Source organism: Psychrobacillus sp. NPDC096389, assembly GCF_044762855.1.
Lineage (GTDB): Bacteria > Bacillota > Bacilli > Bacillales_A > Planococcaceae > Psychrobacillus.
Genome location: NZ_JBIWFB010000002.1, coordinates 206,138 through 436,823, shown reverse-complemented (window position 1 = coordinate 436,823; position 230,686 = coordinate 206,138). Strand labels below are relative to the sequence as shown.

Genomic DNA, 230,686 nt, shown 5'->3' with positions numbered 1-230,686 from the left:
AACTTTTGGATTACTTATTAATGCTCTAGCAATAAATACACGTTGCTGCTGACCACCAGAAAGTTCTCCAATATTTCGGTGTGCAAACTTCTCCATCCCTACTGATTTTAGTGCTTGTCGAACTTCTAAATGAACATTGCTTGGATAACGATGAAATAAACCAATTTTTTTCACCAGTCCACTTCGTACTACTTCCGCAACTGTTGCAGGAAAACCTGTATTAAATGCATTTGATTTTTGGGAAACATAACCAATCTGCTCTTTTTCTTTAAATTGATCAACTGGTTGGCCTAATAGTAGGACTTTCCCATTTGTCGGTTTTAATAATCCAAGCATAATTTTTAATAAAGTGGACTTTCCAGATCCATTCGGACCAATAATCGCTAAAAAATCCCCTTCTTCAATCGTTAAATTAATATCTGTCAAAGCTTTTGTTTGTTCATATTGATAGGATATATTGTCTAATTGTATTAATGGTGTAGCCATGTATAATTTCCTCTATTCTAATTCATAATCGTTACGATTTACAATATACAAGTATAGAGGAAAATTTGTCTGATGTAAATAAATAATACTTGAAAGGAAGTTTAGATGGATATTACGAAGTTTATTGCGCAATTACAAAGCTGTTCTAAAAAAGAGTTTAAAACAATTTTAAAAGGATTCGACATTAAATTATCCGATAAAGAATTAGATGGAGTACATCCCCTATTAAAAGAGATTTCCTTATCATGGCTTGTGTTAGGGGTACCTCTTGCAATCCAGCAGAAGCTAATTGGCTTACTCGGTGAACAACGTGCTACTGCTTTGTATAAAGAGATAATTGAAAAAGCACCCTCTTCTTTTCGCTAGAAGAGGGTACTAAATATATTATCGTAATGCGTCGATTGCATCTGGTGTAAATGATTTCGAACGAAGCATTTCAATTTCTATTTTATAAGGAGCTTGTTTTGTTTTCGCATCTACTCCAACAAAAGGTGTTTCTAAAATTTTTGGAATTTCCTTGAGTTGTGGATGATGCACAACATGCAATAATGCTTCAAATCCTATTTCTCCAAATCCAATATTTTCGTGTCGGTCTTTTGCTGCACCGCGAACGTTTTTACTATCATTGATATGAAGTACTTTTAAACGATCAAGCCCAATCGTTTTATCAAACTCGTTTAAGACACCATCAAAATCATTTACGACATCGTAGCCAGCATCGTGAATATGACATGTATCTAAACAAATAGATAGACGATGATTATTCGTCACACCATCTATAATTTGCGCTAGTTCTTCAAATGTGCGTCCGCATTCAGAACCTTTCCCGGCCATCGTTTCCAATGCGATTTGTACCGGATAATCTTGTGTTAGTACTTCATTTAAACCTTCTACTATTTTTGCGATACCAGCATCTGCTCCAGCACCAACATGCGCGCCTGGATGCAATACAATTTGAGTTGCACCAATTGCTGCAGTACGCTCTACTTCCTTTTGTAAAAAGTCGACTCCCAAAGCAAATGTCTCTGGTTTTGTTGTATTCCCTAAATTGATAATATACGGAGCATGTACAACTATATTAGACAATCCGTTTTCTTTCATATGTTGCAGTCCGGCTTCAATATTCAATTCTTCTATTGGTTTTCTACGCGTATTTTGAGGTGCACCAGTATAAATCATAAATGTATTTGCACCATAGGATGCTGCTTCTTTGCTTGACGCAAGCAGCATTTCTTTCCCACTCATCGAAACATGTGAACCTAAAAGCATTGATATATCCCCCTTATTTCTTGCGGTTCTTAATCCGACGTTCTTTTTTCTTTACTTTTTCCATTTCCCATTTCATATTACGTTTATAGCCAGGTTTCACTTTTTTCGGCTTACGCACTAGTGCCTTTGCTTTTGCATCTATTTCGTTTTCCATCTTCGGACGGTTTTTACGAGCATGTCTTTCTTTTAACTCAGACCATTCACCATTTATCACATCTTTATGTTCAAATGTTATGCCCATTTTTTCGATACGATTTAAAGCATCTTCATCCGATGGCTCATATAATGTGATAGCTAAACCAGTAAGTCCTGCACGCGCAGTTCTTCCGACTCGGTGAATAAAAAATTCTAAATCATCCGGAATTTCATAGTTAATGACATGGCTTACACCAGGAATATCAATACCACGTGCTGCCAGATCCGTTGCGACTATATATTGGAATTCTAAATCATGAATTTGCTTCATCACACGTATACGTTCACGAGGAGCGATATCACCGTGCACAACGCCAACTTTTATACCGTTTTCTTGTAAAAAATTCGCTACTTCATTAGCATTTTGCTTTGTGTTAGCAAAAATAATCGCTAAATATGGATTGATTCCTTCCATAACTTCAAGTAAGCGTTTTTTACGTGATTTACTACGCACTGGTACTACAGTAAAATCAATTCCTTCCGCAACCGGACGTTTGTCTCCAATTTTAATATGAACGGGTGCATCCATATATTTTTTTAAGAAAGGTTGTAGTTTTTCTGGAATTGTTGCAGAGAATACATACATTTCCAGTTGTTCTGGCATACGAGATGCGAATTGATCGATTTCATTGATAAATCCTAAATCGAATGCTAAATCTGCTTCATCAACTACTAAAATGTTGGAAGTATGCACAAGTAATGCTTGCTCCACGGTTAAATCGCGAAGTCTACCTGGTGTACCTACGACAATTTGCGGTTGTGTTTTTAACTTTTCGATGGAACGTACTTTATCTGTTCCACCTATAAATAATTTTGTTTGAATCTCCGTACCTTCTACTAGCTTGTTCAACTCTTTAAAAATTTGAGTTGCAAGCTCTCTTGTTGGTGATGTAATAATTGCTTGTACTTCTTGTTTACTAGCATCTATTTTTTCAACAATTGGGATCAAAAAACTATGTGTTTTTCCTGTTCCAGTATGTGCTTGACCAATCGCACTTTTTCCTTTTAACACTAAAGGAATCATTTCTTTTTGAATCGGCGTTGGTTCTTGGAAGCCTAATTTATCGATTGCGTTTTGTAAAAAAGGCTGAAAATTGTAATCTGTATATTTGGACATTTTAGTCCCTCCCTCACATTTCTTTATTGTACCACGATTGTACATAAAACGTATAATTTGCATAGAATAGATTAGTCTTTATTTGTTCGAAAGGAGATGAAAAAATGCGCTACGAATCTTTTTACCCGTTTTCTCAAGCAGGAAACATTGGCGGTGGTTTCATGAATTTTATGGGAGCTCCCCAAGTTCCACCTTCTTCGCCTGCTGATGGATTTTTTGGTGGGGGTCTAGGAAACTTCTCTGCTCCCTCAGCACCTACTGGTCAAGGCGGTGGATTTTTAAGTAATCTTGGAAATTTAGCTTCCAATATGGGACCAAATAGTCCTACCGGTAACTTTTTGGGCAATATTGGAAATATGGCCGGGCGAATGCAATCGAATAACCCATTAGGAGGAATGGCTGGCGGTATGCAATCGAGTAACCCATTCGGTGGCATGGCACAAGGAGCATCACAAGCTGCACAGGCGGCACAAGGTCCTAGTAAAGCAATGTCCTATCTACAAACTGCCGATAAATTTTTAAATACCGCCCAACAGCTCACCCCTATGGTAAGACAATACGCTCCTATGATTCAAAATGTACCTGCACTATTGAAGTTATACCGTGGATTTCAAAATGTTCCAAATGCGACTGCTGCAGCGGCAGCTACTACAAATGCCGCATCTGCTGCTTCATCTGCAGCAAGTACGGCCGCAGTGACAAATGGTCTTTCACTTCCACGTATTTTCCAACCACCGTTTTAAAAAAAGTTAAACTTTTGTATTCATGTTAGGGCTCCGCTATAATAGAGATAGGTTCGTACCAGAAGGGAGTTTCTGAAATGATTGTACAAAAAATTTCGCCAAGGGGATACTGTTATGGTGTAGTGGATGCAATGATTATTGCCCGTAATGCTGCACTCGACACTTCTCTTCCAAGGCCAATATATATATTAGGAATGATCGTCCATAACAAACATGTAACAGATGCATTTGAACAAGATGGAATTATTACATTAGACGGTGAAAACCGTTTAGATATTCTTTCCAAAGTGGACGAAGGTACTGTTATTTTTACAGCACACGGGGTTTCTCCTGAAGTAAAGGAACTGGCTCGTAAAAAAGGCTTGGTATCGATTGATGCAACTTGTCCTGATGTTACTGTCACTCATGACCTTATAAAAGAAAAAACGGCAGAAGGCTTTGACATCGTATATATCGGCAAAAAAGGTCACCCCGAGCCAGAAGGTGCGATTGGTGTCGCTCCCGATAAAGTGCATCTTGTTCAAACACTAAAAGATGTGGAAGACTTATCAATTGAAACGGATAAATTACTCGTAACGAACCAAACGACAATGTCGCAGTGGGATGTCGTGCATTTAATGGATAGTTTAAAAGAAAAGTATCCACATATTGAAGTTCATAAAGAAATTTGCCTAGCGACACAAGTCCGACAAGAAGCTGTTGCAGAACAAGCTGGAGAGGCGGATTTATTAATCGTTGTTGGAGATCCGATGAGTAATAACTCTAATAGACTAACACAAGTTTCCGAGGAAATCGCAGGGACACCTTCTTATCGTATTGGGGACATTTCAGATTTAAAACTTGAATGGTTAGAAAATGTAAACCATGTAGCGGTTACTGCTGGTGCATCTACTCCTACCCCAATAGTAAAAGAAGTTATTCAGTTTTTAGAGAAATACGATCCAAAAGATCCTACAACACATGATACAACGAAAAAAGTAATGCCAGAAAAAATATTACCAAAAATTAAAGTACCAAAACCAGTGGAACGTATTGAACCGTATCCAATTAATAACTAACAAAAAGAAGCTGCTTCTATAAATGGGAAGCAGCTTCTTTTTGTTTAGATTAGTTGAAATGGTTCTGTAGAAAGCTTAGATGGGATAAACGTACATGTGATATTTTTATTGTTGCACATTGTATTCATATAATCGGACACGCCTTTTTTCATAATTTGTTCTATGTGATGTCCTGGATCAATGACTGCTAAATCTATCGCTTCCGCATCTTGAGCTACATGAAAATATAAATCTCCTGTGATCAACACGTCTGCACCTGCTCTTTTTGCAGTTTGGATGTATTTATTTCCATCCCCACCTAATACCGCTACCTTTTGAACAGGTTTGTCCAACTCACCTACTACACGTACAAAGGGAACTTGCAATTGTTTTTTCACTGTTCGAGCGTAGTCGGCAAGATTAACCGAATTTGGAAGTGTGCCTACTCTTCCTAGTCCTCTTTCGTTCACTTCTAGATCCATTTCATACAAATCATACGCAGGCTCTTCGTAAGGATGCGTAGTAAGCAATGCTTTTAACACACGATTTTTAATCGCGCTTGGTAAAACTACTTCTATTTTATCTTCTTCCACAATTGAAAGCTCATTTGCTTGGCCAATATAAGGATTTGCATCGCTAGACGGTTGGAAACGTCCCTCGCCTTGTGAGATGAAGCTACAATCTGTATAGTCACCGATTTGACCAGCTCCCGCGTTTGCTAAAGCTTTTCTTACCTGTTCAGTTGACTCTTTTGGCGTGAATACTGCTAATTTCATTAACTTATCTGCAGTGGTTGGCTCTAAAATTTCCACATTTTCTAGTTGCAATGCATGGGCTAATAAATCGTTTACGCCACCAGTTGCTATATCGAGATTCGTATGTGCTGCATATACAGCAATATCATGCTTGATCAATTGTTCGATCATTTTTCCTTGTGGTAAATCTGTCCGCATATTTTTCATTTTGCGGTAAATTGGAGGATGATGCGCGATGATTAATTGACAGTCGAGCTCGATCGCTTCTTGTACAACTTTTGGGTTTACATCAAGTGTAACAAGTACTTTTGAAACCGGCTTATTAAGTGTACCTATTTGAAGTCCAACGGAATCTCCTTCGACAGCTAATGATCTAGGTGCCCATTGTTCAAAGAGAGAGATGATCTGTTGACCATTTGTTTGCTTCATGTTTATAACGACTCCTTCACTAAAGCGATTTTTCTTTCGAGCTCTTCTTTCTTTTGTTGTACTTCCCCGGATACTGCCGATTTATTTAATTGGTCCATGATGCGTTGCCATTCGCGTAATTCATTTGTCCATTTTTTAAGAAATACAGCTGATTTTCCTTGTTTCAAAAAAGGACCAACAAGCAAGTCTTGTTCTGTTAGTTTCATTTCACCTTTTTGAAGGACAACAATTTCGTATATTTTGTCATGCTCTTCTAGTATTGTTTCATTCACGATTTTCCAATTCTCTTTTTGGGCCCATTCACGAATCGCTTTCGCATGTACATTCGGCTGTAAGATTAAAGTTTCAACAGTTGAAAGTTTCTCTTTTCCAGCTTCCAGTATCGAAGCAATGAGTGGCCCGCCCATACCCGCAATGGTAATAGTTTGCACATTGTCGGCTGTTTGAATTACTTCTAGCCCATTTCCAAAACGGACGTCTATTTGTTGTGCTAGCCCTTCACTTCGCACTTGCTTTTGGGCCGATTCAAAAGGACCTTTTACTACTTCTCCTGCAATTCCTTGTGTAATAATACCTGTATGTACTAAATAACAAGGCAAATAAGCATGATCACTTCCGATATCCGCTAAAATAGTATCTTTTTTAACAAAAGAAGCGACTGTTTTCAGTCTTTCCGATAAATTTTTTGCATTCATATAGTAAACACCTCTTCCACATTTCATTATAACAAAAACTAAAAAAGACCTCGATTCTTTTATAGAATCGATGATCTTTTTAAAATGATACTATTCTAATGATTTAACCCAAGCAGCCATAGCATCGATGTTTTCAGTTGGTACTAAACCACCTGGCATTGCACCTTTACCGTTAGCTAAAATGTCTTTAATTTCATCTTCTGAAAGTGGTGTTCCTACTAGTGATGGGAAAGCACCTTGTCCTTCATAACTGTTACCGTGACATCCGATACATTTACCTTGAGCTAGTGCTTCTGGGTCGAACTCTCCTGCAGATGCAGCTTCACCGCCGCCTTCAGCATTTTCTTCTGTAGCAGCCATTTCTTCTTTGTTATTAACACCTTGAATCGATAAGAAGAAAATTAAACCAATACCAAATCCCATAATTAATAAAAACGGAATAATTGGATTCTTTTTCATAATTTACCCTCCCTCTTGAGTATGTACTTTTCTAAATAGAATTAGTCAACACTAATATTGTACTGCATTCTAGTGAAAACGAAAAGTCCTAAGGGGGAAGTTTTATTTCTTTGTGACAATTTAGACATAATTTCGACTTAGCAACCGATATGTCTTGCGATTACCATGCGCTGTACTTCAGATGTACCTTCTCCTATTTCTAATAGCTTCGCATCTCTCATGAAACGTTCTACTTCATATTCTTTCATATACCCATATCCGCCATGAATTTGAATTGCTTGATCTGCCACTTCCATTGCAATTTCTGAAGCATACAGTTTGCACATAGCCGCTTCTTTTCCAAACGCTCGCCCTTGGTCTTTCAACCATGCCGCTTTATATACCATTGTTCGAGCCAATTCGATTTTCATCGCCATATCTGCTAGCTTAAATTGCGTTACTTGGAACTCAGATAAAGTTTTACCAAATTGTTTTCGTTCTTTTGAATAGCGTAATGCACGGTCAAATGCAGCTTGAGCAATTCCGACTGCCATTGCTCCAATACCGATTCGTCCACCGTCAAGCGTCACTAAAAATTGTCTAAATCCATTACCACGTTTTCCAAGCAAGTTTTCTTGCGGTACGCGAACATTCTCCATTACTAATTCTGTCGTATTAGAAGCGTTAAGGCCCATTTTCTCGTAATTATCGATAACTTTAAATCCTTCTGCATCGGTTGGTACAATAATCGCAGATATTTCTTTTTTCCCATCCTTTACATCAGTTATTGCCGTTAATGCTAGATGCTTGGCATAGCTTGCATTTGTGATAAATGACTTGTTACCATTAATCACAAAGTCTCCACCATCTTCTTTTGCAGTCGTTTGAGTTCCTCCTGCATCTGATCCAGCGTTAGGCTCTGTTAACCCAAATGCTCCGAATGATTCTCCTGTACAAATTGGTACTAAATATTTTTGTTTCTGTTCTTCTGTTCCAAACAAGTTTAGAGGTGCTCCTCCAAGTGAAATATGTGCAGAGTAAGTTATACCTGTTGATGCACAAGCACGACTTAGCTCCTCTGTTACAATTGCAAAACTAACTGTATCTGCTCCTGCTCCCTCGTACTCTTCTGCAAACGGCAAGCCCATCATCCCCATGTCGGCTAGCTGTTTAAAGATTTCTTTTGGAAACTCTTTCGTTTTGTCTCGCTCAATTGCGCCCGGCGCGACTACTTCATCCGCAAATTCATGAATCGTTTTACGGATCATTTGTTGTTCTTGCGTCAAATCAAAATTCATTTCTCCATCCCCTTTGTAAATAGTAAAACACTTACTATTTCATTATACTGAAAATAAAAATATTTTGGGAGATTAATATGAAAAAGAATATCTTCTGCGTGATCGTAGGAAGATTTGGAATGTAGCTCAGGCACACATTAGAAGATGAATTATGCAGTCGATAGGACAACTTATAGATATAATACATTCTAGCGAGTTGAATGAAGTGACCGCAGTGATTTTCGATGCAGTCGTACGCTTTCCGCCGGGTGTGCGATGAGCCATCCCCGCCGCCCTTAGGCGTACGTTGGAATGGCTCATTTGCCCAACGGAGGAACAAAGGCTAAGAGCGCCACATCGTGTGGCAACTCCTTCGTGACCAACATCCTGTTGGCCTCGGCAGGAGTCGACGTCTGCATCGAAAATCAATGGAAAATACTTATATATCAGTGTCCGAAATTAACAATAAGTGGTTGAATGAGACAATATACACTGCGAACACGACAAAAAAGGTATTTCGAACTCAACGATAAGATCGCTGAACACGACAAAACCGGTCTATCAGATGTTGCCTAGTGAGTTCGGCTGGCTTTAAGACAAATTATTCCTCGAATATGTCAAAACCATTGTCCTCTCACTTCAAGTAAGCTTGGTGCTTTATGAATTAGTTACTTTCATATGCAATTTAGTTGCCCTCGCGCCGATTTTAGTTGCTTTCGGAGTAGATTTAGTTGCTTTCAACGATCAATTGGTTGCCCAAAGCCATTTACTGGATTTGCTTAATTAGAAAACTGGATAAAATTCTGTTTTTTTAGCATACCTTACGCCCCATTTTCCCTATATATCTCATACAATGCAAAAAAGCCCTAAACATTAGTCTAGGGCTTTCCTTGTTTTAAGATTCACTTACAGTAATCAACGTTTTATTTGTACGGAAGTTTCCAGCTTGGAAGTATGAATTTACCTCGTCAAACTGAATTTGGTTTGTCACATAGCTAGAGGAAACTTGTCCCTTTTCTAAGCAACTAATAACATATTCAAAATCTTCTTTTGTCGCATTACGACTACCAAGAAGCGTTAGTTCTTTCGCATGGAAATCTGGATTAAAGAATGTAATAGAATCTTTTACAAGTCCCACATACACAAGCTTTCCTCCATGATTCACATAATTAAATGCAGTCGTCATCGATTGTTTATTGCCAGTTGCATCCATGACAACAGAAGGAAGAGAGCCGTTATTTACTTCTTTTAGCTTTTCTATTGCGTCATCCGTTGCAGCAACTGTTACGTCACATGCAGTCCATTCTTTGGCAAATCGCAGACGTTCTTCACTAATATCCATCATAATCGTTTTTGCACCTTGCAGTTTGGCAAACCGGGCTGCACCAAGACCTATTGGACCTGCACCAATGATAAGTACTGTTTCTCCTTGTTGAATCGCTGCTCTACGGACTGCATGCGCTCCGATACTTAAAGGCTCTACCATTGCAGCATCATTTAAAGACAGACTGTTCACAACGAATACATGACTGGCAGGAACTTTTAAGTATTCAGCCATTCCCCCGTCTACATGAACTCCTAACACTTGCATTTGCGTACAACAATTTGTTTTACCACTTGTACATGCCAAACATTCTCCGCAATGTAAATAAGGGATAATCGTTACCTTATCTCCAATTTGTATATTTTCTACATCACTAGCAGTAGCTTCAATTACTCCCGCAAGTTCATGACCTAAAACACGTGGATAACTAAAAAAAGGTTGATTGCCTCCAAATGCATGGATATCTGTGCCACAAATACCAACACGCTTAATAGCAACTATTACTTCCCCATCCGCAAGAATTTCTGGTTTATCTAATGTAATTTCATCCATTTTTCCTGGCTCTGTACATGTGATTACTTTCATAAGGCACTCTCTCTTTCTATTTTTTCTAGCGCAGCTTTCATTCCAACTTCCCGGATAAAGAGAAATTCTTTCGCTACAGCTAATGCTATATCTGCAATATTTTCTTTTGACTCTGAGAAATCTTCCATGATTATCGTTTCGATAAATTGCGTTGTTTGTTCTAGTGAATGATTTAATTCATTGTAAAATGCTTGGAACTTTTGAATAATACGTAAATCATCTTTTACTTCATACTTACGATTTATATGTACTCCTTCAAAATAATAAAGCAATGCTGCAAAAGCAAAAACTAATCTTTTTGGAGGGTGTCCAAATGCTTTCGTGTATTGGAATATGCTTGGCCATATTCTAGCTTTAAATTTAGCATAACTATTTAAACTAATATCTGCTAAACGGTGATAAATAGTAGGATTAGCAAATCGGTCAAAAACTTGCTCTATAAAAGGTAATGCTTTTTCTTTTCCAGCAGACGGTAAAGTTTCACGAATTTCTTCTTTTAAAGCACCCGTAACGAAGGAAGAAACGAGTCTATCTTCCATCCCTTCTCGGACACTTTCAATACCTAATGCAAGTCCAATAGATGCTAGCATCGTATGGGGAGCATTTAAAAGCTTTACTTTCAATTCTCTATAAAGATCTACTTCATCAAATTGAACATTTAATCCCGCTGCTTGAAAAGGGAGTTTTTCTTGTACGAAAGCTGGTCCTTCTATGACAAATAAATGATATGGTTCTGCAACAGTTAAAAGCTCATCCTCATAGCCAAATTCCTCAAATAATTTAGTATCTTCGTTTGTGGGATAGCCTGGTACAATTCGATCAACCAGTGTATTACAAAATGTACATGCTGCATTTAGCCAAGTGAAAAAGTCGGAAGAAAGCTCCCAATCTTTTGCAAGTTGTAAGCAAATCTTTTTTAACTCATCTCCATTGTTTTCAATAAGCTCACAAGGAATGATTGTCCACCCTTTATCTGGATTTCCATTAAAATGAAGGAAACGGTGATATAGAAGTGAAACTACTTTCGCCGGAAATGAAAGAGGACAAGTTTCTTCCGAAAAAGGTTCCTTTTCATACTTGATGCCTGCTTCTGTTGTATTGGAAAATAGAAATTCCAATTCCTCTTGTTCTGCTAATTTGAGTGTTTCTTTCCAGTCTGTATAAGGATTAATTGATTTGGAAATCGAATCTACTAGATGTTTTTCATTCACTATTTTACCGTCTTGAATTCCGCGCAATAGTAAAGTAAACAAATTATCTTGTTGTTGCAGTTTAGGAACCGTTTTTCCCCTTGGCGTAGCTTGTAGCGACACAATACTACCTTGAAATTCTGTTTTTCGGTTTAACTCGTAAATCATCCAGTCGATAAACCCACGAATAAAGTTTCCATCCCCTACTTGCATAATACGGATTGGATAATCATTCTTTATTGGATCACTTGACATTTCGTTATACGTTAATTGATTTAACTTCTGTACCATTTTTTTCATCTCGCCCCCCTTACATAGTGACTCCATCTTTGAAAATCGCTATTTCTTTGAAACCAAATACTTCATTGTTCGTTAACTTTTTCCCAGAAGCTACATCTACAATATAGTCGAAAAAGTTGTCTGTCATTTGTTCCATAGAAACGTCTTCCACAAGCTTTCCTGCATTAAAGTCAATCCAGTTTTTCTTTTTCTCAGAAAGTGGCGTATTCGTAGATACTTTTACGGTTGGTGTTGGACCACCGAATGGCGTACCCCTTCCGGTTGTAAAGATGACAATTTGACACCCAGATGTTGCAAGTGCTGTAACTGAAACTAAGTCGTTGCCTGGACCTTGTATTAACGTTAAGCCATTATTTTTTATGCGAGTTCCATATTCAATTACATCTTGAACAGTGGAAAAACCACCTTTTTGAACACAGCCTAATGATTTTTCTTCTAATGTCGTAATACCGCCCTCTTTGTTACCTGGAGAAGGATTTTCATAAACTGGTTGATCGTATTTGATAAAGTAATGTTTGAAATCATTAATGAGATGAACAATATCATTAAACGTTGCTTCGTCTTTAGCTCGTTCCATTAAAATCGTTTCTGCTCCGAACATTTCAGGAACTTCTGTTAAAGCAGTTGATCCTCCATATCCAATAAGTCGATCCGAGAAAGAACCTAATAAAGGATTAGCTGTAATACCAGAAAGCCCGTCACTGCCCCCACATTTCAAGCCGATTCTCAAGGCAGATACAGGAACTTCTTCACGTTCGAATGAAGTTGCATATTCGAATGCTTCTGTCATCAATTCAAGTCCTTTTTCCATTTCGTCCTCTTCTGCTTGAACGCTCATGAATTTTACTCGATTTGGATTATACTCCCCAATAGCTTCTTTGAATAAATCAATATAATTATTTTCACAACCTAGCCCGAGTACTACTACAGCTCCTGCGTTTGGGTGATGGATTAAATTTGCAAGTATTTTTTGCGTATACTCTAAGTCATCTCCTAACTGCGAACAACCATATGGATGGGAAAAATATTGTACGCCATCGAAATTAGGTGCTTTTAACACGTTATTCCCCATTTTTGCCAGGTTTTCAGCTACTTTATTAATACACCCGACTGTATTGATCAACCATAATTCATTTCTTACTCCAACATCACCATTTTCACGCTTATACCCAAGGAAAGTGGGAGTATCTTTTTTGGGAGGGTCTGTCAAAATCTTTTCGTTTGGCTTATAAGAATAATTTAATTCTCCTTCTAAGTTTGTTTTTACATTATGCGAGTGAACAAAATCGCCTACCGCTATGTCCTCCGTTGCATGGCCGATAGGAAAACCATATTTAATAATGTTCTCGCCCTTTTTAATAGGCTTTATAGCAATTTTATGTCCACGACGAACGGGTTCCTGAGCAGCAATTGTAAAACTTTCCTTTTGAAGATGTTCCCCATGTTCTACATCTTTCAGTGTAATCCACACATTATCAGAAGCATGAATTTGAATAATTGATTGGTTAACAGTCATATGAATACCTACCTCTCATTATTATGTATAAAAATAGGAGCAGCTACTAAGCTACTCCTATGAAAATCTATTTATGCTAGAGTTGCTTTTTTCATTATTGGTTTAACAAAGAATATTACAGCAATCGATGCAAATACTGCTAGTCCACCAGCCAATAAAAATGCTGCTGTATACGTACCAGTAGTATCGATTAGATATCCTGTTAATGTTGGTCCAATAATCCCAGCTGTGTTTGCTAGGAAGTGCATAAATCCACCGACAGAACCAACATTGCTTTGGTCAACAACATCTTGTACAACTGCCCAATAAATTGCTCCCGTTAAGTAAAGGAAGAAAACGGAAAGAGCAACTAGTGATACTGCTCCAAGTGTTGTAGAAACAAGTCCTGCAAAACCGATACATACAGCAGAAATAAATAAACAAGGAACTAATACAGCTTTACGAGCAAAAAGTACGCCTCTTCCAGCAAACTTTTTGAAGAATCTGTCTGAAACAAATCCACCTGCTGCAAGACCGATAAATCCAACAATCCAAGGAATAACTGTAATAATACTCATGTCTTCTACACTTAATCCACGCGCATCGATCAAATAGCTTGGGAACCATGTTAAGAAGAAGAACAAAACATAGTTATATGCAAAAAATGCAAAAGCAGTGAATAAAATAGTACGGCGTTTTAAATAAAATGTTAGTGGAATTTTTCGCTCTGTGGTTGCTGCTATTTCCGCTACTTCTTTTATTTGATTTTTTTTGACTTGTGTTGCTGGTTTTTCTTTCGCAAACTTCCACCAGAAGAATGCCCAAACTAATCCGATTAGCATAATGATAACGAATGAAATTCTCCACCCATAAGAAATAGCAATAAATCCTACAATTGGACCTGCGATTGCTCCGCCAAGCGGTGTCCCACTATTTGTTAAACCGACAGCGGTCGCTCGCTGATCCGCTGGGAACCAGTTATTGACCATCTTATTTATAGTCGCTGAAAGCGGTCCTTCTCCCATTCCAAATAAAATACGAATAACAATCAAACTTACAAATCCTACTGCAAGTGCAATTGCACCACTAAATAATGACCAAACGATCATTGCAACTAGTAACGTCATTTTTGCACCATACTTATCTGATGCAACCCCACCTAAAAAGTTAAAAACTGCGTATCCAACAGAAAAACTACTAAATATAATCCCCATTTGCGTTGCGGTTAACGTTAAATCATCTTTAATATATGGTGCCGCTATTGAAAGAGCAGACCTATCTAGATAGTTGATAACTCCTGCTAAAAATAACAGAATAAGCACAGCGCGTTTATCTTTAGTAAACATATATTTTACCCCTTACTGTCTGAATGTTTTTATAACTAAATCGATTTATTACTTCTTGAACAGGACTCTCTTTTTATTAAACTCGGTTGTAATCTGACTATGCCGGTGTCGTTCGTGTTGTTTTTGTTATTTATTTGGTCTAATAATAGGTTTACCGCATTATTCGCCATTTCTACTGCCGGTTGTGAAATAGTCGTTACTGGTGGTGAAAAGAAACTGGCGAATTGCACTTCATCGATACCTATTACTGCAACATCTTCTGGTATCTTTAAATCATGTTCTTTCAAATATTTTAGTAATGCTGCCAGTACAATATCATTACCAGCTACGATTGCCTCAGGTGGTGATTCTAATATAAATAGCTTATGTATAACTTGCTGAATATCATGTACATCTGCCGTTTTAATATACTCCGGATACAAATTCAGACCATGTCGATGGAGTGCCTTTTTATATCCTTCTATCCGCTCTACTCGAGGGCTAATATTCCGAATAATCGACATTGTAATAATTGCTATTCTATCGAAACCGCTTTCAACAAACCTATCAACTGCAATGGAAGCTGCCATCTCATTATCTAACATGACTGTCGCAATATTCATATCGTCGATTTTTCTATCCATAAAAACAATTGGTATACGTTGCTTCTTTATATTTTCATATAAATCTAAATTTCCACCTGTAGGGAAGATGATAAAGCCATCCACTTGTTTAGCAAGTAACATTTCGATATATTTTTTTTCTTTTTTCGGTTCATCATCGGCATTACATACAATAATATGAAAATCATTTTCATGAAAATAGTTTTCAATTGCTCGAATGACTTGTGTAGAAAATGAATGCAAAATATTAGCTACAATAACCCCAACAGTGAAGGTCGATTTTTGCTTCAAGCTTCTCGCTACACTGTTAGGAATATAGTTTAACTCTTCAATCGTAGTTTCAATTCTTTTACGAGTCTTCTCACTCATATACTCGTATCGTTTGTTTAAATATTGAGAGACGGTACTTTTAGAAACCTTTGCATGCTCTGCTACATCTGCGATTGTAATATTTTTCAATTTTAAGAACCCCATTTACTATTCTATTCTATTGAAAATTATTATACACCAGAATAAGCCATAAATCCGCCATCTACCGGAATAGTTGTTCCTGTTACAAATCCCGAACAAGTTTCATCTACCAGATAGAGTAATGTGCCTAGTAAATCTTCCGGTTTACCAAATCGTTTCATCGGAGTAGCTGTAATAATTTTATTGGATCTTGCTGTATAGTTTCCTTCTTCATCCAATAGTAAATTTCTATTTTGTGTTGTTAAGAAGAAACCTGGAGCAATTGCATTGATTCGCAATCCAGTTTCAGCAAAATGAACTGCCATCCACATCGTAAAATTATTGATAGATGCTTTTGCCGCACTATAAGCAGGTACTTTTGTCATTGGAGAGTATGAACTCATTGATGACAAATTGATAATGACAGGAGCTGCCGAATTAAGTAATTCTTTTCCAAACACTTGGCTAGCCAAAAATGTTCCTGTAAAATTCGTTGAAAATACGGTAGAAAATCCTGTTTCATCTAGCTCAAAAAATGATTTTCCTTCTATATCTTCCTCGTAAACTTCACTATCCGTTATTGCATCTGGATGATTTCCACCCGCACCATTAATAAGAATATCAATTTTACCAAATGCTTTTAACGTTTCTTCTTTTGCATTCTCTAATGAAGCTCTGTCAAGTACATCCGCTTGTAAAGCGATGGCGGACCCACCAGCTTTCACTATTTCCGCAACCACTTCTTGTCCTTTTTCAACTGTTCTATTTAAAACAGCTACTTTTACACCTTGGCGCGCAAGTTCACGCGCCATTTCCGAACATAAAACACCACTGCCACCAGTAATAACTGCTACACGGTCTTTTAAATTTTCATGTAACGGAATCATACTGACTCCTCCACTTTTTTCGCTTCATATGCATCCCACAAACCTAGTAAATACATAATTCCTAATCCGCGGTCATATAATCCGTATCCTGGGCGGCAAACCTCTCCCCAAATATGGCGACCATGGTCCGGTCTTACGTACCCATTATAATTTTGCTTATGAAGTTCTTGTACAACCCCTTTTATATCGATGGAACCATCAGATGTATAATGGGAAGTTTCTACGAAGTCTCCATTTTCTGAAATTTTCACATTGCGGATATGAGAAAATGGCGAACGCGAAGCATATTTTCTAGCTACTTGAACCATATCATTTTCAGGATTTGCTCCCATGGAACCTGTACACATCGTGAAACCATTTGCAGCTGAATCAGAAATTTCGATTAGCTTTTCATAGCTTGCTTCACCCGTAATAATTCTTGGTAATCCGAAAATAGAGTATGGAGGATCATCCGGATGTATTGCCATTTTAATACCGACAGATTCTGCAACCGGTAATATTTCTTTTAAGAAGTACGCTAAGTTTTCCCAAAGCTTTTCTTCATCCACTTCTTTATAAGCATCGAATAATTCCGCGATGCGAGCCATTTTTTCCGGTTCCCATCCTGGTAAAGTTAAATCAGATGCTTCACTAACTGTTTTCACTAGTTCTTGTGGATCTAAATTTTCCACTTTTGATTTTTCAAAGAACAAAGCAGTGGAACCATCTTCTAAAGGATGGAACATTTCTGTACGAGTCCAGTCGAAAATTGGCATGAAGTTATAACAAATTACTTTAACTCCAAATTCACTTAGGTTACGAATCGTCTCTTTATAGTTCTCGATATATTGATCTCGTTCACTATTACCTAGTTTAATCGCTTCATGTACATTAACGCTTTCTACCACATCTGCATGAAAACCAAATGATTGGATATAATCGATTTCCGATTTAATCTCTTCTTTTTCCCATACTTCTCCTACAGGTTTTTGATGAAGTGCCCATACAATCCCTTTTGTACCTGGAATTTGTTTTACTTGTTCTAGTGTTACTGTGTCATTGTCTCTACCATACCAACGAAACGTAATATTCATTACTTATCTCTCCTTTCAATATGTGCTTGCTTCAATATACTTTTTGCTTGCTTCTACAACTGCTTCATAGCCGCCTGATTTATATGCTTTGTTTAAATCACTGCCTACTCCTACTGCCACAGCTCCCGCATCGATCCATTCTTTCATATTCCCTGCATTAATCCCACCTGTAGGCATGATTTGCACATGGGGAAGTGGTCCTTTAACTGACTTAATGAAAGATGGACTAAAATTATTGGCTGGGAAAAGTTTTAAAATATCGCATCCTGCTTCTAGCGCTTTCACCATTTCTCGAATTGTCATGCAACCAGGTAAATAAGGAATCCCATACCTGTTACATACAGTTGCAACTTCCTCACTAAAATGGGGACTTACGACAAATTTTGCACCGTTTAGAATTGCGTGTCTTGCCGTTTCAGAATCAAGCACCGTTCCTGCACCTAGCAGAGCATCCACATCTTGTAGCTCTTCAAATGCTTTCTGTACTTGTGGTGTTGTATACGTTAACTCAATTGCTCGAATACCACCATCTACTGCTGCTTTTGTTAATTGAACTGCCTCTTCTGCGCTTTCTCCTCTAATAACAGCAACTACTTTAGACTCCGTTAACTGTGTTAATGTACTATGTTTACTCATCTGTAGATACCCTCCTTAGTCAAAAACAATAACAGCTTTTCGTACTTTATCTGGATTATTTTCAACAAATGTAAATGCTTCTTGCACATTGTCTAAAGCAAAGGTATGTGTAACTAGCCCATTATGCTGGAGTTTTCCGTCATTTAATAACTCAACTACTCCAGCAAACTGATTTGTTTGCAGCCTAGAACCAACGATTGTTATTTCTTTTTTCGTAATTGGCATTTGTGCTATTTGGGATGGTCTTTCATCGAAACCAAGTACAACAACTGTTCCTGCCGGTGAAACAACATCTACGGAAAGTTCAAATGTAGTAGGTAAGCATACAGCGTCAATTACTTTATTAACGCCTTCATCTTTTGTCCATTTCATCACTTGTTCTTTTACGTTTTCTGTACCGGCATTTACCGTTACATCTGCACCGTTTTCACGAGCGAATGCTAGACGTTCCTCGCTCAAATCAGAAACCATTACGCTAGCCCCTCGTAGTTTTGCAAATTTTAAAATACAAATGCCGATTGGTCCAGCTCCTTGAATAAGTACTGTATCTCCTTGTTCTACCTGGCCTCTCCAAGTAGCTTGAGCTCCAATAGTATAAGGCTCAGCCATTACTATTTCGTTCCAATCAAGGGATGAATCCACTGAATGGAGCTGTTTTTCTGGAAGTACAAAGTATTCTCGCATACCGCCATCTTCATGAACGCCAAAAACAGACAATTTTTCGCAAACATTTGAACGACCTTTTCGACATGCATAGCATTCACCACAGTACCTGATTGGTTCTACTACTACATGGTCTCCAACTTTTAATTTCGTTACTTCGTTTCCAACTTCTATTACTTCCCCAGCTACTTCGTGTCCTACAACTCGTGGTAACGTTGCTAATGGGTTTGTTCCGTGATAAATATGCATATCAGAACCGCAAATACCAACACGTTTCACTTTCACAAGTACATCTGTCGCAGATGAAATTTGAGGTTTTTCCACTTCATTAATGACTAAGTCATAAGCTTTTCTTACTTGGACTGCTTTCATCGTTTTCCCTCATCTCTCAATAACTTTTTCATTTCGAATAAACGCAACTACTTCATCGAGTTCAGGTAGTCCTTCATTGTCGCCTGAAACTGTTGTCACAAGCGCTCCTACTCCATTCGCAAATTGTAGACTTTCAAGTGGAGAATAATTATGTAAATAGGAATAAATATAACCAGCATCGAAGCCGTCTCCTGCACCTACTGTATCAATAGGTGTTACTTTAAATGCTTCTTTTTCATGCCACTCGCCGCTAAAGAATACTTTTGATCCGTTTCCACCATCTTTTATAACCAGATGTGCAATTTCGAAGCTTTTTGCAAGTGCCTCTAACGATTCTTTGGAAGAATCCCCATGTATTAACTCAATTTCATCTCTTCCAGTTAGCAAAATATCAACATATGGAAATATTTTTATATAGGCAGCTTTTGCTTCTTCTATTGTCCAAAGCTTCAGCCTGATATTCGGGTCAAACGAGACGGGAATATCCTTTTCTTTCGCAAGCTTTAATATTTCCATGGTGATATCAATATTTTTAGGATTAATTGCTAAAAAGACACCTGTTAAATGAACAATATCCACACCATCGAGCACTGCTTCCGTAATATCGCTTGGTTCCATCGTTAAAATAGGTGATTGATATCGATAGTAAAATGTTTTTCCGGAACCGTCTTCCCTAATTTCTTTAAAATTTAAAGAAGAAGGATAGCCATCCACTAACTTTACTTCTGTAACATCAATTCCTTCACCACGTGCAAAATTATAAATAACTCGACCGAATTCATCGCCACCTAAACGACTCATCCACTTTGACTTAAGCCCTAAGCGTGCACAACCAATCGCAAAGTTCAATTCCGCCCCTCCCACTTTTCGTGAGAAAGTTGGGACATATCTCAATGGTCCAGTAACGGATGGATTAAATGTAATCAGAGCATCCCCTAGTGTAAAAACACCATAATTTGAAACCAAAATCATTTACTCCCTTCACATGAGTAGCACTTTTCTATTCTAGTTATTAATAAAACTAGTCATAAATGTATTTACTTTTTGTTTATAAACCGGTTTAGTAAATCGGTTTATATCGATTATAAACTGAAAGGGTTTTCAATTACAAGCTAAATTTAAAATAGTAAGTTATTTTTTTTATATAATTTTAGTGAATGCTTAATAGAACTACCTGTGAAGCATTATGGGGATACTGCGCGGTATATTGCTCTATTAGTATCCACTGTGATTTTCGCTGCAGGACGGACGCTTTCCGTGGGGTGAGTGATGAGCCTTCACCGCCGCGCCTACGCGCGTACGTTGAGAAGTCTCATCTTACTCACTTGATCCCTTCGGAGTCGCCGCCCTGCAGTGAAAATCAATGAAAAAAACTTACTTATTAGTGTCCGAAATTAACACTGAATGGTCGAACGAGACAATCTTGCCTTTGAACACGATAAACTAGTCGAGCAGATGCCGACCAGCCAGGTGCGACAGGCTTTTAGGCATATTATTCCTATAATACTTCTAAATCACGGTCGTCTCAATCCAAGTAAACTTGCTATTGTGAGAAATTAGTTGCTTTCAACGGCAATTTAGTTGCTCTCATACTGATTTTAGTTGCTTTCATACTAAAATTAGTTGCTTATAATAGCTTTTTGATTGCCCTTAGCCATTCTTTGGGATTTTGGACGCCAGTGTGAAACCCTACAAGAGCGTTAGCGATGTTGCGTCTCGTCACTCGCCCAACGGAAATATAGCGGTAACTACCGTGCAGTATCCACATACAACGATCAAATCAGGACCTGCCTGTCGCACAAAAAAACCAACTAATTAAATCAGTTGGTTTTGATAAAAGAAGCTAATTAAAGATAAAAGCGGAACATGTAAAAAACAATAAGCACTGTTCCTACAATTCCTGAAACGCTAAAATACACTAGCTTTAATAGTAGTCCTGAAAACAACCATATTAAGCAGTTGGCAATGATCAAACCAATTAACACGCTTGGATAATCGAAAAAGTAAACATCCCACACTTTAAACGATATTCCTAAAAGCAATAATGCGGAAAAAACGAATAATATGGGCGTCATCACGGATTTTGTTTTTGCTAGTTTACTAGCTATGTATAGAAATGAACAAATAGCAATTCCCGATGCGATAATGGGTATAAAGGCAGCAGTCGTAATTAATATTAGGGAAGCTATTAATAGAATTGTAACAATTCCAAGTCCTACATATAGTAGGTTTTTATTCTTTTTTTCCTTTGCAAGAACTGCTTCGGTATGCTTCTCTTTTCTATCATCTGCTACCTCTTCTCCTTGCGCATACAGTGCTGTTAGAAAATCGCAATAATGTTCTGGAAGTAGTTTATTTTTCTTCCAAAAAGCAATCTCATTTAGGATAATTTGCTTACGTTGAACTGACATTTCTCGTCCTCATTTCATCTGACAGTTAACATTAAGTATAAAGCAGAAAAAGACACCCTACAAGGATGTCTCTTCGAAAAAATTATTCTAAGAAATCTTTTAGACGTTTACTGCGAGAAGGATGGCGAAGCTTGCGTAATGCTTTCGCTTCGATTTGACGAATACGTTCACGCGTAACACCAAATACTTTTCCAACTTCCTCTAGCGTTCTTGTACGTCCATCATCTAAACCGAATCGAAGACGTAGTACGTTTTCTTCACGGTCTGTTAAGGTATCTAATACATCTTCTAACTGTTCTTTTAAGAGTTCATACGCAGCGTGATCTGAAGGGGATTGAGCATCCGCATCTTCGATAAAATCGCCTAGATGCGAATCGTCTTCTTCTCCAATAGGCGTTTCTAAAGAAACTGGCTCTTGTGCAATCTTTAAGATTTCGCGCACTTTTTCTGGTGGTAAGTCCATTTCTTCTCCAATTTCCTCAGGAGAAGGTTCGCGACCTAAGTCTTGTAGTAATTGTCTTTGTACACGAATTAATTTATTGATTGTTTCGACCATATGCACTGGAATACGAATGGTACGGGCTTGGTCTGCTATTGCACGAGTAATCGCTTGTCTAATCCACCAAGTAGCATACGTACTAAATTTGAATCCTTTACGGTGATCAAACTTTTCTACAGCTTTAATAAGTCCCATATTTCCTTCTTGGATTAAATCTAAGAATAGCATTCCACGACCTACGTAACGTTTTGCAATACTTACAACTAATCGAAGGTTTGCTTCTGCTAGACGTTTTCTAGCTTCTTCATCCCCTTGTTCGATTCTTTCTGCAAGTGCAATTTCTTCAGACGCTTTTAATAGATCTACACGTCCGATTTCTTTTAAATACATACGTACCGGGTCGTTAATCTTAACACCAGGTGGCACACTTAAATCATTTAAATCGAAAGTTTCTTCTTTCCCTTTCATCAAACGATCTAAATCTTCTTCATCTCCATCTTTTCGGCTAAGTTCAATTTCTTTTCCTTCTAGATGATCGATAAATTCTTCAATTTGGTCGGATTCCAATTCAAAATGAGCTAGTTTTTCCGCAATATCATGATACGTTAACTCACCATTTTTTTTACCTAATTCGATTAATTGTTTTTTTGCTTCTTCTAATGATAATTCAATATCCGTTTCTTTTGTACGTTCAGACTTGTCCGCCATAAGAAATCCTCCTTTTACTACCGGATGTTTATTCAAAAGTTGCTAACGACTTTTTTAACTGAATAGCTTCTTGAGCAAGTTGCAAAGCTTTTGTCATATCCGTCATTTTCTCTGCTTCTTTTGCTTCATGTAACTTTCGCTCAATTTGTTGCTCTATCCGGTATTTTCGAATATGGCGCAAGCAGTCCATGACTTCCTCAGTTTCATGTTCTGGATCACGTTCTGAGAGCGCAGCTTCCATTACTATATTTCTAAGTTGTGCATCATTAAGTACTTCTAAAAATCGTTGATAGTCTCCATCTGGATACTGTTCATAAAAACCGGTTAAGCTTACATAAACCGCCTCGTATGCATCCCTTATGAAACATTGTTCTCCAGCATTATTTCGTGCTACATCAATTATTTGTGCATTGTGTAACATATGCGAAAGTAATATTCGTTCCGCTCGCTCATCTGCTGATAAAGTCCTCTTCTTTTTAGGTAATTCCTGAGTTGGTGGAAGAGGATCAGATGGCTCACTTTTAAATTGCTTAGCTTTTTTTCCTTGAAGTTTTCGTAAATGTTGATAGATTGCTTCTTCCGAAACGTTTGTTTCTTGTGACAGTTGTCGGATGTATAAATCGCGCTCAACAGAAGAATTTCTCTCACTCAGTATTTCCAATATTTCTTGAATATACTGTAAAGTATCATTTTCGTTATTAAAATTCTTATCACGTTTAGAAACAATCATCATAAAGGATAAATAAGAATGGGGCTTTTCCATAATTTTCGTACGAAAAGCTTCTTCCCCGTAGTTTTTAATATAATCATCTGGATCCATCGCATCGGGTATAATTGCTACCTCTGTTTGGATGTTTTGAGCTTGCAAAGAGATGGCTGCTCGTTTAGCTGCTTCCATACCAGCTTTATCCCCGTCATAACATAATGTGACGTTTGATGTCAATCTATTCAATTTTGTTATATGTTGTGACGTCAAAGCCGTCCCCATGGTTGCAATGCCATTGGATATTCCAGCTGTAGATGCTGCAATCACATCTAAAAAACCTTCAAAAACAACTACATTTCTTTGTTTACGAATTTCTAGACGAGCTTTATCTAAATTATAAAGTACTTGGCTTTTCTGGAATATAGGTGATTCCGGGCTATTTAAATATTTTGCTTCATTTTCACTTTTTTCCAGTATTCTCCCTGAAAAAGCGATAACATGTCCTGTTTCATCAAAGACAGGAAACATGATTCTTCCTCTAAAACGGTCGAAATACTTTAATTCATTTTCTTTTCGGATAATAAGCCCAGTTTTCTCTATTTCTTGTAAATCCATACCTTTTCGTGCTAATAATGTTGTTAAAGCGTCCCAATTAGGTAATGACCAGCCGATTTTGTACTTTTCGATGATTTCAGTTGAAAACCCTCTTTCCTCTAAGTAATGTAATGCATTTTCTCCTTCCTCCGTATGAAGTAATAAATGATGAAAATAATCGCTAGCAAATTCATGCGCTTTTTTCATAATAGATACTTCTTTTGAGACTGGTGCTTTTGCTTCTGAATGATCGGAGGAGCTTTCTTCAATCGAAAGTCCAATTCTACTACCAAGTTTACTTACTGCATCTTGGAAAGATAAATTTTCGATATCCATTAAAAATGTAATTACATTTCCTCCAGCACCACACCCGAAACAATGAAAAATCTGTTTCTCCTGCGTTACTGAAAAAGATGGTGTTTGTTCACCGTGAAATGGACATAAACCAAAATAATTTCTGCCCCTTTTCGTTAGTTGAACATATTCGCTAACAACATCGACAATATCTGTGTTATTCCTAACTTGTTCGATAACTTCTTCTTCTATACGATTTGTCATTAATTCACCATCTTTACTTGCTACTTTATTAATTCGAGTTAAATAATAAAAATCCTGCAAGAAACGACAAAATAATTCATAAAAATAGTTTCATATAGTTATTATTTTTTTCCACAATTAACTATTATAAAACATTTCATATTTTTAATCTATACTTTATTCGATTCGCAATACAAAAAAACCTTTTCACAAACGTGAATCGGTTCATTTTTTTATAATTATTTTTGTTGAATATGATTTATTACTAAATTTGCCGTTTCTTCTACTGCCCTATTGGTTACATCGATTACAGTGCATCCAATTCTTTTTACTACTTTTTCGAAATGGTTAATTTCTTCATTGATCCGTTCTATTTTAGCATAACTAGCATCATCATTTAAACCAATAGCTATTAATCTTTCTTTTCGAATAGAATTTAGTTTTTCTGGTGTAATTACTAATCCAAAACATTTTGCCGGATCGACTAGAAATAATTCTTCCGGAGGTTCTACTTCCGGTACTAATGGCACGTTTGCTACTTTATATCTTTTATGCGCCAAATATTGGGATAATGGTGTTTTAGAAGTTCTTGAAACGCCAATTAAAACAATGTCCGCTTGCAATAAACCGCGAGGATCTCTTCCATCATCATATTTTACTGCAAATTCAATCGCTTCAATCTTTTTAAAGTAATCTTCATCTAGTTTGCGGACTAATCCAGGCTCTTCAAATGGTCTCTCGTCTAAATTTTTCTCGAGTAAGTTTATCACCGGACCGATTAAGTCTACAGAATCTAACCCATATGCCTTACAATATTCTATTAATGCATCACGCATATCTGTTTGCACAAGTGTATATAAAATAATAGCATCTTGTTCTTTTGCAAGCTCCGTGATCTCTTTAATATGATCCAATGAATCAATATGTGTAAATCGCTTTAATTTCGTATGTTGTAGGCCTGGTCTAAACTGACTTACCGCCGCTTTTGCCACTAGTTCTCCCGTTTCACCGATTGAATCTGAGACAATAAACAGGTTTAACATTTTCATCGTGTCACTCCTTATAAGTCGTGGTCATCGGCTAAAGATAAGAACGCACGTGTAATATTCGTTTTCGTCACCCTTCCAACGACCTCTAAACCATCTTTTCGTTCTTTCACTACTGGTAATGAATCGATTTGACGACTCATTAATTTATTGGCTACTTCAATAAGCGTATCTTCTTTCGTGCAATACGTAATATTTGGCATCCTTGTCATAATCATATGTACTGGAAGTTTATTTAAATCCTGATTGCCTATACTTGTACGTAAAAAGTCTTTTCTCGAAAGTACACCAGATAATAGAGATTGTTTATCCACGACAAATAACGATCCTACATCTTCTAAAAACATATGACATATAGCATCATACACTGTCATGCTTTCTTCTACAACAACCGGAATAGATTGGAAGTCTTTTACTACCATCTGGGCAATATTATCTGAAATAGCTTGGCTCGTTTTTTTGCCAGAATAAAAATAACCAACGCGCGGTCTGGCGTCTAGAAAGCCAGCCATCGTTAAAATAGCAAGATCTGGTCGCAAGGTAGACCTAGTTAAACTTAGTCGTTCTGCAATTTGCTCACCTGTAATAGGACCATTTCCTTTAACAATGTCCAAAATTTCGTTTTGCCGTTTGTTGAGTTCGATTGGAATCACCGCCTCAAAATGTTATGCTTCATACTTAATTATTATATACTACTTACTCCTTTATTGCGAAGTAAACTAGCTCGTGATACAATAGCAACAAATAATAAAGCGTTGAAGAGCATTATAAGTACTGTAATCTAGCGAGTGGTGATAGTGAAAGGCCACAAAACAGGAAACGGCAGCTCGGAGCTTATGCTTTTAAAGAGGATTGTATTGCACAATCAATCGGGGTGGAACCGCGGGTTATAAAACTCGTCCCCGGGCTATTATGGCCCGGAGACGAGTTTTTTCTTTTTAAGGGCACTCAACAATAGGAGGGTTTGTTATGGAATTTTCAATGGAAACAGTTGTAAGCTTAGCAAAACAAAGAGGTTTTGTATTCCCAGGGTCTGAAATTTATGGCGGACTTGCGAACACTTGGGATTACGGTCCACTTGGTGTGGAATTGAAAAACAATATTAAAAAAGCTTGGTGGAAAAAATTCGTTCAAGAATCCCCATACAACGTAGGATTAGATGCAGCTATTCTAATGAATCCAAAAACTTGGGTAGCATCTGGACATATCGGTAATTTTAATGATCCGATGATTGACTGTAAAAAATGTAAATCTCGTCATCGTGTAGATAAAATTATCGAAGATGCACTAGATAAAAAAGGAATTGAAATGGTTATTGACGGCCTTTCGTTTGAGAGAATGGAAGAAATCATGAAAGAACATAATGTTGTTTGCCCTACTTGCGGAGAATTTGACTATACGGATATTCGTCAATTCAACCTAATGTTCAAAACGTTCCAAGGAGTAACAGAGTCTTCTACAAATGAAATTTTCTTACGTCCTGAAACAGCACAAGGTATCTTCGTTAACTATAAAAATGTGCAACGTTCTATGCGTAAAAAAATGCCATTTGGTATCGCACAAGTAGGAAAAAGCTTCCGTAACGAAATTACACCTGGTAACTTTACATTCCGTACAAGAGAATTTGAACAAATGGAATTAGAATTTTTCTGCAAGCCAGGAGAAGATATGGAATGGTTCGAGTTCTGGCGCAACTACTGTAAAGATTGGTTATTAAACTTAGGGGTTGCAGAAGATAGCATTCGTTTACGTGACCACTCAGAAGATGAACTGTCCCACTATTCAAATGCTACGACAGACATCGAATATAAATTCCCATTTGGTTGGGGCGAGCTATGGGGTATCGCTGATCGCACTGACTTTGACTTAAAACAACATATGGAACATTCTGGGGAAGATTTTAATTATATCGATCCAATTACGAACGAGCGCTACGTGCCTTATTGTATCGAGCCATCTCTTGGTGCTGACCGCGTGACATTAGCTTTCCTTTGCGAAGCTTATGACGAAGAGCAATTAGAAGGTGACGATAAACGTACTGTACTACGATTCCACCCTGCTCTAGCTCCAGTAAAAGCGGCAATTTTACCATTGTCCAAAAAATTATCAGAAGGCGCAACTGCGTTATTCTCTGATTTAAGTAAACATTTCATGGTTGACTATGACGAGTCTCAATCGATTGGTAAACGTTACCGTCGCCAAGACGAAATCGGGACACCATTCTGTATCACTTACGATTTCGATTCCGAAACAGATGGTCAAGTAACGGTTCGTCACCGTGATTCAATGGAACAAACAAGAATGCCGATTGCTGATGTAAAAGCTTATATTGAAGAACAATTGCAGTTTTAATCTAAAATAACCAAATTAGACCTATGTCTAATTTGGTTTTTGTTTAGTGTTGGATGTATGTTTAGGTTAGTTCAATCAGTTGTTCGAAGTGGGATTCCTTTGCTCGGACAGCAGAGGTTTATGATCGCATACGTACATACATTGCTCGCTTACGACCTTCCATTGCTCACTTGTCTCAGTTATTTGCTCGGAGGGAACTAATTGTTCGGTTAACTCCCTACTTTCTAAAATAATTTTAGACAAGCAAAAAGATCCAAGTTCGAAGTTAGTCTTCTGAACTTGGATCTTTTTTAGGGTTAAAAAATTCTGGGGTCTTTTCCATTTGATCTAAAAACCCTTGGGACTTTAACCGAACTCCAACTTGTTCGTTATATATAGTTCGAACAATTTTCTTGATAAAGCCCTTTGTTTCTTTTTTTAGCGTAAGCTTTCCAACTTGGCTAATCGGAACCGTATAAAACGTGCGAATTAGCTTTACTTGTGCTGGTGTTAACCTTATTAAATATGGATCGACCGAGAAGCATCTGTGACATAGAAAGCCGATTTGAGCGAAAGAAAATGCAAATTCCCCGTCCGTTGCTCCGCAGTTAGTACATTGATGCAACACTGGGTAAATCCCAGCAATCGGAAGCATTTTCCATTCTACAAATAAACTAATCGCTTCTGGATCATACTCTTCAGAAATAGCCTCCAAGGCCTCTTGTAAAATAGTAAATACATGAGGCTTCGGTCCCTCATCTTCTATTAACTTATCTACTAACTCCATGATGAAACTAGCATATGCAGTTGTAAAAATATCTTCTCGAATAGATCGCATCGAATCGATTATTTCACCTTGCTGTAACGTTCCCATTCCTCTACCTTGCTGAATTAGAAAATAACCATAAGTGAAAGGCTGGGATATAGAAGACAGACGGCTCGTTGGTTTTTTGGCACCACGAGCCATGGCTGCTCTTTTTCCTAATTCTCTTGAAAATATCGTGACAATTTTATCTGTTTCTCCGTAAGATGAAGTCCGTAAGACAATGCCTTCTACTTTTTGAAGCAAAAGCCTTCCCTTCCTTCTTAGTATCTAGCTTTTTGCGCCTATATTTATCTATAGGCGCCTTTCGCATTTTATTTCTTAATACTCGTCTTCTCTAAATCCATAGTCTCGTAAATGGGTCGATTTATTGCGCCAATCTTTTTGTACTTTTACCCATAACTCTAAGAACACTTTTGTCCCAAGTAGCATTTCGATATCGTGGCGAGCTCTTGTGCCCACTTCTTTTAAAAGTGCGCCTCTTTTTCCAATAACAATGCCTTTTTGGGAGTCTCTTTCCACGATAATTGTAGCCATTACACGGATCATATCTTTTTCAGTGTCTTCTTCTTTTTTAATCTTATCAATTACAACTGCAATGGAATGAGGAATCTCTTCTCGTGTTAAATGGAGCACCTTTTCACGTATCAACTCAGAGATGATGAATCGTTCTGGGTGATCCGTTACTTGATCCGCAGGGTAATATTGAGGGCCTTCTGGCAAGTATTTTTGAATTGTTTCAAGCAAACGATCTACATTATTTCCTTGCAAGGCGGATATTGGTACAATTTCAGCAAAATCATACTTGTCTTTATAGGATTCAATAATGGCGATTAAATCGTCCGGATGTACTTGATCGATTTTATTAATAACTAAGAAAACAGGTGTTTCATTTTTCTCAAGCATATCGATAATGAATTCGTCACCTTTACCTCTTGGTTCTGTTGCATTCACCATGAACAAAATAGCATCCACTTCACGAAGTGTATTTTTTGCTACTTTTAACATGAAGTCACCAAGTTTATGCTTTGGTTTATGAATACCTGGAGTGTCAATGAAAATCATTTGACTATCATCTAATGTTAAGACACCTTGTACTTTGTTTCGAGTTGTTTGAGGCTTGTCACTCATGATGGCAATTTTTTGGCCAATTACTCTATTTAAAAATGTGGATTTCCCTACATTTGGACGTCCAATGATTGAGATAAATCCTGATTTAAAACCTTTATTATTTTGCTCCATATTCCAAATCCTCCGTTGTAAATGCACCCGGTAATAACTCTGCAACCGTCGTTTCTAATACTTGACCATTCAAGTTCGTTAAGAAAACCGGCATATCTTGATCACAAAATTCTGCAAGTACTTGTCTGCATGCGCCACAAGGAGAAATAGGTCCTTCTGTATTCCCTGAAACTGCGATGGCAGCAAATTCTTTTTTTCCTTCAGATACTGCTTTAAATATAGCAGTACGTTCAGCGCAGTTAGTCAAACCAAAAGATGAATTTTCAATATTACACCCTTGAATCACTTCGCCGTCTTTCGTTAAAAGCGCTGCTCCAACAGGGAATTTCGAGTAAGGCACATATGCTTTTTCTCTCGCTTTAATAGATGCTTCTAATAACATTTTTTTATCCATCTTGTTCACCTCTAAAATAATATTCCCGACCATTTCGGGATAAATATGATTAAACCTACGATTACTGTGCAAATGGCATACACAAGACACGCCCCTGCCGCTAGATCCTTTGCCTGTTTAGCAAGCGGATGTAGTTCGGGTGATGTTAAATCGACGACACGCTCAATCGACGCGTTTACTAATTCTATCACGAACATACCACATATCAATATGATTATGATTATCCATTCCCATTTCGTTAACCCTGAAAGGGAGCTTACGATTAATACAATGACTGCAGCTAGTATGTGGAAACGAAAATTTTGTTCACTTCTAACAACATGTACAACGCCTTGAAAAGCATATATAAACGACTTAAAAAACTTACGAAAGTCCATGGCCTTCACGCTTTAAGCCAAACGCTTGTAAAATCGTTTCTTGTAAGCTGAACATTTCTTTCTCTTCTTCTCCCGTCCCATGATCATAGCCTAGCAAATGTAAAAAACCATGAACTGCTAAAAAGCAAAGCTCTCGTTCAAATGTATGTCCGTATGACTCTGCTTGTTCTGACGTGCGCTCAACCGAAATAATAATATCACCAAGTAAAGTCGGAATGTCCGCATCTTTGATTTCGATTTCCCCTTCGCCCATCTCTTCCATTGCAAATGAAATGACATCTGTTGGCATATCTTTCTTGCGATACGTTTTATTGATCTCTTGTATAGCCTCGTTCGTTACAAATGTAACGCTTACTTCACTACCTTCTTTTACTGCTAATTGCGTCGCTGCAGAAGTTAATACTTTCTCAACAAGCGCCAACGTTTCTTCGGAAAGTGTATTTGTTTCGTCCATTAAATCTAGTTCTAGCATTCTTTTTGCCCCTAACCTCATTATTTTGGGTATTCAATACGGGAATGGAATGTCCCATTCATCGTTGTGCAGAAACTTTCTTCCATTTTCTTAATTTCCTTTAAAGATAGATCACACTCGTCAAATTGACCGTCCAGTAATTTATCTTTAATAATAGATTGGATTAGTTCCCTAATTTTTTCTGCGTTTGGTTCTTTCATCGAACGGACAGCTGCTTCAACACTATCCGCAACTGAAATAATGGCAATTTCTTTTGTTTGTGGTTTAGGTCCTGGATACCTGTACTGCCCCTCGTTTATGTCTTCCTTCATCTCTTTTGCTTTATAGTAAAAGAATTTGAGCAAGCTTGTTCCGTGATGTTGCGCTGCAATATCGACTATTTCTTTTGGCATTTTATGTTTCCGCAATATCTCTGCCCCATCCACAGCATGTGCAATAATAATATCACGACTCGTTTCTGGTGGTAAACTATCGTGTGGATTATATCCATTTACTTGATTTTCGATAAAAAATCCAGGTCTTTTCGTCTTTCCAACATCATGATAGTAGCAACCTACACGTGCAAGTAAACCGTTCGCACCAACCGCTTCACAAGCTGCATCTGCTAAGTTTGCTACCATTAAACTATGATGATACGTTCCAGGTGTTTCCGTTAATATCTTTTTTAATAAAGGGTGGTTTGGATTGGAAAGTTCGATTAACCGCATCTTCGATAAAATACCAAATACAGATTCAAAAAATGGTAAAATCCCAATCGTTAGTGCTCCAGATAGTATACCCGATAAAACGGCTGCTCCAACATAAAACAGGATATCGGAAAATTCATACGTTGTTTTTGTCATTAATAAGTAAAATAAAATAAAAAACAGATTTACCGCTGAAACAATAAAGCTACCTCTAAATATCTGCGAATTATTATGTGTTCGCTGCATGGCGAAAATTCCTGCTATACTACCAAATAATATGTATAACGTAATTTCCATTTGAAAAACATTCGTATAACCTTCTTGAAAAATAATTCCCGCATAAGCAGCGACAACAAAACTGGTGATCACTGCAGCACGTTCATTTACTAATAAGTAAACAAATATGGAAATCATTGCAGTCGGAAATATGAAAGCAATGACTACATCAAAATTATAGGCAACCAATTGTAACACTTTCATTAATAAGACAGAAATGATTAAACTGATAGCAACGACAACTAAGTTTTTGGCATTATTAATCGTTTTCTCTTTCTTACGAAATGTTTGGGCAAATAAAATCCACATTGTAAGTACAACGAATAGTCCGATACCTATCGGTGGTTTATAGGATGTTTTATTTGTTAACATTCCAAGCAATTCAATCTGTCTATAAACTTCTCTATCTATTAATTCTCCTTTTTGTACAAGGATTTGCCCTTGGAGAATTCTCGTTGGTTCGACACTTGCTTTAGCTTGTTCAATACGTAACTCCGTTAGCTCATCGTTTTCGATTTCTGTAGCTACAATTGCTCCACGTGCTATATTGATAAGAATATTCATGTATTCTGGCGAAAATCCAAACGTATTCGTCACTTGGGAAGCAACCTTTTCCCGTACAGACGATATATTTTCGGTCCGGATTGGCTCATTTAATGCTTTTTCTACAATAGTGGATAATTTCTCTTTAGACTCACGTAAAACAGGAGTCGACTGCTTCCATAAAACGGTTAACACTTCATCGCTAAAAGGTATTATGCTTGCATTCTCTGTTAAGGCATCCATTTCTTCTTTCAGCTTTGCAAGTGATGTATCGGCCCCATCTTCTGTCAATTCTTCTGTCTGATTTTTTTTCACATCGAGTACATTGTCAAAAATGGAGCGGATGACCGCAGCTTGGTTATCTGCAGTTTCATCTTGAAATTGATAGACAGGGAGCACTTCTGATGCAACTCTTTCTCTCTCTTCTTCTGTTTTGACAGGGTCTTCCATCGTTTTGACAGAACGAATCGTATCCGGGGATAGCTGAAATCGTTCTAGATCGTATTTACTTTCTTTCACATTTCCGATTAATAAAAAGAACATGCAAACCGCTGTTAAGAGAATGATAACGAAAGGGAGATATTTAAAATTGCGCCATTCTCTCCATTTTAATAAAATGGTCTTCACTCTAAACTCAGCTCCTTCACAGCTTGTCCTTTTATTATACCTTAAAGTTAAAGCTAGTCATTACAATTTCCGGAAAAATTAACAAAAGCAACGGTCAGCTCGTGAACCGTTGCTTTTTAGATGGACTATGATTGCTGTTCATCATATGCTTGTATTATTTTTGCAACTAATGGATGACGGACAACATCACCCTGTTCCAAATATTGAAAATGGATACCAGCAACATGATTTAAAATCTTTTCTGCAACGATAAGTCCAGATTCCGCACCCTTCGGTAAATCTATTTGCGTTTTGTCGCCTGTTATAACCATCTTAGAACCAAATCCAAGCCGGGTTAAAAACATCTTCATTTGCGCTTTCGTTGTATTCTGAGCTTCGTCTAAAATAACAAACGCATCATCTAGAGTTCTACCACGCATATAAGCAAGTGGCGCAATTTCAATTGTCCCACGTTCCATTAGCCTTTCTGTTTGCTCTGTTCCTAGTACATCATGCAGAGCATCGTATAACGGGCGTAAGTATGGGTCTACCTTCTCTTTTAAGTCTCCGGGTAAGAAACCTAGGCTTTCGCCTGCTTCCACAGCAGGACGCGTTAAAATGATTTTTTTGACATGTGCATTTTTTAATGCTTGTGTTGCCATCACAACAGCAAGATACGTTTTACCTGTACCTGCTGGACCGATCCCAAATGTTAAATCTGAATGCCGGATACCTTGTATATATTCTCGTTGACCAATTGTTTTAGCACGAATTGCTTTGCCTTTTGTATTTCTTGCAATTTCTTCATCATACAAGCTTGAAAAATATTCAATCGTTCCATTTAAGCTCATTTCAACAGCAGAAGTAACATCCCTTAAGTTAATATTGATGCCTTTGCGAATAACCGCAAGAAGTTGTACCATTAGTTTTTTCGCTTCTTCTACATTTTTTTCTTCACCAACAATTTGAATTTGCTCGCCTCTTGTGATGAGTTTTACCTTTAGTTCCGCTTCAATAAGCTTTACATTTTTATCTGATATACCTAGAAGCATTACTGCTTCTGCTGGGTCTTGCAAATTTATATCTAATTGTTTTTGTTCGCTCATGCTTCGTCTCCTTGGGGTATAACTTGTGGTATTGCAATATTTTCATTGACTAATAATAAGACCTTCCCTTTTACTTTATCATTTTGTATAGATACCTGCAAAACTTTATCTTCTAATATTTGTGTACCTGCAGGCAAGTCGTTGATAATTTTTTGAAATAATAACGGTCGTATTAATCGTTCCATTGATTTTTCATTTAACTCGTGTGTCTCTTCTATATTTTTTTGTACGTATCCAGCCTCTACATAATTCCTCAAGAATGTAGGAAGAGCAATTTCTTTCCAATAAGGAGTATTCGACTTATCTTTTTTTCGTATCACGAGTTCTCTTTCATTTGGCTTTACGATCGCTACTTTTTTAGGTAGTTCAAACTGCAGTTCCACCCAATAACTTGCATATACTTTTCCTTCTGCACTCGTAATTATTCGTTTGTCTCCTTGTGTAACAAAGCCATTTACGAGTACATCGCCTTTTTTAACAGCAACATGTTTTTGTACGGTTCTTATCCCTTTAACTAGTTCAAAATCCGTAATGACACCACTTCTTTTAGCGATTAAATGGACAGGTGGTGCATCTTTTATTTCTCGTTCTGTTTGTTCTGGGGCAAGCATCGGCGATACGATAAGTGTAGAACCTGATTGGCTAAAGTGTACCCATGAATACTCTTTATATTTCAATAAAATCTTTTGCCTAATTTCTTGTTCTGCCGGCAATGATGAAGCGAGCATTTTTTCTTTAATATTCATCGTTTTTAGTTCTTCATACAACAAGATATTGTTTTCAGGTGAATCGGATTCAATATGAATTGTCCAAATGAATTGTGCAAGTAAGATTGGAATGATAATAAATAGAGCCACTCCAATGATGGAGTATGAATAAGGAGAAATAATACCTTTTTTTGTTTCATCAACTAAATGCACAGATATTTTCATCGTTTTTCTTACTTTTCGAAATGCCCTTAAGTCTTTCTTTTTAATCGAGAAATATAAATAATGATCGCTGCTATACACACTGTAGACCTTAATATTTAAAGCAAATAGACGTTGAAATAGTACATGTTGATCTGTAGACATCGGTATTTGTACTCGGATAAGGCTTGCCATTACGTACGATCCTTCCTAGTTAAATTAAAAAAGTTAAGATGTTCCACGGTTAAATGCAGTCGATCAGACGATAGCGATTTTATCTGTAAGCTATCTGCGTTAATTTCCAGTAGATAATGATCATATGCACATAATATACTGGTTTCATTTAACTTAAGAAGGGTTATTTCATAATCTAAAATAATGTCACTAAAATTATCAATCATAATACTCGCGTGGAGTGGAAATAACTGTTTTATAAAAAACACCCCTTTACATGAATTTATGCATGTAAAGGGGTGTTCATGAGTTATCTTTTGGATTTTGGTGGCGCTAATATTTCGGATAAAACAATAGCCCGGACAAGGTCATCCTTTGTTTCAGGCAAAACGCTTGCCACCATTGGTTTTGTAGCTGGAAGTGTCGGATTGTTTCCTTGGTGAACAGATAATCGTCCAGAAGATCTTGGCGTACCTTGATCGCGATTCACTTCACGCTGTACTTTTTCTGCTTTTACCGGTCGTACAGGTTCTGGTTTAGGAACTATCGTTCTACGCTCTATTTCCGCTTGCTGTTCTTGTTTAAATTCCTTCGCCAACTCTCCTAAATTTTTAAAGGGGTTTTCAGCAAAAGGTTTTTGTGGTGAAACTTTTTTGACCGGTTTTGGCGCATTTTTTTGTTCTGGCTTTTTCTTGCCTAACAGTGAACTAATAATACCAATGATAATGAAGATAATTAAAGATTCCAAGGAGAAAGACCTCCTTTCCACGGTTTAAGACTAGTCTTTCAACTCTCCAGTAGAAGGTTTATCTCCTCCAACTTTACTGATGGAGTCTCTCATACTAGTGTCCGCTTGGATATTTTTATAATTCATATAATCCATTACACCAATATTTCCATCTCTTAATGCCTCTGCCATTGCAAGTGGAACTTCTGCTTCTGCCTCTACTACTTTTGAACGCATCTCTACTACTTTGGCTTTCATCTCTTGCTCAGATGCAACAGCCATTGCACGACGTTCTTCGGCTTTTGCTTGGGCAATTTTCTTATCTGCCTCTGCTTGCTCTGTTTGTAATTCTGCCCCGATGTTTTTACCTATATCAACATCCGCAATATCGATCGATAGAATTTCAAATGCCGTCCCAGAGTCTAATCCTTTAGCCAACACAGTTTGAGAAATTAAATCTGGGTTCTCAAGCACTCGTTCATGGCTAGTACTAGATCCGATTGTGGAGATAATTCCTTCCCCAACACGGGCAACGATTGTTTCTTCACCTGCACCACCGACTAAACGATCGATATTGGCACGAACCGTAATACGTGCTTTCGCTTTTACTTCAATCCCGTTCATCGCAACACCAGCGATAAATGGTGTTTCAATTACTTTAGGGTTTACAGACATTTGTACAGCTTCTAATACATCACGACCCGCTAGATCGATTGCTGCAGCTCGTTCAAATGTTAGTTCAATATTCGCACGGTGCGCTGCAATAAGTGCGTTTACAACACGGTCTACGTTACCACCTGCTAAATAATGGCTCTCTAATTGATTGATCGCCACTTTTAATCCGGCCTTATGTGCTTTAATAAGTGGATTAACGATACGTGATGGAATTACTCGACGTAACCTCATCCCTACAAGTGTAAAGATACTTATTTTTACTCCTGCTGCTAAAGCAGAAATCCATAGTGTGATTGGGAAAAACGTGAAGAACACCGATAGCAAGATAAATGCTAAAACGATAATTACTATTAATCCAATCGTACCTCCAGTAAATGCCATTAATCTTTCTCCCCTTCCGCGACTTCTCGTACAACTATACGAGAGCCTTCTACTTTAATAATTGTAACTTGTTTATCCTTCGCAACAAAACTTCCATCGGATACTGCATCGATTCGCTCATTGTCGATACGTATAGTTCCGGACGGTCTAAGGGCAGTCATCGTAATCGCCACTTTTCCAATTAGATCCACGCGATTTTCATTGGATACATACCCTTGCTCCGTCGTTGTAGCATCGGACAAAATAATTTTGTTCAACGCTTTCATCTGTTTTCCAAAGAACTTCATAATAATCACCATTCCCACTATAGCTACTGTTAAAGCAATTAATACAGCAATACTCATTTGCACAATATTGCCTCCTGCTAGTATTATACTAAAAATAATAGCAGCTGCACCTAATATACCACTAATTCCTCCAGGCAAGAAGAATTCGGCTATTATTAAAAGAACGCCAATAACAAATATTATCAATGTTTCATAGCCTGCAAGACCAGCAACTAGATGCCCAAAAAAGAACAATCCGATAGAGATTAGCCCCATCGTCCCTGCAACTCCAAAACCTGGAGAGTACAGCTCAACGATCAAACCTAAACTAGCAATCGATAATAAAATTGGCACGATAATTGGATGCGTAATAAATCGTGCAACCGATTCCATAAATGTCTCTTCTGTTTCAATTACTTTCGCATTTGCAAGATCTGTTTTCGTTAATAAATCCTCAAACGAGTTTACAGTTCCATTTGAATAGCCCACTTCCAACGCATCCGATGAAGTTAACGTTAATAAATCCCCTACAGGTGCTCGATACTCTGGTAAGTCTACTGAGTCATCCGCCATTGCTTGCGCATATTTTGGATCTTTCCCCGTAAGCTTTGCAGCATTGATCATTTTAGCTTTCCAAGCACTATTAGCTTTTTCATCTGCCATATTACCACTTCCATCAATTACTGCTGCAGCACCCATCGTACCACTAGGAGCCATATAAATTTCATCGGTATGTAGTGCTAAATAAGCCCCAGCAGATAACGCTTCGGTGTTAATATAGGCTATTTTTCGAATAGACGTCGAATCAAGCAAATTAGAAATTTTTTCTGCAGAATCCACAAAACCACCAGGTGTGTTTAGCTCGAATATAATCGCATCTGCATTTGCCTCTTCCGCCTCTTTAATCGAACGCTTTAAAAAAGCGTATAACCCTTTTTCCACTTCTTTATATACAGGAATTTTATAAACAGTCGGTGAATCGGCAGTAAAAGAAGGAATAACTAAGAAAAACGAGCATAACAATAAACAGAAAGCGATAATATATCGTGACATTTTCATCCTTAAACCTCCCTTCATCTATATGTATATTACTGTTTACGGATGAGTAATAGAAAAGTTTCATAAAATGAAAATAAACCGAGAAAAATAATTTTTCTCGGTTTACATAATTGTAAATGTTAATCATACAGTACGTGTTTTGAACGTAGGGATGGTTGGGATTAATTTACCACTTACGTTTACGTGCAGCTTCTGATTTCTTTTTACGTTTCACGCCTGGTTTATAGAAACCACAGCATCGAAGCTTTGTAAATTTCAATTAATTAGAATTTACGTTTACGGGCAGCTTCAGATTTCTTTTTACGTTTCACGCTTGGTTTTTCATAAAACTCGCGCTTTCTTACCTCTTGAATTGTACCACTTTTAGATACAGTACGTTTGAAGCGGCGAAGAGCATCTTCAAGCGATTCGTTTTTACGAACGACAGTTTTTGACATCTCTTTTTCCCTCCCTCCGAACACACGTCAAGCACATAACCTAGTGTTATGTACTAAAAAATTATACCGTATACTTTCATTCTGGTCAATACTTTGGCTTAAATTAATAATCATTAATAATCAGATTTACTTTCAAGCCCTTTAACTATTTCTACACCTGAGCTTGCACCGATTCTCGTTGCTCCTGCGTCGACCATTGCTTGTAGATCTGCCAAGCTGCGAACACCACCTGATGCTTTAACTCCCAATTCAGGTCCGACTGCGCTACGCATTAACTTCACAGCACTAACCGTTGCGCCTCCTGTAGAGAATCCAGTAGAAGTTTTAACAAAATCTGCTCCAGCAAGTTTTGATATTTCACTAGCTCTCAAAATTTCTTCGTCTGTCAATAAGCAAGTTTCTAAAATAACTTTTACAATTGCTTTTCCTTTTGCTGCTTGTACGACAGCTTCTATATCCTTTTGTACAAAGTTATAATCTTGATCTTTTAAAGCTCCAACATTTATAACCATATCGATTTCTTCTGCACCATTTTCGATTGCATTTGAAGTTTCAAAAGCTTTCACTTCAGTAGTGCTTGCGCCTAGTGGGAAGCCAATTACTGTACAAACTTTTACTGGTGAACCTTGTAATAATTTTGCACTTAAATTTACCCAAGTCGGATTCACACAAACAGATGCAAAAGTATATTCTTTTGCTTCCTCGCAAAGTTTTTCAATTTGATTTCTAGTCGCGTCTTGTTTTAATAATGTATGGTCGATTAATGTTGCGATATTTTGAGTCATTATATAGTCTCCTTTTCGAGTTGTACGTACCTCTTTATCATAATCGAGAATCTAAAAAAAAGCCAGTGAGATTATGCTCACTGACTTACACTAGTTCTTCTACATTTTCAAGCACTCGAACAAATTGCCCTTCATTGTATGGATAACCAGCTTTTGTTATTTTCACACGTACTAATTTTCCGATTAACTCCTCAGTAGCAGGAATAACTATTTTCAAATAATTATCTGTATACCCTTCATATAAATTACTTTCTGAATCTAATTTATATTTTTCTTCCGGAATAATCTCTAGTACTTCCCCTTCAAAACGGGATGCATACTCAGCTGCTAATTGGTCATTCAATGTGATCAATCGATGAACACGTTCATTTTTTATATCTTCATCTACTTGATTGTCCATTCTTGCTGCTGGTGTACCAGTACGCTTAGAATATGGGAATACATGAAGCTCAGAGAACTTTTGGTCATGAATAAAGTTAAACGTTTCCATAAATTCTTCTTCCGTTTCACCAGGAAAACCTACAATCACATCCGAAGTAATTGCTAAATCAGGAAGTGCTTCTCTTAATCGATCTAAACGATTCGCAAAAAACTCCATTGTATATTTTCTACGCATTCTTTTCAAAACCGTATCGGAACCAGATTGAATCGGGATGTGTAAATGTCTTACGACAATTTTAGAATCTCTTAAAACATCGATTACTTCATCCGATAATTGACTTGCTTCAATGGAACTAATACGTAGACGTTTCAAACCTTTTACATTCGATTCGATATCTCTTAATAGTTGCGCTAAGTTATAATCTTTTAAGTCTTCCCCATATCCACCTGTATGGATACCAGTTAAAACAATTTCTAAATAGCCTGCATCTACTAATTGCTGGGCTTGTCTAACTACTTCTTCGGGATCTCTAGAACGCATTAGCCCACGAGCCCATGGAATGATACAAAATGTACAAAAGTTATTACAGCCTTCTTGAATTTTCAATGAAGCACGAGTTCGATCCGTGAAAGCAGGAACGTCTAACTCTTCGTACACACGGTTTTTCATAATATTCCCAACAGCATTAATTGGTTTACGCTCCCTTTTATACTGTTCGATGTAATCTAGCATTTTTGTACGTTCTTGTGTTCCTACAACAATGTCTACTCCTGGAATCGCCATAATCTCAGCCGGTGATGTTTGTGCATAGCAACCTGTTACGCAAATAACAGCATCCGGATTTTGACGAATTGCTCGACGAATCACTTGTCGGCTTTTTTTATCTCCAGTATTTGTTACCGTACATGTATTAATGACATATACATCTGATTGCTTTTCAAATTCAGTGCGGTCATAGCCGCTTTCTTTAAATAATTGCCATATGGCCTCAGTTTCGTAGTGGTTAACTTTACAGCCTAATGTATGGAATGCAACGGATGACAAGTTCTCACACCTCTTTCATTCATATTCATAAGAAATTGCAGCAAGCGCATATAACGGTGCAGTTTCTGTTCGTAAAATCCTTGGTCCAAGTGCAATGGGTTGAAACTCAAACTCTCTTAATTGTTGTACTTCTTGTCGATCGAGCCCACCTTCTGGGCCAAAAACGATAAGTATCGATTGTTTATCATACACCTTTTTTAGTTGGTCGGCAAACTTTTGCCGATTCATAACCTTTGCGTCTTCTTCATCCGCAACAAATTTCACGTCATACGATTTGGAGATTTCCAAAAGCTCGGTTAATGAGATTGGTTTATGTATTAGCGGAATAAACGAACGATGAGATTGTTCTGCGGCTTCTTTTGCAATCTTTTGTAAACGAGTAATTTTCTTCTCGTTTTTTTGTTTGTCCCATTTCACAATAGAACGTTTCGCTTCAAATGGATACAATGTATGCATCCCCAGCTCTGTCGCCTTTTGAGTGATTAATTCTAGCTTGTCACCTTTTGGAAGTCCACAAACGATAGAAACTTTCACCGGCATTTCTGTAGATTTTTCATGTTTTTCTTTCGTTTCTAACAATACTGATTTGGATGTGCCTTCTACAATCGTCATTGTATATGTTTTACCATCTGCTACTACATATACCTCGTCTCCAGAAGACATGCGCATCACTTGGATCATATGATGCGCATCTTCCCCTGTAATCGTTACAGTATTATTGTCCTCTATCAGTTCATTCGTAAAATAACGTTGCATGAGCGTCTCCTTACTTTACAGGCTTTCTTGAAATGATTGTAACCCAGTCTTCCATCATCATAACTTCTTCAATTTCGAATCCTGCTTGCTGCAAGGAATTACGAACATCTTCCTTTTTCGTAGCAATAATACCGGACGTGATAAATAGGCCGCCATCTTTTACAATGGAAAATGCATCATTTGTAAATGTCATAATAATTTCTGCTAATATATTTGCTACGACAATGTCCGCCTGTTCATTTACATTATCCAGTAAATTACCGTGTGTTACTTGAACGATATCATTTACTCTATTTAATGCAATATTTTCTTTTGCAGATTGAACAGCTACTTCATCCAAATCTAGTGCATGAATGGAAGCCGCACCTAATTTTGCAGCTCCTATAGAAAGAACTCCTGAACCGGTACCCACATCAATAACGCTGCTTCCTTTTTGCACTGTTTTTTCAAGTGCTTGTAGACACATAACAGTTGTAGGATGTGTACCCGTTCCAAAAGCCATTCCAGGGTCCAATTCAATGATCAATTCATCCGTGTTCACAAGCTCATAGTCTTCCCAAGTAGGCACGATTGTAAAACGGTTTGATATTTTCACTGGGTGATAATATTTTTTCCAAGCTGTAGCCCAATCTTCTTCATCTACTTCTTGTACAGTTACTTGATTATGACCAAGATCGATATTAAAGTTTTGTAAGTTGTTAATCGCAAGTTTGATCTCTTCTACTGTTTCCAGTAGAAAACTAGTTTCCGCTAAATAAGCTTTCACTCGAACACCATCTACAGGGAAATCATCTGGATTTAAGCTATAGATTTCACCAAATACATCTTCTCTTTCTCTTAATAACTCTTCTGAATCTTCAATAACGACTCCACTTGCTCCAGCCTCATGCAAAATATTACTAATCGCTTCCACTGCCTCATTCGTCGTATGAATGGATAGTTCAGACCATTTCACTTGCGCCCACTCCTTTATTCGCCTTTTATCGTTCTTTTGATTTTATCAAATAATGAACTGCCTTGTTCTTCTGGGATATCTCCACTAATTTCTGCAAACTCACGAAGTAATTGCTTTTGTTTTTCAGTTAACTTCTTCGGCGTGATTACTTTTACTACAACATGTTGATCACCTGTGCCATAACCATGCACATTCTTAACACCTTTGCCTTTTAAGCGGAATGTTGTTTGCGATTGTGTGCCTGCTGGAATTTTTAGTTTTACTTTCCCTTGAACTGTCGGTACTTCTATTTCGTCTCCAAGTGCAGCTTGAGCAAATGTTAATGGTAACTCATAATAAATATCGTCGCCATCTCGTTCGAATCTAGGGTCAGCTTTTACACGGAATACGATATATAAGTCACCTGCTGGTCCTCCATTTATACCAGGTTCTCCTTGACCACTTACACGAAGTTGTTGACCATCGTCCACACCAGCTGGAATGGTAACTTTAATTTTTTTGCGTTTATTTACAGTACCTTTACCATGACAAGTCGTACATTTTTCTTTAATGATTTTTCCGGTACCTTCACAATAATGACAGGCACGTTTTGTTTGAATACGACCGAACGGTGTATCTTGTGTCACATTTACTTGACCGTGTCCATTACAGTGCGTACATTTTTCTGGATGAGTTCCAGGCTTAGCACCAGTTCCTGTACATGTATCACATGTCTCTTCTTTTGCCACGTCAATTTCTTTTTCTTTTCCGAAAACAGCTTCTTCAAATTCAATTGTCATGGAATATTGAAGATCATTCCCTTTTCGTGGTGCGTTCGGATCGCGTCGTCTAGAACTGCCCCCTCCGCCGAAAAACGAACTGAAAATATCTTCAAAACCAAAGCCGTCGCTGCCACCAAATCCACCAAATCCTTGGTTTGGACCAGCGTGACCAAATTGATCGTACTGCGCTCGTTTTTGCTCATCACTTAGCACTTCATAAGCTTCTGTAATTTCTTTGAATTTCACATCTGCGTCTGCAGCTTTGTTAATATCCGGGTGATATTGTTTAGAAAGCTTGCGATACGCTTTTTTTATCTCATCTTGAGAAGCACTTTTGGAAACTCCTAGTACTTCATAATAATCACGTTTATCCATTGTTCACTCTCCTGCTCTTTACCTACACGTAATGAATATTGTAACACGGAAAAATAATCTAGTCTAAACAGTAAGAAAAGCCAAAGCCGAATACGGTCTTTGACTTTTCCTCACCGACTAATTTACTGATTACTTGTTGTCTTTATCGTCGTTTACTTCTTCAAATTCAGCGTCTACAACGCCATCATCTTTTGCATCAGCTTGAGCGCCACCGTTAGCAGCAGCTTCTGCTTGTGCTTGCTCATATAACTTCATTGTAAGTTGTTGAACGATTTCGTTTAGTGCATCTTTTTTCGCTTTAATATCTTCTAAGTTACCAGCTTCTAAAGCAGCTTTTAATGCTTCTTTTGCATCTTCTGCTGATTTTTTCTCATCTTCAGATACTTTATCTTCTAGATCTTTTAATGTTTTTTCAGTCATAAATACTAATTGGTCCGCTTCGTTTTTCACTTCAGCTTCTTCTTTACGAACTTTATCCGCTTCAGCATTTGCTTCTGCTTCTTTTACCATACGATCGATTTCTTCGTCAGATAAAGAAGAGTTCGATTGAATTGTAATATTTTGCTCTTTTCCAGTTCCAAGATCTTTAGCTTTAACCGTTACGATACCATTTTTATCGATATCAAATGTAACTTCGATTTGTGGAACGCCACGTGGAGCTGGTGGAATATCCGCAAGTTGGAAACGACCAAGTGTTTTGTTATCCGCTGACATCGGACGTTCACCTTGTAGAACATGAATATCTACTGCTGGTTGGTTATCTGCTGCAGTTGAGAAAGTTTGAGATTTTGAAGTTGGGATTGTTGTATTACGCTCGATTAGTTTTGTAAATACGCCACCCATTGTTTCAATACCTAAAGAAAGCGGTGTTACGTCAAGTAATACAACGTCTTTCACATCTCCAGTTAATACTCCACCTTGAACAGCAGCACCCATTGCTACTACTTCATCTGGGTTTACACCTTTATGTGGCTCTTTACCAGTTTCTTTCTTAATCGCATCTTGTACTGCAGGAATACGAGTAGATCCACCTACCAAGATAACTTTATCGATTTGAGAAGCAGATAATCCAGCATCTTTCATCGCTTGACGAGTAGGTACCATTGTACGCTCTACTAAATGAGCTGTTAAATCATCAAATTTCGCACGAGTCATTGTTACTTCTAAGTGAAGTGGACCAGCTTCTCCAGCTGTAATGAAAGGAAGTGAAATTTGAGTTGATGTAACACCTGATAAATCTTTTTTCGCTTTTTCAGCTGCATCTTTTAGGCGTTGTACAGCCATTTTGTCTTGAGATAAATCAATTCCATTTTCTTTTTTGAATTCTTGAACTAAGTAGTCCATTAATACTTGGTCAAAGTCATCCCCACCAAGGCGGTTATCTCCAGCAGTTGCTAGAACTTCAAATACACCGTCTCCTAGTTCTAGGATAGATACGTCAAATGTACCGCCACCTAAATCGTAAACAAGGATTTTTTCATCGTGATCCATTTTATCTAAACCATATGCAAGTGCTGCTGCAGTAGGTTCGTTAATAATACGTTCTACTTCAAGGCCAGCGATACGTCCAGCATCTTTTGTTGCTTGACGCTCTGCATCGTTAAAGTAAGCAGGAACAGTGATTACTGCTTTTGTTACTTTTTCTCCTAAGTATTCTTCAGCGAATCCTTTTAAGTATTGTAGAATCATTGCAGATACTTCTTGTGGTGTATATTCTTTATCTTCTGCAGTTACTTTTTCTGTTGTACCCATTAAACGTTTTACAGAAGCAATCGTATTTGGGTTTGTAATCGATTGACGTTTTGCTACTTCCCCAACTTGTTTTTCTCCATTTTTAAATGCTACAACAGAAGGAGTGGTGCGGTTACCTTCCGGATTTGGAATTACTTTTGGTTCTCCACCTTCTAATACAGATACACATGAGTTTGTTGTTCCTAAGTCAATACCGATAATTTTAGACATAAATTATTCCTCCTAAATATAAAGTGCGGTTAATTAGTAATCAAATGCGCCTCGTCGTATTTGCTCCTGCGCAAGCTCGTCGCAGAAAACAGTGCGCCCAGATTTTTATCGGGCACGCTCGATAAATTCCTCTAAAAATCTGTGGCATCTGCCGGAGGCTTTAACTTTATTCAGCAGGGATTTGTGGACCCAGCTGAATTGAATACTTGCTTTGCATCCATCTTACCACTTATAGAAATGGGAAACTTCTGCTGGATGAAGTTATATAATTTCTATTCGTTAACTTTGACCATTGACGGTCTTAAAATTCTATCTTTTAGCTTATACCCTTTTTGTAATTCTTGAAGCACAATACCCGAATCTTTTGAATCATCTTTTTCTTGCATAACTGCTTGATGAAAATTCGGATCGAAAGGAACGCCCTCAGCTTCAATTTGTTCTAGTCCTTCTTTAGCTACCGCATCTAGTAAAGAGCGGTAGACCATTTCTACGCCTTTTGCTAAAGAAGCCGCTTCTTCCGAAGTTGTTTCAACAGCTAAAGCACGTTCGAAATTATCTAATACCGGCAAAATATCTGATAATACAGATTGTGCGCGGTATTTGTAATCAGCTTCTTTATCCAATTGGACACGACGCTTATAGTTTTCAAAATCTGCTCTTAAGCGGATTGCTTTATTTTGTTCTTCTTCTAGTTGTTGTTTTAAAAGAGTTACTTCATCAATTTCTTCCACTTTATTTTCAATTGTTTCTTCTGAAGTAGCCTCTGTTTGTTCTTCCAACTTTTCTGTTTCTAATTCCTCTACAATTTCATCTTTTTGTTCTGACATAACTAGCAACTCTCCTTATCCATGCGGTCCATGTAAAATTTTAGACAACTCTCTCGATAAATCCCCACTCATCACATCTAGTAAAGAAACGACTCGTTTGTAATCCATTCGAGTAGGTCCAATGATAGCAATAGATCCCATCTGTTCCTTCCCAATATCATAGGAAGCTGTAATTATACTACAATCTTCCATTGCTAAATGGGTGTTTTCTGTACCGATTCGAATTTGAATTCCTTTTTGGTCTAAATGGAATAATCCAGGCATTTGATTTACATGATCCATCCAATACATAATACTTCGTGCTTTTTCTACATCATTAAATTCGGGTTGATTTAACAGTTGCATTTTCCCACCGTAGTAAACTTTGTCTTCATGTTCAATTGTCAATGCCTTGTTCAAAGAACCAAATAAATCGTTTAAGCGACCATTATTTTGTCTAAGAACAGCCGATGTAACAGCTTCTAATTTAGCAGGCAACTCATGTAAATGAACACCCACTAAATGTTCATTGATCAAATTGACCATTCGTTCAATATCTGATGCAGTAAAGCTTTCCGGTATGGAAAATACGCGATTTTCTACATGACCACTATCTGTTACAATGATTGCGACAGCGGAGTCATCCGTTAATGGTACGATAGAAAACCTTTTGACACGATGTTTTCTCACATCTAAGCCTAACATAATTGAGGTATAATTAGTCAATTCGGACAAAATTGCCGCGGATTTACGAATTATTTGTTCCGTCTCAACCATTCGTTCTTCAAAAATGGAACGAATTTGTTTAATCTCGTTTTTGGAAATTCGCTGTGGAGTTAACATATTGTCTACGTAATAACGATAGCCTTTTTGCGAAGGTACGCGACCAGACGAAGTATGTGTTTTTTCTAAAAAGCCCATCTCTTCTAAATCTGCCATATCATTTCGAATAGTAGCAGGACTAAATGGAACTTCCTCCTTTTTCGAAAGTTGACGAGATCCTACTGGTTGAGCGGTTTCGATAAAATCATCTACCGTTACTTGCAATATTAATAATTGCCGATTAGTAAGCATGATTATCACCTCTGTTAGCACTCATTCATAGAGAGTGCTAATACTTATATAGAAAATTTATCAAATCTATCGGGAACTGTCAACGATTTAGCTTGTAAGAAAATATTGAAATACCTCATTTCCAACAAAGCGGCCACGTGTCGTAAGCTTAATAAAATCATGTTCGATTATGACTAGTTCTTTTTCGAGCAATTCATCTATTTCTTTTCCGTACACGTCTTTTAAAGTTTGACCATATCTTTGTTCAAATCGTACCAGTGAAACTCCGTCGTTTTTCCGTAGTCCTAAGAACATTTCTTCTTCCATCTTTTCCGTAAGAGAAACCTCTTTTTCCATCATGATAGGTTTTTCATTCGTTTCAATTGTATGCATATACTTTTTTAGTGGGCCATGATTGGAATAACGCACACTGTTTACATATCCATGTGCACCGGCACCAAGACCAATATATTCATCATTATTCCAATAAAGTAAATTATGTTTGGATTCTTTGCCTGCATGCGCAAAGTTACTGATTTCATATTGACTATAGCCATTACGTTTCATTTCATCCATCAAATAACTATACATATCCGCTTCCAAATCTTCCCCAGGCAGTGATAGCTTACCTTTTGATAACAAATTGTAAAAAATCGTTTTCGGCTCGACAAGTAAAGAATACGCAGAAATATGGGGGATATTTAGACGAAATGCTTCTTTTAAAGATGCTTTCCATTGATCCATGGTCTGATTTGGTAAACCGTACATCAGGTCTATGCTAATCGACGGAAAATCTGTTTGTTTGGCATATTCGATTACTTTATAGACATGATCATTGGAATGCGTTCTGCCAAGTACTTTTAACAAGTCCTGATCGAAAGTTTGTACTCCCATACTCAATCGATTAACTCCAAACTTACGCATCACTTGCATTTTTTCTAACGTTAATTCATCGGGATTTGATTCAGATGTAAATTCGATTACTTGTCCTAAAGGTATATGCAAATGTATAAGCGTAAATAATCGCTCTAATTGTTCTACAGACAATGAAGTCGGTGTTCCTCCACCAATAAAGATAGTTTCAATTGAGGCGTTTTTTAAATCTTCCGCCCATAAAGCCATTTCGTGCCCAAGCGCTTCAATATATTCATCTACTGGTTGATTGTGAAAAAAGAATTTATTGAAATCACAATAATTACAAATTTGATGACAAAAAGGAATATGAATATACACTCCTCGTACCATACTATTTCCAACTCTCTATATAGGAAAAAGGGGGCTATTATACTTACGCCCCCTTCTTTCTTTTTATTTATTTGGCTCGTCCATTTTCAGAACTGCCATGAATGCTTCTTAGGGAGAAGCTTTTCCACATTGTAGTTTAACGTTTTTTGGTTTTACTTGCAAATCTTTATTGTACAAGCGTTTATGAGAGTTTTATTTTCTTATTGTTACTCATGAAAATTTATCGTGTACTTACCATTACTAGCAAGAATGGTGGCAAGACGGTGGAGATGTTTTAAAAGAAGAAATCACTTGGTATTAATCAACAAATAGAATAGAGAAAACATAGCCCTTCCACGATTTTTTGTGGTTGGGCTTTTTCACATACTTCCAGTGAATAACTCTTATTTTCATCCTCTTCAAAGAAAATTACAGATTCAGATGGAGGTTTATTAACTGCTTGGGCTGTTACGGAATTCCAAAGTAAAAATGAAGCGGAAAACGAGGCAGATGTTTAGTTTATTTTGCATTGAGTTGTTTAAACTATACGACAGAGCCGTTTATTATGTGAGAGGTCTAAGTATCGGAAGACTATATTATAGAAGAAAAACGTCCGAAAACCCAGGTAAATAAATTGCAGTTCGCCATCGGTTTGTCCTAGTTGTTTTTTATAACTATCGAGTATTTTTCTAGCCTTTTAGGCGACACAAATATGGTCATAGAGGTGAACAGTAATGGTGAATAACAACAACCGCAATAACGATAAAAATCGAAATAATAACAACAACCAAAATAATTCAGCTGAATTCGGTGAGGATTTCAACTTTGACAATTTAAACGAACAAATCAATAATGAGCAAAATCTCAACAAAAATAAAAATGAGCGAAACAATAACCCAACAACAACAATAACTAGTAATACTTAATTGGTTGATACAGTCATTCCTAAATTATTACTTTAGGGATGACTGTTCCTTTTACATTATTTAAGGTTGTATATTTTAAAAACAATCAGTTCATAATAAGCTTTGTAAGATATCTACTATTCCGAAGTAGCTCAGTGGTAGAGCAATCGGCTGTTAACCGGTTGGTCGTAGGTTCGAGTCCTACCTCCGGAGTTCTTAACAAAAAAGAATGGTTGATCGTGAAATATACACGATCAACCATTCTTTTATTAATCGGCAATTTAATATCCAAACATTTTCTAGCCCTTTTGTTCAATAATTTACATATATTAACTTATACAACAAAATCGCAAAAAACCTTCTTATTCAACTAAACTGCGGCGTTAGTTTAAGTGTACCATTTCACATTGTACATAAAAATAGACCATCAAAATGATGGTCTTGTTTCACTAAAGCACCCGTTAGTTGAAGAATAAAACTACTAATTATTAATAACTACTTTTCCACTAAATATTTGTTATTAACATCATTCCTTCTTCAATTAGTTCTGACAGCCGTAATTTTGCAAGTTGAAATTGCAAATCGAACGATTGTATCAGGACCCATACCTATTGGTAGAGTACCTACCACAATGCCAAGACCTGTTTGTTCCACGTTAAAATCTGGTGAAATAGAACCATTAATTGCTAAAAGATTCACTGTAGAACCGATAAATGTATCTAGTACTTGTCTAATTGGTCGTTCACGACAATCACAATCACATCCGGAATTAACAGGAGGTAACAAATTAATAGTAGGTCCTGTTGGCAAAAATCCTACCCCTGTCACATCTGAGATATTTACCACAAAGGTTCCTTCTGCACCTGTAATAGTAACTAAAAAATCATTTACTTCAACAATTTCGTATTGGAAAAAGAGAGGAATTCCCACGGCGTCTGCAATCGTGCCAAGAATTACAGTTTCCCCAACAAGTTGTTGTAAGACGGACTGAAGTGGAGAGACACAACAGTCACAAAGACTCAAACAAGGGGCCTCTGGAGGCAAAGGAGGAAAGCATTTAGTTTTACTAACCGACGGACAACCTCTATTTATTTTCACTCTAACTATCTTCCCTTTTTTAGACATTTCTTCATCCTATCATTTTTTTTATAATATATGATTTTAAAGAAATATGAGATGGGATTAATACCGAAGCAGGTTTACTCCTTCTTAAAGTAAAGCACCCGTTAGCACAATAAGGAATAACTTATTTTTTACCCTTTAAGTCGCCATAATAGTCAACAATACTATTCAACTGACGTAATGTTGAGATTAAATAACTTTGTTCACTTTCAAACTCATAATGTAGAATATTCTCTTGGTGTGTCACTTCTTGAAGATATCCTTGAATGTTTATTTGACCAAATCTATTAAAATTAAGTTCGATTTTCATATTATTTTCCGTTTCTGAAAATGTTACACTACCCTTTAATTCGTTATAACATTTCTGCAACTGAATGAAGAACTGATATATCTGACCAGTAGAAAACCATATTTCCGCATCTTTAACATAGTAATTACCACTTTTTATATTGATTTTGCCTTTAACATCATAGCCACCTAAATAACTTGTTTCATTTGGAAAACCATATACTTCATTTAATTCGATATTAATAAACCCTTGCTTACCAGCAATTTTAAAATCATTCATTTTTATCACTCATTTCATTTTGAAACATTCAATTAAGGATACCAAAATCGCCAAGAACATAACAGTTCCTTCTTCTACTAAACTGCTGCGTTAGTTTAAGTGAACACTTTCACAACCTTATATTTATTTTAACATAAATATACTGAGTCAATTTTTTAAGGTCGAGTTTCCTCCATTTAATAGTAAACACTTTCCTTATTCAAATAAAAAAGAGCTTGGAGATAAATTTCCAAGCTCTTTGTTTTTTGTTCATTTTTAACCTCAAAGTTCTAGGTGATTATTCCCCTACCATACCATCATTATCTCGATCATCCATATAAGGATATAACCAGTGATCACTGTAAATTGGCATACTAAAACCTGCTGCTTTTGCTTCTTTAATCGTCACCTGTCCATTTCCATTTGTATCAACACTAGAAATATCCTCCATGCCATTCGAAGCATTGGACTTATTAGAGTTAGTTGATTTACTTTCAGTTAATCCTAGAGCTTCGTTCACTTCATCTGGATTCACATTTTCAAAGGTATCAACGACTTTATTACCCATTATGGTATATGTATATTGATAACTTGAAGGAATCTGTGTTTCGTTATTCGGATAGGTAATAATCGCTTCAAAACCAGTTGCTCCCCCAGCGTCACGGATCACTTTTTCCATGTACGCTTGGTCACCATTACGGTTGAGTGTACTGTTTTGCGGGGTGATATTATAAGCATTCGATACCCCTCCCAAAGAATCAGCAATGACGTGCCCTTCATCCAAGAATTCACTTTCAACACCAGGAACCTTTGCCTCATCCGAACAGTATCTTCCAGAAGATGTTACAGGTTCAGTATTGTCATCTTGAAGAATAATTTTATCGGCAACAACACGTACTAATTGTCCGTGTTCATTCGTAAATGCCCAATATTCGCGGTCGCCAAAACCTATATCAACTACCGCATCGGGTTCGCGATACCCAGAAAAATTACAACCATCAACTTCAATAAGTCTATAACCTTCAAACAGTTCATTATCTGGTTGGGTTAATGTTTCCTCTATTACTGGTTCATGAACAACCGTAATACTAGTTTCTTCTTTTTCACTACTTATATTTGTTTCAACTTCGGTTACTTCTTGTGCTTCTTGTGACTCTGTTTCTATATCTATATCTGTAATATATGCTTCTTCTACGTTGGTACAACCAACTATAAAGAACGTCAGAAGCATGATTAAATAGTTCATTTTCTTTTTCAATTTATGACTCTCCTTATTTTATTTTCTGATCTGCGGCTTCTTCAAATACATTAATATCTACGTCATATCTGTTGAATAGTTCCATAATATACATAAATCCTTCCAACTGTTTCTCATTCATATTAGATATTTTTTCAATTTCTTTCAACAAAACTTCTCTTGGTACTTTTTCTCCTAGAATTTCTACTATTTCATTCAGTTTTGCCTTTTGCTCTTCATTCATATTTACACCTCTATTTAGCTAAGTATACACTCAATAATTCTTCACATTTCATTTTTATGTCAGCATTTAAAAATTTCCGATGGTCTTCGGTACCTTGCGAGATAAAAGCGTATGTCGTAGAATCTGTACTCGCTTCCCATTTAACTACTTTCATATTATTTCTTACTAAAAATATATCTGCTGCCTTTAAATCCTTACGAATTGATTTTAGTGCTTTTTCCACTTTTGCTTTATAAGGTCTGTCTAATTTGAATGGGAGCTTTTCAAACGACCTTAAATCCTTTTCTAATACTTTTATTAGCATCGGCAAAAACAGACCATTTTCAAAGTATATTAAGTCATCCGTTTTAATTTCAGGCATTAAATAACACTTCTTTCATTACGGACGATAGGAACACATGCAAGTACATTGTTAATTAGAAAAGTTCTTTTCGCATTTTTCTTAAAGCAATATGCTTGAAATGAATCACCTTGAACTTTAATGACTTTCACTCTCCTTTTGCTTATTTCACCTGACTTTGAAAGATACATTAATTCAACTAGCTGACCTCGACTGAAATACTTCTCTAATAAAATACGCACATCCGTTCCCTCCTTTTTCTTATCCTCAGTATACGAACGAACGTTTGATTTTTCAACTAAAATTTTCTGCTAATTTTTGGGCAAATAAAAAAACCAAACCAAAATAGGTAAGGTCATTAGTTCGTTTAGTGCTTAATAATTATGTGATTCAATTGTATTTAACAGCCACTTTATTTTCTTATATATCTTTGCATCTGAAATATTAGTGATATCTAACTCATCTAATTTAAGCTTGAATGTATTAATTATGCTGTCTCTATTATCTTTAAACGTTTTTTTAAGTAGCATAAAATTTATGAAGAATAAATCGTCATTCTTATCCTTAATAAACATGCTATTAGGTGCTTGCTCAGAGTAGCTTTTCATTGATAACAGATAGTTAGGTATATCTTCTTCTTTTAAAGTGCTGGGAATTATTTTCCCATTTACTAAGTCAGTATCAATCACTATCCTAGGCACATCCGCTAATTCATTCTCTAATTTATATGCTCTTATAAACGCTGGACCAAAACAAATATTACCTTGGTGAAAAATTTGACCATAGGATACTCCACCACGTAATAGGACCCCTTTATTTAAAAAGTATGCTTGTAAATATGTTATCTGCAATGTAAAACTAAAAATACTAGTGTGATTAAAAATAGGTGTACTAATTATTAGGCTATCTGAGAATTGTATGTATTCTAGTTTATTGTATTTATTATTAAAGTGTTTTTGCATCACCGCCTGTGTTTCTTGAATTTTATTTTCTTTTATTATATATTCTTCAATTTCTTTCAAAATATCGCGTAATTCTATAAATGAAATATTGCTTTTTTCGCTATTTCTAACATGATTACTGAAACCTAAAATATCAATAAACGCCACCAAACGATTTTCATATTGAGTATCCATTTTTATCCCCTTCTCTTCTTATGTATTAGTAGTTAATTATACATGAATTAGAGATTAGCTTTCTGACTTATTAATAAATATTTTTTGAGGACAAATAAAAAAAGCCCCACTCGGATGAGCAGGGCTAACCTTTACTTTGTTTTCTTTTCAAGTTCTGCAATTCGTTCTTCAAGTTTTTCGATTTTCTGTGCTAATGGAACAGTAAGTTGCCAACCATAAAACTGATTCACTTCCCTGAACGGGTTCTTACCATCTGTTATTTTTAATCGTATCGCTTCTTGACGAATTGCTTCTTGTGCAGCTGTTAATTGTTGTTCTATCACTTCATTTTCCTCCTTTTTTTTCAATCCGAATGCTTTTACTAAACCATCCACATGACCTTGTGCTAGTCCATCGATAAAGGAATCTTGTTTAAGTAATGCTGCATCTTTCGAATTGTCAATAAAACCACACTCAGTCAGAATAGAAGGCATATTAGTAGTACGTAAAACTTGATAGTTCGCTTGTTTCTTCCCTCTATTTGTTAAGCTGCCTGTTCGTTTTATTATTTCTGCATGGATAATATTTTGGTAAGCAATTGATTTAGTACTGCCTGGATAAACGAAGTCTTCGTAACCTGTTCCACCACCTGCGTTAATGTGGAAGGACATAAAGAAATCAGCACCCCAACTATTTGCATCATTTGTACGGTCTGAAAGTGATGGATATGCGTCACCTGTTCGGCTCATTTTCGTTTGTACGTCTTGATAATTTTTGAGTAACACTTCCACACGTTTAGCCAATTTAAGCGTGATATCTTTCTCTTTTAATCCATTGCCAACTGCACCTGGGTCACTACCGCCATGTCCTGCATCTAAATAGATTTTAACCATTACATATCACTCCTTTGGTTTTTCGTATCTCAAAGCTTGTGAGCTATCACTAAATCCTCTTGTGGTTGGGTCTGATAGCTGATTATAGAGTGCTATAATAACCAACACTAGCAAATACGGGTTGCTATATGCTTGTACACACAAGTCACCTACAGACTGCCAAGTCGTCAACCCGTCCCAGCTAAGACCTGTATAAGCAAGGATTGGAGCTAATGCAGTAAGTAAAAGTTGAAAAATAAACACAGGGTTGTTGAATCGTACTTTCCAATTGATTTTCATTATTATTTTTCCTCCTTCGTATCTGGTTCTTTTTTCAGAATTTCATGCTGTAAAATCTCGTTTTCTTTTATTAATTTAAGTTTGTCTAATCGCTCCATTTCAGGATAGCGCTCTACGCGATGTTCTTTCCCGGATGGATCTTTATGGAGTTTTTCCAAAACGTTATAAAGAATAGGAGGTATCGGTAATCCTATCTGAGCGGTATTTTCTAATATCGATATACATTCATTTACTATGAAAAAACTAGTCACGCCTAAGATTACTAACCCCTTACTATCCTGTCCTGCATACAAGGCTACATATTCAACAGCCCCGGCCATACCTATCAAAACAAAGATCGCCACTTTTTTTATTACCCCTGACATTCCAACAGTACTGTTCCAACTCTTTGTCAAAAACGACCTCATGACGCCTGTTATCATATCTAATAGCATTAGAAAGACGAGAACCACTATGGCCTCGTTAACTACGTTGAGCATATACATTGCAAAGCTTGCTATAAGAGCTCCAATTGACTTAAAACCTGTTATTTGCAAACGCGTCACCTGCTTTCTCTCCTTCCATCATCCTCAGTCCCCCTTTAGATATATGGATAATTAAAAAGAACGCCCATGTGGACGTTCTTAAAATGAATATTTATAGCGCATCTAATATTTCAGGACTAGAGTTAATTAATAACTTATTGACAGCCCCTGCAATCGCTAATTCTTTATTCTTATCATCATGAATACTAATACCTCTATCTTCATAACCTCGATATACTGCTGATGCACGATATTTTTGCGTTAATGGATCTAGAACGTGTACTCTCACTTTAATATCGTAGCCATTTCGTTTTAAAGACAACTCTTCCAAATTCTCACCCCCTATAAAACAATATTCGTTATGGAAAGTGAGAATCCTTCAAGGAAGGAATATTATTATCTTACGACGCATTATGGTCCGACTGCAACATAAAAAAGTCAACAAATAGTATGTTGACCTAGGTAATCGTTATTAAACTAATGCACTAGTTAGTTGAAGAAGATACCAAAGAAATATCCATACAAGAAAGATCCCCTTAGCAAACCTTTCATTGATTAATGATTAGGTCCTATTATAATACGTACAGTCAATTCAATTTCGTCATACTCTACAATTTCCACATCTTCTGGAATCAAGTGCTTGTATGTTCTTAGATAATATTCACCTAGTGTTTCTTTACGCTTTACGCTGTAGTCTCTTAAAATAAAAAATACTTTACGGTATTCTGCTGGCGCCAGTAAAAAATAGTACATCGCTTCATTCCATACTGTTAACTTGGCACTTGGTACATTATCACCCGAAGTCCATCTATGGGACTTACATTCTACAATAATTTTCTCCGCTTCATTTGAGGTATTCCCTAAGTCAAATGCATGATCTTTTTTGAAATTATTAATACCAACAGGTAAACAAACACGTTCACTGAGCATAATCCCTTGTTGTTGAAAGTATACTCGCGCTGCTTCCTCAAAATCCCTTCCAACGTGTGCGTTACTAATTGAATTTACTCGTTGAAAATTATTCATTGCCATCCCTCCGTTTTTTTAGCTCTTCTTATGCTACTACAGGGTATGGTCCGGATGCAGCATAAAGAAAAGAGCACCCGATTGGATTTTCTAAAATCATTTTACTGTACTATGGCCGTTACTACAAAATCTGAATGTGTTAAATTCTTCATTATTACTATTAATTTTAATCCCGGTCACTAGAATCCTATTCTAACAACTTATGATTTTCAACCGGCTTTAATTCTCCCTTTTTGTTGTCCAAAACAAACACATCATCAGCATTGACCTCAGAAGATTTCTGTTGAACGGTTTCCATAATTTCTTTACTTGATTCTTCAAGCGCATCTAAAATGTCACTCAGAAATCTTTTATGATATTCGGCCTCTTCTTTATACCCTTTAGCTAACTCATAAAATCTTAATTTTTGATCTTGATCTTCAGTTAATTCGGCCGATATTTCTGCATTTCTTGCATTTTTCAAGGCTTCTTCCATCTTAGCATTATTTTTTGACTTTACTTTTACCTTTATTGCTTCAATAACAAAAGCAGTAATCTCCTTACCAAAATTAATGATAACAAATTTAACTACCGGCCAAGCCATTTTAATAAACCAAGTTATTGCTTTCTTTTTCATAAGACTCGTCCCCCTCGGCTATATCATACGACAAGGAAGGACATTTAACCATATGAAATAGTAAAACGAACTGTGGTCCTCATGTTCATTTAATTTCCCTTGACTATTTAGGAAATGTCTATATAATCACATTAACAAAAAAGGATGTGAGAATATGACAATTAACATCAATGGTGAATCTATTTATGCTGTACCATTTGAATCAAGAGAAGTAGCTATTAGCTTTCAAAAAGAAAATGAAAATGTGGTAACTGATAACTATGAACAATTCTATTTAATTAAGAAAGAAAGTTTAATTGATGTCATTAGAATTGGTTACGAAAAAATTTCATAATTTTTATTGACCTATCGAGGTCTTTTTTTGTTAAGACAATAAAAATAACGCTAGCTTATGCTGCGTTCTCAGGATCTTGACGACTTACATAACATCACCTACTTTCATTGCATAAGAAAAACCCCACCAACAGCGGTGAGGTTTAGCGTTTATAAATTTATGGCGCTACAGCTGTTACTTTTTGAACTGTCTTTGTGCCATCCTTCATCACAGAATACATTGCAAAAGAAACTCTAGTTCCCGAAGGATACATAAAAGTAACACCATCAGTTCCAGTGTATGTTAGGTTCGCATAAAATGTACTAGATTCATTAGCATCTTGAGTTTCGCTAACTAAAATATATAGTTCATTATGCGACCAATTAGGATCAACAAATCCATTCCAAGATAAATCAATATACCCTGTACCTGCACTTAAAGGTGTTGCAGTGAAATTTATTGCGTTATTGACCGGCCATTCTGAAATGCTATTCTCGTCTTATACCATTAGGTTTTATAACGAGCCTACACCGCACAAGCGACTTTCATCGCATACGGCGTGCCGTCAGCAGTTAATCTTCAAGCCTATTTCCCTGACATATTATACTCTATCCCACTAGACAATTTCTGTACAAATTCGACAAAAGAATGAGGGTATGCTTTATTTCATTACGACGCTTTATGGTCCATTTGTTCATCAGGCTACTTACCAGATAAAAGTCTATATTTTTCACTTATCCTTGTTTCATGATTATCCTCAATATCTTTAGTCAGTTTTTCCGTAATCACCGTTAGTTCATTATAGTTTGGTTCATCCTCGGAATAAAAACTCTTTCTGGCTTTGTCCACGAAACTTTTTATTTCATAATAGAATTCGTAATCTACGGAAGAAGATACTTCCAACAAAACATTAAACCTGGGAAATATATATGTTCTTATCTCTGATTCAAGAATTCCTCGATCTACTATTTCGTAGTTATCGTTCCATGAAAATCCCCAATTACTAAGCTTTCTATCTAGTGTGTAGATAATGTTTTTCACTTCATATAGCTTAGATAATTTTAACCCAACAGATTCCTTGAAATTTTCACTTTCTTGGTGTTCGATAGTTAATTTAAGTCCTTTAAAGGATGCTTTAACTGACATTTGTACGCCAATAAGAGTTAAAGTCCCAGAAATAATTCCTCCAATTATTGCACCCCAGAAAGTACTTAAGGAACTTATCCAAGTAAATTCATCTCCGGAAACAGGTAGAAAGTTAAAAAACATTAAACCGTTAATTATTACTGGGAATATTATCATAGCCAATCCTGTATACGTCACAAATTTCCATATCATTTTAGTATCCAAACATACCACCTCTTAAACAAGTCTATTAAAAGAACTGATATGAATCAATAACATTAGTATAAAAAGGCAATAAAAATAACGCTAGCTTATGCTGCGTTAATTACCCCACATTTGATGAATTCTTCCTCAGTAATTTATATCGCAACTAATTCCCCTTTCACTACGATTACTTTAGTAGAAAGAGAGGTGTGTCGCGATGCTAAAAATTACTAAAGAGAAAGAAAAGCTGATAGTTGAAATAAATTTATTTTCATTAATAGATATATTTATTTCTTATCTATTTTAACCATTGAAAAGCATCAGATTATTTCTGGTGCTTCTTTCTATTAATAGTGAACAAAATTACAAATGAAAGTAATACAAAGGATTCCCATACATACCAATAATTTATCAGATGCTGAATTAATGTTTTGTTAAGAAAATCGTTGAAAAAATCCATAGTAACCTCACCTTTACGCTTCAACCTTTGCTGCTAAATACTCCGCAACTGGAATCTGATACTGCTGTGGAAGACTATCGATTTCTCTTGCACCTGCTTTAACTAACAGTGCGTATACTGGAATCATGTATTTTTGTACCATTATTCAACACCTCCTTCGTTGTCTAATTTAGCTGTTAACTTATCAATCTGTTCTTGCATGCCAGCCATAGCTTCGAGCAAGATTAGAATTGTAGAATCAATCGATTCCGGAAACACTTCTTCCAACGGACCAAATGAGCCGTCCGGTAAACGTTTACGTATTTTCATTAACTAAGCACCCCCGAAACTAATGTGACTGCGCCACCACTAAAATTCAATTTCACAAAGATATTCTCTTTCGCTGTATCCGATTGGAATTGAAACTGGTCTTCCACGATATCTAAACTTACAGGTGCGGTATTAGATAACGTCATAGCGCTATATGCTTCTTGTTCCGTTCCATTCGTCATACTGATTTCTGCCGATACTGTAGCCGATTCTTCTCTTTGAATCCACAATAAAACACCTTGAGCTGATCCAGTAGGGGATACGATTTTGTATCTTTGCACTGATTTACTCAAAGGTGTTAAGTTAGCTGTTTTATTTATTTTACGAGTTTCCGAGTATTTGGAGTTGTATGAATCAACCGTTTCAATACCTACGGTATTTTCTCCATCTTTTAGATCTTTTAATTTCACGTCGAATGACCATTCTCCATCTTTTCCCCGATAGACTTCGGTTGCAAGACCACCATTTAATTTATACGACACGACCATATCATTTCCATCCGAGTCGAAAGTTGAACCTGAGAAAGTCACAGAATCAGCATTGATTAAATCTGATTGTGGCGCAAATGGATTAACAGTTAATTTTGGCGCTCTATTCGGTACAACATAAAATGTACGGATTTGCTCGGCTGATTTTCCGTCTTTGTCATCTTCTGCCCACACCTTCAACTGATGCGCTGTGCCTTCGTATAGTGCGCCAGATATAGCTGTCTCTCCCTCGTAAAGCTTGCCGCCTTTAAATGTCAGTTGTCGATTAAACGGCATAGATTTGGTCCCATCGCTGATGTCGACCATAATAGCACGAGCGGTACCACCATTGATTGAATACTTAACGTTGACTATGTTTCCGTTGTCGGTGTCACTTGCTTGTCCATCTATCGTGATTACGTCATTCTCATACAGCGTTCGGTTGTCCGTAGTGTTTATATTGATTGTCGGCGCGCTGTTTGATGTTACAGGATATACTTGCGAGTTCCTGTATGCGGAATAATCGGCGTCTAGCGCTCTTACTCTAAACTCAATAGCGGTTATGGCTACGTCATTGGGTATCTGAACGCTTCGTGTGCGAACACCGGAAAGGATCGAACCTTGCCATGCTTGCGCTACCCCGCTTTTGTATATTCGCCACTCGCTTTGGTAAGAAATAGCATTTCCTTCCGCGTCGGTAGATGCGCTCCATGTAACATCAAGCGTGCCGTTGGGCTTAAAATCCCCTGTAGCCGAAATAGTCCCCGGTACGGACGGAGGGGTATTATATAAACTGCCTCTAACATACCAATAGCCATCTGTGTGTTTCCCATTCGTAGGGTATGTCCCATTTTCGGCTACTACGTTAGCTAAGAAACTTCCTTGACCTTCTGTCATAGCGCCTGAAGTTAGCTCCCATAACCTAATCTGATAGAAGGAGTTCTTTACCGAGTTGTACGTAGAATAACCCGCTTCATTTGCTACGAACTTATACGCCCAACTTTCCCCATCGGTAGAATAACCCACAGCGCCTACGGTTAAGTAAACGCCCTCGCCGTACTTACTTGAAACGGTAGCTTTTTGACCATACCCGCCGCTAGGGTTAAAGGATATATTCCTATAAAATTCCGCCATCCTTGCACCCGCTGTGTCGTTTCTAACGAATTCCCAATTTGGAACTTGCGACACTGTGAACCTACTGTAATTATACCTTGTCATCCTTACACGACCTCGCTAACTTCGATTTGATAATTGCCCCATCTACCGATGACCAATCGCCCATCTTCAACCACCGCATTACTACGAGCAATCACTGCACCTTTAACGTAGTCATTCTGCAACGGTTGTACGGTAATCGTATTTTCTGTGACAGCGGTAATTAGCACATCTTCGCTATTCGTACAGTCATAAACCGCGACCTGTGTAAACCGTACAAAGCCTTCCGTGCTGTCTACGTTAAGTACGGTAGTGCCAGCTGACCTCGGCGCAGTCAATACAGCCGATGCCGTTTGACGTACCAATTTATTTGGCGTGCCGTCGAATGTGTCCGCGAATGCTCCACTGTTGCCTGGGGCGCGGCCGTCTAGTTCGATTTGAAGTTGAAGTCGTAGAACTAGTTTTTGTAATGCAACTATTAATTCGTGGGCACTATAAATGCCAAGGTCCATATGATTCATATTAATAGCATTTAGACGTGTACCTTCTATCTCTGGAACTAATTCTGGTCGCCCTGTGATTTTATTAATAATGACATTTCCCTGCTTATCTCTTTTTGGGATAAATTCGCCATGCTCATCAACCTTTAATATGTGGTCGACAAAATTTATTAGGGAATACAGATTTTCGTTCATGCTCTCACCTCTTCTGAAATGACAGGAATATCAAATACATACATAAAACCGTCATTCTCTTTATTAAAATTGACATTGCCACTTATCAAACTGACATTGTCATGATCAAGCAATGCTGCCTGTGTAACTGGACCGAAATAGTTATCTATATAAAATTTCACACGGATTATATTGCCTAGAATTTCGATTCCAAAAACATCAAAGTCTCTTTCTGTTTCACCAATTAAAAAACGCCCTCTTCTCACATTAGCGAGAATGGCGTTATATAAAATATTGATTAATCGTTCATGTACTTGCATTTCCTCACCTCTCTAATAAGTAATGGACATATCACTTGCAACATATGGCACTTCGTATGCAAATCCTTTTAACTTTCCTTCTGCCGAAACTCTTCCAGAAGTCCCTTTTTCGTAGTTGGTGGCAACTGCTAATCCACAAATAGGATATATGACTGGATAAAAATGAGCTTTTGGAATAACGACAATATTAGGCACACGGATGACGTAATTATATTCTAACGCCAAGTTAACCGGAATCATTTCCTCCATTGTATCCTTTAGCAATTTGACATCAGCTATCTTCTCAAAGAATTCAAAATCTAACTCATAAGCGTTTGCATCCAAAAACACTTGATATTTACCCTCTCCACAAAGTGCATTTAATCGTTGAATTAATGCTTTAAAGGTATAAGGTAAACGGTTATTCATTTTCGCCAGTATACGAAAACGTCTTTCTTCTAACGTGTCCGTACTCCTACGTTGAATTTTCAACATCTTTTCCCATCTGCGTAATCCATTTTCAGTAGCTTCGTAGACAAAACGGTCTTTGAATATGCCGATTAAATGTGCCCTTATACGATTAAATTCTGCTATTTGGGCCTGTGTTATTTCTTTAAATTCTTCAAACTCTTTTACTGTAGGAGGAAGCAAAGGATATAAGTCGATTTCTTCGTATATATTAACCAATTACCTCACCCCGAACTGGTATGTTATCTTCGTTTAAAATAAGATTCTGAGGAAGACCGTTAATTAAAGTATCTTGGATATCAATTACACCTTCCAGTTCCGAAATGCGTGTTTCGAATTGTAAGATACGAATGACTGTAAAAGTAGAATCTTCCCAGTTCTTTTTCAACTCTAAAAAATATTCATCGATTATATCTTGAGTGGATAATTCAATGTCATCCCAAGAATACCCATCTTGGTATGTGATATTTAACGTAACGTCAACTGGTACTTCCTCAACTCCGAATATGGATACCACATGGCCAATCGGTGCAATTCCTAACCCCTCGCCTTGATTTCCAAGAGGGTCAATGGCTGTTTGTAATTCATCTAATAATGTTAGCGATGGAGGTTGATATAGTGCATCCATGATAACTAACTTAACGGTACATCCTCCTTGCCATGCTCGGTATACTTTTATCCCACCTACCCCTTGCAACTTGTGGACTTTTTCTTTGTAATCTTTGCGATTTCCTCCAAAAGCTTGGGAGTCGAAGCTGTCTAAGTATTGCTTTCTTAAGGATTCTGTTTCTTCTTCATCCTCCCCAGGGATAAGCAATTCAGTCAGCGCGGCACTAGTCAAACCATCGATATATTCAATTGGTATGAGCGTTCCAAACCTTGAATTACCTATATCACCCAACGTTTCGCTTTCTACCTTAAATACTCCTGTTCCAATTCGTTCCGTGACAACATAATTTAATTCTTCTAAATTAAATCGCGCACCAATAGGTACATCTATATTGAATTCACCTCTTAAAACTGCAGGTGTCGCTGGATTAGGGACAATACCTCGTTCTCTAGCTAATTTGATCAAGAACTCGCGTGACGCTGTATCACCAAACATTTCAATAATCATGCCATCCATTGCTATATAAAGTTCTTTTGCAATAACAGAAGATGGTGCTAAAGAATCGTAGATTATGGATCCTTCACGTTTATCTACATCTGTTTTGACGTTATCAAGGGCATCTTCGAGTAATTGTGCTTGCTCGATATGTTCAAACATTAAATCTCCACCTCCTTCTCTATAGCGATTCCACCTTCTGACGTATGGGCAATGAAGCTAACAGCAACTTTATTCTTAAAATGGGAAAAAGAAAAAGCATCTACACTTTCGATACGATCGTCTTGTGTCAATGCTTCTGTTATTAATCTTTTAAGTTCGGAATATACATACGGGATTGGCTGCCCAAAAAGTTTTGCGATTTCAGCGCCGTAATCCCACGAATAAATTATATGGTCGTAACGTTCTGTACTGAGAGTTTTGTAAATGAACTGTTCAATTGCTTCACGACCATCCACATATCCGATAACCCGTTTCCTCTCTAAGTCCAATTTATACGTTTTAGATGGTTGCCGAATTGCTTCCTCAAAACCTGCAATTAGTTCATCATTTATTTTTGGAATCATACATCCACCTCTTTATCCCAGACAATATACTTTTGTCCGCCTTGCACTTTAACTAGCATCACTTTATCACCTAATTTAAGGGCATTGTGGACAATGAACTTCTTTCTACCTTTATATTCATGGGTATGTGCATCAGGTCCATTACCTACTTCTGTTGTGTGTTCTACCGTCATTTCAATTTCATGATCTCGAACATTACGAGTTAGTACTAGTTGTGCCATGGTCAGAGGTTTCTTTTGTTCTACCAATATCTTTAATGGAGAAACACTAGTGACTTCCCCAAACTGAATGGCAGTTGGATCAGACGCTTCTATTGCTTCTTTTGCCGCTCTTTTAAATAACTTGAGAATATCGTTCATATTACGCAACGAAATCACCGCCAATCAATGTGAGGTCCATGAAGTGTTCGCTCTCTTTAAAAGTGTGCTTCACATTTTCCACAATCATATAGTTCATCACCTTGATATCATCTAAATTCAAACGTACGACAAGCATATTGCCACCACGAACATAAATGTTCCCAAACGCTTTTTTCATGCTCAAATTACGTGTTTTTCGATTATATAAAGCAAGTAAAGCATCTGCTTTCGCTTTTCCGTTCGTTTTCTCTTTAATTGTGTCGAAGAATTGCAAAACGCCCCACTGGTTCATGTGATTGCCGTCTTGTGCGATATAGATTTCGCGCTTTCCCTTCTTCTCATTTTCATAAGAAAGTTTGATCTTATTGTACGTATTGGAATCGATGGAAGAAGTGTAGTCAAAGTTTTCTCCAGTCTCTTCATCTAACAAAATGTCTAACTTCATCTTTTCGATGTCCCTTAGAGTCAACTTTCCAAAATTGTCATAAAGGATGAACATTTTCTTTTTGTTCTCTAATGTCAAATCCAATGCATTCTGAAACATATCAAACAAGGTCTTATTGTCTTCTACTCGACTAGCAATCTTAAAGCCTGTATCTTCAATCGTTCCTGTATTTAAACGAAAGTCATGAGCAACCATCTTAATGAATTCAGATGCCGTCTTATTCGTATAAACATAGGTGTCTTTATTTTTAAAATAGCGCAATTGATCATATGCCGTCACATTGATAAGTCCGTTCTTATCATGTTTTTTGGTGAAAACAAAACCAAAGAAAATGTTCTTGCCATCTTTTTTGAAACTGACAGCATTACCTTCTTCAAATTCTAAAGAATCATCTTGAAGAACTTTAAAAGTCAGTTTGCCCGGTACACCCTTTCGGGATGTTTCCCAAATGATTCCCTCTTCAACAGTAGGTTGCATTAGCTTAGATCCATTTTGGAGTATTAATTCAATCAAAGCTTAATTACCTCCCCTGGATAGATGAGATTGGGATTCTTTATTCCATTTTTAGCCGCTAACTCATCTGTCATGGCTTTAGTTACTTTACCATAATATTTCTTGCAAATAGCCCATAATGTATCGCCTTTTACTACTTTATGAGATTTAGGGATTTCTTTATTTGATGGCCTTGCATTCTTAACTGTTGCAACTGGTTTAGCTGCTGATGATGTAGCTGTAGTATTCTTTTTAATTTCGATTACTTTTGTTCCATACGGTCGAAACTGCTTTAAACTAACAGGAACAATTATATCGAAACCCTCTTCAGCACTTTCCATAATAATGTAATCCTCCAAAGAAACAGTTAGATTAGTATCAAATAATAAATCGCCACTCGGTTTTAAACGAGAGACGATAAATTGGAAAATCTTTTTATCCACTTTTAATTTCTCAAGTTTGTCTAAAAAATAGCTTGCTGGTTGAAAACCGTCTGGATACACTCCAAAAGGATATTTTGAATTTGGAAGCATCAAGTCAAAAGTAATATCTGTTAATCCTGCTTTTTTAAGTAGGTTAACTTCCCCTTCATTAATCAAGGTAATAGTTGTGTTCTGATTGTTAATCTTAGTTTCCATGTCAGAAGGTGCAACAGGTAGCTGTACACCATCTAAGAAAAAACTATACGCCATCTATTGCACCCCTTCCGCGACAGAAACTAACGTCTCTTCTAATTTTTCTCCAAAGTGATCGATAACACCATCTAAATCCAATTCATTATTGATGTGATTATCGTTCTTCACATTCACCGTAACTTCGGCAGTGGTAAAACGATTGATTACATCCCGTTCTGCTATATCACGGAGATATTTTAAATCCTCTTCGGTAGCATCCATCGATTTAGCCATCTTAGCAGTGTTTCCTGCTGTGTCTTTACCACTATCCGATAAAGGATTCATGGAATCTTGCAAGCCGGCTAATACATCTTGGAGAGGATCATAACTAGCATTTTGATTGTCAGCACCGTTAAATAAATTCGAACCCCAATTGTAACCGGTATCCCAGGCATCACTATAAGAGTTCATATCCATTTTCGGAGCTTCCCAGTAACCTTCTGGCGCTTCTCCCACAACAGCATTGATGCCTGCTCTCATAGTAGTAAGATCGCTTGTAATTGAAGTTCTATGCTGAAACTCAGTGCCTTTCCCTAATCCAAGCGTACTTGCAATGTCATCAGGTAACAAATCAATAAACCAGTTCCACGCTTTTATGGCACCATTAACTGCCGATATTATTGCATTTACAAAAGATGTGGCAAAGGAATCCCATCCGCTAGTCATTGCAATTGCATGATCTAGGAAAGTGGTTGCCAAATTCGCAAAAAGCTTCTTAACTGAATACATTGGATGTTGCCAGACATTTACGAAAAATTCTGCTATAGCAGCGAAAGTATTCCATAAGGTCGCTATAATATTACGGATAAATGTGTACAGCATCATAAATGAACCGGCAATGATTCCTGTTGCACTGACTGATGTACCAGCGAAATAATTAACTGCAGCAACAGCTAAATACAATGTGGAAATTAAAACTAAAATAATCATTACAACCCAAAATATTGGATTTGCATATAACGCTGCATTTAAACCCCAAACGGCGCCAGTAGCTGCAAATGTAGCCCCGACACTCGCCCAAGTGGTAGCTGTTAAAAGCCCTGTAGCTAGAGTTTGAAGTCCTGTCCATATCGTTGAAGCTATACTAGCTAATTTTACTGCCACTAAGGCTACCCCATATGCTGTTAATGCTGCAGTAGCTCCCCACAGTATCGGAGCTATAAATGACCAACTATCATACAAAAAACTTCCTACAGACATCATTGCATCCATTACCCACATAGCTACTGCTGAAAGGGTGTATAACGAATTTACAACACCATCAACCATACTCTGGAATTTATCATTATTAGCAATCTCGTTTAATTTTTGCAGAACCTCTTGAAATGCCCAAAGTGCTTGGTTTTTAAAACTTGTCCATATGGACTCAAACGTTAATGGCAGTTTCGAAAAGGCTGCATTAGTTTCCTCGGCTGCCGCAAACATTGCATTTTTGACGATATCGGCAGTAATTCCACCATCAGAAGCTAATTCCCTAATAGCTCCTATTGGAAGTTCAAGATAATCTGCGATACTTTGTATGATATTAGGAGCACTTTCAAATACAGCATTTAATTCTTCACCTCTTAAAACCCCAGAACCAAGACCTTGAGTTAATTGAAGTAAAGCTGAACTCATTTCTTCAGTAGTCGCTCCTGCAATTTTGAACTTTTTATTCAATTGTTCAGCAAAAGCTACCATTTCAGCGGTACTACTAAATGCATCTTTTGCATTAGCCCCTACTTTAGCTACTATTCCTGCGGTATCCATATATGAGGCTCGTGACCTTTCCGCTGAATCAAAGATCATTCGCTGCAGCTCTGCTGTTGTTTGTTGTTGGTCATTAATCAAGTTTAATCTTGCTGATGTTTGAGATAGCGCATCGGAAAGTCCAAGAACATCTCCTGCTGCGTGGATACCCATATATGCAGCTATAATTCCGCCTATCTTACCTAATAAGCCGTCTGCTGCAGAAGCTCCTTCATTTATCTCTTGATTAAAATCATTTTGTGCAGCTTCAGCCTGTCTAATCTCTTGTTCAATTTCATTAAAAGCAATCTCTGCTTGGTTCAATTCACGTCTAGCCGCCTCTATACTAGCGGTATCAATTGCGTTTCCTGAAGCGTCTTGCAGTGATTCAAAGCTACTGATTACTATATTCATAGCGTTATTCATTGACTGGAATGCGCGAGACATGCCATCTTGAATCTGTATTGCGGTTCTTATTGTTGCCATTTGTTTCACCACCTTTTTTACCATAATAAAAAGCACCCAAGTATTAGGTGCTTTTTTCTAAACTTATAAACTTATAGTAGTTCTTTCATTCTTAGTTATATTGTAATGATTTGTATTAAATAAAATTGCGTTTGGTTCATTTGTAACTTCGAAAGAAATGAAATCTTGCTTGCCTTCTTTATTTATATAGTCGAATATCAAGTACTTTTCAACTGTCGTGCTTTTCTTTTCTTTAGCACGTCCGCCTACCATTGCACCTAATGGTCCAAACAATACATAGCCACCCACTGCACCGCCAACACTGCTTACATAATTCTTCTGTATTTCTACATCTGTTTTTATTAATATATCCTTCATATTTGCCGATTCTAGTTCAAAGGTATCTTGATTTCTTTCAAATACAACTTTGTTCTCGCATCTGTATACGAACACTTCTGCACCTTCAGCTACTGGCAACCCTGTCATATGGTTTACCTTTATACAAATATCCGCACCTATTAGTTGACGTCTCGCTTTTGATCCTGGAATTATACTTTCTTTGTTAAACTTCTCGTTAGCAACTTTTGCTTTTTGGGTTTCTCGTTCAATTACCGCATTAGTATTGACCGATTTCTTATATCTTTTGATTAAAAACAATTCAAATAAAGCGACTAATGCTAATACTATTACCATCACAACAGTATCAGCACTTGAAACTTCACCAAATCGCGATATAGTGTTAAATAATCCGAAAATAAAGTACGCCCCAACAATCAGCATTGCAAAGATAAATAATGTTTTCTTCAATAGATATCCCTCCGACTATTCATATACAATAAGCATACGACAGCGAGGGTAAATATTACCACTACTATTTCTTTCTTCTTCCTTTTTTGCCTTGACGTTGCGTTTCTTTCTCCTGCTTCTTATCATTTTCCATCTTGAGTTGAACTGCAGCTATGACAAAAGCTTTTTCGTATTTTGGAAGTGAGTCGAATTCAGACGGCCACTTATGAAGTTTATGTAAACAGTAATAAGCTACATTTGCTTCATAGTCACCGTCTTCAATTAGTTTTTTGCTTCTTCTACAGTCTCTTCCATCTCTACATCAAACAGGTTTACTTTCTGAACAATATTTATATATTCTGCGTATTCACCAGAAAGTAACATTGTTTTTAATAGAGCTTCAGCACCCATAACACCATAAGATTTTTGTAATTCCGCATCATGAAGATTAGGAAATACAGTACATTTTACAGCTAAAGATGCCATGTAAGAAGAAATATCTGTTGTTGGTTGGAATACATTCTTTTTACCTGGTACAGGCAATCTTTTTGTATGAAGTTTTCTCAGGGCCTCATCTTCAGCGGAATCGATTGACCCAACTTCCCATTCGACAGGTTTAGTCATAGGTTTTCCGTTTTTATCGACCATTTGCTTTCCTGTTTCCTCGTCAATTACAGGCTCAACAAACCTTTTTGAAACCACATGTTTTTCCACTTCCGCTTTCAATGCGTTTTGCGCTAAAAATGCTGTTAAGTTACTCATTATTTTTTCCCCTATCATGATTGTATTTGATGTATTTCATAATAAAAAGCCCACCGAAGTGGACTTCAAGTTTTAAAGCATAGCGCCAAGAATAGAGAATTTTTCTGGCATTTCCCAATCCTCAAACGTGAAGCTGATTTCATCTTCAAGATAATCTGCATCTGCATCAAGTAACGCAAGTTTACCACCGTCTAAGTTGCAATCAATCAAGATTATAGTTTGACGTCCAACGGAGGAAGTAGGATCTTCATTCGTTATTTGCATATCAAAGTAAACATCTTCACCGGTCTCTTTGTATCGATAAAGAATCTCTCGGAAAATAGATGTATTGAAATGAAATGTTGCACTTGCTTCATATTCGGCACCAGTTGATTTATTACCTTTTGAAATCTTTCCTAGGATAGGAACCTTGGTTTTGGTCTTTGTCATGTCAGCATCAATGTTAATCGCTTGAGCTAAATTATAACGATTACCTTCGAGCGTCACGAAGCACTCACCTTGACCACCGTTTATTGCGTCTCTTGCGTGCATTGTATTTGCGAAGTATTGAAGATTTAGTTTCAAAAGTTTTTCTTTCACAGATATCCCTCCTTATGCTACTTCTGTAGTGATATAAAGTTGCGACATGGCAACGGTAGCTTGTACTCTTTCGAAAAGTACTACAGACTTCTTAGTACTTCCTTTCTCAACGGTTAATATCTCTTTATCGTAATTCTCGATTGCTCGTATTCTCTGCATCTCTAAACGATGTGCAACAATATCTTTCCAGAAAGTAATGCGTCCTGCTGGATCATTCGGCACTTCTCCGAGATATCGCGTATTAAATAGATGAGCTGTATCAATAGCAATCTGGTCAAGTACTCGGATTACTTGATTCATACTAAAGTCTTCGTTTTTATCCGGTGTAAAAGAAGTAAATGTATTTACATCATCCAACACTCGAGTTTCCGTGCCCACTTTGTGAAATACGTATTTGCCACCCCTTAATAACGCTGTAAGCTGCGGCTGTGTCTTTGTCTCAGACATATCGAGAGTGTGTTCACCATCGTATTTTTTGTTGGTATTCGATTTATTAACCGCTACTCCTGCCTGTGCTCCCGCTGTCCAATAAACTGCACCGAAGATTTCTTCACCTTCACCAATGGCATCATTTTGAACATCAATTACACCCTCATGGTCTGCTGCACCTAACTTATGGCCAACTAGTTGGAACTTACCACCTACCTGATCACGTATGCGTTTTGTATACTCCATATAAAGTGATTTAATTGTTTGATCATCAGAGAGACATCCAAGCGTATTGAAACCATAAGCTTCTAAATCATCTAGTGCAGTTTGATGGGCTCCACCGTTCGTTAAAGCTGTAGCTCCGTTTAATCCACCTGTTAAAGGTGAGCCGGCTGTTGGAGTTAACGTCACATCTGCTTTAAATGTCACAAAATCATTAGCAACTAAATCTGCAGTCGTTGCAACCGTCTGTTCGTCCACCAACACATTATCGAGTAACGTTTGTACATCAAAAATTGTAGGTTCATCCACATTAGTATGAATGATAATTTTGATATCATTTCCTCTAACGCCTTTATATAAAGCTTTTGCAAAGTCGTTTTCAGCTGCAGTGCCACCTATATTTAATTTTGCGAAATAAACGGTAATTGCGTTTTTAAAAATATCGCGAATTCCCTTTAATTTGATATTGCTATAGTCATAGCCGAAAATCTTGCGAGAATTCTTTTGTAAGTCCTCTTGCGTAACGGCAAACACACCTTCATCTACTCCCCAATCAAGCGAGATTGGAAGAGCTGAATAACCACGATCGGATAAATTAACAAATGCGCGTGCTGCTGATATAAAATTGTGATACGTACCTGGTAATACTTTGTTTCGTGTTAAAAATGTGCCTCCACCTAAAGCCATTATTCATTCACCTTCCCTTTTAGAAAATCATGTAGCTTTTTATCAACCTCACCGAATGTATAGAGCTTTCCTTCTTCTAATAAAACATTTAAGGCATCTCGTCGATACGAATACTTATTACTTGAAACAAGTTGTTGCTTAGTAAACTTAAATGTTGCTACCTCTTTTGACTGTTGCTCTGTAAAACTAGACTCTTCTACCGGTTTCTGTATCGGCTTTTGTTTAACCATTCCATCTCACCTCTTTAAATCATTCTTTATTGATAGCTCTTCCATCATCGGTACTGGATCCGTCGCTTTATAAACATGGAAATTGTAATGAACAAAAAAGTGAAGTACTCCATCTACTACTTCGCCTTTCATTTTTGTACCACGCAATAAACTACCGTTTAAGAGCTTTATATACTCCATTTCGTCCATAAGTTTATCTAAGGTGCCATAGGCATCCATATTGCCTCTACCGAAATAATGGATATCAAAAGGAAGCGTTTTGTGGTATCTATTTCCGATTACTTGATTTTTGTCCGGATTTAATAGAGAAATAAAAAAAGCAGGCTCCTGAAAGCCTTGCTCAATTGATTCTGTATAAATTTCATATGCTTCACCAAACGTTTCATACAGCTTGATAGATATAGCGGTTATTACATCTTTAATCTCCACCGAAAACACCGCCTAAGAACTTCGCTAATTTCTTATCAAGAATTTTTGATGCTTGGGCATCCAATTCATTTTCAGAGATTGTCATCATGAATCGTCCATTTACCCACCCTGCATGATTAGCTGTCCTATGTCCAAATTCCACATAAGAGGCGTAATTCACAGGATTAATAATCTCTATTTCATACACGTTACCTATTTTCGAAATGTTTAAGGATTCGGCATATACTTTTACGTTAGTATTTCCGCCATTTTCAGCTTCTGCATGCGATACAGCTGTCCAACCTCTTCGTAATACTCCATCGTCTACAGGAGTACGTTTAATTACCTTCGCAAGTAAACGCGCAGCCAATTCTTTTGCAGCTTGCTCACAGAACTTTTCGAAATCAGCTTGTGCTAATTTCTCCATCTTCTTTTGCATTCGCTTTAATTGTCGAAAGTCAGCACTGCCCCACCTAGCCATTACGCATATTCCTTAAATAATTCAAGACGTATCTCTTGATGGTTAGTGTATAAAGCAGGCTCACCACTTTGCTGAAACGCTGTCGTTTTTCCATGTTGTGTAACAATAATTTTAGAACCGGGATTAACAACTATCTCTGGAGAAATAAGCAGTTTAATTGATTGAGCAATAGTTGCAGGCCCATTGGTTTGATCTGCAGATGCAATTTTCTCATATGACAACCTACATTTCTGACTTTCCAAAACTGTTACTTCTTTTTTAGCTGTAATATGAGTGATAGGGTCTTTTGCACTCTTAAATTCTTTGATCGTACACTTGCCTTTATATAAGCTTTCAATAGCTTTTCTTACAGCATCCAATCTACCACCTCAGTTTCCGGAAACGATTCAACTGGCTAGCATAATCGAAGAGAAGTGCTTCCATATGAGCTTCTCGTGAACTCACACGATTTCCTTCATATGTAACTTGCACATCTCCTTCCTTAATGGATTTAACCGTACCAGGGTTATCCGTATCACTACGTCTCGCATTACCTGTAATTAGATCAATCACCATGTTCACATGTGTGAAAACAAGCTCTTTCGGTATGTCAGAACGGTTGCAGTAAGTGAGCATTGATTGCCCCACCTCTGCAACGTCCATAGCTAAAGCTGTATCATCTGGAATTAAATCTGCTGGTAATTTCGCTTTGACGATTTCGAATACGTCCAAGTCAATCACCTTTACTTTCGACAAGACCTGCACTTAGTAATTCCTCATAATCTTTCTCCGAAACCTCTAAACTTTCACCTTTTCGATAAAGATTCTCTCCGTATTTTACATTGACTGAGAAAGTAGCTCTTTTCTTTTTAGTGGTTCTAGTAGTCTCTTTCTTTTCTGTAGCCAAGATTAATAGCCTCCTTTCCTGACTTTTTAGTCAGTTAGTTAACTTTAGCTGCAAAGATATTGTCAATTGTTTCGAATGAAGGAAGAACGATTTCAGAAACAATTGTTTCAACGTTTACTGGATGTGGCTCTTTGATAGTTGTGATTGCTACACCTGTGTTTACGATTGATACGTCTGCAACTGATTGACCAGTCAAAAGATCCGATTCTTCAGGAGTCGTCCCGTAGAATGTATTTCCTAAATTCCCTTCTGGAATTAAAGTGAAATAGTCATCTGGGAAGAAGTTCTGCAAAGCGCCACTTTCATCACGATATTTTTTGTTATAAATTGCAACCGATAAACCAAATTTAGTTTGTAAATATTGTTTCAATAAAGCGTCTGTCATAATGACATTTTGACCACCAAATGGGTTCATATCTAACAGAATACTCTTGTGTTTCATCAGATAACCCCATGTTTTACGAGTTGTAATGGCTTTTGTTGGGCGAGAACCTGTATTGTCTTCAACTGTATCCTGCCATCTCATAATGTCTTGGATAGGAGTTGAATCTGTTGCACTCCACTGTGCACCGCCAGCTAAAACCTCTTGATGATCACCTTGCATTTTATAGTTGTAATCAAGATTTTGACGATTAGCTGTAATCGAGATTTTTCCTTTAGAAAGTAATTGCATGATCATACGCTCTGGCTGTACGTTAGCACCATTTACTAGATTAGTAACATCATCATAAATGTTAGTAATTACTGTACGAGTCATTTCATCTAAATTTGAAGCAAGTAAGCGATTCAACTCTTGACGATCTTTCTCTCCAATGCGCATTGCTTCTCGGAAGAAAGGCATCTCTGTTTGCACCTTGCTAAATCCAATACGATCGCGAACATTTGCCTTTGCATCAAATGCAGAAGGTTCAAGAGCAACAGGCAATCCTTTTGAACCTTTAATCCAAGATAGGTCCAGTCCCAACTGTTTCTTAGCAGGGAATAGTGTTGCTCCTAAATACGGAATCGAATTAGAAGGGTTGTTTTGGTAATATGTTGCAATGTTTTGTGCATTTACTAAATCATAAATTGTTGGCATTTAATTCATCCTCTCTTATTTCAAAAATGTAATTTGCTTTAGTGCTGCGATTGCTTCTGATGTTGGAGCTTCTGGAAGCTTATCCAGTGCTATGAATCCATGGATTAAAGCTGCACCGGATGCTGGTCCGTAAGTGACATCCGTATCATTAAACAGAACTCCTTCTGCATCCGCATCATTCTTCTTAACAGCATGTACAGATTCGCTAGCTAGGAATCCGCCACCTAAGATGGTGCCAGCGGGAACGATTTTTTTTCCTTCCGCATTAGCTGTAACACCTGCATCTGAAACAGTAACCGCCAGATTCACATAGTGATCTGGAAACTTCAAAATTTCTTTTTTATTCGTAAAAGTTGTTTCTACAAATTTACTCATTCTTGTTTTCCTCCTTAATCAAAATAAGATTTTTGTGCATCTGCTAATTCTTTTGCGCCTTGATTGCTTGTCTCCGCAAGTTGCTTTCCGTAACTTCCTGCTACCGGATTACCGTCTTTGTCTTTTTCAACAGGGGTTACAGGAATAACCCCTTTAAACGTTTGTGTAGTTTCCGGGACAAACAAAAAAGGCTTCGATTCTTGCAGTGTTTTTAACTGCTCATCTAAACCTTTGGTTACTTTGCCTTCTGCATCTAATTCAATTAGTTTTTTGTCGATTTGTGTGATAGCGATATCCGCGTCATGTACTTTTCCAGCTAAAGCAAATTTAATAGCGCTATATAATTGTGTTTCTTTTAAATCATTTTCATATTTTACTTTTGCATCTGCATTCTCCTGTTGCAACTCAGTAATCTTAGTTTGCAATCCAGCTGCATCCACTTTCTTTAGTTCCTCTAGTTGTTTATCTCGAGAAGCTATATCCAATTCCAGTTGTTTCTTGGTATTGTTCACATCATCAAAACGTGATTTAGGGATTGTTGGACCATATCCTTCGATTACCTTATTTGCTTGTTCTTCGGTTAAACCTAATGCTATTAATTGTTCTTTGTTCATTGTTCATTCCTCCAATTCAAATTACGCTTTTTAACGTGGGTATCGTCCACGGATTTGTCTTATTCTTTTACGTCTGCAATACCAAAAAGACGGGTTGCTATTTATCGGATAGCTCCGAGATATATGGATCACCTATCCTTTCCTGCGAGGGCGCATGAATGTATGTGTAAACCAATGTGAATTTTTGATTTGGTGTTTTGGTAAAACCTGTGCAATAGGCTCGGTGGTGACGAATTGCTCTTGATTATGGAATAATAGCGTTTTTGGTGCCCCACGACCTGCCACCATAATAGCTTTGATTAACATCGCAAAGCACGCTCCAATCATTAAAAAGAATAAAAACAAGGTTAAATAAATCACTCTCTCACCACCTTCAAGGCATAATAAAAAGCACTCAACCAATAATAGTGGCTAGGTGCTTTATTTGATAATTTCTATTGCTTCTATTTCATTTTCTGATACCCCGTAAATAAAGTCACCTTCATCGGTTTCTTTATTTGATATGGATAAGCTATCGACCCCATCTTCGTTATCTTCTCCATCATCATATCCTTGTACGAAGCCTTCCAAAACATCACCGTCTTTGTACAAGACTCTTACATGTTTCCCAACATAGGTCCACAACTGCATTATTCTTCACCTCTCTTTAAAGTAGGGACAATATGAGTACCAGTTTTAGAATAATGAATTCTAAAGGCGCTCGTAATCAATTCTTTCCCTGTAGTTTGATCAATATAAACACCAATTGGCTGAGAATGATTAAATATGTCCTCTTTTTGCTTCCACTCCATTTTACTTTTATTGATTACAGGTATGCCAGTTCCAGCATATTTTTTAACAAGGTTATTCGCTTCTTCAAAAGAAACAGTCAAATAACTTGGTTTTTGCTTTCCTTTAGCTTTATTCCTTTCTACATAATCATCATACCTCTTATGTTTTGGAATATGCTTATCGAAATGATTTTTGCTATGATCAAGCTTATATTGACCTTTTCTTATATCATCTTTAATTTGAGCTTTAAATTTTTCTTGCTTCTCTATTTCTTTACGTTCAGCTAGCTCTTTTGGTTTCAATACATATTCATTATGCCATTCCTTGTATGTCATGTTACCGGGAACATGATAAGTCTTTCCATCCAACCCACGGGCTAGTCGTTGGCCATAATCATCATCTTCAAAATAAGGTGCAGTTGTAGTTCTACATCTAGGATGGAAAGGATTTGCCGTGACGCCTGGCTCAAAATCACTCATTTTAAATACCTTGCCGTCCATGGATTGGCATATAACACTTGTTCTACTATCCAAAGTTGCGATAATCTCATACCCAACTACATCAAGTGCATTAAATGCATCTTTTTGTGCAGCAGCACTAAAAAACGCTGATTCCGTCATTACTAATCGGGCAGCGTTTGAGCGAGAAGTATTCATTTTCTTTTGAACAACCGCTATCATCCGATGAGGTGATTCACCTCTGACAATCGACTGAATCAGTTCGGTATGCAGTGTATCCAACAACATGTTTTTATCTCGCCATATCTTACTGCTAAAAGTAGCACCGTCTGCTGTCCATGGCTTACTAATGATATTCGATAGCTGTACTTCATCAATAGCTTGCAAAGTAAAACCAACCTCAAAGGCTTTTTGTATTTCAAATGCAGCATGATAGTACTGATCTTGATATGTTTCTTTAATCAGTCGCTCAAAACCTTCAATTTGCTCCCCATAAAGCTTTTCCACATGTTGTTGAAGTTGGAGTTGCAAACTTTCTAAGCGGCTTATATGGACACGAGAAGAAGCATTTTCGAGTTGCTTCATCCACTTCTGATTTACTGCATTTTCTTTACCATACTGGATGTATTCCTCAACAGACCATTGTAGTTCTTTTAACTCGTTGGTTTTCAGTAGTCTCTTTGCTTCATCCAGTGAGATTTCATTATTTGTCGCAAACCGTTGATACCAACGAGTGATATCCTTTTCAATTTCAGCCATCGTTTGGATATAGGCTTTCTCTAGATCCTTATTGTAAGAAGCGCTCTTATTGTATTGGGCATCTTCCAACAATTCAAAACGTTTTTGCCAATAACTACGTGGTTTCGCCATTCACGTCACCTTGTTTCTTTTTGAAAGTGGTTTCGTAATTATCGTATTGATCCATTTCCAACTTTTTTTGTTCAGCAAGACGTTCTTCTACATCTTTTGTATACCATGGATGATTTTCACGAATGGTCTTGTCATCCAAGATGCCTACAGAGTTTTTAGCATCTGTAATTACCTCTGATTCAGAAATAATAATGTCGCGGTTAAAAATAAATTCAACTGATTCATTGGAGAAATCACCTAAACCTTTCATATCCAGATATTCATTCACAAACCACATTAAATGTTCCAGACTTGAATGGAATTCAGACTCTAAGTTGTTACAGTCCATGTCTAAATCAGAATAACGGTAACGCAGTGCAACACCCGATGCATTCCCTAGATTGGAGTCGGTTGTATCCACTCCGCGGCCGAACTCATATATTGATTTACGGTCACGTTCCAGTTCTTTTTCTGCTGCATCTGTTTCTGGAGTTGCTTGCAGTTTATCCAGGTCTCCACCTTCGTCAAGTTTAATTGTTCGATATATCCGAAGATCCTCTAAGAACTCTTTTAAATCGACTCCACCGTAATTGATTAGCTTATAGATAAAGTTAGGGATATCTGCAAGCACATCAGCATTTGTAGAAGCTTGTAAATTATAGTTATCTATCAATGATTTAATCGAATCAATCAATGGTTGTTCTTCCTCGTTATACTTAAACGGTATTAACGGGATTCGCTTCCACAGAAACGGTTTTTCGTTAATCAGGATATGGTAATTTACCGAATGGCCTGCTGCATCATCCGGAACCAACTTATTTCCCTCTAAAATAAAATAGTCGATGCCACCAGGATGGTGATACTCGACTTTTTCAACGGTCTTTTTTATTTTGTTAACATAAACTTTCTCTTTGTAGCTACGAATAAATGACGAGACTTCTGTATGTTCCGCATCTTTCCAAAACGGCAAAATCTGTTCGGATGGAAGCTTTTTAAAGGCTAACTTCTCTTCCTCGTCTATATAGACATACAGATAACCGATCCCTTTGTTAATCGCTTCTTTGCCGATGTTCTTTAATTTTTTCAGGAAATCTCGATTAATGATTTCTTTCAACTGTTCTGCATAAGCTTCGTTTTCAGTAGCTATTGTAGGCTCTTTAGATAGCAAATAGCCCACCTTCTGGTTCACTAACTTTTTAGCAAAGCCATGCTCCAATTTAATATTGGATTTCCATGAAATCTCTTGCGTTTTTTCTTTTTGAATATCCGTCGTTTCAAGATAATAAGCCTCACCGACTAACATTTTCCTTCGGGTTTCGCTGTTCTGCCAGTCTTTCAACTCCTGTACTATTACCTCGTTGATTGTCATGGACTCACCAACCATACGTTTGATGATGTCATTCAGATATTCGTAATAGGGTCTCTTAAATACATCTTCTACTAACATTTATTCACCTCATTTCAGTACCATTACTCCACCTTTTTTAAGTACAATAGTATTCACAAAATAGCGATCTCCATCCATTTGGTGGTCATTTTGTTTTATTGGTTTATCTTCCCCACGATCAGCTGCCTTCTCATCCCAAATATAAGAACTAAATTCTCTAAATGTTTCCTTACAGCAATCGTTGTATAAAATTAAACCTTTAATTAACGCATTCCCTACGTTACGGATTCCGTCTAATACATCATTTTTTGCTTTAACTACGCGCATGCCATTCTTTTTAAGTAAAGCTATAAAAGATGCAGCAGATGGATCTACGATGATTCCTTGAAGATTGCTTTTGCCTTCAACGAATTTTTGTAAATCCTCCAAGTACTCTTGGTCAGTCTTTTGTTTCGAGCTTTTACGACCGTCATAGTGATATTCTTTAACTTTGTACCAAACTCCATTAAAAAAGCCCCACAGACCGAATGTCGTAGGGTTTTGAGTACCATAGTCAATGCTGACATAATGTTTGGTGTATCTTCGTTCGATTGTAGGAACAACATGCTTGTCTTTATCGAACATATCGAAAATGATACCTTCAGCCAGCACCCATAACCCTAAAATGAAACGTTTATAGAAGATGCCGGTATACAGTCGGGTATAGCGTTCTTTCACTTCTGGAGATAAAGAGAGATTATCCTCCATCGTGAAATGCAGCTGGAACAACTTCTTCTCTTTCATCTTGTCGATGAACTCAACCTTGAACCAATGATACGGTCCTTCCGGGTTACAGTTGAACCATAGTTTAGAACCCTCTACCGAACAACGAGCTGTCGCTTGATTGACAAAGGATTGTGGCATTAATGCAACTTCATCAAAAAACATCCCAGCAAGCGTGATCCCTTGAATGAGGTCTTGTGAACTTTCATCTTTCCCTCCAAACACATAAAAGTAATTGGTAACTCCTTTATATGTAATGGAGAGCATGTTATCTGAACGATGGTCCTTTACGATATAACCTCGTGATTTAAGCATGCGTTTTAAGGGAGTGATTACATTTCTTCTGAATGAACCAATCGTTTTACCGGCCATCCCTAAGTTAACATCTTTGAAAGTGTCCATTGCCCACATAACGTATGAAAGGGACATTACAACCGTTTTACCGGCACGTACGGATCCATCACAAATGATACCATCCATATCTTTCATCGGTGACCCATCACGCCACCAGGTTAACACTTGTTTCTGTTTTGTAGAAAACGTCTTAAACTTGAAAGGTGCTGGTTTCTTTTTGAAATTGCTCTTTTCAGTAAAGAACGAAAGATATCTTGTCTTAGGATTCTTCGGTGTTAGTGTCGACATTGCCCCACACCTCCGAAGTTGTTGCGTTTAGTGCTTCGTTGAAACCGTCATCCTCGTATTCTTCTAACTCATTTGCTCCAAATGCTTTGTGATGAGCAATTTTGAGTTTCTCTTCTTCGACTTCACGTTGGAATTTGTCTGGGAAGAGGTCGAAGTATAAGGATAATTTGTCTAAAGCTTTCATTTTGTCTGCAAGCTTGATAGATACACCATCTTTACCTTGCTTTACTTCCGTAATGATTGAACCATCTACCATCGATGATTCATTGAAATCCACATAATTGACTTCTTTCATCATTGGGTTGCCTTGTTCATCAAGGATAGGTCCCATCATACCAATTACAGGGACTTCTTTTTTACCGAAAGTTGCGTACTCGGTTATGTCTGCAAAGGCAATCTTGATGTACTTGTCTAACACGTCCATTGCATCTATAAACAGACCCTGTCGCATCTCACCTTTGATTCTGCGGATTTCTTCTGCGACCTTAGGATTCCTTAATAGGACACTTCCTTGTACGTGAGCACTATCTTTTGCATATCCCGCTTTAATAGCTGACTGTGTTGCATTGAATGATTTAACGTAATAAATGCAGAATAACTGTTGTTTCTCGGTCATGCTTATATCGTCTATTAGTTCATCCAAAGATGGCAATTCTTCTGCAGATTTAGTTGCATCCTTTTTAAGAATGGTTGCAACCTTTTTCTTTTTGGTTGCATCTTTTTTGGTTGCACTTCTTGACCATGCATCACGACTTTTTCGGCTCTTTAATGTACCGAGTTTAATATCATGTTTTTCAGCTAATGCAGCTAATGTTATTTTTGTGGTTTCCCATTCTATTTTTATTTCATCCCAGTTGATCATGTCACATCACCTGCCACCTCCATTTTTGGACATAGAAAAAGCACCTCAAAAGAGATGCTTATAAATTGTAATATTGATTTGTTAATTCTATCTTCTTTTTATCTATCAAATTTAAGCAAAGCATTATCTTTTCTTTTAATTCTGTATGGACAACTCCGCTTTTAAAGGGGGCTTTTGTAAAACTATTAAGCCTACAAACTGAAATCCATTTGTGTATTTCATTAAATGATTCCAACATATCCTTACCTAGAATCATAATGTCAATTTCTAAAGAAGTATCATTAAACATATCATACGTTTCAGATATAAATTTTTTTATTTCTATATCTACTTCTTCTGATATATATGAATTCTTATAAACTTCACCCAAGAAAACGCTAATGTCTTCGATTAATTTTAATTTTAATGGGATCTTTTGAAGTTCTTCTTTTCTTCTAGAATCTTGAATAGTTTTGTTTACTCCTAATAGAGTTATTGCACCACCGATGACAGCACCCACAAAAGCAATGCAACCAGCTATAATAGTTTCACTTTCTACAAAGTAAACTTTAGCAACATATCCTATAATTACAGTATCAATTAAAAACAATGACATCACTGCAACGAATCCTAATACCTTATACATTTTCCATCCACCTCGATTTCATTCTAATGGAAAAGATGGAATATGTAACTATTTTTAATACAAAAAGCACCCACAAATAGCGTGAGCGCCTAATATAAATATATGAAGTTAGTATACTACCACACCACCAGAAGCGTGCACGTGGTCTCTTTGTTTCAATTATAATTATGTTTTCTAGTTTTGCAACTTGATTGTCATGTTGTTGTCACATTATTTGCAAATTACTCAGTTTCTCCGCTTATAATACCTTCCAAAAGACGTTCAGCTTCAGATTCACAGGCTACTATAATATTATCAATTCTCGATAATAATAAACTTCCTTTTTGCTCGACATTTTTATTCAGATCAATCATTGCAGATTTATAAAACTCCTTATCAAGTACTCTGTATTCTCTAGTACTCTCTATTTCATCATAAAACTCACTTAAACTACTTTCTATGTATTTTTTTTCATCCAATAAATGAAACTTTTTAAAATGTACTCCCTTAGCTGAAAGTATACTTAACTTTTCAACGATTTTTATTCTAAGAATTGTGTTTTCATCTAACAATTGGTTTTTAAATTTTACCTGTTGAGAATATTGAGTTTCTAGCTCTTCTAACCTCTTATCATCTTTAGTCTTATTACTTTCTGAAAGATTGTGATACGTACTAAATGTCATGAATGCTTTCTCATGATATTCTGCATATCTAGTTATTGAGTTTAAATAAGTAACTAACAAAGATTGGATATCAATTAATAATTCCAAAATTTCTTCATTTTTGTTTAATAGATATGTCATGCGAATTCTATTTCTTTCTTTTGAATCGTTTAATTCTGCAGTAACATCAATCGCTTTCATCTGCATATCTAATTGTTCTTTATGTAGTTTCGTCTGAGAATTTATCTGAAACTGTGTAGCTATAGTAACTGCTGCTAACCCAAGCATTGCACCTAAGTATCCTCCCCAATAACTTAACCACCCATCAGCAGAACCTAGTGCTTTGCCAAAAAAATTAATAGTCATTAGTCCACTTAAAATCATAGGTATTGATAATAGGGTAAGTATTAAACCTACAACTAATTTCCATATACTTTTCATCAATATTTCATCGCCCTTCTCACTATTTTTCGAACCACTGTGAAATTTGTTCTACTTATTTTATCATTTAGCATAACAAAAGACACTCACAAATGTAAATGTCTAACAATAATAAATGAGTTTATAGTTTGTGTTTTGTTTGAGTTACCAAATTCCGAATATACCCATACGATTTCCCCAACTCCTCGTGATCTCCAGATAAAGTAAAGGCAATGAGTGAATAACAAAAAACGCCCAATGGGCGCTTTTGTCTAACGATTATTTTTTAAGTTACCTTTTAATTTCTTTGCAACGTTTGTAGTTGCATCAACAGTGTTCATTGCAATATTTTCTGTAGTCTCTAAAGCATTATGCGCTGTTTCAAATGCAGAGCCTGCCGTGTCTTTGATCCCGTTTGCGACACTTTTGTTATTTCTTTGATTTTGATTATTCTCTTGATTAGTCATAAGTTCACCTCCATAAACACACGAATAGGATGTGTTTTATGTGGTAAAATATTCGGTATAATATAACGCTTTATTATCGCTTATACATTTACATTTCGAGAAGCGACATTACGAATGTAGCCATAAGACTTTCCTAGTTCACCAGCAATTTGTTTGTATGATTTATTTTCTATATACTTCATACGAGCTATTTGATAATTCAATCCCTCGAGCTTATTAATACTGCCCTCTGTTTCCTTCTTGATATCCAAGTAAAAATCCAACATCTTCTGCAGCCTATGCTTCTTATCGTGCAAATCCTGGATGTTTCCAATGGATGCAATAACCCCAAAATCATCTGCACCAGTTCCGGTGAAAGGAAGTTCCCCTCTTCCAAACCAATACTTCAAATCTATGTCCGTTTGCAGTAATTGGGTTTCGATAATATCAATCTTTCTGCAAAGGTCAACGTAATTTTTAATGATTTCCATTTCTTCACTCCTTCAACTTAATTCAATATTGTTTTTCTATACTGAACAGACAAGACTATCTATTTTTTGTTGTGCATTAAAAGTTGTGGCCGCACATATAATTACTGATAGCCATTATATTAATAAATTCACCAAATCATTATGATGAGGTGATGTAGATGAATGATGTGTTTTTTAATTTCTCAATGGGGTTAATTGCTGGATTGCTTGTGTTTTTTTGGAACTATGTTGATAGAGTTATCATCCTATTTCGTAATAAACAAAAAAAGTGAATTTATTTATGGCTAGGGGCTTCTATAGCTCCTCCAAGTCATAAGTAAATTAATTAAAAATAGAAAAGCTAATCGGAAAATCCCGTTTTTCACTTTTAAAATAAGGTGAGAAACAGGATTTTTTCTTCGCTTTAAGCTTCTGTTCCTCGTTACGTATGGATTTTCACTATATAAGTAAATTATTATATAATTAAATTAGAAGGGTAAATCGTCATCCTGCACTTCAATAGGTCCAGAACTATTAGCAAATGGATCATCATCTACTCTCGTGTAATTAGGCTGTGTTTGCGGTTGCGGGTATTCTGAACGACTTATTTGATGGTCGTTCGGTCCAGTCGATCCACTTTGCGGTCCACGGTCCGTATTTTTCGGATCAAGGAACTGTACAGAATCAGCGACAACATCTGTGGTATATACACGCTTTCCATCTTGTCCCTCATAACTGCCTGTTTGAATACGCCCTTCAATACCTGCTAAACTTCCTTTTCTTAAAAAGTTAGCTGCATTCTCCGCCTGTTTTCTCCATACAAGACAATTAATGAAGTCAGCTTCTTTTTCACCTTGTTGATTTGTAAATGTACGATTGACAGCAAGAGTGAACCTTGCCATTGCTACACCCGAAGGAGTGTACCGTAATTCTGGATCCTTCGTTAGCCTGCCGACTAATACGACTCTATTAATCATTTACTCACTTCGCTTTCTTTTTCAAATTCTGATTGCTTCTCATATGCGATGGGTGCTGCACAACATATTGGTGTTCGTTAAACCGAATGAGCGTAGCAACCCCCTTCTTTTCTCTTAAAATTTCTACAATGTTAGGACGAATTAATCTTAAAAACTGAATTTCCTGTTTCTCTGTATACTTTGAAGTAATATTCATTTCTCTACTCCTTTAATTTGTACCGTTTACATCGTGCTTTTTCTAATTTCTTGTTGTAAAGAATAGATATTATTCCTAATAAAAGGACGAATATTTACAAATACATTTCATTTCACATAAAACTATTTAGAATTTTTAGACAATATGTGACAATATACTTGCAAGAACTCATTTTTGATATCTGAACTAGGAGTTGTGCCATGTTCGTAATTACACGAAATATAAACGGAACAGCAGAGGTTTTAAAGTCATCAAACAGCCAAGTGGATAAAACATTTTCAGATAAAGAGGAAGCATTAAAGTTTGCCAAGCTGTTAAACAAAAATATTATTCCATCAATGCGTTGGAGTGTTTCCTCAACAATTAATAAATAGCAGAGCAAGTGGGATTATTTCCTACTTGCATTTTTTTCTCTTTCACATAACTACACCTAATCTACGTACTGTGCAACTAGTTTTTCACTGAAACCTTATTTTCCGTTCAAAGTAAGCTGCATGTACTTCTTTTCCACAACACTGTTTAGATAAAAATTCAATTAACGATTCTTTAAAATTTTCAACAGTACTTCGTAATTTAAATGTATTTTTAGCTTTTACTAATTCAAATATTGTTCCTCCTTTATCCGATTTTTTCACACGAAAAGCGTAACATGAATTACGTTCTTATCAGACAAGGTCCATAAAATTAGGTTTACTCATACATTAAGACTGGAGGTGAAAAAAGAGTGAATCAAAATTCCATGCAGACTTCTACGAATACAGAAGTATTAAATGATATTTTGAAAGCAATTGATGGTGAGTACACAGCAATTTCTTGCTATGAGCTATTAGCGAACCAGGTTCAAAACGACGAGATAAAAAAACGCATACTTGAAATCCGAAATGATGAAATCAGACACTACGAAACCTTTTGGTATCTTTATATTTCATTAACCGGAAAGCAACCTTCTCCTAAAATCACAAGACAATGTCCTGCCGATTATAGAAATGGAGTACTCGCTTCATTCATAGATGAACAGGAGACCGTTGACTTCTATCACGATATCGCGAGAAATACCGATAACCCAATTGTTAGAGACGCTTTTACACGTGCCTCAGCTGATGAACAAAATCATGCAGTTTGGTTTTTATATTTTATGAACAAGCAGTGATTGTGTAGTGGCTTGCCGACGATTATGTCGGCTTTTGCTACTTCATATCGTGTTTCTACTGCAACGTTTCTACGAACTGTGCAGCTACCTAATTCCCGACAGCCACTTTATATCTTGAATTTTCAACACTCATTTCTGGCAAATTAGCTCTTACAAGGGCATCTGCAAATGGTGGAGGAACGCTATTTCCAACTCGTTTGATTTGTTCCGATTTTGTCCCAGGGTGCTGATAGTTGGATGGGAAACCTTGTCCAGCAAATAATTCATGCGGTTGTAACATACGTAATCCGATATCAATTATTTTATAGCCGTTTGTTCTAACTGCCGTTAGTGCAAAGCGGTCTTTTGTAGTTATCGTGTGCAAAGGTTCATTTAATCCTTGGGCTGTACTCTGTCCGTAATATTTAGTTAGGAAAGCAGTTACAAGACCAAAACGATTTCCACCTGCAGTAATCGTATGAAGTGGCGTATCAAGGGAAAGTCCACGTACTTCTTTCACACTTTGCTCTGTATAGTAACTAATAAGAAAGGCTGCTTTATGTTCATCCGGTACCATGAACGGCTTGTCGGTATTTATTACAAAGCGTTCTAGCCCTTTCTGAATTCGTTTCAGCGTATTAGGTACCAATGGCTTCTTACGATCGAAAATAGAAGGTACACCTATACTCCAATCAATGATTTCGTTGGAAGCTCGCCAAGGCTTTGATTTTCCTAATTGAACAGCTGGACTTTCCGGATCCCCGTGGGTTGGTTTCGGCCATGTAATTTGTTTCCCATCGCATCTAGCAATCATAAAGAATCGTTTACGAATGGTAGGCGCTCCATAATCACATGCTGTTAGTTCACGAAAATCAACCTCATATCCTAAGGATTGCAATGCTTTTACAAAACTATTAAAAGTCGCTCCCTTCAATTCCTTTACCGGTTTACCGTTTTCAATTGGTCCCCAGTCTTTAAATTCCTCCACATTTTCAAGCATTATTACTCTAGGCTTTACTGCTAAAGCCCACTTAACTGCAATCCAAGCAAGCCCACGAATTTCTTGTTTTACAGGTTTTCCACCTTTAGCTTTTGAATGATGTGTACAATCTGGACTAAACCAAGCTAATCCAACTTTGCGACCCCGAACCGCTTTAACAGGATCCACGTCCCAAACAGACTCGCAATAATGTTCTGTGTCAGGATGGTTCAACTTGTGCATAGCGATAGCTGCAGGATCATGATTGATAGCAATATCTACACTTAACCCTGTAGCCATTTCAATTCCTGTACTCGCACCGCCACCGCCAGCAAAGTTGTCTACGATTATTTCTCTGAATAAATCTAACTGTTGCAAGATTTCTCCTCCTCACTTCGCTTTTTCTACGTACTGTTCAATAAAAAAAACACAAACACAACTGCATCATAAACAATTCTTTATACGCATAAGATAAAACAGAGGTGTTTTTAAATGGAATACTTGCAGAATCTCTGTCATCAAATCGCTCAAATTGTAAAAGGAAAGCCTAAAATGGAACAAGGCGTTTGCTCTGTAGAAATAGGACGCAACTTTCACTTAACCATCCAGGACCGCGTAAGTAAAAGTGCGCTTCCAGCCGGTATAACATTTGAGTCACTCGATTTTCAAGGTAATGCACTCAACCTTGCAGAAGTAGTCGTCCTTCAAGAAGAATTACCCCTATTTGTTGACGCTCTTACAAAAAACGGATTAATCGTCAGTGCTATTCATAATCACTGGATTTTTACCAATCCAATTATTCTATATGTCCACTTTCAATCAGTAGAGCCACCATTATCTTTTGCTCATAAGTTTTCTGAAGCTTTTAGCGTGTTAAGGCAAAAATAGGTGAGATTATTATCTTTTACAGGAGGTCAATGATGAGTAATAACGAACAAAATAAGTCAAATCCAAATTTCGAAGGTTACATAACCGAACTCCTAGATATTGGAAAATTGATAAAAAAGATTGGTGATTCAATTTCGGCTGATGCATTGGTTATGGCTCTAGAAGCGTCAAATAAAAAGATTGAGATAGACAAAATGCAAAAGCAAATTGAATATTTAACAACTGAACTTGAAGAATTAAAAAAGCTCATATAAACTATTATTATTTTGATGTTCAACTTACTAGACCTTGAGAAAGGTCTATTTTTTTTACTGCAATTTCAGTTCTTCTGCGTTGCGGCAAAATCTAATCCGATCATTTTTTTCTTAGTTAAATGCCCTAGTATGTTTTTACATTCTGAATACGCTATTTGTAACTGAAGGTTCATTGTTCCGCCCTGTCTGTACCTCCAGTGGTTTTAAAATATCTACTTAAAACCAAATAAATGAATTAGATCAACATCCATTATCGACATAGGATGAACTATCCCAAATATAGGAGGTGTACTATATGCGTCAAGCGGTTGGTGGTTACGGAAACGGTTCAGGATTCGCTTTAATTATTGTCCTTTTTATTCTTTTGATTATTATAGGCGCAAGTTTCTTAAGTTACGGCGGCGGCGGTTATTGTTAATGACAATGAATTCCTAAACTAGAGCACTTTCTGAGACAGGTTTTCGACCTGTCTTTTCAACTCTGTACAGGTAGATATTCTATTTCGTCGCTAGCTCCTTTTCTTTTTTACGTTTCCGTTTAGCCTTTTTCAACTTATCTGTTTCGATCCAACCGCCATCTATTTGGCTGAACGCAAGAACGGAAAGTTTGTGCGGATACTTCTTTTCAAAGAGCTTTCTTTTTATTGCAAAGTCGGATGTTTCGAATCCTTTAACATCTATAGTCTCGATGGAACCGTTTAGATGATGGACTTCAAAGTCTGCAACATATTCAATTTTCCGATGTAACTTCCCGTCTTTTCTAAAACTTTCTTGTAATTCGTACCGTGGTTGCAAACGAAAGAATAATATCTTTTCTTGTTCCTGCTGTAACTTCAATAATTCGTAATATTTGGCCTCTGCCTTCGAGTCAAATACATGCCCATCCAATTCAATTTTTTTACTGTTATATTTGGTCTTTGTCTCTACCATGTTGCCACTCCTTATAATGAAAGGGGCACGAGGCCCCTCATAATTAGTCGATGATGTATACTTTTTTATTATGGATTTCTTCTGCTAAAGCTTCTTCAAGATAAGTTGCAATGTTTGCCATTGCATTTAACTCCCAAGCGCCACCATCAGCTTCAAATAATCCAACACGACCGCCTTCTTTAAGTCGAAGTACAAATTCAGACTCCGGTTGCGGTACTTCTGCAAAGGTACGGAATGGCTTTAAAGCTACAGGGTTTGGCAATTCCACATTACCTACTGAAGCTACACCTGTTTTTGCAGTTACTCGCTGACTTAACCCATCATCAGTAGTTGTAATGCTATTGTCTTCAACAATCGAACTAACAAGCTTAATGACAGTCGATCGATGTTCGTTTGGTACGAAGCAAGCCTGCAGCATGATTTGGAATTTCTCCCGGTCTACAAATTGCTCAAAAGTAATGGTCGGAAGAAGTGCCGCAGCTTTAACATAAGTACGACGGTCATTCACATCATTCAGAGAATCAAACACATTCACTTTTGTTGGTGACTCTACATGAATCATCACAGGACGTTCATGGTCAAAGTTCGATTTCACATAATCGACAAGACCAGATAAGCTACGAACATTAATTGCATTCACGTCATGCTCTACATTCAAGCGGTTTAGTTGACGTGTTGAATACGTGTTCCCCCCCGTTTCAACAAGCTCCGGGCGTACTAGATCTAATACATACTGAGTGAATTCTTTTAACATTAAATTTTCCTCTTTTCGGTTTATAGTTTTTTGGTTTGATAGATTAATAGATTTTATTTAAACTGAACCACTTTTTTGCTCGTCGGTTCTTCTGCAGGAAGTGGTTGGCCTTTGTCGTCTAAAATTTCTCCATCGTCACTAATGAATGCTTGTCCAGGTATCCCGCTTTTTAGTTCCGCGCCAGTCACGGATCCATCTGCTGTGTAATCGATGATTAATTCCGTTTCGACTCCTACAGCTGGAACAAGTGTTGATTTTGTATCAATAATCACATTTGCAAGATTTCGTTTTTCATTGGCTTTTAATGTAATGGTTACAGCTACCTTTCTAGCTTTCTTGTGGTCCGTGTTCGGATCCGCAATGTTATCCAAAGCCTTTTGTAACTCAATGTTTACTTTTTCAGCTAAAGCCCCGCTTGCGAATGAATTTAGATCGATGATTTGTTTCATGATTTTTTCCTCCTAATTTGTTTTTTTACGGGAATACCGTTTTTATTAACGTTTGGTTGCTCTATTCTCCAACCTTCCGCTTTTAAACTGGCAATCTCTTGCTTGGTCATGTGTCCACAAACTACTAAACTATGGCGGTCTGTAAATTTGAAAAGCGTAGTAATTAACAATGTGGATCACATCCTAGTAGCCATTAGCTTGTCGTTCGTGATTAACTGCGTTTTTTTCAAAGTAAGCATTTTCTATTTGTTCTTCCGCAAAACCTAAAGAGTCACCCAAAGTTGTAAATGCACTTAGCAGATTTGTGTATTCCTTCTCTAAAGGTAGGGCGACAAAAATTGCGATTTTCATAAACATATTTTTGAATTCTTTTATTGGATAAGTTTTCTTTGTTCTAGAACCGATATTAAAGTTAACTTCATCCGCATAGTGATTTTGGATGTTTAATTCCAAACCAATCGACAAGATGAAATGCAAGCAGTCTACATATTCTTCAAGAAGTGGATTTCGTACAGAACCAGTAGCGTTACAAAAACTACAGTCCACTTGGTTATATCCACCAATGTAATGAGCTGCATATGTCCCTTCACCACTACATCTTGGACATCTTACAGAAGTTCGTGACTCTTGGTCATTACTCCACCTCTTAAATCCTCGCCACTCATTAGCGCACTCACCAAGTTCCACTTGTAAAGCGAGTATTTTCCAATCCAAATTTTCCTGCCCTCTAAGTTCTGGGTGTTTCTCCATGATTCGTTCATCGAGTACTCTTTGAGTTTCAAAAAGCTTTGCAAGATTCATCGACCAAACACCTCCGCCATCTCGTCCGCCTGTTCCACAAATCCAACATGTTGTTTCATGAGCCATACATTTATTTGACTGGTGTATTTCAACTTTTCAAGCATTTCTTTTACTCTAGTAAGCTCACCAGATTTGTTGAGATAATCAACTTCCAACTTACGATAATCCTCTTTGAAGTTAAGCAATTCAGTGATAGCTTGTTTTTCTCCTTTATTTGCGATTTCAGCGGTTTCAATATACTTAGATACTTTTCCACTCATTTGTTCTAAACTTGCTTCTAATTGTCGAATTTTGAGGTTTGATGCATGCAATTGTTCTTTATGCTCTTCGACAAGGTTCAGAGCGTCCCGTTTTTCCTGTTCAAGTCCTTCAATCTGAATTTTCGCTTCTTGGATTACGTTTTGTAGTTCTGCCATTCCATCTAACTTCGCTTCAACTGTTGCTTTCGCCACTTCGACATCCCCTTTATCAGTTTTCTTTTTGTCGGAAGGTTTACCACCTTGTAAATTCAAACCTGTCAGCCCGTTTGCTTTCTTCCAAGCAACCAATTGATTAATATTCAGTCCGAAGTCAGCTCTGATGATCTTATCGTTTATCCCTTTAGCTTTTAGGTCTTTGAAAAGCTTCGGCGTCAATTTCGTTTCCACTTTCAATGGTTTTCTTACTTTATCAATTGGTTTACCATGTTTTATGGTTAAACGGGCCTCAAATTCAGCAGCTTTCCCACTTTCGAAAAACTCCATGATTTTTGTATTGTCCTGCCAAAGTTCATTTATGTTAGGGACAGTGTCTTTCAGTAACGCCAATCGGTTACGGTAACCTCTCAGTTTGGCTCGTTCCACATTCAACCTTTTCCGTTCTCTTGGAGTCACTTTTACCAACCTCCAAACATTGTTGATAATAGGTCCTCGCTGTATGCAGTTAACTTCAATCTAGGATTCTTAGAAACTGTTTCATGCCTTCTCACTTTCTTATAATCTTCGAAACCGCGAGTCTTCGAAACTACGAAAGCAATTTGGTGTTGATCTTTTAAAGTCGCATCTTGGGAGGTTATGACGTTTATAAGCCGGGCGTCTCGTTTAAGCTCATCCAAAGACTTGGACTTGGTATTTGTGTAGCCTTCACGATTCCACATTAGGACTCCACCGCCCTTTTTACAGCTAGCAAACTCACAAGAGAAAAATAGTTCATCGAATGCAACTGTTCTCCCTTTGGACCTTTGTATATCCCTTTTGCATTTAACTGTTGGATAAGATATTGTATTTTCGATTCCTGCTGGATATTGATTACTTTGCCGATCATTCGGAATCGACCTCCTCGAAACTGATAAAGGATTCAGCTGGGTAGAAACCTAAAAGTTTGCCTTCGGAATGTAAATCTATAAGTCTCGGAACAAAATCAGGATGTTCTCCATCGTATGAGATACCAAAATCCCCATTATGGAATTTACCAACCTTACGTCCAATCGACTTCCATAAGCGCCGCTCTTTTTCGGATTTGATTTCTTCAGGAGTAGCGTGACGTTCAATATCACGAATAGCTTTCCAACCGGATAAGGTTTCAAATTGAACTCTAGAATGAACATATTGAATATCAATAATTTTCACAATGACATTTCCTGCGTCAAAACTCCGATACACCACCCAATCACGGACCTGGTATTTCGGTTCTACTTCATAACCGCTACGTAGTGCATCCACAAGTCTGATCAACGGCATTCTGTTGAGGGCTGCATTCTCGTCTAGAAGCCATCCATTCGGGTTCCTTACGTGCGCACCGATAATACTTTCATCGGAAAACTTTCTTTTCTTCAAATGTTCAATTCCATCAGCCTGTTCCCGCGTTAACATAACTTTTTCAGTCATTATTGTTCAGCCTCCCCAATTCTTTCATTAATTTCTCTCTTTCAGCTGCAATATCAAAATCATCTGGAGTTGGTTCCATTGGATAGTCTTTCTTTCCAAACCATTCAGGTACTGGCTCAACCCTAGTATTTTTGGGTGTATTAAATGAATTCGTTCTACGTTGATCAGCTGCTTTAACATCATCCAATGTTTTTAACAATTGGTTTTTCCAGTTAATCAAAATAGAATTTGTATATCGAATTTTGTTAGTTGCATTTGCTTCCAGTGCTTTTTTTAGTGCTTCTAAAATTAACTCGTTTGGATGATTATCAAACATGTGTCCTAACTCCTCACCGATGTGTGGGGTCAATGGACCAATATTTTCTAAATAAAATTGAGATAGTTTAGCAAACTCTTTGTCATTCATTTCATTATTTTTTTTAGATAATTCATCAGCAACAACTTCATCTATTTTTGTATGTTGTTCTTTACTATTCTTTTCTTTACTATGCTTTACTTTACTTTGGGGATTAATGTTTACATCAATTGAGTTAATGTCTGCATTAATACTTTTAATTGATAGGTTTTTGTATACTTTAATGTCCTCAAACTCCAAAAGTAGATATTCTTGCACAATTTCAACCTTTTGCCTACGTCCTACGGCTTCTAGAAATCTCGTTTGTATGCCGTTGGATGTAAGAACCTCATGGTTTTCGAATATGCTCTTATCGAATAAATCCCACTTAACGCAATCATTAATGCATTCATTAATGATATTAATGTCAACATTAACTCTCTTCGAGAAGAGTAATTGTTCTGTTTCTGTCCACTTAGAGTAATAACCGTCTTTATAAATGCGCATTAATAATTTGATTACTATTGCAAACCCGACTGGTCCATGTACGGCTTCGACCAACTGGATTTTGTCATCTTGGTCGATATCTACATCAAGTGGAAAGTAATCCAGCCCCTGCTTTCTAGGTCTTGCCATTACACTTCCTCCTGTCATGGAATATGAATCAATTTTCCTGTAGCTCTAGCAACCTCTTGTCTTATTAGAAACTCATCACTATTAGTATCTGAAAGATGCAGCAACCATATTTCTTGAAGCTTGGATAGATCGTTGGCTTTCAAAAATTCGAGCACATTCTCCATACTGAAATGCGACTGCATGACACGCTTTCGCATCGAAGGATGAATACGGCCAGTCTGTTCGTTAAGATCCAAGACAGATTGACAGTAGTTACATTCAATCATCAAATGAGTAATACCACTGAATCGATATTTGATGTAATACGTGTCGGTAGCAAAAAGAAGCTTTTCCCCTTCTTGATTTACCAATAGGAAACCGAACGGCTCAGCTACATCATGTTGTACATCGAAGGGCAATATGGTCCAAGTACCAATAGTGAATTGCTTTTTGTTTTCCACTGACTTAATTCGATGGTGATTGATACCGATCGCATCTTTAGTTCCTGGAGACATGTAGCATCTGATTCCTGCTTTTAAGACTCCACTTAATCCAGCGCAATGATCTTTATGCTCATGCGTTACTAAACAAGCAGCAATATCGGTAGTTTGATAGTTTAATTTCCGTTGTATCTTCTTAAACGAGATACCGCACTCGATCAAGATGGGTGTTACCCCATCCGTCACGTAGTAGGCGTTTCCTGTACTTCCTGTAGCTAATGTTTGAATCTCAATCATTACCAAGCAGGTCCGTTGTCTACGATTTGTTGTTTTTCTTCTTGGACCGGTTCTTCCACTGGAACAGGCTCTGGTTCAGTAACAGCATCTTCAACAGGCATATCGATGATTGGCTTGTCCGGCTTGATATCCAATTCTTCTGTATTGGCATTCTGTTGAATTTCAGCTTCTGGATTGATTTCTTTTCTTTCTTGGTTTTCATACTCATTTTCAGTTGTGTTATTTATCGATTCTATTAATAAGTCACTATCATCACTCGAGTTAATAAATGCTTTAGCTGCACGGTTGATTACAGTACGCTTCGCCATTTCTTGTGGGAATTTGTCTTGCACATTTTTTGTCTTTCCTTGACTCCATGCGGTATCGATTTCTTTCCTTGTCATAACTGTTAGCAGCAATTCATCATCAGTCGTTTTGACAATTGCATAAGCACCTAATATTTTGTTATCTCTGTTCTCAAATTTAGTGCCATGGCTCACAAATTTGTCACGTCCATCTTCTATTTCGTAAACAAATTCATCACCTTGGAATATCACGTTTGCCCAAATGTCTTTTACGTTGGACAAACGCTTTAATACCACTTGTGTTCCGAAGTAAGAGCGATTTAATTTACATGTATCGCCATACTTGATGAAATAGCATTGCGTTTTAGCTGGACTTAACCCTTGTGTCACCATATCTAGTAATGCGTTGGCTACGGATGCTTTAGAGCAAACACTTAATAGATTTCCGCTTGAGCTGTTACTTAGTGCAAAGAACGCACTCTTTAGGGCGTTGCTGTAGTTGTAGTTAGGAGGTAAAACTAAACCTTCTTCTTGCAACCTAACTAAACTTTTATTAACGTCATCTGTAATATCCTTTTGGATAAGTGCTACTGATTGATTTTGATTAGTCATTAATATCTACCTCCAAATAAAGTGTTTGTTTTTCTTTAACCGTGGAATGATATTCCTCGGTAATAGATGTTACAAATACAGTGGCTTCATTTTTGTTATGCTGATTTCTTCTGAACTGATCGAGAGCACCTTTTCCATCTTTAGCAACTACCAATGCTTCTGTAACCACCTCTTTTATTTCACGCACTACAAATTCAGCCATCAGAATTCCTCCACTTCTTCATACTCGAATTTGATTTTCTTTCCGTTATGCTCTTTGATTAGTCTTTCAAAAAGACGTACGAAATCGCTCGGTCCTACTAAATCGCGTTCAAGAGTTGCATCTTCAGGACATTCCCAAAGTGGACCGACATACATCACGTCATCACCATCGATTAGAAGGCGCTCACGCGAGCAACCGTCTCCATCCTGATAAGATTCCACTTTTATCTCTACTGTTTCAGGCATGTCACACAACCTCCATGTTCAAGACCATTTGGTCGTCATTATCGTTTGTTTCCACTCGCAAGATCTTGTCTTGCTCTGAAACTACCAAACTAACAATCTGGGCATCTATGGCATTGAGCTTAGTAACGGCCTCCGCGTTGTCCACGAATATTGGAGCTACGATTCCGAAATGACTAGAAAGTGTTTCGATGATATCTAACCCAACATTGATTCGCATTGCGTTATTAAGTGAGCTATATGGAACGCCTGAATAAGTCGTTTCACAAACTTCGTTTAAACCACCGTTAATTTGGTTATCAAATAGTTTGAAACGAGCCAATTTAAACTTGGAGTTGATTTTTTCAGTAAGTAACTCTATTTTTCTACGAATAAATTCTTCTGTTAGGAATAATTGGTGCTCAAGCTTTTGATATTCTTTCGTAAGCATTTCTTCTTGATCCTCATACTCCGCTATACGAACTTTTAAATTATCAACGTTAGCATGCTTCGCTATTTCTGCATTCAGTTCACGCTTTTTAACTTCCAGTTGTATGTTGGCATCTTTTATATCTTGTGTAGCTTGAACGGACTGATTTTTGATAGTTGAAATTTCTTGTTCTAAAGCTTGTCTTAGGTTCATAAACTTGTTGTATTCGGGTGATTCGGAAACATCTTTTAAACTACTTTTTAGCGAATCTATATCACTATTAAGTTTCTCTATTTGTTTTGTTTTCTCACTTCGAATACCCTCGGTTTTTTCAAGATTTGATGTGTGCTTTTGGATTTCATCCAAGAACTGTTGTTTTTTGTGAGCATATGATTTACCTTTGCTATCGATTTCCAACAAATCGTTAGCCTTTTTTGTGTTGAATGATTCCATAGCTTTTTGACGTGCAGCTTCTACTTGATCAACTGGTAAGTCTTGCTCGCAAGTTGGGCAAACGCATGCATCAACATGTTGGAACTGGCTACTATTAATCTCAGTCCAATCGCTACGCAACTTAACTAAATCTTCTTCAATGCGCTTGATATTGTTATTTGCATATTCATTAGCACGATTGTGTTCGGCCGCTTTCATATCAAGGATTTTAAGATTTCCTTGTTCTTCTTGTAATTTCGCTTGCAGCTGATATAACTTATCTTTTGAATCCGATTCAAACGTACGCTTTACCGTTTCTAAGTCATTCTCTGCTTTCTTCAATTCCAATTCCTTGGACTGCAAAGCTTGTCCATTTTGAATATTGTTAATTAGTGTTTTGTTTTCATCGATTTGTGTTTCGATATCATTTAGATCGTAGCGAATTCGCTCAATATCGACAGCTTCTTCCGGAATCGATTTGTTAATTTCATCTATTCTCGCTGGTATCATTCGAAGGTCGTCATTTATTGCTTTTCGACGTTCTGCAATCACTTTTTTGTGATCTTCAAGCGAGCGACTTTTAAGGATTAGCTCTAAGCCTTTCAATTGATTATCCGATGCAAATACATCCTCGTCCGAAATGTCTCCACATATATCGATAAGCAACTTACGTCGGTCCTGCCATTTGATTTGTTCGTTAAAATACGTTGGGCTAGTGATTAGCTTGAATATCTCTTCCTCAACAATTTCAGCAACGAAATCCATGTATTCTTTCTTTTTCTTTGGTACTTCATCGATGTAATACTTGGTCTTGTGACCACTGAATTCTTTGTTAGCAGATCCTCGCTTTTGAACCCAATCCTCGAAGTAAACTTTCTTCAAAATTACCTCTGAACCATCGATTTCGAATACAGCTTCAACTGTGTGGTTTAGATTGTGTGATTCTTCTCCGGTAGTATCCAGTGACTTTATTGCGAAATCCTTTTTATTTTGTGAATCCTTATCGAATAACAGCCATAAAAAAGCATCAAAAAGAGAAGTTTTCCCTGTTGCGTTGTCTCCAAAAATACGGACACTTTCACCATTCGTTATAAGAGAAAAATTCTTAACTCCTTTAAAGTTTTCAAGGTTCATAGATAGCAGCTTTACGTTTTTCATTGTCTTCCTCCTTTGACATTTAAGAGGGTCCTCGTATACACTGTTATTAGATTATTGTGTAAGGACCCGAACCTGTTGTTGGCGCAACGGGTTTTAATTTTGTTCATTTTCCTTTTCTACAAGGGCCATAAGCTTTACGCCATTGATGACCACAAAAATTTCATCATCGGTATCAGTCAAGTGCTTTCTTTCGTATTCCTTAAAAACAGAAAGAAACTCTTTTAATGTCAGATGAATTACCACGTGTTTCTTGTTGTAAATATCGATTGATATTACACCTTCCATACCTTCCGCTGATTTAGCTACTATCCCAACCATTGCTGCTAATTGTTGAATATCTCCTTGCATCTATCACACCACCTTTCCTTTAAATTCATTTAGCAGAATTTCTGTGAGCTTGATTTGACCTTTTCCTGTTATCAACGTCGTATGTGTTTGAACATCTCCCTCCGTCCGTTTGACTATGGTAGGTCTTAACTCGAATAAGCCTTGCTCAATGTATTGCTGTTTCGGATTGTTTTTCTCACGACCACTTTTAATCAGATATCCTTTGTCACGTAGCCAGTCGAACATTTTGTTTCGACCTATATTAATGCTGTGTTTGTCGAATATGATTTTCACGAAAGCACCGATACTTACTGTAGCTTCGCTCGTTTCAACCACTCTTCCGAAATCGGTGTATCTTTTGTCCTCTTGAATTTGGGTTTGAAGTTCAATGATTTTTCTATCTTGTATTTGCATTGCCCGCTTGATAATCATTTCCGGACTGTTCCAGGCTTTTTCGACTTGAAGGAAATATTGTCTTGCTTCTTTGCCTTTATCAGTTCGTTGGATCATTGCGACTTCTTTCGCCATGTCTAGTTTGATGTGATGGTCTGTATAATCAGTAAACGGATTCTTAGGATTATTGGTCGGTCTTTTCTGACTAACCAATACATAGTCTGTGTTTTTGATAAATCCATATTCACTCATGCGTTCAAACCATTTCGTATACTGAGTACCAACTCCCAAAAATTCATGAAGCTCACGACCGCTTACAATGATTTCTCCTTGGTCATTGTTTTGAGTTGAAATTAAATGATTCATTTTCCTTCCTCCTTTTAGTAGGTATTTTTCCTTCTCTGTCGAATTGTGTTAGAGAAGGAGGTGTGAAGAATGACTTTAACCGATAAAGAAATCGCTCTAGAACTTACAAAAGCCTATTTAGGGCATTTAAATGCAAGAGCTTCAAGCAATAACATTTCAGCCTCTCATATTAAAGCTGAAAACGTTGCAACTGTTTATGAACTTTACTTTTCAACTGTTTCCAAAGCAGGAATTTCAACTACTGAAGAGTAACGGTTAATCTCGGAGTGTAGAAGTTCAATTGTTCCAGCAATTTCTTCTATTCTCCATCCCTTGTTTTTACAAAACTCCATAATTTCTAATGATCTGTTAAGATTGCTCAAAATCTTTTCCATCCATCTCGCTCCTTTCAATTTTCTTCCCACAAATCTTACAGTAGTTAGCCCCGGTTGGATGTTCTGTATTTCTACATCTTGTACACTCGTAATTTATCAACCTCACCTCTCTTCTCTCTCACACCCACCAGTAAAGATTCGAGTCTTGGCGTTGGCTAATGCTGTCGCTCGGGATTTAATCGGTCCGTCTTGGCATACTCCGCTCTTCGAATATTTATTGCTGGGTGTGATGGTTGTTGATGTTGTTACTTAGACCAGATGAAAATCGCTATACATACACTTGTGATTGCTGTGAATGTGCCGTAGAAGTAAAGGGCGTCAGTCCAGTGAATTCTTGAAGAACCGAAGAAATAGAAGTTTAGTTTTCTATAAAGGTTCATCTAGTCACCTCTAAAGCCTTAACATCATCCAAATCCGTTAAATCCATACCAACATTACGGCGTATGAAATCTTCCAGTTCAATCGTTGAAACTTTCATTCGTCCAAGCTTTAAACCTTTTAAGTGACCACTTTTTATCAGTTTGTATACGAATGCTTTGTTGCACTTTAATAATTTCGCTATTTCTGCAACTTCTAGCAACTCAGGCATTTTTTACGCCCTCCTCATTAGATATTTAAAATTTTTCGAATATGTTTAATGTGTTCTTGCGCTTTTTGGCCATCTCTACGTCCGCGGATAATATCAGATAAATATGCTTCTGAAATCCCCACTAAATCAGCAAGCTCTTTCTGTTTCATGTTCCGTTTAAAAAGTTCACTTCTTACTTGCAGTCCTAAGTCTTCAGACATCGGTTAACCCCCTTCTCTTTAAATACTCATACCGTCATTGGCTCGGTATCACAGCGCATTGTAAAAAAATAAGCTAAATTATTTGCTAATTGTATTGACCCAAAATGACTTTAATGCTAATATCAAGTCATAGCTAAATAAGACTTTAAAAAGCCTTCAAACATTACATTTAAACCGTTCCCCAACGTAGAAATGTGTTTTAATAGGTCGTATTTTTTGTACTTATTTTTAGCTAACTAATCTGCTTATGAACATAGTATACTGACTTAAAAGTCATTAGTCAACATAAAATGACTAAAAAGTTAATATTGATTTTCATAGGCTCTCGAAAGGTTGATATTAGTGAGTTTGGTGAAAAAAATAAAAAGCCTATGTGAAGAGAAAAAAGTAACATTTGCCGAAGTAGAAAGAAGAATAGGTATTTCTAATGGGCAAATTAGGAGATGGGATAATGTTTCTCCGAAAACAGAAACATTAGAAAAAGTAGCTGATTACTTTGATGTAAGTACTGATTATTTATTAGGTCGAACTGATAGAAAGCGCTACTATGATTTAACAGATAAAGATGAACAAGATATACAAAAAGAACTCAAAAAAATAATTGATGGTGATGACGTAGACGGCGCATTTGCTGCCTTTGATGGGAGAATATTAGATGATTTGGACGATGAGGATAGAGAATTGCTAATAGCTTCCTGGGAAAATACATTGCGATTAACTAAACGAATGGCAAAACAGAAGTTTACACCTAAGAAATACAGAAAATAAAGTGCGGTGACATTTCAATGGATGTTAAAAAGATTGTAGAACAATTAATTAAAAAATTTGGTACGACGAATCCTTTTATGCTGGCTAATCTACTAGGAATAATGATTGTTTATGAACCATTAGGATCCACATACGGCTACTATAGTAAATCTCACCGTATTAAAGTTATCCATATCAACGAGTTTTTATCCTTTCAAAAACAGTATTTTACGTGCGCCCACGAACTTGGACATGCTATTTTACATACAGAAGAAAATACTGCATTTTTAAAAAAGAAAACTCTATTTTCTACAGATAAATTAGAAATAGAAGCTAATACATTTGCTGTCGAGTTATTAGTACCTGATGATTTATTTTTTACCAATGATTCATCTTTTACCATCTATGATGAAATTAAAGAAAAAGGAGTTCCAGAGGAACTCGTAAACCTAAAAAACATAGATGGTAAAAAAATTTAACCCGAAAAAGAACATATGTACCCATTAAAGGAGGTGTTGCTTATATTTGATTTTCGATGTGTCTCAAAAAATGAATAATTTTAAAGGAGTGAAGCTTTTTGAAAGGCGGAGTAAGAAAAAGAAGCGGTTCTTGGTACTACTACTTTGATTTAGGGAATGTTGACGGAAAACGCAAGAAAATTGAACGTTTAGCAGAAGGTGCTCAAACGAAGTCAGAAGCACAAACAGTACTGCGTAGAAAAATATTAGAATATGAAAATGTAGGTATGGTCTTTAAACCATCAGAAATAACCCTACACGATTATTTAAATTATTGGATGAAAGAATATGTAGAATTAAAATTGAAGCTAAATACGCAATATAATTACGAAACAACTATACGTTTGCATATAAATCCTGCGCTCGGAAAATATAAATTAAAATCACTAACCCCTGAAGTGTTGCAAATGTTTGTGAATGAAAAAGTTCGTGAAGGGTTTGCAAGACAAACTATAACAATTATGATGGGTATTTTAAACAAGGCTCTTAGACATGCAGTGTACCCTTATAAGTACATTAACGAGAATCCTATGCAATATGTCGAGTTGATGATGGATACACCTAGAAAGGCAACAAAAGAGGATTTAAAGATACAATCAAATGAAAATCTAAAAAAGTTAAATAAAAATATAAAAGAAGACAACGACTTTTATATTCCCTTCCACATAGGGCTTAATATTGGACTACGAGTTGGTGAGACATGTGGGCTTGAATGGTCGAAGATAGACTTTGAAGAAAAAACAATTGAAATCGATCAACAATTAATTGGAGAAAAACAAGATGATGGAACTACTAAGTGGGTTCCCTCAAGTTTAAAATCAAAAGCTGGTTATCGAACAATTGCAGTTGGAGATAGTTTATTGGATATATTAAAAAAGGAAAAGTTACGACAGAAACAAAATAAATTGAAATATGGCAAACATTATATTAAAAGTGATCGTGTATGTGTGAAAGAAAATGGACAACCTCTCACGCCATCCATAATCAAATATCACACACGCACAATATCACAAAAAATTAATATTAAATTTAATTATCATTCTTTACGCCATACTCTTGCAACCAAATTAATTGAAAATGGATTGCCAGTAAAAACTGTTCAAAAGATTTTGGGTCATAGTCGAGCTTCCATTACAGAAGATCGTTATGTTCACCTTACTGAAAAAATGCAACGAAACGCTGCAAATGTCATGGATATGTTCATGCAAGATTTATAACTTGCCACCTAACTTTAAAAGCGGTGGCAAGAGGGTGGATTTTCCACCTTATTTTATAATCATAAATACCAGAAACACCACTTAGAGTCTTGGTATCACTTATTTATTTGGCTCGTCCATTTTCAGAACTGCCATGAATGCTTCTTGAGGAACTTCTACAGAACCTACTTGTTTCATACGTTTTTTACCTTCTTTTTGTTTTTCAAGAAGTTTACGTTTACGCGAAATATCTCCACCGTAACATTTTGCTAATACGTTCTTACCGATCGATTTAATCGTCGAACGAGCGACAATTTTTTGACCGATCGCAGCTTGTACCGGTACTTCAAATTGTTGTCTTGGGATTAGCGCTTTTAGCTTCTCAACAATCACTTTCCCACGTTCGTAAGCAAAGTCTTTATGCACGATAAAGCTGAGGGCATCCACTTTCTCACTATTAAGTAGAATATCCATTTTCACTAGTTTCGACTCTTTGTATCCGATTAATTCATAATCAAAAGAGGCATATCCTTTTGTACTAGATTTTAATGCATCAAAGAAATCGTATACAATTTCCGATAATGGAATTTCATAAATAATATTCACACGAGCGGATGATAAATAATCCATCGTGATAAAGTTACCACGTTTACGCTGACAAAGCTCCATAACAGAACCAACATAGTCTTCAGGGACCATAATTGAAGCCTTTACATATGGTTCTTCAATTTTATCGACCTTTTGCACTTCTGGCATCATGGAAGGGTTATCGACTTTAATTGTTTCGCCACTTGTTAACTTTACATCGTAAATAACACTAGGTGCAGTCGTGATTAAATCGATTTTAAATTCACGTTCAATACGTTCTTGAATAATTTCCATATGAAGTAATCCTAAGAAACCACAACGGTACCCAAATCCTAGTGCTTGAGAAGTTTCCGGTTCAAACTCTAGAGCCGAGTCATTTAACTCTAATTTTTCAAGCGCATCTCGTAAATCCACATATTTAGAGTTATCGATTGGATACAAACCACAGAATACCATTGGATTCATTTTGCGATATCCCGGAAGTGCTTCTTGTGCTGGGTTCGATGCTAATGTAATCGTATCCCCTACACTCGAGTCTCCTACATGCTTCATTGATGCAGTTAAAAATCCAACATCCCCGACTGTTAGTTCTTCACGCATGGTTGCTTTCGGCGTGAATACACCAGTTTCTACAACTTCGAATTCTTTCCCAGAAGACATCATTTTAATCTTGTCTCCAGGTTTTACTGTACCTTCCATAATGCGAATATAAACAATTACTCCGCGGTAAGGATCAAATAAAGAGTCAAATATAAGCGCTTTTAGCGGCGCTGAAGGATCTCCAGTAGGTGCAGGAACTTTTGCTACAACTTGTTCTAATATTTCTTCTATACCAATTCCTGCTTTTGCTGAAGCGTGCACTGCTTCCGAAGCATCTAGTCCGATTACTTCTTCCACTTCTTTTTTCACTCGCTCTGGATCAGCAGCAGGTAAATCAATTTTATTGACAACTGGAAGTATTTCCAAGTCATTATCTAATGCTAAATATACGTTAGCTAGTGTTTGTGCTTCGATTCCTTGTGCAGCATCTACTACAAGTATTGCTCCCTCACAAGCGGCCAAACTTCTTGATACTTCATACGTAAAATCGACATGTCCAGGTGTATCGATTAAGTGGAAAATATATTCTTCTCCATCTTTTGCATTATATGTCAATTGAACAGCATTCAATTTTATCGTAATCCCGCGTTCACGCTCTAGATCCATCGAATCGAGTAATTGGCTTTGCATTTCTCTTGATGTCACTGTTTGTGTTTTTTCTAATATACGGTCAGCAAGCGTTGACTTCCCGTGGTCAATATGCGCGATAATGGAAAAGTTACGTATTTTTTTCTGTCGTTCTAATCTCTCTTCATGGTTCATACTTGTTCACTCCTAATTAAACTACTTGCATTATAACAGATAAAGAATTGTTTAAGAAATATTACTATTGCATCTGTATGTACATTTTCAATAATTTTATTGGTTAAAAGTTAAAATAAATTATTTTTTGCCAGATTTTAATCTTATCAAAAACCCGGACATAACACAATCTACTGTGAATGCTTTCCACACAAAAAGAGATCAAGCATTAATAATACGCTTCATCTCTTTCTTGTACTATAGAATATTAGGAATAACTGTTTCTTATCGTTATAATATCCAAATTATTATTTGCAAAAAAGACAGTATACTTAAGATGGTAACTGTTCATTTAACATATTAGACAATGCTTTTGCTAGGATTGCAATCGAACGATTAATTTCTTGTTCGGTATTATCAATGCCCCCGAGTTCCACATTGAGTAAATTTTTGGCAAGGTCCTGATTGTAAACACCGTCTACTCCTTTACCTTCTTTTAGTAATATTCCACGCGAAATCCCAGGTACTAATTTATTTAATTGGTTAGAGAGATTTTGTGCCATTTGCTCATTCCATCTAAAGTTAGGGTGCTCTCCTCCAATAACGAATATAAATCTAGCATAGCTTTCTTCGCCATTTTTAAGTGTCGTTACATTTGCTCGAGCGGAGTCTCTATGAATATCTAAAATGACATCATATTCATTTTGACCGATTGCTTGTTGTACTAATGGACGTATTGAATTGTAATCATCCATTTCTTTCTTATTGTAATTTTCTAAAAAAGTTGCTTCCAATTGATGAAATGCAAATTGGGCATTTATTTGGTCTTGAAATGTCGTAATATTACTTATCGGATGGTAAATAGCGATTTTTTCACCTTTGGCAGCAAGAATTGGTTGATACGCTTCTTGCGAATGAGTAAAGTAAACAAATGCTTTTTTCGGCTCCGTTACTACTTCTTGAACAACTGGATTTTTTTCTAATTGGGCCGCATACACTACCGGGATTTCCTCTGTTTTCTTTTCTTCCACTTGTTCAGGTTGGGTCGTAAAAAGAGGTGTTTGGACAGTAGCGATAATGATAGGTGCCAAAAATAAAAGGATTAAAATGCTTGTTAAATTCTTCAGGGATTTAGCCATATATTCCACTCTCCTCACACAATCGTATGTGGAAAAGTGGAATTTTAGAACGACATCATCTACTAGTAATCCATGTTTCTAAACCGTTAGAAAGTAAGTAAGCATAATGCTCCACCCATGCATCCGTTTCTTTTGGTGTTACAAATAAAGAAGGATTCTTACCAACAAAAACTTCTTCAAACAATTTTCTTTTTTCTTCTTTTGGCCACGTAACCCATTCGCCAAAAATCGGTTGTAATACTGTTTTATCAATAGTCGTTTGCTTATTAGAGACCATCGGAGTTACTGCTAATGCGGAAGAAGGGCGTCCTTTTTCTTCAATTTTCGAAGCGATGTAATGAATCACTTGCTCCATTGCATCCGCATATAAGACCGGTCCATCTACAACCATCGGTATTCCAATTGCTGTAACTGGTACCCCATAAGCTTCCTCTGAAATTTCTTTTCGTTGATTTCCAACGCCTGACCCAGGATGTATGCCTGTGTTAGTGAGTTGGATTGTTTTACAAAGCCTTTCGCTATTTCTTGCAGCAAGTGCATCTAGTACAATGATTAAATCTGGCTTAAATGCGTTACTGATTGCCTCTACGAAATCACTCGTTTCAAATCCCGTTTGTCCAGTTACACCCGGTGCGTACATAACGACCTTGACTTGTTCGGAGTAGGTTAAAGATGTATTTTGTAGAAACTCAATTGCTTTTGGACCAATAGCATCTGGTGTAATGGTTGCATTACCAAGTCCAATGATCAATATTTTGGAAGACTTGGTTAGTTGAATGTTTTCATGCATTTCTCTTAGTTTTTCAATGAATATTCGTTCTAAATGTTGAAAACTTTGTTCATCATTCGGGTTAACGGTTAGATCCGTTAATGTTATATACTTTCCTTTTTTCTTTCCTATTTCCTTTTCGCCATTTTCATCAATTTCAATGGATGTGACTAATACTGCTCCTTCACGGCTTTCATCGAATTTTACGCCTTCTGATTCTTCTAAAGCGTCCTTTTCTTTTTTGGTGCGATGTTTGACCATTTCATCCGATTCATCTATTAAATCTGTTCGTCCCCACATAGTTTTCACCTCAAAATTAGTTTGGTCGATGTGTCAAGTAAATATTCTTTGCATTTATATATTGCAATTTGTTTTTGCGTTTGTTAAAATAATGCTTGTTGTATTAGACAGTTTCAACAAAGAAATGTATCATCTCGAGACCATTTTAGGAGGTGAAAGGTATGCCAAATATTAAATCTGCAATCAAACGTGTTAAGAAAAACGCAACTTTGAACGCTCAAAACGCTACTGCTAAATCTGCAATGCGTACTGCTGTAAAAAAAGCGGACAATGCTGCACTTAACAATGACGAAAACGCAAAAGAACTTATTAAATCTGCAATCCAACAATTGGAGAAAGCAGCTTCTAAAGGTTTAATTCATAAAAACGCAGCTACTCGCAAGAAAGCTCAATTAATGAAAAAAGCGTAATTTAAATAAGACTGGCCGGTTTATCCGGTCAGTCTTTATTTATTTTCACAAGTATTAGTTTCATAAATTGCTATTTAATATTGTCAAAGTACGTTTGGTGCTTTTATATAAGTGCTTGCGGATTACCTTGAACGGAACAAGTTTTACATAATAACCGAACCTTCTTGATGGGCAAGGGATGCAAGATAGAAAGCAATAGAGTGACCGAAATTGCATCTACGGTCACTTCGCTGATACACTCCCCCAATAATGATTAAGTGATCATCTCGTCCAAAGCGAAACGAAAAGTACAAGTGAGAATTGACTAATCAACAGTCTTTAATTATTTCATTAAAAACAATTCTAATATACGACCCCGGTTAATATTTAATGTTTTTAACTGCAAATCTACTGTCGCTAAATCATTTAAAGTCTGCAATAGTTTTTGTTCGTTATACAATATCGGATTATCAAATAGCAATTTTACTCGGTAAGGATGTACTTTTAATATCCCTGCTATTTGTTGTGCATGATATCCTTTTTTCTTTAAATGACCTACTTGCACCATTAACCTCACTTGTGTTGCAATCAATGCATTCAACTTTAAGGGATCCTCTTTTTGCTTTATTAGATCATGGTAAATGGCGATTGCTTCACTTTTGTTGCCCGCAAGATAAGCATTTCCAAGTGTAAAAACATCTTGTTCTAATGTTCGAACGAGTAATTTTTTCACTGTTTCAGTATCTATTTCTTCCGTTTCTCCTACAAATGTCGCTATTTTAGCTAATTCTGTTTGTAAATGAACTAAATCGGTACCGCCATATTCGATGAAACGCTCAATTGTTTCTTCGGACATTGTTTTGCCGTGTGCTTTCAGTTCATGCAATACCCAACTTTTTAAATCATGTGCTTGTAAAGAAGTTGCTTCAATAATGTTAGCTGTTTGCTTCATCGCTTTCGTAATTTTTTTTCGCTCATCTAACTTTTCATAAGGAGCGATAAAAACGACAATTGCGGTTGGAGAAGGACTTTGAAGCCACTTTTCTAAACTAACTGTATCGTGTATCACTTTTTCTTTTCCTTTTTCCGTTGCTTTTAAAAAGAAAGCATTCTTGGCAATGACAAGCTTCTTATCCGAGAAAAAAGGAATTGTATCCGCTTCATACATTACTTCGTCTACACTTTTTTCTTCCATATCAAAGGTTATTATTTCTACTTCCCCTTGCTCATTTAATTGTCTCTTTAATCTTTTTAATGTCTCTTCTATAAAATACGCTTCTGTTCCGTATAATAAATACACATTCGACAAATCATTGTTTGCTATTTGCATCCACTTTTCTGAAATCATCTTAGATCTCCTTACTGCTATTGGTTTGCCTTTATTATAACTTAAAAATGGTGAATAATTTGTGACATTGTCGGAAGGTAAGGAGAAAAGAAACATTCCATGTAGATTTTTAATAGCCTATCCTATATAATTAGGTGGAAATAGGAGGGGTAGTAATGAATGAATTTGAACAAAATGTACAGTCGAAGCGTAACGACGCAATCGACTCAGGCGTAGGTTTTGTAGTCTCCTTTGGATTTTTTACCATTATGTTCGCTATTGCAGTAATTGTTGAGTTTGTTTCTCGATAATCACTAGAAAAGGATTTTGTCTATACTAGGCAAAATCTTTTTTTAGTTATTTAGGAGTTGTCACGAATATATCTCCTGTTTTCGTTATTTCCACTTCAATTGTGCCATCTCTGCCTGTTTGTAGAAAAGGTATTTGCAGCGCGTCTAAACGTTCTACCACATCAGGGTGCGGATGGCCAAATCTATTCCTAAACCCAGCAGTTATGATAGCCAAGTCCGGATTGGTTAAGGCTAAAAAAGATTGTTCACTAGAAGTTTTACTTCCATGGTGCCCTATTTTCAATAACGCAATATCTTTCAAAGTTCTTTTGTACCTACTTACTAATTCTAACTCTCCTTCTTTTTCTAAATCCCCCATAAATAATCCATGAAAATAATGATTTTGCATAGATAAGACAAGTGAATCATTATTCCCTTCATAAATAGAATCCATCGGATAGATATATTGAAACTGAAAATAACTTGAATCTATTTGCTCTCCCGCTCCTTTTTCAATCAAAGGAATTTGTTGTTCCCTTACTTCTTCCATCAAATCTTGCATGCCGTCTTTATGAGTAGATCCTGGTGTAATATGAATTTCACCTACGCGCATTTCCTGTAGAATCTCCTCTGCACCTTCCATATGATCTGCATCTGCATGGGTAATAACTAGAGTGTCTATTTTCGTTATTCCTTTTCCTTTTAAAAACGGTACAACAATTTGTCTTCCCACTTCATAAACTTCATTTCCCATTTTCCAAGCATCCTGTTCAAAACGTAATAACCCGCCTGTATCAATCATAATTACCTCTTTTCGATAAGGCATTTCAATCACGATGCAATCTCCTTGTCCAACATTTAAAAACGTTATTTTCGTCGATGAATCTAAATATGGTCTAACATGCATAGCACAAATTGGCAATAAAAGAAGGAAGACACTTAAAATCAGCCACTTCTGTCGTTCAAACGAGATAAAAAAGAATATAACCGTTATATAAGCAATAAAGACAAGCAATAAAGATGGTTGCATGGGATTCCACATTTGAAAAGGTAGTCCGCCTAAGTAAAGGATAAAGTCGCTCAATAAACTTCGTAGCGGTTCATATAATTGGAAAAGAATTTGACTAATCGTAGTAGAAAGAATGGTAAGTAATAAGAAAAAGAGGTTTATAGGTAAAATGATAAAAGAAAACAGCGGAACAAAAACTAAATTTGCAAGAAATGAGGAAATGGAAATTTCATAAAATTGATATAGAAGAATCGGATAAACAATTAATTGACACAACGCTGTAATAACAAAAGATTGCATCATATATGAAGAACTCTTTTTTAGTAATATAGACGAATAAATAAGCGAAAATGCGGCTAAATACGATAATTGAAAACCAATTTGAAAAAGAACCCATGGTGTCAGTAACACAAAACCAATTATACTTAAGGAAAATGCATCATCGATTACGAGTTTTTTTCGAAACAATAAACTTAGTAAGACCATCTCAGTTACGGAAACAGATCTCCATACAGATGGAGCTCCTCCAGCAATAAATGCATAAAGCGGAAGAGCAATTATTAAAACTAAATTTGCCGTTTCTCTTCGAATGCCGATTCGTATCATCGATTCATATACAAGCAATGCGAGTAAAGCTACATGAAGACCTGAAATTGCAAATAAATGCGTAATTCCTAGTGTTTGATAAGCATCTTGCATATCAGAAGGCATCTGCTCTCTACTGCCGATTAAAAGTGCTTCTGCTTCCGCTTGTAAAGACATTGGAAACGTAGTTTGTATATGCTGCTTCATCGAGAATCTCTTTTCTGCCATATACGTAATAAAATTCTTTTTTTGATGTGTGATTTGATATGTTTCCACTGCCATCTGGCCGACAGCTCCGTTACTTTTTATATAGGAATTCATGTCAAAAGCATAGGCATGAGAAACTGGCCGTTTCTCTACTTCTTTGGCATCTACACGAAATACCATACCTGCAACAGATGTTTGCGTAAGTATATATTTTTCATTATCGGTACGTATTTTAAGTTGCACATACCATTTTTCACCATCTTCTGAAATAGCAAAACCACGTATATATTGCCCATTTATCCGGTAAATATCGGTCCAAGTTATTTCCTTTACTTGAATTTCATTTGCTTGTATCGGCATAACTGTTTGCACATAGAAATAAGAAACAATACCAAAGATAATTGTTCCGACGATAAAAAGAAAATGCTTTTGCTTGTACATTAGCCAACAAAATAGGATGACAAATAACAGTAATAGTTTCACAGATTCAAAAGCACTAATCGTAGCAATAACAACAGAGAAAGCTATATAAATAAGATTTCCTTGGATGGTTATACGCCGAATAATTCTGCCACCTTCGTTTCATATGGCGCCAATTCTTCGATACTTGCTCCTTTCTCTCGTAACTTCGTTAACAATTCCATATAAAGTGCAACTTTTTCATCACTTAAAAAGTCGATTTTACGCTCGTCAAATGGGACTTGAATCACTTCTACGCCCGCTTGTTTTAGCAATTCAATTGCATACTCATTGTTTTTATAATCTTGTGCATAGTAAAGGCGAGCAATTCCTGCTTGAATAATCGATTTTGTGCATGGTAAACAAGGGAAATGAGTCACATATAAATCTGCTCCACTTACCGAAACACCATATTTTGCACATTGTAATAATGCATTCATTTCTGCGTGAATGGTACGCACGCAATGATTATCTACTACGTAACAGCCATGATCGATACAATGATCTCCACCTGAAATAGAGCCATTATAGCCCCCTGCCATAATTCGTCGATCTCGAACGATTGTTGCACCTACTGCTAACCTTGTACAAGTGCTTCTTAATGCAAGTAAATGGCTTTGTGCCATGAAAAATTGGTCCCATGTAATACGCTCCATATAACTACCTCCAAGTAATATAAACTTCTTCTAGTGTAGTAGTTTTTAGGTTGAACAGTCAATATTACTTCACAGTTATTAGTGGTTCTAATTTTTCAAATGTTTTCTGACCTATTCCTGTCACATTCATTAAATCTTGTTTTTCTTTAAAATTGCCGTTTCCTTCTCTATACGCAAGGATCGCTTCTGCTTTTGCCAGTCCGATTCCTGGTAATGTAGTGAGCATCGAGGCATCTGCTTTATTGATATTTACTAAATTGGCATTTTCGTCCTTCGCTGCTACAATTGTTTCTATTTCTTCCGTTTCCTCTCCTTCAAGGGGAATGTAAATAACCATTTCATCTACTACTCGTTGCGCATGGTTAATATCTTTACTATTGGCTGTAACTAAATAACCTCCAGCTTGTTCGATCGCATTTAATACACGATCGCCATCCTTTAGTTCATAAACTCCGGGACTCTTTACTGCGCCTTTGACTTCGATAAAAATAGCCATATCTTCAACATATTCAGTTAGTTCTTCTTGTTCTAGTAAGGGATTTTCAAAAGGGATAGGTTGTACAACATCAGCTGTGGGAGGTGCTGATTTGAATTGGGATTGTATAACAAAAAATAATATGATTGTGATTACTGTTGTTGGGAGCAACAGCTTTTTCTTGTATTTCTGAACTAATAAACGAAACAGAAATATCATCCTCTCGCAAAAAGAGGTAAATTATATGGAGTTATAAAAACTATACTAAATTTACCTCTCTTTGGAAAGAACTATTTTGTAGCATGTATAAAATACCGTTCGATTTCTTCTTCATCTTGTTCATCAAAAACAGTGGTAGAGACATAGATATTTGAAAATCCAACTTGTTTTAACAAATCCGTGAATGATTCTAATGGATATGTCCGTTGATAATGTGATTCTTCAAATCGTTCATAATAGCCCGATTCATCTTGAACAAAAAAGGTTATATCATGATAGATCGAATGTGCTTCTTCCCCTACTTCCGTATGCCATATATAAGCTACTTGCTCATCTTCATATGTAAACGGCCCATCTGGATATATAACATCCATTTTATAAAGGGAGTGAACATCGAAAAATAATTGACCATTCGGTGTTAATGACTCAAAAACTAGTTTCAATGTTTGTTTCACTTCTTCAAAGGTTTCCAAATAATTGATCGAATCAATTGCAATAACCGCTACATCTATCTCGTCTAAACCATCTAATTCAGACATCGATTGACATATGAAAGAAATATCCACACCTTGTTCTAAACTACGACTTTGCGCAATCGTTAACATCGATTCCGATAAATCTACACCGATTACATCATAGCCAGCTTTCGCAAATTGCACACTTAAGACACCCGTGCCACAACCTATATCGACTAAACGTTTTCCGCTAGATACGGGTGCAGATGCCTGCACCCATTTTGCATATTTATCATAGGCTATATCGGACATGAGTGAATCATAAATAAAGGCAAATCGGTCGTACATTGCCATTATGCATCTTGCCCTACTTCAATCATTGGTGCATCTCCCCAAAGACGTTCTAAGTTGTAGTAAGCACGTTCATCTTTATGGAATACATGTGCTACTACATCGCCCATATCTACTAGGATCCATCTTGCTTCATCGAATCCTTCTAGACGTTTCACATTGAAACCAGCGATTGTTGCTTGTTCCTCTAGTTCTTTTGCAATCGCTTGTACTTGACGGTCTGAGTTTGCATGACAGATTAAAAAGTAATCCGCAAGTAATGATACCCCTTGCATATTTAATACGACGATATCCTCTGCTCTTTTATCGTCTGCTGCTTTATAAGCTACTTCTACTAATGATTTTGTCGTTGTCATTCGTTCACTTTTCCTTTCTTTTGTATCAAATCATTGTAACAATGAAATGAATCCGGAAATACCGGTTGTTTTTTATCGATCAAAAAGGTCATACTATGCACCATACAGCTTACCATTGCATCTTCTAAATCTATTTCTGCTTTTTCCCTTAGAAGCTCCACTCCAGGGTAATTACGGCTAGGTTCGATCATATCGGAGATGTAAATAATTTTTTCTAATGGCGACATACCTGCTCGACCAGTTGTATGGTATTTAATCGCATTTAATATATCTTCATCATGTATTTGAAATTCATGTTCAGCTACATAACTTCCAACAGGTGCATGCCAAAGTTCATGGTGGTATTGTAAAAGATTAGGATCCATCTTTTCCGAAATGATTTTTTCTCTTAACCATTCCTTCTCTGCATATTTCACACTATCATGTAAAATACCGGCAAGCTCTGCTTTATCTATATCTTCTCCGTATTTTTTGGCAAGATGTACCGCTGTCATTGCTACACCTTTTGTGTGAATATAGCGTTTTTCCGGCATTCTATCCTTCATCTGCACTAATACATGTTCAAACTTCATACAATTTCTCCTTTTGGATGAAATCATTCACTCTATCTGGAATAAGAAACTTCGTTGTTACTCCATTCATCAAACGATTACGTAGAAGTGTGGAAGACAACTCAATTTGAGGGATCGCAATTGTACTAATAGAATATGCTGTATCCAAAGTAGTATTTGGTCTCGGAACCCCTACAAATTGTACTTTTTGAACGAGTTCATCAATGCGATGCCATTTGGGTAAATACTCCACTTGATCGCCACCGATAATGAAGTAAAAATCTGTATTTGGCTCTCGACTTTGTAACATTTCGATTGTGTCAAACGTATAAGAAGTACCACCACGTTCTAATTCAATCGTTTCTACTGCCATATTCGGAATTCCACGGATGGCAAGCTGTGTCATCTTTAATCGTTGCTCTGTCGTTACTTGCTCGTCCTTTTGTTTATGAGGAGGGGTTGCATTTGGCATGAAACGCACTTCATCTAGACGTAGTGCGTTCAATACTTCATTGGCAATGATCAAATGACCAATATGAGGTGGATTAAATGTACCACCTAAGATCCCTACTTTTTTCCTCATGCACGACGCTCTCTTGGAAGCTCGATTCGTTTATTATTTTTCGATGGTTTATATAATACAACTGTTAAACCGATCAGTTGAACAAGATCAGAGCGTGTTCCTTTTGCAAGTGCTTCTGCCACTTCATGCTTCTCGTCTTCACAGTTTTGTAAAATACTAATTTTGATCAATTCACGGACTTCTAATGCTTCGCCAATTTGTTTAATCATCGCATCGTTTACTCCACCTTTACCAACTTGAAAAATTGGTGATAAGTGATGCGCCTGACTACGTAAAAATCTTTTTTGTTTACCTGTTAACATAATTTCCTCCTAATTGCTCGGTTAAACGTTCCACCATTTGTTCCGTATTTGGTTTAACTCCATTCCAATACGTAAAGGCGATTGCCCCTTGGTGTACGAGCATTCCTAATCCATTTACTGTGCGGACATTGTATTTTTTCGCTTCCTCTAAAAAAGGGGTAACTAAAGGATTATATACAATATCCGCAACAATTGCATGTTCTTTTATTTGATGAAGCTGAATCGGTAGCGCAGCCGAGTTATTTTTCATCCCTTGTGGGGTTGTTTGGACAATGATATCAAATTGTCCTAGCGTACTTTGAGCCTCTTCTAATGTGATTGCTTGTCCTAGTTGTAATTCTTCTACTAGTCGCTCTGCATTGGCATATGTCCGATTTGCAATAGCAATTTGCGAAAAGCCTAATTGTTTAAATGCATGAGCAATACCTCTTGATGCACCACCAGCTCCTAATAGAAGAATACGATTTGTTTGACTAATCGCTCCAAGTGATTCAATAAATCCTAGACCATCTGTATTATATCCAACAAACCGACCGTCTTCTGTTTTTACAACTGTATTAACAGCACCGATTCCCTTTGCTGATTGGTCTACTTCATCTAAATAAGGAATAATCGCTTCTTTATAAGGTACGGTTACATTCCAACCACTACAACCTAATAATTTTAATGATTGTACGGCATCACAAAGCTTATCTTCTTCCACGTGAACAGGAATATAACTAGCATTTATATGTTGCTCTGCAAGCCATGTATCATGCATAACCGGAGAAAGCGAATGATTGATTGGATTTCCTATTACAGCAAACCATTTTTTCAACTCAAACAACCTCCTATATAAGCGATGGTCGAATAGATATTTCTACGCCTGCTGGTGCATGCGCAGCGACAACTACGCCACCTTGCTGTACAGTAATCCAGCCTAATCCTGAAAACACAATATCCGTTTTTCCATCTTTGATCTTAAATTCATGACGCACTAAAGGTGGTAATAATTCCGCAAACTGCTCCGATGGCGGCGCTAATAGTTTCCCTTTATGTTCTTTATATAAGTTGTCCGCATTTTCAAGCTTTGTTCGGTGAATCGGAATATCATTTGCGATATGACAAGTAAATGCCGAACGATCTCCTTTGATAAAATCGAAACGAGATAAGCCACCTAAAAATAAAGTTTGCTCGCTGTTCAATTGGAAAACTTTCGGCTTAATTTCTTTTTTCGGTGTGATAAATTTAAGCTCAGTTGGATCCAAATAATGCGCCATTTGATGATGATTAATAATACCAGGTGTATCATACAAAGCCTTTTCATCGTCCAATGGAATTTCAATCATATCCAGTGTCGTTCCAGGGAAATGAGATGTTGTGATAACCGCATCTTCTCCTGTCGCTTGTTTAATAATACGATTGATAAAAGTAGACTTTCCAACATTTGTACAGCCAACAACATATACATTTTCGCCTTTGCGATAATGCTCAATTGCTTCCATTGCTTCACTCATACCTGTTCCTTTATGGGCACTTACAAATAATACATCAATCGGAGATAAGCCTAATTTCTTCGCTTCTTGTTTCATCCAATTAATTACTTTGTTTTTCTTCACCGATTTTGGTAATAAGTCTGCTTTATTAGCAATTAATAAAATCGGATTATTGCCTACGAAACGATGCAATCCAGGAAGCCAGCTACCGTTAAAATCAAAAATATCGACTATCTTAACGATTAACCCTTTTTGTGTTCCTAAACCATTTAATATTCGTAAAAAATCATCATCTGTTAACGACACTGGTTGTAATTCATTATAATTTTTTAAACGGAAACAACGCTGACAAATGATAACTTCTTTTTCTAACGAAGATGCAGGGGCATACCCCGGCTCTCCTACTTTTTCTGTTTGAATAATAGTACCGCAACCGATACATTTTGGTGCTTCTGTCACACTTCTTCCTCCCATGTTACTTGACCTTTTTTATCAAGATAACTAAAAATTCTTCGTTCCACAATACGATTAAATTTCGTTACAAATCCATCTGAATTTGCAACGGGAATGACTAAAATCGTATGAAGTTTTTGGCGATTTCCACCGAACACATCTGTTAAAAGTTGGTCTCCGATGACAACCACTTCATCACGATCTACATTCATTTTCTTCACTGCTTGTTTGAAAGCTTTTCCTAACGGTTTTCGTGCATTTGATATGAAAGGAATATCAAGCGGATCTGCAAATGATTGAACACGCATCTCGTTGTTATTCGACACAATCGTCACTTGAATACCTGCTTCTTTCATGTTAGTAAACCACTCGATTAACTTTGGTGTTGCATTAGGACGATCCCACTCTACTAATGTATTGTCTAGATCTGTTATAACAGCTTTCACACCTTTTTCTTTTAAAAATTCAGGTGTAATATGAAAGATACTTCTAACAAATTCACTTGGTATAAAATATGAATACAAAAACAAACACTCCAATTCGGCGCTTTTTCTTTAACGATTATAGCATATTTGCCAGGCTCTCACCCATTCGTACAAACTTCCCAGGCTTTATAGTAGATGAAAACTCCATACTGCCTGCTTCAAATAGCAGGACAACGGTTGAACCAAATGAGAAATAACCCACTTCCTCGCCTTTTTTCCAAGCCGAAGAAGTATTCGTCAATTCAATCGAATTAACAAACATTGCCCCCACTTTAATATGACTACAGTGCTTATTGTTTGGCATACGTAGTTCTGTTAACAATCGATAATTACCACTAATGGTATCTTTCCCATATTGTAGTCCCCATTTGTTTACAGGATAAGACTTCTTTCCGAGCGTATATTGACGAATTACTTCCCCATCGATTGGTGCATGAATTCGATGATACTCAGCAGGGCTTAAATATAAAATGATATACGATCCATTTATAAATTGATTTGCAACCTTTTGGGAGCCAAGCAAATTTTCTAATGTATACGGTTTGCCTTTTACGAAAAAGATGCCATCTTTCGTAATAGATCCGAATGTTTCAACCGTTGCATCAACGGGACTAATGATACTACTTGTCCCCTCATCTATTGGTCGACTCTCCGTAGACACTTCACGAATGAAAAAATCATGTAGTGTAGAAAATTCATTGATAGGACGAGTGACATCTTGTAAAGTTATATTAAAATAGTTAATATAAGTTGGAATGATGGATTTACTTAACTTAGATCTTGCATATGATTGAATAATAGTAGAAGACCATTTTCCATTTGTTAATTCAATCATGGATTGGTATAATTTTTCTCTCATTTCTATCTCCCTCTGAACAATAGCTTACAATTTTTACTTATTCAAAGTATAATATACGAAATAGTTCGTTTGTAAAGGAGTGATTTACAATGTATTTACAAAGTATTATGTCCAATACCCGAAAAAAATTGAAATCACAAGCAGCAAATATGATCACGATAGGCAACCTTGCGTTCGGTGGTGCAGCTATAATGGCTACGATGAATGAATCACCTGCATATAGTGTACTGTTTATATTTATAGCAGGCTTATTAGACCGATTTGATGGAATGGTAGCAAGAAAGTTTCATCTTGAATCAGAACTTGGGAAACAACTCGACTCCATGAGTGATATTATCTCTTTCGGCGTTGCACCTGCCTTGTTATTATATTCTCTAGTTTTACAAGAGTTTAGTACAGCAGGAATGGCCATCACCATTATTTATATTGCATGTGGTGCATTTAGACTAGCTAGATTTAATATATCCGAATCGAATGGTTTTTTTACAGGCCTACCGATCACAGTTGCAGGAGTAATTTTAACACTATCCTATTTCGCAATAGATGTGATACCTGATGTTTCGTACATGTTTTTATTCATTATTCTTGCTTTTTTAATGATTAGCACTTTTACGTTAAAAAAAGTTTAATAAGTTTTCCATCATTTAGAGCGGTTGCTATGTGCAGCCGTTCTTTTTCATATTCCTGTGTTTTTCGACATATACTGAAAGTGTATAACTTGATGGAGGTGATTAGTATCTCTGGTCTTTTGACTGCATTTATAAGTGTTGTCTCCGATCTTCCTCTTGTTCTCGGGTACTTAAAAGGTCAGGCATTTCATCAACCATTTACACCAGAAGAAGAAAAAGTAATGATTGATCGTTTTTTGGAAGGTGACTTGTCCGCAAGAGATGAGCTCATCGAACGAAATATGCGGCTTGTTGCACATGTTGTCAAAAAGTTTCATCCAAAACACGAGCTATTAGACGATTATATCTCTATCGGTACGATTGGCTTGATGAAAGCAGTAAATAGCTATACACCTACTAAAAAAACAAAACTAGCAACTTACGCAGCAAGATGCATAGAAAATGAAATTCTTATGTATTTACGTTCCTTGAAAAAAGTACAAAAAGACGTTTCACTACATGAACCGATCGGAATGGATAAAGATGGCCATTCGTTAGAGATAACAGATTTACTTCAAAATATGGATAAAAGTACCGATGAGCAACTTGTCGATGAGGAAGATACAAACAGATTGTATACACACTTATCGCATTTGGAAAAACGAGAACTGGATATTGTGATTAGACGATATGGATTACTGGGGCATGAGCCAATGACCCAAAAAGAAATATCGAAGCAATTAAAAATATCTCGAAGTTACGTCTCACGAATCGAAAAACGCGCGCTCGTAAAACTCTACCAATCATATATTCATGAAAAAAACTCTTTTGATGTATCGAACACCAAAAGAGCTTAGTAGAACTTAATCTTCGCTTGTCTCTGCTATCATAATGAATGCTAAAACAGCTGTAATTAAAATAGACATACCCATCAAAAAGATCATTCTATTAACCCCCTCTAACATAATCAAGCACTGTTGCCTTTATCATAGCACACAATGGATAAATTATTAATATGAAAGTGATTATTCTAGTTTGTCAAATTCATGACAAATTATAGTCGCTCTACTACACGCAATACTATTTCCGTCGAATGTTTAGCAGCAACCGGTAAAAACTCATCGAAACTAATAGAAGATTCTTTTCCAGCAATATCAGATAGTGATCGGATGACAACGAATGGAACTTCAAACTGATGACAAACTTGCGCTACAGCTGCCGCTTCCATTTCACATGCTTTCATCTGTGGAAAATGCCCTCTGACTTCTTCTACTTTTTCAGGATTATGCATGAAAATATCTCCCGTTGCGATTAATCCAGTAGCAGCTTCATGTTCTCCTATTTCTTTTACCGCTTCTTCAGCAAGTTTCATTAAATGGGCATCAGATTTAAACGCTGCAGGAAGTTGTGGTACTTGTCCCATTTCATATCCAAAAGCAGTTACATCGACATCATGATGGCGAACTTCGTCTGAAATAACAATCGCTCCAACAGAAAGTGTTGGATCATATCCACCAGCTGAACCAGTATTAATCACATAGTCCGGTTTATATTCGCTCAATAAAATAGCTGTCGTCATGGCAGCATTTACTTTTCCTATTCCGCTTTTCAATAAAATTACTTCATGATTTTTGTATGTACCAATTGTAAATTCACTATTTGCAATTTCTTTTGTTTCCGGATTTTCTATTTTCTTACGCAATAATTCTACTTCTTGCTCCATTGCACCAATAACTGCAATTTTCATGTTAGTTTGCCCCTCTCTATCAATTACGCCTTGGCGTAATTGCGTCCAGATTTTGAATCGATACCTCTATTAATTCCTTTGAAAATCTGTGACATCCGCCGGAGGCTTTATCTTCGTTCAGCGGGCGTTGGAACACCCGCTGAACATTAAACAAAACTACATTCATCTCACTTACCTATAGAGGTGAGAATCTTTAGCTGAATGAAGATAAAGCACTTCTATTAAAATAAGTCAAAGACGCCCTTGAGTCAAGAGGCGTCTTCTAATGTTGTTAACTTTTCTCTTTTTGTCGGTTTCCAGCCTTGGCCATCTATCCATTCTAAAGAGATGCGGTAAATTTCTTTCCCATCTTTCGAAGTGACAGTCCCAATCGATTTTTGAGGGCTTCCACCGTTACCTAAAAACTTCACATACATATTCGATGGCTCTAAGCCAGCGGCATAAGCAAGTGCTTCTACTTTCTCTGCCCAGTCAACCGATGAACTGTCATAGCTAGAAACATGCTCACCAGTTTGTGTTGTGCCAATTGGTTCCCAGGAAGGGTCTACGGTTGCATTTACATCCTGTGAATTACTATTAGATTGTTGCTCAGTTGTTGTATTTTCACTAGTATTTTCAGATGTCTCAGTTGTTTTATCCTCTTCTGAGGTAGAATTACTTGGTTCGTTTTGTGTATTGGATTCGTTTGTAGAAGACTCTTCTTGTTGACCTTCATCCAGATCTACTTCTGCCGATTCATCTTCTGTTTCTAACGTATCTGATACCTCTTGTTCTACAGCTGCCTCTTCCGTATTATCGTCCGTTACGATATTTACAACGACCATAATGATTAAGAGTAGTACTATACCAATCAATATATTGAGTATTTTATTTTTTTTCTTTCTATTTTGTCGTATATTCATGCGTCTATTATTGTCTTGCATACTATTCCTCCTCCATAGATTAGAGAATACAATATAATAAGACGATTAGAAAGTATATTTAGTTTCATTTTCCTGAACAAATTCCTAAATGGCTTCAAATGTATCATTTTATTAGTAGTTTCCATAAAAGAAAACATGGGTAATATAGGGATACTGCTTCTTAAGGAAGCGTCCGCTGGTACTTTCGCTGCAGTACAGATGCATTCCGCCCGCGTTGTCTCAGCCGCTTCCCTCGCTTGCGCACAGTCCAGAGTCGTCACCTAACGCTATTCCTGCTAGAGTCGCCAATTGCTGAGAAAATCAACAGAAATTGCTTACTTTTTCTGTATCAATCCACTTCATATAAAACTTTATTCTTATTTTTCATTGAGTGTATCCAGTAAATGGCTTATGGCAACCAACTAGTCAGTGAAAGCAACTAAATCTACAGCGAAAGCAACTAAAATTAGCGCAAGAGCAACTAAATTGCATATGAAAGCAACTAATTCTTATAACAACAAGTTTACTTGGAGTGAGACATCGATGCCTGTAACTCATTTTGGGTAATGTTGCGCGAATGACCTATAATGTTGCGCATTTGAAATGGAATGTTGCGAGAATTCTATACAATGTTGCGAGTAATGACTAGAACGTTGTGCATTTATTAGTGGGCCATCTTCTCCAGATAGATAGCTAGAATATATTCGGCTTAGCGCCTTGGGTCGCAAAAGTTGAGACCTACACGCGTTGGCCCATGCTAGGTGCGGCAAGTTCGAAGACTAGCGGTCACTACCGCGAAGTTTCACTACATAATGATTTACACTATTTTTTACTAAGACTTAACTGTTTTCTAGTTTATTCATTTTCTCTAAAGCATTCAAAAAAGAGGCAAACATAATTGTTTACCTCTTCTTTGTTATGAAATCGATTTTATTTCTACGTCCATTTCTCCGCCTGGAGTTACGATTTTCACCTTTTCACCTATTGTTTTACCAAGTAAACCTTTTGCAATAGGTGAATCATTGGAAATAAGACCTTCTAGCGGATCAGCCTCTGCTGAACCTACAATTGTATATGTTTCTTCATCACCATCAGGAATTTCGATAAATGTTACCGTTTTCCCTAGTGATACAGTATCATTATTGCCTTCTTCTTCAATAATCACTGCATTTCGAATCATTGACTCAAGTGTAGAAATTCTTCCTTCTACAAATGCTTGGTCTTCTTTTGCAGAATCATACTCGGAATTCTCGGATAAGTCTCCGAAGCTTCTCGCAATTTTAATACGTTCTACGACTTCTTTACGTTTAACCGTTTTCAATAATTCTAATTCTTCTTCTAGCTTTTGTTTACCAGCAACGGTCATTGGATATTGTTTCTCTGTTGACACTTCCCATACACTCCTTTAAATACACACTTAAAACATTCTTCATGTACCATTCATATGCTGAATAATCGAATGATATGAATTTCATGAAATTATTGTCAATCACCAATCATCATATTATACAATAACGTCAGTTTCAAGAATTGTTTTTATTTTTGTAACCATTAAATCGATTGCCACTTCATTTTGTCCACCTTCGGGAATAATGACATCGGCATATTTTTTTGTTGGCTCTATAAATTGGTTATGCATAGGTCGAACGACTGTCAAGTATTGTTCCACGACTGATTCGACCGTACGACCTCTTTCATGAATATCCCTTAAAATTCGACGAATAATTCGTAAATCAGAATCTGTATCTACAAATAATTTTATGTTCATCAAATTACGAAGACGTTCATCTTCTAGCACTAGTATTCCTTCTAAAATGATCACGTCTTTTGGCTCTATCGTAATTGTTTCGTTCGAACGTGTATGCTGAGCATAATCATACACGGGTTTTTCGATTGCTTTATTATTCAATAGGTCATGAATATGCTCGATAAGTAAGTCATTATCAAAAGCAAGTGGATGATCGTAGTTTGTGTTTAAACGTTCTTCAAATTTTAAATGGCTTTGGTCTTTATAATAATAGTCTTGTTCGATTACTACGACAGAATGGTTTTTAAAAACATCACTTATCGCATTTGTTACACTCGTTTTCCCAGAACCGGAACCACCAGAGATTCCAATGATAAGAGGAGTTCTATTAGACATTATTTTAGCCCCTTTCTCATCATGTTATTTGGGTACAATTTAACCGGACATGTAAATTGTACTATTTCTAAAGGATGTCTTGCAGCATCCAATATTTTTCCTTTTGCATTCGTTATTTCACTAATTGTCATTCGAACATTTTCAATTTCTGGTCCGAAAAATTCTACTTCGTCACCTGGTTTAAAATAATTTCGCTGTTGAAGTGTCACTATTTGTGTATCCTCGTTATAATCTAACACGAGTCCGACAAAATCGTACCCTAGCTTTTTATCGTGTACACCGTACATTTGTTGTTCAAAACTTGGTTCGCCTTCGAAAAATGCCGTATCCGTTTCCCGGTTTGCACATTTTTCAAGCTCTGTAAGCCACGCTTGTTTCATCACAAAGTTTTCCGGATCTGCACAATATGCATCGATTACTTTTCGGTAGACACTAACTACTGTTGCGATGTAATGAATCGATTTCATACGTCCTTCTACTTTTAATGAATCAATACCCATTTCAATCATTCTTGGTATCGATTCCAGCAGTTTTAAATCTTTTGGACTCATCGCAAATGGAATATCTTTATCATCAAATAACGCTTGCTCTTCCCCATCGTTTTGCTCATATAAATCATAATCCCAACGACAAGATTGGCAACAACCGCCGCGGTTCGAATCACGGGCAGTCATATGATTAGAAAGTGTACATCTACCGCTGTATGCAATACACATCGCACCGTGCACAAATGTTTCGATTTCTATATCCACTTTTTCTTTCATCAACTGAATTTCATCACCAGTCGTTTCACGAGCGAGAACAACCCGATGCAGTCCTTCTTCCTTCCAATATTGAACGGCTTTCCAGTTGGATAATGATTGTTGTGTACTTAAGTGCAACTCCAGTTTAGGAGCAAAAGTACGACAAGTTTCAATAATTAGCGGATCTGCTACTATGATTCCGGTTACTCCGGCACCTTCAATCCCTTGTAGGTATTCTTCCAGTCCATCCATATTTTCATTATGTGCAAAAATATTGGTCGTTACATAAATTTTCGCCCCATACCGGTTCGCAAATTCGACACCTTCACGCATTTCCTCAATGGAGAAGTTACCTGCGTTTGATCGTAATCCGAATTCTTGTCCACCGATGAACACAGCGTCAGCCCCATAATGAACGGCAATCTTCAGTTTTTCTAAACTTCCTGCTGGCGCCAATAACTCAGGTTTTTTTGTAATTACGCGCTTACCATCTATCAATTCGCTTATTTTATCTAGTTTAGTGATTGTCACTTGTAACCTTCCTTTCTTAACTGTCCAGCTTCAGCGCCTTGCTCCTGCGCAAAGCTCGTCGCAGAAGAACGGTGCCCCTCGGGGTCAAATGTGAAAAAGCTGCTCCTGCGCAAGCTCGTCGCAAACAAAATCGCTTGTGGTGGCTGAGGAGCTGCCTCCTGGGCCCGCACGATGCGGGTCATGTCTGCTTTGCCACAGGATGTGGCGTACTTTGCAGACCTACCACATTCCCCATTTGCCTGTCAGAGGCCTGTACGAAGCAGGTCATACAGTCGTTGCGACACGATGTCGCGAATTTAGACTGTATTCCTTTAACATAGGCGCTTCAGCTTTTCTTAGTAAACTGTTTCTTTAAAGAAGAATCCAGTGTCTAATGGTCGGAGCGGAGGTTGTATTTCTTCTATTTTATTGAATAATTCTTTTTTTACCTTTTTGTAACTAGATGGAGAATCATAGTAAGCATCGATTGCTTGTCTGTAATAACTTGTTATAGTTGTGACATAGGTCGGATCTTGTAAAATCCCGTCTATTTTTAAACTATCTATTTCTGCATCCAACAATTCGTCCAACTCATCAATCATACACATATCATTTGGACTGAATATATGTGTGCCATTTTGATCTTCATAAATTGGGTACTTATTCCCTCGTTCTTTATCATGCAAAAACATGTTTTTGTTGTGGAAACGATTTTCAACTTCCATTGCTTTATCTTGGAATAAAAAATAGTTCCCAAGTAGAGAACGTTTTGATTGGAACATACAGGTCATGCCATGCACTTGCACTTCTATTTTTACATCCGCATTTTCTTTAATCTCCACTATTTCATCTAAACTTAGTTCTCGAGCTAAAACGGCACGATTTGACCCTCGTTTTCCCCAATAGTTAGCCGTAAAATAGTTTGTTGCTGTTTGTTCCGTATTCCAGTGTAATGGAATCGTAACATCTGCTTCCCGTCTAGCAATAATAACAGCGGGATCTCCGAATGTAATACCATCTACACCAATTTCTTGTAGTTTTTGCATATATGGAGCAAGCGCATCTACCTTGTCATTATGAAAAAGGCCGTTCATCGCCACATATAATTTCTTATTATGTTCTTTTGTTTGTTTTCTTGCAACTTTAATATCCTCAATTGTAAATTCTCCTGCTAAACGAAGACCGTAAAATTGCTCTCCAACTAAAAAAGCATCTGCTCCAGCGGTGATTAGTTCGGCTAAATGCTCTAAATTGGCAGGTGTAACTAATAGCTCTGTCTTGTTCATCTTATCACCTCTTAATACTTACTAACATGCCATCACCGACTGGTAGAAAGGCTGTGTCATAATCTGGATGATTCATCAGCCACTCCATAAATTGATGTTGGTTACGAACCATAGTTCTTTTTCGTCTTGGTACTTCACTCATCGGTAGTTCTGACAATCCATTTAACAATAAATTATCACAATAAATAACGCCCCCATCATTTAGAAATGGAGCGTATTTCTCAAAAAAGTTTCTATATTGTCCTTTTGCTGCATCGATAAAAATCGCATCAAATGTTTGATTGTCCAACTCTGCTTGTGAAATTTCTAAAGCATCCCCAACAATAACCTGTATACGATGTTGCAAGTTTCCTCGCTCTATATAATTTTTTGCAAGTTCCGCCTTTTGTTCATCTCGTTCTACCGTGACGACAGTAACTTCCGTTAGCTTTGTAGCCATACGCATAGATGAGTAACCGATTGCCGTCCCTAACTCTAAAATGGATGCAGGTTTTTGTAAAGAAAGAAGTTGAAGTAAGGACTCCATCCCTACTAACTGCATAATGGGCACATGGTTTTCTTTTGCATATTGCTCCATTTCCATAAAAATTGCGGAGCGAGGTTTTATAAAGTCTTTTAAAAATTCATCACTTACATTCATTCCTAGCGAGCCCCTTTTTTGTATGTAAAAAACATATCTTATAATAGCATAACAGGAGAAAGAATGCGACCTCATTCCTTCTCCTGCCATATATTATTTTAAAAATTCGTCTATCTTTTGAAGATGCTCTTCATAAGTTTTGGAAAAGTGATTTTGACCTTGTTTGTCAGCAAGGAAATAAAAATAATCAGTATCTGTTGGATTTAATACTGCTTCAATAGACGATATTCCTGCGTTAGCTATTGGACCAGGTGGTAAACCTAAATTCTGATATGTATTATATGGATTATCCACTTCCAAATCTTCAAATAGTACACGGTCTTTATGACTTCCTAAGGCGTATAAAACGGTAGGATCTGTTTGCAATGGCATATCAGTATCCAGTCGGTTATAAAATACACTCGCAATCGTTTCGCGATCAGTTTGTGCAGTCGCTTCTTCCTCGAGTAGTGATGCAAATGTCAATAACCAGTGAACTGTTTTTTCCTCTGTTTGCAAAAGGTCATAGTAGGCTGATACTGTTTTTTCCGTATTTGCAAGCATCGTGTCGGCTATTACTTCTAACGATGGATTTTCCTCGAAAAACGGGTAAGTTGCAGGATACAAATATCCCTCTAACGCATAACGTACATTTTCTGCTTTAATTTCTGCGGATAGCAGATTTGGATACTTAACCATCATTCGATCAACAAATTCGTCACTTGTTACGAGCGCAAAAAATTCATCGGCAGACTGACCTGTTTTCTTTTCGATTACTTGTCCAATTTGCTCCAAAGTTAGACCTTCAGGAATTGTCAACTTAAATAGCGGCTCTCTGTATACTTTACCAGTTTTTAAACTTTCGATAATTTCATCTAAAGTCATCGCTTTTGTTAAACTATACTGACCAGCTTGAAAATTAGATTCATTATTGAATTTGGCATAGTATTTAAATATTTTTGCGTTTTTAATAATCCCGTTTTTTTCTAATGTTGCGGAAATTGTATCCAATCCAGAACCAATTGGAATATCGACATTCACTTGCTCTTCTGAAGTTGGATCCATTGGTTCTAAAGCACTTTTCACATAGTTATAAGCAATAAAGCCGCCTATTCCGCCTACAATGAGGAGAAAAAGTACAATAGACAATACAATTCTTCTAACGAGTTTCACTTCTTTTTTCTTATTTTTCATCCGATCAAACATTATCTCTTTTTTTGATTCGTTTCCCACGGGTTCCCCCCCTTATTGCAATTCATTATACTAGATTATGACCAAAAAGAAAAAGGAGGAATGAGGAGAACCTCTTTCCTTCCTTTTTTCGAATGATTAATCTTCGTCTTCTTCATCTAAAAATGTATTTAACATTTCTTCGATCATATCCCATTCAGCATCCGATTCGATTGGAAGTAAGTCTCCATCTTCGCCTTCTTCGTTTGGCGTGAATGAAGATGCGTGAATTTCGATTGATTCGTCTTCATCTTCTTCCGCACCTACTGGATAATACAGTACATAGGATTTTCCAAACTCTTCTGATTCAAATGTAAATAATACGTTGCAAAGTTGCTCGTTACCATTCTCATCTACTACTGTAATATTTTCTTGACCATGGTCCATTGCAGTCACCTCATCTATTTTTTCTGTCTAGAAAGCCTTGTAATATCATTACGGCAGCCATCTTGTCAATTACCTGTTTCCGTTTTTTACGGCTAACATCTGCATCTATTAACATACGTTCTGCAGCCATTGTTGTCAATCTTTCATCCCACATTGTAACGGGAAAATTGTATTTATCGGTTAGTAGCTTCGCATAACGTTCGGATGCCTCTGCCCTAGGACCAATGGTGTTATTCATATTTTTGGGAAAACCAACAACGAATTCAGTTACTTCATGTTGCTTAACTAATTCATCGATACGTTCCAAACCAAAATTTAGTTCGTCTTCGTTAATTTTAATGGTTTCAATCCCTTGTGCCGTCCATCCCATTGCGTCACTTATCGCAACGCCAACTGTTCTGGAACCGACGTCTAAACCCATAATTCGCATGTTTAAGCCTCATTATTTCTTTTAATATAAAATTTCACCAATTCCTCTAAAATCTCGTCACGTTCAAGTTTTCGAATCATATTACGCGCATCTTGATGGCGAGGAATATAAGCTGGATCACCAGATAGTAGATAGCCTACAATTTGATTGATAGAATTATACCCTTTTTCTTCTAGTGCAGAGTGTACTTGTAGCATCACATGTTTGACTTCCTGTTCCATCGATTCTTCAGGAAAATTAAATTTCATCGTTTTATCAAATGAACTCATGATCAGCACCTCGCTTTCGATTTTAGTAGGCAACTTCACTTATCTGACTTTTAGTATAACCGAAATTGGAAATAGTATCAAATATACCAACATATCAAATCATCCCTGGCGTATTTGGCACATATTTTATCGAACTAGCTCGATAAAATATGTATTTTTAGCCGGAGATTACTACATTTAGCGAGGGCTTATGGCCCCTTGCTGAATACAGTTAGATTGTTTTCATATATTCGTAAACTGAAGATAGAGCGGACTCTAATTTGCTGCCATCTTTTGCACCAGCCATTGCGAAATCAGGGCGACCGCCACCTTTACCTCCACATTGTTCTGCTACTAGTTTGACGATATTGCCTGCATGATAGTTTCCACCAACTAAATCTTTTGTTACTCCTGCTGAAATCATGACTTTATCCCCATCAATTGCTCCAAGCACGATGACGGCTTTATCAAGTTTTTGCTTTAAATCATCCATCATTTGACGTAGCTGATTGTTATCTTTTGCATCTACTTTTACGGATAACACGGTAATATCGTTTATAATTTGAGCAGATGATAGAACAGATGAAGCTTGGCTATTTGCGATTTTTGCAGAAAGCGATTCATTTTCTTTTTGAGCATGTTTTAATTCTTGTAATGTTTGCGCTACTTTCGAAACAATATCTTTTGGCTGTGCTTTCAATAAGTTTGCTGCTTCAGCAAGTACATGTTCTTCCTCTTTAACAACTTCAAAAGCACCTTTACCTGTTACAGCTTCGATACGTCGAGTGCCTGCTCCAATTCCACTTTCTGATAGAATTTTAAAGAACCCGATTTCAGAAGTGTTGTGTACATGCACTCCTCCACATAGTTCAAGGGAGAATGAACCCATTTGAACAACACGAACGATATCGCCGTATTTCTCACCGAATAATGCCATCGCACCCATTTTCTTCGCTTCATCAATATTGTGGTATCCAGTAACTACCGGGATATTATCCCACACTTTTTCATTCACTATACGTTCAATTTTCTCTAACTCTTCTTTTGTAACTTGTCCAAAATGAGAAAAGTCAAAACGAAGTCGATCCGGTCCAACATAAGATCCCGCTTGATTTACATGTGTTCCTAAAACATCTTTTAGTGCTTGATGCAATAAATGGGTTGCAGAGTGATTTTTAATCGTATGTCCACGTAAAGATGAATCTACACTAGCAGTAACTGTTGCATCATTGATCATTTCTCCAGATTCAATTACTACAGTGTGTAAATTTTGTCCATTTGGTGCTTTTTGCACATCTTTGACAAATCCTCTAAAGGACTCATTTTCAATAATTCCATGATCGGCAATTTGACCTCCACTTTCCGCATAGAATGGAGTCTGGCTCAAAATGACTTTTACTTCATCACCTTCACTTGCTGATTTTACAAGTGCTTGTCCAAGAACAATTGACGTGATTTTCGTTGTAGTAGAGACTGTGTCATATCCAATGAATTCACTTTCATCATGGAGTTTACTAAATACTTCTGATTGTACTTGCATTGAATCGACATTTTGACGAGCAGCACGAGCACGAGAACGTTGTGCGTCCATTTCTGTTTTAAACCCTTCATGGTCTACCGTCATATTTGCTTCTTCCGCATATTCTTCCGTTAATTCAATCGGGAAGCCATATGTGTCATATAAAGTAAACGTAGTCGTTCCAGGGATGAATGATTCCCCTTTTGCACGTTGTTCTTCGATTACTTTTTCTAGAATCGCTAAACCATCATGCAGTGTTTCATGGAAACGTTCTTCTTCTGTCTTCATAACACGCATAATGAAATCTTGTTTCGCTGTAACTTCTGGATAGAAGTCTTGCATAATTTCTCCAACAACCGGAACAAGCTCATGTAGGAATGGTTTATCGATGCCAAGTTGTTTTGCAAAGCGTACCGCGCGTCGAAGCAATCTTCTAAGTACATATCCTCTTCCTTCATTTGATGGAAGTGCCCCATCTCCAATTGCGAAAGCAACTGTACGAACATGGTCTGCAATTACTTTAAAAGCAGTATCATCTTCTTCATTTTGGCGATATGTTTTTCCAGCAATACTTTCTGTCTGGCGAATAATTGGCATAAACAAATCCGTATCAAAGTTTGTAGGGACATCTTGTACAACACTTGCCATACGTTCCAGACCCATACCAGTATCAATATTTTGTTTCGGTAGTGGTGTGTATGTGTGATCTGGATTATGGTTGAATTCAGAAAATACTAAGTTCCAAATTTCTAAATAACGTTCATTTTCTCCACCTGGATATAATTCCGGATCATTTGCATCATTTCCGTAACTTTCCCCGCGGTCATAGAATATTTCGGAGTTCGGACCACTTGGACCTTCGCCAATATCCCAGAAGTTTCCTTCTAGACGAATAATTCTTTCTTCTGGAATACCAATTTCGTTTCTCCAAATATTATATGCTTCTTCATCTTCTGGATGAACCGTAATCGATAATTTTTCTGCATCAAAAGCAATCCATTTGTCATCTGTTAGGAATTCCCATGCCCATTCAATTGCTTCTCTTTTAAAGTATTCACCGATAGAGAAGTTTCCAAGCATTTCGAAGAATGTATGGTGTCTAGCCGTTTTCCCTACATTTTCAATATCATTTGTACGAATTGATTTTTGCGCATTCGTAATACGTGGATTTTCTGGCACGACACGTCCATCAAAATATTTTTTTAATGTTGCCACTCCACTATTGATCCAAAGTAAAGAAGGGTCATTGATTGGCACAAGTGGAGCAGATGGTTCTTGTGTATGTCCTTTTTCGATAAAGAAGTCTAAATACATTTGTCTAATTTGAGCGCCTGTTAATTGTTTCATCCTAATTCCTCCTTAATTTGTTGAAATAAAAAAAGCCCTCATCCCAAAAAGGGACGAAAGCTATTATTTCGCGGTACCACCCTAGTTACATATCAGCTACACCAATATGTCTCTTAAGAAGCCTTAACGCGGCAAACGGCAGGTTTTAACTGCACTCAGGAGTAGCTTTCCTACATGTTATGCACTGAGGATTCTTCCAGCCATGAAATCCCTCTCTTGTCAGGTAACAAAAGTACTTTCTCCGTCAACATTTTATGATATGCAATTGATTATAAAAAACAATCGCCTTAATGTCAATTGTCAGTCTCCATAAATTGATAAGGTGTAATTCCTTTCATACCAATTAATGGATCGATTAAATGATAATTATCTGCTGTTAAAAAAGTTGTTTCAACTAGGACTTCTGTAGGTTCATCGGAATCCACAACTTCCGATTCAACTGGTTGTTCTACTGGTTCTTCACTTCCAGTTAATCGATCTTTGAGTGTTGTGAGACGTTGAAGATCATCTGTCCGCTCCACGCCATACTTAAAAGTTTGCGGATCTCCGCATAATATGAGGAAGTTTTTAGCTCTCGTAATTCCTGTATACAATAAGTTTCGACGTAGCATTTTCATGTAGCTGCGCGTCACAGGCATAATAACCGTTTGGAATTCACTACCTTGTGATTTATGAACAGAACAGCAATAAGCTAATGTAATTTGGTTTAGATCATTTTTTTCATACGTAACTTCTGTACCATCAAATGACACAACGAGAATTTCTTTTTTATCGACGGTTTCAGCTGCTCTGAAAATGCTTATAACTTCTCCCATATCACCGTTAAACACATTGCTTTCCGGCTGGTTGACAAGTTGTAGCACTTTATCACCTATTCGGTAGATCGTTTCCCCAAAAACCATTTCTTTTCGTTTACCGTCTGGATTTGGATTGACCATTTCTTGCATCATTTTATTTAACGCATCGATTCCAGCGGGACCTCTATACATTGGCGCTAACACTTGTATATCACGGATAGAATGACCTTTGGATAAAGCACTTTTCAATACTTGTTCCACTACTTTTGGTATTTGTTCAGTGGTAGCTTTGATAAACGAACGGTCCCTCGTTTTATCTAATAAAGTTTGTGGAACCAATCCTTTTTTCATTTCATGGGCTAATTCAATGATAGAAGAACCTTCTGATTGGCGATAAATATCTTTTAGTTCGACTGTTGGAATCCGCTTAGATGCCAGCAAGTCTTTTAATACTTGCCCAGGTCCAACTGGAGGCAACTGATCTTGGTCCCCTACAAAAATAACTTGTGCATCTTTTGGAATAGCTTTTAACAATTGGTGCCCCAGCCATGTATCTAGCATGGAAGTTTCATCTATGATGATTAGTTTACCTTCAATTTCATTTCCTTCTGCATCGTCATCCTCTTGACCAGTAAATCCTAGCAGACGGTGTATCGTCATTGCAGGTAATTCAGTTGACTCACTTAGACGTTTTGCTGCCCTACCAGTTGGTGCAGCTAACACAATAGGAAATGGCTTTTTGTCTTTTGCCCATTCTTTTGGATCAAGCGAAAGCCCATGAAGTTCCCCATACAATTCAACGATTCCTCGGACAACCGTCGTTTTCCCAGTACCTGGTCCCCCCGTTAATAACGTCATACTAGCGTTTAATGCCGTTTCAATGGCTTTTACTTGGGTAGTTGCATATTGTACGCCTAATCGCTCTTCTATCGCGCCTAAATGTTTTTTCATCTCGGCCAGCGGAAATTTGTGATGTGTGTCATTTTCTCCGAGCAAAGTTTCAATTTTTGAAGCAATTCCAACTTCTGAATAATAAAGAGAAGGAATATAAAAACGATTCACCTCTCCAACAATTCTGCTTTCTTCCGCAAGTTCGATGCAGCATTTGGAAATCGATTCAAACGGAATTTCTTCCCTTTGAGCACTTTCTAGTAACTTTTTCACCGATTCCAGCAACTGCTCTGCATATAAAAAGACATGGCCTTCACTTAAAGAAGCAGTTTGCAATAAATGATAAATAGCCGCTTTAATACGATCCGGATGATTTCCTTTAATACCTAATTTATAGCCAAGTTCATCGGCACGGACAAATCCGACACCTTCTACTTCTTCGATTAAACGGTATGGATTTTTCGTTAAAACAGTAATCGTTTCTTCTCGGTATGCTTGATATACTTTCATCGCAATTTGAGGTCCAAAACCCCATTCATTGAGTTGGATCATTACTTTTTCTAAACCAAGATTTTGTTCTAAAACGGATCGTAACGTTTGTTTTTTCTCTTCGGCAAGGCGTGGAATCACATCTAATGCTTGTGGGTCGTCCAATATTTTATTGATTGCATTTGGACCAAGTTTTTTTACAATCGTTTCAGCTGTTTTGCGCCCAATTCCAGGAAACATATCACTCGATAAGTAATGGACAATTCCTTGCTCTGTCGCTGGTACTTCTTTTTGAAATGTTTCTACTTGGAACTGCACACCATATTTCGGATGGTTTTTAATAAATCCAGTAAATTTATATGCTTCTTCTAATACAAGTGAGGGGAAATAACCAGTGACGATTATTTCTTTTTCGGTGTATGTAGTATTCGTAGATTTTATTTTTAATTTGATGATGGAAAATAAGTTTTGGGGATTATGAAAAATAGAGACGATAGGACGACCCGATATAAACTGCTTTTCACTGTTCATTTCGTTTGTCATACTACCGCCTCCAAAAATTATCATAGATTAATTACGTAATGAAATCATGTCATACACATAACGTGCTTGATCATAAGTTGGTTGAATTGTAAATGCTTCTTTTAAATGATGTAAAGCGGCATCTGTATCTGTTGTTGAAACCGCATATAGTACACCTAAATTATAATGCGCATCTGCATTTTCTGCATCTAGTGCTAAAATTTCTTTCAACAAAGGTTCTGCTAGTTCAAACATTTCCATACTTGCTAGTGCAATGCTATAAGAAAGCGCGATTTGAATATCTCCGGGTGCTAGTTCATATGCGCGTTGTAAATATGGTAAGGAAAGCTTGGTATGTCCTTCTTTTTCAAAGCTTTTCCCAAGCATAAAATAGGCATCTGCCCCTTCAATTCCATTCGAAATAGCTTTTTCATAAAGTTTTGCAGCTTCCTCGAAACGCTCCGCATTATAGTATAAATTTGCTAGACTATAATAGGCAGTTGCCGCATGCTCATCTAGTGTAATTGCTTTTTGAAAAAAACGTTCCGCACGATCATTTTCATTCATGGAAGCTAGTAGATTTCCAAAGTTAATATAGCCGATTGCTTCATCTGGATTTTCTTCAATTGCCTTCGTAAATAATTCCACTGCTTTTTCATAATTTTCTTCTTGTATTGCTTGAATACCTAATTCATTGTAATTCATCTTAGAAACCTCCTGTTACCCGACGTAGTCCAATTTCAATCCGTCTTTAAACACTTCATCAATTGTTGCGCCACCTAGGCATTCATCACCTTGATAAAAAACAACGGCTTGTCCTGGTGTAATTGCTCGAACTGGTTGATCAAATGTTACCAGTACTTTGTCTTCCGGAAGAAGTTCTACATGAACGCCCACATCTTCTTGACGGTAACGGAATTTCGCTGTGCAATTAAATGAGGTTGGTTTATCTAATGTCGTTGTAAATGATAGATTCGTTGCTGTTAAACTTGTTGAAAATAGTGCATCATTATTAATATTTTGACCTACTAACAATACATTTCGCGCTAAATCTTTTCCAATGACAAACCATGGATCTCCAGAACCTCCGATGCCTAAACCATGACGTTGTCCTATCGTGTAGTACATCAGTCCGTCATGATGCCCCATTTGTTTGCCATCCATTGTTTCCATGACACCTTTTTGAGCTGGTAAATATTGTCCTAAAAATTCTTTGAAGTTTCTTTCTCCGATAAAACAGATACCAGTTGAATCTTTTTTTGTTGCTGTAGCTAAACCTTGCTCTAATGCAATTTCTCGAACTTTTTTCTTTTCCAAATGACCAATCGGGAACATAACTTTTTCTAATTGCTCTTGGTTTAATTGGTTCAAGAAGTAAGTTTGGTCTTTGTTATTATCTTTTCCACGTAGCATTCGGGTTTGTCCATCTTTTTCATCCACTTGTGCGTAATGCCCAGTCGCTAAATAGTCAGCTCCTAGTGCTAATGCATGCTCTAAAAATGCTTTGAATTTGATTTCTTTGTTGCACATAACGTCCGGATTAGGTGTTCTTCCAGCTTTGTACTCTTCTAAGAAATACGTAAATACTTTATCCCAATATTGTTTTTCGAAATTCACTGCGTAGTACGGAATTCCAATTTGATTGCACACTTTAATAACGTCTTCATAGTCATCAGTTGCGGTACAAACGCCAAATTCGTCTGTATCATCCCAGTTTTTCATGAAAATACCAATGACGTCATACCCTTGCTCTTTTAGTAGATATGCCGCAACGGATGAATCGACGCCACCGGACATTCCGATAACTACTCGTGTATCTTCTATTTTTTTCACTTTTATTCACTCATTTCAATTATCCTAGAATAATTTTACTTATTTTATTGGCAGCTTCTACTGCTTGCTGCTCTGTATTATTGATCCCAAAACTAAAACGGACAGAATTTCGAAGCTCCGGTGTATTTTCTCCATACATCGCAACCAATACATGAGAAGGATCAATGGAACCAGCCGTACACGCAGAACCACTAGAGGCATCGATTCCAGCTAAGTCTAATTGCACTAAAAACGTTTCTACATCCGTTTTTGGAATGCTAATGTTCAACACATGTGGTAACACATGATCGATTGAACCGTTTACTGTAAACTGAACGCCATTACTTTCTAATTGCTTTATGAAAGCTTGTTTCAAATGAATATACTCATTGGCACTTTCTTGTAAATTCGCTTGCTTTAGTTCGACTGCTTTTGCAAAAGCGACGACCGCTGGAATATTTTCTGTTCCTGCACGTCTTTTACGTTCCTGTTGCCCACCGTAAAACAAAGGTTTCAAGGCTATTCCTTTTCTCGCATATAAAAAGCCGATCCCTTTTGGTCCGTTAATCTTATGGCTGGACACACTTAGTAAATCTACATGTAGTGTTTGCACGTCTATTCCAATACTGCCATATGCTTGTACTGCATCTGTATGGAAATAAGCTGGATGATCTTTTAATAATTCGCCAATTGCTTGAATTGGTTGAATTGCACCAACTTCATTATTCGCATACATAACAGAAACTAAAATAGTATCGTCTCTAAGCGAATTTTTCAAGTCATTGATATCGATGATCCCATCTTTATTTACTGGCAAATATGTCACGTCAAACCCTTCACGTTCTAATTGCTCGCAAGCATGTAGCACCGCGTGATGTTCAATTTGCGTAGTAATAATATGTTTTCCTTCACTTTTTCGAGCATATGCAGCACCAAATAGAGCGTAGTTATCTGCTTCTGTTCCACCACTTGTTATTGTAATTTCTGTTTCATGAGCGCCGATACTTGACGCAAAAATGTTACGTGATTTGTCTAGTTTTTTTCTTGCATTTCTACCCGTCTGGTGAATGCTTGATGCATTACCAAATTCTTCGTTTATTTCGGTTGTAAATGTTTGTATCACTTGTTCTGCCATTGGTGTAGTAGCGGCATGATCTAAATATATTCTAGTCATTTAAAAGACTCCTTAAATATAAAACATATACCCAGTGTCGTCTGGATTATCTTCTGTATATTTTGCTAAATCTTCAATTGTCGTCGTATCTAGCACATTTTTTACTGCGTCTCGTATACGCATCCATAATTCACGTTGTGGCGGTTCTTCCTCTTCAATACCTTCTACTATTTGAATCGGTCCTTCCAAAACACGAATAACATCTCCTGCAGTGATTTCATTCGGTTTACTGGATAGCATATACCCGCCGTATGCTCCCCGAACACTTTTCACAAGTCCTGCATTTCGTAAAGGAGAAACGATTTGTTCTAAATACGCTTCGGATAAATTATGATCTGCTGCAATTGTTCGAAGGGCAATAGGCCCCTCTCCAAACTGCTTGCCTAAAGCGACCATTATTGTTAAACCATATCGTCCTTTTGTTGAAAATTTCAATATATTCCACCTCATTAAATAATCAATTTCTCCTCGGCGTAATTACGTCCAGAGGCTTTAACTTTATTCAGTCAGATTTGACCTAACTGAATTATATACATTTTTTTGTATTCATCTTGCTATTAATAGAAGTGGCATACTTCTACTGAAAAAAGTTAAAAAATACTTAAACAAGTATAGCATAACTAGGCGCTAGAACGAATTCAAAATGACTTTTGGGCAAAACTTCGGTATAATTAAAGAACAGACGTTTGAATAAGGAGAGATTGTTTTGAGCAACGAACCTTTAGCATATCGAATGAGACCTCAAACGATAGATGAAATTGCTGGTCAGCAACATGTTATTGGAAAAGATACAGCTTTATATAAAATGATTAAAAATGGGCATGTCCCTTCGATGCTTCTGTATGGAGATCCAGGTGTAGGAAAAACTTCCCTAGCATTTGCAATTGCCGGCACGACCAAGCTACCGTTTGTAGCACTTAATGCAACAAAAGCAGGGAAAAAAGATGTGGAGGACGTCGTAGCTGATGCACGCATTAGCGGAAAAATTATTTTATTTTTGGATGAGATCCATCGTTTCAATAAATTACAACAAGATACCTTACTTCCACATGTGGAAAATGGCTCTATTATCTTAATCGGTGCTACAACTGAAAACCCTTTTCACGATGTGAATCCAGCCATACGCTCACGTTGCGGAGAGATAAAACAGCTAAAACGACTCACAACCGAAGATGTGGACATGCTATTAGAAAGGGCCTTACTTGATAAAGAAAAAGGGCTAGGCAAGATGGCCATTGCCATTACAGACGAACAGCGAAAAAAAATCGCAGATGCCGCTAATGGGGATGCTCGTAAAGCATTAACCTTATTAGAATCGACTATTTTTGCGAGTTTTGAAGAAGACGGAGTAACAAAAGTAGAAGATGGTATACTGAACAGCTTAGTTGATCGTGTCGGTGTTTTTGGTGATAAAAAAGGTTCTCATTTTTATAATTTATTATCTGCTTTGCAAAAATCCGTTCGCGGAAGTGATACGGATGCGGCATTATACTATTTAGCCCATTTACTTGAAAACGGGGATTTAGTTGCCGTATCTAGACGGCTACTCGTTATGAGCTATGAAGATATCGGCTTAGCCAACCCTTCCGTCGGTCCTCAAGTTCTTGCAGCAATACAATCGGCCGAAAGACTAGGACTCCCGGAAGCTCGAATTCCTTTGGCGAATGCAGTTGTACTGATGTGTTTATCAGAGAAGTCTAACTCAGCTTATTCAGCTCTTGATGCTGCAATTGCGAGCATTCATGCAGGTAAAACGGGAGATATACCAAGCCATTTGAAAGATACACATTATGCAGGAGCAACGGAGCTTGGTCATGGTGGATATATTTATCCACATGACCATAAAATTGGTACGTTCGGAGGCTGGGTGAACCAAACCTATTTACCCGATAGTTTGGTCGGAACAAGATTTTATAAACCAATTGAAGCTGGAGAAGAAAAACGGTTAGCTGCAATTTATAAACGTTTGGAAACGTTCAAAAAAGAAAAATAATCCAAGTCGGACAAATGTCCTGCTTGGATTTTTTGTTGGCTATTGGGATAGAGCTACGAATGAAAGTTACTGCTGAGGCTTCCGCCAGTTAAGTGTTAAACAATTGGAATTTATTTTCGGATAACTATATAATTTTTGGATTATTACACGGCTCGTCGCTCATCCACAAAAGTGAAACGTCACTGTGCTGGGTAATTGGTGGGAACAGGCGCTTTTATTATTGAAAGCATCTAACATAAAATAGTTATTACATCTAACCAAATTTCCCAGAACAAAAACGCCTATCTCTACCTCTATATGACAAATTGAAATGATAAATATTAATGATACGTTGCACATAATAGGGAAACCGCGTCTTAGTGCGCTGACTAGTGACCACCTTGATTTTCGCTGCAGTCGTACGCTTTCTTACCGGGTAAGCGATGAGCCTTCACCGCCGCTTTAGCGGGCGTTGTGAAGACTCATTTTGCTCACGTAGAACAAAGGCTAAGTACGCCACATCGTGTGGCAACGCCTTTGAAACCAACATCGTGTTGGCCTCGACAGCAGTCGACGCCAGCAGCGAAAACCAATGGAAAGTTCTAACTAATTGTAACGAAATTCTTACAATAAATGGTGTTCCGCGACAATACACACCACGAAAGCTACAAAGCCCCCGCCGAACGCGACAACGACTATCTAGCAAATACTTGTTGCCGCGCCCACGGAAAGCGTCCACCCTGTAGCGGAAATCCCAGCGGACACTTTATTCAACTCTCTACGACACACTTTCACTATACTACGTTCGTTTGAAAAAGTGACACAATTTTCTTATGTTACACGTAAAAAGCTATCCACATTTCAAAACTTTTATAGTTTCCTCACTAGCGTTGCATAAAATTATTTTCCTACTGTCAAGAGAATAATTATATAAAACAAAACCATATATGAAATTTATTTCTTTAATCTTCTGATGAGATTGATAAAGACTTAGATGTTTGGAATGATATTTTTTTAGATACCGTAGATTTACACGGACATTTTCCAAAGTATAATTTTTATGGTCCTGTACTATTTAAAATTAAAATTGAGATAATTCTTCAACCAAATTTACCGGACATATATATTACGAAAGATAATCCTATTAGATGGCAGTTAGGGATTCCTTTGCACGAAAACTATTTTAAAAACATAGAAGAACTTAAAGCTAATTATAAGTTAGGCTCCTATAAAGAAATGTTTACATTAAAAAATACGTTATCACCAGTATATTTTAGTAATTACTTAGAAGAAGTCATTTTAGACAATCCTAAAGTAGATCTCACCTATGGTGATAAAAAAAGGATTATGCTTTTGCATGAAGCCGATAAAATCATCAAGAATAGTCGAAATGAAAGTTCTTATGATTACAGCCAAGTTAAATTCTGTGTTCTAGAAAATTATGTTAGTTGTTATTGTACCCACAATTATATAAATAGCACTAAAACTGAGGATCTTGAACGTTACTTCCTATATAATGGTGACCTAGTTGCTCAAAAATAGGCATACATAAATTCATTCATGATAAGCACATACCAGTGAAAATATAGCCAATAACTGTTTAAAAAATAGAAATGCTGAAAACTATATTACTTTCAGCATTTCTCTTTAAATTCAAGACTAATGCAATTACTGGTTCATCTAACTTTTCATGTAAAATCTTTTACATTATCATCTTTATAATCTTCTAATATTTTAAATTGAACTTTTTCATCTTCTAACCAACAAATAAACCACTCTTCTTTTCGTGACCTATCTGACCATTTTTCCATATAGCATTCCCATATAATATCCAAATTAAAAACAGCTAAATATTCCTCTATGGCATCCTTTTTAAATAATAAGTTGCTTTCAAACCCATAATATTTTGAATCAAATGCAATTATATTTCCTTCTCGATCCTTCCAAACACCTTCAGATGACTGAATTAATTCAAAGTAATTAACAATTTTTTGATTTGGCAATAAATAAGTATAGGTTGCTCTTTCCAAACTATAAATATCAGTATTACTTTCCCAAAAATATTCCCAAATTGCATCCTCACATTCAACCTTATAAGTACTCTCATTATAAAAGTTATTATTAAAAGCAGGGTGCCAAAAATGTTCTAACGCATAAATACCTGATGAATGTGGCCATGAAACCCCTAAATTACCTTTATCCTCCATTCTAGAAGCGATATATTCATCCTTATCATTTTTGGATAATAAAATTGCTTTTGTTTTAATACAAAATTCATCTTTATCCTCAAATTTCTCACCTCTATTTTGCTGTATTAGCAGCTGAGATAAAGAAATATATTTGATTCCATCAAAATCAACAAAAATAAAACTTTTCAGTTTATTGAATTCCTCTTTTGACTGAGCCCATTCCTTACTTGGCTTATAAGGTAATAAATTCGGGATTAAATTGGTATTTTTTTCTTTAGGTGGCGGCATTATTAAAGTTGGATCATATTTCCTTATAAATGAATCCCAAATCCCTGTATAATCTTTATATATTTTTCGCGTCCCCAAATAATGCTCCTCTTCTTTCAACACTTTAATTTCTGTCTCTTCAGGGAAATATATATCATCATTTTCCTGAGGACTAATACGTGGTCGAGAAGCTGCTAGCCTTCTTTGTGATTCATTTTCTCTATACTGTATGTACTCTGTTGTATATAATCTTTTTTCTTCATAAATTGGATGGTTATCAGACAATCTAGCCAACATCTCATAAAGCGCTAACCATTGGTATTTTTTTCCAATACGCTCTACCTTATTCTCATGTCTATCGTAATTTCGTAAATTCCTATCATAATAGCCATGTTTCTTTTCATCATAACCATATTCTAATATTCTCATAATAGCTATGTTACTTAAATCTTGGTCATTAAATTGATTTCTCCAATCTCTTAATGCACTACCAAACGTATATCTTCCAAAGTCTCCATATCCACCTATACCTCGACCATATTCAGTTGTCATGGAATTAACAATGTAATCAAAACCCGTATACTGAAGATTCATTTCTTGTTTAATCTCATTACTTTTTTGATCAATATCTTGAATAGTATATGAATTTATAAACCACTTGCTTGTATAGGGCGGATTAACTCTAAAATAATCTTCACTATTAACAATTCCTTTGTCTATAAAAAATAATATAATACCCCTTGCATAATCTCTGACAAGTATATTTGGGTATACTTCATCTTTAGTAAAAATATTATTATATATAATGTCTACTATTTCTTTAACTTCAGAAACAGTCTCCAATCTAACAACTGCTCCATAAATACTTGCTAACAATCTTTCTAAAATATACGAATCATTTATATTAATAAATTTTGTTAAATTTTCTACAATAATTTTAGGGCTTTTTAAATATATTCTTGTTAAAGCATTAGTAGAAATATCTCTTAAAGATTTATTAGTAGTTGTAAATAGCCAAATTAGAGTGTAAGAAAGTAATAAAAAATTCTCATATTTGAAATGTTGGTAGCTTATAGATTCTTTTAAGACATGTTCTATTAGTTTTTTAGGGACTTCCAAATTATTATTTATAACTATTGTCCAACTATATTCACGACTAGACATAGACATATCAAATAATAGTTCATTTAGGAATAGGATATTAATAGGTGAATCTTTGACTATAGATTGCTTAATAAGTCTTTCATACGTTAGTGATCTTAACCCTATATCATCTTGAGATAAGCAAACCTTAATCCATCTTATAGTGTTATCCTCGATGAATTGGACATTTCTCCACGAAATGCCTCTAATAAAAGATTCAGCTAATCCTATACTAATCTTACTGTCCTCTAAAACATCTAATAATTCCAATCTTAATTTCTCTGCAAATAAAATGGTTAAACTTTCGTTTATACCAGTATAAAAATAATCATCAGAAATCACTAAATCCTTTACTACCTCGGGACTTTCTTTATATAGTTCAACTATGTTCAATGAAATATAGATATCTGAAAATCGCTCATATGTAAAATAAATTAATCCTTTTCCTTGATATCCTTTATTGACAGTTAATAAGCTTTCTTCTTCCAATCCCATTAAAATTTCTCTATAACCTGAGGTATACCTACTGGAAATTTCATTTAAAATTTGATAAAATTCTTCATCTGCAATATATTGTGTTTTATTTTCAAGAAATTTCTTAGACAAAGCCCTCAAAATCTTGTCTACTAAATTTATAGAACTAGGAAATGGGAACCTTGGATCTATTGATAATCTTTCATTAACCTTACTTACATATTTTTCTAATACATCTACAATACTCCAGCTTTTATAACCTTCATACTTTTCTTCAAAAGTTTCACAATAAATTTGTAAAAACAAAGGATTATAACATTCACTTTCCATAGAAGGGAAAACTAAAGGATTTATTTTATAAAAATTAAAAAAAGGCTCTAATTGCTCTAAAGTTAAATCTTCAAACCCTTTAAGTTCTAACTTATGTAAAGGAAAATCTAAATCTATATTTTCCGGTAAAACACTCCTCAAAAAGTTGCTTCTAACAGACAATGCAACAGAAATCCACTCAAATTCTTTTAAATAATTTAAAAAATCTAAGAGATAATTTCTCCAGAAAAACTTACCTTCTCCTTCATTCATTGCATCGATAACTATTAACATCTTTTTATTTTTATGTTTTGCTCTATTATTCATTTCTCTAAAAAAATAATCTTTAGATCCTTTATAATCTATCAAATCTAACATTTGATTAATTGGATGCTCTCTAGTATTAAAATGTTGGCCAAGATACAATAATACAGAGTGTCCGTTTGCCATTAACTCTTTCGAATTATCAGCCAATAAATGAGACTTTCCTATCCCCCCATCCCCGTAAAATAAAAGATAAGGCTCTTCTATTAAATCAAGATTAAATAAAGTTACTTTTTCATGGATATCTCTTATAACGGTATGAATCCTATTAATTTCCCTTAAAATAATTGACTCAATTTCATCAAATTCTTCTTCGTACATTTTATATCTCAATTTATCCAGTCCTGTACTGAACTTATCTATTTCACTTAAAAATCTATCTTTATTTTCTTTACTATAAAATTCTATAGAATGATAATTCCATGCATTTAAGTTGCTTAAAAAATCCGTTATAAAGTTCTTTTTAATTTGTGAATCAGACAAATGTAAAGTAAATTTTATTTCAAGCTCTCTAACATTTGTTTTCAAATTTTCGAAACTATTTCCGAATTCTTTACTTACTAAATCATTCGCAATAAGGGAGTTGAAGATTTTGTTATATTTTGTTGTCACATTAGCTTCAGCGTTATATCTTTTACCTAAATCAGATATATTTCTATTTAGTAACTTATTTAAATATTCGTCATCGTATTTCTTAATAAGTGATATTTGTTCTAATTCGTAGAAATTTTTTTCTAAATACCGCTTTAAATCTTCATTACCCTCAACAATACTGCTTTGAATGTTAGCAATAATCTGCATTTCGTTAGTTTTAAACTTTGAATCTCGAATGATTTCCAAGTACTTCAAAAGGTCCGCAAAATACGCATTTACTGCGGAATCATTTGACAATTCATTTAACTTTGCATTCCTTCTAAAATCATTTATTGATTGAATTGCTAGCGACGATAAATACTCTATAAAATCGGACTTAGATTGACTCTTATGTTTTGCACCAAAAACATACTCAAAAATTAAATATGCATTCTCTCTTTCGTTTAAAAATTTTTGGAATGTATTTGTGTCAACAGAAGAGCCTTCATACTTTATTTGAAAATCACTTATTTTTTTTAGCTTACTCTTCAAAAAGATTCTTTTTATAAAAGGTTCTGTTACCATCTCAGCTATTTTTCCAATTATAGGTTTCAGTGCGAATGTAATAATTTCCAATTAACTCACCTCAATCCATTATATATTATAATTATACTTAACAATTGAGTTAAATTAAATGTATAGATTAAATATCTAAACTTTAAATTGGATAAAATCCTTACAATGTTGTTAATTAGGCTTTTAATAATTAAATCCAATTCAAAACAGTAATACATAAGTGCATCGTTTCAATAAATTACAGTAGGATACACTACTTCCCCATGTGGAAAATGGCTCGATCATCTTAATAGGCACTACAACAGAAAACCCTTTTCACGATGTGAATCCAGCCATACGATCACGTTGCGGAGAAATAAAACAGTTAAAAAGACTTACAACCGAAGATGTAGACATACTTATAGAAAGAGCCTTGTTAGATAAAGAAAAAGGGCTGGGGAAAATGGCCATTGCCATTACAGACGAACAACGAAAAAAAATTGCCGATGCCGCAAATGGGGATGCCAGAAAAGCGCTAACCTTATTAGAATCGACTATTTTCGCAAGCTTTGAAGAAGACAACGTAACAGAAGTAGAAGATGGTATATTGAACAGCTTAGTTGACAGAGTCGGGGTTTTCGGTGATAAAAAAGGATCGCATTTTTATAATTTATTGTCTGCATTGCAAAAATCTGTTCGAGGGAGTGACACGGATGCGGCACTATATTATTTAGCCCATTTGCTTGAGAATGGAGATCTAGTTGCTGTTTCAAGACGATTGCTCGTTATGAGCTATGAAGATATTGGACTTGCCAATCCTTCCGTAGGTCCGCAAGTTCTTGCCGCAATACAGTCAGCTGAAAGACTTGAGCTACCGGAAGCACGGATACCACTGGCCAATGCAGTGGTACTAATGTGTTTATCGGAGAAATCTAATCCCGCTTATTCCGCACTCGACGCTGCAATATCGAGCATTCATGCAGGTAAAACGGGAGATATACCAAGCCATTTGAAAGATACCCATTACGCAGGAGCAGCGGAACTTGGTCACGGTGGATGTATTTATCCTCACGACCACAAAATTGGTACGTTCGGAGGCTCGGTCAACCAAACATATTTACCTAATAATTTGTTCGGAACAAGGTTTTATGAGCCAATTGAAGCTGGAGAAGAAAAACGATTAGCCGCTATTTATAAACGTTTAGAAACATTTACAAAAGAAAAATAATCCAAGTGGGATGAATGTCCTGTTTGGATTTTTCCTTCTATTTTAAGATAGAGCTTCGTACGAGAGTTACTACGGAGGTTTCCACCGGTTGAATGCTTAGCCATTTTCGACGCTCCAATTCATTAGAACTTCTATCTAATCTAGTGTCTGCACATATCAGAAATTAAATTGATCCAATAAACTACTTACTATTAAATAAAATCTAATTAGAAAATGCGTCCTCCAAATAATGAACACGTTTACTGGAATAAAATCCATTTCTTTCAACCTCTTATTGTACTAAATCTGCTTATTCCTCAATATCTCACTCCAAGTAAACTTGCTATTTTAAGAAATTAGTTGCTTTCATGAGTAATTTAGTTGCTCTCGCGCTAATTTGATTGCTTTCAGAATAGAAATAGTTGCTTTCAAAGACCGATTGGTTGCCCTTACCCATTCTTTGGAATTTAATATCGAATAGCTACATAATTTCGGGATTTAGCGCTTTTATTCTTGAATTTATTTTCCATTAAAAAGGAAAATTTAATCAAGCTAATATTCCCATAAAAAAACTCCGTACGAGAAATTTCTCATGCGGAGCTCTTTATTACACACCCATTTTGCGGCGTGTATTACTTACTTTCTTCGTCATTTGACTTTTTGCCTTTTGGTTAGCAGCTGGTCCATTTGCTTGCGCTTTGCCACCACTTGCTTGGTTTTTCTTTTCTTCCAACTTTTGTTTCACTGCTTCTTGTAATGTCATTTTCTTTTTAGGTGCTTCTTGATTGGTCGATTCTGTCATTTTCCATCCCTCGCATTCCTGATTGCTTTATTTTTAGTATAAGCGATAAGGAAAAAACTGCAACTAATTACTTCACTCGATTGATCGGAATTTCTTTAGTAATATCATTGATTACCCAACTAGCACAAATCAGCCCTACTGAAGATGGAACAAATGCATTAGAAGATGGCGGCATTTTTGCTTTACGAATGGCGGCATCTGGTTTCCCAACGGTTTCTACTACATCCTCGCGCACGACTATTGGGCTTTCATCCGAAAAGACAACTGGAATCCCTTTTGTTATACGATCTTCTTTACGTAATTTATTGCGAATAACTCGCGCAATTGGATCTGTATGCGTTTTCGAAATGTCAGCAATTTGAAAACGAGTAGGATCGGTTTTATTTGCCGCTCCCATACTTGAAATAATTTTAATGCCACGTTTTAAACATTCTTTCATCAAATGAACTTTATAAATAATTGTATCTGACGCATCAATTACATAATCTATATTCATAGCAAAAAACTGCTCATACGTTTCTTCTGTATAAAACATATGCATATCGATTACTTCACAGTCTGGATTAATATCAGCAATTCGCTCTTTCATCACTTCTGATTTCGAACGACCGATTGTTGACATGTATGCTACTAATTGGCGATTAATATTCGTAATATCCACATTGTCCTTGTCCACTAAAATAATTCGACCGACTCCACTTCTTGCACATGCTTCTGCTGCAAAAGATCCAACCCCACCAACACCTAAAATAGCGACTGTCGTATTTCTGATTAAATCTACGCCTTCTTTTCCTACTGATAATTCATTTCTAGAAAATTGATGTAACATATAAACACTCCATCTGTATCAAATTGGTTAGAATCAATTACGCCTCGGCGTATCTCAAAATTTGTGACATCCTCCGAAAGACTTAACTTGACTCAACATAGTTTTTTTTGCAACGAGCTTGCGCAGCAGTAGTTATTGTGTGCTGAGTCAAGTTAAACCCAACAAAAACCCTCCAGCAAATAATTGCTAGAGGGACATTAGTAATCTAGGACGAATCCCAATCGTGCCGACAATATAAAGCGTATCGTTTTGAACCCGCACTCAGCAGGTGGGTGTCCTCTTTATTACTTTTGGCGTCCCTTAGAAAGGGCGTGTCATTCATAATAAAAGTTAGACTCCCGACGATAAAAATTGTTCGGTCAAAACTGATTGCATGTTGCGAACACATCAGGATTCGTATTACTTGTATAATAGCATACGATTTACGAAAGTTCAATCATTTTATCATGATATTAACTAACTATTCTGAATGTTCGAGTTTGTGACTTTTTACTTATTTCGACAAGAAATTATTGAGGATTAGCTAATTTTAATCTTAACTCTTCCAGTTGTGCTTGTGCTACTGGGCTTGGTGCTTGCGTCAACAAATCACTAGCACTTGCCGTTTTCGGGAAAGCAATTGTATCACGTAAGTTTGTGCTACCTGAAAGGAGCATCACAATACGGTCTAAACCAAATGCCACTCCACCATGAGGAGGTGTGCCATATTCAAAAGCTTCCATTAAGAAGCCGAATTGCTCTTTTGCTTCCTCTTCAGCAAATCCAAGTACTTGGAACATTTTTTCTTGAACATCTCTCGAATAAATACGTAAAGATCCGCCTCCAAGCTCATAACCATTTAATACTAAGTCATATGCTTGTGCACGCACTTTGCTTGGATCTGTATCCATTAATGGAAGATCTTCATCAAATGGTCGTGTAAACGGATGATGCGCTGCATAGTAACGTCCTTCTTTTTCATCGTATTCAAATAGTGGCCAGTTCACAACCCATAAAAATTCGAAGCTATTTTCATCGATTAATCCTAAATCTTTTCCTAGCTTTAAACGAAGAGCTCCTAATGCATCTGCCACAACTGATTTTTTATCTGCTACAAATAACAATAAATCTCCTGCAGAAGCTTCTAATGTTTGGATTAAGCTCGCTTGTGCTTCCCCTTCGAAAAACTTAGCAATCGGTCCTTTTAATCCTTCTTCGTCCACTTTCAACCAAGCAAGACCTTTCGCGCCGTACACAGCAGCAAATTCGCCTAATGCATCAATATCTTTTCGTGAATAATTAGCTGCTGCTCCTTTAACATTAATCGCTTTTACTTGACCGCCTGTTTCAACTGCAGAAGCGAATACTTTAAATGCGCTATCTTTTACAGCTTCAGATAAATCTACTAACTCTAGACCAAATCGTACATCTGGTTTATCGGAGCCATAACGAGCCATTGCTTCATCATAATCCATACGTGCAAAAGGAATAGTTACGTCAATACCTTTTACTTCTTTCATGACTTTTTTCATCATACGCTCATTCATCTCTAAAATTTCATCCATCGATAAGAAACTCATTTCCATATCGATTTGTGTAAATTCAGGTTGACGGTCTGCACGTAAATCTTCATCACGGAAGCATCTTGCAATTTGATAATAACGTTCAAATCCACCTACCATTAACAATTGTTTGAACAATTGTGGAGATTGCGGTAACGCATAAAACTCGCCATTATGCACACGACTTGGAACTAAATAGTCACGCGCTCCTTCTGGTGTCGATTTTGTCAAAATAGGTGTTTCCACTTCTAAAAATCCTTCATCATCTAAGAAACGTCTCACCGTTTTTGTAATATCTGAACGCATTTTAAATGTGTCATACATAGCCGGTCTTCTTAAATCTAAATAACGATATTTTAAACGTACGTCTTCCCCAGCATCTGTATTATTTTCGATAGCAAATGGTGGAGTTTTTGCTTCGTTGATAATGTTAATTTCTTTTGCATGCACTTCAATTGCACCGGAAGGAATATTTGCATTCACTTGGTTTTCTGCACGAGCAATAACTGTCCCATTCACTTGAATAATATATTCATTACGAAGTTTCTCTGCAACTTGGATTGCTGTTTCCGAAATTTCTGGATTAAAGACAACTTGCACAAGTCCCGAACGATCGCGCACATCTACAAATATTAATCCTCCTAAGTCTCTTCGTTTTTGTACCCATCCGATTAACTGGACGGACTCACCAATATGTTGTTCATTTAACTGTCCGCTTGTATGTGTTCTGTTCATTATTCTTTTGCCTCCACTTGTGTTGTTATAGCTTCTTTTACTTGCTCAATTAATGTGTCAAATGGGATTAGCTGCTGTTCTCCTGTTGCTAAATCTTTTAACATTGCACTTTGTTTCTCCAGTTCATCGTCCCCGATAACAAGTACTAATTTTGCTTTTAAACGGTCTGCCGATTTCATTTGTGTTTTTATTTTTCGGTCTAGGTAGTCCATCTCTGCTGTAATGCTGTTTTGACGTAATTCATATGTAAGCTCAACTGCTTTTTTCTTTGCTGCTTCTCCCATACCAATTACATATACATCTAGTGAAGAAAGTTCTGCCCATTGATTTTTCTCTGCTTCTACTGCAAGTAATAATCTTTCAATACTCATGGCAAATCCAATACCAGGTGATGCAGGACCACCAAGCTCTTCTACTAGTCCATTATATCTTCCACCACCTGCAAGCGTTGTAATAGCGCCAAAACCTTCCGCAGCACTCATAATTTCAAATGCAGTGTGATTATAATAATCAAGTCCACGAACTAAGTTAGGATCTACTTCGAAAGGAATATTTAATAGCGTTAAATATTCTTTTACTTTTTCAAAATACGCAGCTGATTCTTCATTTAAATAATCGGTTAAAGAAGGAGCAGTTGCCATTAATGGATTATTTCGATCTACTTTACAATCTAAAATACGAAGGGGATTTTTTTGCAATCTGTTTTGACAATCAGAACAAAACTCTGCAATATGCGGTTCAAAGTGATTTACTAACGCTTCTTTATGCGCCACGCGACTTTCTGTATCTCCTAGCGAATTAATAACGAGCTTCAGTTTTTTCAAGCCAGCTTTTTGATACACAGACATTGCAAGTGAAATTACTTCTGCATCTATTGCTGGATCGCTACTTCCAATCGCTTCAATTCCGAATTGGACAAACTGACGATATCGTCCAGCTTGTTGGCGTTCGTAACGGAACATTGGCCCCATATAATACAATTTCACTGGTTGGTCTGGATATCCAAACATTTTATGTTCTACAAATGCACGCACAGCAGATGCAGTACCTTCTGGACGAAGCGTAAGTGAACGATCCCCGCGGTCTTGAAACGTATACATTTCTTTTTGCACAATATCAGTTGTATCTCCCACACTTCTCGTAAATAGCTCCGTGTGCTCGAAAATCGGTGTTCTAATTTCTTTATATTGATACATCCGACATGTGTCTCTTATGAGCTCTTCTACTACTTGCCACTTCCCTGTTTCTGAGGGTAAAATATCTTGCGTTCCTCTTGGTACTTTAATATCCATGGCTGTTGCCTCCTTCTTTTGTTTATCAATTACGTCTTGGGGTAATTGCGTCCAGATCTATTTTTATTCAAAGGCTGTTAGGACACCCTTTGAACAAAAATAAAAAAAGCTCTCATCCCTTGCATATAGCAAGGGACGAGAGCTTATATAAGCTTCCGCGGTTCCACCCTAGTTGGTCAAAAAACTGACCCTCTCGACTCTGGATAACGGCCAGCTCCGTTTTTGCCTACTAAAGAAAATCCCTTTCGACAAAAATCCTCTCGAATGTTGTTCACTGAGTTCGTCTGTAGGAAAGATTTCAGCCACGTCTTTCCTTCTCTTGTCATCCGTTTCAAACAGTTACTTTTTCGGTCATCGGTTTGTTTTAGTTTGTAATTATACTTTATCTTAATGACGTAATGGAAATAAGTCAACCCTTTTGAATAAAAGGTAGAAATTTTATATCAGAAAATTTACAATGGTAATAGGAGTGATTCAATGACAAATAATATAATGCAAAAAACAATGATCTTTTTCCTTGCTGTCATTCTACTTATTCCTACGTTTCCAGTAGATGCACAGGAAAATGAAGTAACCGTAAATGTTGCATCGTTGAAGGTTCGATCAGGCCCGGGACTTACATACGATACAATTGGCGTTGTCTCGCGTAATGACAAGCTAGTTGTAGTCGACAAAGAAAATGATTGGCTCCAGATTAAATTTGGATCCACAACTGGTTGGGTTGCCAGTTGGTATACGTCAAATGAAGCAGTCGAAATGACAAATAAACAAGTCGTTTCAAAAGCAAATCGATTAAATGTTCGAACAGAACCATCTACCTCCTCTGCTGTTATCGGGCAGCTGAACGAAGGAGATCAAACACCTGCCTACAAATCAGAAGGGGAATGGATTGAAATTGATTTTCAAGGTAGAAAAGGATGGGTAAACGCGGCATATATTACTATTGCTGAACAATCTGAAAACGAAGTGACAAACACTGAAAATCCTATTCCAGAGAAGTTATTTGTTGTATCTGTCGATATTTTGAATGTTCGTGCAAAGGCGGATTTATCCTCCAAACAAATTGGACAAGTAACAAAAGGAACACAATTTGAAGTACTTGATACCAATCATAATTGGGTAAAAGTTCAATTGGATAACGGAAAAACAGGATGGTTATACAGCTTTTATGGAACTTTTTCAAATGAATCGCAATCAACTACAACTTCCGAATCAACTAATACGATTACCATTTTATACAATGGAACTAATTTACGCTCAGATAGCACAACGAATAGTGCTGTTGTAAAGCGAGCAGATGCAGGCGATACCTTTGAAGTATCTGACAAAGTGAACGACTGGTATAAGATCGTTTTAGAAGACAAATCTATAGCATATGTTGCAAGCTGGGTAGTTTCAGCATCCAATACTATTGTACCTACAGAATACCCAATTGAGGGAACAAAGCAATCTAGAAAAAAAGGAACCTTGAAAGGCTTATCTATCGTCATTGACGCTGGTCATGGTGGAAATGATCGAGGCACTACAGGAGCCCTTGGCACAGATGAGAAAGATATTACACTGTTAACTGCAGAGTTACTTTCTTCTAAACTTCAAGCGGCTGGTGCAAATGTTATTATGACGAGACAATCAGATGTATACGTCGATCTGCGTAAACGCGTGTCCATTGGTCATCAAGCTGCTGCTGATGCATTTATCAGTCTCCATTACGATGCGGTGGATAATAGTACGGTTCGTGGATATACAACGTATTACATGCATAGTTATCAAAAGAAATTAGCGGAGTATGTACATGCAGGACTTGGTAATATGATTTCACTAAGAGATCGTGGTACTCAGCCAGGCAATTATTTAGTTCTACGAGAAAATAGACAAAATGCTATTTTAATAGAGTTAGGATATTTGAGTAATCCTACAGAAGAACGGAATGTTACAACTAGACAGTTTAGAGAACAAGCTACACATGGTATTTATAATGGAATTATTAATTATTTTGATAATCAATTAAAATAAAAAAGTGAAAGTGACATTTAAGGTCAAAACCTGATCCTCTCGTTTGCGGAGGGCTTCGGAGAGACTAGTCACCATATCATTATCGATTGATTTGTGAGAGAAGCTGCTCGTGACTAAAGTCACGAGCAGCTTCTATTTTCAATAAACTTATGGTGATTATCTGTCCTTTCCCCTCCTTCAACTAGGAGAATAAGGTTAAGACCTTTTTGAATAATTAGTGAAAAGATATTTTCCTACTCATAATGAAAGTCCCCGAAGATGCAATTTCGGTCACTCTATCACTTTCAATCATGCGTTCCTTGCTTATTTTCGCAAAGATAATACCCTCAATATGGTGATGCTATATAGGACAGGGACACGTCCTACCCAATCAAAAGATTGAAATAATATAGAGAAGTACTCAACAGCCAAAATTGTATCTTTGGCTGCTTTTTTATGAATAAGAAGGTTAAGCAATTCTCTCATTAGCATAAAGCTTTAGCATTTTGTATATTAATGTTTTAGGAGTACACAGAAAAAAGATTACCGAAAAAATACGATGAAGGCGCTAGCAGAGCTAGCACCTTCATCGTTTTAGAAACCTCGGTAATATTTTTACTAAAAATTCAAGTCCAAACTACCCCAAAAACCTGCTTAAACAATTGCATAGATAGATTCATTTCAATTAAGCTTCTAACATAATCGTCACAGGGCCATCGTTTGTGAATGTCACATCCATCATAGCTCCAAAAACGCCCGTTTCTACGGTAAAGCCTTTATCACAAAGCTTCTCATTAAATAACTCCCATAACGGTTTCGCTATTTCTGGGCGTGCCGCTTCGATAAAACTCGGTCTTCTACCTTTTCGCGTATCGGCATATAATGTAAACTGAGAAACGGAAAGAATGGAACCCTCTACTTCTTCAATAGAATGATTCATCTTTCCTTCCTCGTCTTCAAATAACCGCAAACCCGCAATTTTATCTGTTAAATAATTTATTTCTTTCTCACTATCTGTTGTTGTAATGCCAACTAACAATACATATCCATGATTAATTTTTCCAGTTACTTGTCCATCTACCGTGACACTGGCATCTCGACAACGTTGAAGTAACACTTTCATAATACGGTAACTCCTTTAGTTAATAATCCTTTGAACGGAATAGACATCTGGCAGCTGTTTAATCCGGTCCGCTACTTTGTATAAATGAGAAATATTAGAAATTAAAATCGTCAAATGAATATTGGCAATGTCATTTTCCGATTTGCCGGTTACAGCTGATACTGCTGCAATATTTGTTTTTGATTCATTGACAACTTGTAATACTTCATTTAATAATCCAGGGCGGTCAAATGCTGAAACTTCAATATCCACTTGGTATTCTTTTTTCATCGGTAAGTCTGATTGTTCCCACTCGACTTCAATAATTCTAGCGTGTGCATCATCGTTTTGTACGTTCGGACAATCTGCACGGTGAACGGACACACCTCTACCTTTTGTGATAAACCCTACAATTTCATCACCTGGCACCGGACTGCAACAACGAGATAGACGAATTAGTAAATTCTCAATACCCTTTACAATAACGCCAGACTCTGTAGTCTTTTTAATCGCAGGTGCTTTCATTTCCGTAGTAATTTTTTCGAGTGCCTCTTCTTGGTCACGAATTTTGCGCATTTTTTCAGCTAAACGATTCACTACTTGTTGTGCAGTTATACCATTAAAACCAACTGCTGCGTATAAATCTTCTTCCCCTGCAAATGCATATTTTTCACAAACACGCTTAATATTTTCAGCAGTTAATACTTCTTTTAGCTCGAATTCTTGTGCTTTTATTTCTTTTTCTACTTGTTCCTTCCCTTTCAAAATATTTTCATCTCGCAGTTGTTTTTTAAAGAACTGTTTGATTTTATTTTTAGCTTGGGAGGATTGTGCAATTTTCAACCAGTCTTTACTAGGGCCAAATGATTGCTTTGAAGTTAGTACTTCGATAATATCGCCTGTTTTTAATTTCGTATCAAGTGGAACCATTTTTCCATTAACCTTCGTACCGATTGTTTTATTGCCAACTTCGGAATGCACTCGATAAGCAAAGTCGATTGGTACGGAGCCAGCTGGAAGCTCGACAACATCCCCTTTTGGTGTAAAAACATAGACCATATCAGAAAATAGATCGAATTTTAAAGACTCCATAAATTCTTCTGCATTGGATGATTCTTGTTGGAATTCGAGAATTTCCCTAAACCATGTCAATTTAGAATCAATCGTTTGTTTCGCCTCTACTTTTCGCCCCTCTTTATATGCCCAGTGCGCAGCAACCCCGTATTCCGCAATATTATGCATCTCTTCCGTCCGAATTTGCACTTCTAGTGGATCTCCGTTTGGACCAATTACGGTAGTATGAAGGGATTGATACAAATTTTGTTTTGGCATGGCAATATAATCTTTAAATCTTCCAGGCATTGGTTTCCATAATGTATGGATAACACCTAACACCGCATAACAGTCTTTAATGCTTTTCACAATAATTCGCATTGCCAGTAAATCATAGATTTCGTTAAATTGTTTGTTTTGGACAACCATTTTACGATAAATACTATAAATATGTTTCGGGCGACCTGATACGTCTGCGACTACTTCCATCTCATCTAGCTGCTTGCGAATGTCATTCATCACATCTTTTAAGTAGGATTCACGCTCCGTACGCTTTTTTTTCATAAAGTTAACAATACGATAATATTGTTGTGGATTTAAGTAGCGTAAGGCTGTATCTTCTAATTCCCACTTCACTGCAGAGATTCCTAGTCGATGCGCAAGCGGTGCGAAAATTTCTAAAGTTTCATTGGAAATACGACGTTGTTTCGCTTCTGGTAAATGTTTTAACGTACGCATATTATGTAAACGATCCGCAAGCTTTATAAGGATAATCCGAATATCTTGTGCCATTGCGATAAACATTTTACGATGATTTTCCGCTTGTTGTTCTTCTTTGGACATATATTTAATCTTACCAAGTTTTGTAACGCCATCTACTAAAAGCGCCACTTCTTCATTGAACTCTCGCACAATATCTTCTCGTGTATATTCGGTATCTTCTACGACATCATGTAGAAAACCAGCTGCAACGGTTTCTGGATCCATCTGAAGATCAGCTAAGATTCCAGCTACTTGGATTGGATGTAAAATATACGGTTCACCAGAATTTCGAAACTGTTCTCGATGTGCATGTTCTGCAAGTACATATGCTTTTTTCACAAAATTCACATGTTCTTCGTTCATATAAGTGGAAATTGTATCGAAAACATCTTCTGCTGTCTTCACTTGATCTTTTGCCATGCTGTGCTCACCTGATTTCGTTTATATTTATCAAGGGATTGTGGACCCCTACTGAATTGTATGTATCCTTTGCATTCTTCTCCCTATTAATATAAGCGGGAGACTTCCGCTGAATGAAGTTAAAATTGTATATAGATTATATTCTATAAAAAAAAAGAGGGACTTGTAAAGTCCGCCCTTATTTAGTACTGCATTAATGTGCAAATATCGTAATCTTTTAGCTTCTTACGCCCTTCTAAATATGTAAGCTCGATTAAGAATGCACAACCAACTACGACTCCGCCTAATTCTTCTACTAATCGAATTGTTGCATCAATCGTACCACCAGTTGCAAGTAAATCGTCGACAATCAGTACGCGTTGTCCAGGTTTTACAGCATCTTTATGCATAGTCAGAATATCTTTGCCATATTCTAATCCATATTCTGCACGAATTACTTCGCGTGGAAGCTTTCCTTCTTTACGGACTGGAGCAAAGCCTATTCCAAGTGAATAAGCAACAGGACATCCAATGATGAATCCACGCGCTTCCGGTCCAACGATAATATCAACATTCACCTTTTTTGCATATTCTACAATCTGGTCCGTTGCATACTTGTATGCTTCTCCGTTATCCATAATTGTCGTAATATCCTTAAAACTAATACCTGGTTTTGGCCAATCCTCAACCGTTGTTACATATTGCTTTAAATCCATTTTTGCTCCTCCTCAGGAACGGTTTGCCCTGCTCTTCGCTCTTCAAACCATTGTTTCAGTTCAATGTATGGCGCATATAATAGCTTCTGTTCAAGCTCAATTTCATTTGCACGCTGTTGATACGTTGGTGCTTCCGATAAATCTTGTTTAGCAGGATTATCATTCAAAACCAACGACCCACCCTCTATTCTAACAAAATTAAGCTCAAAAAACACCTTTGACATAAAATTAATTGTTTTTTGACTCCAACCTGTATGCTTAGATAATTCATTTATATGCTGTTTTAACGCAAATGTCTTGCGCTTTGCTAAAAAAGAGAAGTACCACTTAAATTGATCACGAGTCGGTAAACCTTCAAAATACGTAGACTCATCTGCATAGAAATGTGCATAGATCCGTTGCCACTGTTGGAATTCTAGCAGTTGAGTGAGTTCTTTTTCAGCAGATGGTAAATCTAAAATAGTCACAAAATCTGCATGTACTTGCTGCTCTATCAATTCGGCGACTTGCCAAATATCTTTTGGAATGACTGATCTATAGTGTGCTATTGTTTGTTCGTGAAACGCTACAAAAACAGTTTGATCAAGAGGAATAGTCGGTAACCAGCGATTCACTTGACGAATTCCACGGATATCAAAAAGCTGCCATTGATTAGTTTTGGCATCTTGAATCATTAGCTGTGGCTTTTTTCGTCCATTCCATTCATTAATTTGTAAATCACCAATAAACGAAAGTTTGGTAGCTGGCGCAATTTCGTCTGCTAGTTCTCCTTTGCCAAATCCAATTGCATCTAATAGCGCAACTCCTTGCTTTAACTCCATTTTCACATGATTTTGCGCAGATCCAATTTTTCGTACAGATGACACTTCTACATTTTCTATACAATAGACCGGTTTGGCAAAATCCATTCCAAATGGAGCAAGCTTTTGAAGCGATTCAATCGATTCCGTTGAAATTTCATCCATTTCAAGTGGCACATCTATTGAAATGATTGGGATTAATTGCTCTTCTGTTAATACTATTTTAGCCTGTTCGTTTAATCGATTTCGGAATGCTTCTACATGTTCCAAAGGTAAAGTCATACCAGCTGCCATTGGATGTCCACCAAAATGCGGTACGATGTCGCTGTTTTTTGCAATCTCTTTATACATATGGAATCCTTCAATACTACGAGCAGAACCTTTAGCTATTTGCTTTTCTTCGTCAAAGCCAAGAACAATTGCAGGTCGATAATATTTTTCCACTAATTTAGAAGCTACAATTCCTAATACACCTGGATTCCAATCTTTTTTCCCAACTACAATCACACTAGGTCCTTCTAGGACATTTGCTTCCTCAATCATGTTCACTGCTTCATCCGTAATTTCTTTAACAATTGCTTGCCGTTCTTTATTTTTATCATTCAGCATATTGGCAATGGCTAATGCATAGTTCGGCTCTTCTGTTAAAAATAATTCGACCCCTGGTGCCGCCTCACCCAGTCTACCTACTGCATTGATACGTGGACCAAACATAAATCCAACTGTCTCTTCATTGATCGTGGATATTTCTACACCACTTACATTAGCAAGCGCCTCTATGGCTATAGAATCGGTTCGTTGCATTTGTTTTATTCCTTGTTGCACAAAATAACGGTTTTCTCCAGTCAATGAAACCAAATCCGCAATTGTTCCGATTGCTACTAAATAATAAAATTCTTTCGGTATTTCACCGATTAACGCATGTGCCACTTTAAAAGCAACGCCAACCCCTGCTAAATGAGCAAATGGGTACGTTGTGTCCTGTAACCCAGGGTGAATAATAATATCTGCAGGTGGCAATGTTTCCCCTGGTTCATGGTGATCCGTTACAATTACATCCATTCCTAATTCTTTTGCAAATTGAATGGCTGCATGCCCAGAAATCCCATTATCAACCGTGATAATTAATGAGACCCCTTCATCAAAGGCTTCTTGAAATAATCGTTCACTAGGACCATAGCCGTCAATAAATCGATTAGGTATTTTAAAAAGAGCATCTGCCCCCATTGACTCTAATATTTTCATCATAATCGTTGTACTTGTGATGCCATCCGCATCATAGTCACCATATACCATTATGCGTTCTCCTGCAGCTATCGCTTGGTGAATTCGAGCCACTAAAGCATCCATTCCATTCAATAAAAATGGATTATGAATTTGTTCTTCTGAAATATGTAAAAATTGCTTAGCATCTTCCACACTTTCAAAACCTCTGGATACTAACACTTTTGCACAGACACTTGGTATGGCAAGTGCTGTTTCTAGATCATGTACAAGCTGTTCATCCGGTCTTGAAATAAGCCATTTTTTTTGAGATTGAATCATTCTTTCACTTCCTTATGTATTATTAAACGCGTTAGAAAACCTTTTGACATAAGCCAAAAGGTTTTCTACTTAATTTGTCGTATTTTCTTCTTTTATTTCCGTTACTTTTGGTAGTTGCTCTTGATGAACAATAATTTCATTTTGTAAAGCGTTTATAGATGCCTCTTTCTTCTCTAGCTCTTTTTCAAGATGTTTCACTTTTCTTGATAGAACAAAAGAACGATAGATTGCAACGGTACCACTTAATAATGCACCCAATAATGCAGAACCAAGAATCACTAAAATAAGTGGCCATTCGGCTGTACCAAACACATAATTTACTGGGACAGAGTCAACGTTGTAAACCGCAAATAAAGCAATGATAACTGCAAATAATAATCCAAATAATAATGACCATTGAAATTTCATCTTGGCACCCCGTTTATTTTTTATCTTATCATAAAAAAAGAGAACAGAATATATACTCTGTTCCCTTTTATTCAAAACTTAAACTACAGGCTCATCAGAACCCCATTTTTTCTCTTCTTTCTTCACATCAAGTCCGCCTGTTTTACGTAACTCTTTCACTTTCAAATCGTACCACAACTGTGCTCCGATAAAAATAGAAGAATACGTACCTGCGATTAACCCTATTAATAAAGCAATCGAGAAGTTTTGAATTCCACTTGCTCCAAATAATAGAAGTGCCACAACTACTAAAATAACAGTTAACACTGTATTTACAGAACGTCCAAGCGTTTGGCGTAATGATTTGTTTACGATTGTAGCAAGTTCTTCTTCGTTAGTAATCTTTTTGCTACGGTGTAAATTTTCTCGAATACGGTCAAACGTTACAATCGTATCATTAATCGAATACCCAACAATTGTCAGTACAGCAGCTATAAATGTAATATCTACCTCTAAGCGTAGAATACTGAATATCGAAACCATTAAAAATGCATCATGCAGTAGCGAAACGATGGAAGCAAGCCCCATTCTCCACTCAAAACGGAATGCAACATAAATGACAATACCTAATGCCGCAAACAGTAGTGCTTTTACCGCATTTTTGGCAAGTTCTCGTCCGACCGTTGGAGATACACTGCTTACAGTTGGATCAATACCAAATTCATCGGTCATTGTCGTTTTTAATGTTTTAACTTCTTCTTGGGTAAAATCCTCTTTGTAATTTACAACAGCAATTTCATTATTTTCTCCAGAAAGTACAATATCATCGGAAGATAAACCAATATTATCTAGTTTTTCCGAAACAATTTCTTTTGTTAATGGCTCAGTAGACTGAATATCTACGCGAGTACCACTGGAGAAATCAATTCCAAGATTTAACTGGAATACACTTAAGATGATAATCCCAGAAATCGTTAAAGTGATTGAAGCAATATAGAAAATTTTACGACTGTGAACAAAATCAAAACGGTCAAATTTCGTCGTTAAGTCCAGTGTATCCACTTCTTCTTCTGGTGCGTGCATGCGTTTCTTCGGAATACCAAACCAACCTGGTTTATTATCAAAATAACCACTGTGTACGAGCAACCCTAATAATATACGTGACGCCCAAACCGCTGTAATGAAAATAACTAATATACTTATGATTAACAGCGTTGCAAATCCTTTAACAGAACTTGTACCAAAATAGAACAATACAGCTGCTGCTAAAAGAGTCGTAATATTAGCATCAAAGATCGCTGAGAAAGATTCTTTTGCTCCTGCGTCGAACGCCTTTTTAACAGACTTACCAACTCGTAATTCTTCCCTAACTCGTTCATAGGTCAAAATATTGGCATCTACGGCCATCCCTACACCGAGTACAATGGCTGCAATACCCGGAAGCGTTAATACACCATTAATCCAATCAAAAATGACTAAAATTAAGAAAATATAAACGACCAAAGATATAACTGCTACTACACCTGGTAAACGGTAATAGAAAATCATAAAAATGAAAATAGCGGCAATCCCGATAATACTAGCAAGAATTGTACTATTTAATGCTTCTTCACCAAACTGGGCACCAACAGATGTAGAATAAATTTCCGTCAACTTAACCGGTAATGCACCTGCATTTAATATACCCGCTAAATGTTTTGTTTCATCTACTGTAAAAGCACCTGAAATTTCTACGCTATCCGAACTAATACGTTGAGAAACTCTAGGATTCGATGTGAATTTAGGATCTGGCTTCATCACTTCAGCAGCGTATGAATCGACACCTTCTTCAAAATCCATCCAAATAACTAATACATTATCTGGTGCTGGTTTAGCAGCAATTTCAGAAGTTACTTCTGCAAATTTATTGGCATCTTTAAGCTCCAATGTAACAATAGGCTGTCCTTGCTGATTAAAGGCAGCTTTAGCTCCACCTTGTTTTAAATCCGTCCCATCTAACATTACATTGTCTTCAGAATCACGGAATGTTAAATTTGCCTCTGTAGAAAGCATTTCCCGCGCGGAGTTTTGGTCTTCCACTCCTGCAAGTTGGACACGTATACGCTTGCCGCTTTCAATTTGAATACTAGGTTCACTTACCCCTAATACGTCAATACGATTTGAAAGTGCTGCTGCCGTATCAGCAACTACCTCATCTGTAATTACTTGTCCTTCTTTTAATTCTTCTACTTGGTAAAGTACCTCAAAACCACCTTGCAAGTCTAAACCAAGTTTAATATTATTTAGTACACCGCTAACTGTAGGGCTGATTGTCCCTGCAAAAATAACGATAAGCAATAAAAACGCAACTATGCGCCCTCTAGTTTTCATATGTATGTATCCTCCTCAAAAAACCGCAACATGTTTATTATGAAACACGATGCGCTCGCTGTCAAATAACGGTTAACTTATGCATCTACATTTTTTGGATTTAATAATAGTTGCAGTTCTTCTTGATTAATCTCTGAAAACCAGTTAGCCGTCTTAAATTGATCAATCTGTTCATAGGTCATATATTCTGCTGGTGAAATAGAAAGTACATCATTGACTATCTGATATAAAGGCAAAGTGGCAATGTCTTTTTTACGCCATTTTTTGGACACACAATATTTCCATATATCCTTTTCTGTCACTGTCGCGTACTGGTATACTTCAAATTCACTTTTCTTACTTTCTAAAGCCGGTAGTACGTGCGTAAATATTTCTTCGTAAGTTTTTTCCAAAATACCGCACCTCTTTTCACGAATAATGTACTAACTAGTAAGCATATTGTTATTGTAAACGATGTTCCTGTATTTGAGAAGGAAGTGTTTATTTGTCGACATTTTTAAAAGGTTCTCTTGTATTAATGCTTTCCATTTTTTTATCTAAGTTTCTAGGTTTTGTTTATCGAATGCAGTTTGTCCGGTTAACGGGCGAAGAAGTTGTAGGTATATACTCAACCGCCTATCCAGCTTTTATCTTTTTCTTATCCATTATACAACTTGGGATCCCAGTTGCCATTGCTAAAATAGTTGCCGAGCTGCGGACAAGAAATGCGATTTCACAGTATTTCTCCGTGATGCGAACTTCCGTTATTTTAACAGTTGCTTCAACACTAATATTCACACCATTATTTTTATTTGTCACGCCAATGATTTCTGGTAACTTATTGAAAAACGATGCAATTACCATGACTTTGTATGTCTCTATTGCAATCGTGCCATTAGCAGCGGCAAGCGGTATTATTAAAGGCTTTTTCCAAGGAATTGCTAGATTAGAAGAAACTGCAGTGGCACAATTGTTAGAACAAATTTTACGCATATTGCTCATCACTTTTGCATTACCGTTCTTACTGAATTCGGCTTCCCCTCAAGAAGCCGCAGCATATGCAATGGGGATGACCCTACTTGCCGAGGCTGCATCGTTACTTTATTTAAAATGGAAATATGATAAATGGAAAACAAAGCAAAAGTATGCAAAAGCAACAAGTTCTTATCCTTTGTCACCGTTACTCGCGATTGCCTTACCATCATCTGGTTCAAGATTATTTGGATCTTTCACATGGTTCTTAGAGCCAATCGTTTTTATCAAAGCACTTGCTGTTACAGGAATGACCAGCATAGCAGCTACTACATTATACGGGGTCATCTCTGGGGTATTAATACCATTAGTATTATTTCCGTCGTTTATCCCTTATGCCCTTTCGATTGTGCTCATTCCTGCGGTAAGCGATGCATTTGCAAGGAGGGACCTCTCCCTTTTAAAAGAAAGAATTCATTTATCGTTAAAGTTTTCTACCTTAACTGGTTGCTACGCGGCCACTTTATTTTATTTGCATGGTGGCGATTTAGTTTCTGCCCTTTTCCATGTAGAAAATTCCACTATTTACATGAAAATATTATCACCTGTTTTTTTCTTTTATTATATTCAAAGTCCGTTATTTTCCATTTTACAAGCACTGGACAATTCAAAAGCCGCTTTTTTAAATTCTTTATATGGCGGCATTGGGAAACTATTGTTATTATTTTTTCTTGCCTCCCAAGTTTCTATTCAAGAAAAGGGAGCTGTTGTTGCGATTGGTTTTGGAGTATTGATCACGTCATTTTTACATATCGCTTCGTTAAAAGAAAAAAAAGAAGCACAAATCGGTTTCTCGTTTTTTGTTCTACCATACGCTGTTTTCTTAATCACTATTATTGCAAGACCGCTTCTGATTGCTATAGGCGATCAATCTTTAATCGTCGATTGTTTGTATACATTAGCCTTTTTGACGATCGGCTTAGTGTTAACTAGACAAATAAAGCGAAAAGAAATAGCTGTGATACTTAAAATTGTTCGGACAACTAAAAAGAAGTTTTAATCTGTATATAAAGTGCATCTTCCTCATAGCTACAATAGAATATTTTTTCTACATTCATAATCGATTGCTTTTCTAGTTCTTCCCGTAACCATTTTTCACTTTTTCCGATTCGTTCCAGATGTTCTTGTTGAATATCTCCATCGATAATGAGTGGAAATACGTATTGTTCTTCTTCTTTTTTAAATACCGACAAGTTTCCTGAAGGCTCCAAAAATGCATAGGAAACAGACCGGATAGAACCAATTTGCTGTTCTCGTAATTGTTGCAGTAAATCATCTAAGTTATATCGCTGTTTTCGCATTTCTTTTTCATTAATAATTCCTTCTTTCATAATGATAGAAGGTTCACCTTCCATGGCATCTCGAAACTTTTTACTTTTCAATGAAAAATAAGAAACACCTATTTGGATAATCAATAACATAACCATTGGCACTAACGCATGAATAAAATTACTATGTGGGTCGTCTAAAGCAAAGGCAGCGACCTCTGCTATCAGTAAAAAAACGACTAAATCAAAAATACTTAACTCTCCGACCTCTCGTTTTCCCATTATGCGTAAAATACCTAATATAACCCAATATAGTATAATCGTACGAAGCATTATAATGAGTATATCTTGCATATGATCACCTCATCCTTACTGTGCCCAGAAAAAAAGAACTTACTCGTTTGATTTGAGTAAGTTCTTTCACTTTTTCTTACGACTCCGAAACAACTCGTCCAACTGCAACGCGCTCGAATTGTAAACGAGTGCCATCCGCAACTACTACGAAAATTGTTTGATCATCCACTGCATCTATCTTTCCGTGTAAACCACCAACTGTAATGATTTGATCTCCACGTTTTAGATTATTTTGCATTGAAGCTGTATTTTTTTGACGTTTTTGCGCTGGCCGAATGATGAAAAACCACATCACTGCAAACATCGCAACTATCGGTAATAAGCCTACCAAATCCATATATTATTCCCCTCCTTTTTATCCCGCTTTAACGGGCAGTAAGACTCCCACTTCAAGATTTAAATAAAGCGAAAAGATAAGTGGGAGATCAACTGCCCGTAAAAGCCCGTTGAAATGTATCGCAGACTAAGTACGCAACATCGTGTTGCAACGTCTGCGTGACCTACATCGTGTAGGCCTCAACTAACAATCAGTGGGGATGAAGAAAACCCCCACTAATTGAAGTTTCACTTTATCTCTTTATAGTATACAAGAATCAGAAGTTTTTTGCATTTGGTTTGTTATACCCATATTCTTCAAAAAACTCTTCTTTAAAATCTAATAAGCGATCTTCTCGAATTGCTTGACGAACATTTTCCATCAACTTCATTAAGAAATGAAGATTATGATACGATGCCAAGCGAAGTCCAAATGTTTCATCCGCTTTAAACAGATGGCGAATATACGCTCTAGAATAGTTTTTACATGTGTAGCAATCACATTTTTCATCAATCGGTCCAAAGTCACGCGCAAATGCTGCTCCTTTAATAACTAAACGACCTTTCGATGTCATAAATGTTCCATTGCGGGCTATTCGTGTCGGTAACACACAATCAAACATGTCCACACCGCGAATAGAGCCATCGATTAACGAATCCGGAGACCCAACTCCCATTAAGTAACGTGGCTTATTATCCGGCATTAGAGGCGTCGTAAAATCAAGTACACGATTCATCACGTCTTTTGGTTCACCAACCGATAGACCTCCAATTGCATAACCAGGAAAATCCATAGAAATTAAGTCTTTTGCAGATTGGCGACGTAATTCCTCATATTCCCCACCTTGGATGATTCCGAAAAGGCCTTGTTCATCTGTTTTACTATGTGCTGTTAAACAACGCTCTGCCCAGCGAGACGTACGTTCGACAGATGCCTTCATATATTCAAAGCTAGCAGGATACGGAGGACATTCATCAAAAGCCATCATAATGTCAGAACCTAATGCATTTTGAATTTCCATAGATTTTTCAGGGCTTAAAAATAATTTATCCCCATTTAAATGATTACGGAAATGAACGCCTTCTTCTTCAATTCTACGCATATCACTTAAACTAAATACTTGGAAACCACCAGAATCCGTTAAAATAGCACGATCCCAGTTCATAAATTTATGCAATCCGCCTGCTTCACGAATAATTTCGTGACCAGGACGAAGCCATAAATGGTACGTATTACTTAAAATAATGCCCGCTTTCATATCTTTTATTTCTTCTGGTGCCATCGTTTTTACAGTAGCTTGTGTTCCAACGGGCATGAAAGTTGGTGTCTCAAATGAGCCATGCGGTGTATGCACGATACCAAGTCGGGCACCTGTTTGTTTATCTTTTTTGATTAATTCGTACGTAATTGCTGCCATTTAAAAATTCCTTCCTTTTATAAACATTGCATCTCCAAAACTAAAAAATCGGTAGCGCAAATCGATAGCTTCTTTATATGCAGACAAGATGAAGTCTCTTGAAGTAAGTGCGCTCACAAGCATCACGAGCGTTGACTTCGGCAAGTGGAAATTCGTGATCATTCCGTCAATACATTTAAATTCATAGCCTGGGTAAATGAATATAGAAGTCCATCCGCTATCTTCTTGTAATTGTCCATTGAATTTAGAGGCAACTGATTCCAGCGTTCTTGTCGAAGTAGTACCAACCGCAACTATTTTTCCTCCTGCACTTCTCACTTCATTTATCGTATTTGCTGTTTCTTTAGATAGACGATAAAACTCCGAATGCATTTCATGATCATCGATAGAATCTACGCTAACCGGTCGAAATGTTCCTAGTCCTACATGAAGTGTCACAAACGCTATTTTAACACCTTTTGCTCGAATGTCATCTAATAATTTTTCTGTAAAGTGTAATCCCGCAGTCGGTGCCGCCGCAGAACCCTGTTCTTTCGCATAAACTGTTTGATAACGATCTTTGTTTTCCAGTTTTTCATGAATATACGGTGGTAAAGGCATCTCTCCAAGTTGGTCTAACACTTCAAAAAACATACCGTCATATTCAAAGCGGAATATACGCCCGCCATGCTCTTTAATGTCGGTACAAACAGCGCGTAGTAGCCCATCACCGAATGTAATCGTCGTTCCTACTTTGACACGCTTTGCTGGTTTTACTAGTGTCTCCCACTGATCCCCTTCCATTTGTGTCAATAATAGCACTTCTACATTTGCACCTGTCTCTTCCTTCACTCCCATTAAACGAGCAGGCATTACTTTCGTGTCGTTTAAAACTAGGCAATCTCCTGCCTTTAATTCATCCAAAATGGCGGAGAATTGAGTGTGTGTAAACTTCTGATTTGGATAATCAGCTATTAAAAGTTTGCTACTTGTCCGATCCAGTAATGGTGTTTGTGCAATTAGTTCTTCTGGTAATTCAAAATCAAAATCTTCTACTCTCATCTGGCGTACATCCTTTATTAGTCGTTTCTTTCTATCGGTAACGGCATTCCCAAATGCTCGTATGCGAGTGGCGTTACTATTCTTCCCCTTGGGGAACGTTGTATAAACCCAATTTGCAATAAATACGGCTCATACACATCTTCTATTGTCGTCGATTCTTCTCCAATACTTGCAGCAATCGTATCCAGCCCAACAGGGCCACCTCTGAACCTTTCAATCATGGCCATTAATAACTTATGGTCAATATGATCCAACCCTCTTGGATCCACTTGAAGTAGCTCTAGCGCTTCCCTTGCTAAATTTAATGATATATGACCATTTCCACGGACTTGTGCATAATCACGCACACGTTTTAATAAGCGGTTTGCAATACGAGGAGTTCCTCTCGAACGTCTTGCTATTTCACCAGCAGATTCAAAGTCAATCGAAGCATTAAATAATTCAGCACTCCGCTCCACAATCGAAGTAAGCGCCTCTTCCTCATAATAATCTAACCTTAGCAATACACCGAAGCGATCTCTGAGTGGAGCAGATAATGCGCCAGCACGTGTTGTTGCACCGATTAGCGTAAATGGTGGTAAATCTAATCGAACGCTCCTTGCTGCTGGTCCTTTACCTACTACAATATCTAAACAAAAATCTTCCATTGCAGGGTATAATACTTCTTCAATAGAACGGTTCAAACGATGTATTTCATCGATAAATAATACATCACCCGGTTCGAGCGAACTAACGATAGCCGCTAAATCGCCGGGTCGTTCAATAGCCGGTCCACTGGTCATACGGATTTGAACATCCATTTCATTGGCAATCACGGAAGCAAGTGTCGTTTTACCGAGTCCCGGAGGTCCGTACAAAAGACAATGATCCAAACTTTCGCTTCTCATTTTCGCCGCTTCAATGAAAATTTCTAAGTTATGTTTTATCTTATCTTGTCCAATATATTGTTTTAATAATTGAGGACGAAGTGATTGTTCATATGGTTCATCATAATTAGAAATCTCGCTTGAAATCACACGTTCCGTCATGTAAAGTACCTCCTATCCTTCTTAATCCAAATTCATCGCCTTACCTCTACAGACAAAGGCGCTGACGCTTTTTGTTATTTCCCGGAAAATAATAATTGCAATGCTTTTTTCATAAACTCATCCGTAGTTTGGAGTCCTTTATCGTCTTTTAACTTTGGACGAACTTTAGATAGTTCACGTTCAGAATATCCTAGTGCCGTAAGCGCCAACATTGCTTCTTCCAATTCATGATCGCTACTACTATCCATAAATAATGTAGGTTCATCATCTATAAATTCGATTTGTTCCAAATCCATGAGATCATGTAATTTTCCTTTTAAGTCTAATATCATTTGACGAGCTGTCTTTTTCCCCACTCCCGGAAATTTAACTAAAAACGTTTCATCTTCACGTTCAATTGCTTGGATAACATGAGTCGGTTCACCGCTTGCAAGTATCGCAAGTGCCCCTTTAGGTCCAATTCCAGATACAAGGATGAGTTTTCGGAACAACTCTCGTTGGGCTAAAGTCGAAAAACCCATTAACTGTTGTACATCCTCTCGAACATGCAAATGCGTATAAACTTGTATTATCTCCTCACTTTTTCTAAATGCAAAAGGATTTGGTGTTAACAGCTGATATCCAATTCCCGTTACTTCTAACACGACATACTCAGGCGTCACGCGTGTAACCTGTCCTTTTATGTAATCATACATACCTTAAATCCCTCACAATCAATACATCCATTATATCATAACAAACAAAGAAGGCCGCTCCATAACTTGAGCGACCAACTCTATATCAAATTCGCCTTGGGGCATTTGCTTCCGCTTCACTTTGTTCAGCTACGCAGGAAAAATATTGCTCCTGCGCAAGCTCGACGCAGAAAACAGGAGACCTAAAATTTATCGTACTTGCTCGATAAATTTCTCTAAGAATCTGTGGCATCCGCCGGAAGCTTTAACGTTTTTCCGCAAGATTTTAGCCTTGCGGAAAAATGTCAGTACTATTTTAACTTACTTAAATTATAGCATAAATTAGGCCATTCCGTTAACGCTTTGTTCGTATATGGAACTAATTGATCGATAAACTTTTGTTTTCTTTCTGCCGGCAATGCAAATGCATATAGCCACTCTCTATACAATTCGTTCGGATACATCATCGCTTCTTTATGGTCACGAACGATTTTCTCCAGCATTGGAAATTCACTCATCAAAAAATGAATATCATAATCTATTTCGGATAGGACACGATGCATCCATAAAATACTTTCCATCTCTTTTGGGCCAATTACAGCAAGATCAAAATCGATTATTTTATAAGCCGAACCATCCGATAGAAAATTATGATGCACTACATCCCCGTGCAATAATGTCCGATCACGCATATCAAATGGTTTCATATCTTTTAGTGCCATATCGCCATACATTAATAACATATTCGTGTTGTTTACCCCTATAAACGATTCTACAAAAAAAGAAATCTCTTTCATCTTTACTAAACGATTTTGCCACTTAGTAATTAAATTAAATGCATAAAGAACTTTGCTATCTTCCCATGCAATTATTTCGTTCGTTTTATGCAACCGAGTAAGTAAGGAATAGACCGCCCTCCGATCTTCCTCATTGCTGTAATTTACTGTATGTGTCCCTGTAAACCATGGTTGAATAATGAAATCTAGTTGAGGGGATTCCATTACCGGTAAAACAAATGAATCTTCCATATATTGTAGCTTGTCATGAATAAAACGAATTTTTTCCGCCTGCTGTTCCGAAGGATATTTCTTAACAGAGAATACCCCGTTTTCATTTTTCCATTTCCATACGTTTTTTTTAATTTGTTTAATAGAGTAACTCACTTTTAAAAGTGGTGGTGGTGATGATATGGTGGGCATGGATATACCGGTACGTAACAAATCTGTACGCATGGACAACCACCATAATGTGCTTGCATTTGTGGGTGCATACCTGGATGCATTTGCGGGTACATACATGGGTACATATAGGAAAAATCCTGTTCCGGCGGGCATGGATACATTTCTTCGAATGCAGGAGACGGCTCTTGCGCTACTGGTTGTTGTTGAACTGGTGGTGGTGGTGCTGGCGCCGCTGGCGGTGCTGGTGCTGGTCTTTCACGCTCAGTAAAATTTGCTTGAATATGGATAGATGTTGACTCTACTAGTCTCCAACCTTGTGGAGATGGTGTCATGTCTAAATCTGGAACTGGCATCATGTGATATGGTAAAGAATATGATGGAATTGGTTGCGGTTTAACCGGTGGCGGTGCTATTGGAACTGGTTGAACAGGTTGAGCTTTTGGTGGCATATGTTGTTGTGCTTTTGGTGGAACTTGCTGCTGCGCTTTCGGTGGCACATGTTGTTGTGCTTTTGGCGGTACATGTTGCTGCGCTTTTGGTGGTACAGGATGCGGCTTCATTTCCTCCTTTTTCACCATTTCTTTTTTTACTGGGCGATTCTCGCTATATGGATGATTGATGGATTCCATTTTCTTTGTATCTGGAATAAAAATCTTCATACCCGGAACAATATATTCTGGATTTGCGAGATGTGCATTTAATTTTTTTAGTTCTTCAAAAGAAACACCATAGCTTCTTGAAATTTTCCAAAGCGTGTCACCTTTTTCGACAATATGAATTTGCACAGTCTTCCTCCTTCCCTTCTCCTTAAACTATGTGCAACTACCTAAATTGGACACAGATTTTTTAGAAAAGCACTTCCCTTCATGATAAACTTATGAATAGAAGCTAGGTCGTTATGCAAGTTGGGAGGAGTTATTATTGAAAAAATTAAAAGGTGCAGAACGAAGAGACTGGATACATTCTTATTTAGTAGAGCAGGACCAACCAGTTACCGGTTCAGATCTTGCTAAGCTAGCGAATGTCAGCCGCCAAGTAATTGTAAATGATATTACTTTGTTAAAAGCTACTAATATACCCATTGTTTCAACAAGCCAAGGATATATGCTAATGCCAAACAAAGAAGCAGGTACATATGTACAAAAAAAAGTTGCGTGCAATCACCAATCAAAAGATTCAGAAGATGAGCTACAAACACTCGTAGATGCCGGCGTAACGGTCGAAAACGTAACAGTAGAACATCCGGTATACGGAGAAATTACCTCTTCTATTATGGTAGCCAACCGTCATGATGTCGAAATGTTCTTAAATAAAGTAAGAGAAACAGAAGCTTCTTTCTTATTGGAGCTTACCTCAGGTATTCATCTACACCTACTTTCTGCTCCGTCAGAGGAAATATTAAATCGCGGGATAGAGGCACTAAGAAAAAAAGGATACTTAATAGAAGAATAACAAAAAACGCTAAGTAGAAAACAATTCGTTTTCTACTTAGCGTTTTATTGATCGGTTATTTATCTGCTGATTCTTTCGTTTCGTATGTATAATAAGATCCAAGTGATTTCACTTCACATCCCAAAGCTGCAAGCTCTTCCATCGCTCCTCGCATCATTGGAACTCGATCATCCTCTAATATATCTATGATAAAAAAGTATTGCCCTAGCCCGGTTTTTAAAGGTCTCGATTCAATTTTACTTAAATTGAGCTTTCTCCATGCAAATACAGAAAGCACTTGGTGCAAGGCCCCGGATCGATCGTCTTTTGGCAATGTAAGCATAATTGTCGTCTTTTCTTGACTTGTATGTCCAGCTTGCTGAATGGTCTTATTGTTTTTAGAGAGCACTAAAAATCTTGTATGATTAAAATGAAAATCATGAATATTATGCTCTACAATTTTCAATCCATATTCAACAGCAGCAGATGTATTACCGATCGCCGCAATACAAGCTTGTTCATTTTCTGAAACGTACTTTGCAGCCGAAGCAGTAGAAGTCGATTGTTCGAGTGGAACTTTTCCAAAACGATAATATAAATACTTATGGCATTGCGCTAAAGCATGTGGATGAGAATAAATGGTCGATATTTTCTCCCATTTTTCCGCGTTAGCTGGATGTACCATTAAATGCTGTTCAATAGGTACTAGAATGCTCGCAATTACTTGCACATCTACTTCATGAAATAAATAATCAATCGTCAAAGAAACCGTGCCTTCTAACGTGTTTTCTATTGGTACAACAGCAATATCCATTTTACCACTTGCAACTGCTTCGATGCATTCGGGTATTGTTCGTATCGGAATTAGCTGGTCATCTTGAAACAAAACCTTTGATGCTAAATGGGTAAAAGAAGCTTCCGGTCCAAGAAAAGCTACTTGTTGAGTTGCCATTCGTTATCCTCCTCACTTATCCAGCTACACCGCTTTGCCTGTCGGGGGTCAAATATCCTTTTCCCAGTTAAGTCAAGAAGCAACTTCTTTGGGGAAAGGACATTTACCTGTCGAAGGCCTGCAAGATGCAGGTCATGCTGCGCTGCGACACTATGTCGGTATTCCTTCATAATGTACTTACGCTTTACTTACAAAGCGCCAGAACTGATTACTTCTGCAGATTCTACAAAGTCTAGTCGCTTCATTTCATTTAAAAAATCATCTAACTCTCTTGTCATTGCGGTGACATCTAACGATAATGTCACACTTGCTCGACCTTGAATCGGGATTGTTTGATGAATCGTTAGTATATTGATGGATGAACCCGCTACAAGTTGCAATAATCTTGCTAAGGTTCCCTCTCTGTCCTCTAACTGTAAAAATACCGTTAAGATTCTTTCTTGAACGATCGAATGGAACGGAAAAACCGCATCACGATATTTGTAAAAAGCACTTCGAGATAAATCTACTTCTTTTACTGCATCCCATATCGAAGATACTTTCCCAGATTGGAGAAGATGCTTGGCTCCCAAAGTTTTTTGCATTGCTTCGGTTAGAACATCCTCTCGTACTAAATAAAAGCGCTGGCCAGTTACGTCTTTCATGCGGTTCCCCTTCTTTCCTACTCGATAAATTCAAATTCAAATTGTAATAATCGTACCGTATCTCCATCTTTTGCACCGCGCTCGCGAAGTGCATCATCGATACCCATTCCTCGAAGTTGTCTTGCAAATCGGCGGATAGAATCTTCACGACTGAAATCAGTCATTTTAAATAATCGTTCTACTGATCCACCAGATAATACAAATGCCCCATCATCATCTCTAGAAATTTCGAAATCCTCTTTTTTCGTTTCATGCTTGTACATAACAGATGTTTCCGATTCTTCCTCCGTTAAGTGTTCTAACGGGAATTCTGGAGCCACTTCTAATAAGTCTGCAACAGCAAACAATAGTTCTTGCAATCCTTGGCGAGAAATTGCTGAAATTGGGAACACTTTCATTTCAGGTCCCACTTTTTCTTTAAATGCCTTTAAATTCTCTTCAGAATCAGGCATGTCCATTTTATTTGCAACGATTATTTGAGGTCTTTCCGTAAGGCGTAGATTATACTGTTTTAACTCTTCATTAATCGTTAAATAATCTTCGTATGGATCTCGACCTTCCATTCCTGACATATCGATTACATGTACGATTACACGTGTACGCTCAATATGACGAAGGAATTGGTGACCTAACCCTACCCCTTCAGATGCTCCTTCGATTAGTCCTGGTAAATCAGCCATAGCAAAGCTACGATGATCTTCTGTTTCGACCATTCCTAAATTCGGTACGATTGTTGTAAAATGATATGCAGCGATTTTCGGTTTTGCTGCGGAAACAACGGATAATAAAGTTGATTTCCCAACACTTGGGAAACCTACTAACCCAACATCTGCTAATACTTTAAGTTCCAATATAACATTTAACTCGAATCCTGGCTCCCCTTTTTCCGAAAGCTCCGGTGCTGGATTTGCTGGTGTTGCAAAACGGGAATTTCCACGTCCTCCGCGTCCACCTCTTGCAATAATTGCTTTTTGACCATGCTCTACTAAATCCGCAATGACATCTCCAGTTTCTTCATTCGTTACGACAGTACCTGGAGGAACTTTTACGAATAAATCATCCGCATTGGCACCATGCATATTTTTGCTCATACCATGTTCTCCACGAGTTGCTTTGAAATTACGTTTATAGCGGAAATCCATTAATGTACGTAATCCTTCATCTACGACAAATACTACATCTCCGCCATTTCCACCGTCCCCACCAGCTGGACCGCCCATAGGAACATACTTTTCACGACGGAATCCTACCATTCCATCTCCGCCGTCTCCACCTTTTACATAAATCTTCACGTGATCTACAAACATTTATTTCACTCCAATCTTTCAAATGCAATTAGCTTAACTTTAAGTTCGTTTTCTGTATTTACCTGCTCCTCTATATGAAAAAGATCTGTAAGTGATCCTTCCTTATACGAATGGAAAGACCAATTTCCTTGAACTTCTAATTGGATTTCTAATTGTTCATCCGTACTAATATGAACTTTAAATAATTGCTCTTGATATCCTCTAAGATTCGGGTAAATGGATTGAAGAAAACATTCTAAGTATTCCCGAAGCACAGCATCATATTTGTCTAATCCGCTACTTAAAAGAGATGTTTGAACAACTAAAGTCATTTTATTATATCTCATACTAAAGGTTTGTAACCATTCGTTTGTTTTGGATAGACCAACATTATTCATATCAAAAAACTGATTACATTTGGATGAATAATTACTTATTAATTTTTTTGCTTCTTCAATCCTGCCCATATCTAAATTCATTTGGATTAAATGTAAACTATTCAAGAAATCATGCATAGAATGGCGCAGTACATTGTTAATCGTTATCTCTTTATCATCCATTTTAGATACCACGCTCCTATTATGCTTTTGTACTTATAAGTATAACAGGAATAACTCGTTATTGCTCTAACCTAAAAAAAAGGACTGCATAAATGCAGTCCTTTTCTTATCATCAAGCTTCTTGAGCTACAGGATATACACTTACTTTTTTCTTGTCGCGGCCGAAACGCTCAAAGCGCACTACACCGTCAACTTTCGCAAAAAGTGTGTCATCTCCACCACGTCCAACGTTTTCACCAGGGTGAATTTTAGTACCGCGTTGACGGTATAAAATTGATCCGCCTGATACGAATTGTCCGTCAGCACGTTTAGCGCCTAGACGTTTCGATTGAGAGTCACGACCGTTACGAGTCGAACCTACTCCCTTTTTGGATGCGAAAAACTGAAGATCTAATCTTAACATATGTTCCACCTCCTACTTTTTGAAGGTTATTTTTATATACTTACTATAATCTTGCTCAATCGTTTGTAAAGAAACAATCATCGATTCCAAAATCAACTGTATGTTGGCAGCTTTTTCAGGATTTGATATGCCCGGTACTTCGACGTATAAATAGCCTCCGTCACCTTTTTGCTTAATAACAGGTGTAATTTCTGTAAGTGCAATAATTGCATTCACTGCACCAAATGATACAGCAGAGGCACCTGCACAAACTAAATCTTTGCCATGTTCTGCAAAATCAGCATGTCCTTTCATTTCGAATGAATGAATCAGACCTGATTGATCTCTCGTTATTGTCACTTTAATCATCTTATAAACTAATAGATTCTACTACTAATTTAGTGTATGGTTGACGGTGACCTTGTTTTTTACGGTAATTCTTTTTCGCTTTGTATTTGAAAACGATGATTTTTTTAGCTTTGCCGTTTTTCACAACTTTCGCTGTAACTTTAGCACCTTCCACGAATGGAGCACCAACTTTAACATCATCTCCACCTACGAATAAAACTTTGTCGAAAGTTACCACTTCATCAGCATTTGCATCTAATTTTTCAATGTAGATTTCTTGCCCTTGTTCAACTTTGATTTGTTTACCACCAGTTTCAATAATTGCGTACATACTTGCACCTCCTCTTAGACTAAGACTCGCCTTCTACAAAGGTGATTCAGTTTACCTGAATGCTTGAACCTTTTCAGAGCGGTTGTAGCAACGGGTGCTGCTACAAACAATAACATTTGAATATTATCACATATAAAATCTCACGTCAAGCGATTTTCGTTATTTGATCAAATGCTAGCTTGTACTTTCGAAATCTCCAATAAGCATAATTTTGCAAAACGATAAACAAAAAAATGAGCGAAACTGATATTGCCTGGGGAAAATAGGCTAAACTAAGCAAAAAAATAAGGCTACTACTCCAAATAGAAAAGCCAATCAACATCTCATATTTAGCTGGAAATAGCGCATCCAATGCCCGTCCGCCATCTAAAGGATAAATAGGAAGAAGATTCAAACATAAAATAATTAATTGGGTCAAAAATATAAAATGATCTTGCGGAAAGTCGATGAAATAACTAAAAATCATAAGCAAAAATGTAAAAAATGGTCCTCCGAATATGACAAATAGCTGGCCACTTTTTGACACTTTCGAAAACTGCTCCATCTTAATCTCTCCGCCGTACGGTAAAATGGTGCAAGATCGCACTTTTATCCCTACTAATTTTGCCGCGATTAAATGACCAACTTCATGAATAAGCAAGGAGCCAAATACAATCGAATAGATTGCGATTTCCCCAGACAAATAAAAAAAAAGAAAAAACGGGATCATAATAGGATGTACTTTAAATACCCGCTTATTCATAAGTTGCTGCTAGCCAATCAACAAGTTCGCTCATTTCTAAGTTTTTCCCGTCTTTTTCTACTTGAATATATAATAATTCGTTTTCCACCGTTGCGAAAATATCTCCTGGACTCACTGAAGTATAGGGTAGTTGATGAAACTCTGCTACAAATCCAAATGTGGCTGTTTCTCCGGTATCATATAAAATAGACATCGTTTTACTTGTGTTTTTCTTATAACCCGTAAAAATAATCAATCCATTTTCAGATGCATATAAATCCTGTGATTCTTCTACAGCTAAGATGGCCCCATCACCTAAAGGTTGAATCGATTTATATTCGATTAGAGGAGGGTCCGCCACAGGTGCACTTACTTTAATTTTTTTGTCCGACTGCTCTACCCATGCCTTCACTTTTTTATAAACTTCAGCTGGCTTTTGAGGTTCTAATAACACATTTGTATAGTTAGTTGATAATGTATTATTTTTCTCAAGGTTGGCCACTATGAAAAAAACTAACACAAATAGTAATGACAGCACCCATTTTCGTTTTGAAAGCATAACCATTCCCCCTAGTAGGAATGTATGATGGCAAGTACAAATAAATGAACAAAAAAGAAGCGAATGGGAAATTAAATAAACCTTCGTTTTCACTTATATGCTTCAGACTATATATTTGCTACAACATTCCGCTTGAGTAAAGAATGCGAGCATTCAAGTGCCTTATCCGAGCATATAGCTTCACCATACGAGCGTTCACTGAGCTTATACGCACATTGATTAACCATACGAGCATTCAAGTACCTTATCCGAGCATATAACTTCATCATACGAGCGTTTACTGAGCTTATACGCACATTGATTAGCCATGCGAGCATGCACTACCTTACAACATCAGCAAAAAATACCAGGGTATTAACTAGCACAGCTAGCGATACCCTGGTATTTTAACAAATCGGATTTCTTTCTATATAAAATAGTTAACACTTAAAATTTTATTTAGCAAAAATAGATTTTAATTTAGAGATTACACCTTTTTTAGGCGTGTCCATAGACATTAACGGCACAGACTCTCCTAAAATACGACGTGCAATATTGCGGTAGCCAAGTGCTGCACGATTAGATGGGTCCATTACTACAGGCTCTCCCTTATTTGAAGAAGTGATAACACTTTCATCATCTGCAACAATTCCTAATAAATCAATAGATAAATGCGTCGTAATCTCATTAATATCGAGTGCTTCGCCTTTTGTCATTAAATGCTGACGAATACGATTGATGATTAACTTCGGAGGGTCAATAGATTCTTCTTGTTCTAATAATCCAATAATTCGATCTGCATCACGAACAGCAGAAATTTCTGGTGTCGTTACTACAATCGCTTTATCAGCACCAGCGATTGCATTTTTATACCCTTGCTCGATGCCTGCTGGACAATCGATTAATACGTAATCGTAATCACGTTTCAACTCATTTACAAGTTCTTTCATCTGCTCAGGATTTACCGCGTTTTTATCCGTTGTTTGAGCAGCTGGTAATAAGTATAATTTATCTTCAAAACGTTTATCTTTCACAAGTGCTTGATGGATTTTACAGCGCCCTTCCACAACATCTACTAAATCATAAATAATTCTATTTTCAAGCCCAAGTACAACATCTAAATTTCTTAAACCGATGTCTGTATCCATTAAACACACTTTTTTGCCTTGTAGAGCCAATGCAGTTCCAAGATTTGCAGTTGTCGTCGTTTTACCGACTCCACCTTTCCCAGAAGTTATTACAATTGCTTCACCCACATTAGCTTCCTCCTTTAAATGTTGATAGATTTGGTCTTAATAAGCGTAGTTCTTGCAGGCGATCAATGGCGATCGCACCATTTGTATGTAAATAGGCACATTCCATTTCCGGTTGTTCAGAAAGAACAGCTAACTCATCAGTCATCGTTTCAATGACATTATCAATAATCAGATGTGTCGCTTCTAACCACGACGCGGCAATAACTGCATCTCGATTTCCGTTTGCACCCGCATGCGCAATTCCTTTTAATCTACCTAACACAAATACATTACCTCCGGCGATCACACGACCATTTGGATTTACATCACCAATGACGACCAAATCCCCAACTGCTGTTATGATTTGGCCAGAACGTACGATTCCCACGTATGTCTCGGATTGGTTTTCTATCAATCTTCTATTACATTCTTCGACGGTCATCACATCGCTTTGAATTTTGGTTACTCGAAGATGCTCCGTCTGTTGTACACAATTAATAATTTCTTTGGCCTGCTCATCATTGCAATATCGATATCCTAGTTGTAACAGCACTTTCGCTTGACCTTCAAATCCTTCATCGGATACCTTCTTCGCCAACTCTTCTAAAAGCTCTGTATATGAACACTGATCGTCTAGACGTAATACAAGCCCTTCTTTTGTTCCTTTAATCGATATTAACTGCTTTTTCGTCAATCAAGTCACCTCAGATCTACTGTCTAGCCAAAAACGATTATTTTTGAAGAAGTAATAATTTTTGGTTAAACCGATTTAGAAGAATATATTTAAACAACCATCCAAACATTAAGATAAATACGCCATTTGCAATCATTGTTGGGATGAGATTAAATTGATAAAAATCCGTAAATGTCATCGATTTAATACCAATGAATGTATAGAATAAAAACAAAATAATTTCCACTGCAGCTACTAATACAAGCGTCAAAATAGTAGCTACAAGTAAATGATGATGTATAAACTTTACAATGAAACTAGCTACTAGACACATTAACGGAAAAATAAAAGAATATAATCCAATAATATCAATGAAAAAGACATCATACAAGAGTCCAAAAATCAACCCATAAAGCATGGCTCTTTTTCGATCATAATAAATAGCGATAAATATTAAATACATAATTAAAAAACGAGGAACTAAAACATAAAAGTCTCCATTCAATTCGATAGGCGAAAAAAGTCCAAAAATCGGTTCCATATAAAACAAAAGAACCGAAATAATGATTATTACATAACGAATCATGATTCTTCCCCTGCACCTTCTGTTAAATCAGCTTCTGTATTTCCACCATCTGTCCCATCTACAGGATTAATAGTACGTTTCGAAATAATGACATGATCTAAAATAGAAAAGCTCGCTGCAGGTTTCACATACGCCAGTTGAGTCAAACCATAATCATCCGTCGTCACTTCGGTAACTTCTCCGATTAAAATACCTTTCGGGAAAATTCCACCTAAACCAGATGTAGTTACTTTTTGGCCTTTTTTCACTTCGAATTCGGAATCGATTCTCTTTAATACTAATTCTTTACGTTCTATGTCATATCCTTCTATTAAACCAAAAACTTCTTGCTCATCCGCCGCAATAACTGCCGAAACCCGGTAATTCGGATTTTGAGTAGATAAAAGTTCCACTGTCGACGTATATGGAGTCGTTAATATGACTTTACCGATTAACCCTTGGGAAGTCATCACAGCCATATTGACATCTACACCATGTATTTCCCCTTTATCAATAATAATCTTTTCTTCCCATTGATCTGGATTACGTGCGATGACAGTAGATTGGATAGGATTGAATGCACGAAGATTTTCTTCTTTATCGATAATTTTTCGTATTTCATCATTTTCTATTTTTAAATCATTTACACTAGCTTGTAAGGTGGCATAATCTTCTAATCTTGCTTTCAACCGTTTATTTTCATCATATGTATTAAGTAAAGATTCGACATTATTAAAAATCCCCACAACATACTGGGTCGGCTTGGAAAACATAGTTTGTCCAAAACCGACCACATCTTTAATTAATTGCTCTGGTAACGATGCATGATTTCGATCTCGCAAAGAAAAGCTGATGAGTGCCACAAGAAATATCATCCCTACAAGCAGCAAAACTAATCGCTTATTTGAAAAAAATTGTGGCATAACTCACTTCTCCTTAACTTCTAGTTTGTTGACGCTTTAATAAGCCCATATGATCAAGTGCTTTACCTGTACCAATCGCAACACAATCTAAAGGATCTTCTGCGATAAATACTGGCATATTAGTTTGATCACTAATTACTTTGTCCAAGTTTTTCAGTAATGCTCCACCACCAGTAAGCATAATTCCACGTTCCATTACATCTGCAGATAATTCTGGGGGTGTTTGCTCTAACGTTTTCTTTACTCCATCAATAATAGATGCAATAGACTCACGAAGGGCACTTGCAATTTCTGTAGATGTTATATCAATCGTTTTCGGTAATCCAGTTACTAGGTCGCGTCCACGGATGTCCATTTTTTCTTCCGAACCAGTTACTCTTGCAGAACCAATTTCCATTTTAATGGCTTCTGCTGTACGTTCCCCGATTGTTAAGTTATACGTTTTACGAACATAACTAGTAATGGCTTGATCCATCGCGTCTCCACCTACACGAACAGATTCGCTCGTCACGATACCACCAAGTGAAATAACGGCCACTTCAGTAGTTCCTCCACCTATATCAACGACCATACTTCCCGTAGGTTCCCAAACAGGTAAATTCGCACCGATTGCAGCAGCAAATGGTTCTTCAATTGTTACCGCATCACGTGCTCCTGCTTGTTTTGCTGCATCGATGACCGCACGTTGTTCTACTGAAGTAATACCAAATGGTACACAAATCATTACATTTGGTTTGCTCCATGACATTCCAGATGCTTTGATCGCATTTTTTAAATAGTATTCAATCATTGCAGATGTCGTATCAAAATCCGCAATAACCCCGTCTTTCATCGGGCGAATCGCCACGATAGAACCTGGTGTACGACCAATCATATTTCTTGCGTCATTTCCGACTGCAACAATGGAACCGTTTTGTACATTTTTCGCTACAACTGAAGGTTCTCTTAATACAATTCCTTTTCCTTTAATGAAAACAAGCGTATTCGCTGTTCCTAAGTCAATTCCTAAATCTCTTGATCCAAATCCAAACACAATTTTTACTCCCTTTCTATCTCAAGCAAGTTTCACTTAGCTGTCTTAAAGTCATAACTATCATTATAACGGATAGAAAGAAAAATGCACAGTGTCACATGTACCCCTTTTCTTTAAGACTGATAAATTGATGGTCTCCAATGATCAAATGATCGATAATTTCGATGCCCATTATAAGTCCTGCTTCTATTAATCTTTTTGTTACATCGATATCTTCAGGAGAAGGAGAAGCGTTTCCACTAGGGTGGTTATGCGCGCAAATAATTGAGGCGGCAGAGCGTTTGACGGCTTCGCGGAATACTTCTCTTGGATGTACTATGGAAGCGTTAAGGGAACCGATAAAGATTGTTTGTTTATGAAGGATTTGGTTTTTGACATTAAGGAAAAGAGCAACAAAATGTTCTTGTTTAAGTGAAGACATTTCTGGCATTAAATAAGTAGCGGCATCTTTCGGAGAACGTATCGTAAATTTTTCATCCGTTTGTTGTTGAGAAAGTCTTCTTCCTAGCTCAACAGCTGCGAGAAGCTGGACTGCTTTTGCTTCTCCAATCCCTTTGACGGACATTATTTCTTCTAGCGTAGTGTTTTTTAATTCTTGAATTTGTTCGATAAAGTTAAGCACTCTATTGGCTAGGATGAGAACAGACTCTTGCTTCGTACCTGTACGAAGCAAGATTGCAATTAATTCTTGATTGGATAAACTCTGTGCACCTTGCCGAATGAGCCTTTCTCTTGGGCGGTCGGCTAGATGAACATCGCGAATCATTAAAGAAGCTGGAACGTTGACGGTCATTTGCTCCACTCCTTCTCAAACTTGATCACTTCAAGTGTCAATAACGTTTGAAACAAACGACTGATTGGTAATCCTACTACATTATTGTAATCACCTTCTATTTTTTTTACGAATAGTCCTCCCATCGTTTGTATGCCATAAGCACCTGCTTTATCCAAAGAATCTCCCGTTGCTACATAAGCATCTATTTGCTCATCCGTTAGTTCATAAAAGGTTACTTGCGTAGACTCAGCAAAGCTAATACTTGTCCCGCTGCCTTGGATAGAGACACCTGTCACCACAGTATGAGTGCGACCAGAAAGTTTTTTTAAATATGCTTTTGCCTGATCTTGACTTGTCGGTTTGCCTAATGATTCCTGCTCTAAATGAACAATTGTATCTGCTCCAATTACAATTGCATTTGGATTTTTTTCAACAATCGGTACCGTTTTCTTATAAGCAATTGAAATTGCCATATCTTCTGGAGTGAGCTTTCCTTCTACCACTTCTTCAATATTTGCTGGTTGTACTTCGAATGGGATAGCTAATTTACCAAACAGCTCTTTTCTCCTTGGCGACTCACTCGCTAGTATAAATGAATAATTAGTTGTTAATTTCAATGTAAATTCCTCCTTTTCAATAGCATACAAAAAAATTGAAAAAAGGAAAATTATCTAAAAAACAAAACTATTTCATTTTACCCTCATTTTTAACTCAAAAATTTAATTTTACACAATTATTCTTTTCTACATAATGAGAAAATACATGCAATCTCATAACAGAAGAAACGTCCGAAAACGCTGATACCGCTTGTACAATAGTCATTAGATCATCTGGATAATCTTCTTTTTTAGCAATCGACTCAAAAAAACTTTTAGATATATTATCTTCTTGCAAAATATTAACCAACTTCTTCACTTTTGGATCTTCACACCCACTAGTAGAAACAAACACATTTTTCGTAAAACTAGGAAGTGCTTCCGTTTGTGTAGTCGGTACATCATTTAAAAATAAATCACTCCATACGAAAAACTGATTCTCTACTTGTACGATAGCTGCTTTTTCTAAAGTAGGCTGCGTTGCCATAAAAGAGATGGCACTTTCTTTTGAAGAAAACATACCATACTGTTTTACATGGAAAGACAATGCCCCATCTGCAGCAACTTCTATTTTCCCATCCGTGGATTGTTCTGCAGTTGGCGTCGTATCTTCTTCCTTTACAACTTCTACTTTTTTATCATTTGCTAAATTAAGAATAAAACCAAATAGTAATACCCCCACCACCCCAATAATAAGTCCTTGAACGCCCGCTAATATTATCTTCTTTCTTGGATTTCGCCTTCTAATCGGCATAACATCACCTCTTTTTTCACAACCTTATCACGAAAGACATAAAAAAAGACGAGACCTATGTCGGCTCGTCCTAAAAACTTATCGAGTTAAAAAAACAAATTCACATACCAATCGACAAGCGAATTTCCATAGAAATAAGCTAGTATCGCCGCAATAGCTATCGATGGACCGAACGGAATGGGTGTTTTCCTGCCCTTTTTCGCTTTTCGCAATACGATGATACCAATAACCGTTCCAATAACCGAAGCTAAAAACAATGTCAATAAAGTATTACTCATCCCTAAAACAATACCAATTACAAAAAATAACTTAATATCGCCACCGCCCATACCACCTTTCGACAGAAGCGCGATTAAAAATAACACACCGAACCCAATAACCGCTCCTAGAATACTATCCCACCATGGCGAGTGCGGAGAAAATACCCGGGCAAGAGCTAAAGGAATTAAAAAGAACAGTAAAATTTTATCTGGTATTAACATATACGCCAAATCAGAAACAGTAATAATAACTAGCATGGAAATAAATAAAATAGCAACAATCAACTCAACCGAAAAACCAAGTTGAACATAAGCAAATGCAAATAATAATCCCGTCACAAGCTCCATCACTGGATAAATCCAGCTTATTTTCGTCCCACATCCCCTACATTTTCCTTTCAAAAAAAGATAGGAAAACACAGGAACTAAATCTACTATAGTCAAATTGCGATCGCAAACTGTACAATGCGAAGGAGGTTTTACGATTGACTCGCCTTTTGGCACACGAAGACCAACTACATTGAAGAAGGAACCGAATATGATTCCGTATATGAAAAACAATAAAATGTACACACTAATCATTTCCATTCTCCATTAATCCTGTTCGTCATGATAAAACGTAGTCAGTTGTATTGTAGCTGCTATATCGTCATCTTGATCTTTATCCAAAAGTTGCTCCTCGCCGGGTGCTGACAAAATAACCTGATCAACACGATAGATACGTTTTAAATTCTCTACTTCTTCTACAAATAATACTAGCTGATCATAGTTTTTTGCCAAAATAGAAATATTGAAGGTGATTAATTTTAATTTTTCAGGAAGAACGACTTCAGAGACTGGAGAAACTGGCGGTCCATCAGATGTTTCGCCTGCTGTTTCATCTATAGTTGATAGTTCTTCTGTTGATACATCTTCGCTTTCTGATTCAATCTCCTCGTTTACCTCAGAAGTTTCTAGTATCAACTGAGACTCCTCAAGGGTTTCATCATAATTATTAAACTCCACCGAAAGAATTTTCGAATCGCTGAGCAATTCAACCTCTTCTATAGAGCGAACAATTTCATTTAATTCACGGGTCAAGGGAACCTGCGTTTTTAGGAAAAATGTATTCTCTGAAGAACCCCCCTCCAATTGAGCAGAAGAATATTCCTCCTTCAAAGCAGCTACCTCTCCTTGTAAAACTTGGACAGTTCTCTCCTTCGATACCCTTTCATCTTTTAGCGGTTGCAGGACAAAATAGTAAACTGCCCCTAACAAAACAACCACAAGGGCAGCGATTAATAGAAATGCCGTTCGTTTATTGCTAACTAATTCGTTCATGGAGTGACACCTCCATTTTTCAAGTAAGATTGATCAATATCTAAAGTTAAAACTGCAGCGTAGCGTGGAATAATCTCATATTTTTTTTCTACGTTTTCCTCCGAATTAGAAAGCTCAAAGTTGGTGACACTCTCAACCTTTACATCCGAAAAATAATTACTAATTAGTAATTTATCAACGAATAAAGACAAGCTCTTCAACGTTTCTACATCTACTGAGATTTGAATACTTCGTTCTACGAATTCATATTGTCGAAAATATGTATGTGGCTCCAATAATGCATTTACTTCTATAAGTAAAGGACTCACAGGATATGAAACACGCTCAGCAAAAGTCACTGAGGTTTGAAGATCCCCTTGTCCAGACATCCTTAAATCATCTACTACCTGCGTTAAATCTTCCTTTTCTGCCATTGAATAAGTTTCTTCAGCAACGAGGGTTTCAATATCTCTCTTAACAGTCAAATACTGAATAAAAAACAATAAAAGAATGGTTAAAAGTAAAATCAAACTAATAACAAGCAATAAAATTGAATTGGACTTTTGCCGCTCCGTTTTAGGCAATAAATTTATCTCTGGAACCATCACCATGCCTCCCTATATATAAGTCCAATAAGTGGAATATGCTTAGACTTTAAATTAGGATGATATTTTTGTACTTGAGAATCTTCGATATATGTAACGGGAGTGACAAAATTCGCCTTCATCTCAGAAGCAATATAATCCATTTCCGGCGAATCCCCCAATGTAATTATTTCATCCACCGCTTTTTCTCCCTTATACAAAGAAAAGCGATAAAAGTTTAAAATTCTTTCGATTTCAGCAATTTGATCGATCAATTGTGCTCGATATTCTTCCGGTTCTCCGTCGTAAACAAAATTGATTTCATGCTGGTTCCCTTTACTTTGCCACTTTTCCTTAAATGTATCAATAGATTGATAGCGAAGAAACTCAACATTTCCTCCCGTATAAATGCTGATCGAAACGCCTGATATAGACCATTCAGTTATTAAATAGCTCTTATTTTCTTCCAAACCAACTGTCTTCTCTAAAAAGCGTATAGTAGCTAATGCTCTTACATCTGCAGTAACTGGATCTAGATGTAAATCGTCTAATAATCCAGCGATTTTATTTATCTCTTCAGAAGGTGCCGCAAACAAAACAGCCTCTCCATCATTGGGTTTAAAATCATACACATCGATAAGCGGTTGTGAGAAAGGCAAGTGAATCGTTTGTCCCAGTTCCATCTCAACATATCCTTTTAACTTAGCAGAGGTTACATCTGCAGGATGCTCAAACGATTTCATCATCACAGTACTATCCGGCACAAAAAAGCGTACATCAAAACGCTTAATACTCCAATCATGTATAAGTGTCTTTAACGTTTCATACAAAGCCATCTCATCTTCTAAAATATCCCCATCATAAATCCCTTTATCTAAAGGATACTCATAAATAGCTGATTGCGAAATATCATTACCAGCCATCACTATAGCTCTTAATATATATTCGTTTATATCTAAAGCAACATAGCGCTTCGCTTTCTTTTTAAACATATTCTTCTCCCCCATATTTAGCTGTAATTAGTTTTATGGTTCAGAAAATGAAGTATTCATTTGCTCAATGATAAAACTAAGGGACTACAGCAGCGTGGAGCTGCTGTAAGTCTATTTATTCTCCTGTTGATGTTGTGCCTTCTGAAGCAACAACCTTACCAGTATTATCTCTATTACTATTTTTATGATCACTAATTTCAGCATTAGTTGCATCATTAAATTTAACAGTCATTCCACCAGCACTACCCGTACCATTGATAGTATTTCCACCACCGCTAGTAACTTTTGTAATCGTAGTAGTTGTCTTAGCAGCTTCTAATGAGGCTGCATCCTCTAAAAACCCATCAGTCACCAATTTTTCTACTGTTACTGTATTTTGATCTTCATTTTCAGTGAAATAAAGCTGCGCACCGGCCATTGCGTTTTGTGCATCTGCTTTAATTGCTCCTACTCTACTATTCTCAATAATATTCCCAATAGCTGGTACAGCAATAGCAGCAACGATTGCTAGAATTACGATTACCGCTAGTAACTCGATTAGTGTTAAACCTTTTTCATTTTTTAATAACTTTCTCATTTTTTTCATATGATTAGCTCCTTTATTTGTTATTTCACTTGGCTCTTTTATTTCATTTATCATATAATTTCACCTCCTTCAAATGGAAAAAATTAAATTTGTTCGTACATACTAAACATAGGTATCATAATGGCCATCACAATTGTTCCTACAATGGCGGCCAAGAAGACTATCATTAAAGGTTCAATTAACGATTTTAACGTATCTACAGTACGGTCGACATCATCCTCGTAAAAGTCTGCTATTTTTTCAAGCATATAGTCAAGGGAGCCTGTAGATTCCCCTATGGAAGTCATTTGTGTAACTAATGGAGGAAAAATCCAGCTTTTCGCAAGGGGAGCTGATAAGGTACTACCTTGTTCCAGGCTTGTCCTTGACTCTCTTACAACTTTAGCTACAACTGGATTCCCAATGACTTTTTCAACGATTGTCAATGCTTGTAATATAGGCACTGAGCTACTAAAAAGCGAAGAGAGTGTTCGTGTCATACGAGCAATAGCTGACTTTTGAAGCAGTTTTCCAAACACAGGTATTTTTAAAAGGATTAAATGAATCGAATAGTTAAATTGCTCATTTTTCTTATATAGATAGTTAAAAATAATAATTACAATCAAGAAAAGTATTGCGTATATATACCAAGAGGACTGAAGTGATTCACTTAGTCCCATTACTAACCTAGTAATCATCGGTAATTCTGCCCCCATATCTTCAAACATAGAAACAAATTGAGGAACAATTGTTAGCATTAAAAATACCGAAACGACTATAGTTAAAAATAGTAAAACTACAGGGTAAGCCAGAGTAGATTGAACTTTTTTCTTCAAGTTAAACTGTTTTTCGTAAGAGAATGCTAGTCTTTCCAAAGATTCATCCAAATTACCAGTGGCTTCTCCAGCTCGGATCATATTGACAAACAAAGCTGGAAAGACTTTTGGGTTTTTAGCTGCTGCGTCTGAAAAAGATAATCCTGACCGAACATCTTCTTCCACTTCCTGCAGTCCTTTTTTTAATGGTTTACTGGAAGTTTGCTCTGCTAAGATTTTTGTAGATTCTAATATAGAAACCCCGGCTCTTATAAGAGTAGCGAACTGTCGACTATAAATAACAAAGTCCTGATTGCGTACTTTACCACCTAAAGATAACTCTTTATGAAGAATGCTTTTAGACTCTTCTATTTCACGTGGATTGATGCCTTGAGTACGTAGCCTAGTAATTGCCATCTGTTTATTGGCTGCGTCTACAATCCCTTTTTTTATAGTTCCTCTAGAGGTTCTACCCGTATATTTATAGACCACCATTAGTAGTCACCAACATTCATATATGGTCTTGCAGATTCTAGGGAAATTTTGCTTGTTGAGACTAATTGCTGAATAGATGATTCTAGTGTATGCATCCCAAGCGCTCGGCTCGTTTGCATAACATTTTGTATTTGATATACTTTTTCATTTCGAATAAGATTGGCAACAGATGGCGTTTGCATAAGAATTTCTGTAGCTGCAACACGACCTTTTTCATCTTTTCGAATAAACAATCGTTGTGACACAATCCCTTGTAGAACATTAGCTAACTGTATTCTTATTTGCCCCTGTTGATAAGGCGGGAACACATCTATTATTCGATCAATTGTAGTAGGCGCACTGCTTGTATGGAGTGTCGCCATTACTAAATGTCCAGTCTCGGCGGCTGTTATTGCAGTAGATATGGTTTCCAAATCTCGCATTTCTCCTACAAGAATAACGTCTGGATCTTGCCGTAAAGCAGCTCTTAATCCATTAGAAAAACTTTGCGTATCTGTTCCTACTTCCCTCTGATTGATAATAGACTTTTTATGTGTATGCACATATTCAATCGGATCTTCTAAGGTAATAATATGCTTAGATGTAGTAGAGTTAATATAATCTATCATCGAAGCTAGTGTCGTAGATTTACCAGACCCGGTAGGACCTGTCACTAGAATAAGTCCTTGAGGTTTATCAGCAAGTGTATAAAGTATATTGGGCATCCCTAAATCTTCAATAGAAGGAATTTTAGATTCAATCATTCTGATAGCAATAGCTATATTGTTTTGTTGATGATAAGCATTGATCCGAAAACGACATAGTCCCGGTAGGGCATAGCTAAAATCGATTTCTCCTTTTAATTCAAACTCTTCCATTTTGGCAGGAGATAATAATTCCTCTAACATCCTTTTCGTATCTATTTCTGTCAATAGATACTCACCATAGGAATTAAGCTTTCCATTTACACGAAAAACTGGCGTTACCCCTACTGTTAAATGAAGATCTGAAGCCTTATCATAAAAAGTTTTTTCTAGTAATTGAATAATACCGAATTCCATATAAGTCACCTCAATTAACTATGGCTACACGTAGCACTTCTTCTGTTGTCGTAAGCCCGTCTTTTACTTTCAATAGTCCATCCTCTAGTAAACTTAAATATCCTATTTCTTTCATATAATCTCTAAGATGAGCTGGGCTTTTTCCAGTTAAAATTGTATTTTTAACGAAATCATCTACCATTAATACTTCATGAATAGCGATCCTTCCACGATATCCAGTCTGATTACAAACAGGACAACCTTTTCCTCGTCGAACATTTTCCACCATCATCCCATGTTCAGAGAAGATTTCTTTTTCACGTTCATTCGGTTTGCTATATTCTCCACAATCTCTGCAAACTTTTCTTACTAAACGTTGTGCAACTATCCCTATCAATGAAGATGATAGTAAGAATGGTTCTATGCCCATATCTCTTAATCTTGATACAGATTCTACAGCACTATTGGTATGTAGAGTGCTTAACACTAAATGTCCTGTTAATGAAGCTCTTACTGCAATTTGTGCAGTTTCTAAATCTCGTATCTCACCAACCATTACTATATCTGGATCTTGACGCAGAATAGAACGAAGACCAGCTGCAAAAGTTAAATCTACTTCTTCTCGCACTTGAATTTGATTAATACCTGCCAATTGATACTCCACCGGGTCCTCTACTGTGATGATATTAACTCTTTCATTATTCAGTTTGTTTAAAGCAGCATATAAAGTTGATGATTTCCCTGAACCTGTTGGTCCAGTAAGTAAAACAATTCCATTTGGATGTTCAATCATTTTATTAAAAGCTAGTAAGTTTTTCTCATTAAAACCTAATTTATTTAAATCATTTAATGCATTGCCCATGTCTAGAATACGCATTACTACTTTTTCACCATAAATAGTAGGAAGTGTCGAAAGTCGGATATCTATCGCTCTCATATTTACTGTTATTTTAATACGACCATCTTGAGGTACCCTATTTTCCGTAATATTGAGATTACCCATAATTTTGATACGTGCTAAGATTACATTTTGCATGTATTTTGGTAATGCACGTTCTGTTTTTAACATACCATCTATACGATACCTAACTTTTAGTTCCGTTTCTTGTGGGTCAAAATGAATATCACTTGAACGTTGTGCCACAGCATTTGCAATAATCTGATTCACTAATCGAACGATAGGAGAATCTTCATCTGTAATTTGGTTTTCATTTTCTATTTCTGTCGGTGTCATATCTATCAATGCTTGATCCATTGATTCTTGTAAATCATAGTACTTTGTTATCGTGCGATATAAATCATCTTTGGCTGCAATACTTGTCTCAATCTGACATCCTGTTGCCATACGCACTTCTTCGATAGCAAAATAATCCATTGGATCAGCCATTGCTATCAAAAGTCTATTTTTGTTTTTCTTAAGTGGCATTACATTTGCACGTTTGGCCAATTCTTTCGGCACTAATTGTACAAGCTCCGGTTCAATAGAGTATTGATTGAGATTGACATGGGGTATGCCTAGCTGAAACTCCAACACTTCTATAAGCTGTTGTTCGGTGATTAGGTTTTCACTGATTAAATAATCTCCTAATTTTTCATCTTTATTTTTATGGGACAATGCAAATTGCAGCTGTGTATTGTCTATTATTCCTGATTCAACTAGTAAATCCCCTAGCAGTTTACGACTATTAGTTTTCACGAGACGTCACCCTAACCATTTAATTCTTTTATTCTGGTGTAATGATATTTCCTGCCTTATCATAATAGCTACCCTCTGGTAACGAATCTAAATCATCTTCTGAATCTGTTTTACTTGATTCTTCATCTTTATCAGTGTTTTTATCCGTATTATTACCGGAATTACCGTTTTCCATATCTGGCAAACCATCCGCGTTCAAATCAATCTCCAAATCAGGGTCGACTACAGGAGTTGTTTCAGATGATAATGAAGATTTCTTTACTATTCGATGAGTCGGCGAATAATAATCTTGGCTGATAATTTCTTCTTTTTCAAAAGGACCTTTTTTATCAGAAATTTTTCGATAAACGGTTACTTTTAACCCCGGGGTTCCTTCTTGAATAAGCTCTTCCTCTCCAGCTTTTAAGTCGGAGGAATAACGATAAATTGTTCGCGGTTTAACAACTTGACTATCTCGCACTTCATACTCACCTAACGTTTCAACGGGAAGAGAGTATAACTCAACTAGTAAGCTTGAATCTTTCAAACTCACCTTTAATACTGCCGGGTTGCTCTTATTTATAAACTTAAGATCCTTATTTGCATTTGAATCAATGTCTGCCTCTATTCCAGGCTCTAAATATGTAGGCATAATTCCTTGGGAATATCGCTCTACAATTTCAAAATCCGTTTTTAATATTAGGCTGTATAACAATGAAGCGACAAAATCTGCGGTTCCGTCATTATATACACCATTTATTTCGAACGTTTTCTCTAAAAAAGAAAAGACATCGCCTGTAGATATAACCTGTTCATTCAATGCTGCAATAATTTCTGACAAACCAATCGCATTTACAGATACCTGTTCGAGTGAAAAGGCAATACGCTCTGATTCTAATACTGTTAAGTCCTCTAAAACTGCTTCAATGGGTCCTTTTGTTAATATACCAACTTGGTCTTTAATGTTTTCGATAGTCTCTTCTTTATTCAATAGTGAATTTTCTTCAATTAATGCTAATAACTCTGGTCCCATTGTAACTTGAAGAGGAATATGTACAATTGAATCTGATTTCCAAAATGCATACCAAGGCTTTTGTGAAGTATTTAAGTATTGATTAACAGAAGCTTCTATATCAAAAGAGAAATAGTTAGTATCTAGTGCTAAATTTATTCCTTCTCCTTCTAGTTCTAACTTGGTGTCCCTCTTCCAATCTTCAATCGCTAGTTCTAAACGACTAGTTATTTCTTTTTTATCTAAATCTTCTATTTCTATACCACCGATTGTAGAACCTTCTGATTTAGCATCTACTTTTAAAAATGCGATATTACTTTCTGGCAATAATAAATAGATAAAGAGCGTAACTAAACAGATAAGAGTAATAATTTTTGTAAGTATTTTCATCATCATTCCTCCGATCAATAACCTTTTCTTTTTAAGTTTAATAAACGCTGTAATTATAATACAATATAGCGACATTCATTGTATATGACCTTTTTCATATATTAACATAAAATTAGAAAATAAATAAATTTTAATTAGAACTTTGGAATCAATCAAATAATAAAAATCAGTCCATACCTCCTAATTACAATGGATAACAATCCCAATTTAGTTTATTTACGTTTAATAAAATAAACTCTACGGGATGATATAATCAAATTTCAACCAAAGGCTCCCTTTTTGTTAAATCCGGATTAGGAGCTTGGGATGGCGGAGTTCCAGGAATACTTGGAGTGCTAGGTGTCCCGGGAATCCATGTATTATATTGCGGTTCCCCAAATTTCACTAAACCTTCCCCTTCCATACTAATTGAATTACCAATAATTGTGCCGGTGACTTTTCCACTATTTCTAACTTCAAAATGTGCATTTGGAGCAAAATATAAAGAAGGACCTACTTTCCCCTCCCCGCGCACTATAAATGAACCGCCACCCGAAAGAATATTTCCATGTACCTTTGTACTAGAAGAGATATCTACATTTGCTGTTTTGGCATATATAGAAGCATATATTTCAGCCCCGCCCCCAAAGTTTTTCCCTAACACCTCATTTCCTGAGTAAAAAATTTCTGTATTTTTATTAGATGATAAAACATTAAATTTACCGCTTCCTGTAACGTAAAAGTTGTTTTTTACATGTAAAGTGAACTTCCCAGTACCTTTAATAACGATCTGTGCAGCACCACTAATTTCCAAATTATTTAAAACAAGTTCCTTATCCGTATCCCCAATATCTAAAGTTAATACATGACTACCTGATACTTTTATATTTCCTATTGAGCTATTATTTTGCAATTTCAAGGAGGTAGCCCCATCTCCAGGTGAAATAATGTCACTTAAGGACTTATAAGTTGGTGGAGTTGGAAAGGAAGGTAGTGTTGGCATGCTTCCCATCTTTGCCCCATTTACTTTAGGGGAAAATCCCATATAGGCTGGTTGTGTTAAAGCAGTCGTTTCTGAACCGCTGGGTACATAAAAGGAGCCATTAATAGTTGGGACACCCCAGTCTATCGTTATGCTTTTAGCACCTGGTTTCAATGTTGCAATGTTCCCAGTAACAGTTGAACTTTTGATTTTCACTTCATTTCTCACCATTATAGCTGTATCTAGAGGTAATCCTTCAATTAGCCCTCCCCCTTGTCCAGGAGTTCCCGGTGTTCCAGGTATTCCCGGTGTTCCAAGTTCACCTAGGTTCCCAACATCAAGTTTGACTATCAGTTTTTGAGAAACGGTTCGTTCCTTGTTGCCTATTTTACCAATTGACTCCATCATATAATCAAGTCCTTCTCTGGTGACATACACCGCTACAACGGGTATAATCCCAACATTATCCTCACTATAATTAGTTTCAAAATCAAATTTAAAGCTATCTCCTTCACTGTTGGATTTTACTGTCCACGTTTTAGGTAAATTTGTTACTTGAGTTAAGTAGTTTTTTTCTAATTCAGCTACAAAATTAAATTCTATTTTCTTTTCGTTAGTCAGACTATCATAGTATCTTTTCGTATCTCTGTATGCGTCTTCATATGCTTGTTGCAATTTATCCTCGATATCTTTCCTGGTCACAACAATACCTGCTTCAGCAATATAAAAAGTGGATTGATCAATTCGTTCATTTTCAGACAATTTTAAACTATTACTAGTAACCAATAGTATGCTTCCTCCTAAAACACAGATTAGAACTAATACCATCAATACACCTAAAAGTGTAAAACCATTTGCATTTAAATGGTGGACTTTTCTCAAAGTGTTTAACTTCAAACTTAATCATCCCCTTTCCTTAGATAGATTTCGGTTTTTTCAGATATTTCTTTTCCTGCCTGATTTAAGCTTCTAATTTCTATAATCCACTTTTTATCGCTTTCCCCTACATCAATTTCTTTCACATCAAATTCTTGAATAAAATGAGCAATAACAACACCATTTCTAGTAATCGTATTACCATCTTTTAAATAGTTGACATCGTTTAGCCTTATTTGACTACCATTAATTATTTGAGGGTTTTCTGTTTTTCTTATATCTTTTGTAATCATTTTTAAAGCATAAGAGATTTCTGTTAATTGATTGTTTTTTTCAAGTTGGTATTTGTATTGTTTGCTACCCGCCATCAAAACATTATAAACTAGTACCATCACTATACTTGCAAGCACAATAGCTGCAAGAAGTTCAACGAGTGTGATACCTTTTTCAGTATTCCAAAGTTTTCGCAAAATTTATGACCCCCATTCCAAAATCGTTTCCATCTTAGCCCTAGGACGTGTTCCATTCTCTTGTTCAAAAACTTCTATTACTAGATAAGACATTCCGGGGTAAAAATGTTTTTTCAATTTTAAATGAACGAATAATCCATTTGCCTCTTTTGTAAAGAAATATTCATTTGAATTAGGTTGTGAATAATTTAAAGTAATTAATTTTTCATTAACAGAGTTTAAATCTCCGTTTTTACTAATTTCATATAATTTTTCCATCTCTGCTTGTGCTATATATGTAGCGTCCACTACTTCCTCTGAAGTTTTTCCAGTTCTAGCAGATTGTATAAATAATGAAAAAAAAGCAGTTAATATTATAGTAATCAATGTGATAGATACTAGAATTTCAATAAGAGTTAATCCCTTTGTATTCAAACAAGTATGTACTTTATTTCTCATCATTATCATTCCCTTTTCCAGCAATTTACGCATTCAATTATAAAAAAAACCAATTAGCATAATCTAATTGGCTCTAATTCACTATAACATTTATCTTACATACTCCGCAACGCGATTCCTACCAGCCTGCTTGGCCCCAGTATATAGAGCTCTATCCGCATTACGAAGTAGCGACATTCCTTCATCGCCATCATCGGGTGCAGTAGAAACGCCAATACTTGCTGTGATGAAAATGATTTTCTCACTGGCAGCTTGGTCTAAATCTGCTTGGACGATAAACGGGGTTTGTTCTATTTTTTGACGAAGCTGTTCTGCTATATGAAGCGCTTCCGTTTTCGTATAGTTCGGTAGTAAGATGACAAATTCTTCTCCGCCATATCTTGCAACGGTACCGCTACTTCCAATTTCCCTTTTAATGATTTGGGCAAATTCTTGTAAAATAAGATTTCCACTGTGATGCCCAAACGTATCATTGACTGCCTTGAACTTATCAATATCCATCATGATTAATGACAAGGAATTATATTGTCCGAGCGACAATTTTTCCATATCAGATTCAAGCTGCCTATCTAAGTAACGGTAATTATGCAATTTCGTTAATTCACATCGCTCACTTTTAGCGACCGCAGCTCTCACATATTTGGCTTTTTCCACCGACACCGCGAAATAGGAGCAAAGTAAATGGACGATCTTAAGTTGATAGGCCTCGAAAGAATATTTATTGCGAGATGCTAATACTAAGACACCTTCTATTTTTTGGTTACGATAGATGGGAACAGCCATGACACTTTGCATTTCCAATTTTAAAAATGGAGGCTTAATATGAATCCATTCGCTTTGCTTGTTGTATAAAGTTGGAACTCCTTTTTCGTAAACGATTCCTGCTAGGCTATTGGCCAGCTCTTCATGTGCAAAGTGTAGGTCTCTGTTTTCTCCATCTTCAATAGCACGCAATATTTCGAAACTTCCATATAAATCATCAACAATATAAGCAGCATCCATCGGAAACATGTTAGCAATTCTATCTATGAACATATCGATAATCTCTTTACTCGTCATCCGCTCTGCCAATTCATGACCGAATTCACTAGCTTTGTTCAAATCGCTATTCACTTTTTCCGAATCACTATACAATCTTATTAATAGAGTAATCAATATAAATGGCACTCCAAGTAGCCAAAAAGCACTTGTGCCAACATAACTTTGAAGAAAATATAAACTTAATCCAAATGGTAAAGTCATAAGTAATCCAATTGCATCCCAGCCAAAATCTCTCGTGAAAAAGTTAGGTTTGAGCCCTACAAGCACGTCTCTAACATATAAAAATAAATGATTAAGTATAATATATAAGATTGCATAAATAGAACCGAATATTAATACTTCTTTCACGACTAACGAACCAAGTTGAAACCCAAGTAAATGAACAATCGCACCGCATATGACTGATACTAAAAAAAACATAAAAGAGCTATATACAATTCGGTAAGCGTTTTCTCGATTCGTTTTCATGTGATAAGCGATGGGTATTAAGCATAATTGCATGACTAACAATTCTGCGAAGATACCATAATTCAAATAGATGGCTATTGAAACCCATTGAACTAGAATCATCGTTGTCCCAGATATAAAGAACGGAAAAATAGTCGTCAGTAGTGCCAATACTACGAGAAATATCATTATTTCCCAATCTATTTCTCGGATGGGAGCGTATTGATAAGCTAGATAAGTACCAAGAGGTACTACTAATAGCCATAATATATAAATATTCTTTTTTGCTTTGGTCGAAATATCCATAGAACTATTTTCCACCTCTTTAGTATTTTCTGACTAAGACAATTAGCATGCTCTTACCTATTTATAATTGTACACGAATTTATTAGAATCTTTAAATTACTAATTAACCATTTTCTCTCTTATTTCTGTAATAAAATATAATGAACCCGTGATAATAGTCACATCTTGATTTTGGTTGTTTTTAATATGAATCTTATCTACATCTTTAGTAATACGTTTTTCATTGTGCAAACAGTGTTTATATAAAACGGAAGCTGGAAGTGCTCTTTCATGATGAAAATTTACAAATTCAAAAGAGCTTGCGACATCCTCTAATTTTCTTAGCATATATATATAATCCTTATCTTTTAAAATACCAACGATAAAATGGATTTGATTGTTCGGAAATGTTTCTTTTATCGTTTCTACTAGAGCATTAATACTAGCTTCGTTATGCGCACCATCAAAATAAACATTTTCTTCTACTCTTTCCATTCTACCGAGTAAACTTGCTTTTTTTACAGCCGTTTGAACTTTTTTTTCATCTAATGGCACGCCACTTTCTATTAGCGCGGTAATTGCTAGAGCCATATTAGATAGTTGGTGTCTTCCTAACATTTGGGGGTGCAGGTCTTCGAATATATTTTTTCCGTAAGTATACGTGTTATCTTGTATAGCAAAGCTTTTCTCAAATTCTATAATTTGTACATTTTTTTCATTTGCTTCTTTATTTACTTGAACTTTTGCCTCTTCTGTTAGTGCCCCTAATATTAGTTTGCCATTCTCTTTCATGATTCCTGCTTTATGCCAACTTATTTTTTCGACAGTATCTCCTAAAAAATTTGTATGGTCAATCGAGATACTTGGAATTACCGCGATAGATTTTTCCATCACATTTGTACTATCCAATCTTCCCCCCATACCCGCCTCGATAAAAACAACATCCAGTGGTAATTCTTCCATTACAAGAAACGCAACTACTGTTAATAGTTCAAAATCAGTGAGCATGCCACTGAGCCCTGCTCCTTGCATTTTTTCGAAAGCTTTATCCATTTGCTCTTCTGTTACGTTTTGACCGTTTATTTGGATTTGATCATGGACATCCACTATGCTTGGTGAGGTAAACGAACCATAGATAAGACCATGCTCTTTTGCTAGTGCACTTAAAAATGCAATGGTCGATCCTTTTCCATTAGTGCCTGCCACATGAATAACTTGGTGCTTATTTTGGGGATTCCCTAATTTATTTAAAGCTATTAGTATAGACTCAAGTCCAGGTTTTATCACCGTTTCACTATCTATATTCCACTTTTTTTTGTACTTATTAAAATTTGTTATTTCCACGTACTTCTGCCTACTTTCGTCTTTGTTCTTTTCGTGCTAAACTTCTTATGAACACTATTATAACACGCAATCGAAGGGGTCTTTCATTATGCAAACATGTTGGATTGTATACAACGGTAGTCTTACTCACGATAAATTTATCGACCAGGCGCTCCTCCTTCAAGAAGCAGCTGAAAAACAAGGAATCCAAGCGACATTAGTGAAAAACTATGAGTTGCTTATGAATGTCCAGCAATCCTTACCAACAAGACCCGATTTTGTCGTCTTTCTTGATAAAGATATATTGCTAGCAAAATATTTAAAAAATCTAGGAATCCCTGTTTTTAATGATCCAAATGTCATTGAAATTTGTGACAATAAAGCACAGCAATATATCGCTTTAGCACAAGCACAAGTACCAATGCCTATCACAATCATTGCACCTAAAGTGTATACTGGCTTTTCCATAGAGCATACAGGTTATTACGAACAAGTTCTAGCAACTATACAGCTTCCGATGATTATCAAAGAAGCACACGGATCGTTTGGCATGCGTGTATATTTAATCGAAACAAGAAAACAGTTCTTCGAAAAAGTAGCAGAGCTTAGTGGAGTCGAATACGTTTTTCAACAATTTATCGAGACTAGTCGAGGGCGAGATATTCGCGTAAATGTGGTTGGCGGACAAGTAGTCGCTTGCATGCATCGCCATTCCGAAACAGATTTCCGCGCCAATATTACAAATGGCGGAACTGCTTCCCCTATTATTTTGACGGAAAGACAAAAAGAAGTAGCGATTCAAGCTGCCGCTGCACTTGGCGCCGAATTTGCAGGTGTCGATTTATTATTCGGAGAACAGGAAGAACCATTAGTATGTGAAGTAAATGGGGTTGCCCATATCCGTAATATATACAATGTAACTGGTATCAATGTTGGAGACTATATGATTAGTTATATTCTTTCCAAAGTTGGAGCGGTTACCATATGAACGGCCTATTAATATATGAATCAAAAGAAATCGAACGCAATCGAAATTTTATAGATCGGCTAATAAATGCTGGCGAAAGTCATGGACTCACTCTTACAGTTATAGATGATGAAAATACTACTATACCAGAAGCGGATTTCATCTTTTTCAGGGCAAGAAATCCTAAACTTGCTAAGCAATTAGAAAAGCGGAATGTCTCAATGTTTAATCGGGCAGAAGTGAATGTCATTGCGAATGATAAATTAAAAGCGATTCAGCTCGTTCAGCTTCTTGGAATAGCAGCTGTTCCAACTAAGAAAATACAAAACATAAATGATTTCACAAAATATCCATCCGTGTTGAAAACAGTGGATGGCTACGGTGGAACGCAAGTAGAGCTTGTTCAAACAAAAGAAGAGGCTACTATTTTCCTAGAAAAGCACGAATCTCAAACAATCATCGCACAAACATATATCGAAACAAAGGCAACAGATGTGCGGGTATTTATGTTAGGCGAAGAAGTAATAGGTGCAGTGAAACGGATTGGTGCAGAAAATAGTTTCAAATCTAATTTCACTCTTGGTGGTAAGGTAGAAAAATATAGTTTAACTAACCAACAAGTTACGGATGTGCAAAAAATCGCTAAAGCATTAAAAAGTGATTACATCGGGATAGATTTTCTACTGCTTCCCGACGGAAATTGGCTATTCAATGAAATAGAAGATCCAGTTGGAGCAAGATCCTATTTTGCAACAACTGGAGAAGATATTGCTATACCGATTATGAATTATATAAATAAGAAACTAACAGAAACAGAGTGCGCCGATTGATAATCGGCTGCACTCTTTTTTAAGGGGTCTAAAACATCTCCTAAAATATAGATTTTACAACTAAAAAGAGCAAGCGGACATATTTTCACGTCCACTTGCTCTTTTTCCCTTACAGATTATTCAATTCTTCCAAACGTTTTAACACGGTTGCATGTTTTTCTAAATAATCTTGTTCTTTTGCACGTTCTTCTGCAACGACTGCTTCTGGAGCTTTGGATACGAAGCGTTCATTCGATAATTTTCCTTGAACGAGCTTCACTTCTTTTGCCCACTTTTCTAATTCTTTTTCTAAACGGGCTTTTTCTGCATCAATATCGATCAACCCTTGTAATGGAAGATAAAATACCGCTCCAGTTACAACTGCTGACATTGATTGACCAGGTGCTTCTAAATCTTGCCCTATTACTAGTGGTTCCGGATTACAGAAACGCTCTAAATATTTGGCATTGGCATCTAGCACAGCTAAAGTATCAGTATCTTTCGCGGAAATGTATAATGGCACTTTCTTGCTCATTGGCGTTTGTACTTCCGAGCGGATATTACGTACAGAACGAATGATTTCTGCAAGCAATTTCATGCTAGCTGCTTCTTCTTTATTGGAAAGAGCTTCATTTACAGTTGGCCAAGCGGCTAATGTAATAGACTCTCCTTCGTGCGGTAGGTTTTGCCAAATTTCTTCTGTAATGAACGGCATAAACGGATGTAATAGTCTCATTGTATTATCTAAAACATATGCTAGTACAGAGCGAGTCATTTTCTTCGCTTCTTCGTCGTCTCCGTTTAGCGGTAGCTTCGACATTTCAATATACCAGTCACAGAAATCATCCCAAATAAAGTTATATAGTGCACGCCCTACTTCGCCGAACTCATATCTCTCTGACAGTCTTGTTACTTGCTCAATCGTTTCGTTTAGGCGAGTTAAAATCCATGCATCTGCAACTGATTTTTTGCCATCTAGATTGATTTCTTCAAATTTCAAGCCGTCCATATTCATCAATGCAAAACGAGATGCATTCCAAATTTTATTGGCAAAGTTCCAAACCGCTTCTACTTTTTCTGTAGAATAACGTAAATCTTGCCCTGGTGATGAACCAGTACTTAAGAAATAACGTAGAGAATCGGCACCGTATTGGTCGATCACGTCCATTGGGTCTATCCCATTTCCAAGCGACTTAGACATTTTACGACCATCTTCTGCGCGAACAAGTCCATGGATTAATACATCTTCAAAAGGACGAGTTCCTGTAAATTCAACACCTTGGAAAATCATACGGGAAACCCAGAAGAATATAATATCATAACCAGTTACAAGCGCATTCGTTGGATAATATTTTTTGAACTCTTCATTTTCAGCGTTTGGCCAGCCTAGTGTAGAGAATGGCCATAGTGCAGAGGAGAACCAAGTATCTAGCACGTCTTCATCTTGATTCCAGTTTTCCGCATCTGCCGGAGCTTCGTGTCCAACATATACTTCGCCTGTTTCTTTATGGTACCAAGCTGGAATTCGATGACCCCACCATAATTGGCGAGAGATACACCAATCATGGATGTTTTCCATCCAATTTAAATATGTTTTTTCAAAGCGGTCAGGTACAAAGTTTACCTTTTCTTCCGCTTGTTGAAGCTTCACTGCTTCTTCTGCTAGTGGTTGCATTTTAACGAACCATTGTAAAGAAAGATATGGCTCTACAACTGCTCCACTACGCTCTGAATGTCCAACAGAGTGAAGATGTTCTTCAATTTTGAATAAAACACCTGCATCTTGTAAATCTTTGACGATTTGTTTACGGCAATCAAAACGATCCATTCCGTCATAAGATGCTGCGTTTTTATTCATCGTACCATCTTCATTCATAACTAAAATTCGTTCTAAATTATGGCGGTTTCCAATTTCAAAGTCATTCGGATCATGTGCAGGTGTAATTTTCACTGCTCCACTACCAAATTCCATATCTACGTAGTCGTCTCCAACGATTGGAATTTCACGACCTACGATTGGTAGCTTCACTGTTTTCCCGATTAAATGTTTATAACGCTCATCTTCTGGATGTACCGCAACTGCAGTATCCCCAAGCATCGTTTCTGGTCTAGTTGTGGCAATATCAATAGAACCAGTACCATCTGTTAGGGGGTAGTGCATATGATAAAATGCACCCTGTACATCTTTGTGAATTACTTCAATATCGGATAGGGCCGTTTTTGTTGCAGGATCCCAGTTAATAATGTACTCACCGCGGTAAATAAGTCCTTTATTATATAGCTTAACGAAAACTTCTTTTACGGCATTTGATAAACCTTCATCTAATGTGAAACGCTCACGTGAGTAATCTAGACCAAGTCCTAGTTTTGCCCATTGTGCACGGATATGACCAGCGTATTCTTCTTTCCATTTCCATGTTTCTTCGACAAATTTTTCGCGACCTAGATCGTAACGAGAAATATTTTCTGAACGTAGCTTTTCTTCTACTTTTGCTTGTGTCGCAATACCTGCATGGTCCATACCTGGTAACCAAAGTGCATCGTACCCTTGCATACGTTTCATACGTATTAGAATATCTTGTAGAGTAGTATCCCAAGCATGACCTAAATGCAATTTTCCAGTTACGTTTGGTGGTGGTATTACAATTGTATACGGTTTTTTATCACTTTCTGGGTGAGCTTCGAAGAATTTCCCTTCTAGCCACCACTCATATCGACCTTTTTCAATCGACTGAGGATCGTACTTCGTAGGCATCGTTGTTTCGTTTGTCATATTTTTTCCTCCTCAAAAAGAATATCAATTACGCCTCGGCGTAATTGCGTCCAGATTTTGAATCGAGCAAGCTCGATTAACTCCTTACAAAATCTGTGACATCCGCCGGAGGCTTTATATTCGTTCACACTTGAACAAATATAAAAAAACTCCTGTCGTCATTAAAGGACGAAGGAGTTTGTTCGCGGTACCACCTTTATTCGCAGATGCCAAAATGCACATCACGCTCTCAATTCGATAACGGCTTCAAACCGGCATTTGCTACTCTTAGTTCACAAATGCTGCTCATGGGCTACCTTCAAACGGTGATTAACAGAAACATTTCAGCAAGTTGTTTCCTTTCTTTTGATAACCAGGTCATTTTACTCTTCCCATTCATTGCATCATTATTTAGATGTCCATATTGTACCTAATCTTATCATATGTCGTCAAGTCAAGTCTCGTGAAAGGAGAAAATTATGAAAAGAAAAGGCTATAATCCTTATTTACTACCTGATTGGCTACGGAAAACACGGTTTTATTGTAAAGGTGTTATTATTCCTATTTGTGGTTTTCAAGTAATACGTGTTTTAATTGTCCCAACCACATGGGACATCTTAATACTTGTTTTGTTACTCTTCCTCTGTTTTTGTTTTTACAGAGACATAATTTGATGGAAACGAAAGCTTTGAGTAGCCATCATCCAAATCCAAAATGAATTGAAGTTCTGACTCTTCTCTTTTTGCCTGTTCGTTTTCAGGTGTTTCTTTTGTTTCCTTTGTTTCCTTTGTTTCTTTTTCTTCCGATATCGGTTCCAATTCTATTTTTTTCTCGATCTCAATTTCGAGTTCGATTTCTTCTTGGTTAGGACCTTCAAATTCGCAATGAACAGACCATGCAATTTCAATCGCTGCATGCTCTGTTTTTCTCGTCTTCACATGTTGAACGTTCAAAGTAGGTGAACTGCCTGACCGTATTTTATCCTTAGCAATTTCTATACTCATTGGTACAGCATATTCAAAATAACCTACTTCACCTTGCACATCTAAATCCTCAATTTGAGTCACTTCACTCGTAGCATGATGTGCATGTTCACCTTCTTCAAACTCAACATGACAGGTAATATGGTAAATCCCTATAATTTGGATAGCTTCTTCTGTTTCTTTTTGTTCAAATTGCGGCGTAACTGCCACTGTTCTTACTTCTTTTGGCACACCAAAGCTTGCAGGAAAAAGAAACTGCTCTTTTACATCCCAATTTTTTACTTCCATTTGTCATCCTCCTTCATATAGGACAACTTATGAAAAATTAGGAAGGAATAGAACTCACTTTTACTAGCGGTTCCGTTCCTCTACGAGCTGCTTCCATTCAGACCAATCAGAAAATCTCGGAATAGTTAAATGCTTATTATAAGATTGTGTTTTCACATATACTTTCGTTTGACAATCAGCGAGTGTGTTTAATACGTCCGGTTTATCATCGAAGTAATAATCCAACCTTAACTCTTGAATGATCGCTACTTTTTCTTGATCTTTCATCCCACAGTGAAAATTTTCATCTTTAACTGGAAAGCCTTGTTCTCTTAACCATGTTTTTGTCCGTTCACCATGCTCGGCCGGTCTTGCTGTTATATAAAAAACTTCATGTCCATCATCAGTTAATTGCTGTAACATTTCTACAGCATCCGGATAAGGTGGACAATTCGTATAATATATTTCTTCTAAAGAGTTGTTCCACATTTGAGACCCTTCTTCTGCAGTCATTCCAAAAGGCTCGTGGATTTCTACTTTGTTCAACGAATGAAAAATATCTAGTGCAATATTTTGATTTAATTTTTTATTATACAGTTGAAAAGCATGCTCACGAAGATTGATTAATGTATCATCAATATCGAACCCAAATCTCATTCTATTATCCCTCTTTTGTAAACTGGATATCCGACAAACTTAAAATCTTTCCCGATTTTTACAATTTCCGTATCCATTAATTCTACTGCTTCATCCATATTTTCAATTCCAGTACCACCAAGAAATGAAGGTGCATTTTTTCCACCGATTAATTTCGGAGCGATATAAATAACTGCTTTATCGATTAAATTGTTTTCTAGAAATGCGGAGTTAACCGTACCTCCTCCTTCTATAAGCAGTGAAGAAATTGATTTTTCTCCAAGAATAGTTACGACTTCCAATGGATTTACATGGCTCGGATCAGACGTATGGAAAATAGTAATACCTAATGTTTCTAAAGCAACTTTCTTCTCTTCATCATAGTTTGCACTTGTAAAGATCCATGTATCAGCAAGCTTATCCGTCACCAATTTCGATTCTAGGGGGATTCTTAAAGAAGAATCTAGCACAACTCGAAGTGGATTTCTACCGTTTGGGATTCGTGTAGTTAACTCTGGATTGTCTGCAATGACCGTGTTAATCCCTACTAATATCGCCATATGTTCATTGCGTAAATGATGAACGTCAAGTCTTGCATCTTCTGAAGTAATCCATTTACTATGACCTGTATGTGAAGCGATTTTTCCATCAAGCGTAATGCCTGATTTCAATGTAACGAACGGTTTGTTTTCAACGATGAATTTGTTAAATACTTCATTCATTTTACGAGAAGCATCTTCTTCTACACCTACAATTACTTCGATACCTGCATCTTCTAAAATTTTGACTCCTCGTCCAGATACGATGGGATTAGGGTCTAATGTTGCAATGACAACCGTTTTTATTCCTGCTTTTACGATTGCCTCTGCACATGGACCAGTTCTCCCGTGATGGGAACAAGGCTCAAGTGTTACATAAATCGTTGCGCCTACTGTTTTATCTCCTGCCATTCTTATCGCGTGAATTTCTGCATGGGGCTCACCAGCTTTCATATGAGCTCCTACACCAACGATTCGATTTTCGTTGACAATCACTGCTCCAACGAGTGGGTTAGGATCTGTTTGTCCTTTCATGGCTTGCGCATTTTGCAGCGCAAGATTCATATAAAAAGCATGATTAGTCATGTAGGAATGTACCTTCTTCCTCCAAATGTCCTGAACGTTTGATTTTCGTTTGTAGGTAGCGCTCATTATATTCCGACACATCGCCCCATAAAGGTGTACGCCCAGAAACGGAAAGTCCTGCGTCTTGCAATGCTTTAAGTTTTTTCGGATTGTTCGTGATTAACGTCACCGGTTTTGCACGCAATGCTTTTAACACTTCAATCGCATCACTATAATTTCTTGAATCATCTACAAATCCTAGTTTTTCATTTGCTTCTACTGTATCTGAACCATTTTCTTGAAGGATATATGCCATTGCTTTACTAAATAAACCAATTCCTCTACCTTCATGGTTTGCTAAATAAAATAGTGCACCTGAACCATTGTCCACAATCATTTGCATGGATTGTTTTAATTGGAAGCCACAGTCACAACGTTTGCTTCCGAAAATATCGCCCGTATGGCAAATAGAATGCATACGAATTAACGCTTCTGCATCATTGTGGAAATCACCATATACGAGTACACTCGATTGCTGATACTCCGCCAAATTAGCAGAAGATAAATTATCAATGATTTGACCGATGTCTTCTGTTTCTTCTTTGCTATTTAACCAGCAGTACCACTGGAAGTTAACTGTTTCTCCGTGTAAATTAACAGGAAGTCGGATAGGTCCAACTAAATAGATAGAACCTTCTTCTGCTTTAAGTACTTGAATTTTATCTTTTAAAACATTAATAGCGTCATTTGTAACAGTTTGCATATTGACCATGCTATATTCCTCTTTTCTTGTAACTAAATTACGTTTTCATCTATATTATTCTATATAGATTACTTTTCGTAAGCAATTATATTTTAGTAATTGAATAATGTCAAATATGTTGGTCTAAAAGATGAATGGCGAAACGAGACTAGATAACCTTGTTGCGCATTATGGGGACAATGCGTCTTATATTGCTCTATTAGAATCCACTGTGATTTTCGCTGCAGGACGGATGCTTTCCGTGGGGTGAGTGATGAGCCTTCACCGCCGCGCCTACGCGCGTACGTTGTGAAGTCTCATCTTACTCACTTAATCCCTTCGGAGTCGCCGCCCTGCAGCGAAAATCAATGGAAATCACTAACTTATCAGTGTCTGGAATTAACAATAAATGGTTGAGTGAGACAATATAGACTGGGAACTCGACAAAATAGTCGAGCAAATGCCGGCTAGGCAAGTTCTATGGGCTTTTAGACATATTCTTATTATAATCCGCTTAAATCATGATCGTCTCAATCCAAGTAAAGAGCTATTGTATTGAATTAGTTGCTCTCATCGGCAATTTAGTTGCTTCCATGCTGAGTTTAGTTGCTTTCGTACTGAAATTAGTTGCTTTCAATACCTTTTTGATTGCCCTTAGCCATTTTTTGGAATTATGTATACCACTGTGAGACCTGCAAGAACGTTAGCGACGTAGTGGCTTATCACTCGACCGGCGAAAATATAGCGGTCTCCTTATTAAGCTTGCTACCGTGCAGTATCCCTATACAATAACATATCCTCTACTTCCTAAATTCCTATAAGATAATACAAAGGGCCTTGCGTTTACAAGGCCCTTTGTATTATCTTGCTAGTTTTTCAAATACAGTGTGGAATGCTTGTACCGTTTTTTCAATATGTGCTTCGGTATGTGCACTTGATAAGAACAAGCCTTCAAATTGAGATGGTGGTAGATAAATGCCTTCTTCTGCCATTAGACGGAAATATTTAGCGAATAGCTCCAAATCAGATGTTTTCGCTGTATCAAAATTAATTACGTCTTCATTGGTAAAGAAGAACCCGATCATCGAACCTGCTCGATTGACTGTATGTGGAATATTATAATTGGTTGCCGCTTCACGGAAACCTTTTTCTAATTGATCACCTAGTTTGATGAAATATTTATAGGTATCTTCATTTAAACGAGAAAGTGTTTCATAGCCAGCTGTCATCGCAAGCGGATTTCCGGAAAGTGTTCCGGCTTGATATACAGGACCACTTGGAGCGATCATTTCCATTATTTCACGTTTTCCACCGAAAGCACCAACAGGTAGACCGCCGCCGATTACTTTTCCAAGACAAGTTAAATCTGGTGTAATGCCAAAATAACCTTGTGCACAATTGTAACCAACTCGGAATCCAGTCATTACTTCGTCAAAGATTAACAAAGTTCCATTTTGCTCTGTTAACTGGCGAAGCTCTTCTAAAAAGCCTTCAACTGGTGGTACGACGCCCATATTTCCTGCTACAGGCTCCAAAATAACTGCTGCTAAATCATCACCAAAGTTCTCGAATACGTGACGCACGCTCTCTAAGTCATTATAAGGTACTGCAATCGTGTTTTTTGCAATCGACTCAGGAACACCAGGACTATCTGGTAAACCAAGCGTAGCGACTCCAGAACCTGCTTTAATAAGGAGGCTATCTCCATGACCGTGATAACTACCCTCAAATTTCAATATTTTATTTCTTCCTGTGTACCCACGTGCTAAGCGAAGTGCACTCATTGTCGCTTCTGTACCAGAAGAAACCATTCGCACCATTTCGATAGACGGAACGCGTTCCATTACGAGTTTAGCCAATTTGTTTTCGATTAAAGTCGAAGCTCCAAAACTAGTACCAGTTTCCGCAACAGTTTGAATCGCTTTTACTACATTCGGTTCTGTATGTCCTAAAATAAGTGGACCCCAAGATAATACATAATCGATATATTCGTTTCCGTCGATGTCTGTTAAAATGGCGCCTTTCCCACTTTCCATGAAAATTGGTTCCATATCAACGGATTTAAATGCGCGAACAGGGCTATTCACCCCACCTGGCATTAATGTTAGCGCTTCTGTAAACGCTTGTTTAGATAAGTCATATGATTTTGTCATTATTTCTCCTCCAACCAACGTGCAACATCTTTTGCATGATATGTTAAAATAATGTCTGCTCCGGCACGTTTCATTCCTGTTAACGTTTCTAGTACTGTTTCTTTTTCATTAATCCAACCATTGATCGCAGCTGCCTTTACCATGGCATATTCGCCACTCACATTATAAGCAACGATTGGTGCATCGAAGTTATTTTTCACATCGCGAATAATATCTAAGTAAGCAAGTGCCGGCTTCACGATTAGCATATCCGCACCTTCTTCGATATCAGAAGTTGCCTCGCGAAGTGCTTCTGAACGATTCGAGTAATCCATTTGATATGTTTTACGGTCGCCGAATTTTGGTGCTCCATCTGCCGCTTCACGGAATGGACCATAATACGCGGAAGCATATTTTACCGCATAAGACATAATCGGCACATCTTCAAATCCTGCTGCGTCTAAACCATGACGAATAGCAGTTACAAACCCGTCCATCATGTTTGATGGTGCAATGATATCTGCACCTGCCTCAGCTTGGCTTATTGCCGTTTTAGCTAATAAATCAAGGGAAGGATCATTTAAAATTCGCTCATTAGCATCGACTACACCGCAATGCCCATGATCCGTGAATTCGCACAGGCAAGTGTCTGCAATGACTACTAAGTGAGGATGACGTTCTTTTATAAAACGCGTTGCTTTTTGCACAATACCATGATCATGGTACGCTTGGGAACCAACCGCATCTTTCTCTGCAGGAAGTCCAAATAAAATAACAGAAGGAATTCCTAATGATGCTACTTCATCAATTTCTTCTCCTAAACGGTCTAAAGAAAATTGAAACACACCAGGCATAGAAGCTACTGGATTTTTAATATTTTCCCCATCTATTACAAATATCGGGTAGATTAAATCTTCTTTATGTAAATATGTTTCTTTTACCATTGCTCTAATACCAGCTGTTTTTCTTAATCGACGATGACGTTGAAATACTAACTCTGTCATTGCACTCTTCCTTTCCACTCTGCTAATTTATTTACTACATCTAACAATGTATACGTTTCTGGCATCACTTGAACAGTCGCACCTAATGATTCTAAATAGTTTTTCGTAATATGACCGATTGTACATATTGTAAATCGATCATAGCCTGTATGAACCCCTATACTTCGTTGGAACACATTCGCAGTAGATGGACTTGTGAAAATAACCGAACAGCTTTCACCACTCTCTAGAAGTGCTCGAACTTGTTCCGAATTCTCATCTACTTCCACTGTTTCATAGATAGTCCACGTATCAATTATATTAGGTAAACCGTCGACAATCGTGTTTTTCGCAAGATTCCCCTTTAAAAACAGACAGCTTTCATGTGCAGCTGAAACCGCTGGAAACTCTTTGACAAAAACATCTGCACTAAAAATTGTAGGCGTAAAATTGACGTGTAAACCTAAACTTTCTATTGCACACGCTGTTTTTGATCCAACTACTGCAATTTTAGCTTTTAATGAAGAAACATCTATTTCATACTGCTTTATTTTGGAGTAAAATGCATGAACGCTACTTTGACTTGTGAAAATGAGCCAATCATATTCGTAACAAGCGAATAATTTTTGCTTATCATCTAGAGTAACGATCTCTTGTGTCGTTATTAAAGGAGCAATTACTGGATTTCCTCCTAATCGTAACGTTAAATCCACTGCGTCAGATGATCGTAGTATGCCGGTAAATATGACATGCTCGTCTTGTAAAGGCTGCTGCTTAGACATTTAAATCTGCCTTTACTTGTTGGATTAAGTCATATGCTCCTTGCTCTGTAACTAGGCGTGCTACTTCTTTTCCTACTGTTTCTGCATCAGTGCCTGTTACTACTTCTTTATATACAACAGATGCATCCGGAGCCGCTACTAATCCGGTCATCGTAATTTCATCCCCGTGAATAACCGCATGCCCAGCTATTGGTACTTGGCAACCACCATCCATTGCTGCTAAAAACGCACGCTCTGCGTGAACAGCATCCCAAGTTTCTTTATCAGAAAGCTTTGCAAGCTCTGCCAGTAATTCAGCATCATCTTCACGACATTCAATTGCTAAAGATCCTTGTCCTACTGCAGGAATACATTCTTCATGTGACAAATACTCCGTCACTACCTCATCACTCCAGCCAAGGCGTTTAAGTCCTGCTGCTGCTAAAATAATCGCATCGTATTCGCCATCTTGAAGTTTTTGAAGTCTTGTATCTACATTTCCCCGAATCCATTTAATCTCAATATCTGGACGCATTAATAACAATTGAGCACTTCTTCGTAAACTACTCGTTCCAACGATTGCTCCTTTTGGGAGATCCGCAAACTTTACATGGTTTGTAGAGATAAATGCATCTCGCTCATCCACTCGTTTAGGCGTACACCCCATCACTAAACCTGGTGGTAATACAGAGGGCATGTCTTTCATACTATGTACTGCAAAATCGATTTCTTTGTCGTATAATGCTTGTTCAATTTCTTTTACAAAAAGGCCTTTTCCGCCAACTTTAGACAATGTCACATCTAAAATTTGGTCTCCTTTTGTCACAATCTCTTTTACTTCAAACTCAAAAGGAGACCCCATATCTTTCATTTGTTGTATAAACCAATTCGTTTGTGTTAAAGCTAACTTACTTCTTCTAGAACCAACAATAATTTTACGCATAACTTCGCTACCTCTCTTTTCTTTAATACCATAAATGGAATTGTGAGAATTGACTTCCCAATAAAAAATTGATTAAAACAAATAAAAATGCATATATATGAACCCATGCATAGTTTGTCCCTGAAAATCTAGCTCGCTTTTTAATCACTAAAACAAAAATATATATTACCAATAGAATAAAAGAACTGACAATTTTAAAATCAACAATCGAAAATACTTCCAACGATACATATGCCCATTCTAACCCAAGAACTAAACTTACAAACAACAGGGGAACTCCTACTATAATAGATAATGACATCCCTGATTCTGCTTGTTGTAAAGATGGTAATCTAGAAAATTGTTTCGTCCATTTTTTCTTTTTTAGTACACGATATAAGATTAAGTATAATGTCGAAAAAACAAAGGATAAAGAAAAAGCTACATATGCTAATAGCGCAAATGTAATATGAATAAATAATAACTCAGATCGCAGTGTATCACCAACAGCAGACTGTTCAATTTGATTTGGTGCAAAGGTATGAATTGTCATAAAGATAAATCCGATTACATTCAAAAAGAATGCAGGTAAATCTAAGCGGAATATAATTTGCAAAACTAGGGATAATATGATGATTAACCATGCATAAAAATAGATTCCTTCAAACAAGGATAATATCGGAAAACGCTTTGTTTCCACTATATACAAAACTAAAAACACCGTTTGCAATATCCAAACAATGGAAAGTAGTCGCACCGCGATTCGGTGTGCATGACGATCTTTATTCAAATAATCGATAAAATAAAAAACAAGACTAACGGACTGGAGGACGACCATTATCTCGTGAAGCCTTGTCATCGTCAAATCAGCCATATCTAATCTCCCTTAACATAATAAAAAGGTGCTTTATATATCTATTAGTTTCCATACAGATATAAAAAACACCTCCCTTTTTTCTTTGTTAGAAGGATAAATTTCCTTCTAATTTTTGAGACTCCATTAAAGCATTTTTTAAACTGATTTTTGCTTTTTGAGCTTGCTCGATTACTTCTTTTTGGACATCTTCTTCAATCCCAAAAATTTGTTGGAATAATTGAAGCTGATCAACCGAATCTTTTGCAGTGGATAATTCTTTCACTTGCAAAATTGGCTCTTTTATAAGCTGATTAATAATGGATTTCGTATGCTTGTTTAAAATTTTCCGCTCGCGTTCTGTTAAACCTGGCATTTTATTTTCAATAGAAACCATTGTTTCGGCTTGTATTTTATTCGCTTTTTGACGAAGTGCTGAAATAATTGGAACAACTCCAAGTGTTGCGATCCAATCATTAAATTGTTCAATTTCTGTTCCGATCATTTGATTAATTTGATTGGCAGCTCGTTCACGCTCCGCCAAATTCGCTTCGACAATTCCTTGTAAATCATCGATATCATACAAAAAGACATTTGGTAAATCACCAATTCTCGGGTCTAAATCGCGCGGCACTGCAATATCCACCATAAAAAGTGGTTTACCTTTGCGTAATCGCTCTACAAACTGCATTAATTCGAAATCAATGACGAATTCTGTAGCACCTGTTGAACTGATTAAAATATCTGCTTCTAGTAAAGCGCATTGCAACTCGTCCATTGGTTTTGCATTTCCATCAAATTTCTCTGCAAGCTCTTGAGCTTTTTCAAAAGTACGATTAATCACCGTTACTTTTTCTGCACCACTACCGTGCAAATTTTGAATAGCAAGCTCGCCCATTTTTCCGGCCCCTAAAATAACTACGTGTTTAGATTTTAGCGTGCCGAAAATTTTCTTTCCAAGCTCTACCGCTGCATAAGAAACAGAGACAGCATTTTCACCAATAGCCGTTTCAGAATGTGCCCGTTTTGCGAATGTCACCGCTTGTTTGAACAGTTGGTTAAAAACAGTTCCAGTTGTTCCATTTTCTTGCCCATTAAGAAAACTTTTTCTCACTTGGCCTAGTATTTGTGTTTCGCCAAGTACCATGGAATCGACCCCTGCTGTAACACGGAACAGATGGTTGTTCGCTTCGTTATCTTCATGGATAAACAAATAGCTAGATAAATCTTCTAATGGTATATCAAACCAGTTCGCCAAAAATTGCTTAACATAGTATTTACCAGTGTGTAATTGATCTACTGTCGCATATATTTCTGTACGATTACAAGTAGATACAATGACATTTTCAAGTATGCTTTTTTGTCCTTGTAGTGCCCGCATTGCATTCGGCAGCTCTGTTTCGACAAATGATAACTTTTCTCGAATTTCAACTGGAGCAGTACGGTAATTGACACCTACCACGATAGTATGCATGGAATCATGTCTCCCTTTCACGTTCATTTCATTAGCCCTATTATAGCATAGCTTTTCCGCATGTTTTAAACCATTTGTGAACAAGCTATGAATTGTTAATTAGAATGATTATAAAATAATTTTAACAAACAACCCTGCCTATTACAAGGCAATAGCTCGTATGCGGAATTTGCAGAAAATTAGCAATAAAAAAGATCATGTAGAGATATATTACCCTACATAATCTTTTTTAATCACCTAAGTAATCAGGCAGCCACAAATGAATTACATTCTACTTTCAATCTCTGCCCAAGCAGTGTCGAAGCCTAGACCTGTTTCCGAAGAGAATACGACAAGCGGGTCGCCTTTTTCCATTTGCAGTTCATCTTTGACAATCTTTTTATGCTTATCCCATTTACCTTTAGGAATTTTATCGGCTTTTGTCGCAACGACGATACAAGGGATATTATAATGCTTTAAAAAGTCATACATCATGCAATCATCTGCCGTCGGGGGATGACGTAAATCTACAAGAAGCACAACTGCTTTTAATACATTACGGGAGGTGAAATACGTTTCAATCATTTTACCCCACGCAGCACGTTCTGATTTAGATACTTTCGCATAACCATAACCAGGTACATCCACAAACAGTAAATCTTCCTCTAATTTATAAAAATTTAATGTTTGTGTTTTCCCTGGCTTGGATGAAATACGCGCCATGCTTTTTCGACCAATCATTTTATTGATAAAAGATGATTTCCCCACATTCGAACGTCCTGCTAACGCGAATTCTGGCAGATCCCCTTCTGGATATTGCGCTGGTCTTACAGCACTTATAAGTAGCTCTACATTATTAATTTTCATTTTGTTGTCTCCTCCAATGCTAATTGAAGCACCTCTTGCGCATCGGAAACAAAATGAAATGTTAATACTTCACGAACACTTTCTGGAATATCTTCAATATCACGTTCATTATCTTTTGGGCAAATAATCGTTGTTAATCCCGCGCGATGTGCGCTTAATGTTTTTTCTTTTAATCCACCGATTGGTAGTACTCTTCCTCTTAATGTTACTTCCCCAGTCATTCCAATTTCTCGTTTGATCGGACGTTTCGACAAAGCCGACACCAGAGCCGTAACAATTGTAATTCCGGCAGACGGTCCATCTTTTGGAACTGCGCCTTCTGGTACATGAATATGAATATCTTTGTTTTCATGGAATGACGGATCAATACCAAATTCCTCTGCTTTAGAGCGAACATACGATAAGGCCGTTTGAGCAGACTCTTTCATGACATCCCCTAGCTTCCCAGTTAGTTGAAGTTTTCCAGTTCCTGCAGACAAAGACACTTCAATTTGCAATGTATCACCACCAACAGTTGTATAGGCTAGCCCTGTTGCAACACCTATCTGATTTTCAGTCTCCGCTAAACCGAATCTGAATTTTCGTTTACCAATCATATCTTCTAAATTTTTCGTTGAAACAATAATACGTTTTTTATCACCAGAAACGATTTGGAGTGCTGCTTTTCGGCAAACATTTGCTAGTACACGATTTAACCCACGTACCCCTGCTTCTTGTGTAAAATGGCGAATAAGATCAATAATCGCATCGTCTTTCAATTGAAGCTGAGATTTAGTTAAGCCATGCTCTTTTATTTGCTTTGGTAATAAATGATTTTTGGCTATAGAAACTTTTTCCATTTCTGTATATCCAGCAAGAGAAATTATTTCCATACGATCTCGTAATGGACCAGGAATAGTACTTAAATCATTGGCCGTAGCAATAAATAATACGTTCGATAAATCGTAGGTTTCTTCAATATAATGGTCACTAAACGTATTATTTTGTTCCGGATCTAACACTTCTAGCATCGCTGCAGAAGGGTCTCCTCTGAAGTCATTTGACATTTTATCGATCTCATCTAACAAAAATAGCGGGTTAATGGTCCCAGCTTTTTTCATCCCTTGAATAATGCGTCCCGGCATTGCACCGACATACGTTCTGCGATGCCCGCGAATTTCAGATTCATCTCGAACCCCACCCAATGAAATACGAACAAAATTACGACCTAATGACTCCGCAATAGACTTCGCAAGGGAAGTTTTACCGACACCAGGTGGCCCTGCTAAACAAAGAATAGGTCCACGTAAAGATTTTGTTAACTGGCGAACGGCTAAATATTCTAAAATTCTTTCCTTTACAGACTCCAAACCTTCATGGTCTCGATTTAAAATTTGCTCCGAACGTTTAATATCCAATTGATCTTCTGTTGATTTTGACCAAGGAATGGAAACAATCCAATCGATATAATTTCGGATAACGCCACTTTCTGGCGCCTGTGACGGAAGTTTTTCATAGCGATTTAATTCTTTTAATACATTCTTTTTAGTAGCTTCGGGTAGGCCAGCTTCTTCAATTCGCTTTTTTAACTCTGCAACTTCTCCAGTTTTACCTTCTTTTTCTCCAAGCTCAGTTTGAATCGCTTTCATCTGCTCACGAAGATAAAACTCTTTTTGTGTCCGTTCCATCGCATGTTTGACACGCGTATGAATCTTCTGTTCTAAATTTAGTATTTCTTGTTCGTTATATAGACGTCCGATCAATACTTCTAAACGCTCTTTTACATCCATTATTTCTAGAATTTCTTGTTTGCCTGCCACTTTTAGAGGTAAATGAGATGCAATCATATCTGCCAACCGGCCAGGTTCCTCAATATCAACTACGGCATTATATGTTTCTTCTGAGACGCTTTTGGATACCTTTGAATACTTTTCAAAATTATGTAGTAACGTACGCATAAGCGCTTCTTCTTCCTGATCTGCTTTTTCCGGTTCAATATAGGCAGACACAGTAACTTCATCAAACGTATCTGTTTTTTTATAATCATCCCAAATCGCGCGTTGCACGCCTTCTACTAAAACACGCATTGTTCCATTTGGGAGCTTCACCATTTGTTTTACAGTTGCAATTACACCTACATCATATAAATCTTCCATAATTGGTTGCTCTAATGTCATATCTCTTTGTGCTGATAAAAACAATTTTTCTTCACGTAACATTGCTTCGTTTAAAGCTGCAATCGAACGTTCACGCCCAATATCAATATGAAGAATCATTGTAGGAAATACTAATAAGCCTCTAAGAGGTAATACTGGATAATAGGTCATATTTTTGTTTGTCATTTCGGGAAGTCACCTCCAACTTATTCTGTCCGAATCGTATCATAAAATACGGTTCAACCTCTCTATACTGCTCTCCCCTATTTTCTCCAAAAGGAAACATAAGAAGAAAAAGCTGACATCCTTGCTTGCGCTAAGCACGCGCAGATTGGAAGCCAGCTTATATTAACACTACGTTATGCAGATGTTTTTTCGTTATCTTTTCCTACTTCAGTGCCGTCTTCTAACAATAGTCTTGGACGCGCTTTTTCTGTAATAGCTTCTTTCGTGATGACACACTCTACAATATCTTCACGTGATGGTAACTCATACATCACATCTAACATAATATTTTCGATGATAGAACGAAGACCACGTGCACCAGTCTTACGCTCAATTGCTTCTTTGGCAATTTCGATTAATGCTTCATCTTCAAATGTCAACTTCACATTATCCAATTCAATCATTTTTTGATATTGCTTCACAAGAGCGTTTTTAGGTTCCGTTAAAATTTGTACAAGCGCTTCATTGTCTAGCTGTTCTAAGCTTGCAAGCACTGGTAAACGACCGATAAACTCTGGAATTAGTCCAAATTTCAGTAAATCTTCAGGAATTAACTGACTAAGTACCGAACCTGCTTCTATTTCCACTTTATTCGGATCCGCACCAAAACCAATTACTTTTTCACCTAGACGGCGTTTAATGATTTGCTCGATTCCGTCAAATGCACCGCCAACGATAAATAAAATATTCGTTGTATCAATTTGAATGAACTCTTGATGTGGATGCTTACGACCACCTTGTGGAGGAACACTTGCTACAGTACCTTCTAAGATTTTTAGAAGTGCCTGTTGAACACCTTCACCTGAAACGTCTCTAGTAATAGAAGGATTTTCAGATTTACGTGCTACTTTATCTATTTCATCGATATAAATAATCCCTTTTTCTGCTTTTTCAATATCATAATCCGCAGACTGGATAAGTTTTAACAGGATGTTTTCGACATCTTCCCCAACATAGCCCGCTTCCGTTAAGGAAGTCGCATCTGCAATAGCAAATGGTACGTTCAAAATACGTGCTAATGTTTGAGCTAATAATGTTTTACCACTACCAGTAGGTCCAATCAGAACGATATTCGATTTAGATAACTCTACCTCATCGATGACACTATTTGAATTGATGCGTTTGTAATGGTTGTACACCGCAACGGCCAGTGATTTTTTTGCTCTTTCCTGCCCGATTACATACTCATCTAAAATAGATAAAATTTCTTTTGGTTTTGGAACTTCTTTAAATTCTACTTCTTCTTCAATACCAAGCTCTTCTTCTACAATTTCAGAACATAAGTCGATACATTCATCACAAATATATACACCTGGTCCTGCTACGAGCTTGCGAACTTGTTCTTGTGGTTTTCCACAAAAAGAACATTTTAAGTTCCCTTTTTCATCATTGAATTTGAACAAAATATTCACCCCTATTCAAGCAATTATCTTACAAGATTCTTATTGAGTAATCAAATAATACGTTTATGTTTTATATCCGTGTAACCTATGTATGGTATAAAACAAGGCACAGACAATATTGCTGTACCTTGTTTTATATTATAACGCTTTCTTCCCTTATTATGAAATTTTAGCGTTTTCTACTAAGAATTCAACTGTTTTTTGGAAACGAATGTCGTTTTCAAGTACCGCTGTACCACCAAGTGCTTTTTTGATATCTTCAGCAGCCATGTTGAATTGTGCAGCCATTTTTTCAAGCTCTGCATTTACATCTTCTTCTGTAGATTCTAAACCTTCTTTTTCAGCAATCGCTTCAAGCGTTAAAGAAACTTTTACGCGGCTGTTTGCATCTTCTGCCATTTGAGCACGTAAAGCTGCTTCATCTTGACCTGAGAATTGATAATAAAGATCTAAGTTCATCCCTTGTTGCTCTAAACGTTGACCAAATTCTTGAAGCATACGATCAGTTTCTGTCGTAATCATTGCTTCTGGAATATCAATTGTTGCATTAGCTGCTGCAGCTTCAACTAAGTTGTCGCGAAGTGTTTGAGCTGCTAATTGTTTTTTCTCTTCAGCAGTAACTTCTTTTAGCTTCGCACGTAAAGCATCGATACCTTCTACTTCTGCATCGATTTCTTTCGCAAGTTCATCGTTTAGTTCAGGAAGTTCTTTTCCTTTAACTTCTTTCACAGTCACTTTGAAAATTGCTTGTTTACCTGCTAGTTCAGCAGCATGGTATTCTTCTGGGAAAGTTACTTCAACGTCTTTTGACTCTCCAGTTTTTACACCTACTAATTGTTCTTCGAAACCTGGAATGAATGAGTTAGAACCGATTTCTAGTGGGTAGTCTGTTCCTGCTCCACCTTCAAATGCAACCTCATCAACGAAACCTTCAAAGTCGATTACAGCAGTATCGCCTTCTACGATTGCATCTTCTTTTACAACTAACTCAGCTAAACGAGTTTGTTGGTTTTTTAGTTGCTCTTCGATTTCTTCGTCTGTTACAGCTTCGTCTAATTTAGTTACTTCTAAACCTTTATAGTCGCCTAAAGTTACTTCTGGTTTTACAACAACTTTTGCAGTGAATACTAAAGGTTGTCCTTTTTCCATTGTTACGATATCGATTTCCGGTTGATCTACTGGATCAATTCCAGCGTCTTCAACAGCGTGCCCATAAGCATGTGGAAGAATAATATCTAATGCATCTTGGAATAAAGATTCCACACCATACATTTTTTCGAACATTGGACGTGGCATTTTCCCTTTACGGAAACCAGGTACATTAATTTGTTTTACTACTTTTTTAAACGCTTGGTCTAAACCTTTTGATACTTCTGCTGCAGCAACTTCTACAGTTAATAATCCATTATTGCCTTCTTGTTTTTCCCATTTTACAGTCTGATCCATTGACATATATTCTACCTCCAAAAAATAATTTACAATAATTTAGCAGCCTGCATAATTAAATACAGGGCGATTATACACTAATTATATTGACAACTTGTATATTATAGCATAGATGAATAGACTTTCAACACTATTAATACTCAGGTCCCTTCAGTTGAAGCTTCCAATAATTTGATCAACTCGTACAATTTATCCGGTCGTACACTTTCATTTCCAAATAACGTATCCACAAAATTTACGTACGCTTCTGCTACCGCTTCATCGCTATATCCTGCCCAATCAAATGGAAATAATGCATATGCATGGCTATGTATTAATCCTACCGTCAATTGCAACTTGGAAGGGTCTTTTTCTAATATGTTATGGATATATTTCTTGATTGGCTCTATTCTTTCCATTCCATTTGGGCTTGGAGGTGAAATTGGGTTCACCTTTTCTTTAAAACCAAACTTTTCAACCAGTATCTCGGTTGTCTCCCCATTAGAGCCTAGAAGTAATAGTGCGAGCGTTTGAATAGCAGGGGGTACTTTTTGGCTTTTGGCAATTTCAATAATGTTAGGTATTACTTCTGTTATATCTCTATGAAAAGCTTCTTGTAACAAAGCTTCTTTTTCTATAAAGCTTAGTTTTAAGTACTCTTCCAATGCAAATTTTTGTTTGTCCGCAATAGGATTAATATAATCTTCAGTGGTGAGATAATTATCCTGTTCTTTTGCAAGTCGTCCACTTAATTCTTTTAGTTGCAAGAAATTTTTCTTTCTTTCATTCGTAAACCTATTATCAACTAGTAATTTATTTAATACGCGATCAACTTCATGATAAGCTCTAAGGTCGAGTAAGATAGTTAAGTATAGTTCCACGATTTGTTCAAACAAAGGTGATTTTTTTTTCAATAAATTCTCGCATATAAGTTTTGCTTCCTGTTGACGATTAGTTTCTAACAAAGAAAGTATGTATACACTTAGGATCGTATCGTCTAGCTCAATATGTTCACTTGCTTGATCAAAACATTTAGCTGCCTCTATATGATTATTAACTTCTGCAAAGGCTAACCCATCTGCAACTAACTTTTCGACCATCCCTGGAAAAAAGATTATATTTTCTTTTGTTTTTGGAATATGTTGCCTTTTTTTCATTTTACTCGCCTGCCTTTCTTTTCAATATATACCTATATACTATATCATGTTCTATTATTTTTCTATATCCTGTTAACTTTTATCTGAAAATTTCCACACTAAGTCTTTCGCAGTTATTTCTGTCAAAGAAGTCAATATAGTCGAAAGCTTTCCTGTAAAATGGATTTATCGTATTTTCATTTACAATTATATGAAACATAAATTCAATTACCTCATCTATCGTATTAGCCTTATATCCATATAAATCTTTATTTAAATCCAAATAAGAGCCTCTCATCTTTATAAACTCCTCTTGGTCAAATGTAAAAAAGACAATTGGTTTATTCATATATAGAAAATCCCATGAAATACTAGAATAATCTGTAAGTAACATATCCGCTTCTATAATCTCATCACCAATCGATATTTCATCAAAGCTATAAAACTCAATTTTCCCTCCTCTAATGTCAACCTTTTTAAAATAATGTTCAAATTTCTTCATAAATGGATGCAACATTACTTTTACATGAAGATTATAAGTAGAAATCAGTTCCTCCATTCGTTGATCTTGAAAAATATCCAATGTAGATCGGAAATAATCACTCTCTAAAAATTCCTCCTCTGACAAATCGAATAGCCATTCTCTCCAGGTGAACATAAGGAGAATATGCTTTACTGTTTTCGCAGGTCTATTGGGACCAAACCGGTCAAAACGGGCCATCCCTGTTACTATTAGCTTCTCTTCTGGTATCCCCCACTGATGAAGCTTGATGTTTTTTTCATATTGAGATGCACAGTTAAAATAATTACAACGATCAAGTAGTGGTATGTCTTCTTTTTGAATAAGAATCTTTTTAAAGCATTCAATTCCATGACTAATATGAATCATAATAGTTTTTTTATTTAAGAATATGTACTTATCGATAGAAGGAGCAATGTCATAAATAATTGAATGACCGTGGAAGGAGAAATCAGCCTTAAAAAACAGCAAATAGTTTTGAAAGCTTCCCAAAGCTACCCCACCTGGTATACCTTGCTCTCTTACATAAGTTGTTTTAGGATCATACATCCAGTAAATGTCCATCTCATTACTATAATGTTCTACTAAATGTCGGTGAAACACAGACGCGTTATCTTCGTATTTCTCCCCTAAATTTCCTCCTACTAACACAATACTTTTTTTATGCTTCTTGGAAGGCAATTTAGATAGAAGAAATGCTGCTATTACTTTTATAAATACTATTAACGGATCAAGCGTTTTCTTAGTCTTTAACTCCATTATGTATAACTCCTTTCTTTATTATTCTATCTCCCTATTTATACAAAATAAAACAAATTATGTTTAACTTTGCTGAAATAAGGAATAGTAATTTAATAGCCTAATTTAATAGTTTCTAAACATATGAAAGGGGAAGCAGTACATGAATAAGAATGTATTATTTATATCAGATCATGGAGATCCATTGGCGCCATTAGGTAGCGAACAAGCTGGAGGGCAAAATAACTATGTAAAACAACTAGCCTTAGCACTTGAAAATGAAGGTAATACTGTGGATGTTGTGACACATTGGAGTAATCCACTAGATCCACCGATAGAAAATTTCGGGCATTCTTGTCGAGTTATCCGTATAGGAGCGGGTAATAGAAGTTTCGTTCCGAAAAGTGAATTATATAATTTACTACCAGCTTTTTACGAAGAGATGACAACAATCCTACCTCTTCCAACATATGATCTAATTCATACACACTACTGGTTATCAGGATTGTTAGGCTCTTTTGTAAAAGCGGATTATAAAATACCTTGGATTCATACAAATCATTCATTAGGAATAGCAAAAGAATCAGCAACTGGAATTACGGAACCTTTAAGACTCAATACAGAAAAAATGATATTAAGTTCTGCTGATTATATTGTTGCTACAACTAAAAACGAAAAGAATTTAATCCATAAATTTGTGGTAAATCCTTCTCCGATAAAAGTTATTCCTATCGGGGTGGATCGTGCTTTTCGTCCATTCCATTGTAAAAAAGAGAAAGCCTTACCTCCTTATCTTGCGTTTGCAGGAAGATTGCAAGCTACAAAAGGAATTTACACATTAGTAGATGCTTTCCGTTTGGTGGTGGAAAAATATGATATTCCAATTACAACAAAACTTGTTATTGCGGGCGGTGATCCAACTTCTGTTGATTTATCCAACAAATTACCTAAGGATAAAAAACTAAAAGCGGCAATTCGCGGACTTGAAAATAGAATTGACTTCCTGGGGGCGAAATCTCAAAAACAACTTGCAACCATATTTAATCATGCTACCGCTGTAATAGTACCTTCTTTTTATGAATCTTTTGGTATGGTTGCTGCGGAAGCACAAGCCTGTGGTTGCCCAGTCATTGCTTCAAAAGTAGGAGGCTTAACAGACGTAGTGAAAAACCGAATAACAGGACTGCATACTGAAAAAGAAAATGAAAATAATTTAGCGCAAGCTATGAAAACATTAATATCCAATAGAAATTATTCAAAAAAACTCGGAAAAAGTGCAGCAGTTTTTGCAAATCAAGAATTCAATTGGTCTATTCTAGCCAAAAGGATGGATATTTTGTATGAGGTGGTAATAGATGAGAAAAAAATCTTTCGTGTTAGCAACTGATTTAGATGGTACACTAGTTGGGGATAGCGGCGCACTTCAAAAATTACAATTCTACTATAAGCAATTAGCGCTTGATGTAGGAGTTATATATATTACTGGTAGACATTTAGCCTCTGCTTCTACCTTAATGGCAGAGGAAAATTTACCACCACCAGATATTCTTATTACAGATGTCGGGACTGCCATTTATACATCACACAATTTAATAGAAGATCAGGTGTGGACCAATAAAGTCCAAAAGAGTTGGTATCCCCAAAAAATTAATCAGATCGCCCATAAATTCCCGCCTCTTAAGAGACAGGTTCTTCCAAATGATAAGCGTATTTCGTTTACAGTCTATGAGAATGTGGAAGTAGTAAATGAGTTTAAAAAAACATTATATGAGGAGAATATTCCTCATAAATTCATCTTTAGTTCTAATCGTGATGTGGATATACTTCCTCCCAATAGCGGTAAAGGTGAAGCATTAGTATATGCTCTTCACAATTATTTTGATAAGGATGTTCAAGTTCTCGTTGCAGGAGATTCTGGAAATGATTTAGACATGCTCTCCCGTGGCTACCCTTCTGTCATAGTTGGAAATGCACAGAGTGAACTAATCGATATGAATGACCATCCACTTCTTTATCGAGCGTCCCAGCATTTCGCAGGAGGTATTCATGAAGCTTGGTTACATTTCTTCAAATAACAAAAACCAACCGGAGCAGAAATATCCGGTTGGCAATTAAAATAAATTCTTTTCTGATGTTTCAAATGATAGCCTTTAAGCGATTTGTGCATTTTGTAAAGCAACAAGCTCCTCGTATAAATGCAAATCTTCTTCATATAAACTCTTATATGTTGAAAGACTATGTGCTCTTACAGCTTCAAACATATCCTCATCCACAATGTTAAATTGTACATTAAGTTGCTTGGCATTTTCCCAAGCAGTTTCCTCAAAAACAATATTCATCTCATGCTCCTCAATAAGCATCGCAAGCAAATCGATATTATTATAAAGCTCATATAAAGAATGACTATTTTTTTTATCAAAAATCTCGAGTGTCCGCGATAATGTATTTAATAATGCATCGCGGTCAATCGCATGACCTAATTCATGCATTGTAATTATTTTAATATATAATTCAAGAGAAATCGGTAATTGCATTTCTTTACTTGCTTCTACCAAACGGTTCACGTCAAATCCAACATAATGACCAATAAAATTATAACTCATATTTATGCCAGAGTTATCTTGTTTCAATTCAACTTCCATTCCGACAGCTTGCATAGTGGATTTGATCAACTGCTGAATATATGTCTCATTGCATTTATTTTTCATTTATTTATCTGTTTCTCCTCACATCTAATATAAAAACACTTTTAATAGTATATGATAAACTTCATGATTTTTTTCAACAAAAATAAATATATAATAATATTATTATTAATTCAACAAAGAAGAACTGAACTTTATATATACTAACTAAAACGAGGTTACTCAAAGTAAGAGGAAACAGAAAAGAACACGCTTCAATCGATTTTTGATTAAAGCGTGTCCTTTATAAAACTTATTAAATTACATTATATATTAATCTATTATTTAATCATTATCTTTTTTGTTATTACGTTGTCTACTCCGTGCTTCTCCGCCTTTACGTCCTGCTTCTTCTCTACTCATTTTACCATCGTCATTATTATTGTCGTTGTTGTCGCGTTGATTGCTCCGCGCTTCTCCGCCTTTTGATCCAATTTCTTCATAAAAATCTCGGTCATGGTTTGCTGAAGTTGCCTCTCCACCCTTACGACCGATTTCCTCATAAAAGTCTCGGTCATGATTTTCCGAGGTAGCCTCTCCGCCCTTCCGACCAATTTCTTCGTAAAAGTCTCGGTCGTGATTTTCGGAGGTAGCTTCTCCGCCTTTTCTTCCAATTTCTTCGTAAAATTCACGATCATGATTTTTAGAGGTAGCTTCTCCGCCTTTACGTCCCGCTTCTTCGACAGTCATGTTTTCATCATTGTTTCTGTTGCGATTGTTCTGCTTGTTAGCCATTAATAAATTCCTCCTCTAGATTTTTATCAAGCTTGAAATCAAGCTTACTCTTTATATTCCACCTTTATATATAACTAAACATACTATTTTATTTTTTACTTTATTGTTTAGTTAAAATTCATTTTGTAAGACTTCACAGGCGTCAACTTTAGCGAGTAAACCGAATTGCTCATTGTTCTCTATTAAAGTAATAAAGTTGAAAAAAAGACAATCAACCGATTACAAATATCTTTTAATTACTGGTGGAAGTCTATTATTGTAGATTCTCCCTACTTTTACACACAAAAAGACAGTCTTTAGTCGATATCCCTGACTAAAGACTGTCTTTTATCGTTTTTAAATTAAGTAGAAATTTTATCTTTTTACTAATTAATTCTTGTCTTTTTGATTATCACGCTGTTTACTACGAGCCTCTCCACCTTTACGGCCGATTTCCTCATAAAATTCGCGACCATGAGTCTTAGAGGTAGCTTCTCCGCCTTTGCGTCCCGCTTCTTCTACAGTCATATTTTGGTTGCTGTTTTTGTTGCGATTGTTTTGCTTATTAGCCATTATTAAATTCCTCCTCTAAATTTTCTCTAGCTTGTAATCAAGCTTATTCTTTATATTCCCAACAATAACGGAAATAAACATATGAATTACATAGATTCCTATTAATCTTTATTGGCATACATAATTTCTGTACTTCGATTATAAAGTTCAATTATATTTCCAAATGGATCTTCACAGTAAACCAAGTAATAAGGCTTACCTTCCCAAACATTCCATATATCGCTACGTCTTTTCCCACCGGAGCTTTCTATTTTTTCAGCTAGCTGTTCTATATCATCTGCTATTAAACAAATATGAAAGTAGCCTCCCAAATCATTCATCTTTCTTTTTGTTATTCGGGGTTCTTGAAATTCAAATAGTTCTATTCCAACTTGATTACCCGATATCATATGAGCATTTCGCATTTTGATAATGTTATCTCCGAGCAAATCGTTTGTCATATTATGCTTACTTTCATCTTTTGAATAAAAGGAGTAAGGACCTGCTATCAACTTAAAATCTAATATTTCTTCATACCATTTAATAGCCCCTTCAATATCGGGCACAGATAAACCTATATGTGTAATTGCTATCATTTGTATCCCTCCTACAAATCGTTCCCCTTCTTAACAGAAAGATAAACAATCACATCGGTAAATACTTAAACTACCTACAATATAATAAGTACCTACCACAGACAATTTTCCAATAAGAAAAACGCATCAAATTCCTGATAAATAAGGATTTGATGCGTTCTATTGTTGGCTTTTATAAAACCTAGAGACGTCCCAGGAGAGATTCGAACTCCCGACCGACGCCTTAGAAGGGCGTTGCTCTATCCAGCTGAGCTACTGAGACATATGTATTGAAGAAATATTTAGTATGAAAACCAAAATTACCTTCTTTTTTATTATAAAGGAAATTAATTAAAATTCAACCTTTTCAAGAAATTTTTTAAAGCTTTTTTTATTTCTGTCACGGAGAACCAATATAACTATTTCATTTAAAAATCCCTTCTAACCTAACAATTAGAAGGGATTTTTCATAACGTCCCAGGAGAGATTCGAACTCCCGACCGACGCCTTAGAAGGGCGTTGCTCTATCCAGCTGAGCTACTGAGACAAGTACTCCCCCACCACACA

General features: G+C 36.8%; 245 protein-coding genes, 3 tRNA genes, 1 other RNA gene, 2 pseudogenes and 4 other annotated features (1 of these 255 only partly in view). Of the genes and pseudogenes, 30 read left to right on the top strand and 221 right to left on the bottom strand.

The genetic code is table 11. The features are described 5' to 3' along the window. Positions 1–486, bottom strand: partial view of a metal ABC transporter ATP-binding protein gene (locus ACIQ38_RS08500; protein ID WP_402820890.1) — the 5' portion only. Its footprint begins 282 nt before the window's first position; 486 of the gene's 768 nt are visible here — the first part of the coding sequence; the start codon lies at positions 484–486; its stop codon lies beyond the left edge, outside the window. Positions 487–591: 105 nt separating this feature from the next. Between ACIQ38_RS08500 and ACIQ38_RS08495 the strand changes: the two genes are divergently transcribed. Then, positions 592–852, top strand: coding sequence for a hypothetical protein (locus ACIQ38_RS08495; RefSeq protein ID WP_402820887.1), 261 nt, complete (start codon positions 592–594; stop codon positions 850–852). 18 nt (positions 853–870) lie between these two features. Here the strand turns inward: ACIQ38_RS08495 and ACIQ38_RS08490 are convergent, their stop codons facing one another. Together ACIQ38_RS08490 and ACIQ38_RS08485 are read right to left on the bottom strand one after the other, a co-directional pair. Continuing rightward, positions 871–1,755, bottom strand: coding sequence for a deoxyribonuclease IV (locus ACIQ38_RS08490; RefSeq protein ID WP_402820884.1), 885 nt, complete (start codon positions 1,753–1,755; stop codon positions 871–873). A gap of 13 nt (positions 1,756–1,768) precedes the next feature. Further along, the gene (locus ACIQ38_RS08485) at positions 1,769–3,067 is read right to left on the bottom strand and encodes a DEAD/DEAH box helicase (protein WP_402820881.1); all 1,299 of its coding nucleotides are present in this window, start codon (positions 3,065–3,067) and stop codon (positions 1,769–1,771) included. Positions 3,068–3,171: 104 nt separating this feature from the next. Between ACIQ38_RS08485 and vrrA the strand changes: the two genes are divergently transcribed. After that, positions 3,172–3,810 carry a VrrA/YqfQ family protein gene (gene vrrA / locus ACIQ38_RS08480; RefSeq protein ID WP_402820878.1) on the top strand — a complete coding sequence of 213 codons (639 nt, stop codon included), beginning with the start codon at positions 3,172–3,174 and terminating at the stop codon, positions 3,808–3,810. A gap of 77 nt (positions 3,811–3,887) precedes the next feature. Beyond that, positions 3,888–4,868 (top strand): 4-hydroxy-3-methylbut-2-enyl diphosphate reductase, encoded by a 981-nt coding sequence (locus ACIQ38_RS08475; protein WP_402820876.1) that lies wholly within the window; start codon positions 3,888–3,890, stop codon positions 4,866–4,868. 44 nt (positions 4,869–4,912) lie between these two features. On the opposite strand, the gene ACIQ38_RS08470 is transcribed toward ACIQ38_RS08475, so the two are convergent. The 19 genes from ACIQ38_RS08470 to ccpN form a co-directional block, all read right to left on the bottom strand. Further along, on the bottom strand, positions 4,913–6,031 hold the full coding sequence (locus ACIQ38_RS08470; RefSeq protein ID WP_402820873.1) for a Nif3-like dinuclear metal center hexameric protein: 1,119 nt from the start codon (positions 6,029–6,031) through the stop codon (positions 4,913–4,915). Between the two features lie 2 nt (positions 6,032–6,033). Beyond that, positions 6,034–6,726 carry a tRNA (adenine(22)-N(1))-methyltransferase gene (locus tag ACIQ38_RS08465; protein ID WP_402820870.1) on the bottom strand — a complete coding sequence of 231 codons (693 nt, stop codon included), beginning with the start codon at positions 6,724–6,726 and terminating at the stop codon, positions 6,034–6,036. A gap of 90 nt (positions 6,727–6,816) precedes the next feature. Then, positions 6,817–7,185, bottom strand: coding sequence for a cytochrome c550 (cccA, locus tag ACIQ38_RS08460; RefSeq protein WP_402820867.1), 369 nt, complete (start codon positions 7,183–7,185; stop codon positions 6,817–6,819). A 137-nt stretch (positions 7,186–7,322) separates the two neighbouring features. Further along, the gene (locus tag ACIQ38_RS08455) at positions 7,323–8,462 is read right to left on the bottom strand and encodes an acyl-CoA dehydrogenase family protein (protein WP_402820864.1); all 1,140 of its coding nucleotides are present in this window, start codon (positions 8,460–8,462) and stop codon (positions 7,323–7,325) included. Between the two features lie 874 nt (positions 8,463–9,336). Continuing rightward, positions 9,337–10,350 carry a zinc-binding alcohol dehydrogenase family protein gene (locus tag ACIQ38_RS08450; RefSeq protein WP_402820862.1) on the bottom strand — a complete coding sequence of 338 codons (1,014 nt, stop codon included), beginning with the start codon at positions 10,348–10,350 and terminating at the stop codon, positions 9,337–9,339. After that, positions 10,347–11,840 (bottom strand): tagaturonate reductase, encoded by a 1,494-nt coding sequence (locus ACIQ38_RS08445; RefSeq protein ID WP_402820860.1) that lies wholly within the window; start codon positions 11,838–11,840, stop codon positions 10,347–10,349. Before ACIQ38_RS08445 ends, ACIQ38_RS08450 begins: the two co-directional genes overlap by 4 nt. 10 nt (positions 11,841–11,850) lie before the next feature. Beyond that, the gene (locus ACIQ38_RS08440) at positions 11,851–13,356 is read right to left on the bottom strand and encodes a UxaA family hydrolase (protein WP_402820857.1); all 1,506 of its coding nucleotides are present in this window, start codon (positions 13,354–13,356) and stop codon (positions 11,851–11,853) included. A 71-nt stretch (positions 13,357–13,427) separates the two neighbouring features. Beyond that, complete coding sequence (locus ACIQ38_RS08435; protein WP_402820854.1) at positions 13,428–14,681, bottom strand: MFS transporter; 1,254 nt, start codon at positions 14,679–14,681, stop codon at positions 13,428–13,430. A gap of 35 nt (positions 14,682–14,716) precedes the next feature. Continuing rightward, positions 14,717–15,742, bottom strand: a complete 1,026-nt coding sequence (locus ACIQ38_RS08430; RefSeq protein WP_402820851.1) for a LacI family DNA-binding transcriptional regulator — start codon at positions 15,740–15,742, stop codon at positions 14,717–14,719. Positions 15,743–15,783: 41 nt separating this feature from the next. Beyond that, the gene (locus ACIQ38_RS08425) at positions 15,784–16,620 is read right to left on the bottom strand and encodes an SDR family oxidoreductase (protein ID WP_402820848.1); all 837 of its coding nucleotides are present in this window, start codon (positions 16,618–16,620) and stop codon (positions 15,784–15,786) included. Next, positions 16,617–17,693: a mannonate dehydratase gene (uxuA, locus tag ACIQ38_RS08420; RefSeq protein WP_402820845.1), complete on the bottom strand. Its 1,077-nt coding sequence runs from the start codon at positions 17,691–17,693 to the stop codon at positions 16,617–16,619. Before uxuA ends, ACIQ38_RS08425 begins: the two co-directional genes overlap by 4 nt. Positions 17,694–17,708: 15 nt before the next feature. After that, on the bottom strand, positions 17,709–18,329 hold the full coding sequence (locus tag ACIQ38_RS08415) for a bifunctional 2-keto-4-hydroxyglutarate aldolase/2-keto-3-deoxy-6-phosphogluconate aldolase (protein WP_402820842.1): 621 nt from the start codon (positions 18,327–18,329) through the stop codon (positions 17,709–17,711). Between the two features lie 15 nt (positions 18,330–18,344). Then, positions 18,345–19,364, bottom strand: a complete 1,020-nt coding sequence (locus ACIQ38_RS08410) for a zinc-binding alcohol dehydrogenase family protein (protein WP_402820839.1) — start codon at positions 19,362–19,364, stop codon at positions 18,345–18,347. A gap of 9 nt (positions 19,365–19,373) precedes the next feature. Next, positions 19,374–20,330 (bottom strand): sugar kinase, encoded by a 957-nt coding sequence (locus ACIQ38_RS08405; protein WP_402820836.1) that lies wholly within the window; start codon positions 20,328–20,330, stop codon positions 19,374–19,376. A gap of 881 nt (positions 20,331–21,211) precedes the next feature. Next, the gene (locus ACIQ38_RS08400; protein ID WP_402820833.1) at positions 21,212–21,775 is read right to left on the bottom strand and encodes a hypothetical protein; all 564 of its coding nucleotides are present in this window, start codon (positions 21,773–21,775) and stop codon (positions 21,212–21,214) included. Positions 21,776–21,857: 82 nt separating this feature from the next. Beyond that, positions 21,858–22,982 (bottom strand): RNA polymerase sigma factor RpoD, encoded by a 1,125-nt coding sequence (gene rpoD / locus ACIQ38_RS08395; RefSeq protein WP_142538295.1) that lies wholly within the window; start codon positions 22,980–22,982, stop codon positions 21,858–21,860. Between the two features lie 28 nt (positions 22,983–23,010). Then, the gene (dnaG, locus tag ACIQ38_RS08390; RefSeq protein ID WP_402820830.1) at positions 23,011–24,840 is read right to left on the bottom strand and encodes a DNA primase; all 1,830 of its coding nucleotides are present in this window, start codon (positions 24,838–24,840) and stop codon (positions 23,011–23,013) included. A 218-nt stretch (positions 24,841–25,058) separates the two neighbouring features. After that, positions 25,059–25,868 (bottom strand): pyruvate, water dikinase regulatory protein, encoded by an 810-nt coding sequence (locus ACIQ38_RS08385; RefSeq protein WP_402820827.1) that lies wholly within the window; start codon positions 25,866–25,868, stop codon positions 25,059–25,061. An 11-nt stretch (positions 25,869–25,879) separates the two neighbouring features. Then, positions 25,880–26,518, bottom strand: a complete 639-nt coding sequence (gene ccpN / locus ACIQ38_RS08380; protein ID WP_402820824.1) for a transcriptional regulator CcpN — start codon at positions 26,516–26,518, stop codon at positions 25,880–25,882. 316 nt (positions 26,519–26,834) lie between these two features. Here ccpN and ACIQ38_RS08375 point away from each other — a divergent pair, with 316 nt between their 5' ends. Next, positions 26,835–28,217 carry a glycine--tRNA ligase gene (locus tag ACIQ38_RS08375; RefSeq protein ID WP_402820821.1) on the top strand — a complete coding sequence of 461 codons (1,383 nt, stop codon included), beginning with the start codon at positions 26,835–26,837 and terminating at the stop codon, positions 28,215–28,217. Between the two features lie 265 nt (positions 28,218–28,482). On the opposite strand, the gene recO is transcribed toward ACIQ38_RS08375, so the two are convergent. The 21 genes from recO to hemW all read right to left on the bottom strand — a co-directional run bounded on the left by recO (position 28,483) and on the right by hemW (position 49,472). Next, positions 28,483–29,265: a DNA repair protein RecO gene (recO, locus tag ACIQ38_RS08370; RefSeq protein WP_402820818.1), complete on the bottom strand. Its 783-nt coding sequence runs from the start codon at positions 29,263–29,265 to the stop codon at positions 28,483–28,485. A 75-nt stretch (positions 29,266–29,340) separates the two neighbouring features. After that, positions 29,341–30,261 (bottom strand): GTPase Era, encoded by a 921-nt coding sequence (era, locus tag ACIQ38_RS08365; protein WP_402820815.1) that lies wholly within the window; start codon positions 30,259–30,261, stop codon positions 29,341–29,343. Further along, on the bottom strand, positions 30,248–30,655 hold the full coding sequence (locus ACIQ38_RS08360) for a cytidine deaminase (protein WP_282243543.1): 408 nt from the start codon (positions 30,653–30,655) through the stop codon (positions 30,248–30,250). Before ACIQ38_RS08360 ends, era begins: the two co-directional genes overlap by 14 nt. Positions 30,656–30,666: 11 nt before the next feature. After that, on the bottom strand, positions 30,667–31,032 hold the full coding sequence (locus ACIQ38_RS08355; RefSeq protein WP_402820811.1) for a diacylglycerol kinase family protein: 366 nt from the start codon (positions 31,030–31,032) through the stop codon (positions 30,667–30,669). Then, a complete protein-coding gene (gene ybeY, locus ACIQ38_RS08350) occupies positions 31,019–31,504 on the bottom strand; it encodes an rRNA maturation RNase YbeY (RefSeq protein WP_402820809.1) in 486 nt (161 codons plus the stop codon). Before ybeY ends, ACIQ38_RS08355 begins: the two co-directional genes overlap by 14 nt. 20 nt (positions 31,505–31,524) lie before the next feature. Further along, a complete protein-coding gene (locus ACIQ38_RS08345) occupies positions 31,525–33,636 on the bottom strand; it encodes an HD family phosphohydrolase (protein ID WP_402820807.1) in 2,112 nt (703 codons plus the stop codon). Positions 33,637–33,761: 125 nt separating this feature from the next. Beyond that, positions 33,762–34,721 carry a PhoH family protein gene (locus ACIQ38_RS08340; RefSeq protein ID WP_402820804.1) on the bottom strand — a complete coding sequence of 320 codons (960 nt, stop codon included), beginning with the start codon at positions 34,719–34,721 and terminating at the stop codon, positions 33,762–33,764. Further along, a complete protein-coding gene (locus ACIQ38_RS08335; protein ID WP_402820801.1) occupies positions 34,718–35,824 on the bottom strand; it encodes a sporulation protein YqfD in 1,107 nt (368 codons plus the stop codon). The genes ACIQ38_RS08340 and ACIQ38_RS08335 overlap by 4 nt, the downstream gene beginning before the upstream one ends. A gap of 289 nt (positions 35,825–36,113) precedes the next feature. Further along, on the bottom strand, positions 36,114–36,551 hold the full coding sequence (locus ACIQ38_RS08330) for a hypothetical protein (RefSeq protein WP_402820798.1): 438 nt from the start codon (positions 36,549–36,551) through the stop codon (positions 36,114–36,116). Between the two features lie 30 nt (positions 36,552–36,581). After that, positions 36,582–37,586: a flotillin-like protein FloA gene (floA, locus tag ACIQ38_RS08325; RefSeq protein ID WP_402820795.1), complete on the bottom strand. Its 1,005-nt coding sequence runs from the start codon at positions 37,584–37,586 to the stop codon at positions 36,582–36,584. Further along, positions 37,586–38,911 (bottom strand): NfeD family protein, encoded by a 1,326-nt coding sequence (locus ACIQ38_RS08320; protein WP_402820792.1) that lies wholly within the window; start codon positions 38,909–38,911, stop codon positions 37,586–37,588. The genes floA and ACIQ38_RS08320 overlap by 1 nt, the downstream gene beginning before the upstream one ends. A 263-nt stretch (positions 38,912–39,174) precedes the next feature. Further along, positions 39,175–39,348, bottom strand: coding sequence for a 30S ribosomal protein S21 (gene rpsU, locus ACIQ38_RS08315; RefSeq protein ID WP_016426884.1), 174 nt, complete (start codon positions 39,346–39,348; stop codon positions 39,175–39,177). A gap of 113 nt (positions 39,349–39,461) precedes the next feature. Continuing rightward, a complete protein-coding gene (deoC, locus tag ACIQ38_RS08310; protein ID WP_402820788.1) occupies positions 39,462–40,133 on the bottom strand; it encodes a deoxyribose-phosphate aldolase in 672 nt (223 codons plus the stop codon). An 85-nt stretch (positions 40,134–40,218) separates the two neighbouring features. Beyond that, the gene (gene mtaB / locus ACIQ38_RS08305) at positions 40,219–41,559 is read right to left on the bottom strand and encodes a tRNA (N(6)-L-threonylcarbamoyladenosine(37)-C(2))-methylthiotransferase MtaB (RefSeq protein ID WP_402820785.1); all 1,341 of its coding nucleotides are present in this window, start codon (positions 41,557–41,559) and stop codon (positions 40,219–40,221) included. A gap of 15 nt (positions 41,560–41,574) precedes the next feature. Further along, on the bottom strand, positions 41,575–42,315 hold the full coding sequence (locus ACIQ38_RS08300; RefSeq protein ID WP_402820782.1) for a 16S rRNA (uracil(1498)-N(3))-methyltransferase: 741 nt from the start codon (positions 42,313–42,315) through the stop codon (positions 41,575–41,577). 10 nt (positions 42,316–42,325) lie between these two features. After that, positions 42,326–43,270, bottom strand: coding sequence for a 50S ribosomal protein L11 methyltransferase (gene prmA / locus ACIQ38_RS08295; protein WP_402820780.1), 945 nt, complete (start codon positions 43,268–43,270; stop codon positions 42,326–42,328). Between the two features lie 14 nt (positions 43,271–43,284). Then, complete coding sequence (dnaJ, locus tag ACIQ38_RS08290) at positions 43,285–44,406, bottom strand: molecular chaperone DnaJ (RefSeq protein WP_402820777.1); 1,122 nt, start codon at positions 44,404–44,406, stop codon at positions 43,285–43,287. Between the two features lie 129 nt (positions 44,407–44,535). Then, positions 44,536–46,368, bottom strand: coding sequence for a molecular chaperone DnaK (dnaK, locus tag ACIQ38_RS08285; RefSeq protein ID WP_402820774.1), 1,833 nt, complete (start codon positions 46,366–46,368; stop codon positions 44,536–44,538). 272 nt (positions 46,369–46,640) lie between these two features. Then, the gene (gene grpE, locus ACIQ38_RS08280) at positions 46,641–47,195 is read right to left on the bottom strand and encodes a nucleotide exchange factor GrpE (protein ID WP_402820770.1); all 555 of its coding nucleotides are present in this window, start codon (positions 47,193–47,195) and stop codon (positions 46,641–46,643) included. Positions 47,196–47,210: 15 nt separating this feature from the next. After that, entirely contained in the window at positions 47,211–48,248 is a 1,038-nt protein-coding gene (hrcA, locus tag ACIQ38_RS08275) for a heat-inducible transcriptional repressor HrcA (protein ID WP_402820767.1), read from the bottom strand. 87 nt (positions 48,249–48,335) lie between these two features. Beyond that, on the bottom strand, positions 48,336–49,472 hold the full coding sequence (gene hemW / locus ACIQ38_RS08270) for a radical SAM family heme chaperone HemW (RefSeq protein WP_402820764.1): 1,137 nt from the start codon (positions 49,470–49,472) through the stop codon (positions 48,336–48,338). Between the two features lie 713 nt (positions 49,473–50,185). Between hemW and ACIQ38_RS08265 the strand changes: the two genes are divergently transcribed. Beyond that, the gene (locus ACIQ38_RS08265; protein ID WP_402820761.1) at positions 50,186–50,377 is read left to right on the top strand and encodes a hypothetical protein; all 192 of its coding nucleotides are present in this window, start codon (positions 50,186–50,188) and stop codon (positions 50,375–50,377) included. Positions 50,378–50,497: 120 nt separating this feature from the next. Continuing rightward, a tRNA-Asn gene (locus ACIQ38_RS08260) sits at positions 50,498–50,569 on the top strand. Positions 50,570–50,893: 324 nt separating this feature from the next. On the opposite strand, the pseudogene ACIQ38_RS08255 reads toward ACIQ38_RS08260, so the two are convergent. From ACIQ38_RS08255 to ACIQ38_RS08195, 13 genes and pseudogenes are all read right to left on the bottom strand, one after another. After that, positions 50,894–51,373, bottom strand: a pseudogene (locus tag ACIQ38_RS08255) (bclA protein); the annotation flags it as partial. Between the two features lie 229 nt (positions 51,374–51,602). Next, a complete protein-coding gene (locus ACIQ38_RS08250) occupies positions 51,603–52,046 on the bottom strand; it encodes a WapI family immunity protein (protein ID WP_402820758.1) in 444 nt (147 codons plus the stop codon). A gap of 277 nt (positions 52,047–52,323) precedes the next feature. Continuing rightward, the gene (locus ACIQ38_RS08245) at positions 52,324–53,271 is read right to left on the bottom strand and encodes a DNA/RNA non-specific endonuclease (protein ID WP_402820755.1); all 948 of its coding nucleotides are present in this window, start codon (positions 53,269–53,271) and stop codon (positions 52,324–52,326) included. 25 nt (positions 53,272–53,296) lie between these two features. Further along, positions 53,297–53,506 carry a hypothetical protein gene (locus ACIQ38_RS08240; RefSeq protein ID WP_402820752.1) on the bottom strand — a complete coding sequence of 70 codons (210 nt, stop codon included), beginning with the start codon at positions 53,504–53,506 and terminating at the stop codon, positions 53,297–53,299. A 10-nt stretch (positions 53,507–53,516) separates the two neighbouring features. After that, a complete protein-coding gene (locus ACIQ38_RS08235; RefSeq protein WP_402820749.1) occupies positions 53,517–53,867 on the bottom strand; it encodes a YhjD family protein in 351 nt (116 codons plus the stop codon). Further along, positions 53,867–54,088, bottom strand: coding sequence for a transcriptional regulator (locus tag ACIQ38_RS08230; RefSeq protein ID WP_402820746.1), 222 nt, complete (start codon positions 54,086–54,088; stop codon positions 53,867–53,869). The genes ACIQ38_RS08235 and ACIQ38_RS08230 overlap by 1 nt, the downstream gene beginning before the upstream one ends. 132 nt (positions 54,089–54,220) lie before the next feature. Next, the gene (locus ACIQ38_RS08225; RefSeq protein ID WP_402820743.1) at positions 54,221–54,982 is read right to left on the bottom strand and encodes a hypothetical protein; all 762 of its coding nucleotides are present in this window, start codon (positions 54,980–54,982) and stop codon (positions 54,221–54,223) included. Between the two features lie 131 nt (positions 54,983–55,113). Beyond that, complete coding sequence (locus ACIQ38_RS08220; protein WP_402820740.1) at positions 55,114–55,854, bottom strand: N-acetylmuramoyl-L-alanine amidase family protein; 741 nt, start codon at positions 55,852–55,854, stop codon at positions 55,114–55,116. A gap of 6 nt (positions 55,855–55,860) precedes the next feature. After that, positions 55,861–56,133: a phage holin gene (locus ACIQ38_RS08215; protein WP_402820738.1), complete on the bottom strand. Its 273-nt coding sequence runs from the start codon at positions 56,131–56,133 to the stop codon at positions 55,861–55,863. Positions 56,134–56,135: 2 nt separating this feature from the next. Next, complete coding sequence (locus ACIQ38_RS08210; RefSeq protein ID WP_402820736.1) at positions 56,136–56,678, bottom strand: phage holin family protein; 543 nt, start codon at positions 56,676–56,678, stop codon at positions 56,136–56,138. A 91-nt stretch (positions 56,679–56,769) separates the two neighbouring features. Beyond that, on the bottom strand, positions 56,770–56,988 hold the full coding sequence (locus ACIQ38_RS08205) for a hypothetical protein (RefSeq protein ID WP_402820733.1): 219 nt from the start codon (positions 56,986–56,988) through the stop codon (positions 56,770–56,772). Between the two features lie 224 nt (positions 56,989–57,212). Then, a complete protein-coding gene (locus tag ACIQ38_RS08200) occupies positions 57,213–57,683 on the bottom strand; it encodes a hypothetical protein (RefSeq protein WP_402820730.1) in 471 nt (156 codons plus the stop codon). 187 nt (positions 57,684–57,870) lie between these two features. Next, positions 57,871–58,299, bottom strand: a complete 429-nt coding sequence (locus ACIQ38_RS08195; protein ID WP_402820728.1) for a hypothetical protein — start codon at positions 58,297–58,299, stop codon at positions 57,871–57,873. A 154-nt stretch (positions 58,300–58,453) separates the two neighbouring features. Here ACIQ38_RS08195 and ACIQ38_RS08190 point away from each other — a divergent pair, with 154 nt between their 5' ends. After that, positions 58,454–58,633 (top strand): hypothetical protein, encoded by a 180-nt coding sequence (locus ACIQ38_RS08190; protein ID WP_402820725.1) that lies wholly within the window; start codon positions 58,454–58,456, stop codon positions 58,631–58,633. A 681-nt stretch (positions 58,634–59,314) separates the two neighbouring features. On the opposite strand, the gene ACIQ38_RS08185 is transcribed toward ACIQ38_RS08190, so the two are convergent. From ACIQ38_RS08185 to ACIQ38_RS08000, 38 genes are all read right to left on the bottom strand, one after another. Beyond that, positions 59,315–59,962, bottom strand: a complete 648-nt coding sequence (locus tag ACIQ38_RS08185; protein WP_402820722.1) for a hypothetical protein — start codon at positions 59,960–59,962, stop codon at positions 59,315–59,317. Between the two features lie 452 nt (positions 59,963–60,414). Continuing rightward, positions 60,415–60,543: a CD1375 family protein gene (locus ACIQ38_RS08180; RefSeq protein ID WP_402820719.1), complete on the bottom strand. Its 129-nt coding sequence runs from the start codon at positions 60,541–60,543 to the stop codon at positions 60,415–60,417. Then, positions 60,543–60,710, bottom strand: a complete 168-nt coding sequence (locus ACIQ38_RS08175) for a hypothetical protein (RefSeq protein ID WP_402820716.1) — start codon at positions 60,708–60,710, stop codon at positions 60,543–60,545. The genes ACIQ38_RS08180 and ACIQ38_RS08175 overlap by 1 nt, the downstream gene beginning before the upstream one ends. Next, a complete protein-coding gene (locus ACIQ38_RS08170) occupies positions 60,710–62,311 on the bottom strand; it encodes a hypothetical protein (RefSeq protein ID WP_402820713.1) in 1,602 nt (533 codons plus the stop codon). Before ACIQ38_RS08170 ends, ACIQ38_RS08175 begins: the two co-directional genes overlap by 1 nt. 86 nt (positions 62,312–62,397) lie before the next feature. After that, entirely contained in the window at positions 62,398–63,027 is a 630-nt protein-coding gene (locus ACIQ38_RS08165) for a hypothetical protein (protein WP_402820710.1), read from the bottom strand. Further along, positions 63,024–63,326 (bottom strand): hypothetical protein, encoded by a 303-nt coding sequence (locus ACIQ38_RS08160; protein WP_402820708.1) that lies wholly within the window; start codon positions 63,324–63,326, stop codon positions 63,024–63,026. The genes ACIQ38_RS08165 and ACIQ38_RS08160 overlap by 4 nt, the downstream gene beginning before the upstream one ends. 12 nt (positions 63,327–63,338) lie before the next feature. Beyond that, entirely contained in the window at positions 63,339–63,992 is a 654-nt protein-coding gene (locus tag ACIQ38_RS08155) for a putative phage tail protein (RefSeq protein ID WP_402820705.1), read from the bottom strand. Beyond that, positions 63,985–65,040 (bottom strand): baseplate J/gp47 family protein, encoded by a 1,056-nt coding sequence (locus tag ACIQ38_RS08150; RefSeq protein ID WP_402820702.1) that lies wholly within the window; start codon positions 65,038–65,040, stop codon positions 63,985–63,987. Before ACIQ38_RS08150 ends, ACIQ38_RS08155 begins: the two co-directional genes overlap by 8 nt. After that, a complete protein-coding gene (locus tag ACIQ38_RS08145) occupies positions 65,040–65,444 on the bottom strand; it encodes a DUF2634 domain-containing protein (RefSeq protein ID WP_402820700.1) in 405 nt (134 codons plus the stop codon). The genes ACIQ38_RS08150 and ACIQ38_RS08145 overlap by 1 nt, the downstream gene beginning before the upstream one ends. Then, positions 65,441–65,803, bottom strand: a complete 363-nt coding sequence (locus ACIQ38_RS08140) for a DUF2577 domain-containing protein (RefSeq protein WP_402821366.1) — start codon at positions 65,801–65,803, stop codon at positions 65,441–65,443. The genes ACIQ38_RS08145 and ACIQ38_RS08140 overlap by 4 nt, the downstream gene beginning before the upstream one ends. Before the next feature lies 1 nt (position 65,804). Further along, entirely contained in the window at positions 65,805–66,761 is a 957-nt protein-coding gene (locus ACIQ38_RS08135; protein WP_402820697.1) for an XkdQ/YqbQ family protein, read from the bottom strand. Continuing rightward, complete coding sequence (locus ACIQ38_RS08130) at positions 66,758–67,432, bottom strand: LysM peptidoglycan-binding domain-containing protein (protein ID WP_402820694.1); 675 nt, start codon at positions 67,430–67,432, stop codon at positions 66,758–66,760. Before ACIQ38_RS08130 ends, ACIQ38_RS08135 begins: the two co-directional genes overlap by 4 nt. Continuing rightward, complete coding sequence (locus ACIQ38_RS08125) at positions 67,433–69,556, bottom strand: tape measure protein (protein WP_402820691.1); 2,124 nt, start codon at positions 69,554–69,556, stop codon at positions 67,433–67,435. A 135-nt stretch (positions 69,557–69,691) separates the two neighbouring features. Next, a complete protein-coding gene (locus tag ACIQ38_RS08120; protein WP_402820689.1) occupies positions 69,692–70,414 on the bottom strand; it encodes a hypothetical protein in 723 nt (240 codons plus the stop codon). A 261-nt stretch (positions 70,415–70,675) separates the two neighbouring features. Beyond that, positions 70,676–71,155 carry a phage tail assembly chaperone gene (locus ACIQ38_RS08115; RefSeq protein WP_402820686.1) on the bottom strand — a complete coding sequence of 160 codons (480 nt, stop codon included), beginning with the start codon at positions 71,153–71,155 and terminating at the stop codon, positions 70,676–70,678. A 72-nt stretch (positions 71,156–71,227) separates the two neighbouring features. Further along, complete coding sequence (locus tag ACIQ38_RS08110) at positions 71,228–71,734, bottom strand: phage tail tube protein (protein ID WP_402820683.1); 507 nt, start codon at positions 71,732–71,734, stop codon at positions 71,228–71,230. A 12-nt stretch (positions 71,735–71,746) separates the two neighbouring features. Further along, positions 71,747–73,072, bottom strand: coding sequence for a phage tail sheath subtilisin-like domain-containing protein (locus tag ACIQ38_RS08105; protein ID WP_402820680.1), 1,326 nt, complete (start codon positions 73,070–73,072; stop codon positions 71,747–71,749). Next, positions 73,072–73,302: a hypothetical protein gene (locus ACIQ38_RS08100; RefSeq protein ID WP_402820677.1), complete on the bottom strand. Its 231-nt coding sequence runs from the start codon at positions 73,300–73,302 to the stop codon at positions 73,072–73,074. The genes ACIQ38_RS08105 and ACIQ38_RS08100 overlap by 1 nt, the downstream gene beginning before the upstream one ends. Positions 73,303–73,308: 6 nt before the next feature. Further along, positions 73,309–73,731 carry a phage tail terminator family protein gene (locus ACIQ38_RS08095; RefSeq protein ID WP_402820674.1) on the bottom strand — a complete coding sequence of 141 codons (423 nt, stop codon included), beginning with the start codon at positions 73,729–73,731 and terminating at the stop codon, positions 73,309–73,311. Beyond that, positions 73,721–74,191, bottom strand: coding sequence for an HK97 gp10 family phage protein (locus ACIQ38_RS08090; protein WP_402820671.1), 471 nt, complete (start codon positions 74,189–74,191; stop codon positions 73,721–73,723). Before ACIQ38_RS08090 ends, ACIQ38_RS08095 begins: the two co-directional genes overlap by 11 nt. After that, positions 74,191–74,550, bottom strand: coding sequence for a hypothetical protein (locus ACIQ38_RS08085; RefSeq protein WP_402820668.1), 360 nt, complete (start codon positions 74,548–74,550; stop codon positions 74,191–74,193). The genes ACIQ38_RS08090 and ACIQ38_RS08085 overlap by 1 nt, the downstream gene beginning before the upstream one ends. A 1-nt stretch (position 74,551) precedes the next feature. Then, positions 74,552–74,911, bottom strand: a complete 360-nt coding sequence (locus ACIQ38_RS08080) for a head-tail connector protein (protein WP_402821363.1) — start codon at positions 74,909–74,911, stop codon at positions 74,552–74,554. Continuing rightward, complete coding sequence (locus ACIQ38_RS08075) at positions 74,904–75,077, bottom strand: DUF7210 family protein (RefSeq protein WP_402820665.1); 174 nt, start codon at positions 75,075–75,077, stop codon at positions 74,904–74,906. Before ACIQ38_RS08075 ends, ACIQ38_RS08080 begins: the two co-directional genes overlap by 8 nt. Positions 75,078–75,111: 34 nt before the next feature. Then, positions 75,112–76,155, bottom strand: coding sequence for a major capsid protein (locus ACIQ38_RS08070; protein ID WP_402820662.1), 1,044 nt, complete (start codon positions 76,153–76,155; stop codon positions 75,112–75,114). Between the two features lie 15 nt (positions 76,156–76,170). Beyond that, a complete protein-coding gene (locus tag ACIQ38_RS08065) occupies positions 76,171–76,530 on the bottom strand; it encodes a hypothetical protein (protein ID WP_402820659.1) in 360 nt (119 codons plus the stop codon). 14 nt (positions 76,531–76,544) lie between these two features. Then, a complete protein-coding gene (locus tag ACIQ38_RS08060) occupies positions 76,545–77,144 on the bottom strand; it encodes a phage scaffolding protein (protein WP_402820656.1) in 600 nt (199 codons plus the stop codon). A 132-nt stretch (positions 77,145–77,276) separates the two neighbouring features. Further along, entirely contained in the window at positions 77,277–77,504 is a 228-nt protein-coding gene (locus tag ACIQ38_RS08055) for a hypothetical protein (protein ID WP_402820653.1), read from the bottom strand. Between the two features lie 60 nt (positions 77,505–77,564). Next, positions 77,565–77,774, bottom strand: a complete 210-nt coding sequence (locus ACIQ38_RS08050) for a hypothetical protein (protein ID WP_402820650.1) — start codon at positions 77,772–77,774, stop codon at positions 77,565–77,567. Continuing rightward, positions 77,774–79,243, bottom strand: coding sequence for a minor capsid protein (locus tag ACIQ38_RS08045; RefSeq protein WP_402820647.1), 1,470 nt, complete (start codon positions 79,241–79,243; stop codon positions 77,774–77,776). Before ACIQ38_RS08045 ends, ACIQ38_RS08050 begins: the two co-directional genes overlap by 1 nt. Then, positions 79,227–80,669 carry a phage portal protein gene (locus ACIQ38_RS08040; protein WP_402820644.1) on the bottom strand — a complete coding sequence of 481 codons (1,443 nt, stop codon included), beginning with the start codon at positions 80,667–80,669 and terminating at the stop codon, positions 79,227–79,229. The genes ACIQ38_RS08045 and ACIQ38_RS08040 overlap by 17 nt, the downstream gene beginning before the upstream one ends. Before the next feature lie 9 nt (positions 80,670–80,678). Further along, entirely contained in the window at positions 80,679–82,013 is a 1,335-nt protein-coding gene (locus ACIQ38_RS08035; RefSeq protein WP_402820641.1) for a PBSX family phage terminase large subunit, read from the bottom strand. Continuing rightward, a complete protein-coding gene (locus tag ACIQ38_RS08030) occupies positions 81,985–82,875 on the bottom strand; it encodes a terminase small subunit (protein ID WP_402820638.1) in 891 nt (296 codons plus the stop codon). Before ACIQ38_RS08030 ends, ACIQ38_RS08035 begins: the two co-directional genes overlap by 29 nt. 58 nt (positions 82,876–82,933) lie before the next feature. Then, the gene (locus ACIQ38_RS08025) at positions 82,934–83,500 is read right to left on the bottom strand and encodes a hypothetical protein (protein WP_402820635.1); all 567 of its coding nucleotides are present in this window, start codon (positions 83,498–83,500) and stop codon (positions 82,934–82,936) included. A 221-nt stretch (positions 83,501–83,721) separates the two neighbouring features. Further along, positions 83,722–84,585: a hypothetical protein gene (locus tag ACIQ38_RS08020; protein ID WP_402820633.1), complete on the bottom strand. Its 864-nt coding sequence runs from the start codon at positions 84,583–84,585 to the stop codon at positions 83,722–83,724. Between the two features lie 248 nt (positions 84,586–84,833). After that, positions 84,834–85,028: a hypothetical protein gene (locus ACIQ38_RS08015; RefSeq protein ID WP_402820630.1), complete on the bottom strand. Its 195-nt coding sequence runs from the start codon at positions 85,026–85,028 to the stop codon at positions 84,834–84,836. Between the two features lie 80 nt (positions 85,029–85,108). Beyond that, a complete protein-coding gene (locus tag ACIQ38_RS08010; protein ID WP_402820627.1) occupies positions 85,109–85,498 on the bottom strand; it encodes a hypothetical protein in 390 nt (129 codons plus the stop codon). 467 nt (positions 85,499–85,965) lie between these two features. Further along, complete coding sequence (gene ssb / locus ACIQ38_RS08005; RefSeq protein WP_402820624.1) at positions 85,966–86,454, bottom strand: single-stranded DNA-binding protein; 489 nt, start codon at positions 86,452–86,454, stop codon at positions 85,966–85,968. Between the two features lie 4 nt (positions 86,455–86,458). Next, positions 86,459–86,650: a hypothetical protein gene (locus ACIQ38_RS08000; protein ID WP_402820621.1), complete on the bottom strand. Its 192-nt coding sequence runs from the start codon at positions 86,648–86,650 to the stop codon at positions 86,459–86,461. Between the two features lie 200 nt (positions 86,651–86,850). Here ACIQ38_RS08000 and ACIQ38_RS07995 point away from each other — a divergent pair, with 200 nt between their 5' ends. Together ACIQ38_RS07995 and ACIQ38_RS07990 are read left to right on the top strand one after the other, a co-directional pair. Next, positions 86,851–87,024, top strand: a complete 174-nt coding sequence (locus tag ACIQ38_RS07995) for a hypothetical protein (RefSeq protein WP_402820618.1) — start codon at positions 86,851–86,853, stop codon at positions 87,022–87,024. A 350-nt stretch (positions 87,025–87,374) separates the two neighbouring features. Next, on the top strand, positions 87,375–87,800 hold the full coding sequence (locus tag ACIQ38_RS07990) for a ferritin-like domain-containing protein (protein ID WP_402820615.1): 426 nt from the start codon (positions 87,375–87,377) through the stop codon (positions 87,798–87,800). Positions 87,801–87,888: 88 nt separating this feature from the next. Here ACIQ38_RS07990 and ACIQ38_RS07985 read toward each other — a convergent pair whose 3' ends face one another. Beyond that, positions 87,889–89,136 carry a DNA cytosine methyltransferase gene (locus tag ACIQ38_RS07985; RefSeq protein WP_402820612.1) on the bottom strand — a complete coding sequence of 416 codons (1,248 nt, stop codon included), beginning with the start codon at positions 89,134–89,136 and terminating at the stop codon, positions 87,889–87,891. Between the two features lie 114 nt (positions 89,137–89,250). Between ACIQ38_RS07985 and ACIQ38_RS07980 the strand changes: the two genes are divergently transcribed. The 3 genes from ACIQ38_RS07980 to ACIQ38_RS07970 all read left to right on the top strand — a co-directional run bounded on the left by ACIQ38_RS07980 (position 89,251) and on the right by ACIQ38_RS07970 (position 90,318). Continuing rightward, a complete protein-coding gene (locus tag ACIQ38_RS07980) occupies positions 89,251–89,646 on the top strand; it encodes a DUF1259 domain-containing protein (RefSeq protein WP_402820609.1) in 396 nt (131 codons plus the stop codon). A 32-nt stretch (positions 89,647–89,678) separates the two neighbouring features. After that, positions 89,679–89,900, top strand: a complete 222-nt coding sequence (locus tag ACIQ38_RS07975; RefSeq protein ID WP_402820606.1) for a hypothetical protein — start codon at positions 89,679–89,681, stop codon at positions 89,898–89,900. 295 nt (positions 89,901–90,195) lie between these two features. Then, the gene (locus tag ACIQ38_RS07970; RefSeq protein WP_402820603.1) at positions 90,196–90,318 is read left to right on the top strand and encodes a YjcZ family sporulation protein; all 123 of its coding nucleotides are present in this window, start codon (positions 90,196–90,198) and stop codon (positions 90,316–90,318) included. Between the two features lie 79 nt (positions 90,319–90,397). Here the strand turns inward: ACIQ38_RS07970 and ACIQ38_RS07965 are convergent, their stop codons facing one another. From ACIQ38_RS07965 to ACIQ38_RS07890, 16 genes are all read right to left on the bottom strand, one after another. Then, on the bottom strand, positions 90,398–90,829 hold the full coding sequence (locus ACIQ38_RS07965; protein ID WP_402820600.1) for a DUF1064 domain-containing protein: 432 nt from the start codon (positions 90,827–90,829) through the stop codon (positions 90,398–90,400). A gap of 43 nt (positions 90,830–90,872) precedes the next feature. Continuing rightward, positions 90,873–91,583, bottom strand: coding sequence for a hypothetical protein (locus ACIQ38_RS07960; protein WP_402820597.1), 711 nt, complete (start codon positions 91,581–91,583; stop codon positions 90,873–90,875). A gap of 53 nt (positions 91,584–91,636) precedes the next feature. Beyond that, positions 91,637–92,032 (bottom strand): replication terminator protein, encoded by a 396-nt coding sequence (locus tag ACIQ38_RS07955; RefSeq protein ID WP_402820594.1) that lies wholly within the window; start codon positions 92,030–92,032, stop codon positions 91,637–91,639. After that, positions 92,029–92,202 carry a hypothetical protein gene (locus ACIQ38_RS07950; protein WP_402820590.1) on the bottom strand — a complete coding sequence of 58 codons (174 nt, stop codon included), beginning with the start codon at positions 92,200–92,202 and terminating at the stop codon, positions 92,029–92,031. Before ACIQ38_RS07950 ends, ACIQ38_RS07955 begins: the two co-directional genes overlap by 4 nt. Positions 92,203–92,215: 13 nt before the next feature. After that, positions 92,216–92,833: a dUTP diphosphatase gene (locus ACIQ38_RS07945; protein ID WP_402820587.1), complete on the bottom strand. Its 618-nt coding sequence runs from the start codon at positions 92,831–92,833 to the stop codon at positions 92,216–92,218. Beyond that, the gene (locus ACIQ38_RS07940; RefSeq protein WP_402820584.1) at positions 92,830–93,681 is read right to left on the bottom strand and encodes a hypothetical protein; all 852 of its coding nucleotides are present in this window, start codon (positions 93,679–93,681) and stop codon (positions 92,830–92,832) included. Before ACIQ38_RS07940 ends, ACIQ38_RS07945 begins: the two co-directional genes overlap by 4 nt. A 286-nt stretch (positions 93,682–93,967) precedes the next feature. Next, positions 93,968–94,135 (bottom strand): hypothetical protein, encoded by a 168-nt coding sequence (locus ACIQ38_RS07935; RefSeq protein ID WP_402820581.1) that lies wholly within the window; start codon positions 94,133–94,135, stop codon positions 93,968–93,970. Beyond that, on the bottom strand, positions 94,132–94,698 hold the full coding sequence (locus ACIQ38_RS07930) for a hypothetical protein (RefSeq protein ID WP_402820578.1): 567 nt from the start codon (positions 94,696–94,698) through the stop codon (positions 94,132–94,134). The genes ACIQ38_RS07935 and ACIQ38_RS07930 overlap by 4 nt, the downstream gene beginning before the upstream one ends. Beyond that, complete coding sequence (locus ACIQ38_RS07925; protein ID WP_402820575.1) at positions 94,691–95,668, bottom strand: Lin1244/Lin1753 domain-containing protein; 978 nt, start codon at positions 95,666–95,668, stop codon at positions 94,691–94,693. Before ACIQ38_RS07925 ends, ACIQ38_RS07930 begins: the two co-directional genes overlap by 8 nt. 14 nt (positions 95,669–95,682) lie before the next feature. Further along, a complete protein-coding gene (locus ACIQ38_RS07920) occupies positions 95,683–96,384 on the bottom strand; it encodes an MBL fold metallo-hydrolase (RefSeq protein WP_402820572.1) in 702 nt (233 codons plus the stop codon). Next, positions 96,384–97,280: a recombinase RecT gene (locus ACIQ38_RS07915; RefSeq protein ID WP_402820569.1), complete on the bottom strand. Its 897-nt coding sequence runs from the start codon at positions 97,278–97,280 to the stop codon at positions 96,384–96,386. Before ACIQ38_RS07915 ends, ACIQ38_RS07920 begins: the two co-directional genes overlap by 1 nt. After that, positions 97,273–97,482, bottom strand: a complete 210-nt coding sequence (locus ACIQ38_RS07910; RefSeq protein ID WP_402820566.1) for a hypothetical protein — start codon at positions 97,480–97,482, stop codon at positions 97,273–97,275. The genes ACIQ38_RS07915 and ACIQ38_RS07910 overlap by 8 nt, the downstream gene beginning before the upstream one ends. Then, a complete protein-coding gene (locus tag ACIQ38_RS07905) occupies positions 97,482–97,727 on the bottom strand; it encodes a hypothetical protein (RefSeq protein WP_402820563.1) in 246 nt (81 codons plus the stop codon). Before ACIQ38_RS07905 ends, ACIQ38_RS07910 begins: the two co-directional genes overlap by 1 nt. 1 nt (position 97,728) lies before the next feature. Further along, a complete protein-coding gene (locus tag ACIQ38_RS07900) occupies positions 97,729–99,723 on the bottom strand; it encodes a hypothetical protein (RefSeq protein ID WP_402820560.1) in 1,995 nt (664 codons plus the stop codon). Positions 99,724–99,816: 93 nt separating this feature from the next. Continuing rightward, positions 99,817–100,071, bottom strand: coding sequence for a hypothetical protein (locus tag ACIQ38_RS07895; RefSeq protein WP_402820557.1), 255 nt, complete (start codon positions 100,069–100,071; stop codon positions 99,817–99,819). Positions 100,072–100,074: 3 nt separating this feature from the next. Continuing rightward, entirely contained in the window at positions 100,075–100,809 is a 735-nt protein-coding gene (locus ACIQ38_RS07890) for an antA/AntB antirepressor family protein (protein ID WP_402820554.1), read from the bottom strand. Positions 100,810–100,878: 69 nt separating this feature from the next. Between ACIQ38_RS07890 and ACIQ38_RS07885 the strand changes: the two genes are divergently transcribed. Next, positions 100,879–101,061, top strand: coding sequence for a hypothetical protein (locus ACIQ38_RS07885; protein ID WP_402820551.1), 183 nt, complete (start codon positions 100,879–100,881; stop codon positions 101,059–101,061). A 498-nt stretch (positions 101,062–101,559) separates the two neighbouring features. Here the strand turns inward: ACIQ38_RS07885 and ACIQ38_RS07880 are convergent, their stop codons facing one another. Then, positions 101,560–101,772 carry a helix-turn-helix domain-containing protein gene (locus ACIQ38_RS07880; RefSeq protein ID WP_402820548.1) on the bottom strand — a complete coding sequence of 71 codons (213 nt, stop codon included), beginning with the start codon at positions 101,770–101,772 and terminating at the stop codon, positions 101,560–101,562. 17 nt (positions 101,773–101,789) lie between these two features. Continuing rightward, positions 101,790–101,972, bottom strand: a complete 183-nt coding sequence (locus ACIQ38_RS07875; RefSeq protein ID WP_402820545.1) for a helix-turn-helix transcriptional regulator — start codon at positions 101,970–101,972, stop codon at positions 101,790–101,792. 342 nt (positions 101,973–102,314) lie between these two features. Between ACIQ38_RS07875 and ACIQ38_RS07870 the strand changes: the two genes are divergently transcribed. The 3 genes from ACIQ38_RS07870 (at position 102,315) to ACIQ38_RS07860 (ending at position 104,454) form a co-directional block, all read left to right on the top strand. Then, a complete protein-coding gene (locus ACIQ38_RS07870; protein ID WP_402820542.1) occupies positions 102,315–102,740 on the top strand; it encodes a helix-turn-helix domain-containing protein in 426 nt (141 codons plus the stop codon). Positions 102,741–102,757: 17 nt separating this feature from the next. Beyond that, positions 102,758–103,198 (top strand): ImmA/IrrE family metallo-endopeptidase, encoded by a 441-nt coding sequence (locus ACIQ38_RS07865; RefSeq protein ID WP_402820539.1) that lies wholly within the window; start codon positions 102,758–102,760, stop codon positions 103,196–103,198. 98 nt (positions 103,199–103,296) lie between these two features. Next, positions 103,297–104,454 carry a tyrosine-type recombinase/integrase gene (locus ACIQ38_RS07860; protein WP_402820536.1) on the top strand — a complete coding sequence of 386 codons (1,158 nt, stop codon included), beginning with the start codon at positions 103,297–103,299 and terminating at the stop codon, positions 104,452–104,454. Between the two features lie 99 nt (positions 104,455–104,553). Here ACIQ38_RS07860 and lepA read toward each other — a convergent pair whose 3' ends face one another. From lepA to gpr, 3 genes are all read right to left on the bottom strand, one after another. Further along, positions 104,554–106,383, bottom strand: a complete 1,830-nt coding sequence (gene lepA / locus ACIQ38_RS07855) for a translation elongation factor 4 (RefSeq protein ID WP_402820533.1) — start codon at positions 106,381–106,383, stop codon at positions 104,554–104,556. A 311-nt stretch (positions 106,384–106,694) separates the two neighbouring features. After that, on the bottom strand, positions 106,695–107,501 hold the full coding sequence (gene spoIIP / locus ACIQ38_RS07850; protein WP_402820530.1) for a stage II sporulation protein P: 807 nt from the start codon (positions 107,499–107,501) through the stop codon (positions 106,695–106,697). A 55-nt stretch (positions 107,502–107,556) separates the two neighbouring features. Further along, positions 107,557–108,570, bottom strand: a complete 1,014-nt coding sequence (gpr, locus tag ACIQ38_RS07845) for a GPR endopeptidase (RefSeq protein ID WP_402820527.1) — start codon at positions 108,568–108,570, stop codon at positions 107,557–107,559. Positions 108,571–108,731: 161 nt separating this feature from the next. On the opposite strand from gpr, the gene rpsT reads away from it, so the two are divergent. Continuing rightward, the gene (gene rpsT / locus ACIQ38_RS07840) at positions 108,732–108,980 is read left to right on the top strand and encodes a 30S ribosomal protein S20 (protein ID WP_142538269.1); all 249 of its coding nucleotides are present in this window, start codon (positions 108,732–108,734) and stop codon (positions 108,978–108,980) included. Between the two features lie 322 nt (positions 108,981–109,302). On the opposite strand, the gene holA is transcribed toward rpsT, so the two are convergent. After that, a complete protein-coding gene (holA, locus tag ACIQ38_RS07835) occupies positions 109,303–110,307 on the bottom strand; it encodes a DNA polymerase III subunit delta (RefSeq protein WP_402820523.1) in 1,005 nt (334 codons plus the stop codon). 155 nt (positions 110,308–110,462) lie between these two features. Between holA and ACIQ38_RS07830 the strand changes: the two genes are divergently transcribed. Continuing rightward, the gene (locus tag ACIQ38_RS07830) at positions 110,463–110,597 is read left to right on the top strand and encodes a YqzM family protein (RefSeq protein ID WP_093266124.1); all 135 of its coding nucleotides are present in this window, start codon (positions 110,463–110,465) and stop codon (positions 110,595–110,597) included. A gap of 46 nt (positions 110,598–110,643) precedes the next feature. On the opposite strand, the gene ACIQ38_RS07825 is transcribed toward ACIQ38_RS07830, so the two are convergent. The 12 genes from ACIQ38_RS07825 to ACIQ38_RS07770 all read right to left on the bottom strand — a co-directional run bounded on the left by ACIQ38_RS07825 (position 110,644) and on the right by ACIQ38_RS07770 (position 120,056). Beyond that, positions 110,644–112,860, bottom strand: a complete 2,217-nt coding sequence (locus tag ACIQ38_RS07825; RefSeq protein ID WP_402820519.1) for a DNA internalization-related competence protein ComEC/Rec2 — start codon at positions 112,858–112,860, stop codon at positions 110,644–110,646. Between the two features lie 68 nt (positions 112,861–112,928). After that, a complete protein-coding gene (locus tag ACIQ38_RS07820) occupies positions 112,929–113,492 on the bottom strand; it encodes a ComE operon protein 2 (protein WP_402820516.1) in 564 nt (187 codons plus the stop codon). A gap of 64 nt (positions 113,493–113,556) precedes the next feature. After that, on the bottom strand, positions 113,557–114,186 hold the full coding sequence (locus tag ACIQ38_RS07815; RefSeq protein ID WP_402820513.1) for a helix-hairpin-helix domain-containing protein: 630 nt from the start codon (positions 114,184–114,186) through the stop codon (positions 113,557–113,559). A gap of 71 nt (positions 114,187–114,257) precedes the next feature. Continuing rightward, positions 114,258–114,995 carry a class I SAM-dependent DNA methyltransferase gene (locus ACIQ38_RS07810; RefSeq protein WP_402820510.1) on the bottom strand — a complete coding sequence of 246 codons (738 nt, stop codon included), beginning with the start codon at positions 114,993–114,995 and terminating at the stop codon, positions 114,258–114,260. Continuing rightward, entirely contained in the window at positions 114,995–115,348 is a 354-nt protein-coding gene (rsfS, locus tag ACIQ38_RS07805) for a ribosome silencing factor (RefSeq protein ID WP_402820507.1), read from the bottom strand. The genes ACIQ38_RS07810 and rsfS overlap by 1 nt, the downstream gene beginning before the upstream one ends. Next, on the bottom strand, positions 115,345–115,920 hold the full coding sequence (gene yqeK, locus ACIQ38_RS07800; protein ID WP_402820504.1) for a bis(5'-nucleosyl)-tetraphosphatase (symmetrical) YqeK: 576 nt from the start codon (positions 115,918–115,920) through the stop codon (positions 115,345–115,347). The genes rsfS and yqeK overlap by 4 nt, the downstream gene beginning before the upstream one ends. Then, positions 115,910–116,482 (bottom strand): nicotinate-nucleotide adenylyltransferase, encoded by a 573-nt coding sequence (locus ACIQ38_RS07795; protein ID WP_402820501.1) that lies wholly within the window; start codon positions 116,480–116,482, stop codon positions 115,910–115,912. The genes yqeK and ACIQ38_RS07795 overlap by 11 nt, the downstream gene beginning before the upstream one ends. Next, a complete protein-coding gene (yhbY, locus tag ACIQ38_RS07790; protein ID WP_402820498.1) occupies positions 116,479–116,784 on the bottom strand; it encodes a ribosome assembly RNA-binding protein YhbY in 306 nt (101 codons plus the stop codon). The genes ACIQ38_RS07795 and yhbY overlap by 4 nt, the downstream gene beginning before the upstream one ends. Then, a complete protein-coding gene (aroE, locus tag ACIQ38_RS07785; RefSeq protein ID WP_402820495.1) occupies positions 116,771–117,601 on the bottom strand; it encodes a shikimate dehydrogenase in 831 nt (276 codons plus the stop codon). Before aroE ends, yhbY begins: the two co-directional genes overlap by 14 nt. A 13-nt stretch (positions 117,602–117,614) precedes the next feature. Further along, entirely contained in the window at positions 117,615–118,718 is a 1,104-nt protein-coding gene (yqeH, locus tag ACIQ38_RS07780; RefSeq protein WP_402820492.1) for a ribosome biogenesis GTPase YqeH, read from the bottom strand. Continuing rightward, positions 118,715–119,242: a YqeG family HAD IIIA-type phosphatase gene (locus ACIQ38_RS07775; protein WP_402820489.1), complete on the bottom strand. Its 528-nt coding sequence runs from the start codon at positions 119,240–119,242 to the stop codon at positions 118,715–118,717. Before ACIQ38_RS07775 ends, yqeH begins: the two co-directional genes overlap by 4 nt. Positions 119,243–119,273: 31 nt before the next feature. Further along, on the bottom strand, positions 119,274–120,056 hold the full coding sequence (locus ACIQ38_RS07770) for a phosphatidylserine decarboxylase (protein WP_402820486.1): 783 nt from the start codon (positions 120,054–120,056) through the stop codon (positions 119,274–119,276). Between the two features lie 89 nt (positions 120,057–120,145). Between ACIQ38_RS07770 and pssA the strand changes: the two genes are divergently transcribed. Both pssA and sigK read left to right on the top strand, forming a co-directional pair. Next, the gene (gene pssA / locus ACIQ38_RS07765) at positions 120,146–120,685 is read left to right on the top strand and encodes a CDP-diacylglycerol--serine O-phosphatidyltransferase (RefSeq protein WP_402820483.1); all 540 of its coding nucleotides are present in this window, start codon (positions 120,146–120,148) and stop codon (positions 120,683–120,685) included. A gap of 107 nt (positions 120,686–120,792) precedes the next feature. Then, a complete protein-coding gene (sigK, locus tag ACIQ38_RS07760) occupies positions 120,793–121,521 on the top strand; it encodes an RNA polymerase sporulation sigma factor SigK (protein WP_402821360.1) in 729 nt (242 codons plus the stop codon). 197 nt (positions 121,522–121,718) lie between these two features. Here sigK and mtnN read toward each other — a convergent pair whose 3' ends face one another. From mtnN to cymR, 17 genes are all read right to left on the bottom strand, one after another. Continuing rightward, the gene (mtnN, locus tag ACIQ38_RS07755; protein WP_402820480.1) at positions 121,719–122,411 is read right to left on the bottom strand and encodes a 5'-methylthioadenosine/S-adenosylhomocysteine nucleosidase; all 693 of its coding nucleotides are present in this window, start codon (positions 122,409–122,411) and stop codon (positions 121,719–121,721) included. Positions 122,412–122,659: 248 nt separating this feature from the next. Beyond that, positions 122,660–123,334, bottom strand: coding sequence for a YrrS family protein (locus ACIQ38_RS07750; RefSeq protein ID WP_402820477.1), 675 nt, complete (start codon positions 123,332–123,334; stop codon positions 122,660–122,662). 895 nt (positions 123,335–124,229) lie between these two features. Beyond that, positions 124,230–124,703 carry a transcription elongation factor GreA gene (greA, locus tag ACIQ38_RS07745; protein WP_142538254.1) on the bottom strand — a complete coding sequence of 158 codons (474 nt, stop codon included), beginning with the start codon at positions 124,701–124,703 and terminating at the stop codon, positions 124,230–124,232. A gap of 114 nt (positions 124,704–124,817) precedes the next feature. Beyond that, the gene (udk, locus tag ACIQ38_RS07740) at positions 124,818–125,456 is read right to left on the bottom strand and encodes a uridine kinase (RefSeq protein ID WP_402820473.1); all 639 of its coding nucleotides are present in this window, start codon (positions 125,454–125,456) and stop codon (positions 124,818–124,820) included. Continuing rightward, positions 125,456–126,730, bottom strand: coding sequence for a peptidase U32 family protein (locus ACIQ38_RS07735; protein WP_402820470.1), 1,275 nt, complete (start codon positions 126,728–126,730; stop codon positions 125,456–125,458). Before ACIQ38_RS07735 ends, udk begins: the two co-directional genes overlap by 1 nt. Positions 126,731–127,065: 335 nt before the next feature. Then, on the bottom strand, positions 127,066–127,995 hold the full coding sequence (locus tag ACIQ38_RS07730) for a peptidase U32 family protein (protein ID WP_402820467.1): 930 nt from the start codon (positions 127,993–127,995) through the stop codon (positions 127,066–127,068). A gap of 4 nt (positions 127,996–127,999) precedes the next feature. Continuing rightward, positions 128,000–128,635, bottom strand: coding sequence for an O-methyltransferase (locus tag ACIQ38_RS07725; protein WP_402820464.1), 636 nt, complete (start codon positions 128,633–128,635; stop codon positions 128,000–128,002). Positions 128,636–128,728: 93 nt separating this feature from the next. Then, positions 128,729–129,847 (bottom strand): endolytic transglycosylase MltG, encoded by a 1,119-nt coding sequence (mltG, locus tag ACIQ38_RS07720; protein ID WP_402820461.1) that lies wholly within the window; start codon positions 129,845–129,847, stop codon positions 128,729–128,731. A 96-nt stretch (positions 129,848–129,943) separates the two neighbouring features. After that, entirely contained in the window at positions 129,944–130,231 is a 288-nt protein-coding gene (locus ACIQ38_RS07715; RefSeq protein ID WP_402820458.1) for a DUF1292 domain-containing protein, read from the bottom strand. Between the two features lie 10 nt (positions 130,232–130,241). Then, a complete protein-coding gene (gene ruvX, locus ACIQ38_RS07710) occupies positions 130,242–130,661 on the bottom strand; it encodes a Holliday junction resolvase RuvX (protein WP_402820455.1) in 420 nt (139 codons plus the stop codon). 2 nt (positions 130,662–130,663) lie between these two features. Next, the gene (locus ACIQ38_RS07705; RefSeq protein WP_093266172.1) at positions 130,664–130,930 is read right to left on the bottom strand and encodes an IreB family regulatory phosphoprotein; all 267 of its coding nucleotides are present in this window, start codon (positions 130,928–130,930) and stop codon (positions 130,664–130,666) included. Positions 130,931–131,141: 211 nt separating this feature from the next. Next, positions 131,142–133,775 carry an alanine--tRNA ligase gene (gene alaS, locus ACIQ38_RS07700; protein ID WP_402820451.1) on the bottom strand — a complete coding sequence of 878 codons (2,634 nt, stop codon included), beginning with the start codon at positions 133,773–133,775 and terminating at the stop codon, positions 131,142–131,144. Positions 133,776–133,821: 46 nt separating this feature from the next. Then, positions 133,822–134,032: a binding site (T-box leader), on the bottom strand. Positions 134,033–134,068: 36 nt separating this feature from the next. Further along, positions 134,069–136,495, bottom strand: coding sequence for an SF1B family DNA helicase RecD2 (gene recD2 / locus ACIQ38_RS07695; RefSeq protein ID WP_402820448.1), 2,427 nt, complete (start codon positions 136,493–136,495; stop codon positions 134,069–134,071). A 27-nt stretch (positions 136,496–136,522) separates the two neighbouring features. Beyond that, positions 136,523–137,179, bottom strand: coding sequence for a tetratricopeptide repeat protein (locus ACIQ38_RS07690; protein ID WP_402820445.1), 657 nt, complete (start codon positions 137,177–137,179; stop codon positions 136,523–136,525). Positions 137,180–137,194: 15 nt separating this feature from the next. Beyond that, a complete protein-coding gene (gene mnmA / locus ACIQ38_RS07685) occupies positions 137,195–138,307 on the bottom strand; it encodes a tRNA 2-thiouridine(34) synthase MnmA (protein WP_402820442.1) in 1,113 nt (370 codons plus the stop codon). A 19-nt stretch (positions 138,308–138,326) separates the two neighbouring features. After that, positions 138,327–139,460, bottom strand: a complete 1,134-nt coding sequence (locus tag ACIQ38_RS07680; RefSeq protein WP_402820439.1) for a cysteine desulfurase family protein — start codon at positions 139,458–139,460, stop codon at positions 138,327–138,329. Positions 139,461–139,472: 12 nt separating this feature from the next. Continuing rightward, entirely contained in the window at positions 139,473–139,895 is a 423-nt protein-coding gene (gene cymR / locus ACIQ38_RS07675; protein ID WP_402820436.1) for a cysteine metabolism transcriptional regulator CymR, read from the bottom strand. Between the two features lie 271 nt (positions 139,896–140,166). On the opposite strand from cymR, the gene ACIQ38_RS07670 reads away from it, so the two are divergent. Both ACIQ38_RS07670 and ACIQ38_RS07665 read left to right on the top strand, forming a co-directional pair. Beyond that, positions 140,167–141,453: a replication-associated recombination protein A gene (locus ACIQ38_RS07670; RefSeq protein ID WP_402820433.1), complete on the top strand. Its 1,287-nt coding sequence runs from the start codon at positions 140,167–140,169 to the stop codon at positions 141,451–141,453. 1,146 nt (positions 141,454–142,599) lie between these two features. Beyond that, positions 142,600–142,974 (top strand): hypothetical protein, encoded by a 375-nt coding sequence (locus ACIQ38_RS07665; protein ID WP_402820430.1) that lies wholly within the window; start codon positions 142,600–142,602, stop codon positions 142,972–142,974. A gap of 146 nt (positions 142,975–143,120) precedes the next feature. On the opposite strand, the gene ACIQ38_RS07660 is transcribed toward ACIQ38_RS07665, so the two are convergent. Then, positions 143,121–147,347, bottom strand: coding sequence for an ATP-binding protein (locus tag ACIQ38_RS07660; protein ID WP_402820427.1), 4,227 nt, complete (start codon positions 147,345–147,347; stop codon positions 143,121–143,123). Between the two features lie 160 nt (positions 147,348–147,507). On the opposite strand from ACIQ38_RS07660, the pseudogene ACIQ38_RS07655 reads away from it, so the two are divergent. Beyond that, positions 147,508–148,494, top strand: a pseudogene (locus tag ACIQ38_RS07655) (AAA family ATPase); the annotation flags it as partial. Between the two features lie 586 nt (positions 148,495–149,080). On the opposite strand, the gene ACIQ38_RS07650 reads toward ACIQ38_RS07655, so the two are convergent. The 5 genes from ACIQ38_RS07650 to hisS form a co-directional block, all read right to left on the bottom strand. Further along, the gene (locus tag ACIQ38_RS07650) at positions 149,081–149,275 is read right to left on the bottom strand and encodes a hypothetical protein (protein WP_402820424.1); all 195 of its coding nucleotides are present in this window, start codon (positions 149,273–149,275) and stop codon (positions 149,081–149,083) included. A 67-nt stretch (positions 149,276–149,342) separates the two neighbouring features. Continuing rightward, on the bottom strand, positions 149,343–150,104 hold the full coding sequence (locus tag ACIQ38_RS07645) for a tRNA threonylcarbamoyladenosine dehydratase (protein WP_402820421.1): 762 nt from the start codon (positions 150,102–150,104) through the stop codon (positions 149,343–149,345). Between the two features lie 210 nt (positions 150,105–150,314). Continuing rightward, positions 150,315–150,501, bottom strand: a non-coding RNA gene (ssrS, locus tag ACIQ38_RS07640) — 6S RNA. A gap of 112 nt (positions 150,502–150,613) precedes the next feature. Next, positions 150,614–152,383 (bottom strand): aspartate--tRNA ligase, encoded by a 1,770-nt coding sequence (gene aspS, locus ACIQ38_RS07635; RefSeq protein WP_402821357.1) that lies wholly within the window; start codon positions 152,381–152,383, stop codon positions 150,614–150,616. Then, positions 152,380–153,672 (bottom strand): histidine--tRNA ligase, encoded by a 1,293-nt coding sequence (gene hisS, locus ACIQ38_RS07630; RefSeq protein ID WP_402820418.1) that lies wholly within the window; start codon positions 153,670–153,672, stop codon positions 152,380–152,382. The genes aspS and hisS overlap by 4 nt, the downstream gene beginning before the upstream one ends. A gap of 128 nt (positions 153,673–153,800) precedes the next feature. Further along, positions 153,801–154,036: a binding site (T-box leader), on the bottom strand. Between the two features lie 113 nt (positions 154,037–154,149). Between hisS and ACIQ38_RS07625 the strand changes: the two genes are divergently transcribed. Continuing rightward, the gene (locus tag ACIQ38_RS07625) at positions 154,150–155,685 is read left to right on the top strand and encodes an N-acetylmuramoyl-L-alanine amidase family protein (protein WP_402820415.1); all 1,536 of its coding nucleotides are present in this window, start codon (positions 154,150–154,152) and stop codon (positions 155,683–155,685) included. A 664-nt stretch (positions 155,686–156,349) separates the two neighbouring features. Here ACIQ38_RS07625 and dtd read toward each other — a convergent pair. The 7 genes from dtd to ACIQ38_RS07590 all read right to left on the bottom strand — a co-directional run bounded on the left by dtd (position 156,350) and on the right by ACIQ38_RS07590 (position 165,190). Further along, complete coding sequence (dtd, locus tag ACIQ38_RS07620; protein ID WP_402820411.1) at positions 156,350–156,787, bottom strand: D-aminoacyl-tRNA deacylase; 438 nt, start codon at positions 156,785–156,787, stop codon at positions 156,350–156,352. A gap of 15 nt (positions 156,788–156,802) precedes the next feature. Continuing rightward, entirely contained in the window at positions 156,803–159,001 is a 2,199-nt protein-coding gene (locus ACIQ38_RS07615; RefSeq protein ID WP_402820408.1) for a RelA/SpoT family protein, read from the bottom strand. 182 nt (positions 159,002–159,183) lie between these two features. Continuing rightward, positions 159,184–159,696, bottom strand: a complete 513-nt coding sequence (locus tag ACIQ38_RS07610) for an adenine phosphoribosyltransferase (RefSeq protein WP_093266200.1) — start codon at positions 159,694–159,696, stop codon at positions 159,184–159,186. Further along, positions 159,687–162,041: a single-stranded-DNA-specific exonuclease RecJ gene (gene recJ, locus ACIQ38_RS07605; RefSeq protein ID WP_402820404.1), complete on the bottom strand. Its 2,355-nt coding sequence runs from the start codon at positions 162,039–162,041 to the stop codon at positions 159,687–159,689. The genes ACIQ38_RS07610 and recJ overlap by 10 nt, the downstream gene beginning before the upstream one ends. A gap of 69 nt (positions 162,042–162,110) precedes the next feature. Beyond that, positions 162,111–162,449 (bottom strand): LapA family protein, encoded by a 339-nt coding sequence (locus ACIQ38_RS07600; RefSeq protein ID WP_402820401.1) that lies wholly within the window; start codon positions 162,447–162,449, stop codon positions 162,111–162,113. Between the two features lie 78 nt (positions 162,450–162,527). After that, entirely contained in the window at positions 162,528–164,798 is a 2,271-nt protein-coding gene (gene secDF / locus ACIQ38_RS07595) for a protein translocase subunit SecDF (RefSeq protein ID WP_402820398.1), read from the bottom strand. A 77-nt stretch (positions 164,799–164,875) separates the two neighbouring features. Continuing rightward, positions 164,876–165,190 (bottom strand): post-transcriptional regulator, encoded by a 315-nt coding sequence (locus ACIQ38_RS07590; RefSeq protein WP_402820395.1) that lies wholly within the window; start codon positions 165,188–165,190, stop codon positions 164,876–164,878. 92 nt (positions 165,191–165,282) lie between these two features. On the opposite strand from ACIQ38_RS07590, the gene ACIQ38_RS07585 reads away from it, so the two are divergent. Continuing rightward, positions 165,283–166,809, top strand: coding sequence for a putative polysaccharide biosynthesis protein (locus ACIQ38_RS07585; protein ID WP_402820392.1), 1,527 nt, complete (start codon positions 165,283–165,285; stop codon positions 166,807–166,809). Here the strand turns inward: ACIQ38_RS07585 and ACIQ38_RS07580 are convergent. From ACIQ38_RS07580 to ACIQ38_RS07545, 8 genes are all read right to left on the bottom strand, one after another. Further along, the gene (locus ACIQ38_RS07580; protein WP_402820389.1) at positions 166,793–167,431 is read right to left on the bottom strand and encodes a DUF421 domain-containing protein; all 639 of its coding nucleotides are present in this window, start codon (positions 167,429–167,431) and stop codon (positions 166,793–166,795) included. The two genes, ACIQ38_RS07585 and ACIQ38_RS07580, sit on opposite strands and share 17 nt — an antisense overlap. A 76-nt stretch (positions 167,432–167,507) precedes the next feature. Next, the gene (gene yajC, locus ACIQ38_RS07575) at positions 167,508–167,768 is read right to left on the bottom strand and encodes a preprotein translocase subunit YajC (protein ID WP_402820387.1); all 261 of its coding nucleotides are present in this window, start codon (positions 167,766–167,768) and stop codon (positions 167,508–167,510) included. Between the two features lie 256 nt (positions 167,769–168,024). Next, positions 168,025–169,164: a tRNA guanosine(34) transglycosylase Tgt gene (gene tgt / locus ACIQ38_RS07570; protein ID WP_402820384.1), complete on the bottom strand. Its 1,140-nt coding sequence runs from the start codon at positions 169,162–169,164 to the stop codon at positions 168,025–168,027. After that, positions 169,165–170,205 carry a tRNA preQ1(34) S-adenosylmethionine ribosyltransferase-isomerase QueA gene (gene queA / locus ACIQ38_RS07565; protein ID WP_402820382.1) on the bottom strand — a complete coding sequence of 347 codons (1,041 nt, stop codon included), beginning with the start codon at positions 170,203–170,205 and terminating at the stop codon, positions 169,165–169,167. Between the two features lie 17 nt (positions 170,206–170,222). Beyond that, positions 170,223–171,233, bottom strand: coding sequence for a Holliday junction branch migration DNA helicase RuvB (gene ruvB, locus ACIQ38_RS07560; protein WP_402820379.1), 1,011 nt, complete (start codon positions 171,231–171,233; stop codon positions 170,223–170,225). A gap of 74 nt (positions 171,234–171,307) precedes the next feature. Beyond that, entirely contained in the window at positions 171,308–171,928 is a 621-nt protein-coding gene (ruvA, locus tag ACIQ38_RS07555) for a Holliday junction branch migration protein RuvA (protein ID WP_402820376.1), read from the bottom strand. 290 nt (positions 171,929–172,218) lie between these two features. Continuing rightward, positions 172,219–173,139 (bottom strand): aminoglycoside phosphotransferase family protein, encoded by a 921-nt coding sequence (locus ACIQ38_RS07550; protein ID WP_402820373.1) that lies wholly within the window; start codon positions 173,137–173,139, stop codon positions 172,219–172,221. Then, positions 173,073–173,873, bottom strand: a complete 801-nt coding sequence (locus ACIQ38_RS07545; protein ID WP_402820370.1) for a LysM peptidoglycan-binding domain-containing protein — start codon at positions 173,871–173,873, stop codon at positions 173,073–173,075. Before ACIQ38_RS07545 ends, ACIQ38_RS07550 begins: the two co-directional genes overlap by 67 nt. A 136-nt stretch (positions 173,874–174,009) precedes the next feature. Between ACIQ38_RS07545 and ACIQ38_RS07540 the strand changes: the two genes are divergently transcribed. Continuing rightward, positions 174,010–174,540 carry a transcription repressor NadR gene (locus tag ACIQ38_RS07540; RefSeq protein WP_402820367.1) on the top strand — a complete coding sequence of 177 codons (531 nt, stop codon included), beginning with the start codon at positions 174,010–174,012 and terminating at the stop codon, positions 174,538–174,540. A gap of 55 nt (positions 174,541–174,595) precedes the next feature. On the opposite strand, the gene pheA is transcribed toward ACIQ38_RS07540, so the two are convergent. The 31 genes from pheA to ACIQ38_RS07385 form a co-directional block, all read right to left on the bottom strand. After that, entirely contained in the window at positions 174,596–175,471 is an 876-nt protein-coding gene (gene pheA, locus ACIQ38_RS07535; protein WP_402820364.1) for a prephenate dehydratase, read from the bottom strand. Positions 175,472–175,659: 188 nt separating this feature from the next. Continuing rightward, positions 175,660–176,115 (bottom strand): ACT domain-containing protein, encoded by a 456-nt coding sequence (locus tag ACIQ38_RS07530; protein WP_402820361.1) that lies wholly within the window; start codon positions 176,113–176,115, stop codon positions 175,660–175,662. Between the two features lie 17 nt (positions 176,116–176,132). Then, on the bottom strand, positions 176,133–177,422 hold the full coding sequence (obgE, locus tag ACIQ38_RS07525; protein ID WP_402820358.1) for a GTPase ObgE: 1,290 nt from the start codon (positions 177,420–177,422) through the stop codon (positions 176,133–176,135). Between the two features lie 5 nt (positions 177,423–177,427). Next, positions 177,428–177,961, bottom strand: coding sequence for a Spo0B domain-containing protein (locus ACIQ38_RS07520; RefSeq protein WP_402820355.1), 534 nt, complete (start codon positions 177,959–177,961; stop codon positions 177,428–177,430). A gap of 112 nt (positions 177,962–178,073) precedes the next feature. After that, entirely contained in the window at positions 178,074–178,364 is a 291-nt protein-coding gene (rpmA, locus tag ACIQ38_RS07515) for a 50S ribosomal protein L27 (RefSeq protein WP_093266255.1), read from the bottom strand. A gap of 12 nt (positions 178,365–178,376) precedes the next feature. After that, positions 178,377–178,712, bottom strand: a complete 336-nt coding sequence (locus ACIQ38_RS07510) for a ribosomal-processing cysteine protease Prp (protein WP_402820351.1) — start codon at positions 178,710–178,712, stop codon at positions 178,377–178,379. A 1-nt stretch (position 178,713) separates the two neighbouring features. Further along, positions 178,714–179,022: a 50S ribosomal protein L21 gene (gene rplU / locus ACIQ38_RS07505; RefSeq protein WP_093266260.1), complete on the bottom strand. Its 309-nt coding sequence runs from the start codon at positions 179,020–179,022 to the stop codon at positions 178,714–178,716. Positions 179,023–179,034: 12 nt separating this feature from the next. Next, positions 179,035–179,116, bottom strand: a sequence feature (ribosomal protein L21 leader region). Positions 179,117–179,167: 51 nt separating this feature from the next. Next, the gene (locus ACIQ38_RS07500; protein WP_402820347.1) at positions 179,168–179,764 is read right to left on the bottom strand and encodes a site-2 protease family protein; all 597 of its coding nucleotides are present in this window, start codon (positions 179,762–179,764) and stop codon (positions 179,168–179,170) included. Continuing rightward, complete coding sequence (locus ACIQ38_RS07495; protein WP_402820344.1) at positions 179,757–180,302, bottom strand: hypothetical protein; 546 nt, start codon at positions 180,300–180,302, stop codon at positions 179,757–179,759. The genes ACIQ38_RS07500 and ACIQ38_RS07495 overlap by 8 nt, the downstream gene beginning before the upstream one ends. 434 nt (positions 180,303–180,736) lie before the next feature. Beyond that, complete coding sequence (gene minD, locus ACIQ38_RS07490) at positions 180,737–181,537, bottom strand: septum site-determining protein MinD (protein ID WP_402820341.1); 801 nt, start codon at positions 181,535–181,537, stop codon at positions 180,737–180,739. A 1-nt stretch (position 181,538) separates the two neighbouring features. Then, positions 181,539–182,210, bottom strand: coding sequence for a septum site-determining protein MinC (minC, locus tag ACIQ38_RS07485; RefSeq protein ID WP_402820338.1), 672 nt, complete (start codon positions 182,208–182,210; stop codon positions 181,539–181,541). A 37-nt stretch (positions 182,211–182,247) separates the two neighbouring features. Next, on the bottom strand, positions 182,248–182,775 hold the full coding sequence (gene mreD / locus ACIQ38_RS07480) for a rod shape-determining protein MreD (protein WP_402820335.1): 528 nt from the start codon (positions 182,773–182,775) through the stop codon (positions 182,248–182,250). Then, a complete protein-coding gene (mreC, locus tag ACIQ38_RS07475; protein WP_402820332.1) occupies positions 182,772–183,677 on the bottom strand; it encodes a rod shape-determining protein MreC in 906 nt (301 codons plus the stop codon). The genes mreD and mreC overlap by 4 nt, the downstream gene beginning before the upstream one ends. Positions 183,678–183,690: 13 nt before the next feature. Then, on the bottom strand, positions 183,691–184,710 hold the full coding sequence (locus ACIQ38_RS07470) for a rod shape-determining protein (RefSeq protein WP_402820329.1): 1,020 nt from the start codon (positions 184,708–184,710) through the stop codon (positions 183,691–183,693). A gap of 94 nt (positions 184,711–184,804) precedes the next feature. Continuing rightward, positions 184,805–185,503: a RadC family protein gene (radC, locus tag ACIQ38_RS07465; RefSeq protein WP_402820327.1), complete on the bottom strand. Its 699-nt coding sequence runs from the start codon at positions 185,501–185,503 to the stop codon at positions 184,805–184,807. Next, on the bottom strand, positions 185,500–186,102 hold the full coding sequence (locus tag ACIQ38_RS07460; protein ID WP_402820324.1) for a Maf family protein: 603 nt from the start codon (positions 186,100–186,102) through the stop codon (positions 185,500–185,502). Before ACIQ38_RS07460 ends, radC begins: the two co-directional genes overlap by 4 nt. Before the next feature lie 94 nt (positions 186,103–186,196). Then, positions 186,197–186,835 carry a hypothetical protein gene (locus tag ACIQ38_RS07455; RefSeq protein WP_402820320.1) on the bottom strand — a complete coding sequence of 213 codons (639 nt, stop codon included), beginning with the start codon at positions 186,833–186,835 and terminating at the stop codon, positions 186,197–186,199. 86 nt (positions 186,836–186,921) lie between these two features. After that, positions 186,922–187,677 (bottom strand): prepilin peptidase, encoded by a 756-nt coding sequence (locus ACIQ38_RS07450; RefSeq protein ID WP_402820317.1) that lies wholly within the window; start codon positions 187,675–187,677, stop codon positions 186,922–186,924. A gap of 12 nt (positions 187,678–187,689) precedes the next feature. Then, positions 187,690–188,415, bottom strand: a complete 726-nt coding sequence (locus tag ACIQ38_RS07445) for a hypothetical protein (RefSeq protein WP_402820315.1) — start codon at positions 188,413–188,415, stop codon at positions 187,690–187,692. Beyond that, positions 188,412–188,999, bottom strand: a complete 588-nt coding sequence (locus ACIQ38_RS07440; RefSeq protein WP_402820312.1) for a hypothetical protein — start codon at positions 188,997–188,999, stop codon at positions 188,412–188,414. The genes ACIQ38_RS07445 and ACIQ38_RS07440 overlap by 4 nt, the downstream gene beginning before the upstream one ends. Beyond that, positions 188,999–189,970, bottom strand: a complete 972-nt coding sequence (gene pilM, locus ACIQ38_RS07435; protein WP_402820310.1) for a type IV pilus biogenesis protein PilM — start codon at positions 189,968–189,970, stop codon at positions 188,999–189,001. The genes ACIQ38_RS07440 and pilM overlap by 1 nt, the downstream gene beginning before the upstream one ends. Before the next feature lie 115 nt (positions 189,971–190,085). Next, positions 190,086–190,556, bottom strand: coding sequence for a prepilin-type N-terminal cleavage/methylation domain-containing protein (locus ACIQ38_RS07430; protein ID WP_402820308.1), 471 nt, complete (start codon positions 190,554–190,556; stop codon positions 190,086–190,088). Positions 190,557–190,639: 83 nt separating this feature from the next. Next, the gene (locus ACIQ38_RS07425) at positions 190,640–191,845 is read right to left on the bottom strand and encodes a type II secretion system F family protein (RefSeq protein ID WP_402820305.1); all 1,206 of its coding nucleotides are present in this window, start codon (positions 191,843–191,845) and stop codon (positions 190,640–190,642) included. After that, positions 191,845–192,885, bottom strand: a complete 1,041-nt coding sequence (locus ACIQ38_RS07420; RefSeq protein WP_402820303.1) for a type IV pilus twitching motility protein PilT — start codon at positions 192,883–192,885, stop codon at positions 191,845–191,847. Before ACIQ38_RS07420 ends, ACIQ38_RS07425 begins: the two co-directional genes overlap by 1 nt. Before the next feature lie 10 nt (positions 192,886–192,895). Continuing rightward, positions 192,896–194,560: a GspE/PulE family protein gene (locus ACIQ38_RS07415; protein ID WP_402820300.1), complete on the bottom strand. Its 1,665-nt coding sequence runs from the start codon at positions 194,558–194,560 to the stop codon at positions 192,896–192,898. 28 nt (positions 194,561–194,588) lie between these two features. Next, on the bottom strand, positions 194,589–195,941 hold the full coding sequence (locus ACIQ38_RS07410; protein ID WP_402820298.1) for a VanW family protein: 1,353 nt from the start codon (positions 195,939–195,941) through the stop codon (positions 194,589–194,591). A gap of 253 nt (positions 195,942–196,194) precedes the next feature. Then, positions 196,195–197,799, bottom strand: coding sequence for a DUF7305 domain-containing protein (locus tag ACIQ38_RS07405; protein WP_402820296.1), 1,605 nt, complete (start codon positions 197,797–197,799; stop codon positions 196,195–196,197). A 2-nt stretch (positions 197,800–197,801) separates the two neighbouring features. Continuing rightward, on the bottom strand, positions 197,802–198,248 hold the full coding sequence (locus ACIQ38_RS07400) for a PilW family protein (protein WP_402820294.1): 447 nt from the start codon (positions 198,246–198,248) through the stop codon (positions 197,802–197,804). A 3-nt stretch (positions 198,249–198,251) separates the two neighbouring features. Next, a complete protein-coding gene (locus ACIQ38_RS07395; protein WP_402820292.1) occupies positions 198,252–198,689 on the bottom strand; it encodes a type IV pilus modification PilV family protein in 438 nt (145 codons plus the stop codon). An 87-nt stretch (positions 198,690–198,776) separates the two neighbouring features. Continuing rightward, a complete protein-coding gene (locus ACIQ38_RS07390) occupies positions 198,777–200,480 on the bottom strand; it encodes a sensor domain-containing diguanylate cyclase (RefSeq protein ID WP_402820290.1) in 1,704 nt (567 codons plus the stop codon). Between the two features lie 99 nt (positions 200,481–200,579). Beyond that, positions 200,580–201,803 carry a bifunctional folylpolyglutamate synthase/dihydrofolate synthase gene (locus tag ACIQ38_RS07385; protein ID WP_402820287.1) on the bottom strand — a complete coding sequence of 408 codons (1,224 nt, stop codon included), beginning with the start codon at positions 201,801–201,803 and terminating at the stop codon, positions 200,580–200,582. A gap of 88 nt (positions 201,804–201,891) precedes the next feature. On the opposite strand from ACIQ38_RS07385, the gene ACIQ38_RS07380 reads away from it, so the two are divergent. Next, positions 201,892–202,770 carry an ATP-grasp domain-containing protein gene (locus tag ACIQ38_RS07380; protein WP_402820285.1) on the top strand — a complete coding sequence of 293 codons (879 nt, stop codon included), beginning with the start codon at positions 201,892–201,894 and terminating at the stop codon, positions 202,768–202,770. Further along, positions 202,767–203,579 carry an ATP-grasp domain-containing protein gene (locus ACIQ38_RS07375; RefSeq protein WP_402820282.1) on the top strand — a complete coding sequence of 271 codons (813 nt, stop codon included), beginning with the start codon at positions 202,767–202,769 and terminating at the stop codon, positions 203,577–203,579. Before ACIQ38_RS07380 ends, ACIQ38_RS07375 begins: the two co-directional genes overlap by 4 nt. A gap of 109 nt (positions 203,580–203,688) precedes the next feature. Here ACIQ38_RS07375 and ACIQ38_RS07370 read toward each other — a convergent pair whose 3' ends face one another. The 17 genes from ACIQ38_RS07370 to ACIQ38_RS07290 form a co-directional block, all read right to left on the bottom strand. Beyond that, positions 203,689–206,331, bottom strand: a complete 2,643-nt coding sequence (locus ACIQ38_RS07370; protein ID WP_402820279.1) for a valine--tRNA ligase — start codon at positions 206,329–206,331, stop codon at positions 203,689–203,691. A 161-nt stretch (positions 206,332–206,492) separates the two neighbouring features. Beyond that, positions 206,493–206,719, bottom strand: a binding site (T-box leader). A 223-nt stretch (positions 206,720–206,942) separates the two neighbouring features. Continuing rightward, the gene (locus tag ACIQ38_RS07365) at positions 206,943–207,581 is read right to left on the bottom strand and encodes a hypothetical protein (protein WP_402820276.1); all 639 of its coding nucleotides are present in this window, start codon (positions 207,579–207,581) and stop codon (positions 206,943–206,945) included. A gap of 63 nt (positions 207,582–207,644) precedes the next feature. Then, complete coding sequence (locus ACIQ38_RS07360) at positions 207,645–208,217, bottom strand: 5' nucleotidase, NT5C type (RefSeq protein WP_402820273.1); 573 nt, start codon at positions 208,215–208,217, stop codon at positions 207,645–207,647. Then, positions 208,214–209,320 (bottom strand): bifunctional diaminohydroxyphosphoribosylaminopyrimidine deaminase/5-amino-6-(5-phosphoribosylamino)uracil reductase RibD, encoded by a 1,107-nt coding sequence (gene ribD / locus ACIQ38_RS07355; RefSeq protein WP_402820271.1) that lies wholly within the window; start codon positions 209,318–209,320, stop codon positions 208,214–208,216. The genes ACIQ38_RS07360 and ribD overlap by 4 nt, the downstream gene beginning before the upstream one ends. Continuing rightward, positions 209,313–210,071 carry a GTP cyclohydrolase II gene (locus ACIQ38_RS07350; protein WP_402820268.1) on the bottom strand — a complete coding sequence of 253 codons (759 nt, stop codon included), beginning with the start codon at positions 210,069–210,071 and terminating at the stop codon, positions 209,313–209,315. Before ACIQ38_RS07350 ends, ribD begins: the two co-directional genes overlap by 8 nt. Before the next feature lie 830 nt (positions 210,072–210,901). After that, positions 210,902–212,194, bottom strand: coding sequence for a glutamate-1-semialdehyde 2,1-aminomutase (gene hemL, locus ACIQ38_RS07345; protein WP_402820265.1), 1,293 nt, complete (start codon positions 212,192–212,194; stop codon positions 210,902–210,904). Continuing rightward, positions 212,194–213,177: a porphobilinogen synthase gene (gene hemB, locus ACIQ38_RS07340; RefSeq protein WP_402820262.1), complete on the bottom strand. Its 984-nt coding sequence runs from the start codon at positions 213,175–213,177 to the stop codon at positions 212,194–212,196. Before hemB ends, hemL begins: the two co-directional genes overlap by 1 nt. Beyond that, positions 213,174–213,938 carry a uroporphyrinogen-III synthase gene (locus ACIQ38_RS07335; RefSeq protein WP_402820259.1) on the bottom strand — a complete coding sequence of 255 codons (765 nt, stop codon included), beginning with the start codon at positions 213,936–213,938 and terminating at the stop codon, positions 213,174–213,176. Before ACIQ38_RS07335 ends, hemB begins: the two co-directional genes overlap by 4 nt. Then, complete coding sequence (hemC, locus tag ACIQ38_RS07330) at positions 213,931–214,860, bottom strand: hydroxymethylbilane synthase (protein ID WP_402820257.1); 930 nt, start codon at positions 214,858–214,860, stop codon at positions 213,931–213,933. The genes ACIQ38_RS07335 and hemC overlap by 8 nt, the downstream gene beginning before the upstream one ends. A 22-nt stretch (positions 214,861–214,882) precedes the next feature. After that, the gene (locus ACIQ38_RS07325; RefSeq protein ID WP_402820254.1) at positions 214,883–215,713 is read right to left on the bottom strand and encodes a cytochrome C assembly family protein; all 831 of its coding nucleotides are present in this window, start codon (positions 215,711–215,713) and stop codon (positions 214,883–214,885) included. Between the two features lie 88 nt (positions 215,714–215,801). After that, positions 215,802–217,166 (bottom strand): glutamyl-tRNA reductase, encoded by a 1,365-nt coding sequence (hemA, locus tag ACIQ38_RS07320; RefSeq protein WP_402820251.1) that lies wholly within the window; start codon positions 217,164–217,166, stop codon positions 215,802–215,804. A 264-nt stretch (positions 217,167–217,430) separates the two neighbouring features. Further along, positions 217,431–218,012 carry a ribosome biogenesis GTP-binding protein YihA/YsxC gene (yihA, locus tag ACIQ38_RS07315; protein ID WP_402820249.1) on the bottom strand — a complete coding sequence of 194 codons (582 nt, stop codon included), beginning with the start codon at positions 218,010–218,012 and terminating at the stop codon, positions 217,431–217,433. Beyond that, positions 218,009–220,333, bottom strand: coding sequence for an endopeptidase La (lon, locus tag ACIQ38_RS07310; RefSeq protein ID WP_402820246.1), 2,325 nt, complete (start codon positions 220,331–220,333; stop codon positions 218,009–218,011). The genes yihA and lon overlap by 4 nt, the downstream gene beginning before the upstream one ends. A gap of 173 nt (positions 220,334–220,506) precedes the next feature. Further along, positions 220,507–221,775, bottom strand: a complete 1,269-nt coding sequence (gene clpX / locus ACIQ38_RS07305) for an ATP-dependent protease ATP-binding subunit ClpX (protein ID WP_402820243.1) — start codon at positions 221,773–221,775, stop codon at positions 220,507–220,509. 159 nt (positions 221,776–221,934) lie between these two features. Then, complete coding sequence (tig, locus tag ACIQ38_RS07300; RefSeq protein ID WP_402821354.1) at positions 221,935–223,221, bottom strand: trigger factor; 1,287 nt, start codon at positions 223,219–223,221, stop codon at positions 221,935–221,937. 140 nt (positions 223,222–223,361) lie between these two features. After that, on the bottom strand, positions 223,362–224,357 hold the full coding sequence (locus tag ACIQ38_RS07295) for a hypothetical protein (RefSeq protein WP_402820240.1): 996 nt from the start codon (positions 224,355–224,357) through the stop codon (positions 223,362–223,364). A 79-nt stretch (positions 224,358–224,436) separates the two neighbouring features. Then, on the bottom strand, positions 224,437–225,615 hold the full coding sequence (locus ACIQ38_RS07290) for a CDP-glycerol glycerophosphotransferase family protein (protein ID WP_402820237.1): 1,179 nt from the start codon (positions 225,613–225,615) through the stop codon (positions 224,437–224,439). 142 nt (positions 225,616–225,757) lie between these two features. Between ACIQ38_RS07290 and ACIQ38_RS07285 the strand changes: the two genes are divergently transcribed. Together ACIQ38_RS07285 and ACIQ38_RS07280 are read left to right on the top strand one after the other, a co-directional pair. Then, positions 225,758–226,981, top strand: a complete 1,224-nt coding sequence (locus tag ACIQ38_RS07285) for a glycosyltransferase (RefSeq protein WP_402820234.1) — start codon at positions 225,758–225,760, stop codon at positions 226,979–226,981. Then, the gene (locus ACIQ38_RS07280) at positions 226,950–227,669 is read left to right on the top strand and encodes an HAD-IIB family hydrolase (protein WP_402820231.1); all 720 of its coding nucleotides are present in this window, start codon (positions 226,950–226,952) and stop codon (positions 227,667–227,669) included. The genes ACIQ38_RS07285 and ACIQ38_RS07280 overlap by 32 nt, the downstream gene beginning before the upstream one ends. Before the next feature lie 75 nt (positions 227,670–227,744). On the opposite strand, the gene ACIQ38_RS07275 is transcribed toward ACIQ38_RS07280, so the two are convergent. The 6 genes from ACIQ38_RS07275 to ACIQ38_RS07250 form a co-directional block, all read right to left on the bottom strand. Continuing rightward, entirely contained in the window at positions 227,745–228,302 is a 558-nt protein-coding gene (locus ACIQ38_RS07275; protein ID WP_402820228.1) for an integrase, read from the bottom strand. A 261-nt stretch (positions 228,303–228,563) separates the two neighbouring features. Beyond that, entirely contained in the window at positions 228,564–229,013 is a 450-nt protein-coding gene (locus tag ACIQ38_RS07270) for a KGG domain-containing protein (RefSeq protein WP_402820225.1), read from the bottom strand. Between the two features lie 369 nt (positions 229,014–229,382). Further along, a complete protein-coding gene (locus ACIQ38_RS07265; protein ID WP_402820222.1) occupies positions 229,383–229,565 on the bottom strand; it encodes a KGG domain-containing protein in 183 nt (60 codons plus the stop codon). 101 nt (positions 229,566–229,666) lie between these two features. Beyond that, the gene (locus ACIQ38_RS07260; protein ID WP_402820219.1) at positions 229,667–230,140 is read right to left on the bottom strand and encodes a VOC family protein; all 474 of its coding nucleotides are present in this window, start codon (positions 230,138–230,140) and stop codon (positions 229,667–229,669) included. A gap of 188 nt (positions 230,141–230,328) precedes the next feature. Further along, a tRNA-Arg gene (locus ACIQ38_RS07255) sits at positions 230,329–230,402 on the bottom strand. Between the two features lie 190 nt (positions 230,403–230,592). Then, a tRNA-Arg gene (locus tag ACIQ38_RS07250) sits at positions 230,593–230,666 on the bottom strand. Positions 230,667–230,686: the final 20 nt, after the last annotated feature.

Bases quoted from the DNA above. Each gene is read 5' to 3' on its own strand.
- ACIQ38_RS08495 (WP_402820887.1), top strand. From the start codon at position 592: ATGGATATTACGAAGTTTATTGCGCAATTACAAAGCTGTTCTAAAAAA.
- ACIQ38_RS08490 (WP_402820884.1), bottom strand. From the start codon at position 1,755: ATGCTTTTAGGTTCACATGTTTCGATGAGTGGGAAAGAAATGCTGCTT.
- ACIQ38_RS08485 (WP_402820881.1), bottom strand. From the start codon at position 3,067: ATGTCCAAATATACAGATTACAATTTTCAGCCTTTTTTACAAAACGCA.
- vrrA (WP_402820878.1), top strand. From the start codon at position 3,172: ATGCGCTACGAATCTTTTTACCCGTTTTCTCAAGCAGGAAACATTGGC.
- ACIQ38_RS08475 (WP_402820876.1), top strand. From the start codon at position 3,888: ATGATTGTACAAAAAATTTCGCCAAGGGGATACTGTTATGGTGTAGTG.
- ACIQ38_RS08470 (WP_402820873.1), bottom strand. From the start codon at position 6,031: ATGAAGCAAACAAATGGTCAACAGATCATCTCTCTCTTTGAACAATGG.
- ACIQ38_RS08465 (WP_402820870.1), bottom strand. From the start codon at position 6,726: ATGAATGCAAAAAATTTATCGGAAAGACTGAAAACAGTCGCTTCTTTT.
- cccA (WP_402820867.1), bottom strand. From the start codon at position 7,185: ATGAAAAAGAATCCAATTATTCCGTTTTTATTAATTATGGGATTTGGT.
- ACIQ38_RS08455 (WP_402820864.1), bottom strand. From the start codon at position 8,462: ATGAATTTTGATTTGACGCAAGAACAACAAATGATCCGTAAAACGATT.
- ACIQ38_RS08450 (WP_402820862.1), bottom strand. From the start codon at position 10,350: ATGAAAGTAATCACATGTACAGAGCCAGGAAAAATGGATGAAATTACA.
- ACIQ38_RS08445 (WP_402820860.1), bottom strand. From the start codon at position 11,840: ATGAAAAAAATGGTACAGAAGTTAAATCAATTAACGTATAACGAAATG.
- ACIQ38_RS08440 (WP_402820857.1), bottom strand. From the start codon at position 13,356: ATGACTGTTAACCAATCAATTATTCAAATTCATGCTTCTGATAATGTG.
- ACIQ38_RS08435 (WP_402820854.1), bottom strand. From the start codon at position 14,681: ATGTTTACTAAAGATAAACGCGCTGTGCTTATTCTGTTATTTTTAGCA.
- ACIQ38_RS08425 (WP_402820848.1), bottom strand. From the start codon at position 16,620: ATGATTCCGTTACATGAAAATTTAAAAGACCGTGTAGCAGTTATTACT.
- uxuA (WP_402820845.1), bottom strand. From the start codon at position 17,693: ATGAATATTACGTTTCGTTGGTATGGTAGAGACAATGACACAGTAACA.
- ACIQ38_RS08415 (WP_402820842.1), bottom strand. From the start codon at position 18,329: ATGAGTAAACATAGTACATTAACACAGTTAACGGAGTCTAAAGTAGTT.
- ACIQ38_RS08410 (WP_402820839.1), bottom strand. From the start codon at position 19,364: ATGAAAGCAGTCCAAGTAAGAAAAGCTTATGACTTAGTCATTAATGAA.
- ACIQ38_RS08400 (WP_402820833.1), bottom strand. From the start codon at position 21,775: ATGTCAGTTCAACGTAAGCAAATTATCCTAAATGAGATTGCTTTTTGG.
- rpoD (WP_142538295.1), bottom strand. From the start codon at position 22,982: ATGGCGGACAAGTCTGAACGTACAAAAGAAACGGATATTGAATTATCA.
- dnaG (WP_402820830.1), bottom strand. From the start codon at position 24,840: ATGACAAATCGTATAGAAGAAGAAGTTATCGAACAAGTTAGGAATAAC.
- ACIQ38_RS08385 (WP_402820827.1), bottom strand. From the start codon at position 25,868: ATGAAAATGTTAAACCTGTTTATTGTCTCAGATTCAATCGGTGAAACG.
- ACIQ38_RS08375 (WP_402820821.1), top strand. From the start codon at position 26,835: ATGGAATTTTCAATGGAAACAGTTGTAAGCTTAGCAAAACAAAGAGGT.
- era (WP_402820815.1), bottom strand. From the start codon at position 30,261: ATGGAGCAAAATAATAAAGGTTTTAAATCAGGATTTATCTCAATCATT.
- ACIQ38_RS08360 (WP_282243543.1), bottom strand. From the start codon at position 30,655: ATGGATAAAAAAATGTTATTAGAAGCATCTATTAAAGCGAGAGAAAAA.
- ACIQ38_RS08355 (WP_402820811.1), bottom strand. From the start codon at position 31,032: ATGGACTTTCGTAAGTTTTTTAAGTCGTTTATATATGCTTTTCAAGGC.
- ybeY (WP_402820809.1), bottom strand. From the start codon at position 31,504: ATGCTAGAACTAGATTTAATGGACGAAACAAATACACTTTCCGAAGAA.
- ACIQ38_RS08340 (WP_402820804.1), bottom strand. From the start codon at position 34,721: ATGAGCGAACAAAAACAATTAGATATAAATTTGCAAGACCCAGCAGAA.
- ACIQ38_RS08335 (WP_402820801.1), bottom strand. From the start codon at position 35,824: ATGGCAAGCCTTATCCGAGTACAAATACCGATGTCTACAGATCAACAT.
- floA (WP_402820795.1), bottom strand. From the start codon at position 37,586: ATGGCATTTACTGGAGGTACGATTGGATTAATAGTAATTATCGTTTTA.
- ACIQ38_RS08320 (WP_402820792.1), bottom strand. From the start codon at position 38,911: ATGAAAATGTCACGATATATTATCGCTTTCTGTTTATTGTTATGCTCG.
- rpsU (WP_016426884.1), bottom strand. From the start codon at position 39,348: ATGTCAAAAACTGTCGTTCGTAAAAACGAATCGCTTGAAGATGCTCTT.
- deoC (WP_402820788.1), bottom strand. From the start codon at position 40,133: ATGACTCAAAATATCGCAACATTAATCGACCATACATTATTAAAACAA.
- ACIQ38_RS08300 (WP_402820782.1), bottom strand. From the start codon at position 42,315: ATGCAACGTTATTTTACGAATGAACTGATAGAGGACAATAATACTGTA.
- dnaJ (WP_402820777.1), bottom strand. From the start codon at position 44,406: ATGGATAAACGTGATTATTATGAAGTACTAGGAGTTTCCAAAAGTGCT.
- dnaK (WP_402820774.1), bottom strand. From the start codon at position 46,368: ATGTCTAAAATTATCGGTATTGACTTAGGAACAACAAACTCATGTGTA.
- grpE (WP_402820770.1), bottom strand. From the start codon at position 47,195: ATGTCAGAACAAAAAGATGAAATTGTAGAGGAATTAGAAACAGAAAAG.
- hrcA (WP_402820767.1), bottom strand. From the start codon at position 48,248: ATGCTTACTAATCGGCAATTATTAATATTGCAAGTAACGGTAGATGAT.
- hemW (WP_402820764.1), bottom strand. From the start codon at position 49,472: ATGGTACGAGGAGTGTATATTCATATTCCTTTTTGTCATCAAATTTGT.
- ACIQ38_RS08265 (WP_402820761.1), top strand. From the start codon at position 50,186: ATGGTGAATAACAACAACCGCAATAACGATAAAAATCGAAATAATAAC.
- ACIQ38_RS08250 (WP_402820758.1), bottom strand. From the start codon at position 52,046: ATGAATGATTTTAAAATTGCTGGTAAGCAAGGGTTTATTAATATCGAA.
- ACIQ38_RS08245 (WP_402820755.1), bottom strand. From the start codon at position 53,271: ATGAACTATTTAATCATGCTTCTGACGTTCTTTATAGTTGGTTGTACC.
- ACIQ38_RS08240 (WP_402820752.1), bottom strand. From the start codon at position 53,506: ATGAATGAAGAGCAAAAGGCAAAACTGAATGAAATAGTAGAAATTCTA.
- ACIQ38_RS08235 (WP_402820749.1), bottom strand. From the start codon at position 53,867: ATGCCTGAAATTAAAACGGATGACTTAATATACTTTGAAAATGGTCTG.
- ACIQ38_RS08225 (WP_402820743.1), bottom strand. From the start codon at position 54,982: ATGGATACTCAATATGAAAATCGTTTGGTGGCGTTTATTGATATTTTA.
- ACIQ38_RS08220 (WP_402820740.1), bottom strand. From the start codon at position 55,854: ATGGTTAAAATCTATTTAGATGCAGGACATGGCGGTAGTGACCCAGGT.
- ACIQ38_RS08215 (WP_402820738.1), bottom strand. From the start codon at position 56,133: ATGAAAATCAATTGGAAAGTACGATTCAACAACCCTGTGTTTATTTTT.
- ACIQ38_RS08200 (WP_402820730.1), bottom strand. From the start codon at position 57,683: ATGAATAATTTTCAACGAGTAAATTCAATTAGTAACGCACACGTTGGA.
- ACIQ38_RS08195 (WP_402820728.1), bottom strand. From the start codon at position 58,299: ATGAAAAAGAAAGCAATAACTTGGTTTATTAAAATGGCTTGGCCGGTA.
- ACIQ38_RS08190 (WP_402820725.1), top strand. From the start codon at position 58,454: ATGACAATTAACATCAATGGTGAATCTATTTATGCTGTACCATTTGAA.
- ACIQ38_RS08180 (WP_402820719.1), bottom strand. From the start codon at position 60,543: ATGGTACAAAAATACATGATTCCAGTATACGCACTGTTAGTTAAAGCA.
- ACIQ38_RS08175 (WP_402820716.1), bottom strand. From the start codon at position 60,710: ATGAAAATACGTAAACGTTTACCGGACGGCTCATTTGGTCCGTTGGAA.
- ACIQ38_RS08170 (WP_402820713.1), bottom strand. From the start codon at position 62,311: ATGGCGGAATTTTATAGGAATATATCCTTTAACCCTAGCGGCGGGTAT.
- ACIQ38_RS08165 (WP_402820710.1), bottom strand. From the start codon at position 63,027: ATGAACGAAAATCTGTATTCCCTAATAAATTTTGTCGACCACATATTA.
- ACIQ38_RS08160 (WP_402820708.1), bottom strand. From the start codon at position 63,326: ATGCAAGTACATGAACGATTAATCAATATTTTATATAACGCCATTCTC.
- ACIQ38_RS08150 (WP_402820702.1), bottom strand. From the start codon at position 65,040: ATGTTTGAACATATCGAGCAAGCACAATTACTCGAAGATGCCCTTGAT.
- ACIQ38_RS08145 (WP_402820700.1), bottom strand. From the start codon at position 65,444: ATGATTCCAAAAATAAATGATGAACTAATTGCAGGTTTTGAGGAAGCA.
- ACIQ38_RS08140 (WP_402821366.1), bottom strand. From the start codon at position 65,803: ATGAACGATATTCTCAAGTTATTTAAAAGAGCGGCAAAAGAAGCAATA.
- ACIQ38_RS08130 (WP_402820694.1), bottom strand. From the start codon at position 67,432: ATGGCGTATAGTTTTTTCTTAGATGGTGTACAGCTACCTGTTGCACCT.
- ACIQ38_RS08125 (WP_402820691.1), bottom strand. From the start codon at position 69,556: ATGAATATAGTAATCAGTAGCTTTGAATCACTGCAAGACGCTTCAGGA.
- ACIQ38_RS08115 (WP_402820686.1), bottom strand. From the start codon at position 71,155: ATGAGTAACTTAACAGCATTTTTAGCGCAAAACGCATTGAAAGCGGAA.
- ACIQ38_RS08105 (WP_402820680.1), bottom strand. From the start codon at position 73,072: ATGGCTTTAGGTGGAGGCACATTTTTAACACGAAACAAAGTATTACCA.
- ACIQ38_RS08100 (WP_402820677.1), bottom strand. From the start codon at position 73,302: ATGGTTAAACAAAAGCCGATACAGAAACCGGTAGAAGAGTCTAGTTTT.
- ACIQ38_RS08090 (WP_402820671.1), bottom strand. From the start codon at position 74,191: ATGGCTAGGTGGGGCAGTGCTGACTTTCGACAATTAAAGCGAATGCAA.
- ACIQ38_RS08070 (WP_402820662.1), bottom strand. From the start codon at position 76,155: ATGCCAACAATTTATGATTTAGTAAATGCACAAAACATTGCAACATAT.
- ACIQ38_RS08065 (WP_402820659.1), bottom strand. From the start codon at position 76,530: ATGAGTAAATTTGTAGAAACAACTTTTACGAATAAAAAAGAAATTTTG.
- ACIQ38_RS08060 (WP_402820656.1), bottom strand. From the start codon at position 77,144: ATGAACAAAGAACAATTAATAGCATTAGGTTTAACCGAAGAACAAGCA.
- ACIQ38_RS08050 (WP_402820650.1), bottom strand. From the start codon at position 77,774: ATGCAGTTGTGGACCTATGTTGGGAAACATGTAAGAGTCTTGTACAAA.
- ACIQ38_RS08045 (WP_402820647.1), bottom strand. From the start codon at position 79,243: ATGGCGAAACCACGTAGTTATTGGCAAAAACGTTTTGAATTGTTGGAA.
- ACIQ38_RS08040 (WP_402820644.1), bottom strand. From the start codon at position 80,669: ATGTTAGTAGAAGATGTATTTAAGAGACCCTATTACGAATATCTGAAT.
- ACIQ38_RS08035 (WP_402820641.1), bottom strand. From the start codon at position 82,013: ATGTCGACACTAACACCGAAGAATCCTAAGACAAGATATCTTTCGTTC.
- ACIQ38_RS08030 (WP_402820638.1), bottom strand. From the start codon at position 82,875: ATGATCAACTGGGATGAAATAAAAATAGAATGGGAAACCACAAAAATA.
- ACIQ38_RS08025 (WP_402820635.1), bottom strand. From the start codon at position 83,500: ATGTATAAGGTATTAGGATTCGTTGCAGTGATGTCATTGTTTTTAATT.
- ACIQ38_RS08015 (WP_402820630.1), bottom strand. From the start codon at position 85,028: ATGACTAATCAAGAGAATAATCAAAATCAAAGAAATAACAAAAGTGTC.
- ACIQ38_RS08010 (WP_402820627.1), bottom strand. From the start codon at position 85,498: ATGGAAATCATTAAAAATTACGTTGACCTTTGCAGAAAGATTGATATT.
- ssb (WP_402820624.1), bottom strand. From the start codon at position 86,454: ATGATTAATAGAGTCGTATTAGTCGGCAGGCTAACGAAGGATCCAGAA.
- ACIQ38_RS08000 (WP_402820621.1), bottom strand. From the start codon at position 86,650: ATGAATATTACTTCAAAGTATACAGAGAAACAGGAAATTCAGTTTTTA.
- ACIQ38_RS07995 (WP_402820618.1), top strand. From the start codon at position 86,851: ATGTTCGTAATTACACGAAATATAAACGGAACAGCAGAGGTTTTAAAG.
- ACIQ38_RS07980 (WP_402820609.1), top strand. From the start codon at position 89,251: ATGGAATACTTGCAGAATCTCTGTCATCAAATCGCTCAAATTGTAAAA.
- ACIQ38_RS07975 (WP_402820606.1), top strand. From the start codon at position 89,679: ATGAGTAATAACGAACAAAATAAGTCAAATCCAAATTTCGAAGGTTAC.
- ACIQ38_RS07970 (WP_402820603.1), top strand. From the start codon at position 90,196: ATGCGTCAAGCGGTTGGTGGTTACGGAAACGGTTCAGGATTCGCTTTA.
- ACIQ38_RS07965 (WP_402820600.1), bottom strand. From the start codon at position 90,829: ATGGTAGAGACAAAGACCAAATATAACAGTAAAAAAATTGAATTGGAT.
- ACIQ38_RS07960 (WP_402820597.1), bottom strand. From the start codon at position 91,583: ATGTTAAAAGAATTCACTCAGTATGTATTAGATCTAGTACGCCCGGAG.
- ACIQ38_RS07955 (WP_402820594.1), bottom strand. From the start codon at position 92,032: ATGAAACAAATCATCGATCTAAATTCATTCGCAAGCGGGGCTTTAGCT.
- ACIQ38_RS07945 (WP_402820587.1), bottom strand. From the start codon at position 92,833: ATGAATCTTGCAAAGCTTTTTGAAACTCAAAGAGTACTCGATGAACGA.
- ACIQ38_RS07935 (WP_402820581.1), bottom strand. From the start codon at position 94,135: ATGATCGGCAAAGTAATCAATATCCAGCAGGAATCGAAAATACAATAT.
- ACIQ38_RS07930 (WP_402820578.1), bottom strand. From the start codon at position 94,698: ATGACTGAAAAAGTTATGTTAACGCGGGAACAGGCTGATGGAATTGAA.
- ACIQ38_RS07925 (WP_402820575.1), bottom strand. From the start codon at position 95,668: ATGGCAAGACCTAGAAAGCAGGGGCTGGATTACTTTCCACTTGATGTA.
- ACIQ38_RS07920 (WP_402820572.1), bottom strand. From the start codon at position 96,384: ATGATTGAGATTCAAACATTAGCTACAGGAAGTACAGGAAACGCCTAC.
- ACIQ38_RS07915 (WP_402820569.1), bottom strand. From the start codon at position 97,280: ATGACTAATCAAAATCAATCAGTAGCACTTATCCAAAAGGATATTACA.
- ACIQ38_RS07910 (WP_402820566.1), bottom strand. From the start codon at position 97,482: ATGGCTGAATTTGTAGTGCGTGAAATAAAAGAGGTGGTTACAGAAGCA.
- ACIQ38_RS07905 (WP_402820563.1), bottom strand. From the start codon at position 97,727: ATGCCTGAAACAGTAGAGATAAAAGTGGAATCTTATCAGGATGGAGAC.
- ACIQ38_RS07900 (WP_402820560.1), bottom strand. From the start codon at position 99,723: ATGAAAAACGTAAAGCTGCTATCTATGAACCTTGAAAACTTTAAAGGA.
- ACIQ38_RS07895 (WP_402820557.1), bottom strand. From the start codon at position 100,071: ATGCAAGGAGATATTCAACAATTAGCAGCAATGGTTGGGATAGTAGCT.
- ACIQ38_RS07890 (WP_402820554.1), bottom strand. From the start codon at position 100,809: ATGAATCATTTAATTTCAACTCAAAACAATGACCAAGGAGAAATCATT.
- ACIQ38_RS07885 (WP_402820551.1), top strand. From the start codon at position 100,879: ATGACTTTAACCGATAAAGAAATCGCTCTAGAACTTACAAAAGCCTAT.
- ACIQ38_RS07880 (WP_402820548.1), bottom strand. From the start codon at position 101,772: ATGCCTGAGTTGCTAGAAGTTGCAGAAATAGCGAAATTATTAAAGTGC.
- ACIQ38_RS07875 (WP_402820545.1), bottom strand. From the start codon at position 101,972: ATGTCTGAAGACTTAGGACTGCAAGTAAGAAGTGAACTTTTTAAACGG.
- ACIQ38_RS07865 (WP_402820539.1), top strand. From the start codon at position 102,758: ATGGATGTTAAAAAGATTGTAGAACAATTAATTAAAAAATTTGGTACG.
- lepA (WP_402820533.1), bottom strand. From the start codon at position 106,383: ATGAACCATGAAGAGAGATTAGAACGACAGAAAAAAATACGTAACTTT.
- spoIIP (WP_402820530.1), bottom strand. From the start codon at position 107,501: ATGGCTAAATCCCTGAAGAATTTAACAAGCATTTTAATCCTTTTATTT.
- gpr (WP_402820527.1), bottom strand. From the start codon at position 108,570: ATGTGGGGACGAACAGATTTAATAGATGAATCGGATGAAATGGTCAAA.
- rpsT (WP_142538269.1), top strand. From the start codon at position 108,732: ATGCCAAATATTAAATCTGCAATCAAACGTGTTAAGAAAAACGCAACT.
- holA (WP_402820523.1), bottom strand. From the start codon at position 110,307: ATGATTTCAGAAAAGTGGATGCAAATAGCAAACAATGATTTGTCGAAT.
- ACIQ38_RS07830 (WP_093266124.1), top strand. From the start codon at position 110,463: ATGAATGAATTTGAACAAAATGTACAGTCGAAGCGTAACGACGCAATC.
- ACIQ38_RS07820 (WP_402820516.1), bottom strand. From the start codon at position 113,492: ATGGAGCGTATTACATGGGACCAATTTTTCATGGCACAAAGCCATTTA.
- ACIQ38_RS07815 (WP_402820513.1), bottom strand. From the start codon at position 114,186: ATGATATTTCTGTTTCGTTTATTAGTTCAGAAATACAAGAAAAAGCTG.
- ACIQ38_RS07810 (WP_402820510.1), bottom strand. From the start codon at position 114,995: ATGGCAATGTACGACCGATTTGCCTTTATTTATGATTCACTCATGTCC.
- rsfS (WP_402820507.1), bottom strand. From the start codon at position 115,348: ATGACAACGACAAAATCATTAGTAGAAGTAGCTTATAAAGCAGCAGAC.
- yqeK (WP_402820504.1), bottom strand. From the start codon at position 115,920: ATGAAGTTTGAACATGTATTAGTGCAGATGAAGGATAGAATGCCGGAA.
- ACIQ38_RS07795 (WP_402820501.1), bottom strand. From the start codon at position 116,482: ATGAGGAAAAAAGTAGGGATCTTAGGTGGTACATTTAATCCACCTCAT.
- yhbY (WP_402820498.1), bottom strand. From the start codon at position 116,784: ATGTTAACAGGTAAACAAAAAAGATTTTTACGTAGTCAGGCGCATCAC.
- ACIQ38_RS07770 (WP_402820486.1), bottom strand. From the start codon at position 120,056: ATGAGAGAAAAATTATACCAATCCATGATTGAATTAACAAATGGAAAA.
- pssA (WP_402820483.1), top strand. From the start codon at position 120,146: ATGTATTTACAAAGTATTATGTCCAATACCCGAAAAAAATTGAAATCA.
- mtnN (WP_402820480.1), bottom strand. From the start codon at position 122,411: ATGAAAATTGCAGTTATTGGTGCAATGGAGCAAGAAGTAGAATTATTG.
- ACIQ38_RS07750 (WP_402820477.1), bottom strand. From the start codon at position 123,334: ATGCAAGACAATAATAGACGCATGAATATACGACAAAATAGAAAGAAA.
- udk (WP_402820473.1), bottom strand. From the start codon at position 125,456: ATGTCTAATAGAACTCCTCTTATCATTGGAATCTCTGGTGGTTCCGGT.
- ACIQ38_RS07730 (WP_402820467.1), bottom strand. From the start codon at position 127,995: ATGAACAAGACAGAGCTATTAGTTACACCTGCCAATTTAGAGCATTTA.
- ACIQ38_RS07725 (WP_402820464.1), bottom strand. From the start codon at position 128,635: ATGAATGTAAGTGATGAATTTTTAAAAGACTTTATAAAACCTCGCTCC.
- ACIQ38_RS07715 (WP_402820458.1), bottom strand. From the start codon at position 130,231: ATGGACCATGGTCAAGAAAATATTACAGTAGTAGATGAGAATGGTAAC.
- ruvX (WP_402820455.1), bottom strand. From the start codon at position 130,661: ATGCGAATTATGGGTTTAGACGTCGGTTCCAGAACAGTTGGCGTTGCG.
- ACIQ38_RS07705 (WP_093266172.1), bottom strand. From the start codon at position 130,930: ATGAGTTCATTTGATAAAACGATGAAATTTAATTTTCCTGAAGAATCG.
- alaS (WP_402820451.1), bottom strand. From the start codon at position 133,775: ATGAAACAATTAACAGGCGCTCAAATTAGACAAATGTATTTAGACTTC.
- recD2 (WP_402820448.1), bottom strand. From the start codon at position 136,495: ATGACAAACGAAATGAACAGTGAAAAGCAGTTTATATCGGGTCGTCCT.
- ACIQ38_RS07690 (WP_402820445.1), bottom strand. From the start codon at position 137,179: ATGAATTACAATGAATTAGGTATTCAAGCAATACAAGAAGAAAATTAT.
- ACIQ38_RS07680 (WP_402820439.1), bottom strand. From the start codon at position 139,460: ATGACTAGAATATATTTAGATCATGCCGCTACTACACCAATGGCAGAA.
- ACIQ38_RS07650 (WP_402820424.1), bottom strand. From the start codon at position 149,275: ATGACAGAATCGACCAATCAAGAAGCACCTAAAAAGAAAATGACATTA.
- ACIQ38_RS07645 (WP_402820421.1), bottom strand. From the start codon at position 150,104: ATGTTACATCAATTTTCTAGAAATGAATTATCAGTAGGAAAAGAAGGC.
- hisS (WP_402820418.1), bottom strand. From the start codon at position 153,672: ATGGATATTAAAGTACCAAGAGGAACGCAAGATATTTTACCCTCAGAA.
- ACIQ38_RS07625 (WP_402820415.1), top strand. From the start codon at position 154,150: ATGACAAATAATATAATGCAAAAAACAATGATCTTTTTCCTTGCTGTC.
- dtd (WP_402820411.1), bottom strand. From the start codon at position 156,787: ATGAAAGTGTTACTTCAACGTTGTCGAGATGCCAGTGTCACGGTAGAT.
- ACIQ38_RS07615 (WP_402820408.1), bottom strand. From the start codon at position 159,001: ATGGCAAAAGATCAAGTGAAGACAGCAGAAGATGTTTTCGATACAATT.
- ACIQ38_RS07610 (WP_093266200.1), bottom strand. From the start codon at position 159,696: ATGGATTTAAAGCAATATGTAACAACGGTTGAGGATTGGCCAAAACCA.
- recJ (WP_402820404.1), bottom strand. From the start codon at position 162,041: ATGATTCAATCTCAAAAAAAATGGCTTATTTCAAGACCGGATGAACAG.
- ACIQ38_RS07600 (WP_402820401.1), bottom strand. From the start codon at position 162,449: ATGAAATTTCAATGGTCATTATTATTTGGATTATTATTTGCAGTTATC.
- secDF (WP_402820398.1), bottom strand. From the start codon at position 164,798: ATGAAAACTAGAGGGCGCATAGTTGCGTTTTTATTGCTTATCGTTATT.
- ACIQ38_RS07580 (WP_402820389.1), bottom strand. From the start codon at position 167,431: ATGCAAGATATACTCATTATAATGCTTCGTACGATTATACTATATTGG.
- yajC (WP_402820387.1), bottom strand. From the start codon at position 167,768: ATGGATTTGGTAGGCTTATTACCGATAGTTGCGATGTTTGCAGTGATG.
- tgt (WP_402820384.1), bottom strand. From the start codon at position 169,164: ATGGCAGCAATTACGTACGAATTAATCAAAAAAGATAAACAAACAGGT.
- queA (WP_402820382.1), bottom strand. From the start codon at position 170,205: ATGAGAGTAGAAGATTTTGATTTTGAATTACCAGAAGAACTAATTGCA.
- ruvB (WP_402820379.1), bottom strand. From the start codon at position 171,233: ATGACGGAACGTGTGATTTCAAGCGAGATTTCTAATTATGATGAACCA.
- ruvA (WP_402820376.1), bottom strand. From the start codon at position 171,928: ATGTATGATTACATAAAAGGACAGGTTACACGCGTGACGCCTGAGTAT.
- ACIQ38_RS07550 (WP_402820373.1), bottom strand. From the start codon at position 173,139: ATGCGTACAGATTTGTTACGTACCGGTATATCCATGCCCACCATATCA.
- pheA (WP_402820364.1), bottom strand. From the start codon at position 175,471: ATGGCAACTCAACAAGTAGCTTTTCTTGGACCGGAAGCTTCTTTTACC.
- ACIQ38_RS07530 (WP_402820361.1), bottom strand. From the start codon at position 176,115: ATGAAAGACGTAACTGGCCAGCGCTTTTATTTAGTACGAGAGGATGTT.
- obgE (WP_402820358.1), bottom strand. From the start codon at position 177,422: ATGTTTGTAGATCACGTGAAGATTTATGTAAAAGGTGGAGACGGCGGA.
- ACIQ38_RS07520 (WP_402820355.1), bottom strand. From the start codon at position 177,961: ATGGATGATAAAGAGATAACGATTAACAATGTACTGCGCCATTCTATG.
- rpmA (WP_093266255.1), bottom strand. From the start codon at position 178,364: ATGTTAAGATTAGATCTTCAGTTTTTCGCATCCAAAAAGGGAGTAGGT.
- ACIQ38_RS07510 (WP_402820351.1), bottom strand. From the start codon at position 178,712: ATGATTAAAGTGACAATAACGAGAGATCAATCAGGTCTGATTCATTCA.
- rplU (WP_093266260.1), bottom strand. From the start codon at position 179,022: ATGTACGCAATTATTGAAACTGGTGGTAAACAAATCAAAGTTGAACAA.
- ACIQ38_RS07500 (WP_402820347.1), bottom strand. From the start codon at position 179,764: ATGAATAAGCGGGTATTTAAAGTACATCCTATTATGATCCCGTTTTTT.
- ACIQ38_RS07495 (WP_402820344.1), bottom strand. From the start codon at position 180,302: ATGCTTTCAAAACGAAAATGGGTGCTGTCATTACTATTTGTGTTAGTT.
- mreD (WP_402820335.1), bottom strand. From the start codon at position 182,775: ATGATTCGTTATGTAATAATCATTATTTCGGTTCTTTTGTTTTATATG.
- mreC (WP_402820332.1), bottom strand. From the start codon at position 183,677: ATGCCACAATTTTTTTCAAATAAGCGATTAGTTTTGCTGCTTGTAGGG.
- radC (WP_402820327.1), bottom strand. From the start codon at position 185,503: ATGACCGTCAACGTTCCAGCTTCTTTAATGATTCGCGATGTTCATCTA.
- ACIQ38_RS07455 (WP_402820320.1), bottom strand. From the start codon at position 186,835: ATGCCGATTAGAAGGCGAAATCCAAGAAAGAAGATAATATTAGCGGGC.
- ACIQ38_RS07450 (WP_402820317.1), bottom strand. From the start codon at position 187,677: ATGATTAGTGTGTACATTTTATTGTTTTTCATATACGGAATCATATTC.
- ACIQ38_RS07445 (WP_402820315.1), bottom strand. From the start codon at position 188,415: ATGAACGAATTAGTTAGCAATAAACGAACGGCATTTCTATTAATCGCT.
- ACIQ38_RS07440 (WP_402820312.1), bottom strand. From the start codon at position 188,999: ATGGTTCCAGAGATAAATTTATTGCCTAAAACGGAGCGGCAAAAGTCC.
- pilM (WP_402820310.1), bottom strand. From the start codon at position 189,970: ATGTTTAAAAAGAAAGCGAAGCGCTATGTTGCTTTAGATATAAACGAA.
- ACIQ38_RS07430 (WP_402820308.1), bottom strand. From the start codon at position 190,556: ATGAAAAAAATGAGAAAGTTATTAAAAAATGAAAAAGGTTTAACACTA.
- ACIQ38_RS07425 (WP_402820305.1), bottom strand. From the start codon at position 191,845: ATGGTGGTCTATAAATATACGGGTAGAACCTCTAGAGGAACTATAAAA.
- ACIQ38_RS07420 (WP_402820303.1), bottom strand. From the start codon at position 192,885: ATGGAATTCGGTATTATTCAATTACTAGAAAAAACTTTTTATGATAAG.
- ACIQ38_RS07410 (WP_402820298.1), bottom strand. From the start codon at position 195,941: ATGAAAATACTTACAAAAATTATTACTCTTATCTGTTTAGTTACGCTC.
- ACIQ38_RS07395 (WP_402820292.1), bottom strand. From the start codon at position 198,689: ATGATGAGAAATAAAGTACATACTTGTTTGAATACAAAGGGATTAACT.
- ACIQ38_RS07390 (WP_402820290.1), bottom strand. From the start codon at position 200,480: ATGGATATTTCGACCAAAGCAAAAAAGAATATTTATATATTATGGCTA.
- ACIQ38_RS07380 (WP_402820285.1), top strand. From the start codon at position 201,892: ATGCAAACATGTTGGATTGTATACAACGGTAGTCTTACTCACGATAAA.
- ACIQ38_RS07375 (WP_402820282.1), top strand. From the start codon at position 202,767: ATGAACGGCCTATTAATATATGAATCAAAAGAAATCGAACGCAATCGA.
- ACIQ38_RS07370 (WP_402820279.1), bottom strand. From the start codon at position 206,331: ATGACAAACGAAACAACGATGCCTACGAAGTACGATCCTCAGTCGATT.
- ACIQ38_RS07365 (WP_402820276.1), bottom strand. From the start codon at position 207,581: ATGGAAGTAAAAAATTGGGATGTAAAAGAGCAGTTTCTTTTTCCTGCA.
- ACIQ38_RS07360 (WP_402820273.1), bottom strand. From the start codon at position 208,217: ATGAGATTTGGGTTCGATATTGATGATACATTAATCAATCTTCGTGAG.
- ribD (WP_402820271.1), bottom strand. From the start codon at position 209,320: ATGACTAATCATGCTTTTTATATGAATCTTGCGCTGCAAAATGCGCAA.
- ACIQ38_RS07350 (WP_402820268.1), bottom strand. From the start codon at position 210,071: ATGGTCAATATGCAAACTGTTACAAATGACGCTATTAATGTTTTAAAA.
- hemL (WP_402820265.1), bottom strand. From the start codon at position 212,194: ATGACAAAATCATATGACTTATCTAAACAAGCGTTTACAGAAGCGCTA.
- hemB (WP_402820262.1), bottom strand. From the start codon at position 213,177: ATGACAGAGTTAGTATTTCAACGTCATCGTCGATTAAGAAAAACAGCT.
- ACIQ38_RS07335 (WP_402820259.1), bottom strand. From the start codon at position 213,938: ATGTCTAAGCAGCAGCCTTTACAAGACGAGCATGTCATATTTACCGGC.
- hemC (WP_402820257.1), bottom strand. From the start codon at position 214,860: ATGCGTAAAATTATTGTTGGTTCTAGAAGAAGTAAGTTAGCTTTAACA.
- ACIQ38_RS07325 (WP_402820254.1), bottom strand. From the start codon at position 215,713: ATGGCTGATTTGACGATGACAAGGCTTCACGAGATAATGGTCGTCCTC.
- hemA (WP_402820251.1), bottom strand. From the start codon at position 217,166: ATGCATACTATCGTGGTAGGTGTCAATTACCGTACTGCTCCAGTTGAA.
- yihA (WP_402820249.1), bottom strand. From the start codon at position 218,012: ATGAAAATTAATAATGTAGAGCTACTTATAAGTGCTGTAAGACCAGCG.
- lon (WP_402820246.1), bottom strand. From the start codon at position 220,333: ATGACAAACAAAAATATGACCTATTATCCAGTATTACCTCTTAGAGGC.
- tig (WP_402821354.1), bottom strand. From the start codon at position 223,221: ATGGATCAGACTGTAAAATGGGAAAAACAAGAAGGCAATAATGGATTA.
- ACIQ38_RS07295 (WP_402820240.1), bottom strand. From the start codon at position 224,357: ATGAAAAAAAGGCAACATATTCCAAAAACAAAAGAAAATATAATCTTT.
- ACIQ38_RS07290 (WP_402820237.1), bottom strand. From the start codon at position 225,615: ATGGAGTTAAAGACTAAGAAAACGCTTGATCCGTTAATAGTATTTATA.
- ACIQ38_RS07285 (WP_402820234.1), top strand. From the start codon at position 225,758: ATGAATAAGAATGTATTATTTATATCAGATCATGGAGATCCATTGGCG.
- ACIQ38_RS07280 (WP_402820231.1), top strand. From the start codon at position 226,950: ATGAGAAAAAAATCTTTCGTGTTAGCAACTGATTTAGATGGTACACTA.
- ACIQ38_RS07275 (WP_402820228.1), bottom strand. From the start codon at position 228,302: ATGAAAAATAAATGCAATGAGACATATATTCAGCAGTTGATCAAATCC.
- ACIQ38_RS07270 (WP_402820225.1), bottom strand. From the start codon at position 229,013: ATGGCTAACAAGCAGAACAATCGCAACAGAAACAATGATGAAAACATG.
- ACIQ38_RS07265 (WP_402820222.1), bottom strand. From the start codon at position 229,565: ATGGCTAATAAGCAAAACAATCGCAACAAAAACAGCAACCAAAATATG.
- ACIQ38_RS07260 (WP_402820219.1), bottom strand. From the start codon at position 230,140: ATGATAGCAATTACACATATAGGTTTATCTGTGCCCGATATTGAAGGG.